General features: G+C 66.8%; 235 protein-coding genes and 4 tRNA genes. 138 read left to right on the top strand and 101 right to left on the bottom strand.

The window, feature by feature from the left end:
* Positions 1-51 precede the first annotated feature (51 nt).
* Positions 52-1,815: a sensor domain-containing diguanylate cyclase gene (locus tag B7L05_RS11015; protein WP_085810313.1), complete on the bottom strand. Its 1,764-nt coding sequence runs from the start codon at positions 1,813-1,815 to the stop codon at positions 52-54.
* 52 nt (positions 1,816-1,867) lie between these two features.
* Entirely contained in the window at positions 1,868-3,913 is a 2,046-nt protein-coding gene (locus tag B7L05_RS11010) for an NAD(+) synthase (protein ID WP_085810312.1), read from the bottom strand.
* Between the two features lie 81 nt (positions 3,914-3,994).
* Here B7L05_RS11010 and B7L05_RS11005 point away from each other — a divergent pair, with 81 nt between their 5' ends.
* Positions 3,995-6,481 (top strand): PAS domain S-box protein, encoded by a 2,487-nt coding sequence (locus B7L05_RS11005; RefSeq protein WP_179187192.1) that lies wholly within the window; start codon positions 3,995-3,997, stop codon positions 6,479-6,481.
* Positions 6,482-6,520: 39 nt separating this feature from the next.
* Here B7L05_RS11005 and B7L05_RS11000 read toward each other — a convergent pair whose 3' ends face one another.
* The 3 genes from B7L05_RS11000 to B7L05_RS10990 form a co-directional block, all read right to left on the bottom strand.
* A complete protein-coding gene (locus B7L05_RS11000) occupies positions 6,521-8,137 on the bottom strand; it encodes a choline dehydrogenase (protein WP_085810310.1) in 1,617 nt (538 codons plus the stop codon).
* Positions 8,138-8,235: 98 nt separating this feature from the next.
* Positions 8,236-9,195 carry an NADPH:quinone oxidoreductase family protein gene (locus B7L05_RS10995; protein WP_085810309.1) on the bottom strand — a complete coding sequence of 320 codons (960 nt, stop codon included), beginning with the start codon at positions 9,193-9,195 and terminating at the stop codon, positions 8,236-8,238.
* 13 nt (positions 9,196-9,208) lie between these two features.
* Positions 9,209-9,766 (bottom strand): TetR/AcrR family transcriptional regulator, encoded by a 558-nt coding sequence (locus B7L05_RS10990; protein ID WP_256926694.1) that lies wholly within the window; start codon positions 9,764-9,766, stop codon positions 9,209-9,211.
* A gap of 124 nt (positions 9,767-9,890) precedes the next feature.
* Here B7L05_RS10990 and B7L05_RS10985 point away from each other — a divergent pair, with 124 nt between their 5' ends.
* The 4 genes from B7L05_RS10985 (at position 9,891) to B7L05_RS10970 (ending at position 15,622) form a co-directional block, all read left to right on the top strand.
* Complete coding sequence (locus tag B7L05_RS10985; RefSeq protein WP_085810307.1) at positions 9,891-11,150, top strand: acetyl-CoA C-acetyltransferase; 1,260 nt, start codon at positions 9,891-9,893, stop codon at positions 11,148-11,150.
* A 64-nt stretch (positions 11,151-11,214) separates the two neighbouring features.
* Entirely contained in the window at positions 11,215-12,792 is a 1,578-nt protein-coding gene (locus tag B7L05_RS10980) for an acyl-CoA synthetase (protein WP_085810306.1), read from the top strand.
* Between the two features lie 118 nt (positions 12,793-12,910).
* Complete coding sequence (locus B7L05_RS10975; protein ID WP_085810305.1) at positions 12,911-14,503, top strand: AMP-binding protein; 1,593 nt, start codon at positions 12,911-12,913, stop codon at positions 14,501-14,503.
* 123 nt (positions 14,504-14,626) lie between these two features.
* Positions 14,627-15,622 (top strand): RcnB family protein, encoded by a 996-nt coding sequence (locus tag B7L05_RS10970; protein ID WP_144037235.1) that lies wholly within the window; start codon positions 14,627-14,629, stop codon positions 15,620-15,622.
* A 55-nt stretch (positions 15,623-15,677) separates the two neighbouring features.
* Here B7L05_RS10970 and B7L05_RS10965 read toward each other — a convergent pair whose 3' ends face one another.
* On the bottom strand, positions 15,678-16,466 hold the full coding sequence (locus B7L05_RS10965) for an SDR family oxidoreductase (protein ID WP_085810549.1): 789 nt from the start codon (positions 16,464-16,466) through the stop codon (positions 15,678-15,680).
* A 145-nt stretch (positions 16,467-16,611) separates the two neighbouring features.
* Between B7L05_RS10965 and B7L05_RS10960 the strand changes: the two genes are divergently transcribed.
* From B7L05_RS10960 to B7L05_RS10950, 3 genes are all read left to right on the top strand, one after another.
* Positions 16,612-17,436, top strand: a complete 825-nt coding sequence (locus B7L05_RS10960) for an SDR family NAD(P)-dependent oxidoreductase (protein WP_085810303.1) — start codon at positions 16,612-16,614, stop codon at positions 17,434-17,436.
* Positions 17,436-18,968 carry an MFS transporter gene (locus B7L05_RS10955; protein ID WP_307718266.1) on the top strand — a complete coding sequence of 511 codons (1,533 nt, stop codon included), beginning with the start codon at positions 17,436-17,438 and terminating at the stop codon, positions 18,966-18,968. The genes B7L05_RS10960 and B7L05_RS10955 overlap by 1 nt, the downstream gene beginning before the upstream one ends.
* Positions 18,969-19,103: 135 nt before the next feature.
* Complete coding sequence (locus B7L05_RS10950) at positions 19,104-19,688, top strand: CHAP domain-containing protein (protein WP_085810302.1); 585 nt, start codon at positions 19,104-19,106, stop codon at positions 19,686-19,688.
* Positions 19,689-19,706: 18 nt separating this feature from the next.
* Here the strand turns inward: B7L05_RS10950 and msrB are convergent, their stop codons facing one another.
* Positions 19,707-20,204, bottom strand: coding sequence for a peptide-methionine (R)-S-oxide reductase MsrB (msrB, locus tag B7L05_RS10945; RefSeq protein WP_085810301.1), 498 nt, complete (start codon positions 20,202-20,204; stop codon positions 19,707-19,709).
* Positions 20,205-20,312: 108 nt separating this feature from the next.
* Between msrB and B7L05_RS10940 the strand changes: the two genes are divergently transcribed.
* Positions 20,313-21,572 carry a glutamate-5-semialdehyde dehydrogenase gene (locus B7L05_RS10940; RefSeq protein WP_085810300.1) on the top strand — a complete coding sequence of 420 codons (1,260 nt, stop codon included), beginning with the start codon at positions 20,313-20,315 and terminating at the stop codon, positions 21,570-21,572.
* 10 nt (positions 21,573-21,582) lie between these two features.
* Here B7L05_RS10940 and B7L05_RS10935 read toward each other — a convergent pair whose 3' ends face one another.
* Positions 21,583-23,727, bottom strand: coding sequence for a hypothetical protein (locus tag B7L05_RS10935; protein ID WP_144037234.1), 2,145 nt, complete (start codon positions 23,725-23,727; stop codon positions 21,583-21,585).
* Positions 23,728-23,831: 104 nt separating this feature from the next.
* The gene (locus B7L05_RS10930; protein ID WP_256926693.1) at positions 23,832-25,145 is read right to left on the bottom strand and encodes an isoprenylcysteine carboxylmethyltransferase family protein; all 1,314 of its coding nucleotides are present in this window, start codon (positions 25,143-25,145) and stop codon (positions 23,832-23,834) included.
* An 87-nt stretch (positions 25,146-25,232) separates the two neighbouring features.
* Here B7L05_RS10930 and B7L05_RS10925 point away from each other — a divergent pair, with 87 nt between their 5' ends.
* Together B7L05_RS10925 and B7L05_RS10920 are read left to right on the top strand one after the other, a co-directional pair.
* Entirely contained in the window at positions 25,233-25,718 is a 486-nt protein-coding gene (locus B7L05_RS10925; RefSeq protein ID WP_085810297.1) for a GAF domain-containing protein, read from the top strand.
* Between the two features lie 132 nt (positions 25,719-25,850).
* The gene (locus B7L05_RS10920; RefSeq protein ID WP_256926692.1) at positions 25,851-27,071 is read left to right on the top strand and encodes an RcnB family protein; all 1,221 of its coding nucleotides are present in this window, start codon (positions 25,851-25,853) and stop codon (positions 27,069-27,071) included.
* A gap of 148 nt (positions 27,072-27,219) precedes the next feature.
* Here B7L05_RS10920 and B7L05_RS10915 read toward each other — a convergent pair whose 3' ends face one another.
* Positions 27,220-28,557, bottom strand: a complete 1,338-nt coding sequence (locus B7L05_RS10915) for a M20/M25/M40 family metallo-hydrolase (protein WP_085810295.1) — start codon at positions 28,555-28,557, stop codon at positions 27,220-27,222.
* 148 nt (positions 28,558-28,705) lie between these two features.
* Between B7L05_RS10915 and B7L05_RS10910 the strand changes: the two genes are divergently transcribed.
* Positions 28,706-29,500 (top strand): hypothetical protein, encoded by a 795-nt coding sequence (locus B7L05_RS10910; protein WP_085810294.1) that lies wholly within the window; start codon positions 28,706-28,708, stop codon positions 29,498-29,500.
* Positions 29,501-29,566: 66 nt separating this feature from the next.
* Here the strand turns inward: B7L05_RS10910 and B7L05_RS10905 are convergent, their stop codons facing one another.
* Positions 29,567-30,019, bottom strand: a complete 453-nt coding sequence (locus B7L05_RS10905) for a universal stress protein (RefSeq protein ID WP_085810293.1) — start codon at positions 30,017-30,019, stop codon at positions 29,567-29,569.
* Between the two features lie 106 nt (positions 30,020-30,125).
* Here B7L05_RS10905 and B7L05_RS10900 point away from each other — a divergent pair, with 106 nt between their 5' ends.
* The 7 genes from B7L05_RS10900 to B7L05_RS10870 all read left to right on the top strand — a co-directional run bounded on the left by B7L05_RS10900 (position 30,126) and on the right by B7L05_RS10870 (position 36,463).
* On the top strand, positions 30,126-31,520 hold the full coding sequence (locus tag B7L05_RS10900) for a pyruvate dehydrogenase complex dihydrolipoamide acetyltransferase (RefSeq protein ID WP_085810292.1): 1,395 nt from the start codon (positions 30,126-30,128) through the stop codon (positions 31,518-31,520).
* A 1-nt stretch (position 31,521) separates the two neighbouring features.
* Entirely contained in the window at positions 31,522-31,722 is a 201-nt protein-coding gene (locus tag B7L05_RS10895; protein ID WP_085810291.1) for a hypothetical protein, read from the top strand.
* A gap of 3 nt (positions 31,723-31,725) precedes the next feature.
* Entirely contained in the window at positions 31,726-33,126 is a 1,401-nt protein-coding gene (lpdA, locus tag B7L05_RS10890) for a dihydrolipoyl dehydrogenase (protein WP_085810290.1), read from the top strand.
* A 96-nt stretch (positions 33,127-33,222) separates the two neighbouring features.
* Entirely contained in the window at positions 33,223-34,143 is a 921-nt protein-coding gene (locus B7L05_RS10885) for an aminotransferase class IV (protein WP_085810289.1), read from the top strand.
* Entirely contained in the window at positions 34,140-34,895 is a 756-nt protein-coding gene (locus B7L05_RS10880; protein WP_085810288.1) for a sulfotransferase family protein, read from the top strand. Before B7L05_RS10885 ends, B7L05_RS10880 begins: the two co-directional genes overlap by 4 nt.
* Positions 34,896-35,040: 145 nt before the next feature.
* Positions 35,041-35,394 (top strand): DUF3140 domain-containing protein, encoded by a 354-nt coding sequence (locus tag B7L05_RS10875; RefSeq protein ID WP_144037233.1) that lies wholly within the window; start codon positions 35,041-35,043, stop codon positions 35,392-35,394.
* An 85-nt stretch (positions 35,395-35,479) separates the two neighbouring features.
* On the top strand, positions 35,480-36,463 hold the full coding sequence (locus tag B7L05_RS10870; RefSeq protein ID WP_218776005.1) for an alpha/beta fold hydrolase: 984 nt from the start codon (positions 35,480-35,482) through the stop codon (positions 36,461-36,463).
* Positions 36,464-36,469: 6 nt separating this feature from the next.
* On the opposite strand, the gene B7L05_RS10865 is transcribed toward B7L05_RS10870, so the two are convergent.
* Positions 36,470-37,345: a hypothetical protein gene (locus tag B7L05_RS10865; RefSeq protein ID WP_144037232.1), complete on the bottom strand. Its 876-nt coding sequence runs from the start codon at positions 37,343-37,345 to the stop codon at positions 36,470-36,472.
* A gap of 374 nt (positions 37,346-37,719) precedes the next feature.
* Between B7L05_RS10865 and rpsL the strand changes: the two genes are divergently transcribed.
* The 42 genes from rpsL to B7L05_RS10660 all read left to right on the top strand — a co-directional run bounded on the left by rpsL (position 37,720) and on the right by B7L05_RS10660 (position 66,447).
* Positions 37,720-38,091, top strand: a complete 372-nt coding sequence (rpsL, locus tag B7L05_RS10860) for a 30S ribosomal protein S12 (protein WP_019516007.1) — start codon at positions 37,720-37,722, stop codon at positions 38,089-38,091.
* A gap of 77 nt (positions 38,092-38,168) precedes the next feature.
* Positions 38,169-38,639 (top strand): 30S ribosomal protein S7, encoded by a 471-nt coding sequence (gene rpsG, locus B7L05_RS10855; RefSeq protein ID WP_085810284.1) that lies wholly within the window; start codon positions 38,169-38,171, stop codon positions 38,637-38,639.
* Between the two features lie 97 nt (positions 38,640-38,736).
* A complete protein-coding gene (gene fusA / locus B7L05_RS10850) occupies positions 38,737-40,830 on the top strand; it encodes an elongation factor G (RefSeq protein WP_085810283.1) in 2,094 nt (697 codons plus the stop codon).
* A gap of 213 nt (positions 40,831-41,043) precedes the next feature.
* Positions 41,044-42,240: an elongation factor Tu gene (tuf, locus tag B7L05_RS10845; RefSeq protein ID WP_085810282.1), complete on the top strand. Its 1,197-nt coding sequence runs from the start codon at positions 41,044-41,046 to the stop codon at positions 42,238-42,240.
* A gap of 170 nt (positions 42,241-42,410) precedes the next feature.
* Positions 42,411-42,719: a 30S ribosomal protein S10 gene (gene rpsJ, locus B7L05_RS10840; RefSeq protein WP_066776796.1), complete on the top strand. Its 309-nt coding sequence runs from the start codon at positions 42,411-42,413 to the stop codon at positions 42,717-42,719.
* A 311-nt stretch (positions 42,720-43,030) separates the two neighbouring features.
* Positions 43,031-43,765: a 50S ribosomal protein L3 gene (gene rplC / locus B7L05_RS10835; RefSeq protein WP_085810281.1), complete on the top strand. Its 735-nt coding sequence runs from the start codon at positions 43,031-43,033 to the stop codon at positions 43,763-43,765.
* A 2-nt stretch (positions 43,766-43,767) separates the two neighbouring features.
* Positions 43,768-44,382, top strand: a complete 615-nt coding sequence (gene rplD / locus B7L05_RS10830) for a 50S ribosomal protein L4 (protein ID WP_085810280.1) — start codon at positions 43,768-43,770, stop codon at positions 44,380-44,382.
* The gene (locus B7L05_RS10825) at positions 44,375-44,689 is read left to right on the top strand and encodes a 50S ribosomal protein L23 (RefSeq protein WP_085810279.1); all 315 of its coding nucleotides are present in this window, start codon (positions 44,375-44,377) and stop codon (positions 44,687-44,689) included. Before rplD ends, B7L05_RS10825 begins: the two co-directional genes overlap by 8 nt.
* A gap of 1 nt (position 44,690) precedes the next feature.
* Complete coding sequence (gene rplB / locus B7L05_RS10820) at positions 44,691-45,524, top strand: 50S ribosomal protein L2 (protein ID WP_085810278.1); 834 nt, start codon at positions 44,691-44,693, stop codon at positions 45,522-45,524.
* Complete coding sequence (gene rpsS, locus B7L05_RS10815; RefSeq protein ID WP_085810277.1) at positions 45,524-45,802, top strand: 30S ribosomal protein S19; 279 nt, start codon at positions 45,524-45,526, stop codon at positions 45,800-45,802. Before rplB ends, rpsS begins: the two co-directional genes overlap by 1 nt.
* On the top strand, positions 45,802-46,179 hold the full coding sequence (gene rplV / locus B7L05_RS10810) for a 50S ribosomal protein L22 (RefSeq protein WP_085810276.1): 378 nt from the start codon (positions 45,802-45,804) through the stop codon (positions 46,177-46,179). Before rpsS ends, rplV begins: the two co-directional genes overlap by 1 nt.
* Entirely contained in the window at positions 46,179-46,886 is a 708-nt protein-coding gene (gene rpsC, locus B7L05_RS10805) for a 30S ribosomal protein S3 (protein WP_085810275.1), read from the top strand. The genes rplV and rpsC overlap by 1 nt, the downstream gene beginning before the upstream one ends.
* A gap of 12 nt (positions 46,887-46,898) precedes the next feature.
* On the top strand, positions 46,899-47,333 hold the full coding sequence (gene rplP / locus B7L05_RS10800) for a 50S ribosomal protein L16 (protein WP_085810274.1): 435 nt from the start codon (positions 46,899-46,901) through the stop codon (positions 47,331-47,333).
* Between the two features lie 2 nt (positions 47,334-47,335).
* Positions 47,336-47,539, top strand: coding sequence for a 50S ribosomal protein L29 (gene rpmC, locus B7L05_RS10795; RefSeq protein ID WP_085810273.1), 204 nt, complete (start codon positions 47,336-47,338; stop codon positions 47,537-47,539).
* Positions 47,540-47,552: 13 nt separating this feature from the next.
* Positions 47,553-47,837, top strand: a complete 285-nt coding sequence (rpsQ, locus tag B7L05_RS10790) for a 30S ribosomal protein S17 (RefSeq protein WP_085810272.1) — start codon at positions 47,553-47,555, stop codon at positions 47,835-47,837.
* Between the two features lie 250 nt (positions 47,838-48,087).
* Positions 48,088-48,456: a 50S ribosomal protein L14 gene (gene rplN / locus B7L05_RS10785; RefSeq protein ID WP_085810271.1), complete on the top strand. Its 369-nt coding sequence runs from the start codon at positions 48,088-48,090 to the stop codon at positions 48,454-48,456.
* Positions 48,456-48,773 (top strand): 50S ribosomal protein L24, encoded by a 318-nt coding sequence (rplX, locus tag B7L05_RS10780; protein WP_085810270.1) that lies wholly within the window; start codon positions 48,456-48,458, stop codon positions 48,771-48,773. Before rplN ends, rplX begins: the two co-directional genes overlap by 1 nt.
* On the top strand, positions 48,766-49,347 hold the full coding sequence (gene rplE / locus B7L05_RS10775) for a 50S ribosomal protein L5 (protein WP_085810269.1): 582 nt from the start codon (positions 48,766-48,768) through the stop codon (positions 49,345-49,347). The genes rplX and rplE overlap by 8 nt, the downstream gene beginning before the upstream one ends.
* Positions 49,348-49,385: 38 nt before the next feature.
* Positions 49,386-49,691 (top strand): 30S ribosomal protein S14, encoded by a 306-nt coding sequence (gene rpsN / locus B7L05_RS10770; RefSeq protein ID WP_085810268.1) that lies wholly within the window; start codon positions 49,386-49,388, stop codon positions 49,689-49,691.
* A gap of 10 nt (positions 49,692-49,701) precedes the next feature.
* A complete protein-coding gene (gene rpsH, locus B7L05_RS10765; protein WP_085810267.1) occupies positions 49,702-50,097 on the top strand; it encodes a 30S ribosomal protein S8 in 396 nt (131 codons plus the stop codon).
* On the top strand, positions 50,097-50,630 hold the full coding sequence (rplF, locus tag B7L05_RS10760) for a 50S ribosomal protein L6 (protein WP_085810266.1): 534 nt from the start codon (positions 50,097-50,099) through the stop codon (positions 50,628-50,630). The genes rpsH and rplF overlap by 1 nt, the downstream gene beginning before the upstream one ends.
* Positions 50,627-50,977, top strand: a complete 351-nt coding sequence (gene rplR, locus B7L05_RS10755) for a 50S ribosomal protein L18 (protein ID WP_085810265.1) — start codon at positions 50,627-50,629, stop codon at positions 50,975-50,977. Before rplF ends, rplR begins: the two co-directional genes overlap by 4 nt.
* 3 nt (positions 50,978-50,980) lie before the next feature.
* The gene (rpsE, locus tag B7L05_RS10750; RefSeq protein WP_085810264.1) at positions 50,981-51,757 is read left to right on the top strand and encodes a 30S ribosomal protein S5; all 777 of its coding nucleotides are present in this window, start codon (positions 50,981-50,983) and stop codon (positions 51,755-51,757) included.
* A 6-nt stretch (positions 51,758-51,763) separates the two neighbouring features.
* The gene (rpmD, locus tag B7L05_RS10745) at positions 51,764-51,940 is read left to right on the top strand and encodes a 50S ribosomal protein L30 (RefSeq protein ID WP_085810263.1); all 177 of its coding nucleotides are present in this window, start codon (positions 51,764-51,766) and stop codon (positions 51,938-51,940) included.
* 97 nt (positions 51,941-52,037) lie between these two features.
* Positions 52,038-52,580, top strand: coding sequence for a 50S ribosomal protein L15 (gene rplO / locus B7L05_RS10740; protein ID WP_085810262.1), 543 nt, complete (start codon positions 52,038-52,040; stop codon positions 52,578-52,580).
* A 187-nt stretch (positions 52,581-52,767) separates the two neighbouring features.
* On the top strand, positions 52,768-54,114 hold the full coding sequence (secY, locus tag B7L05_RS10735) for a preprotein translocase subunit SecY (protein WP_085810261.1): 1,347 nt from the start codon (positions 52,768-52,770) through the stop codon (positions 54,112-54,114).
* A gap of 36 nt (positions 54,115-54,150) precedes the next feature.
* Entirely contained in the window at positions 54,151-54,798 is a 648-nt protein-coding gene (locus B7L05_RS10730; RefSeq protein WP_085810260.1) for an adenylate kinase, read from the top strand.
* Positions 54,799-55,023: 225 nt separating this feature from the next.
* Positions 55,024-55,392 (top strand): 30S ribosomal protein S13, encoded by a 369-nt coding sequence (gene rpsM / locus B7L05_RS10725; protein ID WP_085810259.1) that lies wholly within the window; start codon positions 55,024-55,026, stop codon positions 55,390-55,392.
* Between the two features lie 86 nt (positions 55,393-55,478).
* Positions 55,479-55,868 (top strand): 30S ribosomal protein S11, encoded by a 390-nt coding sequence (rpsK, locus tag B7L05_RS10720; protein ID WP_019516037.1) that lies wholly within the window; start codon positions 55,479-55,481, stop codon positions 55,866-55,868.
* A gap of 91 nt (positions 55,869-55,959) precedes the next feature.
* Positions 55,960-57,024 (top strand): DNA-directed RNA polymerase subunit alpha, encoded by a 1,065-nt coding sequence (locus B7L05_RS10715; RefSeq protein WP_085810258.1) that lies wholly within the window; start codon positions 55,960-55,962, stop codon positions 57,022-57,024.
* A 253-nt stretch (positions 57,025-57,277) separates the two neighbouring features.
* Complete coding sequence (rplQ, locus tag B7L05_RS10710) at positions 57,278-57,700, top strand: 50S ribosomal protein L17 (RefSeq protein ID WP_085810257.1); 423 nt, start codon at positions 57,278-57,280, stop codon at positions 57,698-57,700.
* Between the two features lie 111 nt (positions 57,701-57,811).
* Positions 57,812-59,365 (top strand): glutamine-hydrolyzing GMP synthase, encoded by a 1,554-nt coding sequence (gene guaA / locus B7L05_RS10705; RefSeq protein WP_085810256.1) that lies wholly within the window; start codon positions 57,812-57,814, stop codon positions 59,363-59,365.
* Entirely contained in the window at positions 59,365-60,225 is an 861-nt protein-coding gene (gene bla, locus B7L05_RS10700; protein ID WP_085810255.1) for a subclass B3 metallo-beta-lactamase, read from the top strand. Before guaA ends, bla begins: the two co-directional genes overlap by 1 nt.
* Positions 60,222-60,494, top strand: coding sequence for a GNAT family N-acetyltransferase (locus B7L05_RS10695; RefSeq protein ID WP_307718265.1), 273 nt, complete (start codon positions 60,222-60,224; stop codon positions 60,492-60,494). Before bla ends, B7L05_RS10695 begins: the two co-directional genes overlap by 4 nt.
* A 6-nt stretch (positions 60,495-60,500) precedes the next feature.
* The gene (locus B7L05_RS17835) at positions 60,501-60,629 is read left to right on the top strand and encodes a hypothetical protein (RefSeq protein WP_307718264.1); all 129 of its coding nucleotides are present in this window, start codon (positions 60,501-60,503) and stop codon (positions 60,627-60,629) included.
* Positions 60,630-60,635: 6 nt separating this feature from the next.
* A complete protein-coding gene (locus tag B7L05_RS10690; protein ID WP_085810254.1) occupies positions 60,636-60,986 on the top strand; it encodes an arsenate reductase in 351 nt (116 codons plus the stop codon).
* Positions 60,987-61,147: 161 nt separating this feature from the next.
* Positions 61,148-61,585 carry a hypothetical protein gene (locus tag B7L05_RS10685; RefSeq protein WP_085810253.1) on the top strand — a complete coding sequence of 146 codons (438 nt, stop codon included), beginning with the start codon at positions 61,148-61,150 and terminating at the stop codon, positions 61,583-61,585.
* A 24-nt stretch (positions 61,586-61,609) separates the two neighbouring features.
* Positions 61,610-62,470 (top strand): 3-methyl-2-oxobutanoate hydroxymethyltransferase, encoded by an 861-nt coding sequence (gene panB / locus B7L05_RS10680; RefSeq protein WP_085810252.1) that lies wholly within the window; start codon positions 61,610-61,612, stop codon positions 62,468-62,470.
* Between the two features lie 67 nt (positions 62,471-62,537).
* Positions 62,538-63,251 carry a tetratricopeptide repeat protein gene (locus B7L05_RS10675; RefSeq protein ID WP_085810251.1) on the top strand — a complete coding sequence of 238 codons (714 nt, stop codon included), beginning with the start codon at positions 62,538-62,540 and terminating at the stop codon, positions 63,249-63,251.
* Complete coding sequence (locus tag B7L05_RS10670; RefSeq protein ID WP_085810250.1) at positions 63,248-64,570, top strand: PQQ-like beta-propeller repeat protein; 1,323 nt, start codon at positions 63,248-63,250, stop codon at positions 64,568-64,570. Before B7L05_RS10675 ends, B7L05_RS10670 begins: the two co-directional genes overlap by 4 nt.
* A gap of 31 nt (positions 64,571-64,601) precedes the next feature.
* Positions 64,602-65,951: a ribosome biogenesis GTPase Der gene (der, locus tag B7L05_RS10665; RefSeq protein ID WP_085810249.1), complete on the top strand. Its 1,350-nt coding sequence runs from the start codon at positions 64,602-64,604 to the stop codon at positions 65,949-65,951.
* An 82-nt stretch (positions 65,952-66,033) separates the two neighbouring features.
* Positions 66,034-66,447, top strand: coding sequence for an Hpt domain-containing protein (locus B7L05_RS10660; protein ID WP_085810248.1), 414 nt, complete (start codon positions 66,034-66,036; stop codon positions 66,445-66,447).
* 58 nt (positions 66,448-66,505) lie between these two features.
* Here the strand turns inward: B7L05_RS10660 and bfr are convergent, their stop codons facing one another.
* The 10 genes from bfr to aroQ form a co-directional block, all read right to left on the bottom strand.
* Positions 66,506-66,991, bottom strand: a complete 486-nt coding sequence (gene bfr, locus B7L05_RS10655; protein ID WP_085810247.1) for a bacterioferritin — start codon at positions 66,989-66,991, stop codon at positions 66,506-66,508.
* A 96-nt stretch (positions 66,992-67,087) separates the two neighbouring features.
* A complete protein-coding gene (locus B7L05_RS10650; RefSeq protein ID WP_085810246.1) occupies positions 67,088-67,258 on the bottom strand; it encodes a bacterioferritin-associated ferredoxin in 171 nt (56 codons plus the stop codon).
* A gap of 72 nt (positions 67,259-67,330) precedes the next feature.
* Entirely contained in the window at positions 67,331-68,575 is a 1,245-nt protein-coding gene (locus B7L05_RS10645) for a DUF418 domain-containing protein (protein WP_085810245.1), read from the bottom strand.
* Between the two features lie 46 nt (positions 68,576-68,621).
* The gene (gene purL, locus B7L05_RS10640) at positions 68,622-70,859 is read right to left on the bottom strand and encodes a phosphoribosylformylglycinamidine synthase subunit PurL (protein ID WP_085810244.1); all 2,238 of its coding nucleotides are present in this window, start codon (positions 70,857-70,859) and stop codon (positions 68,622-68,624) included.
* A gap of 82 nt (positions 70,860-70,941) precedes the next feature.
* Entirely contained in the window at positions 70,942-72,378 is a 1,437-nt protein-coding gene (locus B7L05_RS10635) for a phospholipase D-like domain-containing protein (protein ID WP_256926691.1), read from the bottom strand.
* A complete protein-coding gene (locus B7L05_RS10630) occupies positions 72,375-72,695 on the bottom strand; it encodes an ArsC/Spx/MgsR family protein (RefSeq protein ID WP_085810243.1) in 321 nt (106 codons plus the stop codon). Before B7L05_RS10630 ends, B7L05_RS10635 begins: the two co-directional genes overlap by 4 nt.
* A gap of 9 nt (positions 72,696-72,704) precedes the next feature.
* Positions 72,705-73,394, bottom strand: coding sequence for a hypothetical protein (locus tag B7L05_RS10625; protein ID WP_085810242.1), 690 nt, complete (start codon positions 73,392-73,394; stop codon positions 72,705-72,707).
* Between the two features lie 62 nt (positions 73,395-73,456).
* Positions 73,457-74,806: an acetyl-CoA carboxylase biotin carboxylase subunit gene (gene accC, locus B7L05_RS10620; protein ID WP_085810241.1), complete on the bottom strand. Its 1,350-nt coding sequence runs from the start codon at positions 74,804-74,806 to the stop codon at positions 73,457-73,459.
* Between the two features lie 4 nt (positions 74,807-74,810).
* Positions 74,811-75,296: an acetyl-CoA carboxylase biotin carboxyl carrier protein gene (accB, locus tag B7L05_RS10615; protein ID WP_085810240.1), complete on the bottom strand. Its 486-nt coding sequence runs from the start codon at positions 75,294-75,296 to the stop codon at positions 74,811-74,813.
* Between the two features lie 36 nt (positions 75,297-75,332).
* On the bottom strand, positions 75,333-75,764 hold the full coding sequence (gene aroQ, locus B7L05_RS10610) for a type II 3-dehydroquinate dehydratase (RefSeq protein ID WP_085810239.1): 432 nt from the start codon (positions 75,762-75,764) through the stop codon (positions 75,333-75,335).
* Between the two features lie 81 nt (positions 75,765-75,845).
* On the opposite strand from aroQ, the gene thiS reads away from it, so the two are divergent.
* The gene (gene thiS / locus B7L05_RS10605; protein ID WP_085810238.1) at positions 75,846-76,853 is read left to right on the top strand and encodes a sulfur carrier protein ThiS; all 1,008 of its coding nucleotides are present in this window, start codon (positions 75,846-75,848) and stop codon (positions 76,851-76,853) included.
* A 10-nt stretch (positions 76,854-76,863) separates the two neighbouring features.
* Here thiS and B7L05_RS10600 read toward each other — a convergent pair whose 3' ends face one another.
* From B7L05_RS10600 to rsmI, 4 genes are all read right to left on the bottom strand, one after another.
* Entirely contained in the window at positions 76,864-77,472 is a 609-nt protein-coding gene (locus B7L05_RS10600; protein WP_085810237.1) for a DedA family protein, read from the bottom strand.
* 19 nt (positions 77,473-77,491) lie between these two features.
* Positions 77,492-78,451, bottom strand: a complete 960-nt coding sequence (gshB, locus tag B7L05_RS10595) for a glutathione synthase (protein WP_085810236.1) — start codon at positions 78,449-78,451, stop codon at positions 77,492-77,494.
* Positions 78,452-78,547: 96 nt separating this feature from the next.
* Positions 78,548-78,922, bottom strand: coding sequence for a YraN family protein (locus B7L05_RS10590; protein WP_085810235.1), 375 nt, complete (start codon positions 78,920-78,922; stop codon positions 78,548-78,550).
* 85 nt (positions 78,923-79,007) lie between these two features.
* The gene (rsmI, locus tag B7L05_RS10585) at positions 79,008-79,859 is read right to left on the bottom strand and encodes a 16S rRNA (cytidine(1402)-2'-O)-methyltransferase (protein WP_085810234.1); all 852 of its coding nucleotides are present in this window, start codon (positions 79,857-79,859) and stop codon (positions 79,008-79,010) included.
* Between rsmI and B7L05_RS10580 the strand changes: the two genes are divergently transcribed.
* Genes B7L05_RS10580 through B7L05_RS10570 form a run of 3 tightly spaced genes read left to right on the top strand, consistent with a single transcriptional unit; the run spans position 79,858 to position 82,756 of the window.
* Positions 79,858-81,057: a penicillin-binding protein activator gene (locus B7L05_RS10580; RefSeq protein WP_085810233.1), complete on the top strand. Its 1,200-nt coding sequence runs from the start codon at positions 79,858-79,860 to the stop codon at positions 81,055-81,057. The genes rsmI and B7L05_RS10580 overlap by 2 nt on opposite strands.
* A 22-nt stretch (positions 81,058-81,079) precedes the next feature.
* Complete coding sequence (locus tag B7L05_RS10575; RefSeq protein WP_085810232.1) at positions 81,080-81,730, top strand: DUF47 domain-containing protein; 651 nt, start codon at positions 81,080-81,082, stop codon at positions 81,728-81,730.
* Positions 81,731-81,742: 12 nt separating this feature from the next.
* Positions 81,743-82,756 (top strand): inorganic phosphate transporter, encoded by a 1,014-nt coding sequence (locus tag B7L05_RS10570; RefSeq protein ID WP_085810231.1) that lies wholly within the window; start codon positions 81,743-81,745, stop codon positions 82,754-82,756.
* A 30-nt stretch (positions 82,757-82,786) separates the two neighbouring features.
* On the opposite strand, the gene B7L05_RS10565 is transcribed toward B7L05_RS10570, so the two are convergent.
* On the bottom strand, positions 82,787-83,257 hold the full coding sequence (locus tag B7L05_RS10565; protein WP_085810230.1) for an Lrp/AsnC family transcriptional regulator: 471 nt from the start codon (positions 83,255-83,257) through the stop codon (positions 82,787-82,789).
* A 176-nt stretch (positions 83,258-83,433) separates the two neighbouring features.
* On the opposite strand from B7L05_RS10565, the gene B7L05_RS10560 reads away from it, so the two are divergent.
* A complete protein-coding gene (locus B7L05_RS10560; protein ID WP_256926690.1) occupies positions 83,434-85,152 on the top strand; it encodes a histidine kinase dimerization/phospho-acceptor domain-containing protein in 1,719 nt (572 codons plus the stop codon).
* 2 nt (positions 85,153-85,154) lie between these two features.
* On the top strand, positions 85,155-86,177 hold the full coding sequence (locus B7L05_RS10555; protein WP_256926689.1) for a polysaccharide deacetylase family protein: 1,023 nt from the start codon (positions 85,155-85,157) through the stop codon (positions 86,175-86,177).
* A gap of 15 nt (positions 86,178-86,192) precedes the next feature.
* Here the strand turns inward: B7L05_RS10555 and B7L05_RS10550 are convergent.
* The 4 genes from B7L05_RS10550 to B7L05_RS10535 all read right to left on the bottom strand — a co-directional run bounded on the left by B7L05_RS10550 (position 86,193) and on the right by B7L05_RS10535 (position 88,333).
* Positions 86,193-86,269: transfer RNA gene (locus B7L05_RS10550), tRNA-Pro, on the bottom strand.
* A gap of 50 nt (positions 86,270-86,319) precedes the next feature.
* A tRNA-Ile gene (locus B7L05_RS10545) sits at positions 86,320-86,393 on the bottom strand.
* Between the two features lie 137 nt (positions 86,394-86,530).
* Positions 86,531-86,797 carry a hypothetical protein gene (locus B7L05_RS10540; RefSeq protein ID WP_085810546.1) on the bottom strand — a complete coding sequence of 89 codons (267 nt, stop codon included), beginning with the start codon at positions 86,795-86,797 and terminating at the stop codon, positions 86,531-86,533.
* A 129-nt stretch (positions 86,798-86,926) separates the two neighbouring features.
* The gene (locus tag B7L05_RS10535) at positions 86,927-88,333 is read right to left on the bottom strand and encodes a M20/M25/M40 family metallo-hydrolase (protein WP_179187190.1); all 1,407 of its coding nucleotides are present in this window, start codon (positions 88,331-88,333) and stop codon (positions 86,927-86,929) included.
* Positions 88,334-88,436: 103 nt separating this feature from the next.
* On the opposite strand from B7L05_RS10535, the gene ettA reads away from it, so the two are divergent.
* From ettA to B7L05_RS10515, 4 genes are all read left to right on the top strand, one after another.
* On the top strand, positions 88,437-90,116 hold the full coding sequence (gene ettA / locus B7L05_RS10530) for an energy-dependent translational throttle protein EttA (RefSeq protein ID WP_085810227.1): 1,680 nt from the start codon (positions 88,437-88,439) through the stop codon (positions 90,114-90,116).
* Between the two features lie 69 nt (positions 90,117-90,185).
* Positions 90,186-90,995, top strand: a complete 810-nt coding sequence (gene modA, locus B7L05_RS10525; RefSeq protein WP_085810226.1) for a molybdate ABC transporter substrate-binding protein — start codon at positions 90,186-90,188, stop codon at positions 90,993-90,995.
* A gap of 30 nt (positions 90,996-91,025) precedes the next feature.
* On the top strand, positions 91,026-91,712 hold the full coding sequence (gene modB, locus B7L05_RS10520) for a molybdate ABC transporter permease subunit (protein WP_085810225.1): 687 nt from the start codon (positions 91,026-91,028) through the stop codon (positions 91,710-91,712).
* On the top strand, positions 91,702-92,304 hold the full coding sequence (locus B7L05_RS10515) for an ATP-binding cassette domain-containing protein (protein WP_085810224.1): 603 nt from the start codon (positions 91,702-91,704) through the stop codon (positions 92,302-92,304). Before modB ends, B7L05_RS10515 begins: the two co-directional genes overlap by 11 nt.
* Here the strand turns inward: B7L05_RS10515 and B7L05_RS10510 are convergent.
* The 4 genes from B7L05_RS10510 to B7L05_RS10495 form a co-directional block, all read right to left on the bottom strand.
* Positions 92,291-92,920 (bottom strand): TIGR02281 family clan AA aspartic protease, encoded by a 630-nt coding sequence (locus B7L05_RS10510; protein WP_085810223.1) that lies wholly within the window; start codon positions 92,918-92,920, stop codon positions 92,291-92,293. The genes B7L05_RS10515 and B7L05_RS10510 overlap by 14 nt on opposite strands.
* Before the next feature lie 129 nt (positions 92,921-93,049).
* Positions 93,050-93,610, bottom strand: coding sequence for a 30S ribosomal protein S9 (rpsI, locus tag B7L05_RS10505; protein WP_085810222.1), 561 nt, complete (start codon positions 93,608-93,610; stop codon positions 93,050-93,052).
* Positions 93,610-94,089, bottom strand: a complete 480-nt coding sequence (gene rplM, locus B7L05_RS10500) for a 50S ribosomal protein L13 (protein WP_085810221.1) — start codon at positions 94,087-94,089, stop codon at positions 93,610-93,612. The genes rpsI and rplM overlap by 1 nt, the downstream gene beginning before the upstream one ends.
* Before the next feature lie 120 nt (positions 94,090-94,209).
* Positions 94,210-95,286, bottom strand: a complete 1,077-nt coding sequence (locus tag B7L05_RS10495) for a COX15/CtaA family protein (protein WP_085810220.1) — start codon at positions 95,284-95,286, stop codon at positions 94,210-94,212.
* A 102-nt stretch (positions 95,287-95,388) separates the two neighbouring features.
* Between B7L05_RS10495 and B7L05_RS10490 the strand changes: the two genes are divergently transcribed.
* A complete protein-coding gene (locus B7L05_RS10490) occupies positions 95,389-95,778 on the top strand; it encodes a MerC domain-containing protein (protein ID WP_085810219.1) in 390 nt (129 codons plus the stop codon).
* A gap of 3 nt (positions 95,779-95,781) precedes the next feature.
* On the opposite strand, the gene B7L05_RS10485 is transcribed toward B7L05_RS10490, so the two are convergent.
* A complete protein-coding gene (locus B7L05_RS10485) occupies positions 95,782-96,618 on the bottom strand; it encodes a methyltransferase domain-containing protein (RefSeq protein ID WP_085810218.1) in 837 nt (278 codons plus the stop codon).
* Positions 96,619-96,664: 46 nt separating this feature from the next.
* Here B7L05_RS10485 and B7L05_RS10480 point away from each other — a divergent pair, with 46 nt between their 5' ends.
* From B7L05_RS10480 to B7L05_RS10455, 6 genes are all read left to right on the top strand, one after another.
* Complete coding sequence (locus tag B7L05_RS10480; RefSeq protein ID WP_085810544.1) at positions 96,665-97,387, top strand: double zinc ribbon domain-containing protein; 723 nt, start codon at positions 96,665-96,667, stop codon at positions 97,385-97,387.
* Positions 97,388-97,419: 32 nt separating this feature from the next.
* Complete coding sequence (gene grxC, locus B7L05_RS10475; RefSeq protein ID WP_085810543.1) at positions 97,420-97,680, top strand: glutaredoxin 3; 261 nt, start codon at positions 97,420-97,422, stop codon at positions 97,678-97,680.
* 29 nt (positions 97,681-97,709) lie between these two features.
* The gene (locus tag B7L05_RS10470) at positions 97,710-98,558 is read left to right on the top strand and encodes a carbon-nitrogen hydrolase family protein (protein WP_085810217.1); all 849 of its coding nucleotides are present in this window, start codon (positions 97,710-97,712) and stop codon (positions 98,556-98,558) included.
* Positions 98,555-98,983, top strand: coding sequence for a DUF1178 family protein (locus B7L05_RS10465; RefSeq protein WP_085810216.1), 429 nt, complete (start codon positions 98,555-98,557; stop codon positions 98,981-98,983). The genes B7L05_RS10470 and B7L05_RS10465 overlap by 4 nt, the downstream gene beginning before the upstream one ends.
* Before the next feature lie 109 nt (positions 98,984-99,092).
* Positions 99,093-99,533, top strand: a complete 441-nt coding sequence (locus tag B7L05_RS10460) for a DUF983 domain-containing protein (RefSeq protein ID WP_256926688.1) — start codon at positions 99,093-99,095, stop codon at positions 99,531-99,533.
* A 64-nt stretch (positions 99,534-99,597) separates the two neighbouring features.
* A tRNA-Arg gene (locus B7L05_RS10455) sits at positions 99,598-99,674 on the top strand.
* Between the two features lie 53 nt (positions 99,675-99,727).
* On the opposite strand, the gene B7L05_RS10450 is transcribed toward B7L05_RS10455, so the two are convergent.
* Positions 99,728-100,009, bottom strand: a complete 282-nt coding sequence (locus tag B7L05_RS10450; RefSeq protein WP_085810215.1) for an SWIB/MDM2 domain-containing protein — start codon at positions 100,007-100,009, stop codon at positions 99,728-99,730.
* Positions 100,010-100,155: 146 nt separating this feature from the next.
* Between B7L05_RS10450 and fghA the strand changes: the two genes are divergently transcribed.
* Positions 100,156-100,989 (top strand): S-formylglutathione hydrolase, encoded by an 834-nt coding sequence (gene fghA, locus B7L05_RS10445; RefSeq protein ID WP_085810214.1) that lies wholly within the window; start codon positions 100,156-100,158, stop codon positions 100,987-100,989.
* 77 nt (positions 100,990-101,066) lie between these two features.
* On the opposite strand, the gene B7L05_RS10440 is transcribed toward fghA, so the two are convergent.
* Both B7L05_RS10440 and B7L05_RS17600 read right to left on the bottom strand, forming a co-directional pair.
* A complete protein-coding gene (locus B7L05_RS10440; protein WP_256926687.1) occupies positions 101,067-104,045 on the bottom strand; it encodes a TonB-dependent receptor in 2,979 nt (992 codons plus the stop codon).
* Positions 104,046-104,064: 19 nt separating this feature from the next.
* Positions 104,065-104,205 carry a hypothetical protein gene (locus B7L05_RS17600; protein WP_218776004.1) on the bottom strand — a complete coding sequence of 47 codons (141 nt, stop codon included), beginning with the start codon at positions 104,203-104,205 and terminating at the stop codon, positions 104,065-104,067.
* Between the two features lie 95 nt (positions 104,206-104,300).
* Here B7L05_RS17600 and folE point away from each other — a divergent pair, with 95 nt between their 5' ends.
* Genes folE through B7L05_RS10425 form a run of 3 tightly spaced genes read left to right on the top strand, consistent with a single transcriptional unit; the run spans position 104,301 to position 106,034 of the window.
* The gene (folE, locus tag B7L05_RS10435) at positions 104,301-104,930 is read left to right on the top strand and encodes a GTP cyclohydrolase I FolE (RefSeq protein ID WP_085810213.1); all 630 of its coding nucleotides are present in this window, start codon (positions 104,301-104,303) and stop codon (positions 104,928-104,930) included.
* Complete coding sequence (locus tag B7L05_RS10430; RefSeq protein WP_085810212.1) at positions 104,927-105,691, top strand: SDR family oxidoreductase; 765 nt, start codon at positions 104,927-104,929, stop codon at positions 105,689-105,691. The genes folE and B7L05_RS10430 overlap by 4 nt, the downstream gene beginning before the upstream one ends.
* Positions 105,684-106,034, top strand: a complete 351-nt coding sequence (locus B7L05_RS10425; RefSeq protein WP_085810211.1) for a dihydroneopterin aldolase — start codon at positions 105,684-105,686, stop codon at positions 106,032-106,034. The genes B7L05_RS10430 and B7L05_RS10425 overlap by 8 nt, the downstream gene beginning before the upstream one ends.
* On the opposite strand, the gene B7L05_RS10420 is transcribed toward B7L05_RS10425, so the two are convergent.
* Both B7L05_RS10420 and leuA read right to left on the bottom strand, forming a co-directional pair.
* Complete coding sequence (locus tag B7L05_RS10420; RefSeq protein ID WP_144037231.1) at positions 106,031-106,363, bottom strand: hypothetical protein; 333 nt, start codon at positions 106,361-106,363, stop codon at positions 106,031-106,033. The genes B7L05_RS10425 and B7L05_RS10420 overlap by 4 nt on opposite strands.
* A 19-nt stretch (positions 106,364-106,382) precedes the next feature.
* Positions 106,383-108,041, bottom strand: coding sequence for a 2-isopropylmalate synthase (gene leuA, locus B7L05_RS10415; protein ID WP_085810209.1), 1,659 nt, complete (start codon positions 108,039-108,041; stop codon positions 106,383-106,385).
* Positions 108,042-108,297: 256 nt separating this feature from the next.
* Between leuA and B7L05_RS10410 the strand changes: the two genes are divergently transcribed.
* Positions 108,298-108,693, top strand: a complete 396-nt coding sequence (locus B7L05_RS10410; RefSeq protein WP_085810208.1) for a BLUF domain-containing protein — start codon at positions 108,298-108,300, stop codon at positions 108,691-108,693.
* A gap of 12 nt (positions 108,694-108,705) precedes the next feature.
* On the opposite strand, the gene B7L05_RS10405 is transcribed toward B7L05_RS10410, so the two are convergent.
* From B7L05_RS10405 to miaA, 6 genes are all read right to left on the bottom strand, one after another.
* Positions 108,706-109,341, bottom strand: a complete 636-nt coding sequence (locus tag B7L05_RS10405) for a YceI family protein (RefSeq protein ID WP_085810540.1) — start codon at positions 109,339-109,341, stop codon at positions 108,706-108,708.
* Positions 109,342-109,428: 87 nt separating this feature from the next.
* Positions 109,429-110,184, bottom strand: a complete 756-nt coding sequence (locus B7L05_RS10400) for a hypothetical protein (RefSeq protein WP_085810207.1) — start codon at positions 110,182-110,184, stop codon at positions 109,429-109,431.
* 68 nt (positions 110,185-110,252) lie between these two features.
* Complete coding sequence (ilvC, locus tag B7L05_RS10395; protein WP_085810206.1) at positions 110,253-111,272, bottom strand: ketol-acid reductoisomerase; 1,020 nt, start codon at positions 111,270-111,272, stop codon at positions 110,253-110,255.
* 95 nt (positions 111,273-111,367) lie between these two features.
* Positions 111,368-111,883: an acetolactate synthase small subunit gene (gene ilvN / locus B7L05_RS10390; protein WP_085810205.1), complete on the bottom strand. Its 516-nt coding sequence runs from the start codon at positions 111,881-111,883 to the stop codon at positions 111,368-111,370.
* Positions 111,884-111,958: 75 nt separating this feature from the next.
* Entirely contained in the window at positions 111,959-113,704 is a 1,746-nt protein-coding gene (locus tag B7L05_RS10385; protein WP_085810204.1) for an acetolactate synthase 3 large subunit, read from the bottom strand.
* Between the two features lie 76 nt (positions 113,705-113,780).
* Positions 113,781-114,707: a tRNA (adenosine(37)-N6)-dimethylallyltransferase MiaA gene (gene miaA, locus B7L05_RS10380; RefSeq protein ID WP_085810203.1), complete on the bottom strand. Its 927-nt coding sequence runs from the start codon at positions 114,705-114,707 to the stop codon at positions 113,781-113,783.
* Between miaA and serB the strand changes: the two genes are divergently transcribed.
* Positions 114,700-115,581, top strand: a complete 882-nt coding sequence (gene serB, locus B7L05_RS10375; protein WP_085810202.1) for a phosphoserine phosphatase SerB — start codon at positions 114,700-114,702, stop codon at positions 115,579-115,581. The two genes, miaA and serB, sit on opposite strands and share 8 nt — an antisense overlap.
* 10 nt (positions 115,582-115,591) lie before the next feature.
* Here the strand turns inward: serB and B7L05_RS10370 are convergent, their stop codons facing one another.
* Positions 115,592-116,602 (bottom strand): SPOR domain-containing protein, encoded by a 1,011-nt coding sequence (locus B7L05_RS10370; RefSeq protein WP_085810201.1) that lies wholly within the window; start codon positions 116,600-116,602, stop codon positions 115,592-115,594.
* Positions 116,603-116,946: 344 nt separating this feature from the next.
* On the opposite strand from B7L05_RS10370, the gene B7L05_RS10365 reads away from it, so the two are divergent.
* On the top strand, positions 116,947-118,269 hold the full coding sequence (locus B7L05_RS10365) for a tetratricopeptide repeat protein (RefSeq protein ID WP_085810200.1): 1,323 nt from the start codon (positions 116,947-116,949) through the stop codon (positions 118,267-118,269).
* Positions 118,270-118,313: 44 nt separating this feature from the next.
* On the opposite strand, the gene B7L05_RS10360 is transcribed toward B7L05_RS10365, so the two are convergent.
* The 4 genes from B7L05_RS10360 to B7L05_RS10345 all read right to left on the bottom strand — a co-directional run bounded on the left by B7L05_RS10360 (position 118,314) and on the right by B7L05_RS10345 (position 122,129).
* Positions 118,314-119,525 carry a dihydroorotase family protein gene (locus B7L05_RS10360; protein ID WP_085810199.1) on the bottom strand — a complete coding sequence of 404 codons (1,212 nt, stop codon included), beginning with the start codon at positions 119,523-119,525 and terminating at the stop codon, positions 118,314-118,316.
* Positions 119,522-120,508: an aspartate carbamoyltransferase catalytic subunit gene (locus B7L05_RS10355; protein ID WP_085810198.1), complete on the bottom strand. Its 987-nt coding sequence runs from the start codon at positions 120,506-120,508 to the stop codon at positions 119,522-119,524. Before B7L05_RS10355 ends, B7L05_RS10360 begins: the two co-directional genes overlap by 4 nt.
* 65 nt (positions 120,509-120,573) lie before the next feature.
* On the bottom strand, positions 120,574-121,032 hold the full coding sequence (gene ruvX / locus B7L05_RS10350; protein ID WP_085810197.1) for a Holliday junction resolvase RuvX: 459 nt from the start codon (positions 121,030-121,032) through the stop codon (positions 120,574-120,576).
* A complete protein-coding gene (locus B7L05_RS10345) occupies positions 121,029-122,129 on the bottom strand; it encodes a DUF3089 domain-containing protein (RefSeq protein ID WP_085810196.1) in 1,101 nt (366 codons plus the stop codon). Before B7L05_RS10345 ends, ruvX begins: the two co-directional genes overlap by 4 nt.
* A gap of 84 nt (positions 122,130-122,213) precedes the next feature.
* Here B7L05_RS10345 and gatC point away from each other — a divergent pair, with 84 nt between their 5' ends.
* From gatC to gatB, 3 genes are read left to right on the top strand one after another with little or no spacing between them, the layout of a single operon-like run.
* Positions 122,214-122,516, top strand: coding sequence for an Asp-tRNA(Asn)/Glu-tRNA(Gln) amidotransferase subunit GatC (gatC, locus tag B7L05_RS10340; RefSeq protein ID WP_085810195.1), 303 nt, complete (start codon positions 122,214-122,216; stop codon positions 122,514-122,516).
* A 46-nt stretch (positions 122,517-122,562) separates the two neighbouring features.
* Entirely contained in the window at positions 122,563-124,047 is a 1,485-nt protein-coding gene (gene gatA / locus B7L05_RS10335; RefSeq protein WP_085810194.1) for an Asp-tRNA(Asn)/Glu-tRNA(Gln) amidotransferase subunit GatA, read from the top strand.
* Between the two features lie 38 nt (positions 124,048-124,085).
* On the top strand, positions 124,086-125,549 hold the full coding sequence (gatB, locus tag B7L05_RS10330; RefSeq protein WP_085810193.1) for an Asp-tRNA(Asn)/Glu-tRNA(Gln) amidotransferase subunit GatB: 1,464 nt from the start codon (positions 124,086-124,088) through the stop codon (positions 125,547-125,549).
* 106 nt (positions 125,550-125,655) lie between these two features.
* Here the strand turns inward: gatB and B7L05_RS10325 are convergent, their stop codons facing one another.
* The 4 genes from B7L05_RS10325 to B7L05_RS10310 form a co-directional block, all read right to left on the bottom strand.
* Positions 125,656-126,795, bottom strand: coding sequence for an epoxide hydrolase family protein (locus B7L05_RS10325; protein ID WP_085810192.1), 1,140 nt, complete (start codon positions 126,793-126,795; stop codon positions 125,656-125,658).
* 5 nt (positions 126,796-126,800) lie between these two features.
* Entirely contained in the window at positions 126,801-127,850 is a 1,050-nt protein-coding gene (locus tag B7L05_RS10320) for a phosphotransferase family protein (protein WP_085810191.1), read from the bottom strand.
* A gap of 115 nt (positions 127,851-127,965) precedes the next feature.
* On the bottom strand, positions 127,966-128,868 hold the full coding sequence (locus tag B7L05_RS10315) for a hydrogen peroxide-inducible genes activator (RefSeq protein ID WP_085810190.1): 903 nt from the start codon (positions 128,866-128,868) through the stop codon (positions 127,966-127,968).
* Positions 128,869-128,938: 70 nt separating this feature from the next.
* Positions 128,939-129,703: a sulfite exporter TauE/SafE family protein gene (locus B7L05_RS10310; protein ID WP_085810189.1), complete on the bottom strand. Its 765-nt coding sequence runs from the start codon at positions 129,701-129,703 to the stop codon at positions 128,939-128,941.
* A gap of 157 nt (positions 129,704-129,860) precedes the next feature.
* Between B7L05_RS10310 and epsC the strand changes: the two genes are divergently transcribed.
* The 3 genes from epsC to B7L05_RS10295 are packed head-to-tail and all read left to right on the top strand — an operon-like array spanning position 129,861 to position 131,520.
* Positions 129,861-130,562, top strand: coding sequence for a serine O-acetyltransferase EpsC (gene epsC / locus B7L05_RS10305; protein ID WP_085810188.1), 702 nt, complete (start codon positions 129,861-129,863; stop codon positions 130,560-130,562).
* Positions 130,562-130,903 (top strand): DUF2794 domain-containing protein, encoded by a 342-nt coding sequence (locus B7L05_RS10300; RefSeq protein ID WP_085810187.1) that lies wholly within the window; start codon positions 130,562-130,564, stop codon positions 130,901-130,903. The genes epsC and B7L05_RS10300 overlap by 1 nt, the downstream gene beginning before the upstream one ends.
* Positions 130,903-131,520, top strand: a complete 618-nt coding sequence (locus tag B7L05_RS10295) for a hypothetical protein (RefSeq protein ID WP_085810186.1) — start codon at positions 130,903-130,905, stop codon at positions 131,518-131,520. Before B7L05_RS10300 ends, B7L05_RS10295 begins: the two co-directional genes overlap by 1 nt.
* Before the next feature lie 130 nt (positions 131,521-131,650).
* Here the strand turns inward: B7L05_RS10295 and B7L05_RS10290 are convergent, their stop codons facing one another.
* The 9 genes from B7L05_RS10290 to B7L05_RS10250 form a co-directional block, all read right to left on the bottom strand.
* Positions 131,651-132,550: an SDR family NAD(P)-dependent oxidoreductase gene (locus tag B7L05_RS10290; RefSeq protein WP_085810185.1), complete on the bottom strand. Its 900-nt coding sequence runs from the start codon at positions 132,548-132,550 to the stop codon at positions 131,651-131,653.
* A 96-nt stretch (positions 132,551-132,646) separates the two neighbouring features.
* Positions 132,647-133,123, bottom strand: a complete 477-nt coding sequence (locus B7L05_RS10285; RefSeq protein ID WP_085810184.1) for a hypothetical protein — start codon at positions 133,121-133,123, stop codon at positions 132,647-132,649.
* A 135-nt stretch (positions 133,124-133,258) separates the two neighbouring features.
* Positions 133,259-133,951, bottom strand: coding sequence for a phosphate regulon transcriptional regulator PhoB (gene phoB, locus B7L05_RS10280; RefSeq protein ID WP_085810183.1), 693 nt, complete (start codon positions 133,949-133,951; stop codon positions 133,259-133,261).
* Entirely contained in the window at positions 133,951-134,634 is a 684-nt protein-coding gene (phoU, locus tag B7L05_RS10275) for a phosphate signaling complex protein PhoU (RefSeq protein ID WP_085810182.1), read from the bottom strand. The genes phoB and phoU overlap by 1 nt, the downstream gene beginning before the upstream one ends.
* 11 nt (positions 134,635-134,645) lie before the next feature.
* The gene (pstB, locus tag B7L05_RS10270) at positions 134,646-135,404 is read right to left on the bottom strand and encodes a phosphate ABC transporter ATP-binding protein PstB (protein WP_085810181.1); all 759 of its coding nucleotides are present in this window, start codon (positions 135,402-135,404) and stop codon (positions 134,646-134,648) included.
* Positions 135,401-136,651, bottom strand: coding sequence for a phosphate ABC transporter permease PstA (pstA, locus tag B7L05_RS10265; RefSeq protein ID WP_256926686.1), 1,251 nt, complete (start codon positions 136,649-136,651; stop codon positions 135,401-135,403). The genes pstB and pstA overlap by 4 nt, the downstream gene beginning before the upstream one ends.
* The gene (gene pstC / locus B7L05_RS10260) at positions 136,644-138,020 is read right to left on the bottom strand and encodes a phosphate ABC transporter permease subunit PstC (RefSeq protein WP_085810180.1); all 1,377 of its coding nucleotides are present in this window, start codon (positions 138,018-138,020) and stop codon (positions 136,644-136,646) included. The genes pstA and pstC overlap by 8 nt, the downstream gene beginning before the upstream one ends.
* Complete coding sequence (locus tag B7L05_RS10255; protein ID WP_085810179.1) at positions 138,017-139,066, bottom strand: substrate-binding domain-containing protein; 1,050 nt, start codon at positions 139,064-139,066, stop codon at positions 138,017-138,019. Before B7L05_RS10255 ends, pstC begins: the two co-directional genes overlap by 4 nt.
* 49 nt (positions 139,067-139,115) lie before the next feature.
* Positions 139,116-140,345, bottom strand: a complete 1,230-nt coding sequence (locus B7L05_RS10250) for an ATP-binding protein (RefSeq protein ID WP_085810178.1) — start codon at positions 140,343-140,345, stop codon at positions 139,116-139,118.
* Between the two features lie 176 nt (positions 140,346-140,521).
* Here B7L05_RS10250 and B7L05_RS10245 point away from each other — a divergent pair, with 176 nt between their 5' ends.
* The 4 genes from B7L05_RS10245 to B7L05_RS10230 are packed head-to-tail and all read left to right on the top strand — an operon-like array spanning position 140,522 to position 143,058.
* Positions 140,522-140,923, top strand: a complete 402-nt coding sequence (locus B7L05_RS10245) for a hypothetical protein (protein ID WP_144037230.1) — start codon at positions 140,522-140,524, stop codon at positions 140,921-140,923.
* A 1-nt stretch (position 140,924) separates the two neighbouring features.
* Complete coding sequence (locus B7L05_RS10240; RefSeq protein WP_085810176.1) at positions 140,925-141,191, top strand: hypothetical protein; 267 nt, start codon at positions 140,925-140,927, stop codon at positions 141,189-141,191.
* A complete protein-coding gene (locus B7L05_RS10235) occupies positions 141,188-142,036 on the top strand; it encodes an HprK-related kinase A (protein WP_085810175.1) in 849 nt (282 codons plus the stop codon). Before B7L05_RS10240 ends, B7L05_RS10235 begins: the two co-directional genes overlap by 4 nt.
* Positions 142,033-143,058 carry a nucleotidyltransferase family protein gene (locus B7L05_RS10230; protein WP_375601256.1) on the top strand — a complete coding sequence of 342 codons (1,026 nt, stop codon included), beginning with the start codon at positions 142,033-142,035 and terminating at the stop codon, positions 143,056-143,058. The genes B7L05_RS10235 and B7L05_RS10230 overlap by 4 nt, the downstream gene beginning before the upstream one ends.
* Here B7L05_RS10230 and B7L05_RS10225 read toward each other — a convergent pair.
* Positions 143,027-143,374 (bottom strand): hypothetical protein, encoded by a 348-nt coding sequence (locus B7L05_RS10225; protein WP_144037229.1) that lies wholly within the window; start codon positions 143,372-143,374, stop codon positions 143,027-143,029. The two genes, B7L05_RS10230 and B7L05_RS10225, sit on opposite strands and share 32 nt — an antisense overlap.
* A gap of 5 nt (positions 143,375-143,379) precedes the next feature.
* A complete protein-coding gene (locus tag B7L05_RS10220) occupies positions 143,380-144,051 on the bottom strand; it encodes an HAD-IA family hydrolase (protein WP_085810173.1) in 672 nt (223 codons plus the stop codon).
* A gap of 62 nt (positions 144,052-144,113) precedes the next feature.
* Between B7L05_RS10220 and glmU the strand changes: the two genes are divergently transcribed.
* Together glmU and glmS are read left to right on the top strand one after the other, a co-directional pair.
* Positions 144,114-145,466 carry a bifunctional UDP-N-acetylglucosamine diphosphorylase/glucosamine-1-phosphate N-acetyltransferase GlmU gene (gene glmU / locus B7L05_RS10215; protein WP_085810172.1) on the top strand — a complete coding sequence of 451 codons (1,353 nt, stop codon included), beginning with the start codon at positions 144,114-144,116 and terminating at the stop codon, positions 145,464-145,466.
* Positions 145,467-147,284: a glutamine--fructose-6-phosphate transaminase (isomerizing) gene (gene glmS, locus B7L05_RS10210; RefSeq protein ID WP_085810171.1), complete on the top strand. Its 1,818-nt coding sequence runs from the start codon at positions 145,467-145,469 to the stop codon at positions 147,282-147,284.
* A 36-nt stretch (positions 147,285-147,320) separates the two neighbouring features.
* Here glmS and B7L05_RS10205 read toward each other — a convergent pair whose 3' ends face one another.
* The 4 genes from B7L05_RS10205 to B7L05_RS10190 form a co-directional block, all read right to left on the bottom strand.
* On the bottom strand, positions 147,321-148,550 hold the full coding sequence (locus B7L05_RS10205; protein ID WP_085810170.1) for a M20 family metallopeptidase: 1,230 nt from the start codon (positions 148,548-148,550) through the stop codon (positions 147,321-147,323).
* Positions 148,551-148,611: 61 nt separating this feature from the next.
* Entirely contained in the window at positions 148,612-149,619 is a 1,008-nt protein-coding gene (locus B7L05_RS10200) for an NAD(P)-dependent alcohol dehydrogenase (protein ID WP_085810169.1), read from the bottom strand.
* Positions 149,616-150,305: a peptidylprolyl isomerase gene (locus tag B7L05_RS10195; protein ID WP_085810168.1), complete on the bottom strand. Its 690-nt coding sequence runs from the start codon at positions 150,303-150,305 to the stop codon at positions 149,616-149,618. Before B7L05_RS10195 ends, B7L05_RS10200 begins: the two co-directional genes overlap by 4 nt.
* Positions 150,302-150,820, bottom strand: coding sequence for a homogentisate 1,2-dioxygenase (locus B7L05_RS10190; RefSeq protein WP_144037228.1), 519 nt, complete (start codon positions 150,818-150,820; stop codon positions 150,302-150,304). The genes B7L05_RS10195 and B7L05_RS10190 overlap by 4 nt, the downstream gene beginning before the upstream one ends.
* A gap of 166 nt (positions 150,821-150,986) precedes the next feature.
* Between B7L05_RS10190 and B7L05_RS10185 the strand changes: the two genes are divergently transcribed.
* The 5 genes from B7L05_RS10185 (at position 150,987) to B7L05_RS10165 (ending at position 157,239) form a co-directional block, all read left to right on the top strand.
* On the top strand, positions 150,987-154,208 hold the full coding sequence (locus tag B7L05_RS10185) for a bifunctional cytochrome P450/NADPH--P450 reductase (RefSeq protein WP_085810166.1): 3,222 nt from the start codon (positions 150,987-150,989) through the stop codon (positions 154,206-154,208).
* 43 nt (positions 154,209-154,251) lie between these two features.
* Positions 154,252-154,680 (top strand): PAS domain-containing protein, encoded by a 429-nt coding sequence (locus tag B7L05_RS10180; RefSeq protein ID WP_144037227.1) that lies wholly within the window; start codon positions 154,252-154,254, stop codon positions 154,678-154,680.
* 102 nt (positions 154,681-154,782) lie between these two features.
* The gene (locus B7L05_RS10175) at positions 154,783-156,279 is read left to right on the top strand and encodes a wax ester/triacylglycerol synthase family O-acyltransferase (RefSeq protein ID WP_179187189.1); all 1,497 of its coding nucleotides are present in this window, start codon (positions 154,783-154,785) and stop codon (positions 156,277-156,279) included.
* Positions 156,279-156,743, top strand: coding sequence for a phasin family protein (locus B7L05_RS10170; RefSeq protein WP_256926685.1), 465 nt, complete (start codon positions 156,279-156,281; stop codon positions 156,741-156,743). The genes B7L05_RS10175 and B7L05_RS10170 overlap by 1 nt, the downstream gene beginning before the upstream one ends.
* Before the next feature lie 214 nt (positions 156,744-156,957).
* Positions 156,958-157,239 (top strand): hypothetical protein, encoded by a 282-nt coding sequence (locus tag B7L05_RS10165; RefSeq protein WP_085810164.1) that lies wholly within the window; start codon positions 156,958-156,960, stop codon positions 157,237-157,239.
* A gap of 192 nt (positions 157,240-157,431) precedes the next feature.
* Here B7L05_RS10165 and B7L05_RS10160 read toward each other — a convergent pair whose 3' ends face one another.
* The 7 genes from B7L05_RS10160 to B7L05_RS10130 form a co-directional block, all read right to left on the bottom strand.
* Positions 157,432-158,679, bottom strand: a complete 1,248-nt coding sequence (locus tag B7L05_RS10160) for an acyl-CoA dehydrogenase family protein (RefSeq protein ID WP_085810163.1) — start codon at positions 158,677-158,679, stop codon at positions 157,432-157,434.
* Between the two features lie 14 nt (positions 158,680-158,693).
* Complete coding sequence (locus B7L05_RS10155; protein ID WP_085810162.1) at positions 158,694-159,809, bottom strand: acyl-CoA dehydrogenase family protein; 1,116 nt, start codon at positions 159,807-159,809, stop codon at positions 158,694-158,696.
* A 12-nt stretch (positions 159,810-159,821) separates the two neighbouring features.
* Positions 159,822-160,178, bottom strand: coding sequence for a nuclear transport factor 2 family protein (locus B7L05_RS10150; protein WP_085810161.1), 357 nt, complete (start codon positions 160,176-160,178; stop codon positions 159,822-159,824).
* Positions 160,175-161,419, bottom strand: a complete 1,245-nt coding sequence (locus B7L05_RS10145; protein WP_085810160.1) for an NAD(P)/FAD-dependent oxidoreductase — start codon at positions 161,417-161,419, stop codon at positions 160,175-160,177. The genes B7L05_RS10150 and B7L05_RS10145 overlap by 4 nt, the downstream gene beginning before the upstream one ends.
* Positions 161,420-161,539: 120 nt before the next feature.
* Entirely contained in the window at positions 161,540-162,295 is a 756-nt protein-coding gene (locus tag B7L05_RS10140; protein WP_085810159.1) for a ZIP family metal transporter, read from the bottom strand.
* Positions 162,295-163,527 carry a YihY/virulence factor BrkB family protein gene (locus B7L05_RS10135; protein WP_256926684.1) on the bottom strand — a complete coding sequence of 411 codons (1,233 nt, stop codon included), beginning with the start codon at positions 163,525-163,527 and terminating at the stop codon, positions 162,295-162,297. Before B7L05_RS10135 ends, B7L05_RS10140 begins: the two co-directional genes overlap by 1 nt.
* Positions 163,528-163,595: 68 nt before the next feature.
* Positions 163,596-163,913 (bottom strand): DUF4031 domain-containing protein, encoded by a 318-nt coding sequence (locus B7L05_RS10130; protein ID WP_085810158.1) that lies wholly within the window; start codon positions 163,911-163,913, stop codon positions 163,596-163,598.
* Between the two features lie 209 nt (positions 163,914-164,122).
* On the opposite strand from B7L05_RS10130, the gene B7L05_RS10125 reads away from it, so the two are divergent.
* The 8 genes from B7L05_RS10125 to B7L05_RS17875 all read left to right on the top strand — a co-directional run bounded on the left by B7L05_RS10125 (position 164,123) and on the right by B7L05_RS17875 (position 169,318).
* Positions 164,123-165,436: a site-specific integrase gene (locus B7L05_RS10125; protein ID WP_085810157.1), complete on the top strand. Its 1,314-nt coding sequence runs from the start codon at positions 164,123-164,125 to the stop codon at positions 165,434-165,436.
* An 89-nt stretch (positions 165,437-165,525) separates the two neighbouring features.
* The gene (locus tag B7L05_RS10120) at positions 165,526-166,173 is read left to right on the top strand and encodes a hypothetical protein (protein ID WP_085810156.1); all 648 of its coding nucleotides are present in this window, start codon (positions 165,526-165,528) and stop codon (positions 166,171-166,173) included.
* Between the two features lie 344 nt (positions 166,174-166,517).
* Entirely contained in the window at positions 166,518-166,739 is a 222-nt protein-coding gene (locus B7L05_RS10110) for a hypothetical protein (RefSeq protein ID WP_085810154.1), read from the top strand.
* Between the two features lie 189 nt (positions 166,740-166,928).
* Complete coding sequence (locus B7L05_RS10100; protein WP_085810152.1) at positions 166,929-167,267, top strand: hypothetical protein; 339 nt, start codon at positions 166,929-166,931, stop codon at positions 167,265-167,267.
* An 82-nt stretch (positions 167,268-167,349) separates the two neighbouring features.
* Positions 167,350-167,607 (top strand): hypothetical protein, encoded by a 258-nt coding sequence (locus B7L05_RS17595; RefSeq protein WP_144037226.1) that lies wholly within the window; start codon positions 167,350-167,352, stop codon positions 167,605-167,607.
* On the top strand, positions 167,600-168,517 hold the full coding sequence (locus B7L05_RS10090) for a hypothetical protein (protein ID WP_085810150.1): 918 nt from the start codon (positions 167,600-167,602) through the stop codon (positions 168,515-168,517). Before B7L05_RS17595 ends, B7L05_RS10090 begins: the two co-directional genes overlap by 8 nt.
* Before the next feature lie 56 nt (positions 168,518-168,573).
* On the top strand, positions 168,574-169,233 hold the full coding sequence (locus B7L05_RS16935) for a hypothetical protein (protein ID WP_144037225.1): 660 nt from the start codon (positions 168,574-168,576) through the stop codon (positions 169,231-169,233).
* On the top strand, positions 169,172-169,318 hold the full coding sequence (locus tag B7L05_RS17875; protein ID WP_375601260.1) for a hypothetical protein: 147 nt from the start codon (positions 169,172-169,174) through the stop codon (positions 169,316-169,318). Before B7L05_RS16935 ends, B7L05_RS17875 begins: the two co-directional genes overlap by 62 nt.
* A 233-nt stretch (positions 169,319-169,551) precedes the next feature.
* On the opposite strand, the gene B7L05_RS16930 is transcribed toward B7L05_RS17875, so the two are convergent.
* The 3 genes from B7L05_RS16930 to B7L05_RS10070 all read right to left on the bottom strand — a co-directional run bounded on the left by B7L05_RS16930 (position 169,552) and on the right by B7L05_RS10070 (position 170,579).
* Positions 169,552-169,749, bottom strand: coding sequence for a hypothetical protein (locus tag B7L05_RS16930; RefSeq protein ID WP_144037224.1), 198 nt, complete (start codon positions 169,747-169,749; stop codon positions 169,552-169,554).
* A 33-nt stretch (positions 169,750-169,782) separates the two neighbouring features.
* Positions 169,783-169,962 (bottom strand): hypothetical protein, encoded by a 180-nt coding sequence (locus B7L05_RS10075; RefSeq protein ID WP_085810147.1) that lies wholly within the window; start codon positions 169,960-169,962, stop codon positions 169,783-169,785.
* 446 nt (positions 169,963-170,408) lie between these two features.
* Positions 170,409-170,579 carry a Flp family type IVb pilin gene (locus B7L05_RS10070; protein ID WP_085810146.1) on the bottom strand — a complete coding sequence of 57 codons (171 nt, stop codon included), beginning with the start codon at positions 170,577-170,579 and terminating at the stop codon, positions 170,409-170,411.
* A gap of 915 nt (positions 170,580-171,494) precedes the next feature.
* Between B7L05_RS10070 and B7L05_RS10065 the strand changes: the two genes are divergently transcribed.
* The 3 genes from B7L05_RS10065 (at position 171,495) to B7L05_RS10060 (ending at position 173,510) form a co-directional block, all read left to right on the top strand.
* Entirely contained in the window at positions 171,495-171,989 is a 495-nt protein-coding gene (locus B7L05_RS10065) for a MarR family winged helix-turn-helix transcriptional regulator (protein WP_085810535.1), read from the top strand.
* Between the two features lie 146 nt (positions 171,990-172,135).
* On the top strand, positions 172,136-172,639 hold the full coding sequence (locus B7L05_RS16925; RefSeq protein ID WP_144037223.1) for a hypothetical protein: 504 nt from the start codon (positions 172,136-172,138) through the stop codon (positions 172,637-172,639).
* Positions 172,640-172,823: 184 nt separating this feature from the next.
* Positions 172,824-173,510: a hypothetical protein gene (locus B7L05_RS10060; RefSeq protein ID WP_144037222.1), complete on the top strand. Its 687-nt coding sequence runs from the start codon at positions 172,824-172,826 to the stop codon at positions 173,508-173,510.
* A gap of 102 nt (positions 173,511-173,612) precedes the next feature.
* Here B7L05_RS10060 and B7L05_RS10055 read toward each other — a convergent pair.
* Positions 173,613-173,689, bottom strand: a tRNA-Arg gene (locus B7L05_RS10055).
* A 60-nt stretch (positions 173,690-173,749) separates the two neighbouring features.
* Here B7L05_RS10055 and B7L05_RS10050 point away from each other — a divergent pair.
* Positions 173,750-174,493 carry a queuosine precursor transporter gene (locus tag B7L05_RS10050; protein WP_085810534.1) on the top strand — a complete coding sequence of 248 codons (744 nt, stop codon included), beginning with the start codon at positions 173,750-173,752 and terminating at the stop codon, positions 174,491-174,493.
* 3 nt (positions 174,494-174,496) lie between these two features.
* Here the strand turns inward: B7L05_RS10050 and B7L05_RS10045 are convergent, their stop codons facing one another.
* The 5 genes from B7L05_RS10045 to B7L05_RS10025 all read right to left on the bottom strand — a co-directional run bounded on the left by B7L05_RS10045 (position 174,497) and on the right by B7L05_RS10025 (position 178,206).
* Positions 174,497-175,387, bottom strand: coding sequence for a methyltransferase domain-containing protein (locus tag B7L05_RS10045; protein ID WP_218776003.1), 891 nt, complete (start codon positions 175,385-175,387; stop codon positions 174,497-174,499).
* Positions 175,384-176,049 (bottom strand): phosphoribosylformylglycinamidine synthase subunit PurQ, encoded by a 666-nt coding sequence (gene purQ, locus B7L05_RS10040; RefSeq protein ID WP_085810144.1) that lies wholly within the window; start codon positions 176,047-176,049, stop codon positions 175,384-175,386. The genes B7L05_RS10045 and purQ overlap by 4 nt, the downstream gene beginning before the upstream one ends.
* Entirely contained in the window at positions 176,046-176,276 is a 231-nt protein-coding gene (gene purS / locus B7L05_RS10035) for a phosphoribosylformylglycinamidine synthase subunit PurS (protein ID WP_085810143.1), read from the bottom strand. The genes purQ and purS overlap by 4 nt, the downstream gene beginning before the upstream one ends.
* Positions 176,277-176,348: 72 nt before the next feature.
* On the bottom strand, positions 176,349-177,128 hold the full coding sequence (gene purC / locus B7L05_RS10030) for a phosphoribosylaminoimidazolesuccinocarboxamide synthase (protein ID WP_085810142.1): 780 nt from the start codon (positions 177,126-177,128) through the stop codon (positions 176,349-176,351).
* A gap of 109 nt (positions 177,129-177,237) precedes the next feature.
* Complete coding sequence (locus B7L05_RS10025) at positions 177,238-178,206, bottom strand: S9 family peptidase (RefSeq protein WP_307718263.1); 969 nt, start codon at positions 178,204-178,206, stop codon at positions 177,238-177,240.
* Between the two features lie 131 nt (positions 178,207-178,337).
* On the opposite strand from B7L05_RS10025, the gene parC reads away from it, so the two are divergent.
* Positions 178,338-180,593, top strand: a complete 2,256-nt coding sequence (gene parC, locus B7L05_RS10020) for a DNA topoisomerase IV subunit A (RefSeq protein WP_085810140.1) — start codon at positions 178,338-178,340, stop codon at positions 180,591-180,593.
* A 53-nt stretch (positions 180,594-180,646) separates the two neighbouring features.
* Positions 180,647-182,332, top strand: a complete 1,686-nt coding sequence (locus B7L05_RS10015; protein WP_085810139.1) for a bifunctional diguanylate cyclase/phosphodiesterase — start codon at positions 180,647-180,649, stop codon at positions 182,330-182,332.
* Here the strand turns inward: B7L05_RS10015 and B7L05_RS10010 are convergent.
* From B7L05_RS10010 to B7L05_RS09995, 4 genes are read right to left on the bottom strand one after another with little or no spacing between them, the layout of a single operon-like run.
* A complete protein-coding gene (locus B7L05_RS10010) occupies positions 182,302-183,492 on the bottom strand; it encodes a CCA tRNA nucleotidyltransferase (protein WP_085810138.1) in 1,191 nt (396 codons plus the stop codon). The two genes, B7L05_RS10015 and B7L05_RS10010, sit on opposite strands and share 31 nt — an antisense overlap.
* The gene (locus B7L05_RS10005; protein WP_085810532.1) at positions 183,480-184,037 is read right to left on the bottom strand and encodes a CoA pyrophosphatase; all 558 of its coding nucleotides are present in this window, start codon (positions 184,035-184,037) and stop codon (positions 183,480-183,482) included. The genes B7L05_RS10010 and B7L05_RS10005 overlap by 13 nt, the downstream gene beginning before the upstream one ends.
* Positions 184,038-184,078: 41 nt before the next feature.
* Positions 184,079-184,642 carry a DUF1285 domain-containing protein gene (locus B7L05_RS10000; protein ID WP_144037221.1) on the bottom strand — a complete coding sequence of 188 codons (564 nt, stop codon included), beginning with the start codon at positions 184,640-184,642 and terminating at the stop codon, positions 184,079-184,081.
* Positions 184,643-184,689: 47 nt separating this feature from the next.
* Positions 184,690-185,190 (bottom strand): GNAT family N-acetyltransferase, encoded by a 501-nt coding sequence (locus B7L05_RS09995; protein ID WP_085810137.1) that lies wholly within the window; start codon positions 185,188-185,190, stop codon positions 184,690-184,692.
* A gap of 116 nt (positions 185,191-185,306) precedes the next feature.
* Between B7L05_RS09995 and B7L05_RS09990 the strand changes: the two genes are divergently transcribed.
* A complete protein-coding gene (locus B7L05_RS09990; protein WP_085810136.1) occupies positions 185,307-185,678 on the top strand; it encodes a dihydroneopterin aldolase in 372 nt (123 codons plus the stop codon).
* 9 nt (positions 185,679-185,687) lie between these two features.
* Here the strand turns inward: B7L05_RS09990 and B7L05_RS09985 are convergent, their stop codons facing one another.
* Positions 185,688-186,530, bottom strand: a complete 843-nt coding sequence (locus B7L05_RS09985) for a hypothetical protein (RefSeq protein ID WP_085810135.1) — start codon at positions 186,528-186,530, stop codon at positions 185,688-185,690.
* 241 nt (positions 186,531-186,771) lie between these two features.
* Between B7L05_RS09985 and B7L05_RS09980 the strand changes: the two genes are divergently transcribed.
* The 6 genes from B7L05_RS09980 (at position 186,772) to B7L05_RS09955 (ending at position 194,569) form a co-directional block, all read left to right on the top strand.
* Positions 186,772-187,437 carry an energy transducer TonB gene (locus B7L05_RS09980; protein WP_085810134.1) on the top strand — a complete coding sequence of 222 codons (666 nt, stop codon included), beginning with the start codon at positions 186,772-186,774 and terminating at the stop codon, positions 187,435-187,437.
* A 46-nt stretch (positions 187,438-187,483) separates the two neighbouring features.
* Positions 187,484-188,293, top strand: coding sequence for a MotA/TolQ/ExbB proton channel family protein (locus tag B7L05_RS09975; RefSeq protein WP_085810133.1), 810 nt, complete (start codon positions 187,484-187,486; stop codon positions 188,291-188,293).
* Positions 188,294-188,376: 83 nt separating this feature from the next.
* Complete coding sequence (locus B7L05_RS09970; RefSeq protein ID WP_085810132.1) at positions 188,377-188,859, top strand: biopolymer transporter ExbD; 483 nt, start codon at positions 188,377-188,379, stop codon at positions 188,857-188,859.
* A 24-nt stretch (positions 188,860-188,883) separates the two neighbouring features.
* Positions 188,884-189,312 carry a biopolymer transporter ExbD gene (locus B7L05_RS09965; RefSeq protein ID WP_179187186.1) on the top strand — a complete coding sequence of 143 codons (429 nt, stop codon included), beginning with the start codon at positions 188,884-188,886 and terminating at the stop codon, positions 189,310-189,312.
* Positions 189,313-189,903: 591 nt separating this feature from the next.
* Positions 189,904-191,319, top strand: coding sequence for an adenosylhomocysteinase (ahcY, locus tag B7L05_RS09960; RefSeq protein WP_179187202.1), 1,416 nt, complete (start codon positions 189,904-189,906; stop codon positions 191,317-191,319).
* Between the two features lie 220 nt (positions 191,320-191,539).
* Entirely contained in the window at positions 191,540-194,569 is a 3,030-nt protein-coding gene (locus B7L05_RS09955; protein WP_085810129.1) for a TonB-dependent siderophore receptor, read from the top strand.
* A 63-nt stretch (positions 194,570-194,632) separates the two neighbouring features.
* Here the strand turns inward: B7L05_RS09955 and B7L05_RS09950 are convergent, their stop codons facing one another.
* Positions 194,633-195,658, bottom strand: coding sequence for an alpha/beta hydrolase (locus B7L05_RS09950; protein WP_085810128.1), 1,026 nt, complete (start codon positions 195,656-195,658; stop codon positions 194,633-194,635).
* Between the two features lie 43 nt (positions 195,659-195,701).
* On the opposite strand from B7L05_RS09950, the gene B7L05_RS09945 reads away from it, so the two are divergent.
* From B7L05_RS09945 to B7L05_RS09920, 6 genes are read left to right on the top strand one after another with little or no spacing between them, the layout of a single operon-like run.
* Positions 195,702-196,652, top strand: coding sequence for a histone deacetylase (locus B7L05_RS09945; protein WP_085810530.1), 951 nt, complete (start codon positions 195,702-195,704; stop codon positions 196,650-196,652).
* Between the two features lie 34 nt (positions 196,653-196,686).
* Positions 196,687-198,669 (top strand): 2-oxoacid:acceptor oxidoreductase subunit alpha, encoded by a 1,983-nt coding sequence (locus B7L05_RS09940; RefSeq protein ID WP_085810127.1) that lies wholly within the window; start codon positions 196,687-196,689, stop codon positions 198,667-198,669.
* A gap of 60 nt (positions 198,670-198,729) precedes the next feature.
* Positions 198,730-199,764, top strand: a complete 1,035-nt coding sequence (locus B7L05_RS09935; RefSeq protein ID WP_085810126.1) for a 2-oxoacid:ferredoxin oxidoreductase subunit beta — start codon at positions 198,730-198,732, stop codon at positions 199,762-199,764.
* A gap of 37 nt (positions 199,765-199,801) precedes the next feature.
* Complete coding sequence (locus B7L05_RS09930; protein ID WP_085810125.1) at positions 199,802-201,151, top strand: deoxyribodipyrimidine photo-lyase; 1,350 nt, start codon at positions 199,802-199,804, stop codon at positions 201,149-201,151.
* A gap of 50 nt (positions 201,152-201,201) precedes the next feature.
* Entirely contained in the window at positions 201,202-202,410 is a 1,209-nt protein-coding gene (locus B7L05_RS09925) for a cyclopropane-fatty-acyl-phospholipid synthase family protein (protein ID WP_179187185.1), read from the top strand.
* Positions 202,407-203,609: a serine hydrolase gene (locus B7L05_RS09920; protein ID WP_085810123.1), complete on the top strand. Its 1,203-nt coding sequence runs from the start codon at positions 202,407-202,409 to the stop codon at positions 203,607-203,609. The genes B7L05_RS09925 and B7L05_RS09920 overlap by 4 nt, the downstream gene beginning before the upstream one ends.
* A gap of 24 nt (positions 203,610-203,633) precedes the next feature.
* Here B7L05_RS09920 and B7L05_RS09915 read toward each other — a convergent pair whose 3' ends face one another.
* Entirely contained in the window at positions 203,634-204,353 is a 720-nt protein-coding gene (locus tag B7L05_RS09915; RefSeq protein WP_179187184.1) for an SDR family NAD(P)-dependent oxidoreductase, read from the bottom strand.
* A gap of 89 nt (positions 204,354-204,442) precedes the next feature.
* A complete protein-coding gene (purF, locus tag B7L05_RS09910) occupies positions 204,443-205,900 on the bottom strand; it encodes an amidophosphoribosyltransferase (protein ID WP_085810122.1) in 1,458 nt (485 codons plus the stop codon).
* 113 nt (positions 205,901-206,013) lie between these two features.
* Between purF and B7L05_RS09905 the strand changes: the two genes are divergently transcribed.
* The 5 genes from B7L05_RS09905 to B7L05_RS09885 are packed head-to-tail and all read left to right on the top strand — an operon-like array spanning position 206,014 to position 209,415.
* Positions 206,014-206,265 (top strand): Rho termination factor N-terminal domain-containing protein, encoded by a 252-nt coding sequence (locus tag B7L05_RS09905; protein WP_085810121.1) that lies wholly within the window; start codon positions 206,014-206,016, stop codon positions 206,263-206,265.
* Positions 206,266-206,317: 52 nt separating this feature from the next.
* A complete protein-coding gene (hisI, locus tag B7L05_RS09900) occupies positions 206,318-206,680 on the top strand; it encodes a phosphoribosyl-AMP cyclohydrolase (protein WP_085810120.1) in 363 nt (120 codons plus the stop codon).
* On the top strand, positions 206,677-207,174 hold the full coding sequence (locus B7L05_RS09895) for a hypothetical protein (RefSeq protein ID WP_085810119.1): 498 nt from the start codon (positions 206,677-206,679) through the stop codon (positions 207,172-207,174). The genes hisI and B7L05_RS09895 overlap by 4 nt, the downstream gene beginning before the upstream one ends.
* 31 nt (positions 207,175-207,205) lie before the next feature.
* Entirely contained in the window at positions 207,206-207,616 is a 411-nt protein-coding gene (locus B7L05_RS09890; RefSeq protein ID WP_085810118.1) for a MerR family DNA-binding transcriptional regulator, read from the top strand.
* A 2-nt stretch (positions 207,617-207,618) separates the two neighbouring features.
* The gene (locus B7L05_RS09885; RefSeq protein WP_085810117.1) at positions 207,619-209,415 is read left to right on the top strand and encodes an acyl-CoA dehydrogenase C-terminal domain-containing protein; all 1,797 of its coding nucleotides are present in this window, start codon (positions 207,619-207,621) and stop codon (positions 209,413-209,415) included.
* Between the two features lie 50 nt (positions 209,416-209,465).
* Here B7L05_RS09885 and B7L05_RS09880 read toward each other — a convergent pair whose 3' ends face one another.
* The 3 genes from B7L05_RS09880 to B7L05_RS09870 form a co-directional block, all read right to left on the bottom strand.
* On the bottom strand, positions 209,466-210,701 hold the full coding sequence (locus B7L05_RS09880) for a cell wall hydrolase (RefSeq protein WP_085810116.1): 1,236 nt from the start codon (positions 210,699-210,701) through the stop codon (positions 209,466-209,468).
* Between the two features lie 104 nt (positions 210,702-210,805).
* Entirely contained in the window at positions 210,806-211,726 is a 921-nt protein-coding gene (cysK, locus tag B7L05_RS09875; RefSeq protein ID WP_085810115.1) for a cysteine synthase A, read from the bottom strand.
* On the bottom strand, positions 211,723-213,012 hold the full coding sequence (locus B7L05_RS09870) for an MFS transporter (RefSeq protein WP_085810114.1): 1,290 nt from the start codon (positions 213,010-213,012) through the stop codon (positions 211,723-211,725). Before B7L05_RS09870 ends, cysK begins: the two co-directional genes overlap by 4 nt.
* 182 nt (positions 213,013-213,194) lie before the next feature.
* Here B7L05_RS09870 and pdhA point away from each other — a divergent pair, with 182 nt between their 5' ends.
* Both pdhA and B7L05_RS09860 read left to right on the top strand, forming a co-directional pair.
* Complete coding sequence (gene pdhA / locus B7L05_RS09865; protein WP_375601259.1) at positions 213,195-214,199, top strand: pyruvate dehydrogenase (acetyl-transferring) E1 component subunit alpha; 1,005 nt, start codon at positions 213,195-213,197, stop codon at positions 214,197-214,199.
* Position 214,200: 1 nt separating this feature from the next.
* Complete coding sequence (locus tag B7L05_RS09860; protein ID WP_085810112.1) at positions 214,201-215,637, top strand: pyruvate dehydrogenase complex E1 component subunit beta; 1,437 nt, start codon at positions 214,201-214,203, stop codon at positions 215,635-215,637.
* 23 nt (positions 215,638-215,660) lie between these two features.
* Here the strand turns inward: B7L05_RS09860 and B7L05_RS09855 are convergent, their stop codons facing one another.
* Genes B7L05_RS09855 through B7L05_RS09845 form a run of 3 tightly spaced genes read right to left on the bottom strand, consistent with a single transcriptional unit; the run spans position 215,661 to position 218,730 of the window.
* Entirely contained in the window at positions 215,661-216,311 is a 651-nt protein-coding gene (locus B7L05_RS09855) for a TadE/TadG family type IV pilus assembly protein (RefSeq protein WP_085810528.1), read from the bottom strand.
* 11 nt (positions 216,312-216,322) lie between these two features.
* Entirely contained in the window at positions 216,323-216,901 is a 579-nt protein-coding gene (locus B7L05_RS09850) for a TadE/TadG family type IV pilus assembly protein (protein ID WP_085810111.1), read from the bottom strand.
* Positions 216,898-218,730, bottom strand: a complete 1,833-nt coding sequence (locus tag B7L05_RS09845; protein ID WP_179187183.1) for a TadE/TadG family type IV pilus assembly protein — start codon at positions 218,728-218,730, stop codon at positions 216,898-216,900. Before B7L05_RS09845 ends, B7L05_RS09850 begins: the two co-directional genes overlap by 4 nt.
* Positions 218,731-218,803: 73 nt before the next feature.
* Here B7L05_RS09845 and B7L05_RS09840 point away from each other — a divergent pair, with 73 nt between their 5' ends.
* Positions 218,804-219,469, top strand: a complete 666-nt coding sequence (locus B7L05_RS09840; RefSeq protein WP_085810109.1) for a squalene/phytoene synthase family protein — start codon at positions 218,804-218,806, stop codon at positions 219,467-219,469.
* A 52-nt stretch (positions 219,470-219,521) separates the two neighbouring features.
* Positions 219,522-219,992, top strand: coding sequence for an EF-hand domain-containing protein (locus B7L05_RS09835; RefSeq protein WP_085810108.1), 471 nt, complete (start codon positions 219,522-219,524; stop codon positions 219,990-219,992).
* The last annotated feature ends 58 nt before the right edge of the window (positions 219,993-220,050 follow it).

The following is a 220,050-nucleotide window of genomic DNA, read 5'->3' as shown; positions in this document are numbered from 1 at the left end:
GCGCCCTTGTGTCGACCGGCGCCCGCATCGGCAAGCGCGATCGCGTGAGATTCAGGCGGCGAGCGCGAGCTGGTCGCGGCCGGCATGCTTGGCGCGGTACAATGCGACGTCGGCGGCGTGGAGCACGTCTTCGAGCGCCTCGTTGCGCAGGTAGGTGACGACGCCGCCGCTGACCGTGACGCCGATCTGCGCGTCGCCGACCTTGGTCCGTGCGTCTGCGATTGCCTGCCGCAGCCGGTCGCAGACGAGCCGCGCCTGCTCGATCGTCGCATCAGGTAGCAGCACCGCGAACTCCTCGCCCCCCAGCCGCCCGATCAGATCCTGGTCGCGCAGGCTCGATCGCGCGACGACGGCGAAACGGCGTAGCACCTCGTCACCGGCGAAATGGCCGTAGGTGTCGTTGACGCGCTTGAAATGGTCGAGGTCGAACAGAGCGACGCAGCCACCGTCGGTACCCGCCAGCAGGCGGGTCAGTTCATGCTCGATCCCTCGCCGGTTGACGAGCCCGGTAAGCGGATCGGTGAGCGCGGCCTCGGCGAGGCGCTGTTCGTGCTGGCGGCGGCGCGTCACCTCGCGGACTGCGCTGACGAGCCCGGTGACGTTGCCCTCATCGTCGATCACCGCGCGGCTCTGCGATTCGAACCAGCGGATGTCGCCAGCGGCCGTTCGCCCGCGATATTCGTTGACCGACACCGCGGTCGGATCGTCGAGCACGCTGCGCAGCGTCGCCATCGCGCGATCGGCATCGTCGGGATGGACGAGTTCGGTGAGCGGCCGGCCGATCAGCGTTTCGGCGCGCTGGCCGGCGAGCTGATGAACCGAGGACGACACGAAGCGCAGGCGCCCGTTGCGATCGACGTTGAGGATGATGTCGGTCGAGCTGTCGGTGACGAGGCGGTAGCGTGCTTCGCTATCGCGGAGCTGCCGGAACAGCTCGCTGCGACGCTGGAGCTCCGCATTCGCGGGAAGCACGGTGAGCATCGCGCAGGCGAGATAGAGCTGGAAGAACTGCATCCGCTCGCCGATCGATCCGTCCATCAGTGCGAGCGGGCCGTAGCCGCGCACCGTAAGGATCGCGCCAACGATCGCGACGATGACGATCGACGCCGCCGTCGACAGCGCGCCGCCGCGGAAGGTGGCGAGCACGATCGGCAGTAGCGGCAAGAACAACAGTGGGAAGCGCGTCTGCGAGAAGGTTGCAACGGTGACGAGCGTGACAAGACCAATCAGCGTGGCAAGTTCAATCAGCTTGGCGCGGCGCATTCGCCTGATCAGCCGCCATGCATCGCCGCGCATGATCAGCATGAAGATCGGCATAAAGGCGAGCGTGCCGAGCGCGTGTCCATTATACCATTGCAGCGTGGCGGCGACGAACGAATGATCGCTCAGCGCGCTGATCGATGCGCCCGCGACGATCGCGCCGGCGGCGGGTGCCGCAATGCCCGTCGCCAGGACGAAGATGATAAGCCACTGGTGTGATTCGAGGCCACTGTGTCGCCCGACGTAGCGATGGAGCAGCGCTGCGCCCAATGCGCTCTCGCCGACGTTCACGACACCGAGCGGCACGGCCAGCGCAGCGCCGAAGCCGAACATCGTGGTGGCGAGGACGCTGGCGATGAAACACGTGGCGAGCGGGGCCGCCCAGTTGCGCGGCATCAGCGTCGTCAGTCGCGCCGTCAGCAGGCCGTTGGCGATCCACATAAAGGCGACCCCGCCTTCGAAGCGCGTCAGCTTGATCGTCAGCGCGCAAGCGAAGAAATAGGCGATGCCCGTCGCGACTGCCGCTCCATTTCGCCGGTTGCTGCGCCTTCCCATCGCGCCCGCTTAACCCGATACAGTAAACAGCCGGTTTCGCCGTGTGAAACCTTTACGGCCCGTTCGCGGCGAGTTCCGCCAGCCACACGTCGGCCGAACCGTCCGACGGCGCGCGCCAGTCGCCGCGCGGCGACACCGCGCCCCCGGCGGAGACCTTGGGGCTGTTGGGCAAAGCAGACCGCTTGAACTGGCTGATCTGAAAGAAGCGCCACAGGAACTTTTCGAGCCGCGCCCTGATCGTGTCGCGATCATAGGCCGTACGCGCGGCTTCGGGATAGCCGATCGGCCAGCGACCGGCGTCGATGTCGCGCCAGGCATGCCAGGCGAGGAACAGGATCTTCGACGGCGCGAGGCCATGGCGCAACACGTAATGCGCAAAGAAGTCGTTCAGCGCATAGGGGCCGATCTTCGCCTCGGTGCTCTGGATGGCGCCGCTCGCGTCCGCCGGGACGAGTTCGGGGGAGATCTCGGTCGATAGGATGGCATCGAGCACGGCGTCGGTCTCGGGATCGTACTGGTCGGTGGCGATGCACCAGCGGATGAGGAATTGGATCAGCGTCTTGGGCACGCCGGCGTTGACGCCATAGTGGCTCATATGATCGCCGACGCCATAGGTGCACCAGCCGAGCGCGAGCTCGCTGAGATCGCCGGTGCCGACGACGAGGCCGTTGCGCTGGTTGGCGATGCGGAACAGATAGTCGGTGCGCAGACCTGCCTGCACGTTTTCGAAGGTGACGTCGTACACCGGTTCGCCGCTCGCGAACGGATGCTTCATGCCCTCCAGCATCATTCGCGCGGCGGGCCGGATATCGATTTCCTCAGCGGTGATGCCGAGTGCGCGCATCAGTTTCCAGGCATTGCTTTTGGTATCTTCGCTCGTCGCGAAGCCGGGCAGCGTGATGCCGAGAATGTCCGAGCGCGGGCGGCCCAGCCGGTCGAGCGCCTTCGCCGCGACGATCAGCGCGTGCGTCGAATCGAGCCCGCCCGACACGCCAATCACCAGCCGCTCGACACCCGTTGCGGCGAGGCGTTTGAGCAGCCCTTCGACCTGGATATTGAATGCCTCGTAGCAATCCTCGTCGAGCCGGGCGGGCGTATCGGGCACGAACGGGAAGCGACGGATCGCGCGCTTTAGCCCGACGTCAGCGTAATCGGGCTGATGGTCGAACACGATGCGGCGGAAACGCGTCTCCGGGTGGCCGGCGAACGTCGCCGCATCGCCGAAGGTGCCGTTGCGCATCCGCTCCTGCGCCAGCCGCTCGCAATCCACGTCGGCGATGACGAGCTCGGGATCGAGCCCGAAGCGCGACGATTCGGCGAGCAGCTCGCCGAGCTCGTGGATCGAGCCCTGTCCGTCCCAGGCAAGATCGGTCGTGCTCTCGCCCGGTCCGGCGGCGGCGTAGACATAGGCGCAGACGGCGCGCGCGGACTGCGCCGCTGAGAGCATCATGCGCTCACGCGACTTGCCGATGACGACATTCGACGCCGACAGGTTGCAGCAGACGAGCGCGCCCGCGAGCGCGCCGGCGGTCGATGGCGGGGTGGGGGACCAGTAATCCTCGCAGATTTCGGCGTGGAAGACGAAGTGCGGCAGATCGCGCGCAGCGAAGATCTGGTCGACGCCGAACGGCACCGTCTGCCCGGCGATCTCGATCGACAGGCCGGCAAGCCCCGCGCCGCTCGCGAACCAGCGCTTTTCGTAATATTCGCGATAGTTGGGCAGGAACGTCTTGGGCACGACGCCGAGGATCCGGCCGCGCGCGATCACCACCGCGCAATTGTACAGCCGCCCCGCGCGCGGCAGCGCCGCGCCGACGAGAAGCACGGGGCGCAAGCCCTCGCTCGCCTCGGCGATCTTCGTCAGCGCGTCGGCGGTCGCCTGCTGCTGCGCGGTCTGCAGGTGAAGATCGTCGATCGCGTAGGACGTGACGTTGAGTTCGGGGAAGACGACTAAGTCGACCGCCTCGGCGTCCGCGCGACGCGCCAGCGCGATCGTCTGTTCGGCATTGGCGGCGGTATCGCCGACGCTGGCGATCGGGGTCGCCGCCGCGACGCGCAGCATGCGGTGATGGTGGATCGAGCCGAAACGAGCGTTCATGGCGTGCGTGTTACCCCCTGTTTCACCCTCGGGCCAACGATCCGGTCTTGCGTCGCCCTCTGGCTGGTTTACGCAACGACGATGGTTGATCCGCAACCCGATAACGGACGGCTGGCCGCTTTGTTCGCCGGGGGTGGCGACATGGCCGCGCGGATCATGGCGCATGATTGGTCCACCTCGCCGCTCGGCCCGCCCGAAGGCTGGTCCGACGCGCTGCTGAGCGCGGTAAGCCTGCTGCTTCCGGCGAGCGCGGAGATCGTGCTGTTCTGGGGCGACGAGCAGGTCGCGCTCTACAACGATGCCTATGCGCCGACGATCGGCACCAAGCATCCCGGCGCGCTCGGCCGGCCGGCGCGCGAATCGTGGACTGAATTGTGGGACGATCTCGAACCGCTGCTGCGCCACGTTCGTGAGACGGGCGAGACGTACAGCGCAAAGGATCGGCCGTTCTACATCGAGCGCGCGGGCTACGGTGAGGAGGTGTACTTCGATATCTCCTATTCGCCGGTGCGAACGGCGGACGGCACGGTTGGCGGCGTGCTGTGCATCGTCGCTGAAACGACGACACGCGTGCGCGCTGCACGCCAGATGGCGGAGGAGCGCGCGCGGCTCGCCGAGATGTTCGATCAGGCGCCGAGTTTCATGGCCGTGCTGCGCCAGCCGGGGCATGTCTTCGAACTGGTCAACGCCTCGGTCCAGCAGCTGGTCGGCGGCCGCGACCTGATCGGGCTTACCGTTCCGGAGGCGCTGCCCGAGCTTGTCTCGCAGAATTTCGTCGCGCTGCTCGACAACGTGGTAGCCAGCGGTGAAGCCTATCGCGGGGATAATGTTCCCGTGCGGCTGTGGCGCGGCGAACATGCTCCCGACGAGCAGCGGTTCGTCGACTTCATCTACCAGCCGGTGCGCGACCTGAACGGGACCATAACCGGCGTCTTCGTCGAGGGCACCGACGTCACCGATCGCAAGCGCCAAGCCGACGAGCTACGCGAAAGCGAGGAGCGATTTCGCACGCTCGCCGACAGCCTGCCCGCGCTGGTGTGGATCAACGATGCCGAGGGGCGCTTCCTGTTCGCCAGCCGCGGATTTGAGACGCTGCTGGGGCTGACGCCCGAGACGATGCTGGCCGAAGGATGGCGCCGCGTGGTGCATCGCGACGACATGGCCGCCTTCGTCGAATTTGGCCGGCGTCGGCTCTCCGAGCCGCGTAGCTTCTCCCGCGACATCCGCCTGTGTGACGCTGACGGCAACGTCCGCTGGTTCCACGTCGAGGGTCGGCCGCGGCGCTGGGGGGCGCAGTTCGAGGGGTTCGTGGGTTGCGGCGTCGACGTGACCGACGCGCATATCGCTGGCGAGGCGCTCGAACGCCGCGTCGCCGAGCGGACCGCGGAGCTGACCGAGCAGATCAGCGAGCGTGAGCGGGTGGAAGCGACGCTGGCCCAGATGCAGCGCCTCGAGGCGGTCGGGCAGCTGACGTCGGGGGTGGCGCACGACTTCAACAACCTGCTCACCGTGGTGCTCGGCAATCTCGCACTGATCGAGCGGACGATCGACCGCGCGGGGATCGATGGCAAGACGCGCCAACGGCTTGAACACGTCCGCGCGGCGGCTGAGCGGGGTGCGCGGCTGACGGGGCAGCTCTTGGCCTTCTCGCGGAGACAGCGGCTGGAGGCGCGTGCGGTCTCGCTCAACGAGATCGTCGCCAACATGCGCGACCTTTTGCAAAGCACATTGGGCGGCGCGGTCGCGGTGGAGACCGAGCTCGGCCAGGACGTGTGGCCCGCGCTGGTCGATCCGACACAGATCGAGCTCATCATCCTCAACCTCGCGATCAACGCGCGCGACGCGATGGAGGGCGGCGGCACGCTGCGCGTCGCGACCCGCAACGTAATGCTTGGCGATCCCGAGCGATCGGAGGAACCATCGGCCGGCGACTATGTCGCGGTGTCGGTGATCGACACCGGCAGCGGGATGACCGAGGAGATCCGCAACAAGGTTTTCGAGCCGTTTTTCACCACTAAGGAAGTGGGCAAGGGTTCGGGACTCGGGCTGGCGCAGGTCTACGGCTTCGCTAAGCAATCGGGCGGCGGCGTGCGGATCGATACCGCGCCGGGGGCGGGGACAACCGTCAGCGTGTATCTACCGCGCGCCGAGGCGCTGGAGGATGCGCGCGACCAGGCACCCGCGGCAACGCCGCGCGGCGGATCGATCGCGGGCCGCACGATCCTCGTCCTCGACGATGACGACGGCGTGCGCAACGTCACTGCGGACGAGTTGCGCGAGGCGGGGTGCCGCGTGATCGAGGCGGCGGACGGGGCTGCGGCGCTCGAGGCGCTCGCGGCCGAGGACGTCGCGGCGGTCGTCGCCGACTTCGCAATGCCGGGGATGAACGGGGCGCAGTTCGCCGAGGAGGCGCGCCGCCGCTATCCTGCGCTGCCGGTACTCTTCGTCACGGGCTACGCCGATCTCGCCGCGCTGGCGCACGTGCCGGAGGATCAGGTGCTGCAGAAACCGTATCCGAGTGGCGCCGTCAGCGATCGGTTGCGCGCGATCCTCGATACCGGGAACTGATCAGCGGCGCGGCTGACGGGGCCGCGCCGCCGGACGCCTTCAGGCCGCCAGCGCGGTGGCGGGCGCGGTGCCGCGGATCAGATCGGCCGCCTTCTCCGCAATCATGATCGTCGGCGCGTTGGTGTTCGACCCGACCAGCGTCGGCATCACCGAGGCGTCGACGACGCGTAGGCCGCCGATCCCGCGCACGCGCAGCCGCTCGTCGACCACCGCCATCGTGTCGCCGTCGGCGCCCATCTTGCACGTGCCGACGGGGTGGTAGATCGTCTCGGCATTGGCGCGAACCCACGCGTCGATCTCGGCATCGCTCTGCACCGATCGGCCCGGTGCGATCTCGTCACTGCGATACGGATCGAGCGCCGCCTGGTAGGCGACTTCGCGGCCGATGTGGACACAGTCGCGCATCACGCGTCGGTCGACTTCGCTCGCGAGGTAATTGGCGTAGATCAGCGGATCGGCGGTGGGATCGGCGGAGCCGAGCGCGATACGGCCGCGGCTCTCCGGACGCAGCTGACACAGATGGAGCGAGAAGCCGTCGGCGGCAACGCGCGTCTTGCCGTGATCCTTCATGATCGCGAGCACGCCGTGGATCTGTACGTCAGGACGCGACAGCCCCTCGCGCGAGCTGATGAACGCGCCCGATTCGAGGAACTGCTGCCGCCCGAGTCCGGTGCCGCGCGTCAGATATTCGATCCCGACACGCAGCTGACGCAGGCCCTTGGTTGAGGAGAAGGCCGTCATCAGCCCGCGGCTGTGCCAGCTCATGATGATGTCGAGGTGATCCTGCAGGTTCTCGCCGACGCCCGGCAGGTCGTGGACCGGCTGGACGCCAACCTCCTTCAGCGCCGCGGCGGCGCCGATGCCCGAGAGCTGGAGGATGTGCGGGCTCTGCACCGCGCCCGCGCACAGCAGCGCCTCGCCGTCCACCTCGACGCGCTCGATCCGCTTGTTGCGGATATAGTCCACCGCCGCGGCGCGTCCGCCGCTCACCACGATTCGCATTGTGCGCGCATCGGTGATGACGGTGAGGTTCGCGCGATGCTCGACCGGGCGCAGATACGCTGCCGCGGTCGACCAGCGCTGGCCGTTGGCAATCGTCAGGTCGTAGCGGCCGAAGCCTTCCTGGCTGGCACCGTTGAAATTCTCCGTCACCGGATAGCCCGCCTGCCGCCCGGCCTCGATCAACGCATCGTGGAACGGGCTGTCGCTCTCCCCGCCGGAGATCGTTAGTGGCCCCTCGGCGCCGTGCAGCGGATCGGCGCGGTGATGGCCTTCGAGCTTGCGGAAATAGGGCAGCACGTCGTCCCACGACCAGCCGCTGAGCCCCAGCTGCCGCCACTCGTCGAAATCCTGCGGATGCCCACGGGTGTAAACCATGCCGTTGATCGACGAGGAGCCGCCGAGCCCGCGCCCGCGCGGCCACCACAGTCGACGATTGTCGAGGTGCGGTTCTGGCTCGGTCCAGAAGCCCCAATTGTGCTTGCCCTTGGCCTTGATCAGGCTGCCGACGCCGGCGGGCATGCGCACCAGCATCTCCTTGTTGGCGCCGCCCGCCTCGAGCAGGCAGACGGTGACCGCGGGATCCTCGCTGAGGCGCGCGGCGAGCGTGCACCCTGCCGAACCCCCGCCGATGATGACGTAATCGAACCCGGCCATGCTGCTCTCCAATATATGCCGTCGCCGTGTCTTCCGGCGCTTTTGAGAAGATATTGCTGCGTCGCTGCGCCTTCGGCAAGCGGCGCTTGCCTCGCGCGTCAGGGAACGAGGACGATCTTGCCCACCATGTCGCTGCGCGCCATCGCGTCGAACGCGGATCGCCAGTCCTCCAGCGCATATTCGGCGTGGACTCGCGACCTGATCCTGCCCTCTGCCGCCAGATCCCAGATCGCCTGCTGGTTCTCGCGCCCCTTGTCGGGGAACTGCCGCCCATACTCGCCCGCGCGAACGCCGATAACCGAGAAGCCTTTGATCAGCGGCATGTTGGTGGAGACGGTGGCGATCCGGCCGGAGGTGAAGCCGACGACGCACAGCCGCCCGCCGAACGTGATCGCACGGACCGATTCGTCGAACACGTCGCCGCCGACGGGATCGTAGATGACGTCCGCGCCGCCTCCGGTGATCTCCTTCACGCGATCGCGGAAGCCGGAGGCTGGCAGGCAGCCGTCGACGCCATATTCGGCCTCGATCACCTTGAGCTTCTCGGGCGAACGCGAGGTGGCGATCACGCGCGCGCCGAGCCCCTTGGCGAGATCGACCGCGGCGAGCCCGACGCCGCCGGTCGCGCCGTGCACCAGCACCCACTCGCCCGACGTGACCTTGGCGAGCCGTACCAACGCCACATAGGCGGTGAGATAGGCCGCGCCGACCCCGGCCGCCTCGCCGAACGAAAGATGCGCGGGCTTGCGCCGCACGGCGCTCGCATCGACGCTGACGCGCTCCGCAAAACCGCCCAATCGCGTGCCAGCGACCACCGGCTCGCCGGGGTGGAAGCCGTCACCTTCGATCACCTCGCCGGCGATCTCCATGCCTGGCGAAAAGGGCAGCGGCGGCTTCAGCTGATACTCGCCCTTCGTCATCAGCAGGTCGGGAAAGTTGAGCGCCGCGGCCTTGACCGCGATCAGCACCTTGCCGGGCGCCGCGACCGGCTCGGGAACGTCGACGAGCGCGGTGCCGGAGAAATCGGGCGAGAGAGTGGAGACGACGAGCGCTTTCATGCGACAATCGCCCTCACTTGCACGTCGGACGCGCGACCATGATGTCGAGCAGCGCGTCGAACAGATTGACCATGTCGAGGTGCGGCGCGTGCACCTTGCTCAGCCCCAGCGTGATGAGGCCGTAGGCGCGCACTTCCGCCTCCTCGCGCGAGAAGCCCGTCGCCATCAGGCTACGCGCGAGGAAATCGAGCATCAGCGCGTCGTGGCGCTGCACCGCATCGCGTGCCCGCGTGTCGCTCTCAGCCCAAGCACGCATCGCCACCGCAATCCGCGACGATCCGCGCCGCCGCACCGTCTGCCCGAGCAGCCGGATGCGCCCGATCGGATCGGGCGTCGCGCGTTCCAGCGCGGCGATGAGGTCGCTCACCTGATCCTCGGCGAAATAGGCGGCGAGCTTGCCTTGGTAATCGTCGAAATCGCGGAAGTGATGGTAGAAGCTGCCGGTCGAGACCTTGAGCTCCTCGGCGAGCGGGCGGAGCTTGAGCGCGCGCAACCCACCGCGACGCAGCAGCGACTGGCCGGCCTCCAGCCAGACGCGCGGTGTCAGGTCCGGACTTCGCGTTTGGGGCACTGTCCGTACCGAAACTACAGGCTCCACGCTTGACATCCCCTCTACCATAACGAAGGTTATGCCGGAAATCCGCGCCGGTAAAGCTATCGTTCGCGGCAGGCATCTTCGGAGGGGTTATTCAGCAATGGCCGACGCTTACATCATCGACGCCGTCCGCACGCCGCGCGGGATTGGCAAGCAGGGCAAGGGCGCGCTGGCGCACATGCATCCGCAGCATCTCGCCGCGACGGTGCTGAAGGCGCTGAAGGAGCGCAACAACATCAAGACCGAGGAGGTCGACGACATCATCTGGTCGACCAGCTCGCAGCGCGGTAAGCAGGGCGGCGACATGGGCCGCATGGCGGCGCTCGACGCGGGCTACGACGTCAAGGCGTCGGGCACCACGCTCGACCGGTTCTGCGGCGGCGGCATCACCGCGGTGAACTTCGCCGCGGCGCAGATCATGAGCGGCATGGAAGATTGCGTGATCGCCGGCGGTACCGAGATGATGAGCCTCACCGCCGCGATGGGCCAGGAAGACATGGAGAGCGGCAAGCCGCCGCTCGGCATGGGATCGGGCAACGAGCGCCTCAACCTCAGCCACCCGCAGTCGCACCAAGGCATCTGCGGCGACGCAATCGCGAGCAAGGAAGGCTTCACGCGCGAGGAGCTCGACCGCGCCGGGCTCGAGAGCCAGCAGAAGGCCGCCGTCGCGATCCAGGAAGGGCGGTTCAAGAAGTCGATCGTCCCCGTCGTCGACGACGACGGCTCCGTCGTCCTCGACCATGATGAATTCCCGCGGCCGCAAACAACCGCCGAGGGCCTCGCCGCGCTGAAACCGTCGTTCGCGGCGATGGCGGACATGCCGTACAACAAGGCCGGCGACACGTTCCGCAAGCAGATCAACCGCAAGTACCCCGATCTCGACATCCAGCACTTCCATCATGCCGGCAATTCGTCGGGCGTGGTCGATGGCGCCGCGGCGGTGCTGCTCGCGTCGAAGGAATATGCCGAGAAGCAGGGCTGGAAGCCGCGCGCGCGCATCGTCGCGATGGCGAACGTCGGCGACGATCCCACGCTGATGCTCAACGCGCCGGTGCCGGCCGCCAAGAAGGTGCTGGAGAAGGCCGGCCTGACGGTGGAGGACATCGATCTGTTCGAGATCAACGAGGCGTTCGCCGTCGTGTCGGAGAAGTTCATTCGTGACCTGAACCTGCCGCGCGAGAAGGTTAACGTGAACGGCGGCTCGATCGCGCTCGGCCACCCGATCGGCGCGACCGGTTCGATCCTGATCGGCACCATCGTCGACGAGCTCGAGCGCCAAGAAAAGCGCTACGGCCTCGTCACGATGTGCGCCGCGGGCGGCATGGCACCGGCGATCATCGTCGAGCGCATCGCCGCCTGACCGACGCCACGAAGACCAAAAGACCGCGAGCGGGCCGCAAGCGCCCGCCGCGGCGGAGAGACCGATGACGCACCCGTACAAGCACGCCGCCACCATGCCCGACAAACCTGCCTATATCATGGCCGGATCGGGTGAGACGGTGACCTACGCCCAGCTCGACGCGCGCGCGAACCAGGGCGCGCATCTCATCCGCGCGCTCGGGCTGAAGCGCGGCGACGCGATGGCGATGATGCTCGATAATTCGGCGCGCTACTTCGAAATCGCTTGGGCGGCGGAGCGCGCGGGCGTCTATCTCACCTGCATCTCGTCCAAGCTGATGCCCGCGGAGGCGGAATATATCATCCGCGACGGTGAGTGCCGCGTGTTCGTCGCCGGCAAGGGCACCGCGGCATGCGCCGAGGCGCTGCTGCCGCTGATCGGCGATCTTTCGCGGTTCATGGCCGACGGTGTGATCGAGGGATACGACAGCTGGGAAGAGGCGGTTGCGGCCCAGCCCGTGACGCCGATCGCCGACCCGTCGCCGGGGCAGATCATGCTCTATTCGTCTGGCACGACGGGCAAGCCCAAGGGCGTGCGCTTCGCGCTGCCGGAGGAGCCCTATGGCGAGAACGTCTCGCCGCTGGTGATGATCGGGCAGGGGCTCTACGGCTTCAACGCGGACATGGTGTATCTGTCGCCAGCGCCGCTCTACCACGCCGCGCCGCTGCGCTGGTCGATGGCGGTGCAGCAGCTCGGCGGCACGGTGGTGGTGATGGAGCGGTTCGACGCCGAGAAGGCGCTCGAGTTCATCGAGAAGTACAAGGTGACGCACGCGCAATGGGTGCCGACGCACTTCATCCGCATGCTCAAGCTGCCCGAAGAGGTGCGCCGCAAGTACGACGTGTCCTCGCTCCAGGCGGTGTGGCATGCCGCCGCGCCGTGCCCAATCCCGGTCAAGGAGCAGATGATCGACTGGTGGGGGCCAATCATCGGCGAATATTATGCCGGCACTGAAGGCAACGGCTTCCACAACATCCTTTCGCCGGAGTGGCTGACGCACAAGGGCTCGGTCGGGCGCAACCTGACGACGATCACGCACATCTGCGACGAGGACGGCAACGAGGTGCCGCCGCGCACCGAGGGCGCGATCTTCTTCGAGGCGCCGGTGACCGATCTCAACCCGACCGGTGCGGCACCGTTCAGCTATCATAACGATCCTGAGAAAACGAGGGAGAGCACCAGCGCCAAGGGCTGGACGACGCTGGGCGACGTGGGCTGGATGGACGAGGAGGGATATCTCTACCTCACCGATCGCAAGAGCTTTATGATCATCTCGGGCGGGGTGAACATCTATCCCGCCGAGATTGAGAATCTGCTGATCACGCATCCCAAGGTCGCCGACGTCGCGGTGATCGGCGCGCCGCACGACGAGATGGGCGAGGAAGTCGTCGCGGTCGTCCAGCCCAAGGATCCGCTCGAGGATCGCGAGGCGCTCGCGGCGGAACTGTCGCAATACGCGCGCGCCAACCTCAGCCACGTCAAGTCGCCGCGCCGCTGGGACTTCCGCGAGGAGCTGCCGCGTCACGACACCGGCAAGCTCTACAAGCGGCTGCTGCGCGACGAATATTGGGGCAAGAACAAGCCGGCAGAACAGGCCGCCTAACCGCGCCCATCGCTCCGGCGAACGGGTCGGAGCGACGGGCCGGGACGGCGATCGGTGAGAGGATGCGGCGGACCTGCCGGGAAGAGCCGGGCATGACGCGCGAGTTTGGGAGGCGAGGATGAGCTTCAACTTCGGCGACATGATCGAGGCGGTCGAGGCCGCGATCCCCGGTGACCGCGTCGCGCTGGCGCATGGCGAGCAGGTGATCGACTGGGCGACGCTACGCCACCGCTCGAACAACCTAGCGCGCGCGCTGATCGCGCGCGGGCTGCAGCCGGGCGACCGCTTCGCCTTCTATGCCTACAATTCGGCCGATTATCTCGTCGCGCTGATGGCATGCTGGAAGGCGCGCGGCACGCACGTCAACGTCAACTACCGCTACGTCGCCGACGAGCTCGCCTATATCCTGGCGGACAGCGACGCGACCGTACTGGTCTACGACGCCCGGTTGCGCGACTGCGTCGCCGACGTCGTCGATCGCTCACCGCTGGTGCGCAGCTGGGTGGAGATCGGCGGCGAGGATGCGGCGCCCGCCTTCGCCGAACGATTCGACGATCTCGTCGAAGGGGACGGTGCGCCGGTCGCGATCCCGCGCGATCCCGCCGACCGGTTCTTCATCTATACCGGCGGCACGACTGGCATGCCCAAGGGCGTGGTGTGGACGCACGGCGAGTTGAACGCGATCGGTCTCGCCGTCGCCGCGACGCAGGGGCTGCCGGTGCCGACCAGCGTCGAGGAAGCCGCCACCTTCGCCGCCGCCAATCCCGAGTACCCGCGCGTCGTATGCGGCCCGCCGCTGATGCACGGTACCGGGCTGCTATCGTCTTACGGCGCGTTGCTCGCCGGCGGCTTCGTCGCGACGCTGCCGAGCCGCAGCTTCCGCGCCGAGGAAGCGCTCGATGCGATCGACCGCTGGAAGGCCAATCGCCTGATCGTCGTCGGCGACGCCTTTGCGCGCCCGGTGCTCGAGGCGCTCGACGCGCAGCCGGGCCGCTGGGACGTGTCTTCGATGCGCCTCATCTCGTCGTCGGGGGTGATGTGGACGCAGGGCGTGAAGGACGGGCTGATCCGCCATATGCCCGACGCAGTGTGCCAGGACAATTTCAGCTCGTCTGAGGCGATCGGCATGGGCGCCTCGCTCACCTCGAAGGACGGCACCGTCGAAACCGCCAAGTTCATGGCCAATACGCGCTGCCGCGTGCTCGACGACGACGACAAGGATGTGGTCCCCGGCTCGGGCGTGACGGGCAAGGTGGTACTCGCGCCGCCCAACCCGGTCGAATATCACAAGGATCCGGAGAAGAGCGCGCGGACGTTCCGCGTGATCGACGGCGTGCGCTACACCGTGTCAGGCGATTTCGCGCAGGTGGCGGCAGACGGCACACTGATCCTGCTCGGGCGCGGTTCGGCGTGCATCAACTCCGCCGGCGAGAAGATCTTCCCCGAGGAGGTCGAGGAGGCGCTGAAACTCTGTCCGAAGATTGACGACGCGCTCGTGTTCGCGATGCCCGATCCCAAATGGGGGCAGGCGGTCGCGGCGGTGGTGCAGGCCGCGGGTGGGTTCGATGAGGGCGTGACCCGCGATACGCTGCGCCAGAAGCTCGCCGGCTACAAGCTGCCCAAGCTGATCGTCGCGACCGACGAGTCACTGCGGGCGCCGAACGGCAAGGCCGATTACGGCAAGGCGAAGGCGCTTGCGGGCGTCGGCTGAGTACGGCCGCGGAAACCTTTCGCAACGCTGACATATCGGTTCAGCCCGCAGTCGCCACGCCTCGTCCATAAGCGTTCCATCGGCAGGGTCGGCAATGTGCGCCGGCGATGGGGTGTAGGCGAGATGGACAGGAAGTTCGTAGCGGCGTTGCTGGCTGCAGTTGCGATTGTCCCGGCGATGGCGGCGGCGCAGGAACGCGGTGGCGATCGTGGGGCTTGGCGCGCCGAACGCACGCAGCAGCGCGAGGCGATGCGCCAGCAGGGCGGTGATCGCGCCGGCGGTTGGCAGCGGCCTGCGCATGGCACCGGCGGGCAGCAGCGCCAGGCGCCGACCGACGGCGCGTGGCAGCAACGGCGCGAGCAGCGCGCGGCGCGGCCCGATCGCGCGCGGCCTTATTTCCCACGGCCGGATAATCCGCGTGCCGAGGCGTTCCGCGACTTCCGGCAGCAGCGTGACGCTGACCGGCGTGATTTCCAGTCGGAGCGCCAGCGCGATCGGCAGGCGCTGCTCGGCGGGCAGGTAACGCGCGATCAGTATCGTGCGGATCGCAGCCGCGACGTCGACGCCTATCGCCGCGACCGGCAGGACGATCGCCAGCGGCTCGATCTTGGTCGCGACGCGCAGTTCCGCGACCAGACCCGGCTACGCGAGCAGGCGCAGCGCGGCTGGGACCGCAGCCGTGCGGACTGGGCTGATCAGGACCGGTGGCGCAGCGACGGGCGCAACTGGAACCGCGGCGATGTAAACCGCGGCACCTGGGGCGACCAACGGCGCGCCTATGGGCGCAACGACCGGTTCGACCGCGGTGGTTGGAACCGCGACTGGCGGCGCGATACGCGGTATGACTGGAACGGCTGGCGCGCGCGCAACCGCAACGCCTTCCACCTGCCGCGCTATTACGCGCCTTACGGTTGGAATGCGGGCTATCGCAGCTTCGGCGTCGGATCGATCCTGTCGCAGGTGCTGTTCGCGCAGAACTATTGGATCAACGATCCGTGGGCGTACCGCCTGCCGGATGCGGACGGGCCGTACCGCTGGGTGCGCTATTACAATGACGCGCTGCTTGTCGATGTCTACTCGGGCGAGGTCGTCGACGTGATCAACAACATCTTCTGGTAGAAGTTCGTCGCGGGGGCGGCAGCCGGCGGGAAACCGGCTGCCGCCCCATCTTGTTTCAGGCGTCGAGGCTGGTGCCGAGCGACGCGTTGACGACGCCGCCATCGACCACCAGCGTGTCGCCAACGACATAATCGCTCGCCCGGCTGGCGAGGAAGATCGCCGCGCCCGCCATGTCGGCCTCGTTGCCGATCCGCCGCATCGGAATGCCCTTCGCCACCGCGTCGCCGTGATCGCGGGCGGCGCGGTTCATCTCGCTCGCAAACGCGCCGGGCGCGAGGCTGGTGACGATGATCCCGTCCTTGATCAGCCGCGCTGCCATCCGCTTGGTGAGATAGATCAGCGCCGCCTTCGACGCATGGTAGCTGTACGTGTCCCACGGGTTGAGCCGCAGGCCGTCGATCGAGGTTATGTTGATCACCTTGGACGGCTTGTCGTGGCTTGCCTCCGCCTTCAGCGGCCCGTGCAGCGCCTGCGTCAGGAAGAACGGCGACTTGACGTTGAGGTCCATCACCTTGTCCCAGCCGCTTTCGGGAAATTCCTCGAACGGGACGCCCCACGCCGCGCCGGCATTGTTGACGAGGATGTCGAGCCGCTGTTCGCGCTCGGCGAACGCCGCCGCCAGCGCCTTGCAGCCCTCGACGGTCGACACGTCCTGCGGCAGCGCGATGCACTTGGGGCCGAGCTCGGCAACGGTCTCCTCGCACGCCGCCGCCTTGCGCGACGAGATGTAAACGGTGGCGCCCTGCTCGATGAAGCCTTTGGCGATGATCTTGCCGATCCCGCGGCTGCCGCCCGTCACCAGCGCGATCTTGCCCTCAAGGCTAAACAGATTGGCGAAGCTCATCGTCGTCTCTCCCGGATAATCGTGCATCGCCTATCGCCCGGTCGCAGGCGCGACAACACCCTACCGAAAATTCGAACCGGTTATGATTGACGAAGGCGCCGGCCATACTATGCTGCCGAAAACAGCTAAAAGTTAGGACAAGAGGATGCGCTTTTCGGGTAAGCGTGCCGTCGTCACGGGCGGCGCTTCGGGGATCGGGCGCGCAACTGCGCTGCGGCTGGCCGAGGAGGGCGCCGAGGTGTGGATCGGCGATATCGACGAGGCGGCAGGGCGCGAAATCGCCGAGACGTCGAACGGCAAGATCCACTTTCAGCGCTGCGACGTGACCAATGCCGACGATATTCGTTCGCTGATCGAGGCGCCAGATGCGGCGGGCGGACTCGACGTGCTGTTCAACAATGCGGGCGCAGGCGGTGCGCCCGAGAAGATCGACGAGATCGCGCCCGACGATTGGGACCGTACGCAGAACTTGCTGTTGCGCTCGGTCGCGCTCGGCATCCGTTACGCCGCGCCGATCATGGCGAAGCGCGGCAAGGGCGCAATCGTCAACACGTCGTCGGTCTCGGCACTCGGCACCGGCTATGCCCCGATCGCCTATTCCACCGCCAAGGCCGGTGTTCTCCATCTGTCGAAGCTTGCCGCCGCCGACCTCGCCAAGAGCAATGTCCGCGTCAACGCGGTGATTCCCGGTTTCATCACCACCAACATCTTCACTCGCCACCTCGACGTCGCGGAAGACAAGCGCGCCGCCGCCAACGAAGTGATCGCGCAGGTTGCCGCCAAGGCGCAGCCCGTCGCGCGCGCCGGCCGGCCCGAGGATATCGCCGCCGCCGTCACCTTCCTGCTCAGCGACGACGCAGGCTTCATTACCGGCACCCACCTTGTCGTCGACGGCGGTATCACGATCGGAACACGGCAGAGCTGGGATCCAGAGCAGCCCGGGCTCTTCGCCGCATTGGAGGCGTTTTAGTGAACGCGTCGATCGCGAGCGGCGCGGCGGCGGATCTGGGCACTACTACGGCAACGGGTGCGCCGCCGCCCGCACGGCGCCTGCGCACGGGCACGATGGCGAGCTACGGCTTCGGCGCGGCGGCCTATGGCGTCAAGGACTCGGGGTTCGGCACGTTCCTGCTGCTCTTCTACAACCAGGTGATCGGCGTGCCGGCGGCGACGGTCGGCTTCGTCATCATGCTCGCGCTGGTCATCGACGCCTTCGTCGACCCGACGGTCGGCTTCCTGTCCGATCGCACGCGGACGCGCTGGGGCCGGCGGCATCCATGGCTCTACGGCGCGGCATTGCCGATCATGCTCGGTTGGGTGCTCTTGTGGAACCCGCCGCAATCGTCGCAGACTGCAATCCTCGGTTGGCTATTCGTTGCCGCCGTTCTCGTCCGCAGCGCGGTGAGCGCGTATGAAGTGCCGAGCCAGGCGATGGCCGCCGAGCTGAGCACCGATTACGACGAGCGGACGCGGATCATGGCGTATCGCTACCTGTTCGGCTGGGCCGGGGGGTTGATCATGCTGATCGGCGCCTATTGGATCTTCTTGTCGCCCACGCCCGAATTCCCCAACGGGTTGCTCAATCGCGAGGGCTACAAGGGATTCGCCATCGCGGGCGCATTGTTCATGGGCTTTGCGATCCTGACGTCGGCGATGGGCACGCATCGCGAGATCCCCAACCTGCCCAATCCGGCGATCGAGAAACAGTCGCTGGCGAAGAACTTCAAGGAGCTCGTCGAGACGCTGAAGAACCGCGCTTTCGTGATCCTGATGGTCGCCGGGCTGTTCGTCTATACCAACCAGGGGATCACCTACGCGATCTCCAACTATCTCTACACCTACGTCTGGCGCTTCACGACGGTGACTATCCTCGGGCTGACGCTGCCGACGTTCGTGCCGCTCAGCTTCGTGCTGTTCGGTGGCGTGCTGGTCGCGTTCGTGCTCGCGCCCAAGCTCGGGCAGGTGACGAGCAAGCCCAAGGCGGCGTCGACGGCGGCGATCATCGCGATTGTCATCGGCACGGCGCCCTATTGGTTGCGACTTGCCGGTCTTTTTCCGAAGGTCGGCGATGCCGCAATGCTGCCGCTGCTGTTCGGCTTCCTCGCCGCCGGCACCGCGGCCGGCGTTACGGCGCACATCCTCGGCGCATCGATGATGGCCGACGTGGTGGAGGATTCGGAGCAGCGCACCGGTCGCCGCTCCGAAGGGGTGTTCTTCGCCGGCGGCTTCTTCATCCAGAAGTGCACCAGCGGCGTCGGGATCTTCGTGACCGGCTTGATCCTGGCGATCGCCGGCTTCCCGGAGAAGGCCGTGCCGGGGCAGGTGCCCGTCGAAGTGGTCGACCGCCTGACGATCATCTACATCATCACCGCTACCAGCCTCGCGCTGATCGCGGCCCTGACCTATCGCGCCTTCCCGTTCGGACGCGCGGAACACAGCGCCCGGCTTGAGGCGCTACGCATGCAGGCGCTGGATTCGGAGCGGATCGACCCGGTTCCCTGACCCGAAAAACGGCCGCGCCGGCAGTTCGTCGGCGCGGCAACACCGTTCATCGGCTTTGGTTCCCGCCGCTATTTCCTTTGTTTCCAACCCCCCGTAGCCGGACTGCAACAGACATCCGTTGACCGGGGGGTCGCAGTGACTTTCAAGAATTTTGCAGCGCGTTTCGCGCTGGTGGCAGCGTGCGGCCTGACGACGGCGACCGCGGCCAACGCCCAGTTCTGGCAGTGTGCACCCTATGCACGCGAGATTTCGGGCATTCAGATCCGCGGCAATGCCAACACCTGGTGGGGCCAGGCCGCCGGCCGCTACGCCCGCGGCGAGACGCCCAAGGTCGGCGCGGTGCTCTCCTTTCAGCCGACCCGCCGCATGCGCGTCGGCCACGTCGCGATGGTCAGCCGTATCGTCAGCGACCGCGAAGTCTTGCTGACGCACGCCAATTGGTCGCGCCGCGGCGGGATCGAGCGCGACGTGCGTGCGATCGACGTGTCGGCGGCGGGCGACTGGAGCATGGTCAAGGTGTGGTATGCGCCGCAGGGTGGGCTCGGCACGTCGAGCTATCCCACCAACGGCTTCATCTACAGCGATCATGCGCCGCTGCTCGCGCCGAACGAAGCACCGGTGATCGCGCGGGGCAGCGACGACGAGACGCGTCTCGCGAACCTCTCGATTGCGACCGCCGCCGCCGTGCCGATGAAGGGCGCGGTTGCGATCTCCCAGTAAGCCGAGCAGCGCGCGGCGTCAGGTCGCGCGGAAGCTCAGCGCGACGCCGTTCATGCAGTAGCGCTTACCCGTCGGCGGGGGCCCGTCGTCGAACACGTGGCCCAAATGCCCGCCGCAGCGGCTGCAATGCACTTCGGTGCGCGTCATGCCGAGCGTGGTGTCGGTCGTTGTCCCCACGGCGCGCTGCAGCGGTGCCCAAAAGCTCGGCCAGCCGGTGCCGCTCTCGAACTTCGTCTTGGACGCGAACAGCGGCTGGCCGCATCCGGCGCACGCGAAGGTACCGGCGCGCTTCTCCTTGTTGAGCGGGCTGGTGAAGGGCCGTTCGGTATCCTCCTCCCGCAGCACACGATACGCCGCAGGCGACAGTTTCGCACGCCACTGCTTGTCGGATAGGCGATAGGGGAAATTGCCGGCGGCGGCATCGGCCGGCGCGGCGCGGCAGGCGGTCAAGATGGCGGCGACGCCGCCGGCTCCGATAGCGGCAAGCGTCGAGCGGCGATCGTACAGGCTGGTCATGCCGAGGATATAGGAAGCCTCGCGACCGACGCAGCAGGCCGGCAGCGAAAATCTGCGCGATGGGCTCGCGACTCGCTGGCGCGGCGCGGTGATGCTACCGCAGGCACCATGCTCGATCCTGCTGCCTCCTCCGCCCTCGTCGCCGCGCTGGCTGCGGATGCGCACGGTGCCGCCACCGTCCTCGCACAGTCGCCGAGCGACCAGCGCCGCGCGGCCCTGACCGCCGCGGCGGACGCGCTGCGTGAGGCAGCGGATACGATCCTGGCTGCCAATGCGATCGACATGGCGCGCGCGCGCGACAACGGCCTTTCCGCCGCGATGCTTGATCGCCTCGCGCTCGACGCCGGGCGGATCGAAACCATTGCGCAGGGCGTCGCGACGGTGGCGACGCTTGCCGATCCGGTCGGCGCCGAGATCGAGCGGACGACGCGGCCCAACGGCCTGGTCCTGGCGCGCGTTCGGGTGCCGATCGGCGTCATCGGCATCATCTACGAGAGCCGGCCCAACGTCACCGCCGATGCCGCGGCGCTGTGCGTGATGTCGGGCAATGCAGTGATCCTGCGCGGCGGATCGGAGGCGCAGGAAAGCAACGCCGCGATCCACGCGGCGTTCGTCGCGGGCCTCAGCGCTGCCGGGCTCCCGGCCGAGGCGGTGCAGCGCGTCGCGACCACCGATCGCGCCGCGGTGGGCGCGATGCTGCAGGCGTCGGGCGCGATCGACCTCATCGTGCCGCGCGGCGGTAAGAGCCTAGTCGCGCGCGTGCAGGCAGAAGCGCGCGTGCCGGTTCTCGCGCATCTCGACGGCATCAATCACGTCTTCGTTCATGCCTCCGCCGATCGGGCGATGGCGCGCCGCGTGATCGTCGACGCCAAGATGCGCCGCACCGGCGTATGCGGGGCGATGGAAACGTTGCTGGTCGACGCGGCGTATCCCGATCCTGCGGGGCTGGTGGCGGCGCTCGTCGAGGCAGGGTGCGCCGTACGCGGCGACGCGCGGGTCGTCGCGCTGACGGGTGTTGCACGCGCCCACGACGAGGATTGGGATACCGAGTATCTGGACGCGATCTGCTCGGTGGCGATGGTCGACGGGGTGGAGGGCGCGCTGGCGCATATCGCGCGGCATGGATCGCACCATACCGATGCGATCGTCGCGGCGGATGCCGAAGTGGCTGAGCGCTTTCTGGCGGCGGTCGACTCGGCGATCGTGCTGTGGAACGCCTCGACCCAGTTTGCGGACGGCGGCGAATTCGGGCTGGGGGCGGAAATTGGCATTGCCACCGGGCGTCTGCACGCGCGCGGCCCCGTCGCGCTCGAAGGATTGACGACCTACAAATGGGTCGGCCGGGGTAGCGGGCAAGTACGCGGCTGAAGCCGAACGCTCACGCCGCCGCTCGATCCGGCGTAGTCCAGTCGATGCTTACCTCGGCTTCGTCACGGCAGGCGGCGACCACACCGCGAAGCTGCGCCGCGACGTCGGCCGCCAGATCGTCGAACGAGGCGGGAGAGCGCGGCGGCAGCGGGGTGCGCGGGAAAAGGATCGCCCATTGCGTGTCGAAATGGCGCGCGGCGAAGGCGTCGTTGCTCTCGGCGTATTGCTCGCGGACGTAGGCCAGCAGCGTCGGGTGAAAGCCGTTGAACGGGGCATCGGGAATGTCAGCCATGTGCCGGTCGACGATCTTCCGCAGCGCGTGGCGCTGGGCGGGTACCATCGTGCGGCCCTCGCTCTCGAGCCAGGCGCGCAATGCTTCGGCGACGAGCAGCTGCTTCCACCCCGCCGAGCGGTTCGCGCGATGCTCCGCCGTATCGGCAAAGATCGGCGCGAGCGGTGCAAGCTCGGGCAGGCGGGCGAGCGCGCGGACGATGCCTTCGTCCTGCACCGCGCGCGTATAGGCGAGCGGGGTGAAGCCAAGCCGGAGCTCCTCGAACGAAGCCTGCTGCTGCGGCCAGTCGAGCCGCCCGTTGGCAACGATCTTGGCGACGTAATCCTCGAACGGATCGCGCGCGTGGAATTGCGCGCGCATCTGCGCATAGGCCGAATTGAGCAGCGCCACCTGATCCCGCACCGCGAGCAGCACCGTCACCGGATTGCCGTTCGCGGTGAGCGCCTCAGCGATCTCACGTCGACGCGGGGTGAGCAACGGCGCGGTGACCGACTCACTCGAGATGATCACGTGATCGCCTCGATGGGCGGCCACCTCGGCGTGAAAGCGCCGCGCGATCGTGTCATTCTGCGCCGGGGTAAGCCGCCCGGCGAGCCCCGTCAGAAGCGTGCTCGCATTACCGGTGGCGTTCACGCCTGAGGTCGGAAGGAGGTAACCCGCCTCGAGCAGCGCCGCGCGGTGGGTCGCGAGCGATTCTTGGAACGCCGTGGTGCCCGTTTTCGCAAAGCCGGCGTGGAGCAGGATGCGCGCCGGCGGGCCCTGGCGTGCAGGCGTCGCGGTGGCGTTGGCCGGCACCGCGACATTTTCCGACGCCGTGTCATCGCTGGTCGATGCGGCGGCGAGCCGTGCCATGCGCCTCACAGCCTTCGGATCGTTCAGCACGCGGTCGACTGCCGCCAATACGGCGCGCCGCTGCCCCGGCCGCAGATCGTCGATGCTGAACGGCGAACGGGGCTTGAGCGGCGCGGGCGGTAGAACATCGTGCCATGGGCGGCCGAAATGGCGCTCGGCAAAGCGCGCGTTGCTTTCCTCGAACATTGCCGAATAGGCTGCGGCGGATTGCGGCGTATGGCCGTTGAAACCTTGCCCGGCGAGCGCGGCTGAATGGCGGATGACGATTGGAACGAGGACGTTGCGCAGCGGCCAATCGACGCTCGCGTTTGGGCCTGCGACGGCAAGGCGCACTTCGTCCGCGACAATCAATTGCAAGGCGCTGAGGCTGGGATTGGCTTCTAGCCGATCCGCGGTGTCGATGTTGGCGAGTGCCGAGAGACATGGCAGCCGCGTCAGTGCGTGAACCACGCCGTCGCGGCGGAAGGCGGCGTCGCAGGGGATCGCCTGAAGAGCGAAACCGGCGCGTGTGTAGCGATCGTCGAGAAAATCCCAGTTGCCGCTATGCACTCCGTGCGGCCCCGGCATGAAGAAGCGATCGAATGGGGGGACGGCAGTTAGCGTCTCGCGCATCTGCGCGTAGCACGAGTTGCGCCATGACAATTGGTCGCGCACCGCGACGATCGCGATCAAATCGCTGCCACCGCGCTCCTCTATTGAGGCACGCAGCGTCGGCAGGAGGGGGAAGAAGCGCACCGTCGACATTGTCTCGGCGGAGATCAGCACCGTGTGATCCGGCACGGGGCGCCGCTCTTGATCGAATTGCCGCAGGAGCTGCCCGCGTCGATCGTCGTCGATCTCGCCGCCAGCGAGCGCGAGCGACAGCGCGTGGTGGTTGCCGTCGGCCGTCGCGCCGGTTTCGGGGTACAGGAAGCCCGCGTCGAGCAGTGCCGCGCGGTTGCGCGTCGCCCACTGCTGGAAGGCCGAGGTTCCCGTCTTATGGGTGCCGATGTGCAGGATGAAGCGAGGCATGAGGCGATCCGGCGGGGCGCCGTGCCCCATCGGCAGCGATAGCTAGCGCTCGATGTACTGTCCACGCCGCCGCCTTTGCGTACGACGAACGGCGGTTGGAACGGTCAGGTTGCCGCGGCGCGCGGCGCGGGCCGGCCGATGAAGCGCTGGAAGAAGCGCGGGACGGCGCCGTTGCGCATCATCCAGTCGCTGTACGCGCGGTAGTGCGCGTCCTCGGACAAATGCCGTTCCTCCGTGCGGGCGCGCCAGTAATAGACGCCGCTAACGACGCAGAGCAGCACCGTCGCGCGCACCATGTCGACCAGCGATCCGGTCGACAGGATGGGGATGGTCGAGAGCCACCAGAACAGGTTCTTCGACAGATATGCCGGGTGGCGCGACCAGGCGTAGGGGCCGTGCGTGATGACGCCGCGATGCGTGAGGTTCGAAAAGCGCAGCCCGAACGCGACCGTCGCCCAGGCGTAGATGGCGGTGAGGCCGACAAGCACCGCGCCGACGACCGCCAGCGCGAGCGGGTGACCGGCAAACCAGTAAGTCCAATCGGCGGTGCCGGGATGATAGTCGAGCGGCCCGCCCTCGTTCATCAGGATGAACGGCGGATAGCAGATCAGCGCCGCCATCCAGCCCGCGGCATAGGGGTTCGCACTGCGGATATGCGCGTCGAGCGGGCGCATCGTCAGCATGTAGCCGACGGTGGCGAAGGCGACGTCGATGACGAACATCAGCGTGATGAGCCAGTTCGTCAGGCGCACCGGATCGGCGAGGATGCCGAACGTGGGCGTGCGGATGAACTCGGCGAAGCCCGGCGGCACGATCGCGAGCATGAAGGCGAGGAAGAACGCCTTGACGCCCCACGCACGCAGATGGCCGGCGATCGCCGCGCCGTCGATCGGCGCGGTATGCGTCACCCACGCACCGAGCGCCCAGGCGCCGTCGCGCGGCTCCACCAGGCGTCGATCGAGCCACAGTACGTACGGGATCGACGCGGCGACGAGCCACGGCGCGGCGGTGGTGAAGCACCACATCGCGAACAGGTAATTGCCGTCCCAGTAGAAACGGCCGGTGGCGTAGATCAGCGCGATCCCCGCCCAGGTGGTCCACAGCCCGACGAGCTTGACGAGGCTGACGTCGAGCGTCGCGCGCCACGGCTGCGGGTGTTCCCAATCGAGGCCGGTCGACGGATGGCGGTGGACTTTGTCGACCAGCAGAGACCACAGCACCATCGGCAGGGCGCAGGCGACGAGGTTCATCAGCCCCGCATATGGCCCGTCCATGCCATAGGCGCGCGCCACGCCGATCCAGACCAGCAGGCCCGCGAGCCCCGCGAGACCGACGCCGCGCGATACCGCCGATGCGGGCCGGGGATCGGCGTGGACGGCGGCGGCGAGCGCGGCATCGTGATACATGCGGCGCGGCATAAAGCGGCAATCGTATTGATCGCGTAAAGAGCCGGCGTACGACAAAGCCGCTCGCCCGCGGCGCCCGCGGCCACTACATGCCGCGCCATGTACCAGTTCGACATTGCCGCCGCCGACGACACCGCGTCATTGTATCGCGACATCCTGAGCGCGCTGGACGCGCTGACCGCCGACGAGCCCGACGGCGTCGCCAACATGGCCAACGCCGCGGCGCTGCTGTGGCAGTATCTGCCCGATCTCAACTGGGCGGGCTTCTATCGCCTGATCGGCGACGAGCTCGTCCTCGGGCCGTTCCAGGGCAAACCGGCGTGCATTCGCATCGCGATGGGCAAGGGCGTGTGCGGCACGGCGGCACAGGCGTGCGCGACGCAGCTGGTAGCGGACGTCCACGCCTTTCCCGGTCACATCGCGTGCGATGCGGCGAGCGCGTCGGAACTCGTCGTGCCGATCGTTTCGGGCGACCGGCTAGTCGGCGTGCTCGACCTCGACAGTCCATTGCCCGGCCGTTTCACCCCGGCCGACGCGGCGGGCTGCGAGGCGGTGGCGGCGCTGCTCGCCGGGCGGATCGGCTAGCGCCGCGGCGGCCGGTGCTGCTCCATATCGGGACAGCGCCCGTGCTGGCGGCTCCCCAGGCGCGATGGTAAGCAACTCGTTAAGACGAACGGGCGTTGCGCGCCTGATAGATTCAGTCGGGGAGTTGAAACGATGCGAACCCTGTTGGCGGCGACGGCGCTGCTCTCGATGGCTTCCGCGACCGCAGCCGATGCCGGCCAGCGCGTCGTCGTGCGCGGCGGCGGCACGCACGTCGGCAATACGCATGTCGGCGGCAATATGGGCGGCTGGTCGCGGCCCGGCGGCGGCATCAATCGCCCGACGCCAGGTGGCTGGAACAAGCCCGGCGGCAATTGGGGCAAGCCCGGTGGAAACTGGGGCAAGCCGGGCGGCTGGAACCGGCCGGGCGGCGGCAACTGGAACAAGCCGGGCTACGTCCACAATCGCCCGCGCTGGGGCGGCCACGTCCAGGGCCGCTGGTGGGGCGGTTATCGCGCGCCGGGCGGCTGGGGTGCGTATCAGCGCCCGGTCCGCGGCTGGGTGCTGCCGAGCTACTGGGTGCAGCCGAACTGGTACATTAACGACTGGTCGGGCTACGGCCTGCCGCAGCCGCCGGCGAACTACACCTGGTCGCGCTATTATGACGACGCGGTGCTGATCGACGGGCGCGGATCGGTCTACGACACGATCGGCGGGGTCGACTGGGACCGGTTCGACGCCGACGGCACCGACTATACCTATTACGACGACGCCGCGGGCTACGACGGCTACGCCTATCAGAACGGTGGCTATGCCTATGGTGCGCAGGGCGGCTATGCGCCGGGAGCGCCGTACGCCTATCCGCAGCGCGACACCGGGCTCGGCGGCGCGGCGGTCGGCGCGGTTGTCGGCGGCGTCGCGGGCGCGGCGATCGCCGGCCGCGGGAACCGACTGGGCGGCGCGCTGATCGGCGGCGGCGTGGGAGCGATCACCGGCTATGCCGTCGATCGCGCCGAGGATCGCGGCCGCGTGCCGCCGGCGCCCGGCTACGGCGCGCCCTATCCGCAACCCGGATACGGCTATCCGCCCGCGATCGGCACGCGCGCCGCGCCGCTGCCGCCACCCCCGGTAATCCACCACGGCCCGGCGCCGGTCGTCACCAACGGCGGCACCACCGTCGTCACCACCACTGGCGGCGCGGGCTATGCGGCTGGCGGCGGTTATTATGCCAACGGTTATTACTATCCCGGCTCAAGCGTCACGACGATCTCGGTCCAGAGCCAGCCGGTGGTGACGACGACGACCACCGAAATCTGGGAGGATTCGGTCACATACTCGCGGGCGAAGGCGCACAAGCGCACGTGGCGCCCCAAGCCGAAGTGCGTGTGCCGCTGATCTGACTTTGCCCGGCGGCATGGCGGCATGCGCCGATCTCTGCCGTCATTCATAACGAGAAGGGTGCGTTGCCTTGAGAGCGACGCACCCTTTTGTTTTCGCGCTGAAGATAGTCTCCAGCGCCCGGTGGCGCCGGACTGTCCGCGTGTCAGCGTCGCGGAGCGCGTCCGGCAAAGGTGACGACGCTTTCCGCGCCGTTCGCGCCGAGGGCACTGACGCCGAAGAAGTGATCGTCGACCGACACCTCCTTCAGCACCACCGGCGTCGCGGCGGTGACGATCTTCTCGTCGGTCCAAGCCGGCTTGTCGTTGCGCCGCCAGCGCAGGCGATAGCGCGCGGCGCCGGTCGACGCCTGCCAAGATACCGTCGTGTCGCGCGTCAGCTCACCTGATACGGACACCGTCGCAGGGGCGGCGGGGGCGGCGGCGAGCTGCGCCAGCGCCGCAACGTTGATTGCCGTCACGCGGGCGAGATAGCCGAAGTCCATCCCCTCGATCGTGTCACCGTAGACACGGCCGTTCTCGGTGCGCAAATTCTGGTGCTGGCGATCCCAATTCTCCGCGCCGACGGTGAATCGCACCGCGGGATAACCCTCGCGCAGGAACGGTTCGTGATCGCCGCCGCGCCCGAAGCGATCCGGCCGCCGGTCGACGAACACGTCGAGGCGGCCGGGCAGCGTCTCGGCAATCCCATCGATCGCCTTGGCGAGCGCGCGGCTCGGCCCGTCATCCTCGCCGCCGATCGCGCGGCGTTCGATCGCCTCGGCCAGCGTCTCGCCAACGCGGATGCCTTCGGAGAAGATGCGGACACGATCGGCGACGCGCAGCCCGTCCTGGCCGATCGTGTTGCCGACGATGTCGTTGTTGAGCATCGCGTCGATCTGCCAGCCGCGCGCCTTGGCGGTCTCCGCGAGCAGCGTCGCGCCGAGCAGACCCTGCTCCTCGCCCGAGAAGGCGACGTAGACAATCGTCGCCGCGAACTTCTCCTTCGACAGGATTCGCGCAGCCTCCAGCACCAGCGCGACGCCGCTCGCATCGTCGTTGGCGCCCGGCGCGTCGGACGTCGCGTCCATCACGTCGCTGACGCGGCTGTCGATATGGCCGCCGACGATAATGTAGCGATTGGGGTCGGTGCCGCGCTGGATGCCGAGCACGTCCTCGATCATCACGCCGGCCGGGGCGCGTGCGTTGACGAAGCGGCGCTGCAGCCGCTCGACCGCGATGCAACCGCTGCATGTCGCGCCGATCTTAGCGAACTCGCTCGCCACCCAATTGCGTGCCGCGCCGATGCCGCGGGCGGGATCAGTCGCCGACGACAACGAATGGCGCGTGCCGAACGAGACGAGCCGCTCAACCGAGCTGCGCAGGCGCTCCTGCGACGGCGCCTCGCGCGCGACCGCGGGTGCCGCACCGGCCAGCATCGCGGCAGCGGGAAGGATGGGTAGCAGGACTGCGCGCAGCCGGGTCGAACGAGGGTGAGAAGGCATGGGCGCGGCATGCCGGCAAAGGCCGTCGGCGACAAGGCGCGATCGGTTATCTCCCGGTGCTTTGACGCGGTCGACGCGCAAGCGTAACGATGGGTGAAAATACGGTCGCGAGTCCAAGGCGTTTTCCTCTTGAGGCAGGATTTGCACGATGACCAGATTTGCACCCGCGCTCCTCGTCGGCGCGCTGTTTTTCGCCACCCCCGTGCTTGCGCAGAGCCCGTTCGACGGCACGTGGAAGGGCGATCCGAAATCGGCCGCGCTCAACGTCAAGCCCGATAGCTGGACGATCAGGAACGGCAGCTACACCTGCACGACGTGCCTTCCCCCGTTCACCGTGCCGGCCGACGGCAAGTTCCACAAGGTTGCCGACAAGCCGTATTGGGACGAGATCGCGGTCGCGACGCCCGATGCCAGCACCGCAACGTTCCAGTTCCGTAAGGCAGGCAAGGTGATTGGCGAGAGCCGCCGCATTGTCTCGGCGGACGGCAAGACGCTGACGTCGATGATGAGCAACACCAACAATGGCGCCGGCACCAGGATTGAGCAGAAGATGGTGCAGACGCGCGTGGGAACGCCGATCGCAGGGGCGCATCGCGTGTCGGGCCAGTGGAAGACCGACACGTCGGCGACCGAGGTGACCGACAATGCGCGCACGCTGACGCTGAAGGTCGATCAGGAACGGGTGAAGCTAACCTCGCCGCTGGGTGAGACGCTCGACGCCAAGTTCGGCGGCGATTACGCGCCCAACGTCGGCGATCCGGGCAAGACGATGACCAAGGCGGTGCTGCTCGCGCCCAACAAGATGATGTTAACCGACATGCAGAACGGCAAGGTGGTGCAGGAGACGACCTATACCGTCGCGCGGGATGGCCGGACGATCGAAGCGGCGTGGCGTGATCCGCGCGACAATTCGAGCGGTACGTTCAAGGCGTACAAGCAGTAATGGTAGCGACGGGTCGGGCAGCGCAGGCTGCCCGGCACGTCGACACCACGCCCGGGCTGCTCAGTATCAGCTCAGCCGGTCGATCGCGTCGCGATCGAGGCTGCCGGGGATGATCATCAGCGGGACCGGGAGCGCGCCGACCTCGCCCGCGAAATGCGCGACGAGGGGCCCCGGCGGGCCGTCCGCCGCGGCGCCGAGTACCAGTGCCGCAATCTCGCGGTTGGCGGCGATCAGCTCGCGAATGATCTTGGGTCCGTCGCCTTGCCGCACGGTTATCGCAGGTCGCAGACCCGATTCCTCGATCAGCGTGCCGGCCGCGCGCGCGACCAGGCTTTCCGCCGCGAGACGCGCGTCCTCCTCGATCGTCGCCTGCACGCCGCCGAACGCGATGAACTCCTGCGGCTCGACCAGCGCCAGGATCTCGACCGCGCCGCCCGTCTTCACCGCGCGTCGCGCGGCGAAGCGCAGCGCGATCTCCGCCTCGGGCGTATCGTCGATCACGGTGAGATAGATGCGCATGTGTGCCAGCCCCTTGTCGCGGCGGCTTATCCGCCTGCGGGGTTGACCGCGCAAGGGCTCGGCGCGAGAGACGAATGCCCTCCCCGGGAACAGTTCGAGGACCTTCATGCCGATCGAGATCAAGATGCCTGCGCTCTCTCCGACGATGGAGGAGGGGACGCTGGCGAAATGGGTGGTGAAGGAGGGGGACACGGTCAAAGCCGGTGACCTGATGGCCGAGATCGAGACCGACAAAGCGACGATGGAGTTCGAGGCGGTCGACGAAGGCGTTGTCGCCAAGCTCGTCGTCGCAGAGGGAACCGACGGTGTGAAGGTCGGCGAGGTCATCATGCTGCTCGACGCCGATGGGGAGGAAAGCGCCGCGGATAGCGAGAAGCCCGCGCCCGCGCCCGCATCCAAGCCCGCCGCCGCGAAGCAGGAAGCGGAGACACGTGCGGCGGACGAACCGGCGGCCAAGAAGCAGGTCGATGCTCCGGTCGATCGCGAGACAGGCGAGCCCGTATCCGCCGACAATCCCGAGACGAAGGCGACGGCGCCGCGCGCGGCGGCACAGGCGGCGGACGCAGGCGAAGGCGGCACGCGCGTCAAGGCTAGCCCGCTGGCGCGCCGCATTGCCGCCGACAACGGGGTCGATCTCACCGCGCTCAGCGGCTCGGGGCCCAACGGCCGGATCGTCAAGGCCGACGTCGACGGCGCGACGGGCGGCGCAGCGCCGGAAGCTGCCGCGGCGACACCGTCCTCGGCGGCCGCGACGAAAGCCGCCGCCCCGGGCACGCCGCAGCGCGCGCCGGCCGCGGTCGCGATCCCCGATATCCCGCACGAGACGACCAAGCTCAGCAATATGCGCAAGACGATCGCGCGCCGCCTGACCGAATCGAAGCAGCAGGTGCCGCACATCTACCTCACGGTGGACGTACGGCTCGACAAGCTGCTCGCGCTGCGTACCGAGCTGAACGAAAGCCTCTCAGCGCGCGGCGTGAAGCTGTCGGTCAACGATCTGATGATCAAGGCGCTCGCCGCGGCGCTCATTCAAGTGCCCAAGTGCAACGTCATGTACACGCCGAACGAGCTCGTCACGTTCAAGCGCGCGGACATCTCGGTCGCGGTGTCGACGCCCGAAGGGCTCATCACGCCCGTCATCACCGAAGCTGATAGCGCGTCGCTCTCGTCGATCTCGACGCGGATGAAGGACCTTGCCGCCCGCGCGCGCGACAAGAAGCTCAAGCCCGAGGAATTTCAGGGCGGCACCGCCTCGCTCAGCAACATGGGCATGTACGGGATCAAGCAGTTCGAGGCGGTGATCAACCCGCCGCAGGGCATGATCCTTGCGATAGGCGCTGGTGAGAAGCGGCCGTATGTCGTTGAAAACGAACTGGCGGTCGCGACGGTGATGAGCGCGACGGGTAGCTTCGACCATCGTGCGATCGACGGCGCGGACGGTGCCGAACTGATGCAGGCGTTCAAGCAATTGTGCGAGAACCCGCTGGGCATGCTTGCCTGACATGAACCGCGCGGTGGCGATCGAGCTCGTCCATCTCGCGGCGGGCCTGCTACTGACGCTGGCGATCTTTCGTGCCGGCGTGTGGGCCTATCCGCAGGGCGCGGATTCGCTTGAGCCGGTCGGCTGGGTCACGATGCTCGCGATCGTGGCGATGAGCGTGCCCGAGATCGCCAAGGCTGCGCGCAAATCAAGGAATCGATGACAAGTGGCTGAAAACTATGATCTCGTCGTTCTCGGATCGGGGCCGGGCGGCTATGTCGCGGCGATCCGCGCCGCGCAGCTTGGGCTAAAGACGGCGATCGTCGAGCGCGAGCTGCTCGGCGGCATCTGTCTCAATTGGGGGTGCATCCCGACCAAGGCGCTGCTGCGCTCGGCCGAAGTCTATCACTACATGAGCCACGCCAAGGATTTCGGGCTCAAGGTTGAGAGTTTCGCTGCCGATCTCGACGCGGTGGTCAAGCGGTCACGCGGCGTCGCCAAGCAGCTCAATCAGGGCGTCGGGCACCTGATGAAGAAGCACAAGATCGCGGTGCACATGGGCGAGGGCAGGCTGACCGGTAAGGGCAAGCTGAGCGTCACCGACAAGGACGGGAAGGCGAGCGAGCTTCAGTACAACAACATCATCGTCGCCACCGGTGCGCGGGCGCGCGATCTGCCGTTCGCCAAGGCTGACGGCAAGCGCATCTGGACGTATCGCCATGCGATGACCCCGCCTGAGATGCCGACCAAGCTGCTGGTGATCGGATCGGGCGCGATCGGGATCGAATTCGCGAGCTTCTACAACGACATGGGGGCCGAAGTTACCGTTGTCGAGATGCTCGATCGGCTGGTGCCGGTGGAGGATGTGGACGTTTCCGCCCACCTCGAGAAGGCGCTGAAGAAACAGGGCATGACGATCATGACCTCGGCCGGTGTCGGAGCGCTCGACGTCGGCGCGAAGGGCGTGACCGCGATGCTGAAGGACAAGGCCGGCAAGGAGACCAAGGCCGAATTCAGCCACGTCATCGTCGCGGTTGGGATCGTCCCGAATACGGCGGAGATCGGGCTCGAAGAGCTCGGCGTCGCGATGGACGAGCGCGGGTTCGTCAAGGCCGATGCCGCCTGCCGGACCAACGTGGAGGGCGTATGGGCGATCGGCGACATAACGGCGCCGCCGTGGCTCGCGCACAAGGCGATGCACGAGGGCGTGATCGCTGCCGAGGCGATCGCGGGCGGGCATCCGCACGCGATGGACCCGCGCAACATTCCCGGCTGCACCTATTGCCGCCCGCAGATCGCCAGCGTCGGCCTGACCGAGGCGAAGGCGAAGGAAGCCGGCTACGAGGTGAAGGTTGGCAACTTCCCCTTCATCGGCAACGGCAAGGCGATCGCGCTCGGCGAGCCCGAGGGCTTCGTCAAGACGGTGTTCGACGCTGCGACAGGCGAGCTGCTCGGCGCGCACATGATCGGCGCCGAGGTGACCGAGCTTATCCAGGGCTATACGATCGGCAAGACGCTTGAGACGACCGAGGCCGAGCTGATGGGCACCGTCTTCCCGCATCCAACGATCAGCGAGACGATGCACGAGGCGGTGCTATCTGCCTACGGCCGGCCGCTGCATATCTGAGCGCAGACGCCGATCGATCCAGTATCGGCATCGGCGCCGGATCAAGTCCTCATTGACGCCCGCAGCCGTGGCGCAACGCCATATCAGGAGATTGCGATGACCGATCACGCCACCGGCACCCACGTCTTCACCCCCGATCCGCGCAACGACGATGTGCTGATCGACGTCAATGGCGAGCTGTTTCGCCGCCCTGAGGCGAAGGTGTCAGTGTTCGACTCGGGCTTCATGCTCGGCGACGGCGTGTGGGAGGGGCTGCGCGTCTACGGCGGCAAGATAGCCTTCCTCGACCGCCATCTCGACCGGCTGTGGCAGGGGGCCAAGGCGATCATGCTCGACATCGGCATCACCCGCGCGGAGCTTGTCGCGCGGCTGCGGCGGGTGCTCGACGCCAACGACATGGGCGGCGATGGGGTGCACATCCGCCTGATGGTGACGCGCGGCATCCGCTCCACCCCCTATCAAGACCCGCGGGTGGTGATCTCGCCGGCAACCATCGTGCTGATCCCGGAGTGGAAGAGCCCGGCGGCGGGCACCGCAACGCGGATGCTCAACCTGTTCACGGTGCACGTCCGCCGCGGCTACCCCGACGTGCAGGATCCCAAGCTCAATTCACATTCCAAGCTGAACTGCATCACCGCGTGCATTCAGGCGGCGCAGGCGGGGGCGGACGAGGCGCTGATGCTGGACCCACACGGCTTCGTCGCGACGTGCAATTCGACGCATTTCTTCATCGTTCGCAACGGCGAGGTCTGGACGTCGACCGGCGACTATTGCCTCGACGGGATCACGCGCCGGATCGTCGTCGAGACGGCGCGCGCGGCGGGCATTCCGACCTACGAGCGCAATTTCTCGCTGACCGACGTCTACGGCGCGGACGAGGCGTTCACGACGGGGACATTCGCCGGGCTCGCTCCGATCGGCATGATCGACGGGCGAGTGATCGGCACCGAGCGCGGCCCGATGGTCGAGCGGCTGCAGGGACTGTATCGCGAGGCGGTGGAGCGCGAACTGGGATGAGCAAGCCTTCCGACGGCGCTGCGCCGCGCCGCATTGCGATGTGGTCCGGCCCACGCAACATCTCGACCGCGATGATGCGCAGCTTCTCGTCGCGCGCCGACTGCGCGGTGAGCGACGAGCCGTTCTACGGCTGTTTCCTGCGTGAGAGCGGCGCCGATCATCCGATGCGCGACGCGGTGATCGCGAGCATGGATTGCGACTGGCGCTCGGTCGCCGATACGCTGGCCGGGCCGGCACCCGGCAACGCTATGGTGTGGTACCAGAAGCACATGCCGCACCACATGGTCGGGCCGATCGCGCCCGACGATCTGCGCGGGGCCGTGCACGCGTTCCTAATCCGCGATCCGGCGCGCATGGCTGCGTCCTACGCCGCGAAGCGCGAGAGCGTGACGCCGGCGGATCTCGGCGTCGCCGCACAGCGCGCGTTCTTCGATCGCGAGGCCGACCGGATTGGCAGCGCGCCGCCGGTGATCGACTCGGCTGACGTGCTCAACGATCCTGCCGGTACGCTACGCCGCCTGTGCGACGCGCTAGGGATCGACTGGGACGAGGCGATGCTCGCGTGGCCGGCGGGGCGGCATCCCGACGATGGCGTCTGGGCAGCGCACTGGTATGGCCGCGTCGAGGCGTCGACCGGGTTCGGCAGCGCCGAGCAGGAGACCGTCAGCTTGCCCGACGCGCTGGCGCGCGTCGCCGACGCCTGCCGCGACGATTACGAGGCGCTGAGCCGGTGGAGATTGCGCGCGGCCTGAGGGTAGTGCGGCCGTCAAACATGCATACGTATTGCCGCCATGGACCAGAGCGTATCTCGCCGACGCTGTAATTTCTTGCGACGTCCTACCGCGCCACCTGAACCTGCGACGAGATGATCGGTTGATGTCGCAAGGAGACACACCAATGGCCGACAGCGGCGACAAGGACCAGATCTACGAGGACTTCAAGGGCGCAGTGAACATGGCGCCAGCAACGCTCGAGAAGTTCCTCGACAGCGATGATTCGAAGCGTGTCGGCTGGAAAGGCGAGGATGGTAAGTCGGGCGGCGAAAGCGTCGGTCATGCGTCGGGCCGCCGCATCGTGGAGATCAAGCGCAAGAAGAAGGCGGATCTCACCGACGACGATTATGCGCATATGAAGAAGGTCGTCAGCTACGTTCACCGGCATCTCGCGCAGGGCGGGCCGTCGAAGGACAAGGAGCATAGCGACTGGCGCTACTCGCTGATGAATTGGGGGCACGATCCGCTGAAAGAATAGCAATTCGGTGCCTTCAGGGTTAACGCGCGGCCTGATCGTTACGATAGCGGAAGGTGCGGCGGTGATAGGACAGGCGGCGGGTTTGGTGGCATTGGCGCTGGCGGCCGGTGGTGCGGCGGCGGCGCAGCAATATGGCGCCGGTCCCGATTTCGGGCCGAACCTCGAACGGTTCACCTATCCGTGGCCCGTCCAGACGATGACGTTCGATGCCATCGGCCAACCAGCAAAGATGAGCTTCATGGATATCGCCGCGCCGCGCCCCAACGGGCGCACCGTGGTGCTGATGCATGGCAAGAATTTCTGCGGCGCGACGTGGGAGTCGAGTACGCGTGCGCTGGCGCAGGCAGGTTATCGCGTGATCGTCCCCGATCAGATTGGCTTCTGCAAATCGTCCAAGCCGCGTGCCGCGCAATATAGTTTCGAGATGCTGGCGAACAACACGCGGCGACTGCTCGCCTCGCGCGGCGTTACGCGTGCGACAATGGTCGGCCACTCGATGGGCGGCATGCTCGCGATGCGCTACGCGATCATGTTCCCGGAGGCGGTTGACCGGCTCGTGCTCGTCAATCCACTCGGGCTCGTCGATCGATCGGAGGAGGGCCTGCCGTATCTGGACGTCGATACGTTGTGGGCGGGGGAGAAGAAGACGAATTACGCGTCGATCAAGGCGTATCAGCAGGAAAATTACTACCACGGCACGTGGAAGCCGTCGTACGATCGTTGGGTGTGGATGGCGGCCGGCATGTACGCCGGGCAGGGACGCGACACCGTTGCGCTCGCGCAGGCCAAGACGAGCGAGATGATCAAGACGCAGCCTGTCGCGCACGAGCTGTACCGGCTGAAGGCGCCAACGACGGTGATCGTGGGGACGCTCGACAAGACGGCGTTCGGGCGCCAGCAGGTTCCCGCGTCGCTGCGCCAGTTCCTTCGCGCCATCCCGCTGGTCGCGCCCGACGCGGTGCGCAAGATGCCCAAGGGGACGCTGGTCCGGCTCGACGGGCTGGGTCACTCACCGCAGATCGAGGATCCCGCGCGCTTCGAACAGACGTTGCTAACGACGATCCGCTGAGCCGCGCTACGCGGGGAGGCGGGCAGCATACCAATTGTCGTTCGCGGGTGCGTCGCGCAGCGGCCGGGCGAGAGCGATCGCAGCGGACAGAACGCAGATCGCGCCGAGTGCGGCGAGCGCAGGTTGATCTAGGGCGGTGCTGGCCCCCGATAGCGCCGACCCCGCCAGCAACACCGCCGCCGTCGCGGTGCTTCGCCGGTCTGGCCACGCGGCCGCGATCGCTAGGGCAACGAGGCCCGCAAGGAGGAAGGCGCTGCGGGGGGTGCCAGGCAGCAGCTCGGCGACGATCAGTGGAGACAGCGCGGCGCACTCGGTGAGCGACCGCGTGGAGAGCGCGGCGACGGTGGTGCGCGCTATATAAGCGGACGCCAAACCGATGGCCGCCACCATCGCCATCGCGGTAAGCGGGACGGCCGCTTGTGGCGGTAGCAGATCGACGATCGCGGAAAGGTTGGGAGTCGGTAGCGCTCTGATCGGATGCCCTGACGGGTCTGCCGACGGCGCAACTGTAATCGATCGTGCCGCAAGCCAGATCACCACGGAGATCGGCCATTCGCGGATCGGCACGCGTTGGCGAATCAGCAGCGCCAGGACGAAGGGAGCGATCACCAGCGCATCGGGCTTCACCACGACGGCTAGACCGAGCCAAACGAGCATCGCCCGGTGCCGACGATCGACGCCTGCCGCGAGCGCCATCAAGCCCATCGCCACGGACACGACATCGGCGCCATCCAGCCAGCCGGCCGCCGTGAGATAGGCCGCCAGCATGCCTGGGATGGACAGGAACAGCGCGCTCGGCGCGGCGCGATGGGCCGGCGGGACGGTGCGTTCGCGAGCGGTGAGGACGCGCGTCAGGTGCACGAACGCCGCCAAGATGGACACGACCGCTGCGATCGATAAAATCGCCGCCCCGGTATGGCGGCCGTATTCAGCCGCGTTCGTCTGCACCAGCAGCCAGGCCGCTAACACAAGGGCAGCCGGGAAGCTCGGGGCGAGAGGCGGTCGCGTGGCCATAGGGTACGCAATGCGGCCGTTGTGCTTGCCGTGCCGTTAAGAGGCGGCGGCATTGACCAGTGGGGAGTCGAGGCGTATAGGCGCGCCGGTTCGCACCCGGTCCGCCCGGTCGCGGGCAAGCTTGAACATTGCTGGATGCTAGAAGGACCGGGAGGTCGCGCGCGATCGCTCCTTGGTCCTTTTCGTATTCCAAGTGCTGTTATGGCTCCAGCAAAGTAACCTAATGAAAGGTGAAGGCTTCAATGCCGACGATTAACCAGCTGGTCCGCAAGGGCCGCGATCCGCAGAAGGCCAAGTCGAAGGTCCCTGCGATGGAGCAGAACCCGCAGAAGCGCGGCGTGTGCACCCGTGTCTACACCACGACTCCGAAGAAGCCGAACTCGGCGCTGCGCAAGGTGGCCAAGGTCCGCCTGACCAATCAGCGCGAAGTCATCAGCTACATCCCGGGCGAGGGCCACAACCTGCAGGAGCACTCGGTGGTGCTGATCCGCGGTGGCCGTGTGCGCGACCTTCCGGGCGTGCGCTACCACGTGCTGCGCGGCGTGCTCGACACGCAGGGCGTCAAGGATCGCAGGCAGTCCCGCTCCAAGTACGGCGCGAAGCGTCCGAAGTAAGCCGGTCCGCCGATCCGCGAAAATGCTCGGATCGGCTGCTGACCACCAAGGGCTGAAGTTTAGAAGGAAGATACCAGATGGCTCGTCGTCGTCGTCCCGAAAAGCGGGAAATCCTGCCTGATCCCGTCTACGGGGATGAGGTTCTGTCGAAGTTCATGAACTCGGTGATGCTGGACGGCAAGAAGTCCGTCGCCGAGGGCATCGTCTATTCCGCGCTGACCACGGTCGAGGCGCGTGCCAAGCGCGAGCCGTTGGGCGTGTTCCACGATGCGCTGAACAACATCAAGCCGGGCATCGAGGTCCGCAGCCGCCGCGTCGGTGGTGCGACCTACCAGGTGCCGGTTGAGGTGCGTCCCGAGCGCGCGCAGGCGCTGGCGATCCGCTGGCTGATCACCGCCGCACGCGGCCGCAGCGAGAACACGATGGACGCGCGTCTGTCGGGTGAGCTGCTCGACGCATCGAACAACCGCGGCAATGCGGTGAAGAAGCGCGAGGATACGCACCGCATGGCCGAAGCGAACCGCGCCTTCAGCCACTATCGCTGGTAGTGACACCCGCTTCCGTCTTGGAAGCGTCACGCAGGTAAACTATATCGTGGGGAGCCGGCCGTGGGCCTGCTCCCCACATCGCTAAGGAAGCCCGATCATGGCCCGCAGCCATTCGCTCGACAAGTATCGCAACATCGGCATCATGGCGCACATCGACGCCGGCAAGACGACGACGACCGAGCGCATCCTCTATTACACCGGCAAGTCGTACAAGATCGGCGAGGTGCATGAAGGCACCGCGACGATGGACTGGATGGAGCAGGAGCAGGAGCGCGGGATCACGATCACCTCGGCTGCCACCACGTGCAAGTGGAAGGCGGAAGAGGGCAAGGGCCCCGAGCATCTGATCAACATCATCGACACGCCGGGCCACGTGGACTTCACGATCGAAGTCGAGCGTTCGCTGCGCGTGCTCGACGGCGCGGTTGCGTGCTTCGACGGCGTTGCCGGCGTCGAGCCGCAGTCGGAGACGGTGTGGCGTCAGGCCGACAAGTACGGCGTGCCCCGGATGTGCTTCGTCAACAAGCTCGACCGTACCGGCGCGGACTTCTACTTCTGCGTGCAGTCGATCATCGATCGCCTCGGCGCGAAGCCGGCGGTGCTGTACCTCCCGATCGGCATGGAAGGCGGCTTCAAGGGCCTCGTCGACTTGGTCGAGAACCGCGCGATCATCTGGCTCGAGGAGTCGCTGGGCGCGAAGTTCGAATATCAGCCGATCCCGGACGACATGGTCGAGAAGGCCGCGAAGTACCGCAGTGAGCTGATCGAACTTGCCGTCGAGCAGGACGACGACGCCATGGAGGCGTATCTCGAGGGCAACGAGCCCGACGCGGCGACGCTCAAGAAGCTGATCCGCAAGGGGACGCTGAACATGGCGTTCGTACCGGTGGTGTGCGGCTCGGCGTTCAAGAACAAGGGCGTCCAGCCGCTGCTCGACGCGGTCGTCGACTTCCTGCCGAGCCCGCTCGACGTGCCGGCGATCAAGGGCGTTAAGCTTGACGGCGAAACGCCGGACGAGCGCCCATCGTCGGACGACGCGCCGTTTGCCGCGCTCGCGTTCAAGATCATGAACGACCCGTTCGTCGGCTCGCTCACCTTTGCCCGCATCTACTCGGGCGTCCTGACCAAGGGCGGGTACCTGAACTCGGTGAAGGACAAGAAGGAGAAGATCGGCCGTATGCTCCTGATGCACGCGAACTCGCGTGAGGACATCGAGGAAGCACGCGCCGGCGACATCGTCGCGATCGCGGGCCTCAAGGAGACCACGACGGGCGACACTTTGTGCGACCCGGCGCATCCGATCATTCTCGAGCGGATGGAATTCCCCGAGCCCGTGATCGAGCTCAGCGTGGAGCCGAAGACCAAGGCCGACCAGGAGAAGATGGGCGTCGCGCTCAATCGCCTGGCCGCCGAGGATCCCTCGTTCCGCGTATCGACCGACCACGAGTCGGGCCAGACGATCATCAAGGGGATGGGCGAGCTCCACCTCGAGATTCTCGTCGATCGTATGAAGCGCGAGTTCAAGGTCGAGGCAAACGTCGGCGCGCCGCAGGTGGCCTATCGCGAGTACCTCAAGAAGCCTGTCGACATCGACTACACGCACAAGAAGCAGTCGGGCGGCACCGGCCAGTTCGGCCGCGTTAAGGTGAAGCTGACGCCGGGCGAGCGCGGTGCTGGCATCGTCTTCAAGGACGAGATCAAGGGCGGTAACATTCCGAAGGAATATATCCCCGCGATTGAAAAGGGCTTTCGCGAGACGGCAGCCACGGGCTCGCTGGTCGGCTTCCCGATCATCGATTTCGACATCGTCCTGTACGACGGCGCGTACCACGACGTCGACTCGTCGGCGCTGGCGTTCGAAATCACCGCCCGCGGCGCGATGCGCGAAGCGGCGCAGAAGGCCGGCATCACGCTGCTCGAGCCGGTGATGAAGGTCGAGGTGGTGACGCCGGAAGATTACCTCGGCGACGTGATCGGCGACATGAACTCGCGTCGTGGCCAGATCCAGGGCACCGACACACGCGGCAACGCGCAGGCGGTGACGGCGATGGTGCCGCTAGCGAACATGTTCGGCTACGTGAACTCGCTGCGCTCGTTCACGCAGGGCCGCGCGAGCTACTCGATGCAGTTCTCGCACTATGATGAAGTGCCGCAGAACGTCGCGGACGAGGTTAAGGCGAAGCTGGCCTGAGGCGGGCAGGGGCTAAGCACTGCTTAGTCCCACCTCGCCGACAGGCCGGCCGGCGGGTGGGCAACGCCGACCCGTCCGACGACGCGGGGCTCGCCCCCGCGTCGGGCCGAGCCCCAACGCAGGGTTTGCGAAACCGTAATTCAGCCGCTATGGGCCCGCCGTCACGGTGAGTCCTCGTGCGGCTCCAGTGGAAATCCAGAAGGTAGGGATACAATGGCTAAGGCTAAGTTTGAGCGGACCAAGCCGCACCTGAACATCGGCACCATCGGTCACGTCGACCATGGCAAAACCTCGCTGACCGCAGCGATCACCAAGGTTCTCGCTGAGAACGTCGCCGGCAACGCCGCCGTCGACTTCGCGAACATCGACAAGGCGCCGGAAGAGCGCGAGCGCGGCATCACGATCTCGACCGCGCACGTCGAGTACGAGACCGCCAACCGCCACTATGCGCACGTCGACTGCCCCGGCCACGCCGACTACGTGAAAAACATGATCACGGGCGCGGCGCAGATGGACGGCGCGATCCTGGTCGTGTCGGCAACCGACGGCCCGATGCCGCAGACCCGCGAGCACATCCTGCTCGCGCGTCAGGTCGGCGTGCCGGCGATGGTCGTGTTCATGAACAAGGTCGACCTGGTCGACGACGAGGAAATCCTCGAGCTGGTCGAGCTGGAAGTTCGCGAGCTGCTGTCGTCGTACGAGTTCCCGGGCGATGACATTCCGATCATCAAGGGTTCGGCGACCTGCGCACTGTCGGGTTCGAACCAGAAGCTCGGCCAGGACGCTGTCATGGAGCTGATGCAGGCGGTCGACGACTACATCCCGCAGCCCGAGCGTCCGCTCGACAAGCCGTTCATGATGCCGATCGAGGACGTGTTTTCGATCTCGGGTCGCGGCACGGTCGTCACGGGTCGCGTCGAGACGGGCATCGTCAAGGTCGGCGAGGAAGTCGAGATCGTCGGTATCCACCCGACCGTCCGCAAGACCACCGTCACGGGCGTTGAGATGTTCCGCAAGCTGCTCGACCAGGGCCAGGCCGGCGACAACGTCGGTGCGCTGATCCGCGGCGTGGCGCGCGATGAAGTCGAGCGTGGCCAGGTGCTCTGCAAGCCGGGCTCGATCAAGCCGCACACCGAGTTCTCGTCGGAAGTGTACGTGCTGTCGAAGGAAGAGGGTGGCCGTCACACGCCGTTCTTCGCCAACTATCGTCCGCAGTTCTACTTCCGCACGACCGACGTGACCGGCACCGTCGAGCTGCCTGAGGGCACCGAGATGGTCATGCCCGGCGACAACGTCGCGCTCGGCATCAAGCTGATCGCGCCGATCGCGATGGACGTCGGCCAGCGCTTCACGATCCGCGAGGGCGGCCGTACCGTCGGCGCCGGCGTCGTGAGCTCGATCGCCAAGTAAGATCTGATCTCAGATCTGCGGTTCGCCGCAAAAGCTGCCGCCCGGCGCGCCATCGCGTGCGCCGGGCGGTTGCCTTTTTATGAAGGCGCGGTTACAGCCCACGCCTCGCACAGTTTCTGAACAGCAAGAGCCGCGTTCACGTGGCCCGCTCTTTCGCATCGGTAGGGATTATGGACAGCAACATCCGCATTCGCCTGAAGGCGTTCGATCATCGCGTGCTCGACCAGGCGACCGGCGACATCGCCGACACCGCCCGACGTACCGGTGCCCTTATCCGCGGTCCGATCCCGCTTCCGACGCGTATCGAGAAGTTCACGGTCAACCGTGGCCCCCACGTCGACAAGAAGAGCCGCGAGCAGTTCGAAGTGCGCACCTACAAGCGCATGCTCGACATCGTGCAGCCGACCCCACAGACCGTCGACGCGCTGATGAAGCTCGACCTCGCGGCGGGCGTTGACGTCGAGATCAAGCTCGCCTAAGAGCGCGCAACCCCGCGGTCGACGTTACGTCCCGCGGGTTTGTCGTTCCCGCAGGTGAGGGAACGGTTAGGCACCCGACGAGGGCACCTAGAGCAAGAGATACCGCCAGCTGCATGCAGCTGGGACAGCGTCTCCCGTCCGCCTCTCTCGAGAGGCAACAGCCCGGGACGGGGGCGCGCTTCGCATTTTCGGGCTGATGGTGGTGGAGGAAGCGTTGCTTCGTTCGCCGCCGCGTTGGCGCTTCCCCCGGGCGGCGTCGCAAGCACCCCCGGGATGGGCCCGTGGGTGCCTCTGTTGAGGAGCAACGGATCATGCGTACCGGCGTGATCGCGAAGAAGATGGGCATGACCCGCCTGTTCCAGGATGATGGCCGCCACGTGCCGGTCACCGTTCTGCAGCTGGACGGGCTTCAGGTCGTCTCTCGCCGCGAAACAGATACCGACGGCTATACCGCCGTCCAGCTTGGCGCAGGCGTCGCCAAGGCCAAGAACGTCAACAAGCCGCAGCGCGGCCACTTCGGCAAGGCCGAGGTCGAGCCGAAGGCAGTGGTGCACGAATTCCGCGTGACCGAGGACAACCTCCTCGACGTCGGCGCGGAGATTTCGGCCGATCATTTCGTCGCCGGCCAGTTCGTCGACATCCAGGGTCGCACGCAGGGCAAGGGCTTTGCCGGCGGCATGAAGCGCTGGGGCTTCGGCGGTCTGCGCGCGACGCACGGCGTGTCGGTGTCGCACCGCTCGCTCGGTTCGACCGGTCAGCGCCAGGATCCTGGTCGCGTCTTCAAGAACAAGAAGATGGCCGGCCACATGGGCGACAAGAACCGCTCGCAGCAGAACCTCGAGATTGTCGGCACCGATGTCGAGCGTGGCCTGATCTTCGTCAAGGGCTCGGTGCCCGGATCGAAGGGCGGCTGGCTGTTCGTCAAGGACGCCGTGAAGATGAAGCCGCATGGCGACGCGCCGCGTCCGGCCGGCCTCAAGGCTGCCAATAGCAACACCGCAGAGGCCGCTCCCGCGACCGACGCGACCGACGGCCAGGAGGGCTGAACGTGAAGGTCAAGGTTTCCTCCTTCGCCGGGAACGAAGCGGCGGACGTCGAGCTGTCGGACGAGGTCTTCGGCCTCGAGCCGCGCGCCGACATCCTGCACCGCGTCGTCACCTGGCAGCTCGAGAAGCGCCGCGGCACCGCCCGCGGGACGCGCGAGCGCGCCGACGTCGCCCGCTCGGGCAAGAAGCTGGGTCGCCAGAAGGGCGGCGGTGTCGCCCGTCACGGCGATCGCCGCGCTCCCGTCTTCATCGGCGGTGGTAAGGCTCACGGCGCCCGCGTTCGTGACTTCAATCCGTCGCTGAACAAGAAGATTCGCGCGCTGGGCCTCAAGATGGCGCTGTCGAGCCACGCCAAGGCGGGTTCGCTGATCGTCCTCGACGGTTTCCAGGTCACCAAGACCAAGGAACTGAAGGGGCATTTCGCGACGCTTGGCACCGGCAAGCGCACGCTCGTCATCGATGGCGAGACGGGCGAGGGCTTCCGCGCCGGCAGCAACCTGCCGGGTGTCGACATGCTCCCCGCAGTCGGCGCGAACGTCTATGACATCATCCGGGCCGATACGCTGGTGCTGACCCGCGCGGCGGTCGAGAAGCTGGAGGCGCGCTTCAATGGCTAAGCAGCAGAAGGCGATCGACAACCGTCACTACGACGTGATCGTTGCGCCGCACATCACCGAGAAGTCGACCCTCCTCTCCGAGCAGAACGCCGTGGTGTTCAAGGTCGCGCAGAGCGCGTCCAAGCCGGAGATCAAGGCGGCGGTGGAAGCGATCTTCGACGTCAGCGTCGTCGGCGTGAACACCATCGTCCAGAAGGGCAAGACGAAGCGCTGGAAGGGCAAGCCCTATTTCCGGTCGGACATGAAGAAGGCGATCGTCACGCTCAAGGACGGGCAGTCGATCGACGTCACCGAGGGGGCCAAGTAAGATGGCACTCAAGCAATATAACCCGACCAGCCCCGCGATGCGCGGGCTGGTCCTCATCGACCGTTCCGGCCTGCACAAGGGCGGCCCCGTCAAGGCGCTGACCGAAGGCAAGCGCAAGAGCGGCGGCCGCAACAACAAGGGCCACGTTACGTCGCGCGGCATCGCGGGCGGCCACAAGCAGCGCTATCGTTACGTCGATTTCAAGCGCCGCAAGTGGGATGTCATCGGCACCGTCGAGCGGCTGGAATACGATCCCAACCGCACCGCGTTCATCGCGCTCATCAAGTACCCGGACGAAGAGCTGGCGTACATCATCGCGCCGCAGCGTCTCTCGGTCGGCGACAAGGTCGTCGCGGGCAAGAAGACCGACGTGAAGCCGGGCAACGCGATGGAGCTGGGCCAGATGCCGGTCGGCACGATCGTCCACAACGTGGAGATGAAGCCGGGCAAGGGCGGGCAGATCGCGCGCTCGGCGGGCACCTACGTTCAGGTCGTCGGCCGTGATCGCGGGATGGTGATCGTTCGCCTCAACTCGGGCGAGCAGCGCTACATCCGCAGCGATTGCATGGCGACGGTTGGTGCGGTGTCGAACCCTGACAACCAGAACCAGAACTTCGGCAAGGCCGGTCGTTCGCGCTGGATGGGCAAGCGTCCGCTGACCCGCGGCGTCGCGAAGAACCCGGTCGACCACCCGCACGGCGGTGGTGAAGGCCGTACCTCGGGCGGCCGTCACCCGGTTACCCCATGGGGCAAGCCGACGAAGGGTGCGCGCACCCGCCATAACAAGGCGACGGACAAGATGATCATCCGCAGCCGTCACGCGAGGAAGAAGTAATGGCTCGCTCCGTCTGGAAGGGTCCGTTCGTGGACCTTCACCTGCTGAAGAAGGCAGAGGTGGCGCAGGATCAGAATGGCCGTTCGGGTCCGATCAAGACCTGGTCGCGTCGTTCGACCATCCTGCCGCAGTTCGTCGGTCTGACGTTCAACGTCTACAACGGCCGCAAGTTCGTGCCGGTGTCGGTGAACGAAGAGATGGTCGGCATGAAGCTGGGCGAGTTCGCGCCGACGCGCTACTTCCCCGGCCACGCCGCTGACAAGAAGGGCAAGCGCTGATGAGCAAGCCTAAGTCCCCCCGCAAGGTCGGCGAGAAGGAAGCGCTGTCGGTCGGCACGCAGATCCGTGGTTCGGCGCAGAAGCTGGGCCTCGTCGCGGCGCTGATCCGCGGTAAGAAGGCCGGCGATGCGATGAACATCCTGACCTTCTCGACCAAGGGTATGGCGGTCGACGCACGCAAGGTGCTCGCGTCCGCGATCGCCAACGCCGAGAACAACCACAACCTCGACGTTGACTCGCTGGTCGTCGCCGAGGCGTCGGTCGGCAAGTCGATCACCATGAAGCGGTTCGCCACGCGCGGCCGCGGCAAGTCCACCCGTATCCTGAAGCCGTTCTCGCGGCTGCGGATCGTCGTGCGCGAGCAGGAAGAAGCCTAATGGGTCATAAGAGCAACCCGATCGGTCTGCGCCTGCAGATCAACCGCACTTGGGACAGCCGCTGGTACGCCGACGGCGCGGACTATGGTCGCCTGCTGCTGGAGGATCTCAAGATCCGCCAGTACATCGTGAAGACGCTGCCGCAGGCGGCGATCTCCAAGGTGGTGATCGAGCGTCCGGCCAAGCTGTGCCGCATCTCGATCTACGCCGCGCGTCCTGGTGTCATCATCGGCAAGAAGGGCTCGGACATCGAGAAGCTGCGCAAGACGCTCGGCTCGATGACCTCGTCGGACGTGTCGCTGAACATCGTCGAGATCCGCAAGCCGGAAGTCGACGCTAAGCTCGTCGCACAGGGTATCGCTGATCAGCTGGAGCGCCGTATCGCGTTCCGCCGTGCGATGAAGCGCGCGGTGCAGTCGGCGATGCGCCTGGGTGCCGACGGCATCCGCGTCGCTTGCGGTGGTCGTCTTGGCGGCGCCGAGATCGCGCGCGCCGAGAGCTATCGCGAGGGCCGCGTTCCGCTGCACACGCTGCGCGCGAACATGGACTATGCCGAGGCGCAGGCCCACACCGCTTATGGCGTGTGCGGCGTGAAGGTCTGGATCTTCAAGGGCGAGATTCTCGGCCACGATCCGATGGCCACCGACCGGCTGATGATGGAGGCTCAGACCTCCGGCGTGCGCCCCGCGCGCGACGACCGCCGCTAAGGAGTAGAAGAAGTGCTGCAACCAAAGCGCACCAAGTTCCGCAAGGCGTTCAAGGGCCGCATCAGCGGCGACGCCAAGGGCGGCACCGCGCTCAACTTCGGCGCCTATGGCCTGAAGGCGATGGAGCCGGAGCGGATCACCGCACGCCAGATCGAGGCGGCACGCCGCGCGATCACGCGTCACATCAAGCGCCAGGGGCGGTTGTGGATTCGCGTGTTCCCGGACGTTCCCGTCTCGGGCAAGCCGGCCGAAGTCCGCATGGGCTCGGGCAAGGGCTCGCCTGAATTCTGGGCGGCGCGCGTCAAGCCGGGCCGCATCCTATTCGAGCTCGACGGCGTTCCGGGGCCGCTCGCTGCGGAGGCTTTCGAGCGCGCGGCGATGAAGCTCCCCATCAAGACCAAGGTCGTGGCGCGTCTCGGCGACACTACGCACCTCGGAGGCGAGTGATCATGGCGAAGAAGACCGATTTCAACGGCCAGTCGGACGATCAGCTGTCCGAACAGCTGGGCAACCTGAAGCGCGAGCAGTTCAACCTGCGCTTCCAGGCGGCGACCAACCAGCTCGAGAAGCCGAGCCGCGTGCGTGAGGTCCGCAAGGACATCGCCCGCATCAAGACCCTCCAGTCGCAGCGCACCGCTGCGACCGGCAAGTAAAGGACCCTAGCACATGCCGAAGCGCGTGCTGACCGGGCTGATCGTCTCCGACAAGGGCGACAAGACGGTGGTGGTGAACGTCGAGCGCAAGGTGAAGCACCCGCTCTACGGCAAGATCATCCGCCGTTCGAAGAAGTACCATGCTCACGACGAGGGCAACGAGTACAAGCAGGGCGAGACCGTGCGGATCGAAGAGACCGCGCCGATCTCCAAGCTGAAGACCTGGAAGGTGATCGATCGGGTGAACACCCACGCGACGCCTGAGCGGGTTGAGATCGACGAGCCGGCGTCGGCGTAAGCCAGGCGTCGGATCGAGCAACAGGGCGCGTCCGTCAGTATCGTCCAGGGTCCGGATCATGCCGGAGACCGGGCGAGGGGCGGGGGCGATCGAGAGCAGGAGAAGGCGGCGCCCCGCGGGGCATTGCTTTTTTCCCGCGGGGCGGCTACCGGGCCGCTCCCCCTGGACGCGGATCGCCGCGGCCGGGGTCATTTTTTTCAAGGCGGGGTTGGGTCGGTATCCACCCCATTAGCGAGAAGGAAGCGGATCAGTGATCCAGATGCAGTCCAATCTCGACGTCGCTGACAACAGCGGCGCGAAGCGGGTGCAGTGCATCAAGGTGCTTGGCGGGTCCAAGCGCCGCACCGCCGGCGTCGGCGACATCATCGTCGTGTCGATCAAGGAAGCGCAGCCGCGCGGCAAGGTGAAGAAGGGTGACGTGCACCGCGCCGTCATCGTGCGCACCGCCAAGGATATTCATCGTGCGGACGGCTCGACCATCCGTTTCGATTCGAATGCCGCGGTGCTGGTCAACAAGAACGAGGAGCCGATCGGCACCCGTATCTTCGGCCCGGTCGTGCGCGAGCTGCGCGGCAAGAAGCACATGAAGATCATCTCGCTGGCTCCGGAGGTCCTGTAATGGCCGCTGCCAAGATCAAGAAGGGTGACCAGGTGATCGTCCTGTCCGGCAAGGACAAGGGCAAGACGGGCACCGTCACTGCCGCCATGCCGAAGGACGGCAAGGTCATCGTCGGCGGCGTCAATGTCGCGACGCGTCACACCAAGCCGACGCAGAACGATCCGCAGGGCGGGCTGAAGCGCTTCGAGGCGCCGCTGCACGTCTCCAAGGTCGCGCACGTGACCGCCGACGGCAAGCCGACGCGCGTTCGTTTCGAGACGCAGGACGGCAAGAAGGTCCGCGTCGCCGTCAAGACGGGGGAGAAGATCAATGGCTGATTACAAGCCCCGCATGAAGGCGATCTACGACGATCGCATCGTCAAGGCGATGACCGACAAGTTCGGTTACAAGAACGTCCTTGAGATTCCGCGGATCGAGAAGATCGTGCTCAACATGGGCGTCGGCGAGGCGACCCAGGACAAGAAGCGCGTCGAGCAGGCCGCGTCGGAAATGGAGCTGATCGCTGGTCAGAAGCCGGTGATCACCAAGGCGAAGAAGTCGATCGCGCAGTTCAAGCTGCGTGAAGGCATGCCGATCGGCGTGAAGGTGACGCTTCGCCGCGAGCGGATGTACGAGTTCCTCGACCGCTTCATCACGATCGCGCTCCCGCGCGTGCGCGACTTCCGCGGGCTGAACCCGAAGAGCTTCGACGGACGCGGCAATTATGCCTGCGGCCTCAAGGAGCAGCTGGTGTTCCCGGAAATCAACTATGACCGCATCGACAAGGTGCGTGGCATGGACGTGATCGTCACGACGAGCGCGAAGACGGATGACGAAGCGCGCGAGCTGCTGCGTCTCTTCGGCTTCCCGTTCCCGCGCGACGAGGACGCAGAAGAGAAGCAGGCGGCGTGAGCCCCGTGGCAACGAACTGAACGAGAGAGCTTAAGTCCATGGCGAAACTGAGTTCCGTGAACAAGAACGAGCGTCGTAAGAAGCTCGTGAAGCAATATGCCCCCAAGTGGGCGAAGCTGAAGGCGGCGGCGAACGACCAGTCGCTCGACGAGACCGAGCGTCTCATCGCGCGCCTGAAGATGGCCGAGCTGCCGCGCAATTCGAACCCGACGCGGGTCCGCAATCGCTGCGAGATCACCGGTCGGCCGCGCGCTTATTACCGCAAGTTCCGTCTTGCCCGCGTCATGCTGCGCGATCTGGCCAACAAGGGCCTGATCCCCGGTCTGACGAAGTCGAGCTGGTAAGGACACCAAGATGGCAGTGACCGATCCCCTGGGTGACCTGCTCACCCGCATCCGCAACGGGCAGCGGGCGAAGAAGGACTCCGTCCTCTCACCGGCGTCCAAGCTGCGCGTTCGCGTGCTCGACGTGCTTCAGCGCGAGGGCTACATCCGCGGCTACAGCGAAGAAGAGATGGGCCCCGTCAAGGGCGTCCGCATCGAGCTCAAGTATTTCGAGGGCCAGCCGGCGATCAAGCACGTCGCGCGCGTCTCGAAACCGGGTCGCCGGATCTACAGCGGGTCGAACGACCTGCCGCGGATCATGAACGGCTTGGGCATCACCATCGTCTCGACGCCGCGCGGCGTGCTCTCGGATGCCGAGGCACGCGAGCAGAACGTCGGCGGCGAAGTGCTCGCGGAGGTGTTCTGATGAGCCGCATCGGTAAGAAGGCCGTTGCCGTCCCCGCGGGCGTGACCGCGTCGGTCAACGGCAACCAGCTGTCGGTCAAGGGCCCCAAGGGCACGCTAGCCATGCAGATGTCCGACCTGATCACCTACGACGTGCAGTCGGATGGGATTGCGGTGCAGCCGGCGAATGACACCAAGAAGGCGCGCGCCTTCTGGGGCATGCAGCGCACCATGGTGCAGAACCTGGTCACCGGCGTGACCGAGGGCTTCACCAAGAAGCTGTTGATCACGGGCGTCGGCTATCGCGCCGCGGCGCAGGGTCGCAACCTGAAGCTGCAGCTCGGCTACAGCCATGACGTCAACATCGATGTGCCGGAAGGCATCGAGGTGAAGACGCCGGATGCGACCACCGTCGAGATCAGCGGTGCCGACAAGCAGAAGGTCGGCCAGCTGGCCGCCGAGATCCGCCGCTGGCGCAAGCCCGAGCCGTACAAGGGCAAGGGCATCAAGTACGACGGCGAGTTCATCTTCCGTAAGGAAGGAAAGAAGAAGTGACCAAGGGCCTTTCGCTTTTCGAGAAGCGGCGTCGCCGCAACCGCACAGCGCTTCGCGCGCGCAGCGGCACGCGTCCTCGCCTGTCGATCCACCGTTCGGGCAAGCACATCTATGCCCAGGTGATCGACGACGCGCAGGGTCGCACCGTCGCGGCGGCGTCGACGCTTCAGGGCCACGAGGGCTCGACCGCGAACATCGACGCGGCGACGGCGGTCGGCACGCGCATCGCGGAGGCTGCGAAGGCGGCCGGCGTGACGCAGGTCGTGTTCGATCGTGGCGGCTTCCTCTTTCACGGCCGGGTGAAGGCGCTGGCGGAAGCCGCGCGCGCAGCCGGACTGGAGTTCTAAGACATGGCTGACGAGAACAACACGCCTGACACGCCGCAGCAGGACGCCCCTGCCACCGCGCAGGCCGAAGCGCCCCAGCAGGGCGGCGGTTACCAGGGTGGCGGCGGTGGCGGCTATCAGGGCGGCGGTCGCGGGCGCGGTGGCCCGGGCGGCGGCGGCAGTCGCGGCCGCGGTGGCCCCGGCGGCAATCGCGGTGGTCCCGGTGGGCGCCGTGACGGACGTCGCGACGATCGCAACCGCGACGATGGTGGTGAGGAGCTGATCGAAAAGCTCGTCCACATCAACCGCGTGTCGAAGACGGTGAAGGGCGGCAAGCGCTTCGGCTTCGCGGCGCTGGTCGTCGTGGGTGACGGCAAGGGTCGCGTCGGCTTCGGCCACGGCAAGGCGCGCGAAGTTCCCGAGGCGATCTCCAAGGCGACCGCGGCGGCCAAGAAGGCCATGGTCCGCGTGCCGCTGAAGGAAGGCCGCACGCTGCATCACGACGTCAACGGTCACTTCGGTGCCGGCCGCGTCACGGTGCGTTCGGCGCCCCAGGGTACCGGCATCATCGCCGGCGGTCCGATGCGCGCGATCTTCGAATCGCTCGGTGTTGCCGACGTGGTGACCAAGTCGGTCGGTACGTCAAACCCCTACAACATGATCCGCGCCACGTTCGAGGCGCTGAACAACCAGACTTCGCCGAAGTCGGTCGCTCAGCGTCGTGGCAAGAAGATCGCCGATCTGCTCGGCCGCGGTGGTTCGCAGACCGCCGAGGCGGACGCTGCGGCCGTCACGGAGTAAGCCGGCATGGCAACGATCAAGGTAAAGCAGACCGGGTCGCCGATCCGTCGCACCAAGGACCAGCGCGCGACGCTCGTCGGGCTTGGCCTCAACAAGATGCACCGTGTCTCGGAGCTCGAGGATACGCCCGAGGTCCGCGGCATGATCCGCAAGGTGCATCACATGGTGGAAGTCCAGGACTAAACCGTCCTGACGATCACCTAGTGACAAATACGGGGGAGGGGGCTAACGGGCCCCCTTCCTTTTTATCAGCGCGACAAAAGCGAAAGCGAGTGCACACATGAAACTGAACGAACTGCGCGACAACGAGGGCGCGCGCCACCGCCGGATGCGCGTGGGCCGTGGTATCGGCTCGGGCAAGGGCAAGACCGGTGGTCGCGGCCAGAAGGGCCAGAAGAGCCGTGAAGGCGTTTCAATCGCAGGCTTCGAGGGCGGCCAGATGCCGCTTCACATGCGTCTGCCGAAGCGCGGCTTCAACAACATCTTCGCCAAGGACTATGCCGTGGTGAACACGGGCGAGCTCCAGAAGGCGATCGACAGCGGCAAGCTGACCGGCACTGATCTCGACCACTCGGCGCTCAAGGCCGCTGGGTTGGCCCGCGGCGGCAAGGACGGCGTCCGTCTGCTCGGCAAGGGCGAGATCAGCGCGAAGCTGAACCTTACGGTTGCTGGCGTATCCGCCGGTGCGCGCGAGGCGATCGAGAAGGCTGGCGGCACCGTCACCGTGATCGACGTCGTCGCCGCGGCCGACAAGGCGAAGGCGAAGAAGGGCAAGGCGCGCGAAGAGCGTCTCGCCAACAAGGCCGCCAAGCAGGGCAAGTAAGCCAGGCTGCCACCCCGGCCTCGCGCCGGGGTCCAGTCGCGCGCCGCTCGTGATTGGGCTTCCGGCTTAGTGCCGGGGCGGAATATGCTCGCTGGGTTAGACAAGCTATCGAGCGCGACTATATGAGCGGCGGGGCGGGGCAGCAGACCTCCTCCGCCGTTTTCGTTTCCGAAGGCACCGACGTACGATGGCATCCGCAGCCGACCAGATGGCGCAAAGCATCAGCCTCGCGAAGTTCGCGCAGGCGACCGATCTCAAGAAGAGGCTGTGGTTCACGATCGGCGCGCTGATCGTCTTCCGCCTGCTGAGCTACGTGCCGCTTCCCGGCATCGATCCGACGGGGCTGGCGGCACTCGCCAAGCAGACTCAGGGCGGTGTGCTTGACTTCTTCAACACCTTCTCGGGCGGCGCATTGCAGCGCGCCTCGCTGATCGCGCTCGGCGTGATGCCGTACATCACCGCCTCGATCGTGGTGCAGCTCGCAACGTCGCTGTCGCCGCAGCTCGCGGCGATCAAGAAGGAAGGCGAGAGTGGGCGCAAGAAGCTCAACCAATACACGCGCTATGGCACGGTGCTGCTAACAGCGATCCAGGGCTATGTCATCGCCACCGGGCTCGAAGCCGGTGGTGCGGTGGTCGAGCCGGGGACGCTGTTCCGCATCGCTGCGGTGATCTCACTGATCGGCGGGACGATGTTCCTGATGTGGATCGGCGAGCAGATCACCAGCCGCGGCATCGGCAACGGCATCTCGCTGATCATCATGGCCGGTATCGTCGCGCATCTGCCGACCACGATCGTCAACCTGCTCGAGGGCGGGCGCACCGGTTCGATGAACCCCGCGATCCTCATCGCGATCATCTTGGCGGTCGCCGGCTTGGTGCTGTTCATCTGCTTCATGGAGCGCGCACAGCGTCGCATCCTGATCCAGTACCCGAAGCGCCAGACGCAGCGCGGCATGCAGGCGGATCGCAGCCACTTGCCGCTCAAGATCAATACCGCGGGCGTGATACCGCCGATCTTCGCCTCGTCGCTGCTGCTGCTGCCGCTGACCATCACCCAGTTCGCGGGCAACCGCGTCTCGGGCGAGAGCTGGTGGGGCGATGCGATCATCAGCCTCAACCAGTATCTCCAGCACGGCAGCCCGCTGTACATGCTGTTGTACGGCGCCGGCATCGTGTTCTTCTCGTTCTTCTACACCGCGGTGGTGTTCAATCCCGAGGAGACGGCGGAGAATCTGAAGCGCTACGGCGGCTTCGTCCCCGGGATACGCCCGGGCAAGAATACCGAGCAGTATTTCGATTACGTGCTGACGCGCATCACCGTGATCGGTGCGGCGTATCTCGCCTTCATCTGTCTGGTGCCGGAGTATCTTGTCTCGGCGCTGTCGATTCCCTTCTACCTCGGCGGTACCAGCCTGCTGATCGTGGTGAACGTGACGATGGACACGGTGACGCAGATCCAATCGCACCTGCTGGCGCATCAATATGGCGACCTGATCAAGAAGGCGAAGCTGAAGGGCGGCCGCCTGCGCTAAGCGGCGTCGGCGCGGACACAAACGGGGAGGCGTGTCGTGAACATCATTCTTCTGGGCCCGCCAGGTGCGGGCAAGGGAACGCAGTCCGAGCGCCTCGTTGCGGAGCGCGGCATGGTCCAGCTGTCGACGGGCGACATGTTGCGCGCCGCGGTCAAGGCAGGAACGCCGGTTGGCGTTCAGGCGAAGGCGGTGATGGACGCGGGCGAGCTCGTGTCCGACGCTATCGTGTCGGCACTGATCGGTGAGAATCTTGACCAGCTGAGCGAGGGGCAGGGCGCGATCTTCGACGGCTATCCGCGCACCGCCGCTCAGGCCGAGGCGCTGGATCTGCTGCTCGACGAGCGTGGCCGCAGCCTCGATCACGTCATCGAGCTCGAGGTGAACGAGGATGCGCTCGTGGAGCGGATCGTCGGTCGCTTCACCTGCGGCAATTGCGGCGCTGGCTACCATGATCGGTTCAAGCAGCCGAAGGTCGCCGATACCTGCGACGTATGTGGCGCGCACGAGTTCAAGCGGCGGCCTGACGACAACGAGCAGACCGTGCGCACGCGCATGGCCGAGTATCGCGCGAAGACGGCGCCGATCCTGCCGCTGTACGAGGCGCGCGGCCTCGTCCGCCGCGTCGACGGGATGGCGGACATCACCGTCGTCACCAAGGCGATCGAGGCGATTCTCGACAACTGAGGTCGACCGTCGTGCTGCGATGGCGGCCTGTCCTGAGCTGCTGCACGCGCGGAACCGTTCGCTTGACACTGCGTTTGCCGCGCCCTAATTGATCGATCTTCCAACACCCCGGCAACCGGCAGCGCTTCTTGCGCTAGCCGTTTTCTTGCGTGGCGGAAGGTCCTGCGAAGAGATGGGGTGCGTGATCCATGCCGCGCCCCGTGGAGCACGAGGAGATAGAAGTTCATGGCACGTATCGCGGGTGTCAACATCCCGACCAACAAGCGCGTTCTGATCGCGCTGCAGTATATTCACGGTATCGGCCCGACCAAGGCCAAGGAAATCACGGACAAGCTCGAGATTTCGGCCGAGCGCCGTGTTCAGGACCTGACCGATCAGGAAGTCCTGCAGATCCGCGAAGCGATCGACGCCGGCTACACCGTTGAGGGTGATCTTCGTCGCCAGACCGCGATGAACATCAAGCGTCTGATGGACCTCGCCTGCTACCGCGGCTTGCGCCACCGCAAGGGCCTGCCGGTTCGCGGTCAGCGCACGCACACCAATGCGCGCACGCGCAAGGGCAAGGCGAAGCCGATCGCAGGCAAGAAGAAGTAAGCGCGACGCTTCTTCTTCGGTCGAGGGGCTGGTTGCAGGCATTGCGCCTCCCGGCCTCGGCTTGAAACAAAGGTCAGGATTACCAAATGGCACAGGCACCGCAGCGTATTCGCCGTCGCGAGCGCAAGAACATCACCGCCGGCGTGGCGCACGTCAACGCCAGCTTCAACAACACCATGATCACCATCACCGACGCGCAGGGCAATGCGATCAGCTGGTCTTCGGCCGGCATGATGGGTTTCAAGGGTTCGCGTAAGTCGACCCCGTATGCCGCCCAGGTTGCTGCCGAGGATGCGGGCAAGAAGGCCGCCGAGCACGGCGTCCGTACGCTCGAGGTCGAGGTGAAGGGCCCGGGTTCGGGTCGTGAGTCGGCGCTGCGCGCGCTGCAGGCGGTCGGCTTTCAGATCACGTCGATCCGTGACGTGACCTCGATTCCGCACAACGGTGTGCGTCCGTCGAAGCGCCGTCGCGTCTGATGATTTTCGGCGCCCGGCTGACGAGCCGGCGCGCCTCTTTCTTCCCGGCCGGACGCGCCCCCGTCTGGCCCAACATCAGGGGACACAAGCCTTGTCCGTCAACGCAAAGAACTGGCAGGAACTGAAGAAGCCCAACGCGCTCGAGAAGAAGGGCGGCGATGGCAAGCGCAAGTCGACCTTCGTCGCCGAGCCGCTCGAGCGGGGTTTCGGCCTGACGCTCGGCAACGCGCTGCGTCGCGTGCTGCTGTCGAGCCTCCAGGGCGCAGCCGTCACGTCGATCAAGATCGAGAACGTGCTGCATGAATTCTCAAGCCTCGCCGGCGTGCGCGAGGACGTGACCGACATCGTCCTCAACGTGAAGCAGATCGCGCTCAAGATGCAGGGCGAAGGCCCCAAGCGTCTGCAGCTGTCGGCGACCGGACCGGCCGAGGTGAAGGCCGGCGACATCGCGGTGTCGGGTGACATCGAAGTGATGAACCCCGAGCTGATCATCTGCCACCTCGACGAAGGCGCGACGCTCAACATGGAGCTGACCGCCGACGCGGGGAAGGGCTACGTTCCCGCCACCGTCAACCGCCCGGCGGATGCGCCGATCGGCCTTATTCCGGTAGACGCGCTCTACTCGCCGGTGCGCCAGGTCAGCTACAAGGTCGATCCGACTCGCGTCGGGCAGGACCTCGATTACGACAAGCTGACGCTGACGGTCGAAACCGACGGCACGGTGACGCCGGAGGACGCGCTCGGGTACGCCGGTCGCATCCTTCAGGATCAGCTCGCGCTGTTCGTCCACTTCGACGATTCGATCGTGCAGCGCTCGGCGCCGATCGGCATGGCCGCGCCGGCTCCGACGGGCGGCGAAGTCGCCAGCGACACGCAGCAGATCAATCGTTACCTCCTCAAGAAGGTCGACGAGCTCGAACTGTCGGTTCGCTCGGCCAACTGCCTCAAGAACGACAATATCATCTACATCGGTGATCTTGTCGGCAAGACCGAGGCGGAAATGCTGCGCACGCCGAACTTCGGCCGCAAGTCCCTGAACGAGATCAAGGAAGTGCTGTCGTCGATGGGCTTGCGTCTCGGCATGGAAATCCCGGGCTGGCCGCCTGAGAACATCGAAGAGATGGCCAAGAAGCTCGAGCAGGAAATCATGGGCTGAGCCCGGCGTCCGGGATTAGCGATGCTAATCCCGGACGCCGGGATCGGCAGCGGCGCCGAAGGCGCCGTCTGACGACACGGCTTTGCCGCGGCGCGATCTGAATGGAAGTTATCGGGAGTCCGGCACAACGCGGGGCTGACGTAACCAGGGTGGCCCACACGTCCCACCTGTCCCGGGGTACCTGGGGGTGTCCATCAAAGTATCACTTTGATGGGGCCCTGCGCGGCCCCCGAACGAACAAGAAGGACATACCATGCGTCACCGTGTAGGCGGCCGTAAGCTTCAGCGGACCTCGGCCCACCGCACCGCGCTGTTCCGCAACATGTCGGCAGCGCTGATCAAGCACGAGCAGATCACCACCACGCTCGCCAAGGCGAAGGAGCTTCGCCCGTACATCGAGAAGCTGATCACGCTGGGCAAAAAGGGCGGCCTGTCGAATCGCCGTCTGGCCCACGCCCGGTTGCTCGACGACGCGCAGCTGGTGAAGCTGTTCGACGTGCTGGCGCCGCGCTACGCCGATCGCAACGGTGGCTACACCCGCGTGATCAAGGCGGGTGTCCGCGCGTCGGACGCGTCGCCGATGGCGATCATCGAATTCGTCGACCGCGACGTGTCCGCCAAGGGGCAGGATTCGGGCCCGGTGATGAACGACGAGGATTTCGACGAGGCGGCATGATCCTGCCCGCCCCCGCGGTTTGCCGCGGGTCAGTCGATTGCAAGAGGCCGCGTTCCCCGCCCGGGAGCGCGGCCTCTTCATTTGTGCGGTTACCGCCGCTACACGCCCGCCATGGAGCACCCCGACAGCATTCTCATCGTCGATTTTGGCAGCCAGGTAACGCAGCTGATCGCGCGCCGCGTGCGCGAGGCGGGCGTGTACAGCGAGATCGCGCCGTTCCAATCAGCCGAGGAGGCGTTCACGCGCATCAGGCCGCGCGGCGTGATCCTTTCCGGCGGTCCGGCATCGGTGGTCGACGAGGGCAGCCCGCGCGCGCCGCAGGCGGTGTTCGACAGCGGGGTTCCCCTGCTCGGCATCTGTTACGGCCAGCAGGTGATGAACACGCAGCTCGGCGGGCGTGTCGAGAAGGGCTTCTCGGGGGAGTTCGGCGAAGCCTTCGTCGAGGTCGCGAGCGGGTGCGGATTGTTTGACGGCCTGTGGCAGGAGGGCGAGCGCCATCAGGTGTGGATGAGCCACGGCGATCATGTCGCCGAGCTGGCGCCGGGCTTTGTGCCGGTCGCGACGTCGCCGGGGGCGCCGTTCGCCATCACTGCGGATGAGCAGCGACGCTATTACGGGATGCAGTTTCATCCCGAAGTTGTGCACACGCCCGATGGGGCGCGGCTGATCAAGAATTTTGCTCGTCATGTCTGTGGCCTTGCCGGCGACTGGACGATGGCCGAGTTCCGCGAAACCAAGATCGCGGAGATCCGGGCACAGGTCGGTAGCGGACGGGTCATCTGCGGGCTTTCCGGGGGCGTCGATTCGGCGGTCGCGGCGGTGCTGATCCATGAGGCGATCGGCGACCAGCTGACCTGCGTGTTCGTCGATCACGGGCTGATGCGTAGCGGCGAGGCCGATCAGGTCGTCAGCCTGTTCCGCGGCCATTACAACATCCCGCTGGTGCACGTGAACGCCGAACCGCTGTTCATGAACGGCCTGGCCGGCGTCACAGATCCCGAGGCGAAGCGCAAGTTCATCGGCAAGACCTTCATCGATGTTTTTGACAACGAAGCCAAGAAGATCGGCGGCGCCGATTTCCTGGCGCAGGGCACGCTCTATCCCGACGTGATCGAGAGCGTCAGCTTCACCGGTGGCCCATCGGTGACGATCAAGAGCCACCACAATGTCGGCGGTCTGCCCGAGCGAATGGACATGAAGCTCGTCGAGCCGCTGCGCGAGCTGTTCAAGGACGAGGTGCGGGCGCTAGGGCGCGAGCTTGGCCTTCCCGAGATTTTCGTCGGCCGTCATCCATTTCCCGGCCCTGGCCTCGCGATCCGTATTCCCGGCGAAGTCACACGCGAGCGCTGCGACATCCTGCGCAAGGCGGACGCGATCTATCTGGAGGAAATCCGCAACGCCGGGCTGTACGACGCGATCTGGCAGGCCTTCGCGGTGCTGCTGCCGGTGCGTTCGGTGGGGGTAATGGGCGATGGCCGGACCTACGACAGCGTCCTCGCGCTGCGCGCGGTGACGTCGACCGACGGCATGACGGCGCAGGCGTTCGAGTTTCCGGGCGGGTTCCTCGCGCGGGTCACCACGCGAATCATCAACGAGGTACGCGGCATCAATCGCGTGACGTACGATTACACCTCCAAGCCGCCCGGCACGATCGAGTGGGAGTGATGAAGACGAGCGAGAAGTGGCTGGCCCGCGGTAGGGGAGCCGCCGCAGCCGTCCTGCTGGCATCGGTGCTGAGCGCCCCCGCGACCGCGCAGCTCGATCCGCCCGCGTGGACCAGAGCGATCGCGCCGTTCAACCTGCTCGGGCCGATCGACTATGTTGGGACCGAGGGGCTCGCCGCGTACCTCATCCGCACACCAGCGGGCGCGATCCTGATCGATGCGCCGATGGCGGAAAATGCGGGCGCAGTGGAGCGGGCGATCGCGGCGCGCGGGGTGAAGCTAGCCAACGTGAAGCTGATCCTGCTCAGCCACGCGCATTTCGATCATGCCGGCGGCCTCGCGGCGCTGAAGCGGGCGACGGGCGCGCGGCTGATCGTTGGCGCTGGCGATGCCGATGCGGTGTCGACCGGCGTGCCACCGGGCGAGACGAGCTATGGCGTGATCCGCTTTCCGCGCGCGACGGTCGATCGGGCGATTCGAGATGGCGAGCGCGTGTCGCTCGGCGGGGTTACGCTGACGGCGGTCGCGACACCCGGACACACGCCCGGCTGCACCAGTTGGACGATGCGCCTGCAGCACCGCGGCAAGCCGCTCGAGGTCCTATTCGCGTGCAGCGTCACGGTGGCGGGCAACAAGCTCGTCGGTAACAGGCGCTATCGCGGGATCGCCACCGATTTCGTGCGCAGCTTCGATCGTCTCGGCGCGCTCAAGCCCGATGTGGTGCTACCCTTCCACCCGGAAACGGTCGATCTGATCGGGCGGGCGAAGCGCGGGGCGCTGGTTGATCGCACCATCCTGCCGAAATTGCTCGCGGACGCGCGCACCGCTTTCGCGGCGGACCTCGCCAAGCAGCGGCGGTGATCGTCGAGGCCTGCCTTGCGGATGCGGCGGCGGTGATCGCCCTTTGGACACGCTGTGGACTGACGCGCCCTTGGAACGCGCCGGACGACGACTTTCGCCGCGCGATCGGTGGCATATCCTCGACGATATTATTGTCGCGCGACGAGGACCGCGTCATCGGTAGCGTAATGGTGGGTGACGACGGGCATCGCGGATGGGTATATTACCTCGCGGTCGATCCTGCGGCCCGCCGCGCGGGGCTGGGTCGACGGCTGATGGCGGCCGCCTAGGCGTGGTTGCGCGCGCGCGGTGTCGCGAAGCTGCAACTGATGGTGCGCGACGGAAACGACACGGCGCGGCTGTTCTACGCCAGTCTTGGAATGGAGCCGCAGCCGGTTGCGGTGTTCGGCCGTTTTCTCGATTGATCGCCGATGCAAACGACGATCTACGGCATTGCGAATTGCGATACGATGAAGAAGGCGCGGGCTTGGCTCGGCGCGCGCGCGATCGATCATGCCTTCCACGACTATAAGAGGCTAGGGGTGGACCCGGCGGTTCTGGCCGCCGCGGTCGAGCGGTTCGGCTGGGAAAAGGTGCTCAATCGCCAGGGCACGACGTATCGCAAGCTGCCGGAGGAAGATCGGACTGGGCTCGATGCGCCCCGCGCGCTGGCGCTGATGGCGGCGCATCCGTCGACGATCAAACGCCCGCTGCTTGCCCACAACGAACACATCGAACTCGGCTTCGACCCACAGCGGTACGAGACGCTTTTCGCGCGCTAGTCGTGCGGGCGCGATTGCGGACGGCGCCTGTTCCAAGTTCGTGCGCGGTGTTTCAGTTGTCGTCGCCGGTGCTCCGCTACAATTCACGCAGTGCAGATTGTTGCATTTGCGAATCGACAGGCGCATCCTTTCCTCTCAGGGCGGCGGAAGGGGAGAGGGCGATGGCTGCGGGGCTCGGGCGACCAGCACGGTGGTTCTGGATCGTGACGGTCGTGCTGCTGCTGTGGCAGGCGATCGGCGTCTATTCCTTCTACGAGCATGTCGCTCATGGGCCGGCTGCGATGGGCGCCGTGCCGAGCGACTATGATCGCAGCCTCTACGCGTCGCTGCCCGGCTGGTACGTGTGGATCTACGGCATCGCGACGTGGGGCGCCTTGGCGAGCGGCGTCGCGCTCGCGCTGCGGCGACGGTATGCGGTGCCGCTCGCCGGGATATCACTCGCCGCCACGATCCTGATGTTCGGGTGGATGTTCGCCGCAACCGATTTGATCGCGGTGAAGGGCGTGTGGACGACCTATTTCCCGGCGCTCATCATCATCGTTGGGATCGTCACCTTGTGGTTCGCGCGAAGGGTGCAGGCGCGCGGCTGGATCGTGTGATCGGGACAGGCTAAGCGCCGCCCCATGTCCACGACCTTCACGATCGACAGCTCGACCAGCCGGGCGACGCCGGTATCCGCGCCGATGAAGCGGCTGACGGTGCCGGCGGTGCGCCAGCGCAAGGGCAAGGACCCGCTGGTGATGCTGACGGCCTATACCGTGCGGACCGCGCAGATCCTCGATCCGCACTGCGATCTGCTGCTTGTCGGCGACAGCTTGGGTCAGGTGATCTACGGTCTGCCGTCGACGGTGCCGGTCACGCTCGAGATGATGGCGGCGCACGGCGCGGCGGTGGTGCGCGGCAGCTATCACGCCGTCGTCGTCGTCGACATGCCGTTCGGCAGCTACGAGGCGAGCCCCGAGAAGGCATTCGAGAGCGCGGCGTGGCTGCTCAAGCAGACCGGTGCGGCGGCGGTGAAGCTGGAGGGCGGAACGGCGATGGCCTCGACGGTCGCGTTCCTCTCCGAGCGCGGCATCCCCGTGATGGGCCACGTCGGGCTGACGCCGCAGGCCGTGAATGCGCTCGGGGGCTACGGCGCGCGCGGGCGATCGGAGGCGGAAGCGCGCAAGATCGTCGGCGATGCGCAGGCCGTGGCGGAGGCGGGCGCGTTCGCCGTGGTGATCGAGGGTGTGGTGGAGCCGATCGCGATCGAGATCACGAAGACGATCGCGGTGCCGACGATCGGCATCGGCGCATCCGCCGAGTGCGACGGCCAGGTGCTGGTGGCAGAAGATATGCTCGGGCTGTTCGAGCGCACCCCGCGCTTCGTCAAGCGCTACGGCGACATGGCCGGCTTTATCGGTGAGCGGGCGGCCGCCTATGCCGACGAGGTACGCGCGCGCGTGTTCCCCGGCTCCGAGCAGACCTACGCGCCCAAAGCGTGATCCGCTTCCGTTTTCCGGAGGGCGCGACTAAGGTCCGCCGCCTTCCCCCGCCAGATTGGAGCATGTCGTGGCGCTAACGCCGCAGAATAACGAAGCATTCCTGCGCGAAGTCGACGAGGAACTGCGCAAGGATCAGGCGGCGGCGCTGTGGCGGCGCTGGGGACGTGCGATCGCGATTGCGATCGTCGCTGGGCTGGCCTTGTTGGCGGGCTATCTGTTCTGGCAGCATCAGCGGCGCGAGGCCGCCGGGCGCGAGGGTGAGCAGATGCAGCTGGTGTGGGACGATCTGTCCGCCGAGCGCACGGCAAAGGCGACACCCGCGCTGACGCGGCTCGCCGCGTCGAAGCGCGACGGCTATCGCGCGGTGGCGCTGTTCACGCAGGCCGATCTGCTGCTGCGCAACGACGATCTGAAGGGCGCGGCGGCCAAGTTCGGCGCGATCGCCGCTGACGACTCGCTCGATGCGTCGTTTCGCGAACTCGCCACCGTGCGGCAGACCAACGCCGAGTTCGACACGCTGCCGCCAGAGCAGGTGATCGCCCGACTGCGCGCGATCGCGGTTCCCGAGAACGCCTATTTCGGTAGCGCGGGTGAACTCGTCGCGCTTGCCTATCTGAAGCAGGGCAAGCGCGATCTGGCGGGCAAGCTGTTCGGGCAGATCGCACAATCCGACCGCGTGCCGCCGTCGCTCCGTCAACGCGCGGTTCAGATGGCGGGCGTACTGGGCGTCGATGCGGTTCCGGCAGAAGCCGGCACGCTAGGAAACAAGGCGACACAATGAAGAAGTCGATTGCCGCGCCGTTCGCGATTGCGGCGCTGATGGGCCTCAGCGCCTGCGGCGTGTTCAAGGGCGGCGGGAAGAAGACGCCGACCGTCGGCAACCGCGTGCCGATCCTGGTGTCGGAGAATGCCGCCGAAGTTGATCCGTCGCTCGCCGGGGTGCAGGTCCTGCTGCCGCCCGCCGAGGTGAACGCGGCGTGGACACAGCCCGGTGGCAACGCGTCGAAGACGATGGGGCATCTGGCGCTCGGGGGTTCGCCGGCGCGGCTGTGGACCGCCGCGATCGACGGCGGCTCGAACCGCCAGCGTCTCGGCGCCGCGCCCGTGATCGGCGATGGCAAGCTGTTCGTTGTCGACGTCGACGCCACTGTTCATGCCTTTACTGCCGACACCGGCGCGCCACTTTGGAAGGCCGCGGTGTTCGAGGGCGACGAGAACAAGCCGGCGCGCTTCGGCGGCGGGGTGAGTTTCGATGACGGGCGCGTCTATGCGACCGACGGGATTGGCGATGTCGTGGCGATGAACGCCGCCGACGGCGCGGTCGTCTGGCGCTCGAAGCCGGGCGGGCCGTTGCGCGGTGCGCCGACCATCGCGAATGGCCAAATATACGTTCTCAGCCAGGACAATCAGCTGTTCGCGCTCAACCAGGCTGACGGAAAGGTCGTATGGACCGGGTCGGCAAGTGTCGAGACGCAGGGCGTGTTCGGCGTGGCGGCACCGGCGGTGGCAGCGGGTACGATCGTTGCCGGTTTCTCCTCGGGCGAGCTTAATGCCTATCGCTACGAGAATGGCCGCACGTTGTGGCAGGACGCGCTGTCGCGCACCAGCATCTCGACTTCGGTATCTAGCCTTGCCGATATCGATGCGGATCCGGTGATCGCCGATGGCCGCGCTTATGCGGTGGGGCAGGGCGGACGCATGGTCGCGGTCGAGATCGCGACCGGACAGCGTTTGTGGGAGCAGAATTTCGCGAGCATCACGACGCCGTGGATCGCGGGCGAGTGGCTGTTCGTCGTCACCGATCAGGCGCAACTCGTCTGCCTGTCGCGCGCGAACGGCAAGGTGCGCTGGATGAGCCAGCTCCGCGCCTATCGCAATGAAGAGAAGAAGAAGGCGGCCTATACCTGGTTCGGCCCGGTGCTGGCCGGCGACCGGCTGTGGCTGACCAATTCGCGCGGCGAGCTGGTCGGGGTGTCGCCTGCCGATGGCAGCGTGCAGGTGACGATCCCGGCGGCGGATGCGTTCACGCTGCCGCCGGTGGTGGCCAACCAGACACTGTACGTCCTCGATCAGAAGGGGCGGGTGTCCGCCTACAGGTGACGCGGCGAGTGCGAGCGGGTAGGGGCGCGTGATGGCACGTCTCCCCTCCGTAGCGATCGTCGGCCGACCCAATGTCGGCAAATCCACTTTGTTCAACCGCCTCGTCGGCAAGCGGCTGGCGCTGGTCGACGATCGCCCCGGCGTGACGCGCGACCGGCGCGAAGGCGACGCGCATCTGATCGGTCTCGACTTCCGCGTCGTCGATACGGCGGGGTACGAAGATCACGACGCGGCGTCGCTGCCCGGCCGGATGCGGCTGCAGACCGAGGCCGCGGTGGCGAATGCCGACGTCGCCCTATTGATGGTCGATGCGCGTGCCGGCATCGTTCCGCTCGACGAGGAGATTGCGCGCTGGCTGCGCGGATCGACGACGCCGATCGTGCTGGTTGCCAACAAGGCCGAAGGCCGCGCGGGGGAGCAGGGTATCCTGGAGGCGCTGTCGCTCGGCTTCGGCGATCCGGTGCAACTCTCCGCTGAGCATGGCGAGGGCGTCGCCGATCTGTTCGAAGCGTTGCTGCCGCATCTCGAACAGGCGACGGAAGCGGACGACGCCGATGACGAGGATGATGCGCAGGCGCCGCTGAAGCTCGCGATTGTTGGCCGTCCCAACGCCGGCAAGTCGACGCTGGTGAACCGGATGCTTGGCGAGGATCGCATGATCACCGGGCCCGAAGCGGGCATCACGCGCGATTCGATTGCGATTGACTGGGCTTGGCAGGGACGGCCGGTGCGGCTGATCGATACCGCGGGCATGCGCAAACGCGCCAAGGTGCAGGACAAGTTGGAGAAGCTGTCGGTTGCTGATGCGCTCCATGCGGTCGACTTTGCCGAGGTGGTTGTCCTGCTGCTCGACGCGACGCTCGGGCTCGAATCGCAGGATCTGCGCATCGCCGATCGCGTGCTCGAGGAAGGGCGCGCGCTGATCGTCGCACTCAACAAATGGGATGTCGCCGATGAGCCGTCCGCATTGTTCAACGGCGTCAAGGCGGCGCTGGGCGACGGGCTGAGCCAGGTGAAAGGCGTCCCGCTGATTACCGTATCGGCGATGACGGGCAAGGGCATCGACCAGCTGCTGGCGGCGGCGTTCGAGACGCGCGAGGCATGGTCGCGCCGCGTGCCGACCGGCGAGCTCAACCGCTGGTTCGAGCGCGCGATCGACGCCAACCCGCCGCCCGCCCCGGGCGGCAAGCGGATCAAGATGCGCTACGTCACGCAGGTGAAGACGCGCCCGCCGAGCTTCGTTGTCTTCGGCACGCGCGTCGACCAGCTTCCCGCGAGCTACGAGCGATATCTCGTCAACTCGATGCGACGGGATCTGGGCTTCGGCGCGGTGCCCGTGCGGCTGACGATGCGCGCGCCGAAAAATCCGTTCGGCACCTGACGCTTACTTCCTGTTTACGCCCGCAACGTAGAACAAGGCCACCGTCCGCCGGCCATATCCGGCCTGATCGAGGATATGATCTGTGTCGTTCGAAGGCAGCACTTTGGTCGATTGGGCCGCCTTTTCGAAGGCCCGCGCCGAGCTGGGCGCCGGCTTCGTCCGCATCCTCGGCTACTTTCGTGAGGACGGGGTCAAGTCGGTCGCCGCGATCGAGGCCGCGATGCGCGCACAGAATGCCACCGCGATCGTCATCCCGGCGCACACGCTCAAAGGGGAAGCGCGGCAGTTCGGCGCGCTTCCGCTCGCCGATCTCGCCGAGCGGATCGAAGCACTGGCGCGCGATTGCGTCGAAACGCGCGACACGCCCGAGGCCGCGCTCGAGGATGTGGTGAAGCTGGGTCCGCTGTTCGCGCAGACGCTCGCGCTGCTCGAGCGCGAGGCGAATCCGCTGGCCGAACGCCGCGGCGTGGCGGGATTTGGACGACGCCAGGTCTGACGAAGCCCTCGGGCACGTCCAGTAGCCGGGCCGCGTCGCCGCTGCCCGGCTAGCCGCGTCAGCCGTGCGGCTGATCCGCTTCCGAATTGAGCTGGATGTAATTGGGCAGGCCCATACGCTCGATCATCTCGAACTGCCGCTCGAGCGTGTCGACGTGCTCCTCCTCGCTGATTAGGATGCGCATGAAGAGATCGCGGCTGACGAAATCGCGAACCTCCTCGCAATAAGCGACGGCGGCCTTGAGCTCGGCGACGGCCTCGATCTCCATCGCGAGATCGGCCTTCAGCACCTCTTCGACCGTCTCGCCGATCCGCAGGCGACCGAGCAGCTGGAAATTGGGCAAACCGTCGAGGAACAGGATGCGCTCCGCCAACCAGTCGGCGTGCTTCATCTCGTCGATCGATTCGTGCCGCTCGTACTCGGCGAGCTTCTTGACGCCCCAGTGATCGAGTAGGCGATAGTGCAACCAATATTGGTTGATCGCCGTCAGTTCGTTCTTGAGCGTCTCATTGAGATACTCGATGACGCGCGCGTCGCCCTTCATGTCACGATCTCCATAGTCGCGACCGTGTATCGCGTTCGTTCGCGGACGGGCAACCTAAAAGTCGCGGAAATCCGCCAAAATCGCTTGTTGCGACTGTTAGGCAGCCGCACGTTCCTGGTCGATGATCGCGCGGGCGAACGGCACGCACTGGCCGCATTTCGCCTGCCGTCCGAGCGCCCTGTACGCCTGGCAAGCGGTGGTCGAACCCGACCGTGCCGCCTCGCGAACTTGGCACTCCCGAATGGCATTGCAAACGCAGACGACCATCGAACTCTCCCTCGCGGAGGGGAAGTACCGCTAATGCGACAAGATCGCAAGAGTATTGCGTCTGATTCGCATCTAGGCGGTTCGGCGGAGGCTCTGGAGCTCCATGCGGCTGGCGCTGCGCCATAGCCATTCGAGCGGGCCGTAGCGGAAGCGTGCCAGCCACCACGGCGACCAAACGAGGAGCAGCGCCCAGATTGCGAGTACGATGGGATACAGCTGCCACCGTGTGAGCATGCCGAACCATCCGAGCCCGCATCCGTAGAAGATCCACGTGCAGATGATGCTGGTCGCAAGATAGCTGGTGAACGCCATGCGGCCCGTCGCTGCCAAGTGGCCGACGAGACGCGCGGCGACGCCGTGCTTAACGGCGAGGATGACGATGCTGGCATGCGCCAGGGCCACCCACGGGCGCAGCAGGGCGAGCTGGAGCGGCTCGGCGAGCGCGAGCGTGATCGGATCGAATCCGCGCCGGTCGATCCACCATGCGAGCACGGCTGTGAGCGGCAGCGCGGCGCCGTAGCCGATCGCCAGCATCAGCCGGTAGGATCGCGGGCGCCACCGGCCGGCGAAGAAGCCGCTGCGGAACAGCGCCATGCCGAGAAGCATCATCGCCAGCGTATCGGCAAGGGTGGCGGGGATCATCTCGCGCTGCGCCTGCCACGTTGCGGCGGCGCGCGCGGGAAGGATCTGCGCCCAGCCGCCGCGATAGGTCGCGAGTTCGGCCGGTATAGAGGCACGCAGATTCGCGAAATCGGCGATGTATTGCGCCCAATCGGCCTGCAGCGTGGCAGACGCACCGATCTGCGTCGCGCGTGCTTCGAACGCGCGCGCCGCATCGTGGTCGATGAACGCGGTGGCGACCTCGCCAAGCATCAGGAGCGCCGCGACCGCGAGCAGCGTCGACATGCGCGCTTCGCGGAAGGCGAACGCCAGCACGCCGCACAGTGCATAGAGTACGAGGATGTCGCCCGACCAGATCAGATAGCCGTGCACCATGCCGATGAGGAACAGGACGGTCATCCGCGCCATGTGCACGCGAAACGGCGATTCGCCGGCCGCCTGCGCGCGTTCGGCGACGAGCAGCGTCGAGGCGCCGAATAGCATCGAGAACAGCCCGCGCATCTTGCCGTCTGCAACGACGAAGGTGAGCGCCCATGCCCACCAGTCCGCCCCGCTCGCCCCGCCGTAGAAGGTCGGATCGACATAGGCGTAGCGCGGCATTGCGAAGTCGACGATGTTAAGCAGGAGGATGCCGAGAACGGCCATCCCCCGCACGGCATCGAGCGCCACGATCCGCGTCGAACCCGCTAAGGTCATGATCCTGGCGTCCCCGGCAGCCGATCGTCGGCGAGGTGGCGCGCGATCAGCTTGCCAGTTCGACCTCGCCCGACATCAGGCGCGGGAAGAAACCCTCGTGCGCGGCGCGCAGTGCGTCGAGCGTGACGACGTCGTCGCGGTTCGGGCGCTCGAAGATTAACCGCTTACCGCCGGTGCGGCCCATCGGCTCCGCTTCGACGCCGGCATCCAGCGCGGCGAGGAGAAAGTCGGACAGCGCGTGATCGTTGACGGTGACGATGTACACGCCCTGATCCTCGGCGAAGAAGGAATGCGCGCAGTCATAAGGCTGCTTGCGGTCGATCATCGCGCCGATGTTGCCGGCAAGCGCCATCTCCGCAATCGTGACGGCAATGCCGCCGTCGGAGACGTCATGGACGGCGGAGAGTTGGCCCTTGTCGATCGCGGCGCGGATGAGGTCACCGGTCGCCTTCTCCATGGCGAGATCGACGCGCGGCGGCGGGCCTTCCTCGCGGCCGTGGACTTCGCGCAGCCAGAGCGTCTGACCGAGATCGCCGCGGCGCGTGCCGACCGCGAGGATGACGTCGCCAGTGCCCTTGAAGGCGATGGTGGCTGACCTGGTCCAGTCGGACATCAGCCCGACGCCGCCGATCGCGGGGGTGGGGAGGATCGCGCTACCGCCGCCGGTCGCCTTCGATTCATTGTAGAGCGACACGTTGCCGGAGACGATCGGATAGTCGAGCGCGCGGCACGCCTGAGCCATGCCATCGAGACAGCCGACGATCTGGCCCATGATTTCGAGGCGTTGCGGGTTGGCGAAGTTGAGACAGTTGGTGATCGCGAGTGGCTTCGCGCCGACCGCGGTCAGGTTGCGCCATGTTTCGGCGACGGCCTGTTTCCCGCCCTCGACAGGGTCGGCGTAGCAATAGCGCGGGGTGCAATCGGTGGTGATCGCCAGCGCCTTGTCAGTGCCGTGGACGCGCACCACCGCGGCGTCGCCGCCCGGGCGCTGGACGGTGTCGGCGCCAACCATGTGGTCGTACTGCTCCCAGATCCAGCGGCGGCTGGCGATGTCGGGCGAGCCCATCAGGATGAGGAGATCGGCGGCGATGTCCTTGCACTCGGGGACGTTTACCAGCGCCTTGGCGGGCGGGGTGGGGACGTGTGGGCGATCGTAGAGCGGGGCCTCGTCGGCGAGCGGGGCGAGCGGGATGTCGCAGACCGTGTCGCCCTGCCACTTCAGCACCATGCGGCCGGTGTCGGTGACGTGGCCGATGACGGCGAAGTCGAGCTCCCACTTGCGGAAGATCGCCTCGGCGAAATCCTCGCGGCCGGGCTTCAGCACCATCAGCATGCGCTCCTGCGATTCGGAGAGCATCATCTCGTAGGGCGTCATGCCCTCTTCGCGCTGCGGCACGTCATCCATGATCAGCTCGATGCCGACGCCGCCCTTGCTTGCCATCTCGACGCTGGAGGAGGTGAGGCCGGCGGCGCCCATGTCCTGAATCGCGACGATCGCGTCGGACGCCATCAGCTCGAGGCAGGCTTCGATCAGCAGCTTTTCGGTGAAGGGATCTCCGACCTGGACGGTGGGGCGCTTTTCCTCGGCATCCTCGCCAAAATCGGCCGAGGCCATGGTGGCGCCGTGAATGCCGTCGCGGCCGGTCTTACTGCCGACATAGACGATAGGATTGCCGATGCCGCTGGCGGCCGAATAAAAGATCTTGTCGGTATCGGCGACGCCGACCGTCATCGCGTTGACGAGGATGTTGCCGTCATAGGCGGGGTGGAAGTTTACCTCGCCGCCGACGGTCGGCACGCCGACGCAATTGCCGTAGCCGCCGATGCCGTGGACCACGCCCGAGATGAGGTGACGCATCTTGGGATGATCGGGGCGGCCGAAGCGGAGCGCGTTCATGTTCGCCACAGGGCGAGCGCCCATCGTGAACACGTCGCGCAGGATGCCACCGACGCCCGTCGCCGCGCCCTGATACGGCTCGATGTAGGAGGGGTGGTTATGCGACTCCATCTTGAAGATGGCCGCCTGACCATCGCCGATGTCGATCACACCGGCGTTCTCGCCGGGGCCGCAGATCACCCATGGCGCCTCGGTCGGGAGCTTCTTCAGATGGATGCGGCTCGACTTGTAGCTGCAATGCTCGGACCACATGACCGAGAAGATGCCTAGCTCGACGAGGTTCGGCTCTCGGCCGAGCGCGTGGAGGACGCGGTCGTATTCCTCGGGGGACAGGCCGTGTTCGGCGACGACGTCGGGCGTGATCTGGGGGGCGGTGGCGGCAGTCATGCGCGCGCGATAGCGATGCGGAGACCGGGTGTCACCAATCCGCGCCCGCCACGACGCAAGGAACCGACGCTTGTCGGCGGCGCTACTTGCTCCGGCGATGCCGGCGCGTCTTGAGCCGGGTCAGCAGGCCCGGTCGCTTGCTCGGCGCCTCGAACATATCCTCCGGGCCTTCGGGATCGAGGATCTCGTTGTCGGCGAGCCATTCTTCGACGCTTGAAAGATCGGGCACCTCGTAGGGGATCAGCGTCTTGCCCGAGCCGCGCAGATGTTCGATCGCGCCGATCAGGCCATACCGCGCGATCGCGTTCGTCACCGTCGCGATATCGGTGCCGAGATGCTCCGCGATCAGATCGTCACGGATCGCGGTGATACGGTCGCTGTCATGCTCGATCGTCACGTCGCACTCGGTGTCGAGCCGCAGCGAGCGATTGTTGAAATTCGACGATCCGACGCGAATCAGATCGTCGTCGATCACCAGCACCTTGGCGTGGACATAGATCGGCGTGCCGCCCATCGTGACCGGGTGGTACATGCGCAGACGGCCATGAACGTCGCGCCGCCGCAGTGCCTCGATCAGGCGGGCGCGCGCGGTGTCCATCGCGATCGGTTCCAGCCAGCCCTGCGCACTGACCGGATTGACGATCACGATCTCGGGGCCGTCGGGCTCGTCGAGCCGCCGCGCGATCGCCTCGGCCACCCGGCGGGAAGCGAAATACTGGCTCTCGGCGTAGATGTGGCGCTTCGCGCGTGCGATCAGTGCGAGATAGAGGTTCTCGATCTCGCGCACCGCTTCCTGCGTGCCGTGCTCGGGCTGCGAGCGCGAGATGGCGACGTCGACGTCATCGAAATCGACCGTCAGGCTCGTGGGCCAGCAATCCTGCGTTGGTGGCGGCGGCGGGACGGGCGCGCCGCCGGCCACTTCCCATCGTGCGCGGCATAGCTCGCCGAGCGCCTTCGCCACCGGGCCCATCAGCGCGGTGGTCGCGTCATGCCACGGCTTGTTGGGCCGGCCGCTGGGGGAGGTACGATGCGGATCGTCGTCGCGGTGCTCGCGCGTGTCCCAGCGCTCGTCGGTCATGTCGATCCCGCCGCAAAAGGCGAGGCAATCGTCGATCACGACGATCTTCTGGTGTTGCGACGCGCCGATCGGGTGGTACGAATCGAGTTTCAGGTGGATCCGCTTGCGGGCGAAGCGCCACTTGGTCAGCGTCCACAGCGTCTTGCCGCGGAACAACGTTTTGAACGCGCCCTTGTCCCAGCGGAGGATGTAGACGTTTAGCTCGGGGCGGCGGCGGACCAGCCAGCCGATGAACTCGCCAACGGTGGTCGGCACGCCGGGCGGCTCGTTCGCCCAGGCGAGATTGATCCGCGCGTCGAAATCCCACCCGACGAGCAGAATCTGGTGCCGCGCCCCAAGCATCGCCTCGCGCGCGACGCGGAAATAATGGTCGGCATCGATGATGACCGAGGCGTGCGTCGCATGCTCGATCCGCCAGCGCGCGTTGTCGGGGATGCTCACAGAATGTCGCGGATGCGGCTGGCGGGGCGGGCGAGAACGACGCCCTTGTCGGTCGCCACCAACGGCCGTTCGATCATGCGGGGATCGGCTGCCATGGCATCGAGCGCCGCATCGTCGTCATCGACCGGGGGCGCGTCCTTGCGCATCGCCGCGCCGGGCGCGATCCCGGCGCGAGCGTAGAGGGCGGCAAGCTCGGCCCTGGTCGGCGGATGCTGCAGATAATCGACGATCGTCACGTCGGCACCCGCCTCGTGCAACAGCGCCAGAGCCTCTCGCGACTTGGAGCAGCGCGGGTTGTGCCAGATCGTTGCCTTCATGTGCCGCCCCTATAGCGTCCGTACGCGCGGACCAACCCTTGGCAGCCGACTTCGGCCGGTCCACGCCGCAAGGGCGGTCAGCACGGCGAAGGCAGCAAGTGCGGTCAGTGATTCGGAGGCGGGCACCGGATCGATGATTTCGGCTGGTTGCGGCGTCGTCCAATTGATCGCCTGGACGAGCAGTAGCGCCGCGAAGAGCAGCGCGGGTGCGATCCACGCTCTGCTCGAACGCGGGACGGTGCGCAGGAGGTAGTAGCCGAACGCACCCGAAGTCATCGCCAGTTCGAGCGGCATCTCGATGGCCGGGTAGTTCCACAGCGCGAAGCCGTAGCGGGCGGCCCCGCCGGCAAGCGTCAGATCGGGCGGGTGGACGAGCAGGTCGAGGAACCAGTGCGACACTACGACGACGCCGCCGAGCGCGGCGGCGAGCGCGTCGCGTCGGACGAGATACGTCACGGCCGCCCATGCCAGCGCGAAGCACCCACTGCCGATCAGGCTGTGGGTGTACGGCATGTGGTAGAGGTCCATCGCGTTCATTGCCGTCGTTCCCGGCACCGCGCGCATCCGCTCGACACCGGCGAGGACGAAACCGAAGAATGCGACGTCGACGAGCTGCGCGGCGAGGAACAGGCTTCCTAACCGCTGCGCGCGCGGATGTGCCGCTACGATCAGCGCCGGCGCATAATGCCCGATGAACATGCGGTCGCTCCGTCAGGGTCGGCCGACGCTAACCGCCCGCGCAAGCGGTGGCTAGTCGTCGGTCACGCCTGCTTCGCGAGCCACTCCTCGAGCCACTTGATCGTATAGTCGCCCTGCTGGAACTCGGGATCCTCGAGCAGTGCCTGGTGCAGGGGGATCGTCGTCTTGACGCCATCGACGACGAATTCCTCCAGCGCGCGGCGCAGACGGCGCAGCGCGCCCTGGCGCGTCGTGCCGTAGACGATCAGCTTGGCTATCATGCTGTCATAGTAAGGCGGCACGCGATAGCCGGCGTAGAGCCCCGAATCGACGCGCACGTGCATGCCACCGGGGGCGTGATACAGTTTCACCAGGCCCGGTGACGGCGCGAAGGTCTTGGGATCCTCGGCGTTGATGCGGCACTCGATCGCGTGGCCGCGGAAGACGACATCCTCCTGCCGCAGCGTCAGCGGATGCCCCTCGGCGACGCGGATCTGCTCGCGCACGAGATCGAGCCCGGTGATCGCCTCGGTCACCGGATGCTCCACCTGCAGGCGGGTGTTCATCTCGATGAAGTAGAATTCGCCGTCTTCCCACAGGAACTCGATCGTGCCAGCGCCGCGATAGCCCATGTCGGCCATCGCTTTGGCGACGATGCCGCCCATCCGGTCGCGCTCCTCGGGCGTGATGATCGGGGAGGGGGCTTCTTCGACAACCTTCTGGTGGCGGCGCTGGAGCGAACAGTCACGCTCGCCGAGGTGGATCGCATTGCCGCTGCCGTCGCCGAACACCTGAAATTCGATGTGGCGCGGGTTGCCGAGATATTTCTCCATGTAGACGGTGGCGTCGCCGAACGCGGCCTTCGCCTCGCTGCCGGCCTGCGCCATCAGCGTGTCCATCTCGTCCTCCGACGGCACGACCTTCATGCCGCGCCCGCCGCCGCCCGACGCGGCCTTGATCAGCACGGGATAGCCGATGTCGCGTGCGAGGCGCTTCGCCTCCGCCGAATCGGTCAGCGCGCCGTCCGATCCGGGGACGAGCGGCAGGCCAAGCGCGCCGGCGGTGCGCTTCGCCTCCACCTTGTCGCCCATGGTGCGGATATGTTCGGGCTTCGGTCCGACGAAGATCAGCCCGTGCGCCTCGACGATCTCGGCGAACTTGGCGTTCTCGCTGAGAAAACCGTAGCCGGGGTGGATCGCGTCGGCACCGGATATTTCCGCCGCCGAGATGATGTTGGCGATGTTCAGGTAGCTGTCGGCGGCGGACGGTGGGCCGATGCAGATCGCCTGATCGGCGAGGCGCACGTGCATCGCATCGGCATCCGCGGTGGAGTGCACCGCGACGGTTTTGATGCCCATCTCATGGCAGGCGCGGTGGATGCGCAGCGCGATCTCGCCGCGATTGGCGATCAGCAGCTTCTTGATTTCGGGCATCGACTTACTCGACGACGACGAGCGGCTGGTCAAATTCCACCGGCTGGCCGTTCTCGACGAGCACGGCCTTCACCGTTCCGGCATTCGGCGCGGTGATCGGGTTCATCACCTTCATCGCCTCGACGATCAGCAGCGTGTCGCCGGCCTGGACCTGGCGCCCGACGCTGACGAACGGCGGCGCACTCGGCTCGGCGGCGAGATAGGCGGTGCCGACCATCGGCGAGCGGACGGCATTGGCATTGGACGGCGTCGCGGCCGGCTCGGTGGTGGGCAGCGCGGCGACCGCGGTGGGGCTCGCTGCGGGCGGGGGCGGGGCCGCGTAATGCACCGGTGCGGCGGCCGTTACGCTCGCCGCCTTGCGCGCGACACGGATGCGGCGATCGCCGTCCTCGACCTCGATCTCGGTGAGCTGCGTCGTGTCGAGCAGCTCGGCAAGCTGGCGAACGAGATCGACGTCGACCTTCATCGCCCCATTTTCCTTTTCGGCCATTCCCGACCCTTTCCCCTGAATAGGGCGCGCGCTCTGTCAGAACCGCGCGGCGGCTTCAAGCGCGAGCAGATACGATAGCGCGCCGAAGCCCGCAATCGTTCCGCGTGCGGCACGGCCGACGTAGGAGACGTGGCGGAAGTCCTCGCGGGTGTGCGGGTTCGACAAATGTACCTCGATCACTGGCGTGCGGATCGCCTTGATCGCGTCGTGCACGGCGATCGACGTGTGAGTGAACGCGCCGGCGTTCAGCAGCACCGCCTTCGCATCGTGGGCCTGCGCCTCGTGCAGCCAATCGACGAGATGGCCTTCATGGTTCGACTGCCGGATGTCGACCTCCAGCTCCAACTCCCGCGCGCGATCCTCGAGTTGGCCGGCGATATCGTCCAGCGTGTCGTGGCCGTATATTTCCGGCTCGCGCGTGCCGAGCAGGTTGAGATTGGGGCCGTTCAAAACGTAGACGATGGCCAAGCGGGGGGCTCCTTGCTTGAACGCCGTCTGCGCCAAGCCTAGGTGGAAGGCAATCTGCATACCTGCCTTCCAAAGGATGACATGCCCCATACCGACGGAACCGTATCGATCACCGTGAACGGCGCGCATCGCCGTGTCGCCGCCGGGATGACGCTGGCGCAGCTCGCCGCCGAACTCGGGCTGGTACCGGAAAAGGTCGCGGTCGAGCGCAACATGGAAGTGGTACCGCGCTCGACGCTGGGCGAGATTCGGGTCGAGGACGGCGACGACCTGGAGATCGTGCATTTCGTTGGCGGCGGGGATCACGCCGCCGCGATCGACGCCGATGGCTGGAGCGTCGCGGGGCACACGTTCCGATCGCGGCTTATCGTCGGGACAGGCAAGTACAAGGATTTCGCGCAGAATGCGGCGGCGCTGGAGGCGTCGGGAGCCGAGATCGTCACCGTCGCGGTTCGCCGCGTCAACGTCAGCGATCGCAACGCGCCGATGCTGACCGATTATATCGATCCCAAGCGCTTCACCTATTTACCCAACACCGCCGGCTGTTTCACCGCGGAGGACGCGATCCGCACGCTGCGGCTCGCGCGCGAGGCGGGCGGCTGGGATCTGGTGAAGCTAGAAGTGCTCGGCGAGGCGCGCACGCTGTACCCGGACATGCGCGAGACGCTGAAAGCGACCGAGGTGCTGGTGCGCGAAGGCTTCAAGCCGATGGTCTATTGCGTCGACGATCCGATCGCGGCGAAGCAGCTCGAAGAGGCGGGCGCAGTCGCGATCATGCCATTGGGCGCGCCGATCGGCTCGGGACTGGGCATTCAGAACCGCGTGACGATCCGGCTGATCGTCGAGGGCGCGAAGGTGCCGGTGCTGGTCGACGCCGGCGTGGGCACCGCGTCCGACGCGGCGGTAGCGATGGAACTGGGCTGCGACGGCGTGCTGATGAACACCGCGATCGCCGAGGCGAAGGACCCGGTCATGATGGCCGCCGCGATGAAGGCGGCGGTAGAGGCCGGGCGATTGTCGTATCGTGCCGGCCGCATGGCGATCCGCCGCTACGCCGACCCGTCCTCGCCGCTCGCCGGGCTGATCTAGGGGCCGTTCGTCAGCCGCGCTCGGCGCGCGGCTTCCACGTGACGACGCGATAGACGTAGGCGACGACGATCAGCGCGCTGGTGGCGATCGCCACCGGCCCGACGTAGCGATCGAGCTGTTCGAAGCGCGAGCCCAGGAACAGCCCGGCGCCGGCGAGCACCGTGTTCCAGATCGCGCTGCCGACGAAGGTGAAGGCGAGGAACTTCACCAGCGGCATCTTCGCCATGCCTGCCGGCAGCGAGATGATCGTGCGGAACGTGGGCATGAAGCGGAACACGAAGATTACCCAGTGACCGTGCTTGTGGAAGAAATGGTCGAGCCGCTCGACGTCTTCCCATTCCATCGTCAGCCATCGCCCGTGCTTCTCGACGAAAGGGCGGAAGCGCGCGACGCCCATGCGCCGCCCGATCTCGTACCAGAACATGTTGCCGATCGTCGTGCCCGCGGTGCCCCAGGCGACGAGCGGGAAGAGTGCCATCTGATCGCGCGCCACCGCGATGCCGCCGAGGCCCATGATCACCTCCGACGGGATCGGCGGGATGATATTCTCGAGCGCCATCAGCAGGAAGATGCCGAAATAGCCGCCCCAGGCGATCCAATCGATGATGAACTCGGTCATTCTCGCGCCAACGGCGGGATCAGGCCGAGCGTTCCGCCACGCGGCGTTCGATCGCGTCCCAGATCAATCCCGCGACATCGGTTCCGTCGAATCGTTCGATCGCGACGATCCCGGTGGGGGAGGTGACGTTGATCTCGGTGAGCCACTCGCCGCCGATCACGTCGATGCCGACGAAGATAAGCCCGCGCTTCTTCAGTTCGGGGCCGAGCGCGGCGCAGATCTCGCGCTCGCGCGGCGTAAGCTCGGTCTTCTCGGCCGATCCGCCGACCGCGAGATTGCTACGGATCTCGCCTTCGCCGGGCAGGCGGTTGATCGCGCCCGCGACCTCGCCGTCGACGAGCACGATGCGCTTGTCGCCTCTGGCGACATCGGGAAGGAACGCCTGCACCATGTGCGGCTCGCGCCACGTCTGGTTGAACACTTCCATCAGCGCCGAAAGGTTCTCGCCCTCCGGTCCCACGCGGAAGATCGCCTTGCCGCCGTTGCCGTGCAACGGCTTCACCACGATCGCGCCGTGTCGTTTCAGGAAGGCGCGTGCCGCGTCGAGCGAGCGGGTGACGAGCGTCGGCGGCATGAAGCGCGCATAATCGAGCACGAAGACCTTCTCGGGCGCGTTGCGCACGCTGGCTGGATCGTTGACCACCAACGTCCGGTCGGTGACTCGCTCGAGGAGGTGCGTCGCGGTGATATAGCCAAGATCGAAGGGCGGATCCTGGCGCATCAGCACGACGTCCGCGTCCGCGCCGAGATCGAGGTCGATCGGATCACCGGCGGCATAATGATCACCGACGACGCGCTGCACCGTCACGGGCCGCGCCTTGGTCCACAGCCGACCGTCGGACCAGTTGAGATCCTCTGCCGCATAGTGGAACAGGCGGTGGCCGCGCTGCTGCGCCGACAGCATCAGCGCGAAACTGGAATCGCCCGCGATGTTGATTGATTCAATCGGGTCCATCTGGACAGCGACGGTCAAGGGCAAGGCGTATCCTCCGCGACAGGCTTCGCGATGCGGCCTAGGCGCGGGGCGGGGGAATGTCACCCGCGGGAATATCGGGCTGCGCACTGGCGGCGGCGCTCACCCGATCCAGGCGTTCTCGATATGCCGTGGCCGCGTGCCGGGCGCGAGCAGGATCACGTCGACTCGTATGTCCTCGCCTGCCGCCGCATAGCGCGGCATCAGGATCTCCGCGGCGGCAGCGACCCGGGCGAGCCGCCGCGCGTCGATCGCGAAATCGAGCTCGGCGGCGGTGGCGCGCGTCTTCACCTCGACGAAGGCGACGAGCGAACCGCGCCGGGCGACGAGATCAACTTCGCCCGCCGCGGTGCGCACGCGTTGGTCGAGGATCGTCCACCCCTTCAGCCGCAGCCACCATGCAGCGAGGCGCTCGCCGCGACGACCCGCCGCCTCGGCGGTGCGGCGGTCGGCGGTCGTGCGGGTCAGGCGCGGCATCGCGGCAACCTGACGACCATTGCGCGGTCGAGCAAGCGAGCTGGCGCTGGAAGCGATCTCACCCTGGCGTAATCGGCCTTGCCGCTCAGTCCCCCTGCTTCTTCAGCGCGAGTGCCCTTGCATACAGCGCCTTGCGATCGAGCCCGAGCCGCTTGGCAACTTCGCCGGCGGCTTTTGCGGCGGGCAAGCGGGTCAGCGCCTCCGTCAAGGCGGCGTCGCCGTCCTCGGCGGAGGCCGGCGCAGGCTCGCCGGGTGGGCCAACGACGATCACGATCTCGCCCTTGGGCGGCGCATCGGCGTAGCGCGCGGCGAGCGTCGGGAGCGTGCCGGTGACCGCCTCCTCGAATCGCTTCGAAATTTCGCGTGTGACGGCGGCGTCGCGTGCGCCGAGCGCGTCGGCGAGCGCGGCGAGCGTTGCGCCGAGCCGTGGCCCACTCTCGTACAGAACGAGTGTCGCGCGGATCGCGCCGATTTCGGCGATCGCGTCTGCACGCGCCTTCGCCTTGCTTGGCAGGAAGCCCGCGAAAAGGAAGCGATCGGTCGGCAGGCCCGCCAGCGTCAGCGCGGCGATCGCGGCGCATGGGCCGGGAATCGTCACCACCAGGTGCCCTGCAGCATGTGCGTCGCGAACGAGTTTGTAGCCCGGATCGGAGATGAGCGGCGTTCCCGCATCGGAGACGAGCGCCACCGCCTCGGTCGCCATCCGTGCGATCAGCTGCGGGCGGACCGCGTCGGCATTGTGATCATGATACGGCGTCATCGGACGCTTCGTGCCGATGTGACGCAGTAACCCCGCTGTAACACGCGTGTCTTCTGCGGCGATTACGGCGGCGCGCGAAAGGATGTCCGCAGCGCGCGGCGACAGGTCACCGAGATTGCCGATCGGGGTGGCGACGATGTAAAGGCCGGGGTTCAGGGTTTCCACAAGGGGTGTCATGGCAGAGGCTGCAACCGTATCGCAACGGGCGAAGGTGATCGCGCGTGGCTTCGTGCCCGTCAGCGCCTTGCTGATCTCGGCCTGCTCGACCGTCGTGCCGCGCGGCCCGGCGCCGCCACCGCGCCCGTCTCAGGCGCCGCCGCCGGTGGCGCGGCCCGATACCGGCGTTGAGGCAGGCATCCCGCGCGATACGGCGCGCAACCGCATCGCGCTGCTTGTGCCGCTGTCCGGCGCCAACGCAGGCGTCGGCAAGAGCCTCGCCAATGCGACTCAGCTCGCGTTGCTCGACACGCGATCGGAACAGATCCGCATCACCAATTACGATACCGCGCTCGGCGCGACTGCGGCTGCGCAGCGCGCGGTCGCAGACGGCGCACAGCTGATTCTCGGGCCGTTGCTCGCCGATGACGTTCGCGCGGTGGCGCCGATCGCGCGTCGGGCGAGCGTGCCGGTGATCTCCTTCTCCAACGACGTCGGTGTCGCGGGCGATGGCGTCTACCTGCTCGGCTATACGCCGTCGCAGTCGATCGAGCGCGTCGTCGCGTATGCGCGCAGCCGCGGCGTCACCAATTTCGGCGGGCTGGTGCCCAATGCGCTCTACGGCTCGCGCGCCTCGACGGTGTTCCTGCGGGCGGTCGAATCGGCTGGTGGCCGCGTCGTCGCGTTGCAGACCTACGATCGCGCGCCCAACAGCATCGGCGCGGCCGTCACCCGAATGGCGAAGGATGCGCCGTTCGACGGCGTGCTGATCGCCGATTCGGCCGCCACGGCGGCGACGGCGGTGCCGCTGTTGCGCCGTGCCAGCCCGAACACGCGGGTGATCGGCACCGAATTGTGGAACAGCGACAGCGGCGTCGCCGCGCGTCCGGCGCTGAACGGCGCGTGGTTCGCCAGCGTCTCCAACACGCTCTACCGCCAATATGCGGTCAAGTATCGCGCACGCTTCGGCGCTGCGCCCTATCGCCTGTCGAGCCTCGGCTACGACGCCGTGCTGCTCGCCGCGCGCATCTCGCGCGACTGGCGCGTCGGCGCGCGGTTCCCGGAGGCGCGGCTGCGCTCGGGCGAGGGCTATGCAGGGATCGACGGCGCGTTCCGTTTCGGCCGCGACGGCGTCGCCGAACGCGCGCTCGACGTTCAGGAAATTCGCGGCGGCAGCAGTGTCGTCGTCTCGCCGGCCCCGGCTAGTTTCGGGCGCTAACGGCCAATCATAAGGATCATCGATGTTTGCCTGGTTCCAGCGCCTCCTTCCGAAGCGCGGCAATTTCTTCGAGCTGTTCGACGCCCATGCCGCGGTGACGCTGCAGGCGGCGGAGACGACGACGCGCATCTTCGCGGGAGAGGCCGACGCCGAGACGCTGATCGCGCGGCTGAAGGACCTCGAGCACCAGGCGGACGACATCACGCGCACCGTGCTGCAGACGGTGCGCGTCACGTTTCTGACGCCGTTCGATCGCAGTGCGATCAGCGGGCTGATCAATCGCATGGATGATGCGATCGACGCGATGTTCGCCGCGGTCACGGCGGTGCGCATCTACGGCGTGCAGAGCTTCGCCCCTGACATGCATGAAATGGCGCGGCTGATGCTGGAAGCCGCGGGCGTCAGTGCGGAGGCGATGCGGCTGCTTCCCGATATCGCGCGCAACGGCCCGCGGCTCCACGACTTGACCGAGCGTCTCGTCAACCTGGAAGGTGCGGTCGACCAGCTGCACGAACAGGGGCTTCGCCGATTGTTCGAGAAGCATCAGGAAGCGGGCGGCGATCCGATGCGGTTCGTCGTCGATCGCGAGATCTACAAGCATCTCGAGAAGATCTCGGATGCCTTCGAGGATGTCGCGAACGAGATCGATGGCATTGTCATCGATCACGCCTGAGCCCGCGTCACCATGCACGAACTCGCCTTACCGCTGCTGATCGGCCTGATCGCGGTCGCCCTGGCCTTCGACTTCCTCAACGGACTGCACGACGCCGCCAATTCGATCGCAACCGTCGTCGCGACGCGGCTATTGTCCCCCGTCCAGGCGGTGCTTTTCGCCGCCTTCTTCAATTTCGCCGCCTATTTCCTCACGCTCGCGGTCCCCAGCCTGCATGCGGTGGCCGAGACGATCGGCAAGGGGCTGATCAGCCAGGACGCCGTGACGCCGGCTGTCATCTTCGGCGCGCTGGGAGGGGCGATGTTCTGGAACGTGGTGACGTGGCAGAAGGGCATTCCGTCCTCGTCGAGCCACGCGCTCGTCGGTGGCCTCGTCGGCGCCGGGATCACGCATGCGGGCGTCAACAGCGTGCAGATCGGCGGGCTGACCAAGACGCTGCTCGCGATCGTCGTGTCGCCGACGCTCGGCATGATCCTCGCCATGATGGTGATGCTGGCGAGCAGCTGGGCTCTGCGCCGTGCGACCGTGCGGCAGGCCGACCGGCGCTTTCGCGTGCTGCACTTGATCTCGTCGGCGGCCTATTCGCTCAGCCACGGGTTGAACGACGCGCAGAAGACGATGGGGATCATCACCGTGCTGCTCTACTCGACCGGCTATTTGAGCGGCGAGTTCGAGGTGCCGCACTGGGTGGCGATCAGCTGCTACGTCGCCATCTCGCTTGGCACGCTGTCGGGCGGGTGGAAGATCATCGAGACGATGGGCTCGCGGATCACCAAATTGTCGCAACACCAGGGATTCAGCGCGTCGACCGGCGGGTCGATCGTCCTGTTCACCGCCTCGGCGCTGGGTATTCCTGTCTCGACGACGCACACGATCACCGGCGCGATTATCGGTGCCGGCGTTGCACGGCGCACCTCTGCGGTCCGCTGGGGAACGGCGAGCAACGTGGTGGTTGCGTGGATCATCACCATCCCCGCCTCCGCAATCGTCGGGGCAGGTTTCTACGCGCTCACATTGCTGTTCTGATCGCCGGGGCGGTTCCGGTCGCGGCCAGCCTCACGCCGCATCGTCGATCGGAACGCCCGGCGCCATCTTCGCGGTGCGGATCGTCAGCGACGATTTGACGCTTGCGACGTTCGGCGCCGCGGTGAGATGCGTCGTCAGGATGCGTTGGAACGTTTCAAGATCGGGGGCGACGATCTTAAGGATGAAGTCGATCTCGCCATTGAGCATGTGGCATTCGCGGACTTCGGGGATGCCGGCCACATGGCGTTCGAACAGCGCGAGATCGTGTTCCGCCTGGCTGCGCAGGCTGACCATCGCGAACACGGTGATGGGAAAACCAAGCAAAGCCGGGTCGCACACTGCGTGGTAGCCGCGGATGACGCCCGCCTGCTCGAGCGAGCGCACGCGGCGAAGGCACGGCGGCGCCGTCAAACCAACACGCTCGGCGAGGTCGACGTTGGTCATGCGGCCGTCATCTTGCAGTAGCGCCAGTATCTGGCGATCGATCTTGTCCAGCGCCATCAATCGATCCGACGCATCATCGTAACCACTAACATGCGCAGGACCATAGGATAATTGCGCGCAAACGCAATTGTCCCACAATGCGACGTGCGCGAATTGCGCTGTTTCCGGCCTGCCTCCGCCGCGTTATGGGAACGCAGGGCGCGAATGGATCGTGGGCCCGACGAGGGCGCGGCGTGCGGTTCGACGACAGTCTCAATACCGTCCTCGCCGCCGATGCCTCCACCGCATTCGGGGCACAGGCGACGTTCCGCCAATTGGTCGACCTGATCGCGCGCGGTCGCGCCGCTGCCGATGCTGAAACGCTGGATCGCCTGCGGACGTTGCGCCCGCAGGTTCCCCCCGCGGTCCGTGCCGCCGTCGCACGGGGACTTGCACTGGCACGGCCGCCGGTTGGTCTCGTCGCGCTGCTTGCCGAGGACGAACCAGCGATTGCGACGGCGGCGCTGCGCGCGGCGCGGCTGCCGGCCGCCGACTGGATCGCGCTGCTGCCGACACTCGGGCCGGTCGGCCGCGCGACGCTGCGCAACCGAGGCGATCTCGATCCGGTGGTGGCGCGCGGGCTGGAAAGCTTCGGCTCGACGGACTTCACGATCGGCTTCGATGCACCACCGGCCGCAGACACCGCGCCCGACGCGCCGCCGTCGCCGCCGATCGATTGCCCGGTGCCGCCCCCGGTCGGTACCGGTCCGTTTAAGCCGGTCGGGATGCTGACCGACGCGCTCCCGGTCGTCGCGCTCGCCCGCCGCGCCGCACGCGCCGAGCCCGTGCCGGAGCCGGCCGGGTTCGAGATCGCCGATCTGGTCGATCGCATCGCGACTTTCCAGCGCGCGCGCGGAACGCCGACGCCGGTCGCGACGCCGGAGCGGATCGACACCTTCCGCTTCGAGACCGACGCCGCCGGCCTCGTGTCATGGACCGACGCGGCCCCGCGCGGCGCGGTGATCGGCCTGTCGATCGCGCGCGCCGATGGGGAGGGCGCGGCACCGGTCGACGGGGTCGTTATCGGTGCGTTCCGCCGCCGTACCGCCTTCACCGACGCGCGGCTGACGCTGCCCGGCGCGTCGGCGATTGCCGGCGACTGGCGGATTTCGGCGGTTCCGATGTTCGATCCCATCGGCGGACGTTTCCTGGGCTATCGCGGCGGCGGGCGGCGACCGCGTGTCGACGAGAGCGCGGTACGGCCATCCGGGAGCGGGCAATCGGAAGGGTTGCGACGGCTGGTGCACGAACTACGCACGCCGACCAATGCAATCGCGGGGTTTTCCGAGCTGATCGAGGCGCAGTTGCTCGGGCCGGTGGCGCCCGCGTACCGCGAGCGCGCGGCGGCGATCCGCGCGCAGGCCGCCGATCTCGTTGCCGCGATTGAGGACCTCGACCTTGCCGCACGAATCGATGGGCATGCGCTGGAGCTGCGGCCCGGCGTCGTTTCCGTGTCCGGCCTGCTGTCGCGCGCGGTGGGTGAGCTTTCGACACTTGCCGAGGTTCGCGGCTGCGGCATTGCGCTCGGAGTGGTCGACCCGCAGCTTTCTTTTGCCTGCGACGACCGCGCGACCGAACGTCTGTTCGCTCGCCTGCTCGCCACGATCGTCTCCGCCGCGCAAGGGCAGGAGACGGTAGCACTGTCAGCCGATCGTGCCGGCGACCGCATCGCCGTCACGATCAGCCGGCCACGCGCGTTGGCGGCGTTGCCTGAGGATGCGCTGCTTCGCCTCGACGCCGAGCTGGAGAACGACCTTCCCGGCAAGCCGCTGCTCGGCACCGGTTTCGCGCTTCGCCTAGTTCGTAATCTGGCGGCGGAGCTCGGAGGCACGCTGTCGTTCCCCGACGGGCACGTGCGCGTGGCGTTGCCGGCGGCGTCGGCTGACGCGGTGGGGCAGGCGTCGACGAACTGACGGTGGCGGCGGGCTCTCATGGCTGGTGCGTGCCACCCCCCGCGCCGGACCAGTTGATCCGCTGGCCTGAAGAGAGCGGCGCCCGGTTCATCGTCTTCGTCGACACGGAAGAGGAATTTGACTGGTCTGCGCCGTTCGCACGCGCCGCCAGATCGGTGACGGCGATCGCGGCGCTGCCCGCTATGCACCAGCGCTTCGCCGAACGCGGTGTCTTTCCCTGCTACCTCTGCGACTATCCCGTCGTCGTCGACCAAGCGTCCGCTGCGATCCTCAAGGCAATGGTCGCCGATGGTTCGGGATCGATCGGGGCGCAGCTGCACGCTTGGGTCAATCCGCCGCACGACGAGCTCGTATCGGTGCACAGCTCCTATGCCGGCAACCTTCCGGTAACCCTCGAGGCGGCGAAAATCGATGCGCTGACATCTGCAATTTCGGCGACGTTCGGTCGGGCGCCGGTGGCGTTTCGATCGGGTCGCTATGGACTGGGCCGCGACACGCTGCGGCTGCTGTACGAGCGCGGCTACCGGCTCGACACGACGATGCGAGCGCGGCACGATTATCGTCCGGCAGGCGGCGCGGATTTCTCGCGGATTGGGCCGGATGCCTTCCGTGCCGGTCCGGGGGGCGCCATCATCGAGGTGCCGCTGACGACGGTCTATACCGGCGCGCTACGTCGGGCAGGGGGCCCCCTCCATCGGTTGGTTGGTGCGATCCCGCACGGGCGTGGCGTACTCGCTCGAACGGGGTTGCTGTCACGTGTGCCGCTATCGCCGGAAGGCGTATCTATCACCGAGGCGTGCGAGGCCGTGCGCACCGCGATGGGCGAGGGAACTCGCCTTCTTAACCTCGCGTTCCACTCGCCCAGTCTCGCTCCCGGCAACACGCCATACGTCCGCGATGCGCACGATCTTGCGCGCTTTCACCGCTGGTGGGACGTGATGCTCGACCTGCTCGACGAACTAGGCGTCGCGCCTACGACCCCAGACGCCCTGATCGCCGAAGTCGATCAAACAATCGCGCGATAGGCTGGGGAAACAAAGTGGTCGGGGAGACAGGATTCGAACCTGCGACATCCTGCTCCCAAAGCAGGCGCGCTACCAGACTGCGCCACTCCCCGACGCCGGCGTGCGGTAGGCGGTCGCGCACTACCTTGCAAGCGATACGCGGTGGGCCCGGCAGGACTTGAACCCGCAACCTAGCCGTTATGAGCGGCCAGCTCTAACCAATTGAGCTACAGGCCCCCGCGTGCGCGGTGCCTAAAGGCTGTGTCGATCGGTCGCAATGGCAACGGTACCCGGTAGGCAAAAGAAAAGGGCGCTCCCTACCTGGGAACGCCCTGTTCTTTGCATCAAGCCACGAGCCCGAAGGCCCGAAAGGCTTACTGCATGTTGTCGGCCTTCTCCTCGGCGACGTCACGGACGTTGTCCGCTGCGTCTTCGAGGTTGTCGGCGGCGTTCTCAAGACCAGCAGCGGCCATGCCGTTGCTCGAGTTGTCAGCCATGTCCTCGAGGTTGTCCGCCATCATTTCCATGTTGTCGGCCATCATGTCCGCGTTGTTCTCGACAGCGGCCGCCTCCGGCGACTTCGAGCAAGCAGCCACGGACATCAGGCCGGCGGCGGCAGCGATCAGAACGATCTTCTTCATTCGAATGCTCCCAAGCATATATTCGTTTCGCAGCCGACCCTGTGCCGTCGCGAGCCCCGGCAAATACCGCAGCATTTTGGTGGGTCAATCGGGAAATTCATCTGCCAGCAAGGTTCGCGACGAACCGAACTAGCGCGCCGGACGCACCACTGGGCCGATTTCCTCGGGCGCATCGGCGACGATCGCGAGCATCGTTGTCCACGCAGCAACGTTCTGCCGCAGCTTGTCCGGATCGACGCGATCAAGCGTGTCGTCGGGGGTATGATGCGTATCGAAATAGTCGAGCCCCGACTGGTTGAGATCGACGCCAGCAACGCCCAGCGCGATCACCGGGGCAATGTCCGACCCGTCGCCCGCGCGTCCCGTCCCGCGCACGATCCCAAGCGGCGCGAGCGCGGAGGCGAGGCGATCGCTGACCGCGCCCGCGGTCTCGGGCAGCGTCGTTTCAAACCTCCAGACGCGATCGGCGCCGAAGTCGCTCTCGGCGGCGAGGGCGTGCCGCTCGCTCCCGTGCTTCGCCGCATAGTCGCGTCCGCCGAAACCACCGACTTCCTCCGCGCCGAACCATACCACGCGGATCGTGCGACGTGGACGCTTGCCACTGTCTAGGATGCGTTTCGCAGCGGCGGCGGTAATCGCGACCCCACTCGCGTCGTCGATCGCACCGGTGGCGAGATCCCAGCTGTCGAGATGGCCGCCGACGAGGACGATGCCGGCATTCGGATCGGTGCCCGGTACCTCGGCGATGACATTGCCCGATTCCTGCTCGCCTACCTGGCGCGGCGTCAACACGAGCTTCATGCGGATCGGCTGCCCGCGGCGCGCCATCGCTTCGAGCAACTTGGCGTCGGGAACGGAGAGCGCCGCCGCGGGGATCGCAGCGGTACCGTCGGGGAAGTTCGTCGTGCCGGTGTGCGGCAGGCGATGCGTGTCGGTGCCGATCGAGCGGATGACGATCGCGGCGGCGCCCTTGCGGGCCGCCAGCGCCGGACCTGCGAAGCGCGCCACGCCTTCCTGGCCGTAGCTCGAGCCGTCCTGCGTCTTCATCATCGCATTGCCGACATAGGCGATCTTGCCTTTCAGGCTGCCGTCGGGTGCCGCGGCGAGATCGCCGTAGGTGGGGAAGATCACGACGTCGGCGTCGATTCCCTTGGCGGGGGTTGCGCCCGAATTGCCGAGCGCGGCGAGATGCAGCTTCTGCGGGAAGGGCGCGACGATCTCGCCGCGTTCCTCGCCGCGGACCCATACCGGCATTCGATACGTCTCGATCCGCACGTTGCTGAAACCAAGCGCCTTCAGCTTCGCTTCGCTCCAGCGCCGCGCGCGCGCTTCCGCCTCGGTGCCGGCAAGCCGCTGGCCGACCTCGGTCGTCATGCCCTCGACGATGTCATAGGCGACGGTATCCCCGAGCGCCGCATCGCGCAGCGCTGCGACCTGCGGATCGACCGGCGCGGGCGGGGGCGGGGCGGCGCGCTGCGCGAGCGCCGGGGCGGCGGTGGCGAGAAGGAGTGCGGCGAGCGGGAGGCGCGTGATCATTGCCATCGCCTAGGTCGCTGGCGGCGGTTTGCCAACGGCCGAGCGCGCCATTACATATGGCGCGACATTTTCCCTTATCTTCATTCCGGAGCACAGGCGACCGATGGCCGTCCAGTATACCTACGTCATGAAGGGTCTGACCAAGACCTTTCCGGGTGCCAACAAGCCGGTGCTCAACAACATCCACCTGCAGTTCATTCCGGGCGCGAAGATCGCGATCATCGGCCCGAACGGGTCGGGCAAGTCGACGCTGATGAAGATCATGGGCGGGATCGACACCGACTTCACCGGCGAGGCGTGGGCGGCCGAGGGGGTCAAGGTCGGCTATCTGCCGCAGGAGCCGCAGCTCGACCCCGACAAGACGGTGATCGAGAACGTGCGCCTGGGTGCTGGCCCGATCGCGGCGATGGTCGATCGCTTCAACGCGATCTCGGCCGAGATGGGCGATCCCAAGGACGATACCGACTTCGACGCGCTGATGGAGGAGATGGGCGACCTCCAAGCGAAGATCGACGCCGCTGACGGCTGGAGCCTCGACTCGCAGCTCGAGCAGGCGATGGAGGCCATGCGCTGCCCGCCGTCGGACTCACCGGTGACCAACCTGTCGGGCGGCGAGCGGCGCCGCGTCGCGCTGGTACGGCTGCTGCTCGAGAAGCCCGACATCCTGCTGCTCGATGAGCCGACCAACCACCTCGATGCCGAGAGCGTCAGCTGGCTGGAGAATTTCCTCAAGGAATATACCGGCAACGTCATTCTCGTCACCCACGACCGCTACTTCCTGGACAACGTCGTCAACTGGGTGCTCGAGCTCGATCGCGGGCGTTATTACACCTACGAATCGAACTATTCGGGCTATCTCGAGAAGAAGGCCAAGCGGCTCGAGCAGGAGGAGCGTGAGGAGGCCGGCAAGCAGAAGGCGATCGCCGACGAGCTCGCCTGGATGCGGCAGACCCCCAAGGCACGTCAGACCAAGAGCAAGGCGCGTATCCGCGCATTCGACGAGCTGATGGAGAAGCAGGAGAGCCGTGTCGCCAGCAAGGCCGCGATCCTGATCCAGCTTCCCGAGCGGCTCGGCGGCAAGGTGATCGAGGCCAAGGGTCTGACCAAATCCTATGGCGACAAGCTGTTGTTCGAGAACCTCGACTTCACGCTGCCGCCGGGCGGCATCGTCGGCGTGATCGGGCCGAACGGCGCGGGCAAGTCGACGCTGTTCAAGCTCATCACTGGGCAGGACAAGCCCGATGCCGGCACGATCGAGGTCGGCTCGACCGTGAAGCTGGGCTACGTCGACCAGAGCCGCGACGATCTCGATCCGAACAAGAACGTCTGGCAGGAAATCTCCGACGAGCTCGAGGTCTTCCGCTTCGGCAAGCAGGAGATGGGCACGCGCGCCTATGTCGGCGCGTTTAATTTCCGCGGGCCGGATCAGCAGAAGAAGGTCGGCCAGCTGTCCGGCGGTGAGCGCAACCGCGTGCATATGGCCAAGATGCTGAAGGAGGGCGGCAACGTCCTGCTGCTCGACGAGCCGACCAACGACCTCGACGTCGAGACGTTGCGCGCGCTCGAAGAGGCACTGGAGACGTTCGCCGGTTGCGCCGTGGTCATCAGCCACGATCGCTTCTTCCTCGATCGCCTCTGCACGCACATCCTGGCGTTCGAGGGCGACAGCCACGTCGAGTGGTTCGAAGGAAATTTCGAGGCGTATGAGGAGGACAAGCGGCGTCGTCTGGGCGATGCGGCGGATCGCCCGACGCGGCTGGCATACAAGAAGCTGACGCGCTGAGGCAAAGACGAGCCGCGCCGCGCGGCGTCGCGGCGCGGCGCGTGCCAACCTGGTAGGGAGAGAGTGCCGATGACGGTTTCCGATCGCCTCCCAGCCTTCGCTTCGCCGTCGCGCGGTTTGGCCTTGTGGCTGGCCGCGTTCGTGCTGCTCCTCGCGGCGCTGCTGCCCGTCGCTGCGCGCGCGCAAGCGCGTGCACCGCTGGTCCTCGCCGCAGCGAGCATGCAGGAGGCGCTCAGCGATGCCGCAGACACCTGGGCGAGGCGCGGGCACGCGCGGCCGACGCTGTCGTTCGCCGCATCGTCCGCGCTTGCGCGCCAGGCGGCGGCGGGGGCGCCGGCGGATATCTTCGTGTCGGCCGACGCCGAGTGGATGGATGATCTCGCAAAGCGCGGACTTGTCGTGCCCGGAACTCGCGCGGTGCTCGCAGGCAATCGCCTCGTCGTCGTCGCGCCGAAAGGTAGTACCCGGGTCGGGCAGCAGCGCGGCGCGGCGCTCGGTCGGATTCTCGGCGCCGCCCCGCTGGCGATGGCCGATGCCGATGCAGTACCTGCCGGGCGCTACGGCCGGGCCGCCCTGCAGCGGCTCGGCGCGTGGCAAGCGGTCCGATCGAAGGTGGTGGGTGCCGAGAGCGTGCGTGCGGCGCTCGCGCTGGTCCAGCGCGGTGCGGCGCCCTACGGCATCGTCTACGCGACCGACGTGCAGGTCGCCCCTGGCCTGATGGTCGCCGGCGTCTTTCCCGCGCGCAGCCACCCGCCGATCATCTATCCGATCGCGCGATTGCGCGGCGGCCGCAGCGCGGACGCAGAGGGTTTTCGCCGCTTCCTGCTGTCGCCGGACGGCAAGGCGATCCTGCGCCGACACGGCTTCGCCGCGCGTTGACGGCGCGCCGCGCGTGACGGGGGATTTCGCGTGACCGGGGATCTCGCGTCGGTCGTCTGGCTGTCGCTGCTCGTCGGCGGCGTCGCGACGGCGGTGACGCTGCCGATCGCCTTCTGGCTGGCCTGGCTGCTCGCGCGCGGGCGCTTCGCGGGCAAGGCGCTGCTCGACGCCTTGATCCACTTGCCGCTCGTCGTGCCGCCGGTGGTGACTGGGTGGCTGCTGCTGCTCGCCTTCGCGCCGGGCGGGCCGATCGGTGCGGTGCTCGCGCGGCTGTTCGGCGTCAGTGTGCTGTTCCGCTGGACCGGGGCGGCGATCGCCGCCGGTGTCATGGCCTTGCCACTGATGGTGCGCGCGATGCGGCTGTCGCTCGACGCGGTCGACCGGCGCCTCGAACAGGCGGCGCGAACGCTTGGTGCGGGGTGGTGGCGCACCTTCGCGACGATCACGCTGCCCTTGTCGCTGCCGGGCGTGCTTGCCGCCGCCGTGCTCGGCTTCGCGCGATCGCTGGGCGAGTTCGGCGCCACTATTACCTTCGTGTCGAACGTGCCGGGCGAGACGCAGACGCTGCCGCTGGCGATCTACGCGGCGCTGCAGCGCCCGGGGGGCGAGGACGCGGTGTGGCGGCTCGCCAGCGTGTCGGTAGCGATCAGCCTCGTCGCGTTGCTGTTGTCGGAATGGCTGGCGCGGCGGCAGGGACGGGGGCTGCATGTCCTTTGACGTCGATGTCTGCACGCGCCGCGCCGGGCGCGTCATCGGCGCGACGTTCCGGGTGCCGCGCGGCGCGAGCGCGCTCGTCGGACCGTCGGGCGCGGGTAAGACCAGCGTCCTGATGATTATCGCCGGCTTGCTGAAGCCTGACTGCGGGCACGTCCGCGTCGCCGAGCGCACGTTGTTCGATGCGACGCAAGGCATCGATCTCAAGCCCGAAGACCGGCGCGCAGGCGTCGTCTTCCAGGAGCCGCGGCTCTTCCCGCATCTCTCGGTGCGCCGCAACTTGCTCTACGGTGCGCCCGATGCCGGACGGCTCATCGAGGTGGCGAAAACGCTTGACATTACGACGCTTCTCGATCGTTGGCCGCGCACCTTGTCGGGGGGCGAGGCGCGGCGCGTAGCGATCGGGCGAGCGCTGCTGCGCGATCCCGATTTCCTGCTGCTCGACGAACCGCTGTCGTCGCTCGATCCGATTCGGCGCGAAGAGGCGATGCAGGCGATCGAGCGCGTGCGCGACGAGTTGCGACTGCCGATGCTGATCGTGACGCACGACGCTGCCGAGGCCGAGCGCCTGTGCGAGCGCGTCATCCCGATTTGACGGGCTGCGGGTGATGCGGCGTCATGATCAGCGTCCGCTCCTCGACACGCCATGATTTGAGGCGCGACAGGAAGTTCATGCCGAGCACGTCGGTGTTGCCGAACGCAGGCGAGACGACCACCGGCAGATCGCGCGCGACGACGTTTCCCAGCCGCAGCTCCGCAATGTCGGCGGTCTGCGCGCGGATCGTGCCGTTGGCCGTGCGCAGCAGCATCGGAAAGCCCGCCTCACGCACGTCGAGCCCGGCCGCCTGCGCGGTGGCGAGCGACAGCGCGGTGACGGTGGCACCGCTGTCGATCAGCATCCGCCGATCGACGCCGCCGAAGCGCACGTTGGCCCAGAAATGCCCGTCGGGGCTCATGCGGATCCGCGTTTCCTCGCCCGCCACCTGCTGGCTCGACAAATCGAGCATCCTGGCGACGCTGCCGAGATAGGGATCGAACCGCTCGCGCTGGACGATCACCATCGCCAGCGCGCCGAGCAGCACGAGCCATGTCAGCGCGCCGAAGATGCGCCCCACGATCGGGATGCGACGCAGCAGGCTGGCGACGAGGACGACGCCGAACAGCGCCCCGATCAAGGCAAGGTGCGGGGTGACGTCTGCGAAAGTCGGCATGCGCACGATATAGGCATCCGGTGCTTGCGCTGCGATGAGCGGGGTGGGCGCAAACGAAAAAGGGCGGCCCCGAAGGACCGCCCTTTTGTTCGCCTGGACAATCCCGGGCGCATGGCCCGGGACCCGACCTCAGCGCTTCGAGAACTGGAAGCTGCGGCGTGCCTTGGCGCGGCCGTACTTCTTGCGCTCGACGGTACGGCTGTCGCGGGTGAGGAAGCCCGCCGCCTTCACCAGCGCACGCAGGATCGGCTCGTACTTGGTGATCGCCTGGCTGATGCCGTGCTTCACCGCGCCGGCCTGACCCGACAGGCCGCCGCCCTTGACGGTGCAGATCACGTCATACTGGCCTTCGCGCTCGGTGATGCCGAACACCTGGTTGATGACGAGACGCAGCGTCGGACGCGCGAAATAGGTTTCCTGATCGCGGCCGTTGATCGTGATCTTGCCCGAACCCGGCTTGAGCCAAACGCGAGCAACGGCGTCCTTGCGGCGACCGGTGGCGTAGGCGCGACCGTACTTGTCGAGCTCCTGCTGGCGCAGCGGCGTGGTCGGCTGCGTCGGCGCGTCGACCTGTCCGGCCAGATAGGCATCTGCCGACGAATCGCCCGACAAGGCGGCGGGCGAAGCGGGCTGCGACGACTGCTGCGTCAGCGCGGCGAGATCGGAAAGCGACTGGCGATTGTCGGACATTATGCGCCCACCTTGTTCTTGCGGTTCATGCCGGCGATGTCGAGAACCTCGGGGTTCTGCGCCTCGTGCGGATGCTCGGTGCCCTTGAAGATGCGCAGGTTGCGCATTTGCTGGCGACCCAGCGGTCCACGCGGAATCATCCGCTCGACGGCCTTCTCGAGCACGCGCTCCGGGAAGCGACCCTCGAGCACCTTGGCGGCGGTGACGCCCTTGATCCCGCCGGCATAGCCGGTGTGCTTGTAATAGACCTTGTCGGCCAGCTTGTTGCCGGTAAACTTCACCTTGTCGGCGTTGATCACGATGACGTTGTCACCGCAGTCGACGTGGGGGGTGAACGACGTCTTGTGCTTGCCGCGCAGGACGTTGGCGATCACCACCGCAGCGCGGCCGACCACCAGATCGGTGGCATCGACGATGTGCCACTTCTTCTCCACCTCGGCGGGCTTGGCCGCCTTGGTGGTCTTCATCAGCGCCTTCATGGGAGCTTTGACCTTTTCATTGAACCAAGACGCCGCCCCGGAACCGGCGCGGCGCGTTGCGCTCTCCCTTGTAGAGAAGCGCCCGGAAAGTCAACAAAACCGCCACCCGCATGACGGGTATTATGATACCAGATGCGTCGACGCCGTCGAATTGGGCGCGCCATGCCGGTGCCCGAGCGCGTGCGCGGCGGCGACTGCGGCGATCAGCAGGATCGCGGCGTTCACCTGATGGGCGACGGCGACGACGATCTCGACGCCGCTTAGCAGGGTGGCGATCCCCAAAACGATCTGCAGCCCGACGAGCAGGATCACCGCGCCCCAGGCATTGACCGCGCCGCGGCGCCGCGCCGCCATGGCGAGCCACACGAACGCGCCGGCAGCGGCGAAGGCGAACCAGCGGTGGACGAACTGAACCACGACGGGATTGTCGACGACGTTGCGCCATGCCGGCGCGAGCATCGGTGCATCGGCGGGGAAGAAGGCGTTGCCCATCAGCGGCCAGCTGCTGAACGCATAGCCAGCATCGAGCCCCGCCGTGAACGCGCCGAGCACGATCTGAAGCGCAAGCATCGCCAGCGCGAAGCCGCCAAGCCAGTGAAGCCGTGCAGGCCGCGCGAGCGGGTTCGCGGCGAGGTTGCGCAGGTCAAGCGCGGTCCAGACGATGCCGCCGAGGATCAGCAACGCGGCCGATAGATGCGTCGCAAGTCGGATGTGGCTGACGTCGGTGCGCTCCGACAGACCGGAGGCGACCATCCACCAACCAATCGCGCCCTGCATCCCGCCGAGCATCAGAAGCACCGTCAGGCGCCAACCGAAACCGCGTGGGATCTGCCGACGCACCGCGAACCACAGGAGCGGCAGCGCGAACGCAAGGCCGATGACGCGGCCGAGCAGCCGATGAACATATTCCCAGAAGAAGATGCTCTTGAACCCGGCGAGCGTCATGCCCTGGTTGATTTGCTGATATTCGGGGATGCGCTGGTAGTTGGCAAATTCCGCCTGCCATTGCGCGTCGTTGAGGGGCGGGATGATGCCGCTGATCGGCTTCCATTGCGTGATCGACAGACCTGATTCGGTCAGTCGCGTGATGCCGCCGACCGCGACCATCGCGACGATCAGCGCGGCGACGATGTAGAGCCAGCGTGCAAGCGACCGCGGCCGGGCGGATACGCGGAAATCGGGGCTTGGCTGCAGCATGCGCCCATGTACGATCGCTGCCGCGCAGCGGCAATGGCGCGGCGACGATTCAGCATGATGTGATATTGTAACGTCGCCATAGCCGCGCTACATGGGTGGCGAATGACGACCACGCTTCGCCTCGACCGTTCGACCGGACTTGATCGGCTGGCGATCATCGTATCCGGGCTGTGCGTCGTCCACTGCATCGCCAGCGCGGTATTGGTCGCCATGCTATCCGCGGTCGGCGGGATGCTGGTGGATCCGATCTTCCATGAGATCGGGCTGACAGTCGCGATCGCGCTCGGCGTCATCGGGCTTGGGCGCGGCGCGTTGCAGCACGGTTATATGCTGCCGCTCGGGGTCGGCTCGCTAGGGCTGGGAATGATGGCCGGTGCCATGACGCTGCCGCACAATGCCGGGCTGATGGAGCACGGTGAGGCGCTTTGGACGATCATCGGGGTTGGCGTGCTCGCGTTCGGCCACGATCTCAACCGCCGTGCCGACGCCTGATCCCTAGTGGCGGTCGCGTAGCGCGCCCGCAAGCGATGCCGTCGCGCTGCCCCGTTTCGCCGGCTGCGGCTGATCGGGCGACGGTGACCAGCCGGTAAGAAAGACAATCTCGAACGTCTCGCTCGTTCGCCCATCGGCATCGGCCGCCCCGGCGAACGCGGCGGCAGCGCGCGCCAGCGCCGCGCGGCCGAGCAGATGGCGATTTGCAAGGACGTTGGTCGCCGCCATGCCACGAAGGTCACCAAGTAGCCGTCCAATCGACGCATAGCGCACACGCAGACTCTCGGTATCCGCGACGGGCAGCGCGAAGCCGGCGCGCATCAGCAGGTCTCCGGCCGAGCGAACGTCGATCTGCGGGTGGAGCCGCGCCACCGGACGCTCTGCCTCGGCGACGCGCAACGCGGCGCGCAGCGCGCTCAGCGAGCCGGCGCCAAGCATCGCGCCGAGGAACAGCCCGTCCGGCTTCAGTACGCGACGCGTCAGTGCGAGCGCGCCGGGCACATCGTTGAGCTGATCAAGTACGCCGGCGGAAATCACGAGATCGAACGACGCATCGGCGAAGGGCAGCCGATCCTCGTCCGCCTGCACGCCGCCGCTGATCCGCGCAAAGGCGTGGCCAGCGTCTAGCCGAGTCACGCGGGCGCCTGGTGGCGGGACGAAGGCGCCGTCAAAACTGCCGAGATCGAGGACGTCGGTGAACGCGCGCTTCACCGACGCCAGTCGCTCGGCGATGCCGTCGAGCATGGCGGCGCGCAGGAAATCGTGCGCCGCATAGTTAGTTGCCGCGCGGTCGCGGCGGTGCCGACGTGCGGCGCGGTCGAAGATCTCTGGGGCGGCCATGGCGGCGGCTTGTGCGCTTCCGCGCGGCGCGCGACAAGCGTCGCCGATGGCCTGGAACATCGCCGAACCGCTGCTGTCGCTCGCGCTGCCGCCGCGCTGCCCGGGCTGCGGCGCGGTGACCGACCGGCCGCACCGGGTCTGCAGCGCGTGCTGGCCATCGCTCCAGTTCCTCACGCCGCCGTGGTGCGCCGCGTGCCATACACCCTTCGCTTTCGATCGTGGGGCGGACGCGCGATGCGGCGACTGCCTCACCGCGCCGCCGCGACACGCCGGCCTCGACGCGGCGGTCGCCTACGGCCCGGTCGCCTGGACAGTCGCGCTACGGCTGAAATATGCCGGGCGGGCGGCGTTCGCCGAGACCGCCGCGCGTCTGATGCTGCGACACCTTCCCGTGGGTGCCGAGCTGATCGTCCCGGTGCCGCTGCATCGCTGGCGCTTATGGTCGCGCGGCTACAATCAGGCGGCGCTGATCGCGATCGCGCTGTCCCGTCTGTCGGGCGTCGCGGCCGACAATGGCGCGCTGGTGCGCCGTTACGCGACGCCGGTGCTTCGTGGGCTGGGCAGGGCGGGGCGTCGCCGCGCGGTATCGGGCGCGTTCGCGATCGCTCAGGGCGCCACGCTGCGGGGGCGCAGGATCGTGCTGGTCGACGATGTCCACACCAGCGGCGCGACGAGCGATGCCTGCGTCCGCGCGCTGCTGGCGGCGGGGGCGGCGCGGGTGCACGTTCTGTGCTGGGCGCGCGTGCTCGATCCGACCGCCGCGGATTGACAATCGGCGGCCGCGTCCACAACTCGGAGCGCATGGCGCAGGTCGAAATCTATACCAAGGCGTGGTGCCCCTATTGCACCCGCGCGATGCAGCTCCTGTCGGCGAAGGGCGTTGAGCCGGCCGAGTACGACATCACGATGGGCGGGCCGAAGCGCGCCGAGATGATCGATCGTGCCGGCGGACGCACCACGGTGCCGCAGATTTTCATCGACGGAAAGCATATTGGCGGATCGGACGATCTAGCCGCGCTGGAGCGCGCCGGCGGGCTCGACCCGCTTCTCGCGGCGACGTGACGCCAAGCCCCGCTGCGACAGGCGCATCGATGGCGCACACGGCGACCGCGGCGATCCTGCAGATGACAAGCGGGATCGATCCGGCAGCGAATGCCGATGTGATCGTGCGCGCGATCGACGAAGCGGCGCAGGGCGGGGCGGCGATGCTGTTCACGCCGGAGATGTCGGGGCTGCTCGATCGCGACCGGGCGCGGTCGGCGCAGTCGATCGTTGCGGAAGATGACGACCATGTGCTCGCGGCGGTTCGTAATGCGGCGGCACGTACGGGAATGTGGGTTCATATCGGCAGCATGGCAGTCCGGCGAGCGGACGGTCGGCTGGCGAACCGTGGCTTTGTGATCGACGATAGCGGCGCGATCCGGGCGCGCTACGACAAGATTCACCTGTTCGACGTCGATCTGCCGACCGGCGAGAGCTGGCGCGAGTCGTCGGCGTATGCGGCCGGCGAGGCGGCGGTCGTGGTCGATACGCCGCTCGGCCGGCTCGGGCTGACGATCTGCTACGATCTTCGCTTCCCCGACCTGTTCCGGTCGCTCAGCGACGCCGGCGCGACGATCCTAACGGTGCCGGCCGCCTTTACCCGACCGACTGGCGCCGCGCACTGGCACATCCTGCTGCGAGCGCGAGCGATCGAGGCGGCGTGTTTCGTGATCGCGGCGGCACAGACAGGCGAGCACGCCGATGGCCGTGCAACCTTCGGCCATTCCCTAGCGGTCGATCCTTGGGGCGAGGTCATCGCGGATCTCGGCGAAAGCGCCGGCGTGACGCTCGTCGCGATCGATCGCGAGCGGATTGCCGAGGTTCGCGCTCGCATTCCGGTGCTCGAACATCGCCGGGCAATCCCGCCCGTGACGCTGGCGGTAGGCGGGCCGCGGTGATCGTGTTCGATCTGCGGTGCGCTGGGGAGCACGTGTTCGAGGCGTGGTTCGCGTCGTCAACGGCGTATGACGATCAGCGCGCACGCAAGCTGATCGCCTGCCCGGTGTGCGGCGACACGACGATCGAGAAGGCGGTGATGGCGCCCAACGTATCGGCAAAGGCGAACGCGCGTACGCCCGCCCCGCCGGTGGACGTCAAGGTCGCGCTCCGGGCGCTGGCGGCCGCGCAGCGCAAGGTGCTCGAAGGATCGCGCTGGGTGGGCAAGGATTTCGCGGCGCAGGCGCGCGCGATGCACGACGGCGCGCAGCCGCACGAGACGATCCACGGGCAGGCGACGATCACCGAAGCCAAGGCGCTGGTCGATGACGGCGTTGCGGTTGCGGCTTTACCGCTGCCGATCGTGCCACCGGAACAGTCGAACTAGCCATCTGTTCGTCAAGGATGCCCGGTGTGATCCGGGCATGGACGATTTGTCCAAGCGACGACGATCGTCACGGCGCTAAGCCGGTGTTTTCTGGTCGAGGAATGTGGACGTGGATCAAGACAAAGCGGCCGAAGTGCCCGATCCCGCAGCCGCACAGGGCAAGTTCGGCTGGATCCTTCGTACCGGATGGAAGGGGTGTTGCCCGCGATGCGGCAATGGCCCGATGTTCAAGTCGTGGCTGGGCATCGTTGATCGCTGCCCTACGTGCGGACTGGATTACCGTTTCGCCTCACCCGACGACGGGCCGGCCTTCTTCTCGCTCTGCCTAATCGCGCTGCCGCTGATCTTTTTCGTCGTATGGTTGCAGGTGCGCTTCGAGCCGCCGGCGTGGGTGCACCTCGTCACCTCGGTACCGGTAATGGTGCTAGGCTGTTTGCTCCCGCTGCGGCCGATCAAGGGCTGGCTGGTCGCGTCGCAATACGTCAATCGCGCGCAGGAAGCGGGGACGCAGAAGCTGTGGAAGTCGCTCGACGGATCGTTCGAGGATTGAGCCCCAATCGCTGGGCGCATCGCGATTGACCGGCTGGACGGGCGGCCGTAGCTAGGCTGGCAGTGCCCCCGTAGCTCAGCAGGATAGAGCGACGGTTTCCTAAACCGCAGGTCGTGCGTTCGAATCGCGCCGGGGGCACCATCCGTCTTGAATAGCGGCGGGTGGGACGCTGCAAGCGCAGCGCCCCGAAATCGTCAGGCCTTGACGTGCGCCGAGATGTACTTGTTCATCTCGAACATCGTCACCTTGTCCTTGCCGAAGACCTTCTTCAGCGCCTCGTCGGCCAGAATCTCGCGCTTGTTCTCGGGGTTCTGCAAGTTGTTCGACTTGATGTAAGCCCAAACCTTGCTGATCACCTCGCTGCGCGGCAGCTTGTCGTTGCCGACGACGGCACCCAGTTCGGGCGAGGGCTGTACCGGGGCGTGGATGCCGCCGGTCTTCTTGGCCTCTTCGCCGGTCTTGGTCTTGGTAGCCATTACTTTCCTTCCTGTTGCGCCGGTCATTCGGCATCTCGCGGAATCACGCTGTACAGAGCGCGCCGGGTCTTCTGCGCTGCCCCGACGCGCTTGTCACGCGTTACGGGCAGTCGCGTGGGTGGCCGCGTAGCGAAAGGCAGGCGAGAATGGATACGGTTAGCGAGAGCAAGGCGTTCGGCGGCATCCAAGGCGTGTATCGTCACGCGTCGGAGGCGACCGGTACCGACATGACCTTCTCGGTCTACGTGCCGCCGCATCAAGATGGCACACGATTGCCTGTGCTGTGGTTCCTGTCGGGACTCACCTGCACGCACGCCAACGTGACCGACAAGGGAGAGTATCGCGGCGCCTGCGCCGAGCACGGCATCATCTTCGTCGCGCCCGATACCAGCCCACGCGGCGACGGCGTGGCCGACGATCCGGCGTGGGATCTGGGGCAGGGCGCGGGCTTCTACGTCGATGCGACCGAGGCGCCGTGGGCGAGCAATTACCGCATGCGGCGCTACATCGAGGACGAACTGCCCGCGCTGATTGCGACTGAATTCCCCGTCGCCGACCTGACCCGGCAGTCGATCTGCGGGCATTCGATGGGCGGACATGGCGCTTTGACGATCGCGCTTCGCAATCCGGAGCGGTTCCGCAGCGTCTCCGCCTTCGCGCCGATCGCCTCGCCGCTGCACTGCCCGTGGGGCGAAAAGGCGCTGACGGCCTATCTGGGCGCCGATCGCGGTGCGTGGCAGGCGTATGACGCCTGCGCGCTGATCGCGGATGGGGCGCGGCTGGAGGCGATACTGGTCGATCAGGGGGATGCGGACGCGTTCCTCGACGAACAACTGAAGCCTGATCTACTCGCGCGTGCGTGCGCGGAGGCGGGAATCGACCTGACGTTGCGGATGCAGCCCGGGTACGATCACAGCTACCACTTCATCTCGACCTTCATGGCCGACCATGTCGCCTGGGCAGCAGAGCGGCTGAAATGAGTAGGGCGGGTCGTTGCCGACCCGCCCTTTAAGGAAGCGTCAGCACCGGCCCGTCGAAACGGGCCGGCGGCGCGCGATCAGAACTTGAAGCCGGCGGCGATGCCGTAGCGGCGCGGTTCCAGCGTGAAGATGTTGGTGAACAGGCCCGACGACTGGTCGGTGAGGTACAGACCGGTCGTCGCATTATTATCGAACACGTTCGATACGAACCCACGCAGGTACCACTTCTCCTCGGCGCCGTTCAGCTGCACCTGGGCGTTGACCTGCTCGTATCCCTCGATCCGGTTGACCCGGCCGTTGAAGATGTTGCCGTAGCTCTCGCCGGTGTAGGTGACGTCGACGCGCGGCACGAAGCTCATGCCGTTGTCGAAGTCGAACGTCTTCTGCACGCCGGCGGAGAACTTGGCGATCGGCGCCTGCGGCAGCGAGTTGCCCTTGATGCTCACCCCGACGCCGTCGACCACCTGGATGAGACCGCCCGGATTGAACGCACCGTTCGACGCCAGCGTCGTCAGCGTGCTGCACTGGCTGAACGCGCCGCTGCGCGCGCCGACGTTGGCATCCGCCGGGAACGCCTGCGGTCCGCGCAGCCCGTTGGCGGTGGTAAGGCCGCGTGAGGCGTTGATCTGGTTATTCGCCGCGGTGACGAAGGCTTCGGCGGCTGCGGCGTTCGGCCCGCGGACGACGCAGTTGAACGCCGCGCCGATGTCCTTGATGATTACCGTGTTGGGATCACCGCCCGACGGATCGCGCTGGTTGATGAACGGGCTTTCTTCCTGCACGCTGGTGTTCAGGTAGCTCGCGCCGAAATTGACGACCCAGCCCGGCCCCGGCCGAACGACCGCTTCCGCCTCGACGCCCCAGATGTTGGCATCGATATTGTCGTTGATTGACGAGCGCGCGACGATGCGGCTCAGCTGAAGGTTCTTGTACTTATAGTAGAAGCCAGTGAGGTTCAGCGTCAGCTTGCCGTTGGCGAAGGTGTTCTTCGATCCGATCTCGAACGCATCGATGCTTTCCGGCTGGAACGCATCGGGGATCGTCAGGCCGGCGACCTGAACCGCCGGATTGAAACCGCCCGACTTGTAGCCGCGCGAGTAGGATGCATAGAGCAGGTTGTCGTCGGTGATCTTGTAATCGAGCACCGCGCGCCCGGTGAAGGCGTCAAACGTGCGGTTACGGAACTGCTCGGACTGGACGCCGGGCGTCACCGGATCGGCATCGTACAAACCGAAATACGGCGAATCATAGGCGGTGCCGGTCTGGTTGTACGGTACCAGGAAGCTGGCGAGCGTGCTGCGCGCGCGCACCGTCTTCTCGTCGTTGTTATAGCGGATGCCGAGCGTCAGCTTGAGGCGATCGTTGAAGTCGAAATAGGCTTCGCCGAAGATGCCGTAGGACTTAAGCTTGAACTCGGGCGTGCCGTTGCGAAAGAACGGCGTGCCGAGGAAGCTCGGCGGAATGCCCGCCGCGGCGCCGCCGAGGCTCTGCAAGCTGCCGAGCACGCCGGTGACATAGTCGATCGGGAAGGCGTTCACGTAATAGTCGCCGTCGCGCAGCTTGTTCTGCACGTAGATGCCGCCGATCAGGAAGTTGAACATCCCGTCGAAGTCGGACGACACGATGCCTTCGGCCGACCACGCCTTGGTGCGCTGGTTCGACCGGTCATAGGCGAGCGGGGTGGCGGCGCAGCGCTTGAACCCGCCGTACGAGCCGAGCCCGGTCTCTTCGGGCAGCGAGGTGCAGACACCGCCGTTGACGCCGTTGGGGATCAGCGCGTTCGCGATCGGGCGGAAATAGGGTGCGAGCGCCGGATTGGCGGCGAACGCCGACAGCGCGGTGAGGCCAGGGATGATCCCGGTCGAATTGCCGACGCCGAGCGAATAGTCCTGCGACGATTCGACCTTGGTCTCGTGGTAGAAGCCGGTGATCTGCGCCTTGATTGGGCCGAAATTATGCTCGAGCCGGCCCTGAATCTGCAGTTCGTCGGTGAAGTACGTCGGATCGGTCGCCGACGCGATCACGCGCGGATCGGGCGAGTCGAGATAGCCGGCGTAGGAATCCGGCCCGTAGAGGCTGTTGAGGCCGAGCGCGGCGAAGGTCGGGCCGCCGGAGATCGCAAGGAACTCGCGGCTGCCGAGCGTGCCGGTGAAGCTCGAGTTGGTGTTGCTACGCGAGGGATCGCGGCGGCCATTGAGACAGCCGAGCGTGCCGGTCGGATCGCGCTGGCAGACCTGCTTCTGGATGCGCAGGCGGTTGTCGTCCTCGCGGAAGTAATAGCCCATCAGGTCAAATGTCGTATCGACCGAAGGCTCCCAGCGGAACGAGCCGCGGATCGCGTACATGTCGCGGCCGTCGATCCGCGTGTTGAGGAAGGTGTTCTTCGTGTAGCCATCGCGGTTGAGGTAGAAGCCCGCGACGCGAACCGCCATCGTATCACCCAGCGGAACGTTGATCACGCCCTTGGCGCGGATCGAATCGTAATTGCCGTATTCAAGCTCGCCCGAGGCCGAGAAGGCGTCGGTGCGCGGCTTCGCCGAGATGAAGTTGATGACGCCCGAGGTCGCGTTGCGGCCAAACAGCGTGCCTTGGGGGCCGCGCAGCACCTCAACGCGCTCGAGATCGAAATACTCGGTCTCGAAGATGCGGGTGGCAAGCAGCGGGGTGCCGTTGATATGGATTGCGGTCGCGGCGTCGCACGAGATGCCGACGCACAGATCGCCGATACCGCGGATGGTGAAGCTGGAGCCGGTGAAATTGCCCTTCGAGAAGGTGACGTTCGGCAGCGTCAGCTGAAGGTCTGACGCGTTATCGATCTGTTGTGCCTGCAGCGTTTCGGCGGAAAAGGCGCTGACCGCGATCGGCACTTCCTGCAGCGTTTGCGACTGGCGCTGCGCCGTGACGACGATGTCCGAGCCATAGCCCGAATTGCCCTGTGCCGCGTCACCCGCGCCGTCCGGCGTCGCCATGTTGGGCGCGTTCGTAGGTGTGGTATTCTCCGGGGCAGGCGTGCTCTGTGCCATCGCGGCGGCGGGCAGCATGGCCACCAAGGCCATGGCTGTAGCGGCAAAAAGCTCAATCCTGCGCATCGGCATCCTCTCCTGATGTCCGCGTCGGCTTGGTGCCGATCTGCGGATGTTCAATGGTTCGGTATGGACCGTAGCGCCCGAAAATTTCACTCGTCAATTGAATTTGCGTTATGATCGTGCGCGGCACGTCACCCCTGTGTCTCAAATGAAACAGTAGCAATAACGAACCGGCATCGTATGGCGCGTGGGATCGGAAGGCACTCGGAAGGGGTTTGAGAGGGCATGAAGGTGCACGGTACGCCGGAGGATGGCGATCTTATCGGAAGCGACGGCAAGATTGTGGTGCCACCGCACGTCGAGGATGCGATCCGCACATTGCTGCGCTGGGCCGGTGACGATCCCGCACGCGAAGGGCTGATTGACACGCCGCGCCGCGTCGCGCGCGCTTGGAAGGAATATTGCGTGGGCTATGCCGACGATCCCGCGCACCACTTGTCTCGCGTATTCGAGGAAGTGGGTGGATATGATGAGATCGTGCTGCTGCGCGATATTCCGTTCCAGTCGCACTGCGAGCACCACATGGCGCCGATCATCGGCCGCGCGCACATCGCCTATCTGCCGCGCAACCACGTGGTCGGCATCTCGAAGCTTGCGCGCGTGCTGCACGCCTATGCGCGGCGGCTGCAGGTGCAAGAGCGGCTGACCGCGGAGGTCGCCGACTGCATCTGGAGCGGGCTGAAGCCGCAGGGCGTGGCGGTGGTGATCGAGGCGAGCCACGCGTGCATGACCGCACGCGGCGTGCGCACGCCGGGCGTATCGATGGTGACCAGCCGGATGATGGGCGTGTTCCGCGACGACGAGCGCAGCCGCAAGGAAGTACTGGCGTTGATGGGCATGCAGGGCCGCGCGTGACGCGCAGCGTGCTGGTGACGGGCGGGGCGAAGCGGTTGGGCGCCGCGATCGGCCGCGCCTGCGCCGCTGCGGGTTGGCGTGTCGTGATCCACTACGGCAGCTCGAAGGACGCGGCGGAGGCGCTGGCGGCCGAGATCGGGGGGGTGACGGTGAAGGGCGATCTGGCAAACGTCGGTGATCTGTTCGACCGCGCCGTCGCGGCGAACGGCGGGCCTGTCCACGCCCTGGTCAACAGCGCGTCGCGCTTCGAGGAAGATCGCCCCGAGGCGATCGATGCCGATCTCGCCGCGCGGCTCTACGCGATCAACTGCACCGCGCCCGCGCTGCTCGCCGCCGCGCTGGCGGCGCAGCCGACGCTCGCCAGCGGCGCGATCGTCAACCTGCTCGACCAGAAGCTCGCCAATCCGAACTCCGATTTCTTCTCCTACAGCCTGACCAAGTACGCGCTCGCCGGCGCGACCGAGATGATGGCGATGGCCTTTGCGCCGCGCGTCCGCGTTAACGCGGTGGCGCCCGGATTGACGCTGCCGAGCGGTGACCAGAGCACGGAGGAATTCGATCGCGTGGCACGCGCCAATCTGCTCGAGCGCCCGGTCGGCGCGGCGAACGTCGCGGCGGCGGTCACGTATCTGCTCGATGCGCCGAGCGTTACCGGGCAGACGATCTACGTCGACGCCGGGCAGCGCTTCCTGAAGCGCGACGGTGACGTGATGTTCGACGGGCGCGATCGTTCCGGAACAGACGGGACGGCGAATGGCTGACTATACGATCATCCTCGATCGCTTCGACCTGGCGATGCGACTGGGCATTCATCCGCACGAGGAAGCGCCGCAGCGCATCCGCATCGCGGTCGAGATGACGGTCAGCTACGCGGCGCCGCCGAGCGCCGATGCGATCGACGAGGTGCTCGACTACGATTTCGTGCGCGACGGTATTCACGCGCTGGCGGCGGGGCGCGCCTTCGCATTGCAGGAGACGCTGGTCGAAGCGATCGCCGCGCTGTGCCTGGGCGATCGGCGCGTGCAACAGGTACGCGTGCGATCGATGAAGCTGGACGTCTACCCCGATGCGCGAGTCGGCTGCGAGATCGTCCGCCGCCGCTAGGCGCCATCGCGGCGCGCGAGCCTGCGCCATGTCGTTCCCACTAGTGAAACGAGGAGCGACCAGAACAGCCAGTCGATTCCAAACGCTGCGGGATCGACCGCGTCCTCGATCAGCGACAATCTGCCCGTCACCGACACGCCCGGCCGGTCGATGAGGAAGGTGAGCGGCCAGCCGCCGCCGAAGCTTGCCTCGCTGGCGAAGACAAGATCGCGGTGAACGGCGACCGAGCAGCAGGTTAGGACGAGGCCGGCTAACGCGCGCAGTGCGATGTAGCGGGCGGTGCGCGATCGCCTGAGATCCGCCGGGTTTGCTCCGTTACTCCGCTCCACGCCGCGCGCGCCCGCGCCGTCAGACGCGATTGGCCGCGCTGAGCACTGCACGGACGCTGGCGGTGGCGATGTCCGTATCAATGCCAACGCCCCATATCGTGCGGCCGTCCGCGCTGCGGCATTCGAGATAGGCAACCGCCTGCGCACCGGCGCCGTGGCCAATCGCATGTTCGGTATAGTCGACGACGTCGAGGCTCGGGCCGGTCGATTCAGCGAGGGCGGCGATCACGCCCGAGATGAGGCCGTTGCCGCGCCCTGATAGGGAGCGCTCTTCGCCGTCGATCGCGATACGCCCGACGAATAGGCGATCCCCGACACTGCCCGTCTCATCATAGTCACGCAGCACGAAGCGATCCGTCGCCGTCGGCAGATAGGCGCGCTCGAACGCGCCCCAGATATCGCCGGCGTTGAGCTCGCGGCTCGTCTCGTCCGCCAGCGCCTGGACGTGGCGGCTGAAATCGGCCTGCAACCGCTTGGGTAGCTTCAGCCCCTTGTCCTGCTCGATCACCCAGGCGACGCCGCCCTTGCCCGACTGCGAGTTGACGCGGATCACTGCCTCGTAGCTGCGGCCGAGATCGGCTGGATCGATTGGCAGGTACGGCACCTCCCACAGATCGTCGTTGCGCGCCTCCTGCGCCGCGAACCCCTTCTTAATCGCGTCCTGGTGACTGCCGGAGAAAGCGGTGAAGACGAGGTCGCCGGCATAGGGCGTGCGGGGATGGACGGTGATGTTGGTGGCATATTCCACCGTCTTCACGATGCCGTCGATATCCGACAGGTCGAGCCCGGGATCGACGCCCTGCGTGTACATGTTGAGCGCAACGGTCACGAGATCGCAATTGCCGGTACGCTCGCCATTGCCGAGCAGACAGCCCTCGACCCGATCGGCGCCGGCCATCAGCCCGAGTTCGGCGGCAGCGACGCCGGTGCCGCGATCGTTGTGCGTGTGCAGACTGATGACGACTGCGTCACGGTTCGGGATGTGGCGGCCGAAATATTCGATCTGATCGGCATAGACGTTGGGCGTCGCGCATTCGACCGTGGCGGGCAGATTGAGAATGATCGGATCGGCCGGCGTCGGGCGCAGCACGTCCATGATCGCGGCACAGACCTCCAGGCTGAAATCGACCTCGGCGGTGGAGAAGGTCTCCGGGCTGTATTCGAATTGCCAGCGGGTATCGGGCTGCTTCGCCGCTTCGTCGCGCAACACCTTCGCGCCCTCGATCGCTATCGTCTTCACCTCGGCGCGGCTCATGCCGAAAACGATCCGGCGCCATGCCGGGCTGACGGCGTTGTAGAGGTGGACGATCGCGGTTCGCGCGCCGGCGAGGCTGCGGAAGCTCGTCTCGATCAGATCGCGTCGCGACTGTGTCAGCACCTGGATCGATACGTCGTCGGGAATGCGGTTCTCGCGGATCAGGCCGGAGATGAAATCGAACTCGGTCGCCCCGGCGGAGGGAAAGCCGACTTCGATCTCCTTGAGGCCGATTCTGACGAGAAGGTCGAAAAATCTCGTCTTCTTCTCGGCGTCCATCGGGTCGATCAACGCCTGGTTACCGTCGCGCAGATCGGTGGAAAGCCAGCGCGGGGCACGGGTGATCGCCTTCGACGGCCAGGTGCGGTCCGGCATGTCGATAGTGGGGAAGGGGCGGTATTTGGTCGATGGATCGCGCAGCATGGGTGTCTCGCATCGCGGGAGGGGCGTGTCGGAGGCGTGGCCCTTAGGCGGATCGCGTGCCGCCCTTTGGGCGCACAGCGGTGGTCGCGCCTAAGGGCGCGTAAGTCGAAGAAGGAGGCCGTGGCGGCAGATCATCGGAACCGGGGCGTGGCGCAGTTTCGCCGCGATGTCCAGCGCCACTGAAATTTCATGCTTTCGTAACAGCTTGGCCGTTAGCGCAAAGCCTTCGTCGAGCAAGCAACCCGAAAGGAACCCCGTGCGACAGATCCTCTACATCAGCACGGCGGCGCCATCGGCCGATATCGACGTTACCGCGATCCTCGCGCAATCGATGCGCAACAATCGGCGCGAGGGCGTAACCGGCCTGCTGTGGACCGACGAGCGGCGGTTCCTCCAGGTGCTGGAGGGGCAGGACGCCGCGGTCCAGGGGGTGCTCGACCGCATCCGCCGCGATCCCCGCCACCGCGCGATCGTCGTGCTGCACGACCGCACCGTCGAGGCACGCGAATTCGGTGCGTGGGAGATGGCGCGGCGTGGGCCGAGTGACAGCGCGGATGCATTCGACGCGCGCATGACGCAGCATCTCGCCGCCGCCTCGTCGACGGTACGCGGCACATTCGAAGGGCTGATCGCCGCTCGACGCGCCGCGTAACCGCCGGCCGCTTTACTTCTGGAAAGCGGCGGTGATCTTCAGCTTCACCTCGTCCGACACCATCGGGATGCCGTAGCCGACGTTGAACTCGCTGCGGCGAATCGACGTGGTGGCGGTGAAGCCGACATTCTCCTTGCCGCCCATTTGCGCCGGCATCTTGCCCGCGCCGTAGAAGGCGGCGTCGAGCGTCACCGGGCGGGTGACGCCGTTGAGCGTGAGGTTGCCGGCGATCTTCGCGGTCTGGCCCGAAGGCGTGACGCGCGTCGATACGAAGCGCGCAGGCGCGGGAGCGGCGCCGAAGAAGTCCGCGGACTTGCCGGCGTCGGCGGGCTTCAGCAGATGCTTGGTGAGGCCAGCGCTCGCGGTGGTGACTTCGACGACGGGAATCGACACATCGACCTTGGCGGCGGCGAGGTTCTTGGGATCGAGCGTCAGCGTGCCTGTGATGTTGCCGAACAGCCCGAAATACGGCGTGAAGCCGAGGTGATCGACGGTCCATTCGACCAGCGTGTGGCCGGCGTCGGCGGTGTAGGTGCCGCCGCTGATGGCGGCGGGGTTCTTGCTGCCGGGCGCCTGCATCGGCGGCTGCTGCGCGACGACCGCGGCGGTCAGCAGGGTGGAGAGCAGAAGGACGGGGGCGAAGCGCATCGAGAGGTCTCCCAGGATATCGTTGCGCGAGCAGACCATAGCTGCGTGACAAAGGAAAGCGCGGCGACGTGAAACGCCGCGTTTCGATCAACCGGTGACGCCGACCTGCAGATCGAAACGGATCCGCACCCATGCACCGACCAGCGGGCGGCCGTTGACGCGGGGTGGCCGTACGAGGAACTGCCACGCCGCCTGGCGCAGGCCGCGCGCAATACCCGATCCCGGCGTTTCGCCCATCTCGCGACAGTCCTCGACGCGGTTGCGCTCGATCGTGCGGCACATGACCATCCCCCAGCCGGACTCGCGCCGCGGGGGAAGGTAGGTGACGAGCTCGGCGCGGGTCGGCTCGCGCACCCACTCGGCATTGTAGAGCCGCTCGCCGTTGGGCCCGGCACCGCCGCCGCCGCCATCGGGCGCGCCGCCGCCGCTGTCGGCGAGCGCCGTCGCGCCCCCCGCGTCATCGGCAGCGCGCGGGATGCGGCCGATGTTCGACGCCGCGAAATCAGCGCGCGACAGGTTGATGACGCCGGGCAGCACGATCGGCGGCGGGGGCAGTGTGGGCGGTGGCGGGGCGGCGCGGGGCGGCGTGACGCGGCGTTCGGCGCGCTTTTCCTGCCGCTGCGTCGTGCGCTGCGCCGGCGCGGCCTTCCGGCCGGGCGGCGCAACATCAAAGGTGCTGAGCAGCCGGCCGCCCCCGGGGGGTGGCAGGCGTAGGCCACCCATCCGCACCAGCACCAGAACAAGCAGGGCGACCAGCGCCAGCGCGATCGACAGCGAGGCGGCGCGGCTGCGCCACGTAGGCCGGGCAAGATACGTCGAGTGGGTGAGGGACGCCGGCCGCATCGCCCCGCCGCCTAGTCGCAACCGGCAGCGGGGACAATGCGGGGGCGATAAGTTCCCCGGAGGAAAGATCAGTTCTTGGCCTTGTCGACCAGCTTGTTGGCACCGATCCACGGCATCATTGCGCGCAGTTCGGCCCCGGTCTTCTCGATCGGATGCGCTTCCGCGGCCTTGCGCGCGGCCTTGAGTTCCGGCTGACCGGCGCGGTTGTCGAGCACGAAATTCTTGACGAAGCGCCCCGACTGGATGTCGGCAAGGACGCGCTTCATCTCCTTCTTCGTCTCGTCGGTGATGATCCGCGGGCCGGTGGTGATGTCGCCATATTCGGCCGTGTTGCTGATCGAATAGCGCATGTTCGCGATGCCGCCCTCGTACAGCAGGTCGACGATCAGCTTGGTTTCGTGGAGGCACTCGAAATACGCCATCTCGGGGGCGTAGCCGGCCTCGACCAGCGTCTCGAACCCGGCCTGGATGAGGTGAGTGATGCCGCCGCACAGCACCGCCTGTTCGCCGAACAGGTCGGTCTCGCACTCTTCCTTGAAGTTGGTTTCGATGATGCCCGACCGACCGCCGCCGACGCCGCTGGCATAGGCGAGCGCGATATCGTGCGCGTTGCCGCTCGCGTCCTGGTGAATCGCGATGAGGCAGGGAACGCCGCCGCCCTTGGTATACTCGCTGCGCACGGTGTGGCCGGGACCCTTGGGCGCGATCATGATGACGTCGATGTCGGCGGGTGCCTCGATCAGCCCGAAGTGGACGTTGAGGCCGTGCGCGAAGGCGAGCGCGCTGCCGGGCTTCATGTTGCCCTTCAGGTCATTCTCCCAGATCGCGGCCTGATGCTCGTCGGGGGCGAGGATCATCAGGATGTCCGCCCAGCCGGCCGCTTCCTTGTTGCTCAATACGTTGAAGCCCGCGTCTTCCGCCTTCTTCGCGGTCGCCGAGCCCTCACGAAGCGCGATCGCGACTTCCTTGACGCCGCTGTCGCGCAGATTCTGCGCATGCGCGTGGCCCTGGCTGCCGTAGCCGACGATGGCGATCTTCTTCGTCGCCAGCAGGTTCAGGTCGGCATCGCGATCGTAGTAGACACGCATTGTTGTACCCCTTCGTCAGTCTCCCGGCGGCGAAGCTTTGCCCGCAACCGTCAGTGATTATCGATCCCCGCCCCGGCGGGGAGGACGGAAAAACGCTAGGCGGCGTCCTTGCCGCGCGCGATCGCGACGATGCCGGTACGGGCGACCTCGATCAGTCCGACCTCGCCCATCAGTTCGACGAACTTGTCGATCTTCTCGATCCCGCCGGTCACCTCGAACACGAACGACGAGGTGGTCGCATCGACGACGCGCGCGCGATAGACCTCGGCGAGGCGAAGCGCCTCGATGCGGTGATCGCCGGTCCCTTGCACCTTGACCAGCGCGAGCTCGCGTTCGACGTGCGCGCCCTCGGCGGTGAGATCGCGGACCTTGTGGACCGGCACCAGCCGATCAAGCTGCGCGACAATCTGCTCGAGCATCGGCGCGCTCGCCGACGTCACGATCGTGATCCGGCTGACCGACTTGTCGGCGGTGATCTCGCTGACCGTCAGGCTTTCGATATTATAGCCGCGCGCGGTGAACAGGCCGGCGATCCGCGCGAGGATGCCGGGTTCGTTGTCGACGATGACGGCGAGCGTGTGGCGCTCGGCTTTCTCGGATTTGATATGCACTGTCGAAGTCCTTCTCCCCCGCGCAGGTTACGCGGGGGCGGGGCAGATTTGAGGCGGAGCCGGCGGGCGGCGGGATCAGACGAGCGCCTTGGCCTCGTCGTCCATCGTGCCCGACACCTCGTTCGCCTGCAGGATCATGTCGGTATGCGCCGCGCCGCTCGGGATCATCGGGAAGCAGTTGGCGAGCTTCGCCACCATGCAGTCGACCATTACCGGCCCGTCATGCGCGAGCATCTCGGCGATCCCCGCCTCGAGCGCGTCGGGATGCTCGATGCGGATGCCCTTCCAGCCATAGGCTTCGGACAGCTTGACGAAATCGGGCAACGAATCGGAGTAGCTCTCGGCATAGCGACTCTCGTAGGTTAGCTCCTGCCACTGGCGGACCATCCCCATATATTCATTATTCAGGATGAACACCTTGACCGGAAGGCGATATTGCGTTGCCGTCGCGAGCTCCTGGATGTTCATCTGGATCGAGGCCTCACCCGCGATGTCGATGACCAGCGCATTGGGATTGCCGAGTTGCGCGCCGATCGCGGCGGGCAGGCCGTAGCCCATCGTGCCGAGCCCGCCGCTCGTCAGCCACTTGTTGGGCTTCTCGAACCCGAAATGCTGCGCCGCCCACATCTGGTGCTGGCCGACCTCTGTGGTGATGATCGGATCGCGCGCGTGGGTCGCCTCCCACAGCGCGCGGATCGCGCGCTGTGGCATGATGACCTCGTTGTCGTTGGGGAAGTTGAGGCACTGGACCGCGCGCCACCCCTCGATCCGCCGCCACCATTCGCCGGTATCGGGCTTGGGATGCTGGCGCGCCTTCCAGATGCGGACCATGTCCTCCATCGCGTGGCCAGCGTCGGCGACGACGCCAAGATCGATGCGCACCGTCTTGTTGATGCTCGAGCGATCGACGTCGATATGCACCTTGCGGCTGTTGGGCGAGAAGGAATCGAGGCGTCCCGTCACGCGATCGTCGAACCGCGCCCCGATCGCGACGATCAGATCAGCCTGGTTCATCGCCATATTGGCTTCGTAGGTTCCATGCATGCCGAGCATGCCGAGGAACTGCGGCGAGCTTGCCGGGAAGCAGCCGAGTCCCATCAGCGTCGAGGTGACCGGCGCGCCCGTGATTCGGGCGAGTTCGCGCAGCAGCTGCGACGCGCCCGGTCCCGAATTGATGATCCCGCCGCCGGTGTAGAGGATCGGACGCTCCGCCGCGGCGAGCATGTCGACGACCTGCTCGATCTCGCTACGGTCGGCCTTCACCGCGGGGCGATAGGTCTTGTGCTGGATCGGGCCGGGCTTGCTGTATTTGGCGGTGGCGACCTGCACGTCCTTCGGCACGTCGACGACAACCGGGCCGGGGCGGCCGGAGGTCGCGATATGGAACGCCTCGTGAATCACGCTGCCGAGCAGCGCTGGATCCTTCACCAGGTAATTGTGCTTGGTGCAGTGGCGCGTGATGCCGACCGTGTCGGCTTCCTGGAACGCGTCCGAACCGATCAGCGTCGTCGGCACCTGGCCGGTGATGACGACCATCGGGATCGAATCGAGCAGTGCATCGGTGATGCCGGTGACGGCGTTGGTCGCGCCGGGACCCGAGGTGACGAGAACAACGCCGGGCCTGCCGGTCGAGCGTGCATAGCCCTCCGCCGCGTGGGTCGCCGCCTGTTCGTGGCGCACCAGGATGTGGCGAATGCGCTTGGATCGGAAGAGTGCGTCGTAGATCGGTAGAACCGCACCCCCGGGATAGCCGAAGATGACCTCCACGCCGAGATCGCACAGCGCCTCGACCAGGATGTCGGCTCCGCTCTTCTCAGTCACAATTCAATTCCTTCGCCAGATGCAGGCTCATTAGCCGCGTCGAGTGGCGGCGCGCTAGGCCATATAAAATTACGTGTCAACAGATAATATTGAAATATAATTCCAATGACGCGCCGTTTGGCTGTACAACGCGGGGCCACCACGAGGGCGGCTGATGGCGAAACCAGGTATATTGGCGCTTGGCATATTGGCGCGTCGCCGCCTGCGCATCGGCGATCGCCGTGGCGCGATCGATTGTTCCGGCGAGCATGGCCGCGATCTGGGCAACGCCGATCGCGCGCCGTGCGGGCGCCTCTGCGGGCACGTCCGGGCGCGCGACCAGTGCCGCGACCTCCTCTATGGCGCCCTCGTCGAACATCATGGCCAAGCGTCGATCGATCCGCGCGAATAGCTCGGCGCGATCCGGCAGGACGATGAGCGGCAGCAAGTGGACGTTTCCTGCGATACCGCCGACGCGTTCCGCCTGCCAATCGGCGAGTGGCCGGCCGGTGGAGCGTACGACCTCAAGCGCGCGAGCGACGCGCGTGGTATCGGCGGGGGCGAGACGTGCGGCGGCGGCGGGATCGGCGATGCGCAGCGCGGCGTGCGCCTCCCCGACGGGCAGCGCGCGCACCGCTTCCCGGATGGCGGGATCGATCGCCGGCACCGGCGCGATGCCGTCAAGCAGTGTGCGCAGGTAAAGGCCTGTGCCGCCGACAAGGATTGGGAGCCTGCGCTCGGCCGTTACAGCGGCGATCGTCTGGCGTGCCTCCACAGCCCAGGCCGCCACCGACCACTCCGCCGCCGCGTCGACATGGCCGTAGAGCCGGTGCTCGGCGCGCGCCTCGTCGTCCAGGGTGGGGCGGGCGGTGATGACGCGCAGATCGCGGTACACCTGGCTCGCGTCGGCGTTGATGACGACGCCGCCGGTCCGCTCGGCCAGCGCGAGCGCCAGCGCCGACTTGCCGCTCGCGGTGGGCCCTGCGATGAGCGCCAGCTTCGGAAGGGGATCGTCCTTGTTCACTGCGACGCTGATAGCAGCCGGGCGGCTGACGCCACAGACCCTGTCGGAGGCGCAGGATCGGCTTGCCGACGCCGGCTGCGTGCCGACCAATGCCGGTTGGATCGATGAGGGCGATGCGGCCGACATCGTGTTCGCCAGTGCCCCGGCGGCGGCGCGGTCGGCGCTGGAGAGCGTCTTCGATCGCGTCGACGTGGTCGTCCAGCCGCTGGCGGGGCGGGCGAAGCGGCTGCTCGTCGCCGACATGGATTCGACGATGATCACCGTCGAGTGCATCGACGAGCTGGCAGATTATGCCGGCATCAAGCCGCAGATTGCCGCGATCACCGAGGCGGCGATGCGCGGCGAGCTCGATTTCGCCGCCGCGCTGGATGCGCGCGTCGCGCTACTCGCCGGGCTCGATGCTGCGGCGATCGAGCAATGCCGCCGCGAGCGCGTGCGGCTGATGCCGGGGGCGCGGGCGCTGGTGCGCACGATGCGGGCGCATGGCGCCCGGACGGTGCTGGTGTCGGGCGGCTTCACCGCATTCGCCGACGCGGTGGGCGCCGAGATCGGCTTCGATCGCGTGATCGCAAACACGCTGACGATTGCGGACGACCGGCTTACCGGCACTGTCGGCAAGCCGATCGTCGATTCGAGTACCAAGGAAGCGACGCTGCGCGCCGAGCGGGCGGACCTCGGGCTATCGGATGCGGCGACGCTCGCGGTGGGTGACGGCGCCAACGATTTGGCGATGATTGGTGTCGCCGGATTGGGCGTCGCCTATCACGCGAAGCCGGTGGTGGCCGCGGCGGCCGCGGCGCGGATCGACCACGGCGATCTTACCGCACTGCTCTGGGCGCAAGGGATCGGCCGCCGCGACTGGGCGGTCGACTAAACCCGCGGCGTCAGGGCGCGACGACGACGCAGCTGACACCTGACTTGCGGCATGCGGCCTGCGCCGCCGCCTTGGAGGCGAAGCCGGTCGCCTGCAGCCGCGTGACGCCGCCTGCCTTGGCGTAGCTCGGGCTGCCACCGGTGCGTCCGCCGACCTGCGACCACAGGCTGCGGGCATTGCCCTCGTCACGGAACGCGCCGAGCTGGATCCGCCACGCGCCACCCGCCGCGGGCCGCGGCGTGGCAGGCGCGCGCGTCGCGGGGGCGGGCTTGGCCGCCGCGACCTTGGCCGGCGTTGTAGTAGGTGCGGGCCGGGGCGGGGTCGGCGCACGATCATCCGCCGCAGGGCGACCGGGTACGCCGTAGCCGGCGCCCGGCCGGCTCGCCGTCCTGTTTGGCACTGGCGCCGACGTGCCGACCGAACGGCCGGTGGGTGGCGGCGGCATCGCGGCGGCGAGCGCACGCGCATCGGTCTCGTACTTGCGCGCGAGCGTCAGCCCCTGCTGGCGCTGCGCCTCCGGGATATATTGGTCCATCTGCGCCAGCGTCTGCGACGCCTGCGGCAAGCCCTGCTGCGAGGAACGGGTGACGAGTGCGTACGCGCGGACCCAATCCTTCGTCACGCCATCGCCATTGAACAGCATCGTGCCGAGCACGAGCTGCGTGCGCTTCTCGTCGCGCGCGGCGGACTTTTCGAGCCACGGCAGCGCCTCGCTCTTCTTGCCGTCCTGGAACAGCGCGAGCCCGTAATTGTCGATCGCCTGCATGTGGCCCTGCGCGGCGGCCTTGCGGAACCACTCGATCGCGACGGGCAGGTCGACGGGAACGCCGCGGCCGAGCTTGTACGCCTGGCCGAGGTTGAACTGCGCGTCGGCATCCCCCCCCGCGGCGAGCGGCCGCCACGTATCGACCGCCGTGCGATAGTCGCCGCGGCTCCACGCATCGACGCCCTGCTTGACGTCGGCCGCCGCCGGTGCCGCCATGACAAGGCCGGCGAGGCAGATCAGATACGTCTTGTTCATTCGTTGCACCCCATCATGCGCCCCGGTCCGGCCAGCTACATGCCCGAGATAGTGCTGGCCGACTAGGGCCGGATAGCCGGCCGGTGATCGGCCCGCCAAGCGCCGCATTTACGCTTCCTTAGCCACCTTCATGCCAGGGCTGTTGGTGAACAGGAATAAGGTGTCACACGGCAGATGCGCGTTCTCGCATTCACATCGCAGAAGGGAGGCTCCGTCACGTCGGCGCATCCGGCGGTGCCCGCGCAGCGCCTTCTGCGGCGCACCGCGCGATTCACAGACGGGGCAGGCGCGCGGGGCGCCTCGCCGCCCTCCACTACACCTTTCGATCGATCGGGGAATTGATCATGAAGATGAACACGCTTGCCGGGCTCAGCCTGTCCGCGCTGATGCTGGGCGGAACGATGGTCGGCTGTGCCAACGGTGGCCTCGCCTCGGCCAGTAGCCGAAGCGATAGCGCGCTCGCGAAGAACGCCGCCGGCAACGCCTCGAAGGCCGCAAAGGCGATGGCTAGCGGGAAGGCCGCGAAGGCGATCGGTTTTGCGGAAGCCGCAGTCGCCGGCATGCCGCAGAACGCGGACTATCGCGCGCTGCTTGGCGCGGCCTATCTCAAGGCGGGGCGGTTTACCTCGGCGCACGCTGCCTATGCCGATGTGCTCGCGCTGTCGCCGGGCAACGGCAAGGCGGCACTCAACATGGCGCTGGCGATGATCGCCGAAGGGCAGTGGGACGAGGCGCGCAGGACGCTCGACGATCATGCCGCGTCGATCCCGGCGCGCGACCGCGGGCTGGCGATCGCGCTGGCCGGCGATCCGGCGGGCGGCGTCGAGCTGCTCACCGCGGCGGCGCGCACGCCCGACGCCGATGCCAAGACGCGACAGAATCTGGCGCTGGTGCTGGCGCTGGCCGGTCAGTGGCAGGAAGCGCGCAGCGTAGCAGGGATCGACATGGCGCCGGCCGCGGTCGACGCGCGGATCGTCGAGTGGGCATCGTTCGCGCGGCCAGTGGGCGCGGCGGACCAGGTTTCGGCGCTGCTCGGCGTCGTGCCGGTCAAGGATCCCGGCCAGCCGGTCGCGCTGGCGCTCAACGCCGCGGTCCCGGTAGCGGCGGTCGCAGTGGCGGAGCCGGTTACGCCGGTGCCCGCCGATGCAGCACCCGTGTCCGAAACGCCCGTCGAAGTCGCTGCGGTCGCTGCCGCACCGGCCAGCGCCGGCGGCGTGAGCTTCGCCGCCCGCCGAGAGGTGGTGCAGCCGCTGCCGGCTGGCGCGACGGCGGTTGCCGCTGCGCGACCGGTCGCAGGCGCAAAGGGCAAGTCGGCACCGGTGCAGGTCGCCGCGGCCGATCTCACTCGTACGCCGGCCACGGCCTCGCGCGTTCCGGCCAAGGGCAATTGGTTCGTCCAGCTCGGCGCCTATGAGTCGGCTGGCGTCGCGAAGGATGCGTGGAACCGTGCGACGCGCCGCTACCCCGCGTTCGCGGAGCAGACGCCCGCAGGCGTGACGTTCAAATCCTTCTACCGCCTGTCGGTCGGCGGCTTTGCCAAGGGTGACGCCAACGCGCTGTGCCGCGGCTATCGCGCGACGGGGGGCACGTGCTTCGTGCGCACCGCGGCGGGGGATCAGGTCGCCCGCTGGGCGGCGCCGGCCAAGGTGCAGATGGCGTCGCGCTGATTGTTCGGTGACGCGCCGACTGGCGCGTCACCTGATACCGGCGATCAGACGAGTTCGCGACCGCCCTTGAAAAGCCGCAGGACGCGACCCTGCACCGGCAGCCCGTCGAACGGCGTGTTGCCGGCGAGGCCGGGCAGCGTATCCGCATCGATCTGCCACGGCGAATCGGGATCAACCAGCATCAGGTCCGCCTCGTGTCCCGGCGCAAGCGTGCCGGCATCGAGCCCGAGCACGGCGGCGGGGTTGCGCGACAGGAGCGTGGCGAGCCGAGCGAGCGAGATCCGCTCGTCCCGAACGAGGCCGAGCGCGAGCGGCAGCAGCGTTGTCGCGCCAGCGGCGCCAGCGCCGGCATCGGCGAACGGCAGGCGCTTCTCCTCCGGACCGCGCGGATCGTGGCCGGAACATAGCACATCAATCGTGCCGTCGGCGAGCGCGGCGAGCGCAGCGTGGCGATCCGCGTCGCTGCGCAGCGGCGGCGAGAGATGCGCGAACGAGCGGAAATCGCTCATCGCATTGTCCGACAGCAGGAGATGCGCTGGCGTAATCCCGCAGGTGACGCGGACGCCGCGGCGTTTCGCGGCACGAACGAGATCGAACCCCGCGGCGGTGGTGACCTGGCGCAGATGGAGCCGCGCGTCGGCCTCTTCGGCAAGCATCAGGTCACGCGCGATCGCCAGTGGTTCGGCGAGCGCGGAGGCGGCAGGGAGGCCAAGCCGCGTCGCCGTCTCGCCTGCGGTGGCGACGGCGTCGCCGACCAGGCCGGCATCTTCGGCGTGGGCGATGACGGCGAGGCCCAAATCGCGGGCGTAGGCGAGCACGCGCGCCATCACGCCGGTGTCGGCGATCCAGCGCCGTCCGGTGCCCACCGCGCGCGCACCGGCCGAGGCGCAGATCGCCATTTCGGCAAGATCGGTGCCCGCAAGGCCGCGCGTCGCCGCCGCGATCGGGTGAATCCACAGATCGGGCCGACCGATAAGCGCCGATCGCTGTACGATGCCGGGTTCGTCGAGCACGGGGCTCTGATCGGGCATCAGCCCGACGCGCACGATCCCGCCGGCGCGAAAGGCGGCGCGATCGATCGCGGCGACGCCGAGGTCGACGATCGCCGGCAGCAGCAGCTTGCCGTGGCATTCGACGATCGTGGCATCCGGCGCCTGATTGACGATGCGCCCGCCCGCGACGAACAGGTCGCCCTCGCGCTCGCCCACGATCGGGCAGACGATGCGCGCGTTGCGGAAGTGCAGCGCGCCGTTCATGCCCAACCCTCCACGCCGCGCGCCCGGCGGGTGAGCACGTCTAGGCACGCCATGCGCACGGCTACGCCCATCTCGACCTGCTCGGTGATCGCCGAGCGGGCGTGATCGGCGACGGCCGAATCGATCTCCACGCCGCGGTTCATCGGGCCGGGGTGCATGACGAGCGCGTCTGGCTTGGCGCGCGCGAGGCGTTCGAGCGTGAGGCCGTAGCGCAACCGGTACTCGCGGCTGGACGGCACGTAGCCGCCGGCCATCCGCTCGGTCTGCAGGCGCAGCATCATGACGACGTCGGCCCCGTCGAGCGCGGCGTCGAAATCGGTGAACGGCGTCACCCCCATCCGCTCGATCGCGGCGGGCATCAGCGTCGACGGCGCACAGACGCGCACCTCGGCGGCGAGCGCGGTGAGCGCGAGGATGTTGGAGCGCGCGACTCGGCTGTGCAGCAGGTCGCCGCATATCACGACGCGTTGGTTGTGGATCGTGCCGCGGCGACGGCGGATCGTCAGCGCGTCGAGCAGCGCTTGCGTGGGATGTTCGTGGCGGCCGTCGCCGGCGTTGAGGACGGGGCAGTCGACCTTGTCGGCAATCAGCCGGACCGCGCCCGACGACATGTGGCGGATGACGATGACGTCGGCGCGCATCGCGTTGAGCGTCATCGCCGTGTCGATCAGCGTCTCGCCCTTCTTCACGCTCGACTGCGCGGCGTGCATGTTGACGACGTCGGCGCCGAGCCGCTTGCCGGCGATCTCGAAGCTCAGCAGCGTGCGCGTCGAATTTTCGAAGAAGGCGTTGATCTGGGTAAGGCCGGCGAGGCGCTTGTCGGGCGCGGCGCGATCGCGGTTGGCGGCGATCCAGCCTTCGGCCTCGTCGAGCAGGAAGGTGATCTCGTGCGGCTGAAGCCCCTCGATCCCGGTAAGGTGACGATGCGGGAAAACGGCGCCGCCGGGGATGAGCGAGGCGGGGCGGTGATCCGATCGGGGCATCGAGGGGGCGGGATAGTGGCGGGGCGGGGGGGTGGCAAGCCTGCGAAATGGCGTCGGCGTTGCCTTTATCCCTGCACCAGCGCGTCGATCGCGGCTTGAAGGATATGCGCGGCGGCAAGGCTGTCGATCCGTTCGGCGCGCTTCGCCCGGCTCATGTCCTGTTCGATCATCACGCGCTCGACCGCGACGGTCGACCAGCGCTCGTCCCACAGCAGGATCGGGCCGAGATCGGCGATGTTGCGCGCGAACGCACGTGTTGACTGGCTGCGCGGGCTCTCGCTGCCGTCGAGGTTGAGCGGCAGGCCTAGCACGATGCCGGCAACGTGCTGCGCGGCGATCACGGCGGCGAGCTCCGCCTTGTCCTGCGTGAACTTGCGGCGCCGGATCAGCGCGGCGGGGCTTGCGAAGGTCCAGCCGGCGTCGCAAAGCGCGGTGCCGATCGTCTTGGTGCCGAGATCTAGCCCGAGGAGGCGGCCGCCGTTCGGCAGCGCGGCGCGGAAGTCGGCGGCGGCAAGGGTGATCATCGCGCGGCGGCGCGGCGTGCTACGTCCGCGCGGACGTTGGCCCAGAACAGGCTGTAGTCGTAGACGTGATAGTTGTTGCCGGGCAGCACGTAGGGGCCGACGTCGGGCGCCTCGCCGATCAGCAGAAAGCCGCGATCGCCGCAACGCGCTGGCACGCGCCCGGCGGTGATCTGCGCGGTGGCGAGATCGGCGGCGGGAAAGAGCGTGCCGGCATTGGCACTGGCGGGCGCGACGGCATTGGCGGTGCCGGTCAACGGATTGGTGCAGACGAACGGCGTGCCGCGACGTGGTTGGCCGTCGAAGCCGCGCGTGCGATCGTAGGTGTCGGTGATCAGCGTCGTATCGGCGGGCTCGGCAAAGCTTTCCCACGACAGGATGCAGCCGCGCTGCGCCGCCTGCGTGCATTCCGGAAAGCCCATCGCGGCGAGATCGGTGGTGCGGCTGACCGGCCAGCCGACGACATAGGCGGCTACGATACGGCGAGCGAGCGGCGTACCCGCCACCCTGTCCTTGAGCAGATGGGTGAGGTGCAGCGCGCCCTGGCTATGCCCGGCGAGCACGATCGGGCGATCGGGGCTGATTTGGCGCAGGAACGCGGCAAACGCGACCTGGATATCGCCGTAAGCGAGGTTGAGCGCGCGCTGCGCATCGGCGGCATCGGTGAGGAAGGAGCCGAACGTCGCCTGACGATAGCGCGGCGCCCAGATCTCGCCGACCTCGTTGAAGGCGCTCGCCTGGCCGCGCAGGAACAGCGCGGCGCGATCGTTCGCTTCCTTGTCGCCGAGCGGCGCGTTCCAGTGATCGTCGCTAAGATAGGAGGTAGGGTGAATGAAGAACACCGCCGCCCCGCCGGCATCCTTGCGCGGCGCGTAGCCGGCCGGCGTCCACCGCGACGGATCGTTGGCGATCCCTGGGCGCGACAGCCACATGTCGGGGCGGTCGTAACGGCGCTCGGCGACCTGGGCCTGTTCCTCGAACGGGCGACCGGGAACGAAGGTCCAGCGGATGATGTCGTTGCCCCAGATGCGATAGGCGAGCGCCCCCACGATCACGAGCGCGATCAGGAAGGCGACGACGTAGAGGAACTTGCGGGCCATGATCGCTGCGCCTGCCCGAGCCGCGCGGCGTACGCAACAGTGCGGCATTGCGTTGCGCAGCGCAGCAATGGTAGCGCGCCGGCCATGTCCGTAGATACCGCCACCGTGAAGAAGGTCGCGAGCCTCGCCCGCATCGCGATCGACGACGAGAGCGCCGAACGCCTCGTACCCGAGCTCAACAACATCCTCGGCTGGATCGAGCAGCTGGGCGAAGTCGACACCAGCAGCGTCGCGCCGATGACGGCGGTCATCGCCAACAAGCAACGGCTGCGCGACGATGTGGTCAACGCCGATGCGCTGACCGGCGGCGGCATCCGCGAGGCGGTGCTGGCGAACGCGCCGCAGGCCGAGCACGGCTTCTTCACCGTGCCAAAGGTGATCGAGTGACGCGGGTGAGGCCGCGCCGGCCATTCTCCTCTATCGAGTTTCGATCATGACCGACCTTACCGACCTTGGCATTCGCGAGATCCGCGACGGCGTGCGCGACGGAAGCTTCTCGGCGCGCGAGGTGGCGATCGCCTTCAACGCTGCGGTGGCGGCGGCGAAGCCGCTCAACGCGTTTCTGGTTGAGACGCCCGACCATGCGCTGGCGGCAGCGGACGCTGCGGATGCCGCGCGGGCGAAGGGCGAGACGATGGGGCCGCTGGCCGGCGTGCCGATCGGCATGAAAGATCTGTTCTGCACCAAGGGCGTGCCGTCGACCGCGGCGAGCCACATCCTCGAAGGCTTTACGCCGCAATATGAATCGACCGTGTCGCAGCGCCTGTGGGACGCGGGTGCAGGCATGCTCGGCAAGCTCAACATGGACCAGTTCGCGATGGGTTCGTCCAACGAAACGAGCGCGTTCGGCAACGTCATTTCGCCGTGGCGGCGCAACGACGGCGGCAATGCGGCGCTGGCGCCGGGCGGGTCGTCCGGCGGATCGTCGTCGGCAGTCGCGGCGCGGCTGTGCCCCGGTGCGACCGGCACCGACACCGGCGGTTCGATCCGCCAGCCCGCCGCGTTCACCGGCATCTCGGGGATCAAGCCGACCTATGGCCGCTGCTCGCGCTGGGGCGTGATCGCCTTCGCCTCGAGCCTCGACCAGGCAGGGCCGATGGCGCGCGACGTGCGCGACTGCGCGATCATGCTGGAGGCGATGAGCGGCTTCGACGCGAAGGATTCGACCTCGCTCGACGTCGCGGTGCCGAAGTGGGAGCAGGGGTTGAACGCGAGCCTCGCCGGCAAGCGCGTTGGCATCCCGCGCGAATATCGCGTCGACAACATGCCCGAGGAAATCGAGGCGCTGTGGCAGCAGGGCATCGCGTGGGTGAAGGACGCCGGCGCCGAGGTGGTCGAGGTATCGCTGCCGCACACCAAATACGCGCTGCCGGCCTATTACATCATCGCGCCGGCCGAAGCCTCGTCGAACCTCGCGCGCTACGACGGCGTGCGCTACGGCCAGCGCGACCTGCCCGATGGCGCGAACCTTCAGGCGATGTACGCCGCGACGCGAGCCGCCGGCTTTGGCGAGGAAGTGAAGCGGCGCATCCTGATTGGCACCTACGTGCTGTCGGCGGGCTTCTACGACGCCTATTTCACGCAGGCATCGAAGGTGCGCACACTGATTGCGCAGGATTTCGATCGGGCATGGGAGACGTGCGACGTGCTGCTGACGCCGACCGCGCCGTCGGCCGCCTTCGCGCTCGGCGAGAAGAGCGCCGATCCGCTCGCGATGTATCTCAACGACGTGTTCACCGTGCCGTCGAGCCTCGCCGGGCTGCCGGCGATGAGCGTGCCGGGCGGGCTCGACAAGCACGGCCTGCCGCTCGGCTTGCAGGTGATCGGCAAGGCGCTCGACGAGCAGGGCGTGCTCAACGCCGCGCTGGCGATCGAGGAGCGCGCCGGCTTCGTCGCCCGGCCGCAGGCGTGGTGGTGACCACGTGATGATGACGTTCGTATTCGGGAATGAGGCCAATGGCTGACGCAAGCGCACCGTATCGCATCAAGGGCGACACCGGCGAATGGGAGGTCGTGATCGGCCTCGAGGTGCACGCGCAGGTGACGTCGAACGCCAAGCTGTTCTCGGGCGCGGCGACGGCGTTCGGTGCGGAGCCCAATTCGCAGGTGAGCCTGATCGACGCGGCGATGCCCGGCATGCTGCCCGTGCCGAACCGCGAGTGCATCCGCCAGGCGGTGCGCACCGGCATGGCGATCGACGCGCAGATCAACAAATGGTCGCGGTTCGATCGCAAGAATTATTTCTACGCCGATCTGCCGCAGGGCTACCAGATCTCGCAGCTCTACCATCCGCTGGTCGGTGAGGGGACGGTGGAAATCGAGGACGGCGACACCGTCAAGACGATCGGCGTCGAGCGCATCCACGTCGAGCAGGACGCGGGCAAGCTGATGCACGATCAGCATCCGCGCCTGTCCTACGTCGATCTCAATCGATCGGGCGTGGCGCTGATGGAGATCGTGTCGAAGCCCGACATGCGATCCCCCGCCGAAGCAGGCGCTTACCTGACGAAGCTACGCGCGATCCTGCGGTACGTCGGCTCGTGCGACGGCAACATGGATCAGGGATCGATGCGCGCCGACGTGAACGTCAGCGTGCGCAAGCCGGGCGATGAGTTCGGGACGCGGACCGAGACCAAGAATGTCAATTCAGTTCGCTTCGTGATGGCGGCGATCGAATATGAGGCGAAGCGTCAGGTCGCCGCGATCGAGGCCGGCGAGCGGATCGTGCAGGAGACGCGGCTGTTCAATCCCGACAGCGGGACGACCCGGTCGATGCGCTCGAAGGAAGACGCGCACGACTATCGCTACTTCCCCGATCCCGATCTTCTTCCGCTCGAACTCGACGATGCGTTTCTCGACGAGTGCCGCGCGTCGTTGCCCGAACTGCCCGACGCCAAGCGCAAGCGCTACGAGGGACTCGGCATCACGCCGTACAATGCCGACGTGCTGACCGCCGAGGTGGAGACGGCGCGCTGGTTCGACGCGCTGCTCGAGGCGGGCGCGGCGCCTGCGGCGGCGTCGAACTGGGTGACGGGCGAGTTGTTCGGCGCGCTCAACCGCATCGGCATGGACATTACCCAGTCCCCGGTGACGCCGGGGCAGGCGGCCGAGCTGCTCGCACTGGTGGCCGACGGTACGCTGTCGGGCAGCCTCGCTAAGCAGGTGTTCGAGGTGATGCTCGAGACGGGCGACGCGCCGGGCAAGATCGTCGAGGAGCGCGGGCTGAAGCAGACCAGCGACATCGGCGCGATCGAAGGGGTGATCGCCGAAGTGCTGGCGAAGAACCCGAACCAGCTCGAACAGTATCGCGGCGGTAAGGAGGCGCTGTTCGGCTTCTTCGTCGGTCAGACAATGAAGGCGATGGGCGGGAAGGCCAATCCCGGCGTCGTCAACGCGCTGTTGAAGAAGGCGCTAGGGTAAGGCGCAAGCGTCGCGGGCGCATTGCGCGCCGGACGCGGGAACGTAGCGCCAGCGGAGGAATGGCTGCTGGCTAGCACAGTTTGCGAATCAGCCTCGCTCATCGGCGCTACCGGCGGAGCGACCGGAACGTCGCGCGGACCTCTTCGACGAACAGATCGGGCTGCTCGAACGCCGCGAAATGACCGCCGCGCGGCAGTTCGTTCCAGTGGATGATGTCGGTATATTGCCGCTCGGCCCAGCGGCGCGAGGCCTTGAAGATCTCCTTCGGGAAGATGCTGTGGCCGGTCGGCACCTTGACCTCGCCCGCGCCGAACGATCCGAAGCTCTCCCAGTAGAGCCGCGCCGATGAGGCGCCGGTGCCGGTGAGCCAGTAGAGCATGATGTCGTCGAGCATCTCGTCGCGGGTCAGCGCGGTCTCGGGCGTGCCGTCGCAATCGGCCCACTCGCGAAACTTCTCGTAGATCCACATCGCCTGGCCGACGGGCGAATCGACGAGCCCGTAGCCGAGCGTCTGCGGCCGCGTTGCCTGCTGCTGCGAATAGCCGTTGCCGTCCTTCATGTAGCGCTGGAGGCGCTCGAGCGAGTCTTTCTCCTCAGCGGTGAGGTCCGCCATGTCCTCCGGCGTGGGGCGAACGACGAGCATGTTGAGATGGATGCCGGCTACCGCTGGATCGCCGCACGCGCCGATCGCGGTGGTGACGGCGGATCCCCAGTCGCCGCCCTGCGCGACGAAGCGATCGTAGCCCAGCCGCTTCATCAGCGCGATCCACGCCTTGGCGATGCGCGGCACCGGCCAGCCCTCGGTCGGGCGCTCGGAGAAGCCGTAGCCGGGCAGCGACGGGCAGACGACGTGGAACGCGTCCTCGGCGCGGCCGCCATGCGCGACCGGATCCGTCAGCGGACCAATGACTTTCATGAACTCGATCACCGAACCCGGCCAACCGTGCGTGATGACGATCGGGAGCGCGTTCGGCTCCGGCGACCGGCGATGGAGGAAGTGCAGCCTGAGCCCGTCGATCACCGTCGTGAACTGGCCGACGGCGTTGAGCGCAGCCTCGCAGCGGCGCCAGTCATATTTGTGCTGCCAGTAATCGACCAATGCACGGGCGGCGTCGAGCGGCACGCCTTGCTGCCAGCCGTCGACCGTCTCGCGTTCGGGCCAGCGCGTAAGCGCGAGCCGGGCGGCAAGATCGTCGAGCGCCGCTTGCGGCACATCGAGAACGAACGCGTCGATCGCGTCGGTCATCCGGTTCAGCTCCTGCGCAGGATCGCGAGCGCCTGCTCGGCGAGCATCGGCGTGCCGTTGATCGCTTCGCCGGCGTTCGGCGTCACCCCGGCGAGCGCGCGGGCGTAGACCCCCTGGCTGATCGAGGCGAGGCGGAAGACGGCGAAAGCGAGATAGAAGTTCCAGTCCTCGATCGCGTCGCCGCGTCCGGTGCGGCAGCAATAGGCCGCGACATAGTCCGCTTCAGTCGGGATGCCGCTGGTGGCGAAATCCACGCCCTGCAACGTGCCCCAGGTGGGCGACGTCGAATGCCACATGAAGCAATTGTAGCCGAGATCGGCGAGCGGATGACCGATCGTCGACAGCTCCCAATCGAGTACCGCGATCAGCCGCGGTTCGGTCGGGTGGAACATGACGTTCTCGAGCCGATAGTCACCGTGTGCGATCGAGACCGCCTCGTCACGCGGCACGCGGCCGGGTAGCTCGGCGATCAGCGCCTCCATTGCCGGGATCGGCTGCGTCTCGGCACCGCGATACTGCTTGATCCAGCGGGCGATCTGGCGGTCAAAATAGCCGGTCGGGCGGCCGTAATCCTCCAGCCCGACGGCGCGATGATCGACCTGGTGTAGCGATGCGAGCGTCTGATTGAGTTGATCGTAGACCCCGCTGCGCTCGGCTGGCGTCAAGTCGGGGAGCGTCGCGTCGCGGAAGATGCGCCCTTCGAGATAATCCATCACGTAGAAGGGCGTGCCGATGATCGCCGGGTCATCGCACAGCGCACGCATATTGGGGACGGGGACGGGCGTGTCGCGCAACGCCGCCATCACGCGATATTCGCGATCGACCTGATGCGCGCTGGCGAGGAGCTGGCCGGGCGGCTTCTTGCGCAGGACATAGTCGCCCGCGTCCGTCGACAGCATGAATGTGGGGTTCGACGCGCCACCGACGAACTGGCGGACCTGCATCCCGCGGCCGAACCCGTCGACGTTGCGATCGAGCCACTCGGCGAGCTTCGCCTCGTCGAGGCGATGCCGTTCGCCGACCTCGCTCAGCCTCGCGCCCGACGAGCCGCTCATGCCGTGATTGCCCGACGTATGACCATGAACGCTCTCCCGACCGCCGCCGATTAATGCAGGCGGCTTAATTTCACCTAGCGCGAACCGGGCGGGAAAATGAAGCGGGAAAAGCGCGTCAGTGAAAGGTGGCAAGGATTTCAGCGAGGAGCCGGAAATCCCGCTCGCGTGGGCTGGCACGGCGCCACGCCAGCGCGACGGTGCGCTTCGGGTTCTCGCCGCCGAGCGGGCGCGCGGCGATGCCGGTATGATCGAGGATGCCCGCGCTGATCGCGAGTTCGGGCAGCATCGTCATGCCAAGCTTGTTGTCGACCATCTGGACGATGGTGTGGAGCGACGTGCCCATCATCGTCGCCTCGGCACGCAATTCGGGGCGGTTGCACGCGGCGAGCGCGTGATCCTTGAGGCAGTGCCCGTCCTCGAGCAGCAGCAGTCGCGTCTCGTCGATATCGGCGGGGGAAATCGGCGCCGCGCCTTCGGGCAACTCGCCCTCCGGAAAAGCGAGGAACAGGCGGTCGTCGAACAGCGGCGCGGCGGTCACTTCGCCGCACGCATAGGGCAGGGCGAGAAGGACGCAGTCGGCACGCCCGCTCTGCAGCGAATCGCACGCCGCGGCGCTCGTTTCCTCGCGCAGGAACAGCCGCAGGTCCGGAAAGTCGGCGCGCAGTCGCGGGAGCACCCGCGGCAGCAGGAACGGTGCGATGGTGGGGATGACGCTCATCCGCAGCTCGCCCGACAGCGGGCGTCCGGCGGCGCGTGCCATGTCGCCGAATTCCTCCGCCTCGCGCACGACGCGGCGTGCCTTGGCGACCATGGCCTCGCCGAGCGGGGTGAAGCGGACGACACGCCGCGTGCGCTCGACGAGCGTGACGCCGATCAGCGTTTCGAGCTCACGGATGCCCGCCGATAGCGTCGACTGGGTAACAAACACGCTTTCCGCCGCGCGGCCGAAGTGGCCCTGATCCTTCAGGGCGATGAGATATTGCAGCTGCTTGAGCGTTGGCAGGTAGGTCGCGGCCATCAATCGTCCCGATCGATCATGCGTCGCCGCTTAACTTGCCCGATCGATTGCGAACAGCACTATTCGGCCGTCACAGGACGGCGTTGACGAAGCCGTAGATGCTGGTGATCATCAGTACGACGCCGACGAGGATCAGCATGGTGCGCGTGGGGATCCGCTTGGCGGCGATCGCGCCGAACGGCGCGGCACAGACGCCGCCGATCAGCAGCCCGACGGTGGCCATTGCGAAATCAGCGATCCCAAGATGGTAGATGAAGGTCGCCGAGACGGTGATCGTGAGGAAGAATTCGACCGAATTGACGGTGCCGACCACGCGGCGCGGCTCGACGCCTTGGACGAGCAGGTTCGACGTGACGACCGGGCCCCAGCCGCCGCCGCCCGCGGCATCGAGGAAGCCGCCGATCAGGCCGAGCGGCTCGACCACCTTGGGCTTCTGCGTCTTGGGCGGAAAAAACAGTCCACGGACGAGGAGGTAGATGCCGATCGCGACGAGATAGGCGAGGACGAACGGCTTCACCGTGTCGCCGTCGACGTTGGTGATGAGATACGCGCCGCCGATACCGCCGATCATGCCGGGGATCAGCAGCCGCAGGAACAGCGAACGGTCGACGTTACCGTGAAGGACGTGGCTGATGCCGGAGACGGCGGTGGTGAATGCCTCGACGATATGGACGTTCGCCGACGCGCGTGCGGGGGGCAGGCCGATCACCGCAACGAGCAACGTGTTGCAAATCACGCCGAACGCCATGCCGAGCGCCCCGTCGACGATCTGCGCGCCGAACCCGACGAGGATAAATGGCACCAGCCCTTCGAGGGTGACCAACGACAAGTCCAAGCCCGTTTCCCCCACGGCGGTTGAGAAAACGCCGCGTGGCGTAACCGTCGATATCCTACAAGAACGATGTGCTTTGCCGCAAGAAGCGATAACTTCATCGCCGCTGGAAATCGTTCCGCCCCCAACCTAGATCGACGCGAACGACAAGGGGGCGCTGATGGCGCGACTGGCCGATTACCTCGATTCGATCCGCGCGCGTGATCCCGCGCCGCATTCCCGGCTCGAGGTGCTAACCTATCCGGGCGTTTGGGCGCTTGGCTGGCATCGCGTGGCGCACTGGCTGTACCGCCGCCGGCTGTTCCTTCTCGCGCGGATGATCAATCACCTGTCGCGTTTCCTGACCGCGATCGACATCCATCCCGGCGCGACGATCGGACGTAATTTCTTCATCGACCACGGCTTCGTCGTGATCGGTGAGACGGCGGAGATCGGCGACGACGTGACCATCTACCAGTGTGTGACGCTGGGCGGGACAAGCCCCGACAACGGCATCGCGGGCAAGCGGCATCCGACGCTGCTCGACGGTGCGATCATCGGATCGGGCGCGCAGGTGCTGGGGCCGATTACCGTCGGGCGACGCGCACGCGTCGGCGCCAATGCGGTGGTGACGCGTGACGTCCCCGAGGGCGCGGTGATGGTGGGCATCCCGGCGCGGCCGACGACGGTGGAGGGCGGCAAGGCGCCCGAGCGTCCGTTCATGGCCTATGGCACGCCGTGCAGCGAGCTGTTCGATCCGGCGACGCAGAAGGTGGAGATCCTGCGCTGCGAGCTCGAATTGATGAAGGCTCGGCTCGACGCGCTGGTTGGCGACGGGGCGGCGGGGGAACAGACCCCGCCCGTGGCGCGTAACCGAGCCTGATGGGCGTCGTCACTCCCTTTCCCAACGCCGGGCGACCGGGGCAGGTCGCGTTCGAGCGGCCCGAACTGAACCGTATCCTCGATCTCTATGGCCGGATGGTCGCGGCGGGGCACTGGCGCGACTATGCGATCGATCTGGGTCGCGACGTAGCGGTCTTCGCGGCGTTTCGGCGCGCGACCGAGCGACCCGAGTTCCGTGTCGAGAAGAACCCGGCGTTGCGCAACCGACAGGGGATGTGGGCGCTGATCGGTGAAGCGGGGCAAGTGGTGAAGCGCGGGCACGAGCTGGGCCCCGTGCTTGCGCCGATCGAACGCCGGCTGATGAAGCTGGTCGAGAATTGATGCCGATCGCCGCACTCGCGGCCGAGCTGTGCGCCACGCCGGCGGGGATGGCGATACGTTGCCGCTATGACGAACCGTGGCGGCGCTATCACGGCTGGTCGCATCCGCTGGCGATGATCGCCTCGCTCGCGGCGGCCGAAGCGGACGGCGTAGCGATCGCCGACCCCGTTGCCGCGATTGGCTTCATCCTGTGGCATGATTCCGTGTATGATCCGCAGGCGGCGGCAGGCCGTAACGAGCAACTGAGCGCAGCACTATGCGCAGCTGAGTTTCCGGGCCTCGCGAACGAGCGCAGCGTCGCCCGCGCGTGCGCCGCGATCGTGGCGACGATCGATCATCGCGTTCCAGATGGCGACGACAGCCCCGATGCGGCGCTGCTGCTCGACATCGATCTGGCAATCCTTGGTTTCGAGGCGGATACGTTCGATTGCTACGACGCCGGGATTGCGGCGGAATATGCGCATGTCGTGCCCGACGCATACCGAACCGGGCGTAGCGGCGTGCTGCGGCGCTTCTTGGAGCGCGAGCGCTTATTCATCACGCAATGGGCTTACGACCGGTGGGAAGCACGGGCGCGGGACAATCTGGCGCGCTGCATCGCCGCGCTCGAGACGTAACGCAGCGCCTTAGGGCGGGCCGCATCGATCCGTCGCGGACCGATAATGCCCAAGGGTACGCCGGGTGAGGAGTGAGCAACCGTCGCTGATCACCCGGCGAATTACCGCAACATACTCTTCGAACGGCCGATCAGCCGCCCTGCAGCTTCTTTCCGATCATCTGCGACTGGCCTGCGCCCGAATCAGGGACGATCTCGCCGTTGCGATCGGTGATCTCGGCCCAGTGCTTGGCGATGCCCTCGGGCGACAGATCGTCACCCTGCAGCGCGACGCCCGGCGTCAGCGTGACATAGGCGGCCTGGAAGACGCCCGCACCGGCCCCGACGATCTGATTGGTCGGCGCGTCCTCGCTGACGAGGTAGAGCGCAGCGGGGACGACCTTGTCGGGCGAGAAGGCCTGGAACAGCTGCTCGGGGAACAGATCCTCGGTCATGCGCGTGCCCGCGACGGGGGCAAGCGTGTTGACCTTGATGTTGTTCTTCGCACCTTCGAGGTAGAGCGACTTGGTGAAGCCGGCGAGGCCAAGCTTGGCGGCGCCGTAGTTGGTCTGGCCGAAATTGCCGTAGAGGCCGGTCGACGAGGCGGTCATCAGGATGCGGCCGTAATTCTGCTCGCGCATCGTGTCCCACACCGCCTTGGTCGCGTTGGCAGAGCCGAGAAGGTGGACCTGCACGACGAAAGCGAAGTCGGCCGGGTCCATCTTGGTGAACGACTTGTCGCGAAGCACGCCGGCATTGTTGATGAGGACGTGGACGCCGCCCCAGGCTTCCTTCGCCTTGGCGACCATCTCGACCATCTGCTCGTACTCGGTGACGCTGGCGCCATTGGCCATCGCCTCGCCGCCCGCGGCCTTGATTTCCTCGACCACCTTGTGCGCCGCGTCGGAAGCGCCAGTGCCGGTACGATCGCCGCCGAGATCGTTGACGACGACTTTGGCACCGCGCCGCGCGAGCTCGAGCGCATATTCGCGGCCGAGGCCGCCGCCGGCGCCCGTTACGATGGCTACCTTGTCGTCGAAACGGATGGACATGGAAAAGGCGCTCCCCTCATGTGAACTGGAGCGCCTTCCCATACTGGTCATTCGAACGGGTGCAACCACCCGTCGATCAGCGTGCCTGCAGCGGGCTTACTTGCCGCCGCGCTGCATGCAATTGTCGTACTGACCCTTCTTGCAGATCGGATAGCTCTTCATCGGGGCCGGCGGCGGATAGGCGGTGTTCGGATCCGCCGCGGGCTGGAAGCGCACGGTGGCGCCCGGTGCCGGCGTGCCCTGGATCGGCGGGGCGCTGGGCTGATAGCCGCCGGCGGGATCCGCAGCGTTCGGGTCGCCCATCGGTGCGGTCGATGCCATGCCGTTGTTCATGCCGGTGCTACCGGTGGTCGACATCGTGTCGGTGCCAGTTGGCGCGGGCGGAGCTTGCATCGCGGGATCGGCCGGAGTCGCCGCCGGATCGGCCGGCATCGCAGCCGGATCGGCGGGCGGCGTGGCGGCGGTATCGGGCGTTGCCGCCGGGGCCGTCTGGTCGGCCGGCGCGGCCGGCTGCATCTGTGCGGACACGGGCACAGCGATGATCGCGGCTGCTGCCAAGAAGAGGGACTTCATGCGGATTTCTCCCGTCTGGATACGCTTGAATGCGTAGAAACGCAGCCGGGGAACGCGCTAGCAGCGCGAAGTATCCTTCGTTTCGCTAGCGATTCGACGACAGAGCACTTGAAGCAGCTGAAATCACTTCCCTGATCAATGCCCCGCGTCGAGCGCGTAGCCGGCGGAACGCACCGTGCGGATGATGTCCGGCCGCCCGCCCTCGTTGATCGCCTTGCGCAGGCGACGGATGTGAACGTCAACCGTCCGGCTCTCGATATCGCTGTCATGCCCCCATACGCTGTCGAGCAGCCGCTCGCGCGAGAAGACGTGTCCGGGATGTTCGAGGAAGTGCTTGAGCAGGCGAAATTCGGTGGGGCCGAGCGGGATCACCTCGCCGCTGCGCCGCACCTTGTGGCCGACGGTATCCATCTCGAGATCGGCGTAGCTGAGCGCTTCACCCGCGAGCCCCGGGCGGACGCGGCGCAGCACCGCGCTGACGCGGGCAACGAGCTCGCGCGGGCTGAACGGCTTGGTGACGTAATCGTCGGCGCCCGTCTCGAGCCCGCGGATGCGATCCTCCTCCTCGCCGCGCGCGGTGAGCATGATGATCGGGACGTTGGCGGTTTCCGGGGTGCGGCGCAGGCGGCGGCAGACCTCGATCCCCGAAATGCCTTCCACCATCCAGTCGAGAAGGACGATATCGGGCACTTTCTCGCGCGCGAGGAGCAGAGCTTCCTCCCCGTCGATCGTATGCGCGACGTCGAAATCCTCGCGCGAGAAATGCCAGACGAGCAGCTCGGCGAGCGATGCGTCGTCCTCAACCAGCAACATGCGGGCGCGTGCCATCATTCCCCCTTTTCGCGATCGGCCATCTGCGTGCCGGTCGCTGCGAAATAGACCATCTCGGCGACGTTGGTCGCGTGATCGCCGATGCGTTCGAGATTCTTGGCGACGAACAGGAGGTGCGCGACCTCGCTGATCGTTTTCGGATTTTCGACCATGTAGGTGACGAGCGTGCGGAAGATCGCGTCGTAGAAATCGTCGAGCGCGACGTCGCGCTCGCAGATCTCGACCGCGGCGTCGGCGTTGCGCTGTGCGAAGGCGTCGAGCACGTCGTGCACCATTTCGGCGGCCATCCGGCCCATCGCCTGGATGACCGAAATCGGCTCGATGCGGTGCTCGCCCTCGATCAGAGGCACGCGCTTGGCGATGTTCTTGGCATAGTCGCCGATCCGCTCGACCACCGCGGCGATCTTTAGCGCGGCGACGACTTCGCGCAGATCGTTCGCCATCGGCGCGCGCAGCGCGATAATGCGGACGACGAGCCGCTCGACCTCTGCCTCGATCGCGTCGATCTTACGATCCGCGGTGCGCACCTCGAGCGCGAGGTCGAGGTCGCCGCGCTGGAGCGCGCGCATCGCCCCCTCGATCGCGTGTTCGGCGAGGCCGCCCATCTGGCTGATTAGCCCGCGCAGCCGCCCGATATCCTCGTCGAACGCCTTGACGGTATGTTGCTGTCCTGCGGCCATCGTCTGCCCTCTCAGCCGTACCGGCCAGTGATGTAATCGGTGGTGCGCCGCTCGCGCGGGTTGGTGAAGATGTCGTTGGTGTCGCCGTATTCGACCAGCTCGCCGAGGTGGAAGAAGGCGGTCTTCTGGCTGACGCGCGCCGCCTGCTGCATGTTGTGCGTGACGATAACGATCGCGTAACGCCCGCGCAGATCGTGGATCAACTCCTCGATCCGCGCGGTGGCGATCGGATCGAGCGCGCTGCACGGCTCGTCCATCAGGATCACTTCGGGATCGACCGCGATCGCGCGCGCGATGCACAGCCGCTGCTGCTGGCCGCCCGACAGGGCGGTGCCGCTGTCCGACAGGCGGTCCTTCACCTCGCCCCATAAACCTGCACGGGTGAGCGATTGTTCGACGATCCGATCGAGATCGCCCTTGCCGCTCGCCAGACCGTGGATGCGGGGACCGTACGCGACGTTCTCATAGATCGACTTGGGGAAGGGATTGGGCTTCTGGAACACCATGCCGACGCGCGCGCGCAGCTGCACCACGTCCATCTCGCGCGCGTAGATATCCTCGCCATCGAGGCGGATGTCGCCGGTGACGCGCGCGGAGGCGACGGTGTCGTTCATCCGGTTGAGCGTGCGCAGAAAAGTGGATTTGCCGCAGCCCGACGGGCCGATGAAGGCTGTGACGTCCTCCTGATCGACGTCGATCGAGACGTCGTTGATCGCCTGTTTGTCGCCGTAGAAAACGTTGACGTTGTGGGCCGTGATCTTGTGCGTCACCAGCGGGTCTCGAAGCGGTTGCGCAGATAGATGGCGAGGCCATTCATCGCGAGCAGGAAGACGAGGAGGACGATGATCGCGGCGGACGTCTTCTCGACGAACCCGCGCTGCACCTCGTCCGACCAGAGAAAGATCTGAACGGGCAGCACCGTCGCGGGATCACCGAGCCCGGTGGGCGGGGCGGCGATGAAGGCGCGCATGCCGATCATCAGCAACGGCGCGGTTTCACCGAGCGCGCGCGCCATGCCGATGATCGTGCCGGTGAGGATGCCCGGCAGCGCGAGCGGCAGAACGTGGTGGAAGACGACCTGCACCGGGCTGGCGCCGATGCCGAGCGCGGCGTCGCGGATCGAGGGCGGCACCGCCTTGATCGCGTTGCGCCCGGCGATGACGATGACGGGCATCGTCATCAGCGCGAGAGTGAGCCCGCCGACGATCGGCGCCGAGCGGGGCAGGCCGAGCGTACCGAGGAACACGGCGAGGCCGAGCAGCCCGAAGATGATCGAGGGCACCGCGGCGAGATTGTTGATCGATACTTCGATGAGATCTGTCCAGCGGTTCCGTGGCGCATACTCCTCGAGGTAGAGCGCGGAAAGGACGCCGATCGGAAAGGCGAGGATCAGCGTGACCGCCATCGTCAGCAGCGATCCTTTCAGCGCGCCCCAGATGCCGACCCGCGTCGGATCGGTCGAATCCGCCCCGTCGAAGAAGCCGATGTTAAGGCCGCGCGACAGTGAGCCGCGCAGGACGGCGACGGTTTGTTCGGCGGTCGCGCTGCCGGCGCCCTTGTACGCCATGTCGATGTCGCTCGCGACGGGCACGTCGAGCGTCGCCGTCCGGCGCAGCAGCGAGGGATCGGCCTTGATCGCGTCCCTTACGCGCAGCCACGCGCCGTCCGACAGCAGCGCCGCGCCGCCGTTCGCCCCGAAGGCCGCACCCGCTGCGCTGTCGACGACGCCTTCCAGTCCTGCTCCAGCGAGCGCGAGATCGGCACGCGCGCCGCGCAGCTGCTCGGGCGTGACGGCGAGCTTCGCGCGCCCGAAATCGATCGGCAGCGCGAGGCGCGTCTCGGTGAAACCCGAGGCGCCCTGCGCGATCATGGTGACGATGAGAAAGGCGAGGAACCCGGCGGACAGCAGGATCGCGCCCAGCCCGAGCGCGCGGAAGCGACGCTCGGCGGCGTAGCGCCGTGCGATGCGGCGGCGCATCGCATCGGTCCGCCAATCGGTCGGCGCGCGCTCAGTCATAGGCTTCACGATAGCGTTTGACGACGACGAGCGCGACGATGTTGAGCAGCAGCGTCACTACGAAGAGCGTCAGCCCGAGGGCGAAGGCGGCGAGCGTCTTGGCGCTGTCGAACTCCGCCTCGCCGGTGAGCAGGTCGACGATCTGCTTGGTGACGGTTGTGGTGCTGGCGAAGGGGTTGAGCGTCAGCGCGGCGACGCCCGACGCGGCCATGACGACGATCATCGTCTCGCCGATCGCCCGGCTGACAGCGAGGAGCACGCCGCCGACGATGCCGGGCAGCGCCGCAGGGACGAGCACCCGTCGGATCGTCTCGGACGGGGTCGCGCCCATCGCGAGGCTGCCGTCGCGCATCGAGCTTGGCACGGCAGCGAGCGAATCGTCAGCCATCGACGAGACGAAGGGGATAATCATCACGCCCATGACGAGCCCGGCGGCGAGCGCGCTCTCGCTGCTCGCCCAGCTGATCCCGATCGCGACGGCAAAGTCGCGCACGGCGGGCGCGACGGTGAGCGCAGCGAAATAGCCATAGACGACGGTCGGCACGCCGGCGAGGATCTCGAGCAGCGGCTTCATCCATCGCCGCGTCGATGCCTTGGCATATTGCGTAAGATAGATCGCGCTCATCAGCCCGAACGGAATCGCGACGATCATCGCGATCACCGCGCCGATGAAGAACGTCCCCCAGAACAGCGGCACGGCGCCGAGGCTCGCGCCGGGATCGCGCGCGTCGATCACTTGCGGCGACCAGTGCGTGCCGAACAGGAAGTCGGTGATCGGCACGATCGCGAAGAAACGCGCACTCTCGAACAGCAGGCTGGCGACGATGCCGACGGTGGTCAGGATCGCGATCAGCGATGCGGCGAGCAGCGCGAGCATGACGATCCGTTCGACCTTGGTACGCGCGGCGAAATCGGGTCGGACGCGGATGATCGCGAAGGCGAACCCGGCAAAGGCGAGAAGTGCGGCGAGCCCGGTCGCGATCCAGTCGTAGCGGCGCTGCGCCGTCGCATAGGCAGGTGCAAGCACCTCCGACAGATCGTGGAAAGCGCCGAAGGCATCGCCGCGCGACAGGTTGCGCGCTTCGGACAGGATGGCGGCGCGCACGAAGCCGGGCGGGGGGAGGGCGGCAGCGGCCGGGGTGGCGATCACCGCATCGGTGACGAGCGCCGGCGCGACGAACCACCAGATCGTAAGAAAAACGAGCGGCGGCAGGATCGTCCACAGCGCGACGTACCAGCCATGGTGCGCCGGCAACGCGCTGAACCGGCCGACCGAGCCGCTGCGGAACACCGCGGCGCGCGCGCGGGCGACGAACCACGCGATCAGCCCGAGCGCGGCGACGACGAGGGTGAGGACGCCGATGCTCATGGCAATTCGGCCGGATCGAGCGGCGTTTCGCTGCGCACTATCGCCCCGGCGCGTGCCTGAACGTAGGCGGGCGCCGCGATCAGGCCACGGCGCGCCAGAGGCCCGTCCGCGCCCCACAGCCGGGCATAGTGGCGAATGAACTGCCGCAGGCCCGGTACGGCATCGAGATGCGCCTTCTTGACGTAGAGGTAGAGCGGGCGGGCGCCGGGATAGCTGCCGTCGGCGATCGATGCCTCCGTCGGCGCGATACCGGCGATCGGCACGGCGTTCACCGCGCCGGCATTCTCCTCAAGATAGGAATAGCCAAAGACCCCGATCGCATTGGGATTGGCGGTCAGCTTCTGCACGATGAGATTGTCGTTCTCGCCGGCGTCGACATAGGCGCCGTCCTCACGCACGCGCTGGCAGCGGGCCTTGAACGCCTCCTCGTCGCGCGCCTTCAGTGCCTTCGCCTGCGGGTCGACTGCCTCGCATCCCTTCGCGAGGATCAGTTCGGCAAGCGCGTCGCGCGTTCCGCTCGTCGCCGGCGGGCCGTAGACCTGGATCGGGATCGTCGGCAGCGATAGATTGACATCACGCCACGTCCGCGCGGTGTTCGGTCGCCCGCTCGGCGTCGCCGCCAGCGCGCGATAGAGATCGGCTGGCGTCAGCGCCATGCGCGGTCCGTTCTTCGCCTCGGCGAAGGCGACGCCGTCGATCCCGATCTGGATCTCGAGAAGCTCGCGCGCGCCGTTCCGCGCGCAGGCGTCATACTCGCTGCGCTTCATCCGGCGCGACGCATTCTCGATATCGGGATGGGCCGCGCCGATGCCCGCGCAGAACAGCTTCATGCCGGCGCCGGTACCGGTCGATTCGATCACCGGCGGCCGGGCGTCGGAATTGTTGGCGAGATATTGTTCGGCGACGATCGTCGTGAACGGATAGACCGTCGACGATCCGACCGCGGTGATCTGCGCGCGCGCGCCCGCGCCGCCGCTCGCCTGATCGTGGCACGCCGTGACAAGCGCTAGCAGCACGATCGGCATGACGGCACGAATCATTGGCATCCCGGTATCCGCCGCACCAAGGCGACGCTGCGCCTGTGTGACACCAGCGTTACCGGTTGATGACACCCGTGGCGGCGGGTGCGCGCGCCGCCGCAGAGGGCGTGCGCAGGGTGACCGTGACGTGCGTGCCCTCGTTCGGGCGGCTGGTGATCTCGAACCGCCCGCGGTGCCGCTCGACGATGTGCTTGACGATCGCGAGGCCGAGGCCTGTGCCGCCGACCGAGCGGCTACGACCGGGATCGACACGGTAGAAACGCTCCGTCAGCCGCGGAATATGCTCGGGCGCGATGCCTTCGCCCTGATCGGCGACGACGAGGCGGACGACGTCGCCGCCATGCGTCAGCGAGACGCGGATCGGTGTGCCCGCGCGCCCGTATTTCATCGCGTTGCCGATGAGGTTGTGAAGCAATTGGGAGAGTTGAACGCGGTCGCCGAGTACCGGGATCGGGGCGGGTTCATGCTCGAGGATGATGTCGCGGCCGCGCCCGTCGTGTCCGTCCGCCAGCGCGTCGCGCGTCTCGTCCACCAGCGCGCCAAGGTCGACCGCCTCCGACGGCGCGCGAAACTTCTCCGCTTCGATCCGCGACAGGCTCATCAGATCGTCGACCAATCGCTCCATCCGACGCGCCTCGTCGAACACGATCTTGAGGAAGCGCGCGCGGATCGCAGGATCCTCGCCCGCCGCGTCGGACAGCGTCTCCACGTAGCCGAGGATCGAGGCGAGCGGCGTGCGTAGTTCGTGACTCGCGTTGGCGACGAAATCGACGCGCATCCGCTCCGCGGCGTGGCTGCCGCTGCGATCGACGAGATGGACCAGCCGGCGCCCCGCGTCGAGCGGCGCGACGCGCATCTCCCAGCGCTGGTCGGCGGTGCCCAAACCGACGAGTTCGACTGCTCCTTCGCCATCGCTGCCGGCAAGTGCCGCCGTGGCCGCCGGATGGCGGATCACGGTGCGCGTGTCCTCGCCCACGATATGCGTGCCGAGCAGGGTGAGCGCGGCGCTGTTCGCGGCGGTGACGCGCGATCCGGCGAGGACGAGCAGCGGATCGGCGACTGCGTCGAGGATCGGCGCAGGTTGCTCGTGGCTTGGGGCGGGCACGAGGGCGTCCGGCTCGATGTCGGGCCGGCGCCCAGCGGTCGTGGCGAGCACCGCCGCCGCGCCGCCGACCACGACGAGTGCGACCGCGTCGAGCCCCGCACCGATCAACGCCACGGCGAGCGCCGTCGCCAGAACGATGCTCATCGCCGTCCAGCCACGCGGAGAGATGATCTCGCCCATGTCGCTCGTGTTCCTTGCCCGGCCCGCCTGTTCCCGGCGGCGGCTATGGCACGGCCGCGCAGGCAGCGACAGCCGCGCGCGCGACGATGGTTAACGTCCCGCATCGGAACGCCGCCGCGGGACTTCTTGTGCGCGCATTAGGATTATGGAAGGGCGCGATGGTGGATAAGCGTCCGATGAGCGAACCCGAGAGCCAAGACGATCCCGTCGCGCCGCAGCGCCGGCGCGTGCTGCGGCTTGGCGCGGTCGGCGCGGTCGCGGTCGTTTCGATCCGCCCGGCGATGGCGCAGGCGTATGGATCGATCCTGACGTGCGAAATCCCGGTGCCCGATCCCGGCCGGACCGGCGGGTATATCAACAAGGACGGCAAGGTGGTGCCCGCGGGGACACAGGGCGCGTTCGCGCCGCCGGGTCGGCCGCTGAAGGGCGAGGACGTCCGTCGCGCTCTTGCGACCGGGGGTACGCTTCCCGGCGTCGATTACGAGCGCAGCCGCGCCTATCTCAAATACGTTCAGAGCCTGCGCAGCGGATCGGCGGGGTTCACCTGCTTCGCCTCGCTGCAGATGCCTCGCAAGTAGGATGAACGGCGCGACGCGCTATCGCGCGCCGCCAGCGGACGGATTGGCGATCGTCGCGCTCGACGACCTGGCGGCGGTGTTCCACCGCGCGTCGGGGATCACCCATCTCGTCGCGCCGACGACGCTCGACCTGCTCGACGCGCTCGGCGGGCGGTGGCTGACGCTGGAGGCGGTGGAAGAGACGTTCGAAATCGTCGAGGGCGACCGCGCCGCGCTTCTGGAAACGCTCGACGCGCTCGCCGTCGCGGGATTGATCGAGCGGGCATGAGACATCGTTTCGCGGTTCGCGTCGGCCCGATCGGCTTTCGCGTGGGGTCCGAGTGGCACGCGCCGATTGCGGCGTTGCAAGCGCTCTATCACGACTACCCACGCCTCAACGGTGTGCCCGATTTCACCGTGAGGCTCGAAGCTTCAAGACCGTGGCGACGCTGGGTCCGACCGTCGGTAACGATCGCTGGCGACTATGCGATACCCGACGCCGCGCCGCTGCCGTTGCGACATGGTCTGCTTGCCGCTGAAATGGGGATGAACCTGCAAATGGCGCTGGGCCAGCGGCGGTTCCTGCTGCTCCATGCCGCAGCGGTCGCGCGCGACGGGCGGGCCGTGATCATGACGGGCGAGTCGGGCGCGGGAAAGTCGACGCTCGCCGTGCTGCTGCAGTTGCGCGGCTGGCGGCTGCTTGCCGACGAGTTCGTGCTGATCGATCCCGCGACTGGGCTTGTGCATCCCTTTCCCCGACCCGTAAGTTTGAAGAATGCGGCGATCGGTGTGGCGCGCGCGGCGTTGCCCGATGCGACGTTCGGGCCGCTGCTGACGGGTACGCCGAAGGGTGACATCCGACATCTGATTCCGCAGCCGGAAGCTCTCGCGGGCATGACCGAGGCAGTGATGCCGACGCTGCTGCTGTTCCCACAATTCGGCCGCGCGGCGGAAACGCGCGCGGTGGGAGCGGGCGAGGCGTTCGTTCGGCTGACGCAGGCGTCGACCAACTACGTGGGGCTCGGCGAACGGGGGTTCGACGCGCTGACGCGCTTGGTGCGCGATGTGACGCGCGCGGCGATCGATTATCCCGATACGGCATCGGCGGCGGCGATGATCGAGGATTTGTGGTGATCGCGGCGGCGAGGCTCGTCGCGCTCCTCGTCGATCCCGCCCAAGCCGGGACGGTCGGGCCGGGTGCATGGACCGAGATCCTTGCAGCAGCGCGCGCCGAGCAACTGATCGGCACGCTCGCGATACGACTGGCGGGTATGGATTTGCCGCCAAGCGTCCTGTCGGTTCTCGACGGCGCGCGCGCTACCGCGCTCGAAGGCAGGCGACAGGCGCTGTGGGAGGCGGAGATGGCGCGCCGTGCGCTCGCGGGTGTCGTCGCGCCGCTGATCCTGCTGAAGGGAACGGCGTTTGCCGCTGCTGGTCTCGACGCGGGGCAGGGGAGATCGATCGGCGATCTCGACATTCTGGTGCCGCGGCCAGCGCTGGACGCCGCGGAGCAGGCGTTGCTCACCGGCGGATGGATGTGGGTCAAGCCCGATCCGTACGACGACGCCTATTACCGACGCTGGATGCACGAATTGCCCCCGATGATCCATCCCGAGCGCGACCGGATGATCGACGTGCATCATACCATTTTGCCGCCAACCGCGCGGCTGTCACCGGACGCCGATAAGCTGATCGCCGCGGCCGTACCGCTCGGTAACGGTCTCGCCATGCTCTCGGCCGAGGATATGGTGATCCACGCGGCGATCCATCTCCTTGCCGATGGAGACCTCAGCGGTGGCCTGCGCAACCTGTGGGACATCGACCGGCTGCTGCGCGAGTTCCGCGACGGCGACGAGACGTTCTGGCTGAAGCTGGCGGCGCGCGCGGCGGAACATGATGCGGAGGCCGTCGTCGCGCGCGCGCTGCGATTAAGCCACGCCTTGTTCCGTACGCCGGTGCCCGCGGCATGGCGACGTGCGACAGCCACCGACCGGCTGTTCATCCGCCGCCTGCTCGCCCGCGACGGCTGGGGCAGGGGGACGCGCCCGGCGACGCGGCTGGCGTTCTACGTCCGGTCGCACTGGATGCGCATGCCGCTGGCGCTGCTCGCACGGCATCTGTGGATCAAGTGGCGACGCGGCGCCGCCGACGGCTGAGCGCGACGACCACCAGGACACCGGCGATGATCGCGGTATCGGCGACCCAGTCCATGATGTCGCAATCGCGGTGAAGCGCCGGTATCGACTGGACGACTTCGATCATCGCGCCAAGGAACGACAGGCGCTCGCCGATCCGCAGCAGCGGGGTGGCGGGATAGGCCATGACGGCCAGGATCGTCAGCGTGCCGAACGCCAGCATGTGTTGATATTTGTCGCCGTCGATCGGCACGTGCGGTGGATGGGGGAGGACCGCCATCGTCACGGCAAAAAGCGTCGCGCCGAGCAGCAGCAGCTGCCAACCTCCGCGATGCATCGCCCTCATGCCAATCGCTCGAGCGTCGGCACCAGATCGTCGAAGTGGTCGATGATCGCCTCCGCACCGAGCTCCTCGACGGGCTGCATCAGGAAGCCGAAGCGGCAGGCGATGGCGGGAACGCCGGCGGCATGCGCCGCCGATATGTCGTAGATCGAATCGCCGATGAACACCGCTTGCCCACCGCCCGACCGCTCGATCATCGCTTTAATAGGGATAGGCGATGGCTTGGCGTTCCCCGGACCCATGGTGTCGCCGCCGATGACGCACGCGAGGCGATCGATGAGACCGACGCCGCGCAGGACCTCCAGCGCGAAGCCTTCCAGCTTGTTGGTCACGACTGCTACCTTCGCGCCGCGCGCCGCGATAGCGTCAAGCGCGGCGACTGCGCCGGGATAGGGCGCGGTGAGCACGCAGATGTTCGCCTGGTAATGATCGAGCAGGATGCGGTGCAACCGATCGAGCAGCGCGTCGTCGCCGCCCCCCGTCGCTGCCAGCCCTTGCGCCAGCATGTGCCGCGCCCCGCCACCGATCATCGGCTTGATCGCGGCGACTGATAGCGGCGGGCGGCCGTCCTGCGCCAGCGCGTGATTGACCGCGGCAGCAAGATCGCCGCTGGTGTCGAGAAGCGTGCCGTCGAGGTCGAAGCCGACGATGTCAAAGGGTATGCGGTCCATTGCGCGGAAGCGGTGCCGACAAGCTATGGAAATGGCAAGCATCTGGTGGCACAGGCGCGCGGATGAACCGCCCGCTTGCTGCCATCGTCCTTGCCGCGGGCAAGGGCACGCGCATGAAATCCGACCTGCACAAGGTGCTGCATCCGCTCGCCGGCCGGCCGATGCTGCTGCATCTGCTCGACAGCGTCGCTGCACTCGAGCCGGAGCGGACCGTGGTGGTGGTCGGCGCCGGCCGAGAGCAGGTGGAGCGCGCCGTCGCGGCGCTCGGCGTACATGTCGCGCACCAAGCCGAGCAGCTCGGCACCGGCCATGCGGTGCGACAGGCGGAGGCGGCGCTCGAGGGGTTCATCGGCGATGTGCTGATTCTCTACGGCGACGTACCGTTGGTGACGGCGGCGACGATGCGGCGGATGATCGACCGGTTGCACGCGGCGGACGCGCCGGCGGCGGTGGTGCTCGGCTTCCGCCCTGCCGAAGCCGGGGCCTATGGCCGCGTGATCGCGGAGGGTGACGGGCGGATCGACCGCATGGTCGAGTTCAAGGACGCGACTGACGAGGAGCGCGCGGAAACGCTGTGCAACTCCGGCCTGATGGCGGTGCGCGGCGAGCAGCTGTTCGCGCTGCTCGCGCGGATCGGCAACGCCAATGCCGCGGGTGAATATTACCTTCCCGATATCGTCATGCTCGCGGGCGCGGACGGAAACGCGTCGGCGGTGATTGAGACGGCGGCGGACGAGGTAGCTGGAGTTAACAGCCGTGGTGAACTCGCGGCGGTCGAGGGCGAGTGGCAGAAGCGCCGACGCACCGCCGCGATGGCTGACGGCGTTAGCCTGATCGCACCGGACACCGTCTGGTTCAGCCACGACACCACGATCGGCCGCGACGTCGTGATCGAGCCGAATGTCGTCTTCGGACCGGGCGTCGCCGTGGACGACGGCGCGACGATCCATGCGTTCAGCCATCTGGAAGGCGCGCGTGTCGGCGCAGGCGCTTCGGTCGGCCCGTTCGCGCGGCTGCGGCCCGGTGCAGTGATGGAGCGTGGCGCACGCGTCGGCAACTTCGTCGAAATGAAGAAATCGGTGCTGGGCGCGGGCGCGAAGGCCAATCACCTGACGTATCTCGGCGATGCTGAGATCGGCGCCGGGGCGAACATCGGTGCTGGCACGATCACCTGCAATTACGACGGATTCCTCAAGTACCGGACGGTCATCGGGGCGGGCGCCTTCATCGGCTCGAACTCCGCGCTGGTCGCGCCCGTGACGATCGGCGACGGCGCGATCGTCGCCGCCGGATCGACGATCACCGGCGATGTCGAGCCGGATGCACTGGCGCTCGTCCGGCCGCCGCAGACGACGAAGAAGAATTGGGCATCGCGCTTTCGCGAAGCGATGCGCACGCGAAAGGAAGCTCGCTAAATGTGTGGGATCGTTGGCGTACTGGGGCAGGGGCCGGTTGCCGATCGGCTGCTCGACGGACTCAAGCGGCTGGAATATCGCGGCTATGATTCCGCCGGGATCTGTACCATCAACGATGGCGCGTTCGATCGGCGCCGCGCGCCGGGCAAGTTGAAGAACTTGGCGCAGCGGCTCGCCGAGGATCCGCTGCCGGGCGACAGCGGGATCGCGCATACGCGCTGGGCGACGCACGGCGCGCCAACGGTCGACAACGCGCATCCGCATATCGTTGGCGACGTCGTGATCGTGCACAACGGCATCATCGAGAACTTCAAGCCGCTGCGCGACGAGCTGATCGCCGAGGGCCGCGAGTTTCGCAGCCAGACCGATACCGAAGTGGTGGCGCACCTGATCGCGCGCGAGGTGGAAGGCGGGGCCGAACCGCGCGCTGCTCTCGCCGCTGTGCTGCCGCGCCTCCACGGCGCATTCGCGCTCGGCGTGATGGTTCGTACGCATCCCGATCTGCTGCTCGGCGCGCGGCTCGGTGCGCCGCTGACCGTGGGATTTGGCGAGGGCGAGAACTTCCTCGGGTCGGACGCGCTCGCGCTCGCGCCGTTGACGCAGCGGATCGCGTATCTTGAGGAAGGCGATTGGGTCGCCATCACGCGCGATGCCGTCGAGATTTACGATCGCGACAATCAGCGTGTCGAGCGGCCGATCGTCAACTCCGGCGCCTCGGGGCAGATGATCGACAAGGGCAATCATCGCCACTTCATGCAGAAGGAGATCTACGAGCAGCCCGTCGTCGTCGCGCAGACGCTGCGCTCGTACCTTCGGCCGCTTGAGGCGAAGGTCGCGCTGCCCGACATGGAGTTCGACCTTTCCACCGTCGAGCGCGTGGTCATCGTCGCCTGCGGGACCGCCAGTTACGTCGGGATGATCGGGAAGTACTGGATCGAGCAGCTCGCGCGCATCCCTGTCGAGGTCGATGTCGCGAGCGAGTATCGCTACCGCGATCCGGTGCTGCTGCCCAATACCCTGGGGCTGGTGATCTCGCAGTCGGGCGAGACCGCCGATACGCTGGCTGCGCTCCGCCATATGAAGGCGGGCGGCGTTACCACGGGCGGGATCATCAACGTGCCGACCAGTTCGATGGCGCGCGAGGTTGACCTGCTGCTGCCGACGCACGCCGGGCCTGAGATCGGCGTTGCATCGACCAAGGCCTTCACCTGCCAGTTGGCGGTGATGGCGGCGCTGGCGACCAATCTGGCGCGCGCCAAGGGCCGGCTCGCCAACGAGGCCGACGTCGTCGAGCATCTTCAGCAGGTGCCGGAAGCGATGAGCCTCGCGCTGTCGCACGATCAGGACATCGAGCAGATGGCGCCCAAGATCGCAGCGGCGCGCGACGTGCTCTACCTTGGCCGTGGCCCCGAGTTTCCGCTGGCGCTGGAAGGCGCGCTGAAACTCAAGGAAATTAGCTACATCCACGCCGAAGGTTACGCGTCGGGTGAGATGAAGCACGGCCCGATCGCGCTGATCGACGATCAGGTGCCGCTTATCGTGATCGCGCCGTCGGGGCCGCTGTTCGACAAGACGGTGAGCAACATGCAGGAAGCGCAGGCGCGCGGCGCGCAAGTGGTGCTGATCTCCGACGCCGAGGGTATCGCGCAGGCGGGCGAGAACACCATCGCCACGATCGAGATGCCCAAGGTGCACCCACTGATCGCGCCGCTGGTCTATGCCGTACCGGTGCAGCTTCTCGCCTATCACGTCGCCGTGGCGAAAGGTACCGACGTCGATCAGCCGCGCAATCTGGCGAAGTCGGTCACCGTCGAGTGACACCGAGCGTCTCCCCGAAAAGGGGGGCGCCGGTTTCTAGTCGAAGCCGCGTTCGAGGAAACGCTCAGCGAGCGTGCAGTGCATGGCGATGCCCGTCGCCATGACGTCTTCGTCGATCGTCATGCGCGTATTGTGCAACGGCGGGTTGGTCCGCGGATCGGAGCCAGCGGCCGCCATACCGACGAATGCCATCGCCCCAGGGATGTCGCGAAGGACGTAAGAGAAATCCTCGCCGCCCATCATCGGGGCCGGCATCTGCGACCAGCCGCGCTCGCCCGAGAGCGTGCTCGCCACGTCGCGCATCATGGCGGTGGCGCGCGGATCGCAGAAGGTGACGGGGTAGCCCGCGTCGATCGACACGTCCGCCGTACAGCCGTGAGCGGCAGCGATGCCGCGCGCGATCTCGCCAAAGGCTGCCCGCGCACTTTCCCGCGTATGTTCAGACAAGGTGCGAAGGGTGCCCATCAAGGTCACATCGTCGGGGATGATGTTGTGGCTGCTCCCGGCGTGGATCTGGGTAATCGTGAGCACGGCAGGATCGGCGACCGGAACACGGCGTGCGACGTAGCTCTGCAATGAGCCGACGATCTCGCACGCGACCGGCACGGGATCGATCGCGTCATGCGGCATCGCGGCGTGGCCGCCCTTGCCGCGGATCGTCGCGTGTAGCGTGTCGGTGGAGGCGAGCAGCGGTCCTTCGCGGCCAACGAAGACACCAGCGGGCGCGTTGGGCGAGATGTGCAACGCGAAGGCCGCTTCGGGACGGGCGATGTCGAGCAAGCCGTCCTCGATCATGTGCCGTGCGCCGTGATGGCCCTCCTCCCCCGGCTGGAACATGAAGACGACCGTACCAGGTAGCTGGTCTTTACGTGCGCACAGTGCACGGGCGGCGCCGGCGAGCATCGCCGAATGCGCGTCATGCCCGCAGGCGTGCATCGCGCCGGGGATGGTGGACGCGAAATCGAGCCCGGTTTCCTCGGTCATCGGCAGCGCATCCATGTCACCGCGCAGCAGCACCGTGCGCATGTTGCTGCCCGATGCTCCGGCGCGTCCGCCGCGCAGGATTGCGACGAAGCCCGTCGTTGAGGTGCTGTCGTGGATTTCGAGCGGCAACCCCGCGAGCGCCGCCTTCAGTTTCGCCGACGTCTTCGGGCAGTCGTTGCCGATCTCGGGCTCGGCGTGGATCGCGCGGCGCAGGGCGACGGCGTCGGCTAGCTCCGCTGCGCCGGCAGCGCTCCAGTCGATGCGGGTGAGGGGGGCGTTCATGCGCTATCCTTTCGCTGAGCCGCTACCCTAAGCCGCGTCACTGCCGGGTGCAAACCTGCCGCTACCAGGTAACGGCGATCTTCCCGAAGTGCCCCGCGCCTTCCAGATAGCGGAACGCCTCGGCAAGATCGGCAAGCGCGAAGGTACGATCGATGATAGGGTGAATCGCTGCTGCCTCGAGGGCGCGAACGAAATCTTCCTGTTCGTCTCGGCTGCCGACGACAAGTCCCTGCAATCGCGCCTGTTTCACCATCAGCGCAGCAGTCGGTACCTCGCCCGCCGCGCCGGTGAGAACGCCGATCAGTGCGATATGGCCGCCGATGCGGACCGCCTCGATCGACTGCGCGAGCGTACCCGGCCCACCGACCTCGACGACGATGTCGACGCCCCGTCCGCCGGTAAGATCGTGGACGGTGCGGCCCCACTTCGGCTGCTTCTTGTAGTTCACCGTATGTGTCGCGCCGAGCGCCTTGGCCCGTGCGAGCTTCTCGTCGGAGGACGACGTGACGATGACCTCGCAGCCCATCGCGCGGGCGATCTGGAGCGCGTAGATCGACACCCCGCCGGTGCCGAGGACGAGCACCGTGTCGCCCGCCTTGAGCCCGCCATCGACCACCAGCGCGCGCCACGCGGTAAGGCCGGCAGTGGTGATTGTCGCGGCTTCCGCGTGGCTCCAGCCCGCCGGCGCCTTGGTGAAGGCAGTGGCGGGAAGGACGGCGTGTTCGCGCGCGAAACCGTCAATCCCATCGCCGGGAACACCGCGAAAGTCGCCAACGAGCGGCGGGCCGCTCTGCCACTCCGGGAAGAAGCAGGAAACGACCGCGTCGCCCACGGTGAAGTCTCTCACGCCCTCTCCGACGGCTTCGACGATGCCCGCACCGTCGGCGAGCGGAATGCGGCCGTCAGCAGTCTGCGACATCCCTGCGCAGACGAGATAATCGTGGAAATTTAGAGAGCTGGCGTGGAGCGCTACGCGGACTTCTCCACGCCTGGGCTGGCCGGGATCGGGCAGGTCGGAGAGGGTGAGCTTGTCGAGGCCGCCGGGGGCGGCGAGGGTGATGGCTTTCACTTGGCTGGCTCCGACGATGATAGGGTAGCGCGGCGCGCGGATTTTACCGGGACGGTCGGCTCGAGCATCTGGCCCTTCATGATGCCTTCGCCCTTCGTCGGCGAGGTAGGCATGTCCATGATGCGGCGGACGACGTCCATTCCCTCGACGACGTGGCCGAAGACGGCATAGCCAGGATCGGTCGCGGTGGCGTCCATGCCGGGCGTGTTGCCAACGATGATGAAGAAATCCCCGCGCGCGGTGCCGGGCGACGCCATCGCCATCGAAATCGCGCCATCCGAATGGGTTAGGCCGGTCTTGGTGGTCGGTTCGTGAGCAATTGGGGGCAGCGTGCGCTTGGGGTCGTTCTGCGTGCCGAACTGGATGAAGCCGTAGCCGGGCTGCACCTTGACCGTACGGTAGAAGACGGTGCCGTCGAGCCGCTTCCCATCAACATATTTGAGGAAGTTCGCGGCGGTGATCGGAGCCTTTTCCTGCTCGAGCGCGAGCACGATCGGGCCGGCGGCGGTGGCGATGGTGACGCGGGAGAGGGGTTTGGGAGGGGTTGGTGTAGGCTGCGGGGGTGTTTGCGTGGCAGGTAGCGCGCCCGATGCCGTTGGCGGTGGTACGTCGGTCGCGGTCTGCGCGACGAGCGGTGTCGCGAGCATTACGAGCCCGACGGCGAGGACGAATGACGCGCGCGTCATGCGAGCTTCGCCGCGAGCAGCGCGATCGTCTCGCCGGGGCTACCCGACAACTGGATCGCATAGGTGCCGGGGGCAAGCTTGAAGTCGATCATCTTCTGAACGCCGCTGCAGCGCGGGCCGTGCGCATGGGCGACGGACGAGACCGCCTTGCCCCCCTGCACCAGATCGACCCATGCTTTGCCGCCAAGCGCGATGCGATAGGTGCCGGGTGCGGTGATCGCGAGCGACAGCGTGCCGCCGTTGCCGTCCGCCGCCTTCGCGGCAGGGGCGAGCGCGAGGTGGCGCGCCGGATGGAGCGAGACGAGTGCGGCCTGGCCGATCGACACCGTCGCGCCCTCGCCGGGCTTCGTGCCCGCGCTGACCGGCTGCTGCTGCGACCAACCGGCGAGTTCGGCCGGTAGCGCGACGCGAACGGTCGCGCAGGCCGGGTCGGTGGGCGCGGCTTGCGCCGAGGCGGACGCCGGCAGCCCCACGAGGGCGAGCAGGGTTAGATATCGGGCGGGTACGCGGGGCATCGATCGGTCCTTCAAGGTTGCCGACAACCTACCCTGCTTCACCGGCGGCGGGAAGCGCGCAGCCTTCCCCGGCGGCAACTTGCGCGCATCGGGTGGCTGTGTTCTTTGCCGGGTGACGTACGGGCGTGTCGGAAGCCCGGGGCGAGCGGCAGCAGGAGAGTGTGACATGGCGACCAACGCGAGCGAACCGCGCGAGGCCCGCACCCCGATCCCAACGCCGCCAGGACTGCCCGTGGTCGGCCACCTCCACCAGATCGCGCGCGCCGGGCTGATCGGGCATCTGCTGCGCGTCAGCCGCGATTTTCCGGAAGGCATTTTCAAGCTGCGCTTCGGCAGCCGCGTGTCGTTGTTCGTCACCAACCCCGATCTCGTCGCCGAGCTTTCCGACGAGACGCGGTTTCGCAAGATGCCGGGGCCAGGCCTGCGCGTCGTGCGCAAGTTCGCCGGGGACGGTCTGTTCACCGCGTTCAGCGAGGAGCCGAACTGGGGCAAGGCGCACCGCATCCTGCTGCCCGCGTTCAGTCAGCGCGCGATGCGTGGCTATTTCGACATGATCGTCGAGGTGTGCGACCAGCTCGTCGCCAAGTGGGAGCGCGCGGCGGGAACCGACGTGCTCGTCGCCGACGACATGACGCGGCTGACGCTCGATTCGATCGCGATTGCGGGGTTCGGCCACCGCTTCAACTCGTTCGAGCGCGACGAGCTCGACAGTTTCCTGCTCGCGCTCGGCCGCGCGCTGAGCGAGGCCCTGTCAACGATCACGCGGCTGCCGATCCAGAACCGCTTCGCCAAGAAAGCCAAGGCACAGTATGAGGCCGATATCGAGGAGATGAACGCGCTGGTCGACGGCATCATCGCCGACCGTCGCGTGCACCCGACCGACGGCAAGGATTTGCTGAACCTGATGCTGACCGCCGTCGACCCCGAGACGGGCGAGGGGCTCGACGACGTCAACATCCGCTATCAGGTGCTGACCTTCCTGATTGCCGGCCACGAGACGACGAGCGGAATGTTGACGTTTGCGTTCAGTTACTTGCTGCGCAATCCTGCGATCCTGGCGCAGGCGTACGCCGAGGTCGATCGCGTGATGCCGGGCGATGTGCGACCGGACTATACGCATGTTGCCAAGCTCGAGGTGATCGAGCGTATCCTGAAGGAGGCGCTGCGGCTGTGGCCGACCGCGCCGGCGTTCAGCGTCGCTCCGTTCGAAGACGCAATGATCGGCGGCAAGTGGCTGATGCGCAAGGATCGCCCGGTCAACGTGTTCGCGCCCGGGCTGCATCGCTTCCCCGCCGCCTGGCCCGACCCGGAGAGCTTCGACATCGATCGCTGGCTGCCCGAGAACGAGGCGGCGCGGCATCCGCACGCCTACAAGCCGTTCGGCAACGGCGAGCGTGCGTGCATCGGCCGCCAGTTCGCGATGGTGGAGGCGAAGATCGCGATGGCGATGCTGCTGCGGCGCTTCGCGATCGGCGATCCGCATTCGTACAAGCTGGCGATCAAGGAAACGCTGTCGATCAAGCCCGATGATTTCTGGATGCGCATCCGGCTGCGCCAGCCGCACGAGCGGCTTCAGCTCGCAAGTGTAACGCCTGAGCCGGCGAACGACGTGGCGGTCGGATCTGTAGCGGGCACTGGGCAGCAGTTCGCCGTGCTCTACGGATCGTCGCTGGGCACCGCGCGGGACATCGCCGAGGAGATTGCGGAACGTGCCCGGCTCGACGGGTTCGACGTGGTCGTTCGGTCGCTAGACGAAAGCTTCAAGGGCGGCGCGGCACCGCAGGACAAGGTGATCGTGATCGTCACTGCGACCTACAACGGCCGCGCGCCCGACAGCGCGGTCGAGGTGGAGCGCGCTCTCGACGCCGGGCTGTTCGAGGATGCCGACTGGAGCGGCGCGCGCGTCGCGGTGCTTGGCGTCGGCAACAGCCAATGGCCCAATTATCAAGTGTTTCCGAAGCGTATCGCAGCCGCCGTCGAGAAGGCTGGCGCGACCGTCCTCGTGCCACGCGCGGAGGCGGACGGGCAGGGCGATTTCGATGGCGCGGTGAGCGACTTCGTCCGCGGCGTGTGGCAGGCGTTGGGCAGCGAGAGCGGGCCGAGCGAGGCCAAGGCGTCGCTTTCGTTGACGCTGGTCGATGCCGCGGACACGCGCGCGCAGGCGCTGCCCGAGCACGCGCAGCGGCTGGAGATCGTGAGCAACGACGAGCTGGTTCGGCCGGCGGATGGGCTGTGGGATTTCGCGAAGGAACCGCCGCGCCCGTCGACGCGGCTGATCCGCATCCGCCTGCCCGAAGGACAGGTGTATCACACCGGTGACCATATCGCGGTCTATGCGCGCAACCGGCCCGAGCTGGTAGCGCGCGCGATCGACCGGCTGGGGCTGGACGGCGCGCGGCAGGTGCGGCTTGCCAAGAGCGATGGGGGGCAGGGTGGGCGGTTTAAGCATCTGCCGCTCGGCCAGACGGTGACGGTCGCGCAGCTGTTGACCGATTTCGTCGAGCTTTCCGATCCGCTGCCGAAGCGTGCGCTCGGCATCGTGGCTGCGCAGACGCCGTGCCCGGATACCAAGCGCGAGCTCGCGGCGCTCGATGCTGATTACGAAGATGCGGTGGCGGCGAAGCGATTGACGCTGGTCGATTTGCTGGACGCGCATCCGGCGGCGGAATTGTCGTTCGAGAACTTGGTCGAGCTGTCGGCGCCGGTCGCGCCGCGCTTCTACTCGATCGCCTCGTCGCCGCTGGTGGCGCCCGATGTCGCGGACCTGATCGTCGGCACGATGGCGGCGCCGGCCTGGTCGGGACTGGGCGAGCATCGCGGCTTCGCTTCGGGCTATATGGGCAGCGTCGCGGCGGGGGATCATGTGTTCGGCTACGTTCGTCGGCCGAACCCGCCGTTCGCGCCGCCGGCAGACGTGTTGGTGCCGATGATCCTGATCGGCCCGGGGACTGGCTTTGCACCGCTGCGCGGCTTTCTGCAAGAGCGCGCGCAGCAGAAGGCGGCGGGTGAGGACGTGGCGACGAGCCTGCTGTTCTTCGGCTGCCGCCACCCAGAGCATGACTGGTTCTGCCGCGACGAGATGGAGGGTTGGGCCGCGGACGGGGTGATCGATCTTTACACCGCGTTCTCGGCGTCGCCCGCAAGCCCCTGGAAATTCGTGCAGGATGCGCTGTGGGCCGAGCAGGAGAAAGTGTGGGCGGCGCTCCAGGCGGGCGCGTCGATCTATCTGTGCGGGGACGGCAAATTTATGGCCCCGGCGGTGCGTGATACGCTGATCCGGATCCAGATGCAGCAGGTGGGCGACGAGCATGCGCAGGGTTCGGAATGGCTTGAAAGCTTGATCGCCGAGGGCCGGTTCCATCAGGACGTGTTCGGTTTTGGCAAGTAACGCGGCAACGGTTCGTTAGCCGATGTCTGCCACGGACGTGGTCATGAAGCCGACCGAACCCTTGGCCCTGCACCACAGCTGGGCCGCGTGCGACGCGGAGACGCATTTCGCGCACGGCCTTTTCGGGACGATGATCGGCGCGGTCGGGCCGGCCGAACGATGGTCCTGCGATCTGGCGACGGGTGCGCTGACGTGGAGCGATGGGGTATTCGATCTGTTTGGCTTCGGCCGTGACCATGCGATCCCACGGGGCGATGCCGTGCGCCGTTACGCCGAGAGCTCGCGAGCGGTGATGGAGCGGCTGCGCGCCCATGCGATTCGCCATCGCCGCGGCTTCACCGTTGATATCGAGATCTGCCCCGACGGCGCGACAATGCGTTGGGTTAGGTTGACGGCCGCGCCGGGCCTGCGGGACGGCCGGACCGTTTCGCTTAGCGGAACTAAGCAGGACGTCTCCGCCCTGTATAGTTGACGGCTCGGCCTCATCGACAAGCTTGAACTTACGGGGCTTGCTCTTCGCGCTGAGCCCGCGCAGCATCGCCGCAATGCCAAAAGAGCGTTGAAGGAGAGGCTGTTGCTGCAATTGTCCGCGCAAGATGCGTCATTCGTCTATCTCGAAACGCCCCACACACCGATGCATATCGGATCGGTGGCGATCTACGATCCGTCGACCGCGCCCGGCGGGTTCGTTCGGTTCAAAGACATATTGGCGTTCATCGAGGCGCGGCTGCGCGGGGCGCGATCGTTCCGCCAACGGCTGGTGCGCGTGCCGTTCGACCTCGACCACCCCTATTGGATCGAGGATCCCGAGTTCGACATCGAATATCACGTCCGCCACATCGCGCTGCCCAAGCCGGGGGATTGGCGGCAATTATGCATCCAGGCGGCGCGGCTCCACTCGCGCCCGATGGATTTGACCAAGCCGTTGTGGGAATTCACGATCGTCGAAGGCCTCGACAATATCGAGGGGCTGCCGCCGGGCTGCTTCGCGATCGTCAGCAAGGTGCACCATGCGGCGATCGACGGGATGAGCGGCGTCGAGATGTCGGCCGCGGTGCACTCGATCTCGCCCGACGTGACACCGCCCGAGGGCGAGGATCCGTGGAAGGCGGAGAATATGCCGCAGGTCGCCGACCTGCTGGCGCGCAGTTACCTCAACAACCTCGTCCAGCCGATGCGGGTGATGGAGACGATCGGCCGGTCATTGCCGGGCATGGGGAAGCTCGCCGCGCAGGTGGGCAAGGGCGATGTTTCGGTGCGCAACGCGCGGCCCGCGCCGCGCACGCCGTTCAATGGCAAGGTCGGCGCGCACCGCGTGTGGGATGCGGCGCCGTTCCCGCTGAAGGACATCCGCGCGATCAAGGACGCCGTTCCGGGCGCGACGGTGAACGACGTTGTGCTGTCGATCGTCGGCGGGGCGCTACGCAGCTATCTGATCGGGCGTGGCGAGCTGCCCAAGGATACGATGACGGCGATGGCGCCGATCTCGGTCCGCGGCGAGGGTGAGAAGGCGGCGATGGGCAACCTCGTCTCAGCGATGGTCGTCGGCCTGGGGACGCAGATCGAGGACCCGCTTGAGCGGCTGCGCTTCGTGCATGATGAGGCGAAGAATTCCAAGGCGATGACCAATGCGGTGGGGGCGAAGAACCTCGCCGATTATTCGCAGCTGATGCCGAGCGCGCTCGCCGGCCTGGGCGCGCGGCTCTACACGCGCGTGGGTGCGGCGAACGCACATGCGCCGGCGTTCAACTGCGTCGTCACCAACGTGCCGGGGAGCCGCGTGCCGCTGTATTTCTGCGGCGCGAAGATGGTCGGCATGTACGGCACCGGGCCGGTGTTCGACGGCATGGGGATCATCCATCCGGTCTATAGCTACGGCGATACGATCGCGATCAGCTTCACTGCGGATCGCGACATGCTGCCCGATCCTGCGACTTATGTCGCGGCGCTGCGTTCGACGTTCGACGCGCTGCGCGCCGCGGCGGCACGGCCGGTGCCGGTGCCGGCCGTGCAGATCATCGATAAGCCGCTCGGTATGAAGAAGGCGGCGAACCGCAAAGGAGCGAAGTGATGGCTGACGAAAAGGATATGCAGACGACGGGTGCGCAGGGCTCGGCGGCGGATACGTCGAGTGCGAGCGCTGATGCGAGTGCGGGTGCGGGCGCTGCGACGGGCGCCGCCGATCGGATGAAGGCGGGCGCGCAGAAGGCGCGTGAAACGTTCGAGGAGAAGGTCGCCGATCCGGCGCGGCGCGCCGGCGCCGCGATGAAGGCAACGGGCGAGAAAGTGGCCGAGGGCAACAAGACGATCGGTCTCGCGATGATCGACCAAGCGGAGCAGAATGCGCGCGAGGCGTTCGCGGCAATGCGTGCGGCCGCGGGCGCGAACGACCTGTCGCAGGTGATGAAGATTCAGGGCGATTACCTCCGCGATCAGAATCAGCGCAACATGACGCAGGCGCGCGAGATCGGCGAACTCATCATGCGTTTCGGCCGAGAGGCGGTCGCGCCGCTGCGCGGGGCGTCCGAGCGGTAAGGCACACGGCGGGGCGGCGCCGCTCGTCGGTGCCGCCCGGTGAGCAGCAATGCGTTAGCTTCAAGGCAGCACGTCCGGCCGCGTACGAGCTCGGGGCTCGAAGGGGCGGTACGCGCAAACCATTCTAACCTTTGCGCTTTTTAATACGTGGTAACGAAATCTTTACAACCTCGGCCGACCTTGGCCTCTCACGGTGGCAGGCGGGGATCGGCGAGTGCCGAAGGATAGCGGAAGTCTTCAGGCGGCTTATCACCGCGACCGTGCGGCTGCGGAGCGCGAGGCGGCGCGGCGGTCGATCGACCTTCGAGCGCGCGACGTTCACTTGGCGCTGGCGCGCGGGCACGAGCGCGCGATGCTGGTCGCGCGTCGCATCACGCCCGGCAACGATCGCGCTGCGATGTTTGCAACGGTAGGTGCGAACCTGCGGGCGGCGATGGGTTTGCCGGAGGTGGTGACCGCAGCGTCGATCGCGCCGGGCTGCGAACCGCGGAAATAGCCGCATCAGTCCGCGCGGCAACCGGGGTAGCTGTACAGGCGAGCGCGGCGGTCAGTCTCGCGATAGAAGAGCCGTATCCCGCGTCGATCGGCTTGCCGGAGGCGGCGGTCGCGTGCTTCCCCGCTGGGCAGCGGTTTGAAGTAATAGCCGCATCCGGCGGCGACGCTCGCGCACCGCCGGACGCGGATGGGATCAGGCGCGCGTCGGGATCTTCTCGAACGGCACGTCCTTGTCGACGCGGACATCGCCCGGCAGCCCGAGCACGCGTTCGGCAATGATGTTGCGCAGGATCTCGTCGGTGCCCCCTTCGATCCGCGTCGCGGGCGAGCGCATCAGCGTCGCCTGGAAACGCGCGGCGTGCGCCGCCCGCGCGGGATCGGTGAGGACACCCGCCTCGCCCTGCAGATCCATCGCGAAGGTCGCGATATCCTGGCTGGTGGCGCCGGCGACGAGCTTGCCGATCGAATTCTCCGGACCCGGCTCCTGACCCTTCGACAGCGCGGTGAGCGCGCGCATCGAGGTATATTTGAGCCCGCTCGCCTTGGTCGCCCAATCCGCAACGCGCGAGCGGATCGACGGGTCGTCGATCAGCCGGCCGCCCTCGCTGCCCGGCGCGCGGACGGCATAGTCGAGCAGCGTCTCGAACCCGGTCGACATGCCGGCACCGATCGACAGCCGCTCGTTCATCAGCGTTGTCAGCGATACCGTCCAGCCCTGGCCGACGCCGCCGAGGCGCTGGCTGTCGGGCACGCGCAGATCGGTGAAGAAGACCTCGTTGAAGCCCGACTGGCCGTGCGCCTGGAGGATCGGACGCACCTCGATCCCGGGCGAGCGCATGTCGACCCAGAACATCGTCAGCCCCTTGTGTTTGGCGACGGTGGGATCAGTGCGGGTGAGGAGGATGCCGTACTGCGAGATGTGCGCGCCCGACGTCCAGATCTTGGAGCCGTTGATGACCCACTCGTCGCCGTCCTTCACCGCGCGCGTGCGAAGGCCCGCGAGATCGGACCCGGCGGCGGGCTCGGAAAACATCTGGCACCAGATGTCCTGCCCCGCGGCAAGCGGCGGGAGCAGCGCCTGCTTGTCGTCCTCATTCCCCCACGCCATCACCGTCGGGCCGCACATCCCCTGACCGATGATGAAGGTGAAGGAGAGGGTGGCGTAGACGCCTTCCTCCTGGTTCCAGATCACGCGCTGCATCGGCGTGGCGCCGCGGCCGCCATATTCCTTGGGCCAGTGAAGACAGGCCCAGCCGGCGTCGTACTTCTTCTGCTGCCACGCCTTGCTCTCGGCAAGCATGTCGAAATCGGCGATGTCGCCGGCGGTGCCGTGGCCCGACCCCGACAGGATCGGGTGGAGGTGCTTGGGCGCGTTGGCATCGATCCAGGCGCGCGCCTCGGCGCGGAAGGCGGCTTCTTCGGGGGTGTCGTCGAAGTTCATCGGTCTGGCCTCCTTCAGGCGGCGATTGGCATGTTGGCGTCGGCGAGGCGCGTGACGAGCTTCTCTTCCCAATCGGGCAGGCTGCCGATCGCGAGCGCGAGCTGGTTCGCGCGGCGGTAGAAGAGGTGGCAATCCATCTGCCACGTGAAGCCCATGCCGCCGTGCACCTGGATGTTGTTCTTCGCGCAGTGGCGGAAGGCGTTGGTGGCCGAGACGCGCGCGGTGGCGGCGGCACGCGGCAGCTCGGCGGCGCCGGTGGAGAGCGCCCAGGCGCCGTAATAAGCGTTCGAGCGCGCGAGTGTCGCCGAGACGTACATGTCGGCGAGCATGTGCTTGATCGCCTGGAAGCTGCCGATCTGGCGGCCGAACGCCATGCGTTCGAGCGCATAGTCGCGGCCCATTTCGAGCGCGCGGTCGGCGCCGCCGATCTGCTCGAAGGCGAGCAGCACGGCTGCGCGGTCGAGCAGGATCTGGAGGTTCGCCCAGCCTTCGCCGCGCTCGCCAAGCCGCTCCGCCGCGGCACTGTTGAAGGTGAGTTCGGCCTGGCCGCGCGTAGGATCGACGGTGTCGAGCGCGCGGCGCTGAACCTTGTCCTGCGACAGGTCGACGAGGACGAGGCTGAGTCCGTCGCCTTCCTTCGCAAGGACGACCGCTACGTCGGCGATGTCCCCGTCGAGCACGGGGGCCTTGGTGCCGCTGAGCGTGTTGTTGGCAAAGGCGAGGCGGACGCTCTTCTCGGTCAGCCGCTCGCCCTCCGCGCTGGCGAGGCAGCCGATCGTCGCGCCGGCGGCCATCTTGGGCAGCCACGCAGCCTGCTGCTCGGGCGTGCCGAACGACTTGATCGCTTCGGCCGCGAGGTAGATCGACGACAGGATCGGCAGCGGGGCGAGCGCGCGGCCGAACTCTTCGGCTACCGCGCACAACTCAAGATAGCCGAGGCCGAGCCCGCCGTGCTCCTCGGGAATGGCGATGCCGAGGAAGCCCATCTCAGCCACCCCCTGCCACAGCTTGCGATCGAAGCCGCCGCCTTCGAGCGCCTTGCGGACGCGATCGGCGGGGCATTCGGTGGCGAGGAAGCGGCGTGCCTCCTGGCGGAATTCATTCTGTTGCTCGCTGAAATCGAACTGCATCGATCCCCTCCCTCAATCCTGCGGTAGCTGGTGGACGTAGACTTCGTTGTGCGCGATCCGATCGCCGTCGAGCAGCACCATGTCGAACCCGCGCAGCCGCCCGCCGCCATCCGCGACGTCGCAATACCAGCGGCCGCAGAAGCCGCCAGGAATCGGCCACGTCTCGTCGGGCGTGTAGGTCATCGGCGGCGTCGCGGCGAACAGCCCGGTCAGATAGGTGCGCAGCGCATCATGGCCGGTGATGCCGGCGGCGGTCTGCGGATCGAAGTAGCGGCAATCGGGTGCGTAGAAGCCGAGCAGCGCGGGCACGTCCTTCGCCGTCCACGCCGCGAGCCAATCGGCGTTGTAGCGGGCGATATCGACGGTCACGCCGCCACCATCGGGGCGCCGACGACACGCGCGACGTGCGCGGGCTCGAAGATCTCGGGCGGCACGGCCTCCGGTCCCGCCATCGTCGCGACGCCGTGGAGGCCGAGCGTCGGATCGAGCGCCGACTGTTCGTGGTAGCGGCGGCGACGCGCGCGGGCGGGTTCGCCAAATTCCATGTCGAGCGTTGCCTGAATCTCGGCCGCGATCTTGAGCCGGCGCATCCGCTCGGCGCGCTCGGCGGCGTAGCTGCGAAAGTCGGGCTCGGCGCCGGCGGGCGTTTCCTTGAGGATGTCGCTGACGCTGCGCACGTCGCGGTAGGTGATCGACAGGCCGAGACCGAGGATCGGATCGTTCCACCCCCCGGCGTCGCCAACGAGCACGGCGCCGGGTGCATAGGGGCGATCGGCGGCGCTCGAATTGTTGTAATAGGCGAACAGCGGGCTCGCCGGGGTGCCGCCGGCAATCGCCGCATTGTGTGGCGCCGATTTCATGCGGAACGCCTCGAGGAAGCGGGCAGGGCCCTCGCTGCCGGCAAACCGCTTCGTTTCCGAGAGGTGCCAGCCGCCGTAGACGCGCATCCGCCCGCCGCCCTGCGGGAAGGCGAGGAAGGCGAAATCGTCCTCCGTCCCGATCGCCTGGCGCGTCTGATCCCAGGCGTCGACGCCGTCGACCAGCAGCCCGGCGAACCAGTGATGCGGCTTATCCTGATGCAGCGTCAGCCCGGCGGCGCGGCGCACGGCCGATTGGCGCCCCTCGGCACCGACGACGAGCGGGGCGTGGGCGACGTGCTCGGCGCCGTCGTAAAAATAGGTGACGCTGGGCGCCGAGCCGCACGCGATCGCCTTCACCTCGACGCCGCGCAGCGCGGTTGCGCCGGCCGCCGCGGCGGTGTCGAACAGCGTCTGGCAGTGGACCGGGTGGCGGATGCACAAGGGGCCGGGGACGTCGGGCGCGAAAATGCCGAGCGGCAACGCGCTAGCCTCCGCCGCGGCGGGATCGCGCGTCTCGTCATAGGTGACGTGGCTGGTAAGGTGGTGCCCACCGGCGGCGACGAGCGTATCGTAGAGGCCGAGCCGCTTCGTCTCGGTGACGCCCCACGGCGCGATCCACTCGCCGCGCACCTTGTCCTCGTAGACCGTGGTCTTCTCGAGCAGCAGAACCGATCGTCCGGCGCGGGCCATGACGGCCGCGAGCGCCGATCCGCCGATGCCACCGCCGACGATGATGAGGTCGTACGTCATGCCCGCTCTCCTGCCGTCCCCGCCCGGTTCGAGCAGTGGATCGGCGACTAAGTCGATCGACCTAATCGTCCGACACGTACGGGCGCGGTGGGCGCAAAGTCAAGGCGGCTGGTACGCCGGTCAGCCGCCAAGCTTGGAGAGGACGAAGGCCGCGAGGAAGCCGATCACGGCGATGAAGCCGGAATATTCGTGTGTTTCCTCCGTCGCTTCGGGGATCATCGTGTCGACAAGCATCGCGAGGATCGCACCGGCGGCGACCGCAGTGACGGCGGCGATCGTGTCCTTGCCCGCGTCGGCGAGGAGCAGGTTACCGAGGAGCGCGGCGATGCCCGAGGCAACCGCGATCGCGCCCCATACGCCGAAGACGTAGGTGGCGCTGCGGCCCGCCTTCTTCATGCCGGCGGCGCTCGACAGCCCTTCGGGCAGATTGGACAGGAACACCGCAGCAACGGTGACGGTGCTGACCCCGCTGCCATCGAGCAGGCTGACGCCGATGACAATCGATTCAGGAATGCCATCGAGCAGCGCGCCGATCGCGATCGCGAGCCCGCTGCTGTCGGAGCCGTCCTGGCTCTCGGCCGCGTTCGAGCCCGAGCGCTTGCGGTGCCGCGCACCGGCGCGCGAGACGAGGACGTTGGCGAGCGTGTAAACCGCGGCGCCACCGACGAAGCCAAGCGCGGTGCTGTCGAACCCGCCGGCGGCATAGGCTTCGTCCATCAGGTCGAACGCGACCGCCGAGATCAGAACGCCCGAGCCGATCGCCATGACGGCTGCAATCAGCCGCTGCGGCAGGCTGGCAAACCAGGCGATCGCCGCGCCGATCAGCAGCGCCGACCCGCCGACGAGGCCCCACAGCCCGGCCTGCAGCGCAAGCATCAGCGCTCGTCCACGTCTGCGCGGTCGCGACCTATCCACGCGACCAGCGTAGCGGCGCCGAGCAGGGCGGTGCCGATCAGCGCGCGATCGCGGGTGCGGATCAGCGCAAGGCCGAGCGTGGCGGTCGACGACAGGACCACACCGATGTTGGCCGCGCCCGCGCCGTGCGCAAGGCGGGCGGTGCCGCGCGCGGCGGCGAAATGCTGACCGGGCGAGGCGGCGTCGGCGGCCGGGGCCTCCGCGTCCTTGGTAGGGGCGGTGCCACCGGCGACGTGATCGGCGACCCAAGCGCCGCGGGTGCCGAGCGCGGTGGGTGCGCCGCGCGTGGTGTCGCGCGCGGTCTGGTGCTCGAGCTCGGAATTGAGTTCGGCGCCGAACAGCAGGATGTAGCTCGACAGATAAAGCCAGGTGAGCATCACCACGACCGCACCAAGCGAGCCGTAGGTCGCGTTGTAGTTGCCGAAATTGGCGACGTAGAGGCCGAACCCGAGGCTCAGTGCGAGCCACAGCAGCGCGGCGAGGAGCGAACCGGGCGTGAGCCACACCCAGCGCGCGCGATCGCGCGCGGGCCCGTAGCGGTAGAGCGTTGCCGCACCCGCCGAGCCGCCAAGCAGCAGTAGGGCGTAGGAGAGGACCTTGCCGAGCGCGAGCAACGCCGCCGGCGCCCAGGGCAGCAATGTGTCGAGGTGACCCAGCGCGGCGATCGCGACGCCGGCGAGGATCGCGACGACCACCGCGCCGACGGTGATGCCGATCGCGGTGAGGTTCGTCGCGATGAAGCCGCGCGTCTCCTTCTCCTCGTACGCGATGTTGAGCGCCGACATGACGGCGCCCGCACCGTTGCGCGCGCCGAACAGCGCGGTGGCGAGCGCGAGGAGAAGGCCGAAGCCCTTTTTCCCGTCCGACGTTTGAACGACGTTGAGCAACTGCTCGCCGACGAGCCGCGCGGCGTCGGCGGGCATCACCTGTGCGAGCGCCTGGACGTTGTCGATCACCGTCTGGCGATCGGCGACGAGGCCGTAGAGCATTACGACTGCGCCGAGTAGCGGAACGATCGCGAGGAAGCCGTAGAAAGCGACGCCGGCGGCGATCAGCCCGATATTGTCGTCGCTGCCCTCGCGCCACGCGCGCACCAGCACCTGCTTCCACGCTGGCCACGGCATCTGCCACGGGGTCGCGGCGTCACGCCCCGCGCCGATCGGCGCGTTTGAACCATCGGCAGCCTTGGTCAATCGCTCTTTCCCCTTGTCCTGCGCAAACAACTCGCCGACGGGGCGCCCGTTGCGAGACTTGACGTGGATCAGCGCGGATCGGCCGCCTGCGCGGTCGTCTCCCCGCGCGCGCTATGCATTGCGGCGACGAAGGTCGGATCGGCGCGCAGCCGCCGCATGACATGGACGATGCCGCGCCGATCGACCGGTACGGCCCCGCGATCGAGCGCCGCGCGGCGCTGTGCCTGCGGCAGGTCGTAGTGCGGAAAGCTGCGCGGCTGGAACCAGCGCCGCTCCATCCCGATCGCGTCTGCCATCGCGTGCAGCTCGTCGAGCGTATCGGCGATCATATGGCACATCAGGTGGCCGCGAAACGGATTGCGCGCATCGTCGACGTAAACGGCCATCGCCTATTCCCTGTTGGCGCGCCCGGCAGGAATCGAACCTGCGGCCCCAAGCTTAGAAGTTTCGTGGCCCTCATTGCAGGGCTTTTCATCCCGACGCAATAGCGCTCGGTTTTCTGCCGATCTTCTCTTTCTGTTCTCGGTGGCCCTTGCATTGCGTTGCACCCGTTTTCATGTGATGTGATTACGCAGCGATTACGTGAAGGCTCAAGATGGCCCGGCTCAAGATCACAAAGCGCAGCGTCGATGATGCTCCGATCCCCGCTGCCGGGGACGCATACTTCTGGGACACAGAGCTTCGTGGGTTCGGTCTGCGCGTCACGCCTAAGGGGGTGCGGTCCTACGTCGTCCAGTATCGCCTTCCGAGCCGGCCAGCGCGGCGCATGACGATCGGCGTTCATGGTTCGCCGTGGACACCGGAAAAGGCACGAAAGCGGGCTGAGCAGATCCTGTTCGATGTGAAGCGCGGTGACGATCCGGTGCAGGCTGCGAAAAAGCGAGCGCGCGAGGCGGTCGATCTAGAGTTTTCCCGGTACGTCGAAGCTTTCACTGATGGCTATCTCAAGCACGAATGGAAGGATTCGTGGGCGGACGCCAAGCGCCGGCTCGAGCAGCATGTTGTGCCGCATCTGAAAGGCCGCCCGCTGCCAGAGATTGAGAAACACGAAGTGTCGAAGGTCATCCTTCGCTTGAAGGATCGCCCCGCGCTCGCCCGCAACACCCATGCCGTGCTACGGAAGCTATTCGCGTGGGCTGTCGATCAGGGTGATTTAGGGGCGAGCCCGATCCCGGCCGCGCCTTCTGTGGTGCAGGCGCGAAAGCGGGTGCTGACACCTGAAGAGGTGGTCGCGGCGTGGCAGGCGAGCTTCAAGTTGGATCGGCCAATGGGCCAATTTATTCGGCTGCTCTTTGCCACGCTCCAGCGACGTAGCGAGGTTGCGGCGGCGCCTTGGACCGAATTTGGCGAGCTACCTAAGCTTTGGCGGTTGGAGGGCGAGCGCGCGAAGAACGACAACGACCATCTGGTGCCGCTCAGCCCGCTAGCTGTCGAGGTGCTGGCAGAAATGGCAGCGGGTCCGTCGCCGGTGGTGGGCAAGGCTAAGCCGTGGCCGCGAAAGGGGTTCGTATTCACCACGACAGGGACGACGCCCATAAGCGGCTTCTCCAAGGTCAAGGCGAAGCTCGACCGCGAAATGCTTCCTATCCTCCAGGCGCTCTCCGACAAGCGCGCCGACGCGCTGGGGCATGAGCGCGAATTGGTCTTTATGCCGCCTTGGCGTCTGCACGACATAAGGCGCACCGGCACGACGCAGATGCAGGCATTGGGCGTGCCGATCGAGGTGACGGAGAGGGTCATCAACCATACTAGCGGCGAGACGGCCGGCATCCGCGGCGTCTACAATCTGCACGCGTACAATGATGAGAAGCGGAAGGCGCTCGACGCATGGGGAGGGTATCTCCAGCGCTTGGTTGCTGAAGCTGAACAGGGATCGAAGGTCGTTGCGTTGCCCACTCGGGCAGCGTGACGGGGCGCGGCTAGGTTAGCTCCCGAAAAGCCGGTTTCCGCACCGGCCTGCCGCGCCAGTCTTTTTGCGGATCGCCAGCGGAGGCGAGGATGAAGGCTCAAGTGGAGGCGAGCGCGCCTGCCAGCCCGTTCATTGGGCTATGGGAGGCTGTTGCTTGGGTTTGTACGCGTGATCAGGCTATAGCGGCAGCGGCCGCAGCTGAAGAAAGCCGAGAAGCCAAGTTTGCGCGCTGGATAACTCTTGCTGAGTATGCAGAGCGCTCGGTCGGAAGCCCTGAAGCCGCCCTCGCTGATCTTTGCGCGCTAGCTGCGACCGAGGAGATTACGGCTAAAGGGCGCTATGGCGCCGGCTACGTTGACGTGCCGGCAAATGCCTGGATCGACGCTGAGATAGCGTTCAATGCTCCGGACGCGTTTCGGCCTGTTGATGGTATGGACACGGTGCTCGGGTCCTTGTGGACGCATGTTCGCTTCTGGCGAAACGACATCTATCGGCTTTGGCCTCCGCTGCTGCGCGAGGTTGCTTCCACAAATCTGGCGCCGCCGGGAAAGCCGGACGCGAAGAAGTCCGCTGAATTGGCCGCATTCTTTGACGGACAAGGCATCGCCCGGCGGGCTTTGAGGGCTGAAATGATCGCCGAGAGGTGGGACAGCAACGACGGCCCCGCGCCTACACTGGAATACATAAAGGTCTTGATGAAAGGGGGTAAGAGGGGCCGCCCACCAGCGAAGGTTTGAACCGAGTAATTGCAGCGCGAACGAATTGAAACGTCATTTTGCGCCGTATGGTCACTGCATTTCTTTTGCTCTCAATGGGTATCCGCGCGCTGCAATGGTGCGGCGCATAAAAGCGGAGCCACCAGATGGCAGACGACGACGATAGGCTGCTGACTTCCGAGCAACTTGCTGACCTTCGCCAGTGTTCGCGTAGCAAGGTGGAGAAGGAGCGGCTGGCGGGCGAGGGCCCCCCTTTCATCCGTGACGGCTTCTCCGTGCGTTATCGCCTAGGGGACTATCGGGCTTGGATCGCTTCGCAGCGGCGGTTCCAATCCACCTCTGAATTGGCGGTGGGGTGATCCGCAATGGCAGCAGCAAAGGCGAAGCTTCGGCCTAAAAACGAAGCGCCCCGCCGGTCCGGCAAGACCATGCGGGGCACCCCGGTATTTTCTATCAACAGCGACATTGCAGATAGCCTGACCAACTCTCGCCTGCAAGTTCTCGCGTCCCGTTACGGGCTCCGCGGGCGCCTCGCCCTAACCATCAGCGCCGCGTTCTGGGGCGAGATCGGGGCGGACCATGCCTGAGCCCTTCAACACACACCGCGTTGCGGCCCTAGCGCTCCTCAACGGGCCTGGCCCGCTTACTCGCAAGGCGGGATCGTTCCTCGGGCAGTGCGTAGCGGATCCGACGCCGCTGACTGGCAAGCAGCGCGACTGGATCGGCACGCTGCTGGAGCGTGCTAGCCTTCCCCCTCTCGCCGATGGAGGCGACGCATGAATTTCGAGACCTACCCCGATCGCCCCGGTTTCAAGGGGGACAGCGAAACCGGACGTGAGGCTGCGGACGCAATGAAGGAATGCTCCGGGCGATACCGGCGCATGGCCCTTGATCTCGTCAAGCAGCGGCAAGCACAGGGTATACTTCCTGAAGAAGCCGCAGATCTCACCGGCGTGCCGCGCACGACGCTCCAGCCCCGTTTCAGCGAGCTGAGAGCGCAAGGGCTCATCGTGGATAGCGGGATGCGCCGCCGCAATCCGTCGAGCGGCAAAAAGGCCGTGGTGTGGGTGCTGCCGCAGTACGCCCCCCGGCAGGATGCCGGCAGCGAAGCATGATCGTGCCTCACGCACACCCCGGCACGATCTGACGTGAGTTGCGCGGCAATGTATTTCCTACATGCTCAAGAGGTGCGCAAGAATGGCCATGGCTCTTTCTAAGCGCTGCCGCGCAACCGCGACTATCATCCGCCTGGCGTCCTATCGCCTCGTCATCGTGACGGGCGAAGGGCGCGAGGTTTACCTTGCAACGAACGGCATGGGACGAACCGGCGCGCGCATCGCGCACCGCCAGTTGTTCGACTGTGCCGTGCAGGCCGCGACGTACGCGCACCAGCTTGCCGATCGGTTTGGCTGTGCCGTTGAGCAGATCGGCGGCGGGGACTTCAAACATGGGTAAGGACACGCACCATCGGGGGGATGCACCGCGGCGGACGCGCTTCGCCCGGCTCGATCACGACATTCTGCAATCGGCTGCCTACCGGGCGCTATCCTGCACGGCGCGCGCGCTGCTGGTCGAGTTTGCCATGCTCTACAACACCCGCAACAACGGCGAGCTATACCTGTCTGTACGGGATGCAGCGGCACGCCTTGGCCTGTCCGATATGACCGCGGCGTCAGCGGCCATGGCCGAGTTGATGGATCTCGGCTTCATCGACGTGACGGCAGATGGCATCTTCGCGAGCAGCGGTAACGGGCAGTCGAAGGCCCGATGCTTTCGGATTACCTGGGAGCAGGCGCCCGGTTCGTCAGCGACGTTCGATTATCGAACCGCCGTCGTGCGCGGAAACAAGCCCGCGAAGCGCGCCATGATCGGGCGACAGGCTCTTGCGCGGTACGCCACGCAAAAAAACAGAGGTGAGGATTCCAATACGCTCCCCCCCGTTAGCGTGTCGGATTCCAATACGCTCCCCCGCAATTGCGCGGTTGAGCCCCCCCCCATCGTTCGGGATTCCAATACGCCGATCGCGCAAAAACGGCTGATTGCTGTCGATGGGCATCGTTCGGGATTCCAACACACATATAGCTATACCACTAGCCCTGCGCCTTCTGAGCGATCTGGCACCCCCTCTGAATACCCCTCAAGTGCGGGCGGCGCGCAATCGGCTGTCGCGCTGAACCATCTCCGCGGACGGTTGAAGAAGCACCTGAAGGCGGCCGGGTATGGAGGTGCTAAGGCGCTGTCGAAGGCGACGGGCATCCCGGAAAGCGTCGTCTCGAGGTTCCGCGGCGGATCGTCGTTGTCCGAGAAGTACGATGTAAGCCTGCGGCTATTCTTTCGCATGATGGATGAACGGGACGCTGCCTGATGTCTGACACCAGAACGTCGGACGGCTCCGACCAACGATTATCGAGTGAGGACACAGTGACCGCTGAACGGCAACCAATTTCACTCAACCTCAACGGCATCCCAGGCAAGAGCGACGGCTATTCGCTGGCACGGTCCGAGATTGTACCAGACACGCGCCATGCGGTTGCGGGCGTGAATGCGTCCTCCGATCTCTTTGGTGGTACGCGAGGCGCATTAGGTGATGCGGTCGAAGTGATGCGAGACGCCTGCGATGCAGTAGCGGGCGGTGATCTCTCCCTGCTGAGCCGCACGCTCGCTGCCGAGGCGCTGACGCTGGACGCAACCTTCACCCAGATGATGCGCCGGGCAGCTCTGAACATGGCGCAATACCCCGACGCTGCTGATCGCTACATGCGGTTGGCGATGAAGGCTCAGGGGCAGGTTCGTGCGACGGTTGAGACGCTGGCTCGCATGCACCAGCCTCGTGAACAGACAGTTCGGCATATCCACGTAGGCCCGGAGGGTCAGGCGGTCTTTATCGAGAACATGCACGGGGGCTTCGGCAATGGACGATTCGACGGTCAACCCCATGCAACCGGAGCCGGAGAGCCTTCGTCTCGCGCCGCGCTGCCTAGCTCGAACCCGCTCGGGTCAGCCGTGCCAATCGCCTGCGATCAAGGGACGCAGCCGGTGCCGCATGCACGGCGGGCGAGGAAGCGGCGCGCCGGTAGGTAATCGTAACGCTTGGAAGCACGGGGCGCGGTCCGCTGCGGTACGTGATCTGGCGGGATGGTTGGCTGGTCGGTCTCGGCTTGGCTGATAATACAGCCGAGAAACAGCCGAGCAGCGCCACCGCTGCGTTCCCGTTCTCCTCCCGTATTATCGGGAAATGACCGACGCTTTTTTAAGCGCGGAAAAGCGGTAGCGGCACACGACGAGGCGCTGAGCCGCCCCTGTTAATACAGGGCGGAAACAGGGAGCGCGGCACGGAAGTCGGGGCTGATAATACAGCGCAAAAACAGCGGGCTTGGCCACGCATGCACTCGTTGAGGGCTACTCGCTCGCCTGCCGGCTGCAGCGGATCGCCGCCCTATTTCCGTTGCCATAGAGCAGGAGTTCAAGCAGCACCCGAAGTGCCGGCGCGGAAAGGAACAGCGGGACCGCGACGACGAAGATGCACAGCAGAAACAGCAGCATAAATCCCCCGTAGGCTAGGCTGCTCCAAGCGATTTGCCCGCGTGGCAGTTCCATGTGGAACTTCAATACTAACGCGGGATAACACGATCACGGGTTGGCCGCGTCTGTCGACAGCGCCGGCGTACCTTCGATCAGATCAAGCGCACCGAGCAGCTGGTCAAAATCGCGCACCGGCTTCGTCGGGAAAGAACGGGCCAAGGTAGTGCCCACCGCTTCTAATTCGCTTGCGGTCGGGCGCCGGCGGCGCTGCGCATCAGGAAAGGTCATCGGGCGGCTCAATCAATCTAGGAGGTTCTAGCCCCGAACTAGCCGAATCTTGGCCAACGCCCCGCTCAACACGGCTAGATGGGGCGGGGAGAAGACGCAAAGGCTTGGGAGCCGCGTAATATACGCGCTCCTCGCGAAGTCGGTCCCGGTGTTGAATTTAGATCAGTGCGTTTCTTCGGCTGCGACGGCCTGCCTAGCCTCGCGACTTTTCGCCGTCCGCTCTGCCTGGACTGCCATGGCGTCCCATTTCTGCGCGGCTAGTTCGTAGCGATCGCGGACATTCACTAGCGGGCTGTCGCCATGCGAAGTGCGGAGGGCTGCTGCGCGGGCGCGGCATTCGAAAGCAGTATCGGACATCGTTCATCCCCTTTCGGGATAAACGTGCCCAGCCCACCGTCGGGCCCGAGTTAAATCGCTGGGTCGCGCGGCTCAGCGCCTGAGCGACTTTAGGTCGCCTTCATATTGGTGCTGACGTTGGTGAATGTCTTCTTCAGCTGATTGCCAAGGTTCCCCATAGAGGCAATAGCGGCAACAGCGATTAGAGCGGCGATGAGGCCATATTCGATGGCAGTAGCGCCTCGCACATTGCGCGCCAGCTTGATGAACGTCCGTATCATACCATTCTCCAGTCAGGCGACTGGGGTAGGGCCACGGAGTTAACGCGGCGTTCGCTGGTCATACCGAAAAGTGGGCAGTCCGCGGACCATCGGCTTCAGACGAGTGTCTTGAAGGCGCTGGAAAGCATAGTTTGCTCTTGTGCATACGACGATTGAGAAAGAGCGTCATTAAGAGGCTCAGCCCCCAAACTTGAATGGCGGCGAACAACAGCCATGCGTACGGTAGTTCTGAAACGTTTATGCCGGTTCTACTTACAGCCCACAGAGCCGTAGGAACCGATAGTGCTATAAAGGATGCGAGTCGGCTCAGTATAGTCACCCCTTTGATTCCCATCCTCGTGCCTCCTGTGATGATCGTACCGCATCACAGTTAAAAAACATTTGGGCCGCTTGAGGCTGTCGCGACCATTCCCGATTCTCGGGGCGGCTCAGTTGTAGCGCTATCGCTACACGTAGTTGGCTCGCAGCGGCTGAATCGCGGCGCCCCCTCCCAGCGGGGTCGGCTGAACCGACAGCAGCAGCAGTAAGCTCCCGTTCGGCTTGATGGCGCTGGAAGGTCTATGCTGAACATAGGGACGACTGCGGGAACTTGCCCTGAGGCAAAGGCGAAAGTGGTTGCGTCGCAGCGTGTGACGTAACCTTGTGCTGGTTAATGCCCGTCACGTTTGGCGCAGTCGCTCACGCCTATTCCTTGAGCAGTTCGCCCGCGCGACATCTCACCTCGCGAGCGCATCCTGAACCCCGCCAAGGGTGAACGCACGCCCCCGCGGTTAGCGGAGTTTCCCTCGCTATCGCGTACGTGCGCGTCATAGCGTGCCTAAGGTGACGTTATCGTCACGCGCGGTAATCTCGCACATCCTGTCATGAACGTGCACTGTGCTGGTGTTTCCCGACGTGAAGCGGCAGGGGGTCAGCATGACTAGTATCCTGGTTCCTTCACCCGACCTTTTCCTTCGCGAAGACGCGATACGGGGTGGAATGGACCTGCTTTTCTTCGCCAACACCCGCCACTTGAAGCGCGCAGACGAGAAGCTCGCTGAGTTGGGCCTCGGTCGCGCACATCATCGCGTCCTGTACTTTGTGCAGCGCAAGCCGGGTTCTCCTATCTCAGGCCTACAATCAATCCTGGCGATCACGAAGCAGTCGTTGAAACGCGTCACTCACGACCTGATCGAACGCGGGCTCATCGAATTGCAGCAAGGTCGTGTTGATCGCCGCCAACGTCTTGTGCACCTAACCGACAGCGGCGCGGCTTTAGAGCGTCAGCTTTTTGCCGAGCTGCATGACAACATGGCGCAGGCATATGCCGCTTCCGGCGGCGATGCTGTCAGAGGCTTTTGGACGGTCCTGCAGCACCTGATCGGCGACGAGGGCCGCCAGCAGTTTTCGAAGGTCCAGAGCTGTAAGTGAGGCTGAACACCACAGGCAGAACAACAACGACTTTGCCGGTTGGTCTCGTCATCGAGCCGGCGTAGGCGTACGACCCTTTGATGGAGAAGAGGGGCGCTCACTTGAGCCGAAAGCGTCGTCGTAGATGGTCGCAGGTTAAGAAGATCTTGCCGTATACCGCCGGCGGGCTGCTCGGCAGCATACTGATCGGGGCGCTTATCGCTGAATACCTTATCGGCCAGATCAGCCCAGTTGCTCAAACGAGCGATCGAGTAGCGACGTTGCGCAACAGTTATGATTCTTCCGGCTCTATCGTCCCGCAGCTGCACGATGTGGACGTGGCAAGGGCAACTTGGGCAGGACCAGTCTATGGTGCGAGCAACGAGGTTGAGCAGCTTTCTACCGCAGATTCGAAAGATGGTTGGCTCGACGATATGGAGAAGCTCGAAGCTCGTTGGGCGCGAGAGGATCGAGAACGCGACGCAGCACTGGCGCGGGCGTCCGCAGAGATGAGCCGGAAGATCGAGGCCGATGCCTTACGCGCGGTGGAAAGCGCGCCAACACCGACGACCCCGCCTTTCGTGGCAGAACCGCCCGAAAGCCCTGCTGACCCGCTGGTTTCCGATCCGCCGCCAACCTATGGCCAGGATCTGGAGGTGCGGCGCTATTAAACTGGGCAATAGCCCTCCCCGCGTCGCCTTTCCTACCGCTGATGCGGGCAGCGGTTAGCCGCCTGCCTCCTCCATAAAGGCCCGCACGCGCCGTTCGGTAGCGCGGCGAACATCACGCCCACATCATACGTCCTCAACGAAGTTGTAGTCGCCCAGCGCGTGATAGCCGAACATCGATTCAGCCATGACCGAGCGGCAGCGCGAACGCTCCACCATGCTCATCACAGCGGCGGTGCTGAACAACCTCGCGTCGAAAACTTGGCTGACGGGTATAAGTGGGGCGGCGGAGGCGCTGGCCGACCCGGAACGCAATTGGGATAGCTTCATCGCGCAGACCGCGGCGGGGATCGCGACGCCTGCCATTTTGGCCCAGATCGCTCGCACGTCCGACCCCATCCTGCGCGAAGCTCGCACGCCGTTGGATCGTATCCGCTCGCGCGTGCCGGGTATGTCGCAGAGCCTATATCCGCGCCGTGACGTGTTCGGGCGCCCGATCGTCTCCGGTGGCGGCCTTGGGCCGGATATCCTTTCGCCAGTCTGGACCGGCGCCGATCGCAACGATCCGACGCTGCGCGGCCTCATTGATGCCGACGCTACGATCAGCCCTCCGCAGCGGTCCTACAAGGCGGGCGGCAGGCGCGTGGATTGGACGCCGGCCGAGTACGACACCCTGCAGCGCGTGACGGGCGAGACGGCAAAGCCGCAACTTGATGCGTTGGTGCGGGGCGCCAACTGGAACGCAATGTCACCGATCGACCGGGACAAGCGCGTGCTTCAGATCATGAGGGTGGCGAGGAAGGCCGGGAAGAGTGCGGCGCTTGGGCGGCAGTCGGCGCCGGCCGCTGATCCACGGGCGGAGTTTAAGCGGTAGCTTCTCCACAAGGATCGTTCCGAAGATTACGTAGCGATTACGTGACCGAAAGAGCGGTGTCCGCTACAGCCTAGCGAATACCGCTAAGGCGTTGAAAACGATTGGCGCGCCCGGCAGGAATCGAACCTGCGGCCCCAAGCTTAGAAGGCTCGTGCTCTATCCAACTGAGCTACGGGCGCGCGCGGGACGGGCGTTAGCGCGGATTGCGGGCGGGCGAAACCGTCGGCATGATCGCGGTTATGAGCGAGGGGAAAACGGTGGGCCGCGTGTCGGCCGATGCGCTGCGCGGGCGGGCGCTGCGCTTCTACGATTTCGTGATGGCGGCGTTCGTCGCGATCCTGCTGCTGTCGAACGTGCTCGGCGCCGGCAAGGTGGCGCAAATCTGGCTGCCCGGCGTCGGCTATTGGCCGTTCGGGGCGGGCATCCTGTTCTTTCCCGTCGGCTATGTGATCGGCGACGTGCTGACCGAGGTCTACGGCTATGCGCGGGCGCGGCGGGTGATCTGGGCGGGGTTCGCAGCGACGGTATTCATGGCGCTGATGGCCTGGGTGGTCGTCGCGCTGCCGCCGGCGCCCGACTGGACCAACCAGGCGGCATATGAATCGGTATTTAGTCAGGTGCCACGGATCGTCTTTGCTAGCATGTGCGCCTTCTGGGCGGGCGAGTTCGTCAATTCATACGTCCTAGCGCGGATGAAACTCGCGACCGGCGGGCGGCACCTGTGGATGCGCACGATCGGCTCGACGATCGCGGGGCAGGGGATCGACAGCCTGATCTTCTATCCGCTCGCCTTCCTCGGCGCGCAGGGTTGGACGACCGAATTGGTTGTGACCGTGCTTTTCACGCAGTGGGCGCTGAAGGTCGCGTGGGAGGTAGTGCTGACGCCGCTGACCTATCTGGTCATCGGCTGGCTGAAGCGCGCCGAGGGGATCGACGTGTTCGACGACGCGACCGACTTCACCCCGTTCGGCGCCAAGGTCTGAGCGTCAGCGCGCGGTTTTCTCGAGCACGGCGCAGAATTCGAAGCGAGGTCGCGGCGTTTGATAGACGCGCACCGGGAGCAGATCGGCAAGCCCGAGATGATAGACCACGCCGATTGTCTGCCGGAATGTCTCAGGCGTCCAATACCACGCGTGGACATCGAGATAGCCGCCGGCCGCCGCCTCATATTCCTCCAAAGCCAGCCGCACGCGGCGTGCCTGTTCGTCGGGTGGGAAGGGGCCGTGTTGCCCGTTCCAGTGCATCTCGCTGTCGTTGTGCGTCACCATGGCGCGATGCTCGATCACGCTCTGTAGTGTGTGAACGGTGCGCTTCTGCTCGTGCGCGTACAGGACGTTCGCGATGGTGCTTTCCGGGATCAGCGCGTCGAAGCAGTAACGCTTATCCGGGATGATCAGATAATAGCGGCCGTTCGGTGTCAGGAGATCGGCCACGTCCTTGAGATGCTGTACGAGATCGGGCTGATGCTCAACAGAATGGCTGCTGACGACGGCGTCGAACCGCTCCGCAATCTCGCCGAGATTGCCGGTATAATGGATCTCGTCGGGGCAATCAGTCGTGTCGAGGCCGACTTCCTCCGCACGCGCGCGCAACGCTGCGGCATCCATGATATCGAGATAGCGAACGTTGTCGCCGCGAACCAGCGGGCGGCAGAACGGCCCGATTTCGAGCATTGGGCCGGTCACTTGCGCCAGAACATCGCTCAGGAACGCGTCGCGCAAGGCGACAGGCGAGGCGACACGGCCTTCCTTTGCCCCCCAATCGAGAAAGTGCTGTCTGGCAGCTTCGTCGCTTAAAGCAGCCAGATCGGGATATTGCCCGCGATAATAATCGGGATCGAACTCGGGCGGCAGGTCGGGACCGGCCGCTTCCGTCAACCGACGAACTCCAGCAGCCCTTCGAACAAGCGGCGGCCGTCGATGCCGCCGTGGGCGGGCTCGATGCGGCGTTCGGGGTGGGGCATCATCCCCAGAACGTTACCCGCGTCGTTGAGGATGCCGGCGATGCGGCGCGCCGAGCCGTTGGTCTCGCCGGCATAGCGGAAGGCGACGCGGCCATCCCCTTCGATCCGGTCGAGCGTTTCGGTGTCGGCAACGTAATTGCCGTCGTGATGCGCGACGGGGACGAGGATCGTCTCGCCCGCGCTATAACGCGACGTGAAGCGACTGTCGGCATTCTCCACGGTCAGCGGCACGTCGCGGCAGACGAAGTTGAGGCCGGCGTTGCGCATCAGCGCGCCGGGCAGCAGCCCCGCCTCGGTCAGCACCTGGAAGCCGTTGCAGATGCCGAGGATCGGCAGGCCGCGGGCGGATGCGTCCGCCACGGCACGCATGATCGGCGAGCGTGCCGCCATCGCGCCCGAGCGCAGGTAATCGCCATAGGAGAAACCGCCCGGCAGCGCGACGAGGCCAACGCCGTCCGGCAGCGACGTCTCGCCGTGCCAGACCATGTCGGGCTTGCGGCCCGTGACGCTTTCCAGCGCGACGGCGATGTCGCGATCGCAGTTCGATCCCGGGAAGACGACGACCGCCGTCTTCATGCGTGCTCGATCCGGTAGTTCTCGATCACCGTATTCGCGAGCAGCTGGCGGCACATCGCGTCGACCTGCGCGTCGTCGGTGCCGTCTGCCACGTCGAGCTCGATCAGCTTGCCGACGCGCGCGCCGGCAATGCCGGTGAAGCCGAGCCCGGCGAGCGCGTGCTCGATCGCCTTGCCCTGGGGATCGAGAACGCCGGGCTTGAGCGTGACGTGGATGCGCAATTTCATGGCCGACCCGCTATAAGATGCCTCGTCCGATCGCAACCGTTGCCGGACGATGCATGCGCCCGGCCGCGCGACTTACTTGCCGCGCCGCTCACGATGTTCGGCCATGTCGAGCACCGCCGTCTCGCCGCCGTCGGGCAGCAGGCCGAGGCGGCGTGCCACCTCCTGATACGCCTCCACCTCGCCGCCGAGATCGCGGCGGAAGCGATCCTTGTCGAGCTTCTCGTTGCTCGTCATGTCCCACAGGCGGCAGCAATCGGGGCTGATCTCGTCCGCGAGGATGATGCGGCCATAGTCATTGTCCCAGATGCGGCCGAACTCGAGCTTGAAGTCGACGAGGCGGATGCCGACGCCCGCGAACAGGCCGCACAGGAAATCGTTCACGCGGATCGCGAGGTCGGCGATGTCGTGCATCTCCTCCTGGCTGGCCCAACCAAAGGCGGCGATATGCTCGTCCGAGATCATCGGATCGCCGAGCTCGTCGGACTTGTAGGCATATTCGATGATCGTGCGGGGCAGCTGCGTGCCCTCCTCGATCCCGAGCCGCTTCGACAGCGTGCCGGCGGCGACGTTGCGCACCATCACCTCGATCGGAACGATCTCGACCTGGCGGATTAGCTGCTCGCGCATGTTGAGGCGGCGGATGAAGTGGGTCGGCACGCCGATCGTGCCGAGCAGCGTGAAGATGTGCTCGCTGATACGATTGTTGAGCACGCCCTTGCCGTTGATTGTGCCCTTCTTCTGCGCGTTGAAGGCGGTGGCGTCGTCCTTGAAATATTGGATCAGCGTGCCGGGCTCCGGACCCTCGTAGAGGATCTTCGCCTTGCCTTCGTAGATCTGCCGCCTGCGCGCCATCCGCGTGCCCTTCCCGTCAAACGAAGCGCCCCGGCATGCGCGAGCCTATGCCGCGCGGCCGGGGCCGATAGTCGCCGCGGGCTATATGCGACGGGGGGGCGCCGCGCAATCAGCGCGCGGCGGGACGGCCGAGGAGCGCGAGGATGCGGCGCCTCGTATCCTGCCACGCCGTGCTGTCCGGCGTGACGAGCTCGACATGGCCGGTGGCGGGAATCGTCACCAGTTCGACGCGGTCCCCCGCCGCTGTCGCGCGTGCGGTGTAGTCAATCGCCATGCGATAAGGGATGATCCTGTCCTCGCGCCCATTGACCAGCGTCTGCGGGACGCCGAGCGGGAGGAGGCGGGGGACTGAGGTGTCGGCATAGGGGTCTGCCCGGTCGGTGCCGACGAGCTTCGCGACGACATCAGTACCGCAGCCGTTGTCGGGGCTGGCGGCGGTGGCTTCGAGATCGGGCAAGCCGCCGAGGCTGACGACATGCGCGATTTTGAGCGGGTCGGCGGCGACGAGCGGGCTTTTGGCGGGGAGTTTCGCGCGGGCGGCGAGCCACAATGCGAGATGCCCGCCCGCGGAATGGCCGACGGCGACAACGCGGGTGAGATTGAGGTCGTACTCTTTCGCGGCGGTCGCCAGACGGTCGGCGGCAGCGGCAGCATCGGCGAAGGTGCCGGGATAGCCGCCGCCGGCGCGATCGACGCCGCGATAGTCGATGTTCCACACCGCGATGCCGGCGTCGCGCAAATCGCCGGCGATCCAATCCATCAGCGAGCGATCGGCGATCTTCGTCTGCCAGCAGCCGCCGTGAACCATCAGCACCACGGGGTGCGGCCCCTTGCCAGTCGGACGCCACAGGTCGATCTTCTGCATCTGATCGCTGCCGTAGGCGATCGTCGCGTCGGCCTTCGGACGCGGGCGCGCGGTGAGGTCGGGCCACGTGAGCGGCTTGAAGGGAGCGGCGGAGGTCGGGGCGGGGGGCATCGGCGCGGGCGAGCATGACGCGGCAGCCAGCGCAGTGGCAAGCAGGATCGCGGTGCGGCGAGGCTTGGCGGCGATAGGGGGGGCGTCGGGCGATCGGGGCACGGCGTGGCTTTCGGCTGGCTGAGGGGGGACGGCTGGCGATGGGTTGTCGCGCGCATGTGGCACGGGCGGCGCGCGCGGGCCAGATGGCGGAACGGTTGTGGAACAAGCCGCGCTGCTGCTAGGCCGGAGCCATGCCGACCGACGCGACGATCCTGCCGCCCGACAATCCGCCAGTCGGAATATTCGATGCGCCGTTCGATTCGGCGCTGTCCGAGCGCTATCTCGTCTACGCGCTGTCGACGATCACCGCGCGGTCGCTGCCCGACGTACGCGACGGCCTGAAGCCCGTGCACCGGCGCCTGCTGTGGGCGATGCGTCTGCTGCGGCTCGATCCGACGCAAGGATACAAGAAATGCGCGCGCGTGGTCGGCGACGTGATCGGCAAATACCATCCGCACGGCGACCAATCGGTCTACGATGCGATGGTGCGGCTCGCGCAGGATTTCGCGCTGCGCTATCCGCTGGTCGACGGACAGGGCAATTTCGGCAACATCGACGGCGATAACGCCGCCGCCTATCGCTACACCGAGGCGCGGCTGACGCAGGTCGCGGTTGACCTGATGGATGGGCTCGACGAGGACGCCGTCGGCTTCCGCCCGACCTACAACGGCGAGGAGCAGGAGCCCGAGCTGTTCCCCGGCCTGTTCCCCAATCTGCTGGCGAACGGTGCGAGCGGGATCGCGGTGGGGATGGCGACGAGCATTCCGCCGCACAATGCCGCCGAGCTGATCGATGCCGCGATCGCACTGATCGACGATCCCGCGGCCGATCCGCTGGCGTTCGTGGCCGGGCCGGATTTCCCGACCGGCGGGATCATCGTCGACCCGCCCGCGATCATCCGCGAAGCCTATGCCACAGGGCGCGGATCTTTCCGCGTGCGCTGCCGCTGGCAGGTCGAGAAGGAGAAAGGCGGCGGCTGGCAGATTGTCGTCGACGAGATCCCGTACGGCATTGCGAAGGGCAAGCTGATCGAGCAGATCGCCGGGCTGGTGAACGACCGGAAGTTCCCGATCCTGGCCGACGTGCGCGACGAATCGGATGCGGCGATCCGGCTGGTGCTCGAGCCTCGCAGCCGCACGGTTGATCCGCAGCTGCTGATGGATGGGCTGTTCCGTCTGTCGGACCTTGAGACGCGCGTGCCGCTCAACCTGAACGTGCTCGACGCGCGGCGCACGCCGCGGGTGATGAGCCTTGCCGAGGCGTTGCAGGCGTGGACCGAGCATCAGTTCGTCGTCCTGCGGCGGCGCACCGAGCATCGACTGGCGAAGATCGCCGACCGGCTGGAGCTGGTGGCGGGCTATATCACCGCGTTCCTCAACCTCGACCGGGTGATCGAGATCATCCGCAACGAGGACGAGCCCAAGCCGGTGATGATCGCCGAATTCACGCTGACCGATCGGCAGGCCGAGGCGATCCTCAACATGCGGCTGCGCAGCCTGCGCAAGCTGGAAGAGATAGCGCTGCGGCGCGAGCAGACGAGCCTGGAGAAGGAGCAGGCGAGCCTGCAGCTGTTGCTGGGATCGGAGCAGCGCCAGCGCACGCGGCTGAAGAGGGATCTTGCCGCGGTGCGCGACCGCTACGGCCCCGAGACGGCGCTGGGCAAACGGCGCACGACGATCGAGGAGGCGGCGCCCGCGCGCGAGATCCCGCTGGAGGCGATGATCGAGCGCGAGCCGATCACCGTCATCCTGTCCCAGCGCGGCTGGATCCGCGCGATGCGCGGGCACGTCGATCCCGCCGCCGCCGAGACGCTCAAGTTCAAGGAAGGCGACGGCCCGGCGTTCGCCTTCCACGCGCAGACCACCGACAAGCTGCTGCTCGCGGCGGAAAACGGGCGCTTCTACACGCTGGCGGCGGACAAGCTGCCGGGCGGGCGCGGGTTCGGCGAGCCGGTGCGCGCGAGCATCGACCTCGACGGCGGGGTCGGCATCACGCGGCTGCTGCGCGCCGAACGCGACGGGCGGCTGCTGGTGGCGGCGAGCGACGGTCGCGGCTTCGTCGTGCCGGTGGCGGATGTCGTCGCCGAGACGCGCAAGGGCAAGACGGTGCTGACGCCGCGCCCCGGCGCGAAGCTGACGATCGTGCGGCCGATCGCAGTGACGGACGATTACGTTGCCGCGATCGGCGACAACCGCAAGATGCTGGTCTTCCCGCTAGGCGAACTGCCGCAGATGAGCCGCGGGCAGGGCGCGCAGCTGCAGCGCTATCGCGACGGGGGCTTAAGCGACGCGATCACCTTCCGTTTCGCGGACGGGCTGAGCTGGCCGATGGGCGGTGACACGGGGCGCACGCGGACGGAGACCGACCTTACCGCATGGCGTACCGCACGCGGCGCGGCGGGGCGGATGCCGCCGACGGGCTTCCCGCGCGACAATCGCTTCGCCTAAGTACCTCGACCGATTAGGCGAACCTTAACCGCCGACGCCCTAGCACCGGGCTAATGCGCTTATCCGTCGCCCCACGGCTGCCATTCGACGAGCCGACACTGCCGCCCGGAAACACGGCGGCGGAGGGTGCGCTTGAGCTATTGCCGATCGCGGCGGTCGTCGTGAGCGTCACCGACGCGGGACTGCGCTTCGACCTGCCCAACGCGACGTTTCGCCGGTTGGGGCTGGGAAGCACGGCGGACACGTCGATCCTGGCGCGCGATTTGGGTGCACGCATCGTCGCGTTCATTGCAGGGCAGGCGCTGCGGCTGCAACTGCCGTGGGCGGTCGGCGACGCCGTCGAGCAGCGCCATTTCGAAGTGACTCTGGCGCGCGTCGCCACCGCCGCCGGCCCGCGCTGCTTGGTAACGCTGATCGACCAGACGGGCGAGATGCGCACCGAAGTCAATCTCCGTCGCGAGATGACGACCGACAGCCTGACGGGGCTGCCGAACCGTGCCGGCTTCGGTGATCGCCTCGAGCAGATGATCGAGGCGGGAACCATCGATTACGCGGTGCTCGTCGTCGACCTGGACCGCTTCGGGCGCGTCAACTCGTGCCTCGGCAGTATGGCCGGGGACGAGTTGTTGATCACCGTCGCGCGGCGAATCAAGGGCGCACTGCGCGCGTGCGATGGGCTAGGACGGATTGGCGGCGACGAATTCGGCATTCTCCTGGCGCTCGATCAGGACCGATCGGAGGCCGACAGTGTCGCTCGCCGCGTTCGTCAAGTGCTCGCTACGCCGTTCCGTCTGAGCGAGTTCGAGATCCGGGTATCGTGTTCGATCGGCGTCGCCTTTGGCGCGGAAGCGATCGGCGATGCCGAGGACGTTATCCGTCACGCGCAATTCGCGGTGCGCCGCTCCAAGGAAACGGGGCAGGCCGAAGCCTATCAGACCGACGCACTCGACCGTGCGCGCGAACAGTTCGCGATGGAGACGGCGCTGCGCCGCGCGATCGAGGCGGGGCAGCTCCGCCTTCACTACCAGCCGATCCGCGACCTATCGACCGGACGGATCACGACGTTCGAGGCGCTCGCGCGGTGGGTGGACGAGGACGGCAACGACGTGCCGCCGGCGCAGTTCATTCCGGTCGCCGAGGAATCGGGGCTGATCGTGCCGCTCGGCCGTTGGGCGATCGACGAGGCGCTGCGCACGCTGGCGGCGTGGGATGCGCAAGCCGGCGGCGACTGCGGCGTGGGGGTAGCGGTGAACCTGTCGCCGATCCAGCTGCAGCGCGATGGCGTGGCGCCGCTGGTGACGGAAGCGCTCGCGCGCCACGGCCTGGCGGGCGAACGGCTCAAGCTCGAACTGACCGAAAGTGCGCTGATCGCCGATCCGGACGGCAACGCCGAGGTCCTGCGTGCGCTGAAGGCGACCGGCGCGACCATCGCGATGGACGATTTCGGCACGGGCTATTCCAACCTCGCCTATCTCCAGAAGCTACCGATCGACATCCTCAAGATCGACCGCAGCTTCGTCACCGGCATGCTCGCCGATCGCGATAAGATTGCGATCGTGCGCGCGGTGCTCGGGCTCGCCAGTGCGCTTGGCATGGAGACGGTGGCCGAAGGGATAGAGACGCAGGAGCTGGGGCAGACGCTGGCTGCGCTCGGCTGCACCTATGGCCAAGGTTATGCCTATGCCCGTCCGCTGGCGGCTGACGACGCCTATGCGTTGCTGGCGGCGCGTACCAACTGAGTCGTGACGGCATCGGCGATCGCGCCCACGCGATCGGCGTCTGGAAAACCCTCTGCGATCCACTGTGACTCGACGTCGCGCAGCACGCGCGCGACGTCCGGGCCCCGCGCGACCCCGCGCGCGACGATCTCGCCGCCGCCGATCGGCAGGCGCGGGGGCGTCCATTCGGCGATGTCGTCGAGTGAGGCGTCGGCGACGAGCAGCCGATCGATCGCCTGCGTGGTGCCGTGGCGGTAGGCAAGGGCGCGCGCGCCCTCGTCGCCCGCACCGGCCGACGCCGCGACGAGCCGCTTGCGATCGGCGTTCGACAGCCGAAGTCGCGCGCCGACTGCCTCGGCATCGGCGGGCGGGATCAGCGTCGCTAGGCGGCGGATCGGATCGGGTGCGACGCCTGCGGCTTGCTCGCGCGCGGCCAGGGCGGCCAGCGCGGCGGCGTCGGTGATCTCGGGCAGAACAGGGCGGAAAATACCGCGCTCGATCATCAGCGCGACGACGGGCACGGCATTGCGCGCGACGAGCAGCTTGAGCAGTTCTGCCGCCACTCGCTCGCGTGACAGCGCCATCAGGTCGTTCGCGCGATCGGTACAGGCATCGAGCCCCGGCTGATCGAGCACGTCGCCAAAACGCGCGTGGAAGCGGAAGAAGCGCAGGATGCGCAGGTGATCCTCCGTAATCCGGCGATAGGGATTGCCGATGAAGCGCACGCGCCGCTCCGCAAGATCGTCGAGCCCGCCGAAATAGTCGAACACCGCGCCGGTGAGTGGATCGGCGTAGAGTGCGTTGATCGTGAAATCGCGCCGCGCAGCATCGGCTCGCCAATCGTCGGTAAAGGCGACCGTCGCGTGCCGGCCGTCGGTCTCGACGTCCTGACGCAGCGTCGTCACCTCGACGACGGTGCCGGCGGATATGGCGGTGACGGTGCCGTGCGCGATCCCGGTGGGGATAGCGCGGATGCCTGTCCTCGTTAGCCGATCGACGACGTCCGCGGGCGCGTGGCGCGTCGCAATGTCGATATCGGCGACGTCGAGGCCGAGCAGCGTGTCGCGCACGGCGCCGCCGACGTAGCGCGCATCACCGTCGCCCGCCCCGAGCGCATCCGCGAGCACGTCGAGCCCCGGGCGGTGGCGCCACGCGGCGCGCGGCAGGATCACCCCTGCCATCGCAGCCGCCGCGCGAGGTTGACGATCATCGCCGCGGTCGCACCCCAGATGCGGCGATCCTGCCACGTGATCTCGTAATAGCGTCGCTCACGGCCCTGCCAGTCGACCGTGGCCTCGACGTGATTGGCGGCGTCGAGCAGGAAATCGAGCGGCACCTCGAACACGCTGGCGACTTCCGCCTCCGACGGCACGAGCGGAAGATCGGGCGGAACGACGCCGATGACCGGAATGACGGTGTAGCCGGTGACCGTGCGATAGCGGTCTGCCTCGCCCACCACCGTGACCGCCGACGGGGGCAGCGCGATCTCCTCGTCCGCCTCGCGCAGCGCCGCCGTCACCGCATCCTCGCCGGGATCGAGGCGCCCGCCGGGAAAGGCGATCTGCCCCGCGTGACGGCGCAGCGTCTCGGTGCGCTGCGTCAGGATCACGCCGGGACGCGGGCGATCGGTAACGGGAACCAGCACCGCGGCTGGCGTCAACGTATCCTCGGGTGCGCCGGCGAGATCGACATGGTCGCCGGCGAGCAGGATCGTCTGCTGCCCCATGCCATCGGTGAGTGCGCGGCCGAGCCGATCAACGAGCGATGTCACGGCGCGATGGGGAAGAACGCGCCCGCGCTCCACACGCCCGGCGTCTCGCCATCGTCGCCGGCGAGCGCGCGTTCGGCGAGCTCGTAATAAACCGGGCGCGCGATCAGCGCCTCCAGCCCGCCACGGACGTGAACATAGGGATGCGGCCCATCGTCGTGCGCGACGAAGCGCAGCGGGTGATCGGCCGAGGCGGTGACGACGTCGCCGGTGTTGAGGCGGAAGGCGAGCGTCGAATCGCGGCCCTCGCCCTCGGCCTTCAGCTCGACCGCGACGAACGGCGCGTCCTCCACTTCGATGTCCAGCTTCTCGACTGGGGTGACGAGGACGTAGCCGCCGTCGGGCTCGCGGCGCAGGATGCGGCTGAACGCGCGCACCATCGCGGCGCGGCCGATCGGGCTGCCTTGGTGGTACCATGTGCCGTCGCGCGCGATGCGCATGTCGCTGTTGCCGCAATGGTCCGGATGCCAGCGATCGACCGGGGGCAGGCGGTCGCTGTCCGCCAGCCGCGCGATATCCGCGACGGTCAGCGTATCGAAATCGGGTTGCGAGGTCATCGGCATCGCGCCGAGGTAGGGCGCGCGGGCGTGCGGGTAAAGGCTGGCGGCGATCAGGCGGCGGTGCGGACGTGTGGCCCGATCGCGCCTGCACCATCGGGTACGCCGGTGCCGTGCGCGAGCAGGCGGTGACGCGCGAACGGGCCCGGAAGGCGCCACGCGCCTGTGCGTGCGGCGGTGAAGCCGAAGAAGCGGCCGTAATATTCGGGATCGCCGATCAGCATCAGCGGCGAATCGCCCATCCGCTCGATCGCCGCGGCGACGAGCAGGCGGCCGATCCCGTCGCGCTGCCGCTCGGGCACGACGGCGACGGGGCCTACGAGCGTGAGCGGCACGCGCCGCCCGTCGTCGCCGGTAAAGACGATCGGCCACAGTTGAATCGTGCCGACCAGCGTATCGCCGTCAATCGCGGCGAGGCTGGGGCCGGGCAGCGCGTCGACACCGGCGCGCAGGCGATAAGCGGTACGCGCGTGGCGATCACGGCCGAACGCGCGATCGAGCAAATGCTCCACCGCGGCGGGATCCACCGTCTCCAGCGCGACCAGCTCGACCATTCCTCGCTCCAACCGCGGCCGCGCAAACCCGGCCGAAAGGCGCCGCGCTCTAGCCGCTGTCGATCTGAACGCAAGCGGAATGGCGCTGCCCGCGATCAGCCGCTAAGCGCGCCGGCGTGGAAGACACGCTCGAACTCGAAGTGCACGATCTGGAAGTGCCGGTGCTGACCGGCGTCTATTCGGAGGAGACGCACCTGCCGCAGCCGCTGCGGATATCGCTGACCGTGCTGCTCGACGCGCCGGCGCACTACGCCCCCGATACCCCGCTGTCGGGATCGAAGAACTACCTTGATCTCAAGCATGCGGCGACGGCGGCACTGCCCCCCGGCGTGCACTTCACGCTTATCGAGGGCGTTGCCGATCACATCGCCGAGACGTTGTTCCTGCAGGACAAGCGCGTGCAGCGGGTGAAGGTGAAGATCGTCAAGCTGGCAATCGCCGAGGCGGGCGAATCGATCGGCATCACACTGGTGCGCCACCGCCGCTGAGGCGTGGGATCAGCCGCCGGCGTGATCGCGGCGGCACGGCCCGAGCTGATCGATGACGAAACGGTAATCGTCCTGCGCGATCCGTGCATCCTCCAAACCGAGCGCCTGCGTGCTACGCGCTGGTAGCGCAGGCGGCAGCGCGCAGGCGAGCCGGTACCAGAGAAGCGAATCGCGCGGCGGCGGGCCGGCTGCATCGTCGACGATCTCCGACAGCGCGACCGCCCAGCGCGGCTGCTCGCCCGGACGACGCAGGATGCTTAGCGAAACCGGGCGATTGTCGCGCGTGGTCAGGAACACCTGCGTCTCGCCCTCGCCGGGTAGCGAGCCGGGGACGTGGAAGGCGTTGCCGACGCCGGTGACGACGGGTGGCGCATCACCCGCGACGAGCTCGCCGGCGATGCGCCGTGTCACCGCGTCGAGTTCTGGCGTCCAGCCGCGCTGCGCATCGGGGGTAACGAGCTGGACCTGGCCGGGGCTGCCGGCAACCGCGCGCGCGAATAGGAGGACGTGCGCCTTCTTGAACTTGGGTTGCCGTCCATCGGCGCCGAGCGGCGCATCGAGCACGTAGCCGACGCGCGGCGCCACGGCGCTCGTCCCGCGGATCAGCGCGGTGACGTCCGCCTCGACATAGTAGCGCGTGACGCCCGGCGGGGCGTTCGCCGCCTCCGCGCCCTTGATCCGGACGGTGGAGGCGATGACGGCGTCGATCACCAGATCGCTCGCGATCACCAAGTCGGCAACGTCGGCGTAGGCGGGCGCGGCTGCGACGCGCGCCGGCGGGGCGGGCTGTGCGCAGGCGGGGAGAGCGCCTGCGAGGAGCAGCGCGACGGAACAGATTGCTTTGCAGGCCATGCGTTTCGGTTAATCGATCACCCTGCCGCGATACAGAAATAAATCCGCGATAGGGCGATTGTACGTTTGTTGCGTCCGACAAAGCGTTTGCGTGTCGTTAAACGCCAAGTTAGGACTCGCGGACTGCAAGGGTGTCGTTTAGCCCTTGCGGACGGACCGGCACGCCCATTCCGCTTAGCGGGAGCCGTGGCAGGCCGCCCGGCCCCTTCGGGCCATAGGGATTAGGGAGTGCTTTTGCTGAATGGCCTACTCTGACCAGAAGATGAGCGGGAGCAAGGTCGTCGCGATTGTCATCGTGGCGCTCATCCATGCTGCTCTCGGCTACGCCTTCGTCACCGGCCTCGCGTTCCAGTACGTGAAAAAGGTTTCGGAGAAATTGAACACGTTCGACGTGGAGGAACCACCACCCCCGCCGCCGGACGAACCGCCGCCCCCGCCGCCGGACGTTCCGATGACGCCGCCGCCCGTCGTGGCGCCGCCGCCGATCGTGTCGACGCCGTCGCAGGCGCCGGTGATCCAGTCGGTTCCGACGCCGCCGCCGGTGTACATCCCGACCCCGGTCGCTCCTCCGGCCCCGCCGCCTCCCGCTCCGCCCGCACCGCCGGTCGTCAGCAAGGCAGCAGGCGCGAAGGGTGATCCGGCGCAGTGGATCACCAACGACGACTATCCGCCGAGCTCGATCCGGGCCGAGGAAGAAGGCACCACCGCGATCAAGTGGACGATCAACACCCAGGGTCGTGTCGAGAATTGCGTCGTTACCGCATCGAGCGGTTCCAACGCGCTCGATCAGGCCGCCTGCCGCGCGCTGACGCGCCGTGGCCGGTACGCGCCGGCAACGGACGCCACGGGCAACCCGATCGCCACGACGCAGACCCGCCGCGTGGTGTGGCGTCTGCCGAGGGAATGACGATCTTCCACTAACGATTTGCGCTTTTCAGAGGGATACCATTCGAATGATCACCACCATCCTCGCCGCTGCCGCGGCGCCGGCAGCCCCGGCGGAAAACCCCTACGGCCTGGGTGCCGCGCTGGAGCAGGGCGGCATCATCGCCCAGTCCGTGTTCGGCATCCTGGTGCTGTTCTCGGTCGTTTCGTTCTACATCATGTTCACCAAGCTGTTTGAGCAGCAGAAGATCATCAACCAGTACAAGCGCATGCGCTCGTCATTCTGGAGCTCGAACTCGCTGCGCGAGGGCTCGGCAAAGCTCGAGAAGAACTCGGCGTACAAGCAGATCGTCGACGACGGTCTCGCCGCGCAGGAGCAGCACAGCAAGCTGACCGATCCGGTCGAGGCGCATGACTGGCTGCATGGTTCGCTGAACCGTTCGGAAGCCGCGATCAACTCGAAGCTGGGCGGCGGTCTCGCCTTCCTCGCAACGGTGGGCGCGACCGCACCGTTCATCGGCCTGTTCGGCACGGTGGTCGGCATCTACCGCGCGCTGGTGAAGATCGGTGCGGCCGGTCAGGCGTCGATCGACGCGGTCGCCGGCCCGGTCGGTGAGGCGCTCATCATGACCGCGCTCGGCCTCGTTGTCGCGGTTCCCGCCGTGCTCGCGTACAACTGGCTGCAGCGCCGCAACAAGGCGATTGCGGAGGACCTGTCGTCCTTCTCGAACGACGTGCTCGGCTACCTCGCCTCGGGCGGCGCGGTTCGCCCGTCGTTCGCTGGTGCAGCGACCAAGCCGGCGCCGGCCGTCGCCAACAAGGCCGTGCCGAACACGACCACGGCCGGCCAGGTCGGCGGCGTGCAGACCCGCGGCTGAATGACATCGGGGCTGCCCACCGGCGGCCCCGATCCCGCCCCTCCGCTGTTCGGACGGGCGCAAAAGGATAGGATCAATCGCGCATGGCGATGAATGTCGGTGGAGATTCCACAGAGAAACCGTTGTCGGACATCAATGCGACGCCGCTCGTCGACGTCATGCTGGTGTTGCTGATCATCTTCCTGATCGCGGTTCCCGTCGTGATCCAGACGGTGGACGTGAAGCTGCCGCAGGTCCGCTTCGATCCGACGACGACCAAGCCCGAGAACGTCTCGCTCTCGGTCACCACCAAGCCCGACGGCGGCTGCGCGGTATATTGGGGCATGTCCCCGGTGACGCAGCAGGAACTGCTCGACCGCGCGGTGGCCAAGCTGAAGCTCGAGATCGAGAAGCAGGGCGGGGTCAACAACCCCGATCTCGAACTGCCCGAGGCGCATATCCGCGGCGACGTGAACGTGCCCTGGAAGTGCGTGGCGGGTGCGATCTACAACATGCAGATGGCGGGTTTCGCCAAGGTCGGCTTCATTTCCGAGCCGCCGGCGGGCACCACGGTCGAGCGTCTGTAAGCAGAGCCACCAGGAGTATTTGACATGGCAATGAGTGGCGGCAGCGATGACGGCGAGCCGATGATGGATCTGAACATGACGCCGTTGATCGACGTCCTGCTCGTGCTCATCATCATGTTCATCATCACGATTCCGATCCAGACCCACGCGGTGAAGGTGGACCTTCCGCAGAACGCGGCGAACAATACGCCCCCGCCGGTCGATCCGCAGAAGAACAAGATCACGATCTCGACCGACGGCACCGTCGCGTGGAACGGCGCTCCGGTGGACGAGGTTCGCCTGCGCCAGTATCTCGACGTCGCGGCGGCGATGAACCCGGAGCCCGAGCTGCACTTCCAGCCCGACCCACAGGTTCGCTACGACTCGGTGGACCGGACGCTCGCGGTGATCAAGCGGTCGAACATCACCAAGCTCGGCTTCATCGGGAACGAGCAGTTCTACAAGGAATTTTGATCTCCCTCGGGTGATCGGATTTACGATCGCGCTGTCGAAGCGACGATCAGGGGGCGGCCTTCGAGCCGCCCTTTTTTTCATCCGCAACGGAAAGCGGGGAAGCCAAGTCGTAGCGGGCTTTCAACGACAGGTGAAAGCAAGCTGTCACCGCCTTCGACGGTCCGGGAACGCTCAGCCTTACGGCGAGTGAGCGCGCTGCCGCCACGGCCAGTTCGGATCGACCGAACGAGTGGAGTGGGCGAACGGACGATCTTGAGAGCGGATGAACGCGATCATCTCGAAGCCTGGCTAGACAATCGATGCCGGTGCAACCGTCGCTCAACCTGTTCCGTCATCGACTCGCAGAGCTCGACTGTGGCTGAAGGCGCGTCGTAAGCCCGCTGCGTTAATACCGACCGCGTGAGTGGGGGCACACGGCGGAATGGATCATCTGCGCTGCGTCATGCCGTTCGGCTACTCTGTGCCTGCGTCACATATAAAGATATCTTTATATTTGTATCAGTCGCCGCGTGTCGCTATGTGCGCGCCATGCCGGCCGGTGAGACGTGCCTTGGTCGGCGTCACAATCCCTGGAGACCCGTTGTGGCCACCGTGCTCGATCGCCCCACCAATGCCGACTATGTCATCAAGGACATCGGCCTCGCCGATTTCGGCCGCGCCGAGATCAACATCGCCGAGACCGAGATGCCCGGCCTAATGGCGCTGCGTGAGGAATATGGCGCGTCGCAGCCGCTCAAGGGCGCGCGCATCACCGGCTCGCTGCACATGACGATCCAAACCGCGGTGCTGATCGAGACGCTGACCGCGCTAGGCGCCGACGTGCGCTGGGCGACGTGCAACATCTTCTCGACGCAGGACCATGCCGCCGCCGCGATCGCCGCTGCCGGTATTCCCGTGTTCGCGGTAAAAGGCGAGAGCCTGGCCGAATATTGGGACTATGTCGGCTCGATCTTCAACTGGGGCGCCGATGGCGACGGCACCACTGCCAACATCATCCTCGACGACGGCGGCGATGCGACGATGTTCGCACTGTGGGGCGCGAAGCTCGAGGCGGGCGCGACGCTCGGCGAGCCGGAGAACGCCGAAGAGGTCGAGTTCCAGCGCGCGCTCAAGGCGTTCATCGCCAAGTACCCGGGCTACCTCACCGAGACGGTCAAGAACCTGAAGGGCGTCAGCGAAGAGACGACGACCGGCGTCCACCGGCTGTACGAGATCGCGAAGAAGGGCGAGCTGCCGTTCCCGGCGATCAATGTCAACGACTCGGTGACCAAGTCGAAGTTCGATAACCTCTACGGTTGCAAGGAGTCGCTGGTCGACGCGATCCGCCGCGCAACCGACGTGATGCTCGCCGGCAAGGTCGCCTGCGTCGCCGGCTTCGGTGACGTCGGGAAGGGCTCGGCGCAGTCGCTGCGCAACGGTGGCGCGCGCGTGATGGTGACCGAGATCGATCCGATCTGCGCGTTGCAGGCGGCGATGGAGGGCTTCGAGGTCGTGACGATGGACGAGGCGGTGAAGCGCGCGGACATCTTCGTGACGGCGACGGGCAATGCCGACGTGATCACCGCCGATCACATGAAGGCGATGAAGCCCATGTCGATCGTGTGCAATATCGGCCACTTCGACAGCGAGATCCAGATCGCCGCGCTCGACAATTACGACTGGACCGAAGTGAAGCCGGGCACCGATCTGGTGAAGTTCCCGGACGGCAAGCAGATCATCATTCTCGCCAAGGGGCGTCTGGTGAACCTGGGTTGCGCGACCGGTCACCCGTCGTTCGTGATGTCAGCGTCGTTCACCAACCAGACGCTGGCGCAGATCGAGCTGTGGACCAAGGGCGAGAACTACAAGAACGAAGTGTACGTCCTGCCCAAGCATCTCGACGAGAAGGTTGCGGCGCTGCACCTCGAGAAGCTGGGCGTGCAGCTGTCGAAGCTGACGCCGAAGCAGGCGGGTTACATCGGCGTGCCGGTCGAGGGGCCGTTCAAGCCGGATCATTACCGCTACTGATCGACGCCTGTTTGAAGGCCGTTTGATCGAACGAGGCGGCGGTCGCTCCGGTAACGGAGCGGCCGCCGCCGTCGTTTCGCAGCCGTGTTGCGAAATTGTGACAGCTGACAGCGCTTGCGGCGAACCGAGGTAGGTCAGGCTTGCATCCCTAGTTTAAAGACGTGAACGAGCGATCCGAAAAGCAAGAGCGTCGCAGACGCCATGCATAAAGGGTCCGTAGATGAACAGCTTACGCCTTTCGCTTCTCGCCACCACGCTGCTTGCCGGCGCGGCCGCGCTGCCCGCCGCCGCGCAGGTCGAGCCGACCGTGCAATCGAACAAGCCTGAGGTGCCGACCGCCGGCAATGCGTCCACCGTTACCGACGATGCGGCGGACAGCGGCGAGATCGTCGTTACCGGCTCGCGCATTCGGCGGCCCGAAGTCGATGCGCCGTCGCCTGTCACATCCTTCTCGGCGGTGACGCTGCAGCAGTCGGGCCGCGTCAATGTCACCGACTTTCTGTCGCAGAACCCGGCGCTGCTGAGCTCCGCGACGAGTGGCACGCAGTCCGGGTCGACGAGCACGTTGGGCGGCACGGGCACCAACCTCCTCAACCTGCGCAATCTCGGCACCGACCGCACGCTGGTGCTGGTCGACGGACGGCGCCACGTCGCGGGGCTGCCCGGCTCGGCGGCGGTCGACATCAACACCATCCCGGTCGATCTGATCGAGCGGATCGACGTGACGACCGGCGGTGCCTCGGCGGTCTATGGCGCCGATGGCGTGTCGGGTGTCGTCAACTTCGTGCTGAAGCGTGATTTCGAAGGGCTGCTGGCGCGAGCGCAGACGGGCATTTCGGAGAAGGGCGACGCGGGGAACCGGTTCCTGTCGCTGACGGCGGGCAAGAACTTCGCGAGCGGGCGCGGTAATGTCGCGCTGTCGTACGAGTTTCGCGACGACGATCGCCTCAGCAGCTTCCGGCGCTCGCGCACCGGTGATCCGAACTTCGCGTTCGGGCTGGTGCGCGATCCGAACGATTTCCCTGACGATCCCAACGCGCCTGACTTCACGCTGCGCAACAATCTGCGCTACGCCGACAGTTCGCGCGACGGCGCGGTGAACATCCGCCAGGTGGTCGATCCCGAGACGGGCGAGCTTGGATTCACGGGCACGCCCGACTTCACCGGATCGGGCAAGGTCTACGATCGCGGGCTGCTGCTGCCGGGGTCGGGCGGGCTGACGCAGGGCGGCGATTCGACGCCGACCGCTGGTTATCAGGGCGATCTCCAGCCGAAGAATCGCATCCATAACGTGAACCTGCTAACGAGCTTCGAGGTGTCGCCGGCGCTGCGGCTGTTCGCCCAGGGCAAGTACACCAACACCAAGAGCTTCAGCGTCGCGCAGCCGAGCTTCGACTTCTTTACCTATCTCGCGCCGGACAACGCCTATCTGATCGACCGCTTCGGCGGGGCGGCGACGGCGGGGGCGCTGGTCTCGCGCGACAATTTCGATTTCGGCGTGCGCGGCGAATCGAACAAGCGCGAGACGTACCGCGCGGTCGTCGGCGCCGACGGGCGGATCGGCGATCACGCGCGCTACGAGGCGTCGTACGTCTACGGCCGCACCGATAGCCGGTTCCTGAGCACGAACTACCGGATCGCCGACCGCTATTTCGCGGCGCTCGATGCGGTGCGCGATCCGGCGACGGGGCAGATCGTCTGCCGCTCGACGCTCAATCCGGCAGCGAACATCGATCCGAACAACTTCGATGCACCGGCAACCACCTTCACCCCGGGCGCCGCGGGCGGATGCCAGCCGCTTAATATCCTCGGCGAGGGCATGGCGAGTGCGGCGTCGCTTGCGTTCATCAACGCCGATCTGATCAACACCTATCGCGTGCAGCAGCACGTCGCGTCAGCGTCGATCTCGGGCGACTTCGGGCGGTTCTTCGAGCTGCCGGGTGGTCCGATCGGCTTCGCGGTGGGCGGGGAATACCGCAAGGAGAGCAGCCGGTTCGTCTCCGACCCACTGGCACAGGCCGGCGCACTCGCCGACCTCGCGCAGATCCTACCCGAGCGCGGCAGCTTCAACGTGAAGGAAGCGTTCGGAGAACTTCGCGTGCCGCTGCTGCGCGACCTGCCGTTCGCCGAGACGCTGGAATTCAACGCCGCGATCCGCTTCTCCGACTATTCGACGATCGGCAGCACGACGACGTGGCAGGTCAGCGGAATCTATGCGCCGGTGCGCGACGTCCGCTTCCGTGGCGGTTATTCGGAGGCGGTCCGCGCCCCCAACGTGACCGAGCTGTTCGCGCCGCAGAATGGCGCCTTCTCGTTCATCGACGATCCGTGCGATCCCGAGAACCTGCCTGAGGGTACACAGTATCGCGTGGCGAACTGCCGCGCGGCGCTGACTGCGGCGGGCCTTAGCGCGGCACAGATTGCGTCGTTCAGCCCGACGAGCGACCCGCAGGCGACGGCTAGCCTGCCGGGGCGCAGCGGCGGCAATAACGACTTGGGTCAGGAAACGGCGAAGACGTGGACCGCGGGCGTGGTGCTGCAGCCGCGCTTCATTCCCGGGCTGCAAATCACGGCGGACTGGTTCAACATCAAGCTGCGCGACGCGATCAACACGCCAACCGCGCAGCAGCTCGTCGAGCTGTGCGTCGATCAGCCGACGCTCGAGAACGTCTATTGCTCGAATATCTCGCGGGCGGCAGGCACGGGCTACGTCAGCGACTATTTCGTCGGTCCGCAGAACGTAGCGGCGTTCCGCACGCAGGGGCTGGACGTGACCGCCAACTACCGGCTGGATGCCGGCCAGGTCGGACTGTTCAACTTCAAGCTCGTCGGCAACTATCTCGATCGGCTCGACTTCGTGCCGACGCCGGGCGCCGATCGCGAGAACGAGCTGCTGTCCGCCGACAATCGCTTCGCGCCGCGCTACAGCGGGACGTTCGATCTGACGTGGACGAAGGGCCCGGTGACGCTGAACTACGGGCTCAACTATTTCAGTAAGCTGCGGCGGTTCACCGAGGATCAGGTGCGCGCCAATCCCGATATCGCGGAGGCCAAGTACCTCTTCTACCGCGAGCGGTGGGAGCATGACTTGCAGGCGTCGATCGCGGCGGGCGAGAAGTTCAACTTCTACCTCGGCGTCAACAACCTGACCGACGAGGTGGGCGACGTCGCGAGTGTGCGTATCCCTTACGCGCCGATCGGACGGTACTTCTATGCCGGGGCACGGATCGCACTCGACTCGATCTTCTGATCGGACGAGACGAGACGGATAGGGGCCGGAACAGCGATGTTCCGGCCCCTTTTTCGTTGTCGGTTACGCGCCGGCGGCCTGCTTCATGACGCGGGCGCCTTCCGCCTCGACGATGACGGCCTTCAACGCGGCGAGGTAACCGGCGACGTCGCCGGCGCTCGACGGCACCGCCTGGCGCAGCGTGATGAAGCCGTGGACGTTGCCGACCGCCTCGCGATACGTCACCGGCACGCCGGCGAGGACGAGCGCTGCAGCATAGGCGCGGCCTTGATCGCGGATCGGATCGAGGCTGGCGGTGATGATCACCGCGGGGGGCAGGCCGACGAGGCTGCCGACCATCGGCGAGCCGCGGAAGTGCGTGTAATCGGCCTGATAATGGTCGGCGAACCACGTCATCGTGTCTCGCGTCAGCAGAAAGCCCTCGGCGAAGTCGTCGAACGAAGGATATTCCTTGTTCATGTCGGCGGCCGGATAGATCGGCGCCTGGACGATCACCGGCACGTCGGCAGGCGTATCGCGCAGCGCCATCGTGGTGGTGATCGTCAACGTGCCGCCGGCACTGTCGCCCGACAGGATGAGGCCGGTGGCACGGCGGCCGAGCTCGGCCGGGTTCGACGCGACCCAGCGCGCGGCGGCCTCGCAATCTTCCGGTGCAGCCGGCCATTTGGCCTCGGGCGCGAGGCGGTAGTCGACCGATACGACGGGCAGATCGAGCTGCCGCGCCATCTCCGCGGTGAAGCTCGCGTGCGTATCGATGTTACCGATGACGAAACCGCCGCCATGGAAGAAGACGACGACGGGGCCGGGCTCGCGGCTCTCGCGGGGATCGAACAGGCGCGCCGGGATATCGCCCGCGGGGCCAGGGATGGTGAAATCCTTGACCGTGCCGAGGGTGCCGATCGGGGGATCCGCAATGTCCTTCATCGCGAGGTACATCGCACGCGCCGCCTCTGCGGTGCCCTCGTGCGTTTTGGGGCCGGGGACGCTGTTGAGATAATCGAGGAAGCCGCGCACGTCGGGGCGGACATAGGGATCGGCGGCGGCGGCGGGCGTCTGCTTCTGGTCGTCGTGGATCAGCGTATCGGTCATGCGGTTCTCCTAACGTTCGCTTTTGCTACCTATCTTGGCGCAGATGATCCATGTCGTCCATCACCCCGATTACGTCACCGAGGCGCCGGCGCGTTCGACCTATCGCTGGGGCAAGAACGGGGCGATCCGCGATTTGCTGCGCGAAGAGGGCGAGCGGATCGCGTGGCACGTGCCCGAGCCTGCGCCGCGCGCGTGGCTGGAGGCGGCGCATGATGCCGATTATGTCGCGGAGGTGATCGAGGCGCGCGTGCCGGCCGAGAAGGCGCGGCGGATCGGCTTTCCCGTCGCGCCGGTCGTGGCGCGCCGCGCGCAGGTGGTGCCCGGCGGCACGTATCGCGCGGCGCAGCTTGCGCTGCGGCACGGGTTCGCCGCGAATACGGCGGGGGGCAGCCACCACGCGCTCGCCGATACGGGGGCGGGCTATTGCGTGTTCAACGATCTTGCGGTGGCGGCGATTAGGCTGGCGCAGGAGGGGCGGCGGGTGTTGATCGTCGATGTCGACGTTCACCAGGGCGACGGCACAGCCGCGCTGACCGCAGGCTTTCCCGACATTGCGACCTATTCGATCCATGCGGCGAAGAACTTTCCGGCGCGCAAGGCACGATCGACGCTCGACGTGGCGCTGGCGGATGGGATCGGCGACGATGACTATTGCGCGGCGTTACGCGACAGTCTGACGCCCATGATTGCCGAGTTCGATCCCGACCTCATCCTCTATCAGGGCGGGGTCGATCCCTATGCCGGCGATCGGCTCGGGCGGCTGGCGCTGAGCGACGGTGGCCTTGCGCAGCGCGACGGCATTGTGGTCGAGCTTGCGCTCGAGCGCGGGGTGCCGATCGCGAGCACCGTCGGCGGCGGCTATGGCGATGATGTGGTGGCGATCGCGCAACGCCACGTCGACGTCATCCTGCGGATCGGCGAAGCGTACGAAAAAGCGTGGGTTGCACCGGGGCACGATCATTCTACGTTGGAGGCGCAGGCGCCGCCGGCATAGAGAGCGCCTCGTCTAGGGAATTGCAGGAAGACATATGGCGACTGCCGCGCATGAAGTGACGCCGATCGACGCGTCCGCCAATCCGCCCGCTGAATCGATGGTCGTCCGCTTCGCCGGGGACTCGGGCGACGGTATGCAGCTGACCGGCGGGCAGTTCACGCTGTCGACCGCGCTCGCCGGCAACGACCTTGCGACCTTCCCCGATTTCCCGGCCGAGATTCGTGCGCCGCTCGGCACGCTCTTCGGCGTCAGCGCGTTCCAGATCAACTTCGGCTCGACGCAGATCGAGACCGCTGGCGACGATCTCGACGTCCTCGTCGCGATGAACCCGGCGGCGCTCAAGACCAACGTCCAGGCGCTGCGCCCGGGCGGGTTGGTGATCGCCGACGAGGGCGAGTTCAACGAGCGTAACCTCGCGAAGGCGAAGTATGACGCCAACCCGCTCGACGACGGCAGCCTCGCCAAGTGGCAGGTCATCCGGCTCAACATCTCGCAGCTGACCGTCGACGCGGTGAAGCCCTTCGGCCTTGGCAACAAGGACGCGCTGCGCTGCAAGAACATGTGGACGCTCGGACTTGCGCTTTGGATGTTCGACCGCGATCGCCAGCCGCTGATCGATTGGCTGAAGAACAAGTTCGCCAAGGCGCCGACGCTCGCCGAAGCCAATATCGCCGCGCTCAATGCCGGGCATGCCTATGGCGAGACGGCCGAGCTCGCCGGGCCGATGAAACAGCACGCGCTGCCCGCCGCGCCGGCTGAGCCTGGCCTATACCGCACGGTGACCGGGGCGGACGCGATCAGCCTTGGCCTCGTCGCCGGCACGCAGCTGGCCGACCTGCCGATGTTCTTCGGCGGCTATCCGATCACGCCGGCGTCGGCGATCCTTCACGCACTGTCGCGGCTCAAGGAATATGGCGTCACGACCTTCCAGGCGGAGGACGAGATCGCTGCGATCGCCTCGGCGATCGGCGCGAGCTACGCCGGGCAGCTCGGCGTCACCTCGTCGTCGGGGCCGGGCATCGCGCTCAAGACCGAGGCGATCGGGCTGGCGATCATGACCGAGTTGCCGCTCGTCATCGTCAACGCGCAGCGCGGCGGGCCGTCGACCGGGCTGCCGACCAAGACCGAGCAGTCGGACCTCTACCAGGCGGTGTATGGCCGCAACGGCGACGCGCCGGTGCCGGTCATCGCTGCACGTTCGGCCTCGGATTGCTTCGAGGTCGCGATCGAAGCGGTGCGCATCGCGACGACGTACATGACGCCCGTGATGCTGCTGACCGACGGCTATATCCAGAACGCGGCCGAGCCGTGGAAGGTGCCCGACGTCGATACGCTCGAGCCATTCCCGAAGAAGTATCTCGAGGAGGTGCCGGCGGACGGGTTCAAGCCGTTCGGCCGCGACGCGGTCGGCGCGCGGCCGTGGGTGAAGCCGGGCACGCCGGGGCTGCTGCACCGCATCGGCGGGATCGAGAAGGCGGTCGGCACGGGCAACATCGACTATTCGCCCGCCAACCATCAGGCGATGACCGAGGCGCGCCGCGCGAAGATCGCCAACATCGCGGTGCCCGACCAGCAGGTTGAGGCGGGCGAGGCGGGCGGCAAGCTTGCCGTTGTCGGCTGGGGTTCGACCTTCGGGCCGATCCACCAGGCGGTGCGGCGGATGCGGCGGCGCGGCTATGACGTGAGTCACATCCACCTGCGGCACATCTGGCCGATGCCGGCGAATCTCGGCGCGCTGCTCAAGAGCTACGAGCATGTGCTGGTGCCCGAGATGAACACCGGGCAGCTCAAGACGGTGCTGCGCGACCAGTTCCTGGTTGATGCCAAGCCGCTCAACAAGGTGTCCGGCCAGCCGTTCCGCATCGTCGAGATCGAGGAAGCGATCGCGACTTATTTCGACGGAATCGAGGGCAATGAGGGCGGCGATGTGCCGGTCGATACGACGCAGCTGCCTGGATCGGAGCAGGGGCACGACGATGGCTCGCTGCGCGAGGCGACGTCGCCGCAATCGGCGTGATTGCCGTCTGTCCGTGCTCTCGTTCCCCCATTTCAATTTTCTCGCAGTGAAGGCCGCATCATGAACGACATGACGCCCGTCAAGAAGTCGCTCCCGAAGGATTGGGAGACCGATCAGGAAGTCCGCTGGTGCCCGGGTTGCGGCGATTACGCGATCCTGAAGGCGGTTCAGCGCACGATGCCGGAGATCGGGGCGCGCCCCGAGAACACCGTGTTCGTCAGCGGCATCGGCTGCTCGTCGCGTTTCCCTTATTACATGGAGACCTACGGTTTCCACACGATCCACGGCCGCGCGCCGGCGGTGGCGACGGGCGTCAAGCTCGCCAATCCCGAGCTCGACGTGTGGATCATTACCGGTGACGGCGACGCGCTGTCGATCGGCGGCAACCACACGATGCACCTCATCCGCCGCAACCTCGATTGCCAGGTGCTGCTGTTCAACAACGAGATCTACGGCCTGACCAAGGGGCAATATTCGCCGACCAGCCGTGTCGGCACGCAATCGCCCTCGACGCCGTTCGGCTCGGTCGATCGCCCAGCCAACCCCTGCGCCTTCGCGCTCGGCGCCGGCGCGCGGTTCGTCGCGCGCGGGATCGACGTGCACAAGAACCTGCCGACCGTGCTCAAGGCGGCCTATGCGCATAAGGGCACCGGCTTCGTCGAGATCTTTCAGAACTGCATCGTCTACAACGACGACGTGTTCGCGCCGTTCGCCGCCAAGCCCAATGCGATCCCCAATCAATTGTGGGTCGAGCACGGCAAGCCGCTGCTGTTCGACGGCGGCAAGAAGGGTCTCGCGCTCGATACCGAGCGGCTGGTGCTCAAGGTGGTCGACGTTGCGGACAACGATTGGCAGGCGGCCAGCGTGATCGTGCACGACCAGACCAATCGCGGGCTCGCGCACATGCTGGTCGAGATGCCGTTCGGTGCCTTCCCGATGGCGCTCGGCGTGATCTTCGACGATCCCGCGCCAACGTTCGAGAGCGCGGTAGTGGAGCAGAACCGCCGCGTGAGCGAGGGTAAGAAGCCCGATCTGCAGAAGCTGCTCGCCAAGGGGCAGACGTGGATGGTCGACAAGCAGCCGCACGTAATCTGAATCAGGAACATCGGTCGGCACGCGGCGTAATGTTGCGATGCCGACCTTGCTTTGGTTCCGCCAGGATCTCCGCCTCCACGATCAACCCGCGCTGCTTGCTGCGGTCGAGGCGGGCGAGGTGGTGCCCGTCTACGTCCTCGACGACGAGGCGCCGGGCGAGTGGCGGATCGGTGGCGCACAGCGCTGGTGGCTGCACCATAGCCTGAAGGCACTTGACAAAGCGCTGCGGGACAAGGGCAGCCGCCTGATCCTGCGCCGCGGCGCCAGCGGTGACGTCCTGTCCGCGTTGTGCGACGAGGTTGGCGCCGAGCGGATTCACGCGCTGCGCCATTACGAACCATGGTGGCGGAAGATCGAGGACGCACTGGGCGAGAGGCTGTGCCTGCACGACGGCAATCACCTGAAGCCGATCGAGGACGTCACCACAGGCAGCGGCAAGCCGTTCAAGATCTTCTCGTCGTTCTGGAAGGCGCTGTCGGCGATGGCACCGCCAGATGAGCCGCAGGACGCGCCGCGATCGATCAAGGCGCCGGCGAAATGGCCCAAAAGCGACGAGCTGGCCGAGTGGAAGCTGCTGCCGACCAAGCCCGATTGGTCGGCAGGGTTCATCGAATGGTCCCCGGGCGAGGACGGTGCGCGCAAGGCGCTGGACGCCTTCGTCGAGGCGGTCGACGACTACGATACTGCGCGCAACCTACCGTCGGTGGAGGGAACGTCGCGCCTGTCGCCGCACTTGCACCATGGCGAGATATCGGTGCGCGCGGCGTGGTACGCGCTGCACGGGCGGAGCGCCGGGGTACAATCGTTCCGCCGCGAGTTAGCCTGGCGGGATTTCACGTCGGGCGTGATCCTCGCCATGCCCGACTATGCCGACGCCAACGGGCGGCCCAAGTTCGACAAGCTCAAGTGGCGTCGTTCCAAGCATGACCTGACCGCGTGGCAGAAAGGGCAGACGGGCTATCCGATCGTCGATGCCGGCATGCGGCAGCTGTGGGCCACCGGCTGGATGCACAATCGCGTCCGCATGATCGCCGCGAGCTTTCTCATCAAGCACCTGCTGATCGACTGGCGCGAGGGCGAGCGCTGGTACTGGGATACGCTGGTCGACGCGGATTACGGCAACAACGCGGTCAACTGGCAGTGGGTCGCGGGGACGGGAATCGATTCGAATATGTTTTCGCGCATCATGGCGCCGCTGTCGCAGTCCGAGAAATTCGACGCTGGCGACTATATCCGCCGCTGGGTGCCCGAGCTGAAGGACGTGCCCGACGCGGGGATCCACGATCCGGAAGAGGCGGGATGCCGGCCCGACGCCTATCCGGCGAAGATCATCGGCCACCGCGAGGCGCGCGAGCGGGCGCTGGCAGCGGCGCGCGACGCACGCTGACCACTTTTCGCGACGGGCGCGAGCGTGCATGAGCGCGCGCGATGCATGCCATGGTGGATCAGCCTAGCCGTACCAACCGATGGGCGCGCCGTGTCGCGCCGATCTTCCACCGGATCCTCGATCGGATCGACGCCGGGCTTGAGCGGGGCGCAATCGACGCGCTCTTGCCCGACGGGACGCGACGGTTGCTCGGCGGGCGGAACGAGGGGCCGGTTGCGATCGTCACACTGGTGCGCTGGCGGGCGCTGCGGCGGCTGATCACCGGCGGCTCGATCGGCTGGTACGAAGCGTGGATGGCGGGGGACTGGACCAGTCCCGATCTGGTGCCGATCTTCGACTTGTTCATGCGCAACCGCGCGACGCTGGGTAATGTCGCACGCGCGAAGCGCGGCGCGCGGCTCTTTGCAAGAGTGCTGCACGGCCTGCGCCGCAACGATCGCGGCAATGCGCGGCGCAACATCGCGGCGCACTATGATCTCGGCAACGATTTCTACGAGGCGTGGCTCGATCCCTCGCTGACCTATTCGAGCGCGCTGCTCGGATCCGGGGACACGTTGGCGGCGGGGCAGACGCGCAAGCTCGCCGCGATGCTGGACCGGGCCGCGGTGCCCGCCGGCGGATCTCTGCTCGAAATCGGCTGCGGTTGGGGATCGCTCGCCGAGGCGGCGGCAAGGCGCGGTATCAAGGTGCGCGCGATCACGCTCGCCGCCGAGCAGCAGCGCTTCGTTGCCGAGCGGACGCGGGGTTTGCCCGTGGCGGTGTCGATCACCGATTATCGCGACGTCCGCGGGACCTACGACGCGATCGTCTCGATCGAGATGGTCGAGGCAGTGGGCGCGGAATATTGGTCGGACTATCTCGCGGCGATTGCGCGGCTGCTGAAGCCGGGCGGCCGCGCCGCGATCCAGTTCATCAAGATCGCCGACGATATCTGGCCGGCCTATTCGAGCAACGTCGACTTCATTCAGGCGTGTGTCTTCCCCGGCGGAATGCTGATCCACGAACCGCGCTTCACCGCCCTGGCGAAGCAGCATGGCCTGTCGTGGGCGGACCGTACGGCGTTCGGGCTCGATTATGCCGAGACGCTGCGGCTGTGGCGCGAGCGGTTCGACGCGGCAATCGCTGACGGGCGCCTGCCGGCGCGCTTCGACGCTCGCTTCGCGGCGCTATGGCGCTATTACCTGATGTATTGCGAGGGCGGGTTCCGCGGGGGCGGGATCGACGTCGTCCAGATAACCTTGGTGAAGGAGGGGGCATGAAGGCGATCGGGATTGCGGCGCTGGTCGCGGCGCTGCTCGGCGGGTGTGCGCAGCAGCGGCAGGTTTCGCAAGCGGGCACGCCAAGCGCGGTGGCCGCGGGGGTGCCGATCACCGACGACAATCGCGACAAGCTGAAGCAGATAGGAGCGGAGATCCTGTTCTGGTCGCAGGAGCAGCGCGACAGCAATTTTCCGGCGATGGAAAAGATGTTTCCCGGCCACGTAGTGAAGGCGAGCCGCAAGCCGTCGCCGCTGCCGGTGGGCCTGCCGCTGCCGGTGCCGGCAGCGGACGTCGACGCCTATATCGCCGCCAACAACGTCGCCGGGCTGATCGTGGTGCAGAACGGATCGGTGCGGCTGGAGCGCTACGCCCGCGGGCTGACGCGCGAGGGACGCTGGACGAGCTTCTCGGTCGCCAAGTCGTTCACCTCGACGTTGGTCGGCGCAGCGATCCGTGACGGCTATATCAAGTCGGTCGAGGAGCCGGTGACGCGCTACATTCCGGACCTGGCCGGCAGCGCCTATGACGGGGTGACGATCGCGCAGCTGCTGACGATGACGTCTGGTGTGCGCTGGAACGAGGATTACACCGATCCGCAGTCGGACGTGGCGCGGATGTTCTCGATCCCCGTGCCGGCCGGGATGGACCCGACGGTCGCCTATATGCGCACGCTGCCGCGCGAGACAGCGCCGGGCGCGAAGTGGGTGTACAAGACCGGCGAGACCAACCTGATCGGCGTGCTGGTAGGCAATGCGGTGAAGAAGCCGCTCGCAACATACCTCAGCGAGACGGTGTGGCAGCGCTTCGGGATGGAGCGCGACGCTTTCTGGATGGTCGATGCGACGGGCCGCGAAGTGGCGGGCTGCTGCCTGTCGGTGTCGCTGCGCGACTATGCGCGGATGGGGCAGGTGGCGCTGCAGGGCGGTGCGGGGATCGCCGCGCCGGGCTGGTTCGCTGACGCAACGAAGTCACACGCGTCAATCGGGCGGCCGGGCTTCGGCTATGGCTACCAGTGGTGGACCTATCCCGAAGGCCGGTTCGGCGGACAGGGCATCTTCGGGCAAAGCATCACGATCGATCCCGCGACCAAGACGGTGGTGGCGATGGTCTCAGCGTGGCCAAAGGCGACCGATCCGGCGCTGTCGCGCGCGCGGCTGGCGTTCCTGGAGAAGCTGTTCGTAGCCGCGAAGGGGCGCTGATCGCGCGCCCCGATCGCTGACCGATCAGGCCTCGACGCGCTCGAAATGGCCGGTGTCGAAGCCGGCGGTCGCGAGCGCGACGATGCGCGCTGCGACCGTCTCGGGTGGCTTGACCGAAGCGGGATCTTCGCCCGGATAGGCGCGCGCGCGCATCGCGGTGCGCGTCGCGCCGGGATCGACGATCGCGGTGCGGATGCGACTGATCTCTGCCACTTCGTCGCCATAAGCGCCGAGCATCGTCTCGAATGCCGCCTTAGACGCACCGTACGCGCCCCAATAGGCACGAGGCTTGCGCCCGACCGACGACGTCACGCCGATGATTTTGCCCGCCGCGGCGCGGCGCAACATCGGATCGAACGCCTGGATCAGCGCGACCTGCGCCGACACGTTGAGCGTCAGCACGGCGGCAAGCTCTTTCGCATCGATCGCCGGCACCGCGGCGAGCGAGCCCAGCGTCCCAGCGTTGAGCACCAGAAGGTCGAGCGCCTGCCAGCGCTGGCCGATCGCCGTCCCAAGCCGCGCGATGGCGTCATTCTCGGTCAGGTCGAGCGGGGCGATCGTGGCCGAGCCGCCGGCATCGAAGATCGCCTGCTCGACATCCTCCAGCGCCTTGGCCGAGCGTGCAGTGACGATGACGTGCGCGCCCTGTGCCGCGAGCGCGCGCGCGGTGGCGGCGCCGATCCCGCGGCTGGCCCCGGTGACGAGGGCGAGCTGATTGTCGAGCGGCTTGGTCACGATCGGCATCCCGGCAGGCTATCGGGACATCGCATCCCGCGGTGATGACGGCGCGCGAGAGGCGCGGCCGCCAGATGGTGGCAGTCAGATGGTGGCAGTCAGGCGACGCGCTCTTCGAGCATCGCGAACTGGTCGACCTCGGCGCTATCGTCGTGGTCGGTCAGCGAGGTCGGGTAATCGCCGGTGAAGCATGCGTCGCAATACCCCGGCCGGACGGGCGCGCGCCCCTCTTTGCCGAGTGCCTTGTAGAGCCCATCAATGCTGACGAAGGCAAGGCTGTCGGCGTGGATGAAATCGGTCATCGAGCCTAGATCGTGGGTTGCGGCGAGCAGCTTGGCGCGCTCGGGCGTGTCGACGCCGTAGAAGCAGCTGTGCTTGGTGGGCGGGCTGGCGATGCGCATGTGCACCTCCGCCGCGCCGGCCTCGCGCATCATCTGCACGATCTTGAGGCTGGTGGTGCCGCGCACGATCGAATCGTCGATCAGCACGACGCGCTTGCCCTGAATCAGCGCGCGATTAGCGTTGTGCTTGAGCTTGACGCCGAGGTGGCGGACCTTGTCGCCCGGCTGGATGAAGGTGCGACCGACATAGTGCGAGCGAATGATGCCGAGCTCGAACGGAATGCCGCTCTGCTGCGCGTAACCGATCGCCGCAGGAACGCCCGAGTCGGGTACCGGGATAATCACATCTGCGTCGATCGGCGATTCGATCGCGAGCTGCGCGCCGATCGCCTTGCGCACCGAATAGACCGACTGATCGTGGACGATCGAATCAGGGCGCGAGAAATAGACCCACTCGAAGATGCACGGCCGCGGCGCGACCGGGCCGAACGGGCGGATCGAGCGGATGTCGGTGCCCTGGACGATGACGAGCTCGCCCGGTTGCACCTCGCGCACGAACTCCGCGCCGACAACGTCGAGCGCGACCGTCTCGCTGGCGAAGATCACAGCATCGCCGAGCTTGCCCATCACCAGCGGGCGGATACCGAGCGGATCGCGGCAGGCGATCATGCCTTCGGGTGTCATGACGATCAGCGCGTAGGCGCCCTCGACCTGCTTCAGCGCGTCGATGAAGCGATCGAGCAGCGTGCGGTAGTTCGACGTCGCGACGAGGTGGATGATCGTCTCGGTATCGCTGGTCGACTGGAAGATCGAGCCGCGGCGGATGAGCTCGCGGCGCACCTTCATCGCGTTCGAGATGTTGCCGTTGTGCGCCACCGCGAAGCCGCCGCTCGCCAGCTCGGCATAGAGCGGCTGGACGTTGCGCAGCGCCGTCTCGCCCGTGGTGGAATAGCGCACGTGGCCGCACGCGACCTCGCCCGGCAGCGCGCCGATCACGGCCTCGCTGTCGAAATTGCCGGCGACGTGGCCCATCGCCTTGCGCGTATGGAAGTTCGCGCCGTCGAAGCTGGTGATGCCGGCGGCTTCCTGCCCGCGATGCTGCAGGGCATGGAGGCCGAGCGCGACAAGCGCAGCGGCACCGGCCGAGCCGGAAACTCCGAAGATGCCGCACTCTTCGTGCAGATGGTCGTCGTCGAACGGATTGGTGATCAGCATAGCGTGGGGGCTCGCATCGTGCGCCGCCGATATAGCGGCTGTCGCGCGTTTGTCATCGGTTTGGAGCGAAGCGTCGGGCGAATGGTTGTCTGGCGGTGACAGGAGGCGCGACAATGGCGAAGGATCACGGCCCGCAGATCAAGGACGACAAGCTGTACGAAGACCTGCGCCGGCAGGGCGAATCGAAGGAAAAGGCGGCGCGCATCGCAAATGCCAAGGCGGCGGGCACGCTCGATCATCGCGGCGAGCGGCTGGAGGATCGCACCAAGGACGATTTGTATGAGGAAGCGCAGGAGATCGGGATCGCCGGGCGGTCGCGGATGAGCAAGGCCGAGCTGGTGGACGCGATCCGCAACCACAAGTAGCGCGATCGCACGCCTCTGGCGCGCGGCCATGCGGCGGCGCTAAGGCAGCGGCATGAGCGATGCACGAGAAACCGGCCTAGACCTGGACCCGCGGTTCGACGCGGCCGGTCTCGTGATGGCCGTGGTGACCGATGCGGCGACGGGCGAGCTCCTGATGGTCGCGCACATGAACGCCGAAGCATTGGCGGCGACACGGGCGACGCGAAAGGCGACGTTCTGGTCGCGCAGCCGCCGGACGTTGTGGGTGAAGGGTGAGACTAGCGGCAACATGCTGCATGTCGTCGATCTGCGTGTCGACTGCGACCAGGATGCCATCTGGGTGATTGCGCGGCCGGACGGGCCCGCGTGCCACACCGGTGCGCGCAGCTGCTTCTACCGGCGGATCGGCAACGACGGGCTGGAGCGGCTCGATTGAGCGCACGCCTTGCTGCCGTACTGCTGGTGCTAGCGCTGGGCGGATGCGAGCAGAGTGCGCGTGACACTGTGACGCGCAGTGAGGCCGGTGCGGCGCTCGAAGCGCGCGCGATTAACAGCGGGATCATCCCAAATCCCGCGGCGCTCGATCCCATCGGCGCCTACGCCACCGAGACCGATCGCATGTGCGTCGTGCCCCAGCTAGGCGGCTACCGCGTCGGCGTCAGCGTCGACTATGGCGACGGGCAGAATTGCATCGCCCGCGGCACGGCGACGGGGCGCGAGACGATCGGGGTGGACCTTGGCGACGATTGCCGCTTCGACGCGCGCTACGATGGCGTGCGGATCGTCTTTCCGGCTGCCGTACCCGCAGCCTGCGCGCGGCGCTGTACAGGACGGACGACGCTGACGGCGCTATCGGCCGAGCGGCTGAGCGGCACGGTTGCGGAAGCGCGAAGCATGATCGGGGTCGACAGCAAACGCCTGTGCGATTGACGTTCACGTAAACGGAAGTTAAGCCGTTAACATGTCGGTTGCTGCAGCCTTCGACTCGATCCCACCGCGCGAGGATCGAACTCATTTCACGATCACCGATCTATCGGCGGAGTTTGACGTGACGCCGCGCGCGCTGCGCTTCTACGAGGACGAAGGGCTGATCGCACCCTGCCGACGCGGGACAAGCCGGATCTACTCGCATCGCGATCGCGCCCGGCTCGCCTGGATCCTGCGCGGCAAGCGCGTGGGCTTCAGCCTGGGCGAAATCCGCGAAATGATCGACCTCTACGACATCGGCGACGGGCGCAACACGCAGCGCGCCGTCACCGTCGCACGGTGCCGCGCGCGGATCGACGCGCTCGAGGCGCAGAAGCGCGACATCGACGCCGCGATCGCCGAACTCGACCAATTCGTCAGCTTACTCGATCAAGCCAAGGACTGAACATGCCGCAATATACGCCCCCGGTGCGCGACACGCGCTTCGTGCTCGAACACGTCGTCGGCCTCGCCGGCCACGCCAACGTCCCCGGCTTCGCCGCTGCGACCCCGGATACAGTCGACGCGGTGCTGGAAGAGGGCGGTCGGTTCGTCGCCGAGGTGCTGTTCCCGATCAACCAGTCGGGCGATCAGGAAGGCTGCACGCGGCACGCCGACGGGTCGGTGACGACGCCCACGGGCTTCAAGGAGGCGTACCGGCAGTTCGTCGAAGCGGGCTGGGGTACGCTGGCCGCCCCCGAACAATGGGGCGGGCAGGGGATGCCGCACGTCGTGTCGACGGCGTTCCAGGAATATATGATCTCCGCCAACATGGCCTTCGCGATGTACCCGGGGCTGGCGCACGGCGCGATCGCAGCACTGATCGCGAAGGGTTCGCCCGAGCAGCAGGCGATGTACCTGCCCAAGATGGTGTCGGGCGAGTGGGGCGGCACGATGAACCTGACCGAGCCGCAGTGCGGCACCGATCTCGGGCTCATCCGCACCCGCGCCGAGCCGCAGGGCGACGGATCGTACAAGATCACCGGTACCAAAATCTTCATCTCGGCGGGCGAGCACGACCTGACCGACAACATCATCCACCTCGTCCTCGCGAAGACGCCGGGCGCGCCGGAGAGCTCGAAGGGGATCAGCCTGTTCGTGGTGCCCAAGGTGCTGGTGAACGAGGACGGCTCGCTGGGCGCGCGAAACGCGGTTACCTGTGGCTCGATCGAGCACAAGATGGGCATCCACGGCAATGCGACGTGCGTCCTCAATTATGACGGTGCGACCGGGTGGCTGGTCGGCGAGGAGATGAAGGGCCTGGCCGCGATGTTCATCATGATGAACGCGGCGCGGCTCGGCGTCGGCCTGCAGGGGCTGGGCGTCGCCGAGACAGCGTATCAGAATGCGGTGCAATATGCCGACGATCGCCGCCAGGGCCGCGCGCTCACCGGCGCCGCCGAGCCCAACGAGAAGGCGGATACGCTCTTCGTCCACCCCGATGTGCGGCGCATGCTCATGAACGCCAAGGCGTGGACCGAGGGCTTGCGCGCGCTATGCCTGTGGGGCGCGCTGCAGGTCGATCTCGAGCATTCGGCACCCGATGAGGCGGCGCGGCAGGAGGCGGCGGATCTGATCGGGCTGCTGACGCCCGTCATCAAGGGCGTCGGCACCGATAAGGGCTATCAGATCGCGACCGACGCGCAGCAGGTCTACGGCGGGCACGGCTACATCCAGGAATGGGGGATGGAGCAATATGTGCGCGATGCGCGGATCGCGATGATCTACGAGGGGACGAACGGCGTCCAGGCGATGGACCTCGTCGGGCGCAAGCTGGCGATGGGCGGCGGCCGCGCGATCCAGCTATTCTTCAAGGTCGTGGCGGAGGAGTGCGCGGCGGCGAAGGGCGGTGCCGCGGCCGATTTCGCAACGCGGCTCGAGAAGGCGCTCGGCGATCTGCAGGCGGCGACGATGTGGTTCATGGGCAATCTGTCGAACCCGAACAACGTCGGCGCTGGCGCGGTGCCGTACATGCATCTCCTCGGCGTCGTCGCGGTCGGCTTGATGTGGCTGCGCATGGCCGTCGCGGCGGCTGCGCTGAAGGATGCAGGGGAGGGTGACGCGGCGTTCCTCGACGCGAAGCTCGTCACCGCGCGGTTCTTCGCCGAGCGGGTGCTGCCGGAGGCCGGATCGTACCGCCGCCAGATCGAAGGCGGGGCTGACGCGGTGATGGCGCTGCCGGTGGCGATGTTCCGCGCCGCCTGACGGTTGTGCGCGCTGCTCCGCCGGCGGACCGGCGGGGCAGCGTCGCGCGGCTATTCCGGGCTGGCGGTGTTGCCGACGGGCGGCTCCGCCACCGTCGTCTTGCGGCGCACGCCTTCTAGCTCGGTGGGCCCCACGGCGGGTTCGGCGACTGGCACCGCGCGGATCGCGAAGCGCTTCATGCACGGGGTGCGCTGCTTGAACTCGGTGCAGTTCCACAGCGTGCGTTCGAGCCCGCTCGCACGATCGCGAATATAGCTGAACGACATGGCGTTCATCTGGTCGGGGGTCAGCGGCATGGTGAAGGCCATCGCATCGGGCTCGGTCCAGCCCATGAACTTGCAGCGCACCCGCTCGCCGCACGATGCCTGCGCCATGCCGGCGAACGTAGCTGCCTGCGCGGGATTGAGCATCGTCAGGAAGGTATTGGGATCGCTGGCGAGCGGCATCGGCGTGCGGCCGAAGAACGGCGTCGCCTCGACGATCGCGGCATCAGCGTCGGCGAGCACCGCGCCGGTGCGATGCGCCTCCGATAGCGCGGCAAGCTTGGCGACCGATCCCTCGCCGGGCAGTTGATTGCGGTTGAACGCGCCGCCGGTGCCCCACCAGCCCGTCCAGCGGAAGAACAGATGCGTATCGACCGCCGCAATCTTGTCGAGACTGGAGCTCCAGTACGGCACGACCCAGTCGGTATGATAATGCGTTGCCCAGCCGACCGGCTTGTAGACGTCGCCGCGCAGCGCCTTGGTCGCGATCTCGCGCGCGCGGGCCCAGGCGGGGGCGGAGGGCGTGCGCATCAGCGCGCCGTCGCAGGTGAAGGTGAACTGGCAGCCGGTGCTGCGCTCCGATCCCTGAAAGACGACGCCGCAGACGGTCTTCGGAAAGGCGGGATGGCGCAGTCGGTTGAGGACGACCTGCGCGACGGCGCGCTCGCCCGTCGCGTCGTCACCCGCCTCGTAATAAACCGCCGCGGCTAGGCAGTCGGTTGCCCGGGTAAAATCGTCAGCGGTGCCGACGAAGCGGAACGGGCGCGCCGGCGGGACGGGGCCTGACACGAACGGCACCGCGGCATTGATCGAACGCGCATCATCAGGCGCGATTGCAGCATATTCGACCGGCTCGACCGGTGGGAGTTGCTTGGCGGAAATCACCTGCCGCTTGGGCAGCGCGGCGGCGATTTTCGCCGGCGGTGGGACGGCGGGGACGAGCCGGACGACGGCGAGCGGAAGCAGCACGGCGACGAGCGTGATGATGGCGAGGACGAGGTGAAGCGGACGCAAGGAAGACACGGCGCGGGCGCTTAGCGCAAAAGCGCGCGGCGGCGAATAGCTGCCGGCGCGCCATCCGCGCCCAGCCGGCTATCTAAGCGGGACACGGATGTGACGGTCAGGCGTCAGGCCTCGGGCAGGAAGTCGGGCACCGAGAGGTAGCGTTCGCCCGTGTCGTAGTTGAAGCCGAGCACTCGAACGTCGTCGGGCAGATCGGGCAGCTTCTGAAGGATTGCGGCGAGCGTCGCGCCCGATGAAATGCCGACGAGCATGCCTTCCTGCGTCGCGGCGCGGCGCGCCATGTCCTTCGCGACGGCGGCATCGACCTCGATCACGCCGTCGAGTGCCTGGGTATGCAGATTGGCCGGGATGAAGCCCGCGCCGATGCCCTGGATCGGGTGCGGGCCGGGCTGGCCGCCGCCGATGACGGGCGAGGCGGCGGGCTCGACGGCGAAAACCTTGAGGTTCGGCCACTCCTTCTTCAGCGTCTCGGCGACGCCGGTGATGTGGCCGCCGGTGCCGACGCCGGTGATCAGCACGTCGATCGGCGCATCGCGGAAGTCGTTCAGGATTTCCTGCGACGTCGTCCGCACGTGCACGTCGATATTCGCCGCGTTCTCGAATTGCTGCGGCATCCAGGCGTTGGGCGTGCTCGACACGAGCTCGAGCGCGCGCTCGATCGCGCCCTTCATCCCCTTCTCGCGCGGGGTTAGATCGAAGGTCGCGCCGTAGGCCAGCATCAGCCGGCGCCGCTCGAGCGACATGCTCTCGGGCATGACGAGGACAAGCTTGTAGCCCTTCACCGCAGCGACCATCGCGAGGCCGATGCCGGTGTTGCCGCTGGTCGGCTCGATGATGGTGCCGCCCGGCTTGAGGTCGCCCGACGCTTCGGCCGCCTCGATCATCGCGAGCGCAATCCGGTCCTTGATCGACCCGCCGGGGTTCGACCGCTCTGACTTGATCCACACTTCCGATCCCGGGAACAGGCGCTGGACGCGGACGTGCGGCGTATTGCCGATCGTGTCGAGGATCGTGTTCGCCTTCATGGCTGGCTCACTCCGTGCTGTGTTTCGGGCGGGATGACCGACAGGGGTTGTTCTGGGGGATCAAAGGTCCGCGCGTTCTTGAGTTCCGGGAAGAGTCGCGCCCACAGCAATGTGACGGCGATCGCGCCGACGCCGCCGACGACAACTGCGGCGACCGGGCCGAGTAGCGAAGCCATCAGCCCGCTCTCCGCCTCGCCGAGCTCGTTCGATGCCGAAATGGTGAGTTGGCTGACCGCGCTGACGCGGCCGCGCATGTCGTCGGGCGTGTGCAGTTGGATCAGCGAGCCGCGGACGTACATCGACACCATGTCCGCCCCGCCCGCGACGATCAGCGCCGCGAGACTTAGCGCGAAGATCTTGGAAATGCCGAAGACGAGGATCGCGAGGCCGAAGACGACGACCGAGATGAGCATCTTGCGGCCGACATCGGTCTTCATCGGGTGGAAGGAGAGATAGACGCCGGTGAGCGAGGCGCCGATCCCCATGCCGGCGGCGAGGAAGCCGAGGCCGGTCGCGCCGACGTGGAGGATATCGCGCGCGTAGATCGGCAGTAGCGCGGTCGCGCCGGCGAGCAGCACCGCGAACAGATCGAGCGTGATCGCCGCCTGCACCAGCCGGTTGCGCTTCACATAGGCGAAGCCGTCGACGATCCGCGCGAGCGGGCGGCGATCCTTTTGCGCGGCGGGTTGCGGCACGCGCTTGATGGTGAGGAGGAGCAGCAGCGCGACGAGGAACATCGCCGACATGCCGGCATAGGCGACGATCGGCCCGATCGCGAACAGCAACCCGCCGACGCTCGGCCCGGCGATGAAGCCGACCTGCATCGCGATCGATCCCAGCGCGATCGCCGTCGGCAGGCTTTCACGCGGGACGAGATTGGGCGCGAGCGCCGAATAGGCGGGGCCGGCGAAGGCGCGCGCCACGCCGACGAATACTGCCGCGCCGAAGAGGACGGGGAGGCCGAGCCACCCCTCCCACGTCGCGAAGCCGAGCATGCCGGTGGTGAGCGCGAGCAAAGTCGTGGTGCCGCGCACGATCCAGCGGCGATCGATCGAATCCGCGATCAGCCCGACGATCGGCGTCAGGACGAACAGCGGCACGAATTGCGCGAGGCCGATCATGCCGAGCAGGAACGCCGCGTCGCGGATGTCCATCGTCTCGCGCGCGATGCTGTACACCTGCCAGCCGAGCACGATGGCGAGCGCCGACTGGGCGATCGTACTGGCGAGCCGCGCCAGCCAGTAGCTTCGATAATTGGCGATCCGAAGCGGGTGCACGGTGGACATCGCGGCCGGGCTTAGAGCGCAGACCGGCAGGGCACAAGAATGCCGCGCGCGGGCGTGGGTCCTGGCGGGCAATTGCGCGTTTCGCGGGTTCGCGCCTATACGCGCCGCATCTCCCCCCTCAGGAACCTGCGAGGTCCAACCCCGTGGCAAAAACGCCAAGCGCGAAAAGCGCCGAACCAGCCATCCCCAATCGCGAGCGGCCGAACGAGCCGCAGCCTTACAAGGCATCGCGGGACGAGCTGATGCAATTCTACAAGGACATGCTGCTGATCCGCCGCTTCGAAGAGAAGGCGGGGCAGCTCTACGGCCTCGGCCTGATCGGCGGCTTCTGCCACCTGTACATCGGACAGGAGGCGGTCGCGGTCGGGCTGCAATCGGCCTTGTCGGACAAGGACAGCGTGATCACTGGCTATCGCGATCACGGTCACATGCTGCTGTGCGGGATCCCGCCCAAGGACGTGATGGCCGAGTTGACCGGGCGCCAGGCCGGCATCTCGAAGGGCAAGGGTGGCTCGATGCACATGTTCAGCGTCGAGCATAAATTCTACGGCGGCCACGGCATCGTGGGCGCGCAGGTGTCACTCGGCACCGGGCTCGGTTTCGCGCATAAGTATCGCGGCGACGGCGGCGTGTGCCTCGCCTATTTCGGCGACGGCGCCGCGAACCAGGGCCAGGTGTACGAGAGCTTCAACATGGCGGAGCTGTGGAAGCTGCCGGTCATCTTCGTCATCGAGAACAATCAGTATGCGATGGGCACCAGCGTGAACCGCGCGTCGGCCGAGGACCAGCTGTACCGGCGCGGCGAGAGCTTCCGCATCCCCGGCATCCAGGTCGACGGGATGGACGTGCTGGCGGCGCGCGGTGCGGCCGAGGAGGCGCTCGCCTGGGTGCGCGCGGGCAAGGGGCCGATCATTCTCGAGATGAAGACCTATCGCTATCGCGGCCACTCGATGTCTGACCCCGCCAAGTACCGTAGCCGCGAGGAAGTGCAGTCGGTGCGCGACAAGTCCGATCCGATCGAGCACGTCAAGAAGCTGCTTGAGGCCGAAGGGGTGAAGGAGGACGAGCTCAAGAAGCTCGAAGCGGAGATCCGCAAGACCGTGGGCGAGGCGGCCGACTTCGCCGAAAGCACCCCCGAACCCGAACCGCAGGAGTTGTATACCGACGTGCTGGTGGAGACGTACTGAGATGGCGATCGACATCAAGATGCCGGCGCTGTCGCCGACGATGGAAGAGGGCACGCTCGCCAAGTGGCTCGTCAAAGAAGGCGACACGGTGAAGTCGGGCGACATCATGGCCGAGATCGAGACCGACAAGGCGACGATGGAGTTCGAGGCGGTCGACGAGGGCGTCGTCGGCAAGATTCTGGTCGCCGAAGGCACCGACAACGTGAAGGTCGGCACGGTTATCATGCAGCTGACCGGCGAGGGCGAGGATGCGGGCAACGCCGACACCGCGCCTCAGGAGACCAAGGACGACGCGCCCGACGCGAAGGCCAAAGCCGACGCAAAGAAGGACGACAAGGTCGAAGACTCCGCGCACCCCGCGCAGGAGAAGGTCGAGACCGGCGCGCGGCAGATGTTCGAGGCGGCGAAGCACGATGCCGAGGTCGCCGATCCGGCGATCCCGGAAGGCACCGAGATGGTCAAGATGACCGTCCGCGAAGCGCTGCGCGACGCGATGGCCGAGGAGATGCGCGCCGACGACCGCGTGTTCGTGATGGGCGAGGAAGTCGCGCAATATCAAGGCGCGTACAAGGTGACCCAGGGCCTGCTCGATGAGTTCGGCGAGCAGCGCGTGATCGACACGCCGATCACCGAATATGGCTTCGCCGGCGTCGGCACGGGCGCGGCGATGGGCGGGCTCCGGCCGATCGTCGAGTTCATGACGTTCAACTTCGCGATGCAGGCGATCGATCATATCGTCAATTCGGCCGCCAAGACGAACTACATGTCGGGCGGGCAGATGCGCTGCCCGATGGTGTTCCGCGGCCCCAATGGTGCGGCGAGCCGCGTCGGCGCGCAGCATTCGCAGAACTATGGCCCGTGGTATGCCAGCGTCCCTGGCCTGATCGTGATCGCGCCGTATGACGCTGCGGATGCCAAGGGGCTGCTCAAGGCGGCGATCCGCACCGAGGACCCGGTCGTGTTCCTCGAGAACGAGCTGCTCTACGGCCGGTCGTTCGACGTGCCCAAGCTGGACGACTGGGTGCTGCCGATCGGCAAGGCGCGGGTGATGCGCGAGGGCCGCGACGTGACGATCGTCAGCTACTCGATCGGCGTGGGGTTGGCGCTCGAGGCGGCGGACAAGCTTGCGGAAGAGGGCGTCGAGGTGGAAGTGATCGACCTGCGCACGCTGCGCCCGCTCGACAAGCAGACGGTGCTGAAAAGCCTCGCCAAGACCAATCGCCTCGTCGTCGCCGAGGAAGGCTGGCCGACATGCTCGATCGCCAGTGAGATCGTGGCGATCTGCATGGAGGAAGGGTTCGACGATCTCGACGCCCCGGTGATCCGCGTCTGCAACGAGGACGTGCCGCTGCCCTATGCGGCGAACCTTGAGAAGCTGGCGCTGATCTCGTCCGACCGCATCGTCGAGGCGGTGAAGAAGGTGACGTACCGGGGGTGAGCCAAGACCGGTGTCTGTACCTGCTACGCCGCGTAGCTGGTGCAGACGCTGGCGGTGGCGCCGGTCGCGGCTTTAAGCGTCTCCGCGTTGCGTTCGCGCACGGTGAATGACGCTTCCGAGCGCATGATCGGCGTGCCGAGCAGCGTGGACGACACCACCGGCTTGTAGCGATAGGTCACCTCGGCGAAGATCATCGCCGAATTGGCGCTCGCCGCGATCTGGCGGCCGACGGCGCCCATCGCCTGTAGCGTGCCGTCGGTCGCGCCCTTGCCCTCGGCACCGTATTTGGGCTGAGATTCGGGCGTGTTGAGCGCGCCGGTGCAACGCTGCCACAGGATCTTCTGGCCGGCGTTGGTGCCCGTCTGACCGTTCGGCATTACGTCGCTGAGAATGATGCGCCCACGACTGGCGAAATCCATGCGCTCGCCGACGATCTTGCCGCCGATCAGCACCTCGTTGACGTCGGCCTCGTTGATCGAATCGCGCACGCGCGCGGCATTGTCCGCGGCGGTGGCGGCGATCTGATGCACGCGCAGCGAGGCGAGGCCGTAGTTCGCGATCTCAAGCCCGTAGAGCAGCAGCGTCAGCACCAGCGGCAGCGTGAAGGCGAATTCGAGCAGCGCGAGGCCGCGGCGATCGGTGCGCAGGCGGCGTAGCGTGGACGCCGCGGTCATGAGCGTCGCGTTCACGGGCAGCGCACCGTCGGCATTGCGCGCGACGTGAACGGCTGATTGCGCAGCACGGTGGAGGCGGTGATGTATTGCTTCGTGCCCCAGCCCATCAGCGCGTTCACCGGCATGATGTTCGGATATTCGACCTCGACCGTATAGCGCACGATATCGTCCGCCGTGCCCAGCCCGGTGTTCATATTGACGTCGTACGTGCCGTTGTTGTTGGCATCCTCGTAACAATCGTCAGCCGCGTCGTAGCTGTTGTTGTTGTTCTTATCGAAGGTGATCTTCTCCGGTTTGCCGACGTTGGTGAAGTTGTAGAAATTTTCCTTCTTGATGCTTTTCACGTTCATCGCATTCGACAGCATCGCGACGCGATCCTTGATGATCTGATCGATCTGCGCGGCGGTGCGATCGCCGATTGTTGCGCGGCGCGACGCTTCGAGCAGCGCGCCCTGCACGATCGCGCCGAGATACACGCGGTAGCCGAGCTCGAAACCCGCCGCGAGAAGCGAGCAGATCACGGGGATGATCAGCGCGAATTCGAGGATCGTGGCGCCGCGTTCGTCGGCACGGAGACGCCGCAGCATCATTGGCTGAGCCTCAGCGAACCGATCTTGGAACCGATTTCCTGGAATTTGGCGATGAGCGCAGCGTTCGTCGAAAGTCCGGCGGCCTGCTCGGGCTTCGACGCGCAGTTCTGCATATCCGTCGTAAGGTTCGTCGCAAAAGCAATTACCCACACGTCGATGCCCTTTGCCTTCGCCGCGTTGCACGCCATGCGAAAGCGCTGAAGATGGCGTGCGGTGAGGGCGTTATTGTCTGCGCTCGGTGAACCCATCACGCGGCCGTCGAGATACTCCATGCCGTAGGCGGAGTAGGCGGTCGACGTCGGGGCCATGTCACCGTCGGTCATGAAGATCATGTACTTCTTGACCGAGAAACCGCGGATCTTGGTCGGGTTGTCGGGATCGTTGACGTCGTTCGTTTCGGGAGTCGACGGCTTGAACAGGCCGGTCGGCGAGATGAAGCGCGCGCCCCACGTCATGCCGAGATCGTGATAGGTGCCGCCTCGGGCGACAAGCCCGCTGACATAGGCTGCAAAGCCCGCGCGGTTGTTATAGTAATTTTGCAGGCGGCGCGCCTCGGTGGGGCAATAGGTCGCCGGCTGCCGAGGAAGATAATACGGCCATCCCCAAGTCCAGTCCGGGTTGTAGGTGATATCGTTCCACATCGGGCGCCAGCGCGTGTCATCGTTGTAGGGCAGGAGATCGACGTCCAGATCATAGGCATCGGCAGGTGCCGTCGTGGAGGTGCCGCCGTTTATGAGCGTACTGTTTGTTTTGCGTTCCTCGATGCAGCCGTTCCAGACCGACTTGAATTCATAGGGTTTGTCGTCATACGGATCGTTGGTGCCCGTGATCTGCCAGATCGGGGCGGGCGTCTGCGTATTCGTCGCCTTGAGGTTGCTGGCCAGATAGGGCCGCACGTCGACCGTTTGCCGCTCGTACGTGTAGCCGTCCGAATTGCTTTGACTTTGCACGATCACCCTGCAGCGGTTCGACGTCAGCCACCAACCGCCCATCACGCCGGTATAAGTCGGATTCGCCTGACTGGCCTGCGCGTCGAAGGTGTAGGCGGAGTTGCAGGCGGATTTGCCGTTGAAATAAGGCGTTGCGTCAACCCAGTCGGGGGTGCGGGATTGATATTGCCAGCTTTGAACTAACCAGTCAGGGTTCTTTTCGTACAAGATACGTCCGACGTTAACCGTGCTGTTATAGTTGACGAAGCCGTACCGCAGGCGAAGGTTGTTGTCGTAAAGCTGGTTCTGCGCCGGTTCAAGCGTGTCGTACAGGCTGAGCGCGGCGCTGCGCAGCGCACCGATCTTTGAGCCGGTCTGCTCTGTACCTCCACAATCACCAGCCCCTCCCGGCGCGCAGTTCATCGAACCCGAAAGATCGAAGACGAGCATGATATCGGTATTGACGAAATCCTGCGTCGCCGAACACGTCGTCGTAATGGGCAGCGTGTCGAAGCCGAAGATCTTCATCAAGGTCGTCGGGATCGTTGTCTCGCTGGCGATGCGCAGCGTGCCCGGCGCCGGAATCGACATGGCTAGCGTGTAGGCCGCCGATTGAAACTGGCCCTGCGGGAAATTGAACGTGAAATACTTGGTCGCCTCGTCACGGACGTTCTGCGTGACGGTGAGGCCGCTGAGCAGGCGGCGGCCGGCCAGCGATCCCGCGTCGCAGGCCTGGCGGAAGCGGTTCTGCGCCATGTAGGCGCGCGTCATGTCGATACCCGAGCCGATCATCGCAATCAGCGGGATCATCGCGGCAGCCATGATCGCCAGCGTGTTGCCGCGGCGGTCGCGGCGGAGGCGTCCGAGGAATGTCGCCATCTTGTTGTCGCGCGCGCGCATCGTCACTCGTATCGATCTGAAGGGCTTCACGTGGCGCGATGCACGAGGAACGGCTAAACCTGCCTCAAGCGACATGGTTAACGACGCGGAAACCTTCGGGATCGATCCCGCGGACGGGCATCTCGAGCGGGCGCTCGCGCTATCCTATGCGCCCAAGAGAGCGCGAGCGGGCGTGGCGGCGGTGTTCGCGCTCGATGCGACGCTGGCGCGGCTGGCGCTGGGCACGCGCGACGCGATGGTGGCGCAGCTACGGCTGACGTGGTGGTACGAGGCGCTTGGCGATCTGACGAAGGGCGTTATGCCAGCGCAGCCGATCCTGCGGACCCTGCGCGACGAGGGAGCGGACGCGGCGGCGCTGACGAAGGTGGCCGAAGGCTGGGAGCTGTTGCTCCCCGCCGAGATCGGTGACGCCGATCTGGAAGCGTTCGCGGCGGCGCGGGCAAGCGTCTTCACCGAGGCGGCGCGGCTCGCGGGTGCGCACGACGATGTTGCGTCGGCCGGTCGCGGCTGGGCGCTGGCCGAGCTCGCGATGCGCAGTGCTGAGCGAGCGCGCGTGGCCGCGGCGACGCGGCTGGCGATGCCGTCGTTGCAGGTGGCGGCGGCGCAGCGGTGGAGCGGGGCGGGGCGCTTCCTCGGGGCGTTAATCCATGTCGCGCGGGCAGATCTCGCAGGCGTCGCGCCGCCGGGCGCGCCGCGCCGTGTCGCGCGGCTCGCCTGGCACCGGCTGACCGGGCGCTAGGCTTGCGGTCCCCACGGGGCGCGCTAGCATCGGCCGACGAGGGGGCGGGGCGATGTGGCGATATCTGGCGGGAGGTATGGCGGCGCTGCTGATGGTGGCGGCGGGCTGGCTGCTATTCTCGAGCCGCGCCACGAGCGACCCCGTCCTGCCGCCCCCGCCGCCTGCCGCCGTTCGCGGGGGCACGCAGAGTGTCGAGGCCGCGCCAGAGGCGCCGGTGCCCGAAGCGACCGAGCGAACGAGAGAGGAGAAGCGTTTCGACCGCTATGACAAGGATCGCGACAGCCGGATCACGCGCGACGAATATCTTGCCTCGCGGCGTAAGGCGTTCGCGAAGCTCGACGCCAACGGCGACGGCCGGCTGTCGTTCGACGAGTGGGCGGCGAAGACGACGGCCAAATTCGCCGCTGCCGATCGCGACAGGTCGGGCGCCATGGACCGCGCCGAATTCGCCACCACCGCGGTGAAGCGCAAGACGAAGCCGAAGTGCGTTTGCCCCGCCGTCGCGTCCGACGACGATAACTAGGCTCAGGACTCGTTGATCACAGCCAGAAGATGACGGTTGCAGCGAGGGCGACGGCGGA

It is taken from the genome of Sphingomonas sp. TZW2008, assembly GCF_002117915.1.
Taxonomy (GTDB): Bacteria; Pseudomonadota; Alphaproteobacteria; order Sphingomonadales; family Sphingomonadaceae; genus Sphingomonas.
Note: the sequence above shows the minus strand (reverse complement) of the source record. Positions and strands in the feature narration are given on the sequence as shown.

What these genes read in the sequence shown, in the direction of transcription:
- B7L05_RS11015 (WP_085810313.1), bottom strand. Translation starts at nt 1,815, where the DNA reads ATGGGAAGGCGCAGCAACCGGCGAAATGGAGCGGCAGTCGCGACGGGC.
- B7L05_RS11010 (WP_085810312.1), bottom strand. Translation starts at nt 3,913, where the DNA reads ATGAACGCTCGTTTCGGCTCGATCCACCATCACCGCATGCTGCGCGTC.
- B7L05_RS11005 (WP_179187192.1), top strand. Translation starts at nt 3,995, where the DNA reads ATGGTTGATCCGCAACCCGATAACGGACGGCTGGCCGCTTTGTTCGCC.
- B7L05_RS11000 (WP_085810310.1), bottom strand. Translation starts at nt 8,137, where the DNA reads ATGGCCGGGTTCGATTACGTCATCATCGGCGGGGGTTCGGCAGGGTGC.
- B7L05_RS10995 (WP_085810309.1), bottom strand. Translation starts at nt 9,195, where the DNA reads ATGAAAGCGCTCGTCGTCTCCACTCTCTCGCCCGATTTCTCCGGCACC.
- B7L05_RS10985 (WP_085810307.1), top strand. Translation starts at nt 9,891, where the DNA reads ATGGCCGACGCTTACATCATCGACGCCGTCCGCACGCCGCGCGGGATT.
- B7L05_RS10980 (WP_085810306.1), top strand. Translation starts at nt 11,215, where the DNA reads ATGACGCACCCGTACAAGCACGCCGCCACCATGCCCGACAAACCTGCC.
- B7L05_RS10975 (WP_085810305.1), top strand. Translation starts at nt 12,911, where the DNA reads ATGAGCTTCAACTTCGGCGACATGATCGAGGCGGTCGAGGCCGCGATC.
- B7L05_RS10970 (WP_144037235.1), top strand. Translation starts at nt 14,627, where the DNA reads ATGGACAGGAAGTTCGTAGCGGCGTTGCTGGCTGCAGTTGCGATTGTC.
- B7L05_RS10965 (WP_085810549.1), bottom strand. Translation starts at nt 16,466, where the DNA reads ATGAGCTTCGCCAATCTGTTTAGCCTTGAGGGCAAGATCGCGCTGGTG.
- B7L05_RS10960 (WP_085810303.1), top strand. Translation starts at nt 16,612, where the DNA reads ATGCGCTTTTCGGGTAAGCGTGCCGTCGTCACGGGCGGCGCTTCGGGG.
- msrB (WP_085810301.1), bottom strand. Translation starts at nt 20,204, where the DNA reads ATGACCAGCCTGTACGATCGCCGCTCGACGCTTGCCGCTATCGGAGCC.
- B7L05_RS10940 (WP_085810300.1), top strand. Translation starts at nt 20,313, where the DNA reads ATGCTCGATCCTGCTGCCTCCTCCGCCCTCGTCGCCGCGCTGGCTGCG.
- B7L05_RS10935 (WP_144037234.1), bottom strand. Translation starts at nt 23,727, where the DNA reads ATGCCTCGCTTCATCCTGCACATCGGCACCCATAAGACGGGAACCTCG.
- B7L05_RS10930 (WP_256926693.1), bottom strand. Translation starts at nt 25,145, where the DNA reads ATGCCGCGCCGCATGTATCACGATGCCGCGCTCGCCGCCGCCGTCCAC.
- B7L05_RS10925 (WP_085810297.1), top strand. Translation starts at nt 25,233, where the DNA reads ATGTACCAGTTCGACATTGCCGCCGCCGACGACACCGCGTCATTGTAT.
- B7L05_RS10920 (WP_256926692.1), top strand. Translation starts at nt 25,851, where the DNA reads ATGCGAACCCTGTTGGCGGCGACGGCGCTGCTCTCGATGGCTTCCGCG.
- B7L05_RS10915 (WP_085810295.1), bottom strand. Translation starts at nt 28,557, where the DNA reads ATGCCTTCTCACCCTCGTTCGACCCGGCTGCGCGCAGTCCTGCTACCC.
- B7L05_RS10910 (WP_085810294.1), top strand. Translation starts at nt 28,706, where the DNA reads ATGACCAGATTTGCACCCGCGCTCCTCGTCGGCGCGCTGTTTTTCGCC.
- B7L05_RS10905 (WP_085810293.1), bottom strand. Translation starts at nt 30,019, where the DNA reads ATGCGCATCTATCTCACCGTGATCGACGATACGCCCGAGGCGGAGATC.
- B7L05_RS10900 (WP_085810292.1), top strand. Translation starts at nt 30,126, where the DNA reads ATGCCGATCGAGATCAAGATGCCTGCGCTCTCTCCGACGATGGAGGAG.
- B7L05_RS10895 (WP_085810291.1), top strand. Translation starts at nt 31,522, where the DNA reads ATGAACCGCGCGGTGGCGATCGAGCTCGTCCATCTCGCGGCGGGCCTG.
- B7L05_RS10885 (WP_085810289.1), top strand. Translation starts at nt 33,223, where the DNA reads ATGACCGATCACGCCACCGGCACCCACGTCTTCACCCCCGATCCGCGC.
- B7L05_RS10880 (WP_085810288.1), top strand. Translation starts at nt 34,140, where the DNA reads ATGAGCAAGCCTTCCGACGGCGCTGCGCCGCGCCGCATTGCGATGTGG.
- B7L05_RS10875 (WP_144037233.1), top strand. Translation starts at nt 35,041, where the DNA reads ATGGCCGACAGCGGCGACAAGGACCAGATCTACGAGGACTTCAAGGGC.
- rpsL (WP_019516007.1), top strand. Translation starts at nt 37,720, where the DNA reads ATGCCGACGATTAACCAGCTGGTCCGCAAGGGCCGCGATCCGCAGAAG.
- rpsG (WP_085810284.1), top strand. Translation starts at nt 38,169, where the DNA reads ATGGCTCGTCGTCGTCGTCCCGAAAAGCGGGAAATCCTGCCTGATCCC.
- fusA (WP_085810283.1), top strand. Translation starts at nt 38,737, where the DNA reads ATGGCCCGCAGCCATTCGCTCGACAAGTATCGCAACATCGGCATCATG.
- tuf (WP_085810282.1), top strand. Translation starts at nt 41,044, where the DNA reads ATGGCTAAGGCTAAGTTTGAGCGGACCAAGCCGCACCTGAACATCGGC.
- rpsJ (WP_066776796.1), top strand. Translation starts at nt 42,411, where the DNA reads ATGGACAGCAACATCCGCATTCGCCTGAAGGCGTTCGATCATCGCGTG.
- rplC (WP_085810281.1), top strand. Translation starts at nt 43,031, where the DNA reads ATGCGTACCGGCGTGATCGCGAAGAAGATGGGCATGACCCGCCTGTTC.
- B7L05_RS10825 (WP_085810279.1), top strand. Translation starts at nt 44,375, where the DNA reads ATGGCTAAGCAGCAGAAGGCGATCGACAACCGTCACTACGACGTGATC.
- rplB (WP_085810278.1), top strand. Translation starts at nt 44,691, where the DNA reads ATGGCACTCAAGCAATATAACCCGACCAGCCCCGCGATGCGCGGGCTG.
- rpsS (WP_085810277.1), top strand. Translation starts at nt 45,524, where the DNA reads ATGGCTCGCTCCGTCTGGAAGGGTCCGTTCGTGGACCTTCACCTGCTG.
- rplV (WP_085810276.1), top strand. Translation starts at nt 45,802, where the DNA reads ATGAGCAAGCCTAAGTCCCCCCGCAAGGTCGGCGAGAAGGAAGCGCTG.
- rpsC (WP_085810275.1), top strand. Translation starts at nt 46,179, where the DNA reads ATGGGTCATAAGAGCAACCCGATCGGTCTGCGCCTGCAGATCAACCGC.
- rpmC (WP_085810273.1), top strand. Translation starts at nt 47,336, where the DNA reads ATGGCGAAGAAGACCGATTTCAACGGCCAGTCGGACGATCAGCTGTCC.
- rpsQ (WP_085810272.1), top strand. Translation starts at nt 47,553, where the DNA reads ATGCCGAAGCGCGTGCTGACCGGGCTGATCGTCTCCGACAAGGGCGAC.
- rplX (WP_085810270.1), top strand. Translation starts at nt 48,456, where the DNA reads ATGGCCGCTGCCAAGATCAAGAAGGGTGACCAGGTGATCGTCCTGTCC.
- rplE (WP_085810269.1), top strand. Translation starts at nt 48,766, where the DNA reads ATGGCTGATTACAAGCCCCGCATGAAGGCGATCTACGACGATCGCATC.
- rpsN (WP_085810268.1), top strand. Translation starts at nt 49,386, where the DNA reads ATGGCGAAACTGAGTTCCGTGAACAAGAACGAGCGTCGTAAGAAGCTC.
- rpsH (WP_085810267.1), top strand. Translation starts at nt 49,702, where the DNA reads ATGGCAGTGACCGATCCCCTGGGTGACCTGCTCACCCGCATCCGCAAC.
- rplF (WP_085810266.1), top strand. Translation starts at nt 50,097, where the DNA reads ATGAGCCGCATCGGTAAGAAGGCCGTTGCCGTCCCCGCGGGCGTGACC.
- rpsE (WP_085810264.1), top strand. Translation starts at nt 50,981, where the DNA reads ATGGCTGACGAGAACAACACGCCTGACACGCCGCAGCAGGACGCCCCT.
- rpmD (WP_085810263.1), top strand. Translation starts at nt 51,764, where the DNA reads ATGGCAACGATCAAGGTAAAGCAGACCGGGTCGCCGATCCGTCGCACC.
- rplO (WP_085810262.1), top strand. Translation starts at nt 52,038, where the DNA reads ATGAAACTGAACGAACTGCGCGACAACGAGGGCGCGCGCCACCGCCGG.
- secY (WP_085810261.1), top strand. Translation starts at nt 52,768, where the DNA reads ATGGCATCCGCAGCCGACCAGATGGCGCAAAGCATCAGCCTCGCGAAG.
- rpsM (WP_085810259.1), top strand. Translation starts at nt 55,024, where the DNA reads ATGGCACGTATCGCGGGTGTCAACATCCCGACCAACAAGCGCGTTCTG.
- rpsK (WP_019516037.1), top strand. Translation starts at nt 55,479, where the DNA reads ATGGCACAGGCACCGCAGCGTATTCGCCGTCGCGAGCGCAAGAACATC.
- rplQ (WP_085810257.1), top strand. Translation starts at nt 57,278, where the DNA reads ATGCGTCACCGTGTAGGCGGCCGTAAGCTTCAGCGGACCTCGGCCCAC.
- guaA (WP_085810256.1), top strand. Translation starts at nt 57,812, where the DNA reads ATGGAGCACCCCGACAGCATTCTCATCGTCGATTTTGGCAGCCAGGTA.
- bla (WP_085810255.1), top strand. Translation starts at nt 59,365, where the DNA reads ATGAAGACGAGCGAGAAGTGGCTGGCCCGCGGTAGGGGAGCCGCCGCA.
- B7L05_RS10690 (WP_085810254.1), top strand. Translation starts at nt 60,636, where the DNA reads ATGCAAACGACGATCTACGGCATTGCGAATTGCGATACGATGAAGAAG.
- B7L05_RS10685 (WP_085810253.1), top strand. Translation starts at nt 61,148, where the DNA reads ATGGCTGCGGGGCTCGGGCGACCAGCACGGTGGTTCTGGATCGTGACG.
- panB (WP_085810252.1), top strand. Translation starts at nt 61,610, where the DNA reads ATGTCCACGACCTTCACGATCGACAGCTCGACCAGCCGGGCGACGCCG.
- B7L05_RS10670 (WP_085810250.1), top strand. Translation starts at nt 63,248, where the DNA reads ATGAAGAAGTCGATTGCCGCGCCGTTCGCGATTGCGGCGCTGATGGGC.
- der (WP_085810249.1), top strand. Translation starts at nt 64,602, where the DNA reads ATGGCACGTCTCCCCTCCGTAGCGATCGTCGGCCGACCCAATGTCGGC.
- bfr (WP_085810247.1), bottom strand. Translation starts at nt 66,991, where the DNA reads ATGAAGGGCGACGCGCGCGTCATCGAGTATCTCAATGAGACGCTCAAG.
- B7L05_RS10650 (WP_085810246.1), bottom strand. Translation starts at nt 67,258, where the DNA reads ATGGTCGTCTGCGTTTGCAATGCCATTCGGGAGTGCCAAGTTCGCGAG.
- B7L05_RS10645 (WP_085810245.1), bottom strand. Translation starts at nt 68,575, where the DNA reads ATGACCTTAGCGGGTTCGACGCGGATCGTGGCGCTCGATGCCGTGCGG.
- purL (WP_085810244.1), bottom strand. Translation starts at nt 70,859, where the DNA reads ATGACTGCCGCCACCGCCCCCCAGATCACGCCCGACGTCGTCGCCGAA.
- B7L05_RS10630 (WP_085810243.1), bottom strand. Translation starts at nt 72,695, where the DNA reads ATGAAGGCAACGATCTGGCACAACCCGCGCTGCTCCAAGTCGCGAGAG.
- B7L05_RS10625 (WP_085810242.1), bottom strand. Translation starts at nt 73,394, where the DNA reads ATGTTCATCGGGCATTATGCGCCGGCGCTGATCGTAGCGGCACATCCG.
- accC (WP_085810241.1), bottom strand. Translation starts at nt 74,806, where the DNA reads ATGCCCGAAATCAAGAAGCTGCTGATCGCCAATCGCGGCGAGATCGCG.
- accB (WP_085810240.1), bottom strand. Translation starts at nt 75,296, where the DNA reads ATGGCCGAAAAGGAAAATGGGGCGATGAAGGTCGACGTCGATCTCGTT.
- thiS (WP_085810238.1), top strand. Translation starts at nt 75,846, where the DNA reads ATGCCCCATACCGACGGAACCGTATCGATCACCGTGAACGGCGCGCAT.
- B7L05_RS10600 (WP_085810237.1), bottom strand. Translation starts at nt 77,472, where the DNA reads ATGACCGAGTTCATCATCGATTGGATCGCCTGGGGCGGCTATTTCGGC.
- B7L05_RS10590 (WP_085810235.1), bottom strand. Translation starts at nt 78,922, where the DNA reads ATGCCGCGCCTGACCCGCACGACCGCCGACCGCCGCACCGCCGAGGCG.
- B7L05_RS10580 (WP_085810233.1), top strand. Translation starts at nt 79,858, where the DNA reads ATGGCAGAGGCTGCAACCGTATCGCAACGGGCGAAGGTGATCGCGCGT.
- rsmI (WP_085810234.1), bottom strand. Translation starts at nt 79,859, where the DNA reads ATGACACCCCTTGTGGAAACCCTGAACCCCGGCCTTTACATCGTCGCC.
- B7L05_RS10575 (WP_085810232.1), top strand. Translation starts at nt 81,080, where the DNA reads ATGTTTGCCTGGTTCCAGCGCCTCCTTCCGAAGCGCGGCAATTTCTTC.
- B7L05_RS10570 (WP_085810231.1), top strand. Translation starts at nt 81,743, where the DNA reads ATGCACGAACTCGCCTTACCGCTGCTGATCGGCCTGATCGCGGTCGCC.
- B7L05_RS10565 (WP_085810230.1), bottom strand. Translation starts at nt 83,257, where the DNA reads ATGGCGCTGGACAAGATCGATCGCCAGATACTGGCGCTACTGCAAGAT.
- B7L05_RS10540 (WP_085810546.1), bottom strand. Translation starts at nt 86,797, where the DNA reads ATGAAGAAGATCGTTCTGATCGCTGCCGCCGCCGGCCTGATGTCCGTG.
- B7L05_RS10535 (WP_179187190.1), bottom strand. Translation starts at nt 88,333, where the DNA reads ATGATCACGCGCCTCCCGCTCGCCGCACTCCTTCTCGCCACCGCCGCC.
- ettA (WP_085810227.1), top strand. Translation starts at nt 88,437, where the DNA reads ATGGCCGTCCAGTATACCTACGTCATGAAGGGTCTGACCAAGACCTTT.
- modA (WP_085810226.1), top strand. Translation starts at nt 90,186, where the DNA reads ATGACGGTTTCCGATCGCCTCCCAGCCTTCGCTTCGCCGTCGCGCGGT.
- B7L05_RS10515 (WP_085810224.1), top strand. Translation starts at nt 91,702, where the DNA reads ATGTCCTTTGACGTCGATGTCTGCACGCGCCGCGCCGGGCGCGTCATC.
- B7L05_RS10510 (WP_085810223.1), bottom strand. Translation starts at nt 92,920, where the DNA reads ATGCCGACTTTCGCAGACGTCACCCCGCACCTTGCCTTGATCGGGGCG.
- rpsI (WP_085810222.1), bottom strand. Translation starts at nt 93,610, where the DNA reads ATGTCCGACAATCGCCAGTCGCTTTCCGATCTCGCCGCGCTGACGCAG.
- rplM (WP_085810221.1), bottom strand. Translation starts at nt 94,089, where the DNA reads ATGAAGGCGCTGATGAAGACCACCAAGGCGGCCAAGCCCGCCGAGGTG.
- B7L05_RS10495 (WP_085810220.1), bottom strand. Translation starts at nt 95,286, where the DNA reads ATGCTGCAGCCAAGCCCCGATTTCCGCGTATCCGCCCGGCCGCGGTCG.
- B7L05_RS10490 (WP_085810219.1), top strand. Translation starts at nt 95,389, where the DNA reads ATGACGACCACGCTTCGCCTCGACCGTTCGACCGGACTTGATCGGCTG.
- B7L05_RS10485 (WP_085810218.1), bottom strand. Translation starts at nt 96,618, where the DNA reads ATGGCCGCCCCAGAGATCTTCGACCGCGCCGCACGTCGGCACCGCCGC.
- B7L05_RS10480 (WP_085810544.1), top strand. Translation starts at nt 96,665, where the DNA reads ATGGCCTGGAACATCGCCGAACCGCTGCTGTCGCTCGCGCTGCCGCCG.
- grxC (WP_085810543.1), top strand. Translation starts at nt 97,420, where the DNA reads ATGGCGCAGGTCGAAATCTATACCAAGGCGTGGTGCCCCTATTGCACC.
- B7L05_RS10470 (WP_085810217.1), top strand. Translation starts at nt 97,710, where the DNA reads ATGGCGCACACGGCGACCGCGGCGATCCTGCAGATGACAAGCGGGATC.
- B7L05_RS10450 (WP_085810215.1), bottom strand. Translation starts at nt 100,009, where the DNA reads ATGGCTACCAAGACCAAGACCGGCGAAGAGGCCAAGAAGACCGGCGGC.
- fghA (WP_085810214.1), top strand. Translation starts at nt 100,156, where the DNA reads ATGGATACGGTTAGCGAGAGCAAGGCGTTCGGCGGCATCCAAGGCGTG.
- B7L05_RS10440 (WP_256926687.1), bottom strand. Translation starts at nt 104,045, where the DNA reads ATGGCCTTGGTGGCCATGCTGCCCGCCGCCGCGATGGCACAGAGCACG.
- folE (WP_085810213.1), top strand. Translation starts at nt 104,301, where the DNA reads ATGAAGGTGCACGGTACGCCGGAGGATGGCGATCTTATCGGAAGCGAC.
- B7L05_RS10425 (WP_085810211.1), top strand. Translation starts at nt 105,684, where the DNA reads ATGGCTGACTATACGATCATCCTCGATCGCTTCGACCTGGCGATGCGA.
- leuA (WP_085810209.1), bottom strand. Translation starts at nt 108,041, where the DNA reads ATGCTGCGCGATCCATCGACCAAATACCGCCCCTTCCCCACTATCGAC.
- B7L05_RS10405 (WP_085810540.1), bottom strand. Translation starts at nt 109,341, where the DNA reads ATGCGCTTCGCCCCCGTCCTTCTGCTCTCCACCCTGCTGACCGCCGCG.
- B7L05_RS10400 (WP_085810207.1), bottom strand. Translation starts at nt 110,184, where the DNA reads ATGCGGCCGGCGTCCCTCACCCACTCGACGTATCTTGCCCGGCCTACG.
- ilvC (WP_085810206.1), bottom strand. Translation starts at nt 111,272, where the DNA reads ATGCGTGTCTACTACGATCGCGATGCCGACCTGAACCTGCTGGCGACG.
- B7L05_RS10370 (WP_085810201.1), bottom strand. Translation starts at nt 116,602, where the DNA reads ATGAACAAGACGTATCTGATCTGCCTCGCCGGCCTTGTCATGGCGGCA.
- B7L05_RS10365 (WP_085810200.1), top strand. Translation starts at nt 116,947, where the DNA reads ATGAAGATGAACACGCTTGCCGGGCTCAGCCTGTCCGCGCTGATGCTG.
- B7L05_RS10360 (WP_085810199.1), bottom strand. Translation starts at nt 119,525, where the DNA reads ATGAACGGCGCGCTGCACTTCCGCAACGCGCGCATCGTCTGCCCGATC.
- B7L05_RS10355 (WP_085810198.1), bottom strand. Translation starts at nt 120,508, where the DNA reads ATGCCCCGATCGGATCACCGCCCCGCCTCGCTCATCCCCGGCGGCGCC.
- ruvX (WP_085810197.1), bottom strand. Translation starts at nt 121,032, where the DNA reads ATGATCACCCTTGCCGCCGCCGACTTCCGCGCCGCGCTGCCGAACGGC.
- B7L05_RS10345 (WP_085810196.1), bottom strand. Translation starts at nt 122,129, where the DNA reads ATGGCCCGCAAGTTCCTCTACGTCGTCGCCTTCCTGATCGCGCTCGTG.
- gatC (WP_085810195.1), top strand. Translation starts at nt 122,214, where the DNA reads ATGTCCGTAGATACCGCCACCGTGAAGAAGGTCGCGAGCCTCGCCCGC.
- gatA (WP_085810194.1), top strand. Translation starts at nt 122,563, where the DNA reads ATGACCGACCTTACCGACCTTGGCATTCGCGAGATCCGCGACGGCGTG.
- gatB (WP_085810193.1), top strand. Translation starts at nt 124,086, where the DNA reads ATGGCTGACGCAAGCGCACCGTATCGCATCAAGGGCGACACCGGCGAA.
- B7L05_RS10325 (WP_085810192.1), bottom strand. Translation starts at nt 126,795, where the DNA reads ATGACCGACGCGATCGACGCGTTCGTTCTCGATGTGCCGCAAGCGGCG.
- B7L05_RS10320 (WP_085810191.1), bottom strand. Translation starts at nt 127,850, where the DNA reads ATGAGCGGCTCGTCGGGCGCGAGGCTGAGCGAGGTCGGCGAACGGCAT.
- B7L05_RS10315 (WP_085810190.1), bottom strand. Translation starts at nt 128,868, where the DNA reads ATGGCCGCGACCTACCTGCCAACGCTCAAGCAGCTGCAATATCTCATC.
- epsC (WP_085810188.1), top strand. Translation starts at nt 129,861, where the DNA reads ATGGCGCGACTGGCCGATTACCTCGATTCGATCCGCGCGCGTGATCCC.
- B7L05_RS10300 (WP_085810187.1), top strand. Translation starts at nt 130,562, where the DNA reads ATGGGCGTCGTCACTCCCTTTCCCAACGCCGGGCGACCGGGGCAGGTC.
- B7L05_RS10295 (WP_085810186.1), top strand. Translation starts at nt 130,903, where the DNA reads ATGCCGATCGCCGCACTCGCGGCCGAGCTGTGCGCCACGCCGGCGGGG.
- B7L05_RS10290 (WP_085810185.1), bottom strand. Translation starts at nt 132,550, where the DNA reads ATGTCCATCCGTTTCGACGACAAGGTAGCCATCGTAACGGGCGCCGGC.
- B7L05_RS10285 (WP_085810184.1), bottom strand. Translation starts at nt 133,123, where the DNA reads ATGAAGTCCCTCTTCTTGGCAGCAGCCGCGATCATCGCTGTGCCCGTG.
- phoB (WP_085810183.1), bottom strand. Translation starts at nt 133,951, where the DNA reads ATGGCACGCGCCCGCATGTTGCTGGTTGAGGACGACGCATCGCTCGCC.
- phoU (WP_085810182.1), bottom strand. Translation starts at nt 134,634, where the DNA reads ATGGCCGCAGGACAGCAACATACCGTCAAGGCGTTCGACGAGGATATC.
- pstA (WP_256926686.1), bottom strand. Translation starts at nt 136,651, where the DNA reads ATGACTGAGCGCGCGCCGACCGATTGGCGGACCGATGCGATGCGCCGC.
- pstC (WP_085810180.1), bottom strand. Translation starts at nt 138,020, where the DNA reads ATGAGCATCGGCGTCCTCACCCTCGTCGTCGCCGCGCTCGGGCTGATC.
- B7L05_RS10255 (WP_085810179.1), bottom strand. Translation starts at nt 139,066, where the DNA reads ATGCCAATGATTCGTGCCGTCATGCCGATCGTGCTGCTAGCGCTTGTC.
- B7L05_RS10250 (WP_085810178.1), bottom strand. Translation starts at nt 140,345, where the DNA reads ATGGGCGAGATCATCTCTCCGCGTGGCTGGACGGCGATGAGCATCGTT.
- B7L05_RS10245 (WP_144037230.1), top strand. Translation starts at nt 140,522, where the DNA reads ATGAGCGAACCCGAGAGCCAAGACGATCCCGTCGCGCCGCAGCGCCGG.
- B7L05_RS10240 (WP_085810176.1), top strand. Translation starts at nt 140,925, where the DNA reads ATGAACGGCGCGACGCGCTATCGCGCGCCGCCAGCGGACGGATTGGCG.
- B7L05_RS10235 (WP_085810175.1), top strand. Translation starts at nt 141,188, where the DNA reads ATGAGACATCGTTTCGCGGTTCGCGTCGGCCCGATCGGCTTTCGCGTG.
- B7L05_RS10225 (WP_144037229.1), bottom strand. Translation starts at nt 143,374, where the DNA reads ATGCATCGCGGAGGTTGGCAGCTGCTGCTGCTCGGCGCGACGCTTTTT.
- B7L05_RS10220 (WP_085810173.1), bottom strand. Translation starts at nt 144,051, where the DNA reads ATGGACCGCATACCCTTTGACATCGTCGGCTTCGACCTCGACGGCACG.
- glmU (WP_085810172.1), top strand. Translation starts at nt 144,114, where the DNA reads ATGAACCGCCCGCTTGCTGCCATCGTCCTTGCCGCGGGCAAGGGCACG.
- glmS (WP_085810171.1), top strand. Translation starts at nt 145,467, where the DNA reads ATGTGTGGGATCGTTGGCGTACTGGGGCAGGGGCCGGTTGCCGATCGG.
- B7L05_RS10205 (WP_085810170.1), bottom strand. Translation starts at nt 148,550, where the DNA reads ATGAACGCCCCCCTCACCCGCATCGACTGGAGCGCTGCCGGCGCAGCG.
- B7L05_RS10195 (WP_085810168.1), bottom strand. Translation starts at nt 150,305, where the DNA reads ATGACGCGCGCGTCATTCGTCCTCGCCGTCGGGCTCGTAATGCTCGCG.
- B7L05_RS10190 (WP_144037228.1), bottom strand. Translation starts at nt 150,820, where the DNA reads ATGCCCCGCGTACCCGCCCGATATCTAACCCTGCTCGCCCTCGTGGGG.
- B7L05_RS10185 (WP_085810166.1), top strand. Translation starts at nt 150,987, where the DNA reads ATGGCGACCAACGCGAGCGAACCGCGCGAGGCCCGCACCCCGATCCCA.
- B7L05_RS10180 (WP_144037227.1), top strand. Translation starts at nt 154,252, where the DNA reads ATGAAGCCGACCGAACCCTTGGCCCTGCACCACAGCTGGGCCGCGTGC.
- B7L05_RS10170 (WP_256926685.1), top strand. Translation starts at nt 156,279, where the DNA reads ATGGCTGACGAAAAGGATATGCAGACGACGGGTGCGCAGGGCTCGGCG.
- B7L05_RS10160 (WP_085810163.1), bottom strand. Translation starts at nt 158,679, where the DNA reads ATGAACTTCGACGACACCCCCGAAGAAGCCGCCTTCCGCGCCGAGGCG.
- B7L05_RS10155 (WP_085810162.1), bottom strand. Translation starts at nt 159,809, where the DNA reads ATGCAGTTCGATTTCAGCGAGCAACAGAATGAATTCCGCCAGGAGGCA.
- B7L05_RS10145 (WP_085810160.1), bottom strand. Translation starts at nt 161,419, where the DNA reads ATGACGTACGACCTCATCATCGTCGGCGGTGGCATCGGCGGATCGGCG.
- B7L05_RS10140 (WP_085810159.1), bottom strand. Translation starts at nt 162,295, where the DNA reads ATGCTTGCGCTGCAGGCCGGGCTGTGGGGCCTCGTCGGCGGGTCGGCG.
- B7L05_RS10130 (WP_085810158.1), bottom strand. Translation starts at nt 163,913, where the DNA reads ATGGCCGTTTACGTCGACGATGCGCGCAATCCGTTTCGCGGCCACCTG.
- B7L05_RS10125 (WP_085810157.1), top strand. Translation starts at nt 164,123, where the DNA reads ATGGCCCGGCTCAAGATCACAAAGCGCAGCGTCGATGATGCTCCGATC.
- B7L05_RS10120 (WP_085810156.1), top strand. Translation starts at nt 165,526, where the DNA reads ATGAAGGCTCAAGTGGAGGCGAGCGCGCCTGCCAGCCCGTTCATTGGG.
- B7L05_RS10110 (WP_085810154.1), top strand. Translation starts at nt 166,518, where the DNA reads ATGGCAGCAGCAAAGGCGAAGCTTCGGCCTAAAAACGAAGCGCCCCGC.
- B7L05_RS10100 (WP_085810152.1), top strand. Translation starts at nt 166,929, where the DNA reads ATGAATTTCGAGACCTACCCCGATCGCCCCGGTTTCAAGGGGGACAGC.
- B7L05_RS17595 (WP_144037226.1), top strand. Translation starts at nt 167,350, where the DNA reads ATGGCCATGGCTCTTTCTAAGCGCTGCCGCGCAACCGCGACTATCATC.
- B7L05_RS10090 (WP_085810150.1), top strand. Translation starts at nt 167,600, where the DNA reads ATGGGTAAGGACACGCACCATCGGGGGGATGCACCGCGGCGGACGCGC.
- B7L05_RS16930 (WP_144037224.1), bottom strand. Translation starts at nt 169,749, where the DNA reads ATGGAACTGCCACGCGGGCAAATCGCTTGGAGCAGCCTAGCCTACGGG.
- B7L05_RS10075 (WP_085810147.1), bottom strand. Translation starts at nt 169,962, where the DNA reads ATGACCTTTCCTGATGCGCAGCGCCGCCGGCGCCCGACCGCAAGCGAA.
- B7L05_RS10070 (WP_085810146.1), bottom strand. Translation starts at nt 170,579, where the DNA reads ATGATACGGACGTTCATCAAGCTGGCGCGCAATGTGCGAGGCGCTACT.
- B7L05_RS10065 (WP_085810535.1), top strand. Translation starts at nt 171,495, where the DNA reads ATGACTAGTATCCTGGTTCCTTCACCCGACCTTTTCCTTCGCGAAGAC.
- B7L05_RS10060 (WP_144037222.1), top strand. Translation starts at nt 172,824, where the DNA reads ATGACCGAGCGGCAGCGCGAACGCTCCACCATGCTCATCACAGCGGCG.
- B7L05_RS10050 (WP_085810534.1), top strand. Translation starts at nt 173,750, where the DNA reads ATGAGCGAGGGGAAAACGGTGGGCCGCGTGTCGGCCGATGCGCTGCGC.
- purQ (WP_085810144.1), bottom strand. Translation starts at nt 176,049, where the DNA reads ATGAAGACGGCGGTCGTCGTCTTCCCGGGATCGAACTGCGATCGCGAC.
- purS (WP_085810143.1), bottom strand. Translation starts at nt 176,276, where the DNA reads ATGAAATTGCGCATCCACGTCACGCTCAAGCCCGGCGTTCTCGATCCC.
- purC (WP_085810142.1), bottom strand. Translation starts at nt 177,128, where the DNA reads ATGGCGCGCAGGCGGCAGATCTACGAAGGCAAGGCGAAGATCCTCTAC.
- parC (WP_085810140.1), top strand. Translation starts at nt 178,338, where the DNA reads ATGCCGACCGACGCGACGATCCTGCCGCCCGACAATCCGCCAGTCGGA.
- B7L05_RS10015 (WP_085810139.1), top strand. Translation starts at nt 180,647, where the DNA reads ATGCGCTTATCCGTCGCCCCACGGCTGCCATTCGACGAGCCGACACTG.
- B7L05_RS10010 (WP_085810138.1), bottom strand. Translation starts at nt 183,492, where the DNA reads ATGGCAGGGGTGATCCTGCCGCGCGCCGCGTGGCGCCACCGCCCGGGG.
- B7L05_RS10005 (WP_085810532.1), bottom strand. Translation starts at nt 184,037, where the DNA reads ATGGGGCAGCAGACGATCCTGCTCGCCGGCGACCATGTCGATCTCGCC.
- B7L05_RS10000 (WP_144037221.1), bottom strand. Translation starts at nt 184,642, where the DNA reads ATGCCGATGACCTCGCAACCCGATTTCGATACGCTGACCGTCGCGGAT.
- B7L05_RS09995 (WP_085810137.1), bottom strand. Translation starts at nt 185,190, where the DNA reads ATGGTCGAGCTGGTCGCGCTGGAGACGGTGGATCCCGCCGCGGTGGAG.
- B7L05_RS09985 (WP_085810135.1), bottom strand. Translation starts at nt 186,530, where the DNA reads ATGGCCTGCAAAGCAATCTGTTCCGTCGCGCTGCTCCTCGCAGGCGCT.
- B7L05_RS09980 (WP_085810134.1), top strand. Translation starts at nt 186,772, where the DNA reads ATGGCCTACTCTGACCAGAAGATGAGCGGGAGCAAGGTCGTCGCGATT.
- B7L05_RS09975 (WP_085810133.1), top strand. Translation starts at nt 187,484, where the DNA reads ATGATCACCACCATCCTCGCCGCTGCCGCGGCGCCGGCAGCCCCGGCG.
- B7L05_RS09970 (WP_085810132.1), top strand. Translation starts at nt 188,377, where the DNA reads ATGGCGATGAATGTCGGTGGAGATTCCACAGAGAAACCGTTGTCGGAC.
- B7L05_RS09965 (WP_179187186.1), top strand. Translation starts at nt 188,884, where the DNA reads ATGGCAATGAGTGGCGGCAGCGATGACGGCGAGCCGATGATGGATCTG.
- B7L05_RS09955 (WP_085810129.1), top strand. Translation starts at nt 191,540, where the DNA reads ATGAACAGCTTACGCCTTTCGCTTCTCGCCACCACGCTGCTTGCCGGC.
- B7L05_RS09950 (WP_085810128.1), bottom strand. Translation starts at nt 195,658, where the DNA reads ATGACCGATACGCTGATCCACGACGACCAGAAGCAGACGCCCGCCGCC.
- B7L05_RS09945 (WP_085810530.1), top strand. Translation starts at nt 195,702, where the DNA reads ATGATCCATGTCGTCCATCACCCCGATTACGTCACCGAGGCGCCGGCG.
- B7L05_RS09940 (WP_085810127.1), top strand. Translation starts at nt 196,687, where the DNA reads ATGGCGACTGCCGCGCATGAAGTGACGCCGATCGACGCGTCCGCCAAT.
- B7L05_RS09935 (WP_085810126.1), top strand. Translation starts at nt 198,730, where the DNA reads ATGAACGACATGACGCCCGTCAAGAAGTCGCTCCCGAAGGATTGGGAG.
- B7L05_RS09930 (WP_085810125.1), top strand. Translation starts at nt 199,802, where the DNA reads ATGCCGACCTTGCTTTGGTTCCGCCAGGATCTCCGCCTCCACGATCAA.
- B7L05_RS09925 (WP_179187185.1), top strand. Translation starts at nt 201,202, where the DNA reads ATGGTGGATCAGCCTAGCCGTACCAACCGATGGGCGCGCCGTGTCGCG.
- B7L05_RS09920 (WP_085810123.1), top strand. Translation starts at nt 202,407, where the DNA reads ATGAAGGCGATCGGGATTGCGGCGCTGGTCGCGGCGCTGCTCGGCGGG.
- B7L05_RS09915 (WP_179187184.1), bottom strand. Translation starts at nt 204,353, where the DNA reads ATGCCGATCGTGACCAAGCCGCTCGACAATCAGCTCGCCCTCGTCACC.
- purF (WP_085810122.1), bottom strand. Translation starts at nt 205,900, where the DNA reads ATGCTGATCACCAATCCGTTCGACGACGACCATCTGCACGAAGAGTGC.
- B7L05_RS09905 (WP_085810121.1), top strand. Translation starts at nt 206,014, where the DNA reads ATGGCGAAGGATCACGGCCCGCAGATCAAGGACGACAAGCTGTACGAA.
- hisI (WP_085810120.1), top strand. Translation starts at nt 206,318, where the DNA reads ATGAGCGATGCACGAGAAACCGGCCTAGACCTGGACCCGCGGTTCGAC.
- B7L05_RS09890 (WP_085810118.1), top strand. Translation starts at nt 207,206, where the DNA reads ATGTCGGTTGCTGCAGCCTTCGACTCGATCCCACCGCGCGAGGATCGA.
- B7L05_RS09885 (WP_085810117.1), top strand. Translation starts at nt 207,619, where the DNA reads ATGCCGCAATATACGCCCCCGGTGCGCGACACGCGCTTCGTGCTCGAA.
- cysK (WP_085810115.1), bottom strand. Translation starts at nt 211,726, where the DNA reads ATGAAGGCGAACACGATCCTCGACACGATCGGCAATACGCCGCACGTC.
- B7L05_RS09870 (WP_085810114.1), bottom strand. Translation starts at nt 213,012, where the DNA reads ATGTCCACCGTGCACCCGCTTCGGATCGCCAATTATCGAAGCTACTGG.
- B7L05_RS09860 (WP_085810112.1), top strand. Translation starts at nt 214,201, where the DNA reads ATGGCGATCGACATCAAGATGCCGGCGCTGTCGCCGACGATGGAAGAG.
- B7L05_RS09855 (WP_085810528.1), bottom strand. Translation starts at nt 216,311, where the DNA reads ATGACCGCGGCGTCCACGCTACGCCGCCTGCGCACCGATCGCCGCGGC.
- B7L05_RS09850 (WP_085810111.1), bottom strand. Translation starts at nt 216,901, where the DNA reads ATGATGCTGCGGCGTCTCCGTGCCGACGAACGCGGCGCCACGATCCTC.
- B7L05_RS09845 (WP_179187183.1), bottom strand. Translation starts at nt 218,730, where the DNA reads ATGCGCGCGCGCGACAACAAGATGGCGACATTCCTCGGACGCCTCCGC.
- B7L05_RS09840 (WP_085810109.1), top strand. Translation starts at nt 218,804, where the DNA reads ATGGTTAACGACGCGGAAACCTTCGGGATCGATCCCGCGGACGGGCAT.
- B7L05_RS09835 (WP_085810108.1), top strand. Translation starts at nt 219,522, where the DNA reads ATGTGGCGATATCTGGCGGGAGGTATGGCGGCGCTGCTGATGGTGGCG.